Raw genomic sequence first — 183,427 nt, forward strand, 5'->3', positions numbered from 1 at the left:
GTGGTCTGGTCGACGACGATCACGTCCATGCCCGTGCCGAGATACCTCCCGACCACGTCCGTGAGGTCGTCGAGCAGATCGGCGTTCGCCGGCTTCCGGTAGTGGTCGGGGAACGCCTCCTCGAAGGACTGGCGGACCGCCGACCCGTAGAGGAAGCCGAAGCGGCCGAACACCTGCGGAGCCCCGTTGAGCAGGGCGTGGTCCTCCATGACGGCCACGGCGTACGGATCCTCCACCATCCGCTCGATGCGCTCCGCGCGGTCGCGGTAGTACTCCGGCGGCCTGCTGAGGAGGGGGGCCAGCTCCATGAGGGCGCTCCTGACCGCCTTCTCGGGGTTCAGGTGGGCGCCCGCCGCGCACAGGGCCTTCGGCAGGCCGGGCCGGTCGCGGCGGTCGACCGCCATCGCCCAGAAGGACGGGATCCCGTGTTCGAGGGTCGTGTTGAAGATCTCGATCTCGTATCCGGTGGCGCTCTCGATGCTCTCCACCACCAGCGGCACGGACCGGTCCCTGGCGGTGCGCGGGTCGACCCTCGGCACCGGCAGCCGGGCATACCAGGTCATCAGGAAGGCGTCCCGCTCGGCGACCTCGAATATGCCGTGCAGGATGGCCTCTTCCAGGCAGCCGCCGAGAGCGCACCCGTTGGAGATCTCGTAGACGAACGGGTGATCACGGGTGTTGCGGTAGACCGTCCCGTAGTAGGCGTAGTTCTCCGGTACGAGGATCGGCTCCCGCCGGCGGAAGGAGTATCCCCACACCCAGTTGAAGACCAGTTCGTCGTGGTAGCGGACGTAGTGGTTGCCCGGCAGGTCGTACTGCTCGTCGGTGTGCAGGCCGAGCGACTTCGGGTCGAGCGCCCGCGCGCCCAGCTCGGCGAAGCTCGCGCGCACCGTCGTCCGCTTGCCTCCCGGCTCGATGCCGCCGTACCGCTCCAGCGCCTCGGCGACCGCCGTGATCTGGCTCGTCCGGTAGTCGAGCTGGTGTCCGAAGCCCATCTCCGTACGGAAGGTCGCCCGCAGGCCCATCGGGGCGACGGCACCGGGGAAGATGTTGCGGCCCTCCTTGTGCACGGCGCGCAGCAGGCCGGCGTCGTCGTCCACGAAGAGATCGAACAGCCGGTCCTTCTCGCCGTCCAGAGACCTGACCCGGTGGCTGCCGGGGGACACCTTCGGCCGGGACCGCAGGCGCAGCTCGGCCGCCTGCCGGCTGTCGTCAGGGAGCCGCCCGCACCGGTCGCAGAGAGGATCGGGCAGGATCCGGTGGAGACGGCTGCGCAGCCCGTCCAGGGTGAGGCTGACCAACGCCCCCCGGGTGCGCATGCCCTCGCGCCCGCCGATGATGCGGGCGGCCTCCTCCGCGACGATCTCGCCCAGCACCCCGGCCGCGAACGGCGTCAGCCACATCCGCCCGATGGCCGAGACGCGATCGCCGTGCCGTTCGAGCAGCGTCGAGTAGTTCTCCAGGTCACTGCGCGCCCTGAGCCTGCGCGACTGCGCGCAGACGAGACACCCCGGTTCGTCCGGCAGCACGGCGGGGCCGACGACCGCCTTGCCCGGCTCGACGTGGACGGGCAGCAGCGGGACCCCCTCGCGCAGGCACAGGTCGTTGACCCGATGACGCAGCTCCTCGTCCATGCCGTCGGTTACCACAAGGACCAGCCCCAGACCCGCCGTGGCCACGCCCGGATCCCCGCCGGACAGCGGAACGATCTCGTGGTCACCGGCCAGCAGGTCGCGTGACGCCTCGTAGAGGAGCCCCTGCCCCGCCATCCCTATGCGTACGGTCTTTCGCGCGACCTTCGTCCCGCCCTCGGTCACTACTCATCCCCCGCGAGTACGACATTGACGATGTACGGCAGCACGGCCTTCAGCACCGGGTCGTGGTCCAAGGGGACCGCCACCGGGCGTCGCCCGGTCCGCTCCAGCCTCCGCGCCAGGAACTCCAGGGCCTGCGGCCAGTCCTCCGGCGCCGCGTACGCGGGGACCACGGACTTGGCGCCCCGGGACCCGGACGGCAGCGCGGGGACCGGGCGGGGAGCGTACGCCGGGTGGTCGTCGGCCCGTGCCTGGCAGTCCTGGACGGCCCGCTCCAGCGCCGACTCCAGCGCCCTCGGCACGCTCACGTCGGACGTGTAGGCGACCGTCCGCTCCCCGACGCAGGTGGCGAAGGTCGGCACCTCGAGCGGACCGGTCACGTCGTAGACGACGGCCCGCTGCCCGAGGATGTCGAGCATGCTCAGGTAGCGGCCCGCCTGCTCCGTGAGCGGGGCGGCCGCCAGGTCCACCGGCGGGAACGGCGTGACGGTCCGGCCCAGGTCCGCGATCGTGATCTCGGCGCACAGCGCCAGCAGCCCCCGGCTCACCGCTTCCTGCCAGCCGAAGCCGGAGGCCAGACCGGGAGCGGTGTCCTCTCCGGCCGCGGAGCCGTCCAGCACGGGGAACGCCAGGGCGGCGGGAACGCTCCGGGCCCGGCCGGTCAGCAGGTCGTAGCCCCATACGCGGCGCTCACCGCCATCGGCGGAGCTCGATGGAATCAGGTGCCGGCCGTCCGGCATGCCGGCCGCGTAGAGCTCACACGCCCTCCTGGTGGCACGCAGGCGGGCGGCGGTGAAATCGGCGGCCACCCCGAGGGCGGCCGGCGCCTCCCCGGCACACGTCGGATCGGACACCCTCACCTGCGACACCTTCAGCGGCAACTGCCCGAAGTCGTGCTCGTCGAGCGAGCCGAACAGCCCCGTGCGCTCGTCGAAGAGGGTGGCCACCTGCGTGGAGAACGTCTCCTCCTGGACATCCGCCCCCTCGGCCAGCCCCCGGACGCGCTCCAGGAACGCCTGCTCACCCGGCGGCTCGCTCTCGGCGTGGGCGCCGCAGAGCGGGTGGCGGAAGACCGGATGGCTTCGGCTGCCCAGGGTTTCGAGGTCGAGGCCGACGATCCGGCCCGCGGTCTCCAGGGGACCGGCACCCGTGACGTGCTTGAACATCTCGAAGCTCAGCTGGTTGGAGATCAGGGACGCGACCGGCCCCGCCAGGAACGGGTCGACGTCCGCGCCCGGATCGTCGGCGAACCCGGGGAGCGCCCCGTCGTTCGCGAGCAGGCGCAGCCAGGCGCACTCCCAGCAGCCCTCGCCCGCGTCCGGATGGACGAGCGGGCCGATCCACGCGTGCCCGCCCACCACCACGGCCTGGATGAAGGGCTTGCCCTCCGCCACGCAGACCCGGTTCAGCATGCGGGCGCGTCCGAGCATCGGCAGGTCGGTCACGTGGATGACGGCGTCGAAGGGCCGCAGGGCCTCCCTGAGGGAATCCTCGTCCGTCAGGTCGTCCGTACGGCTCTCGGCCAGCGACTGCCGGGGGTCGCGGCCGCGCGCGAGGTCGAGATACTGCGCGTGCCGGCCACTGTCGACGGGTAGTTCGGGGGTGATCGCGACCTCGGCCCTGGCCAGGCCGGAATGGAGGTTCGCCTGCACCAGCGCGGTCAGGGTGGCGCCGGAACCGATGGCGAGGACGCGCCTGCCGCGGTACCGCTCGAACCGGTGCGCGGCCGAGTCGGTGTAGTAGTCGATGAACGCTATCTCACTGGCGTAGGCCTTCTCCTCCTCCGCGTCCAGCGTGTGCGGAAGGTCGTCGGCCACGTCCTTGACCAGGCCCTTCTCGTACATGAAGGACACGAGAGCGGAGATCATCTGCTGCCTGTCGGGTGACAGGCCGTCGGTGATCTCCTCCAGGCTGTGCTCCCCGTTGAGGTACGGAGCCAGCTTGTCGACCCACTGGTAGACGTGCCGGCCCTGAAGCGTCACGGTCCCCCGGTTGCTGACGAAATAGACGCCGTCCGCGGAGGGGATGTAAAGGGTGTCGTTCCTGAGCTTCGGCTTCAATTTTTTCCGTTCGAATCGTCCAGGAATTGACGCACGACCGACCGCCGGGCGACAGAAGAACACCCGGTCCTCATTTGCGCACGCGGCGGTCGTATTCCTTCGCCATTCTCCGTTCCTCGAATTCCGGGCACGGCGGCAAAAGGCGTCCGCCATCCGGTGGCGGGCCGGCCCTGGCCCGCGAGGACAACGGTTACCCTGCGATGGAGAATTGCCGGCCGGCGATCGGCGCCGGCTTCCGGAAGTGAGGGACGGTACGGCAGGCGCGAAGCCCGCGAACAAGCCCACGAACCCCGTCACTACAGCTGTGAAGCCCGCAAACAAAGCCCCGTGAACCCCGTGAACGCAACCACAGCCCCGCGCCTGCCCCTAGGCGGTTACCCCGTCGCCTGTCAGCGCGACCTCAGGAGCCGTGCCCCCGACGTACGCGCGTCAGGGCGATCAGCCACACGGGCAGCAGCAGCAGCTGCACAGGCAGCAGCAGCAGCCCTCGGAGGCCCCCACCTCGGTCATGCCGTGGCCCATACCGAGCGACGGAAGTCCGGCGCCGCCTTCGCCACCGAACTTGAGGCTCTCCACCTCAAGGCTTTCGAGTTCGAATCGAAGATTCGACAACTTACCCTCTCCTTTCGCTTGGACCTACGAACATTGCTCTCCAGCTATATCACACGGCCGAAACGCCGCAACAGGGTGAATTGGATGGCGAATTTCCAGCGCCGTGACGCGGAGTTCAGATTCCCCACTCTTCCGCTCTGATTAATCCGAAAGAATCTCCGCAGCTCACGTCGCATTCATTCGAAATGCCTTCACCGATCATTTGTCACGCTCTGTCATCCCGTCCGGTAAAGTGAGATCCGCAAGTCGGATTCGAGCCCGCCCGTAATAGCGGCCCGCCTTTCTGGCCATGTATAGTGCGAGAACTTCCCGGTGACAGGGGCAGGCGCCCGGTCCGTTCGACACGCGGCGAGGACGGCGCCCGGCGAGGGGACCGCCGCCCTGCGCACGGGAAGGACGCGTGACGCCGGCCCGCCAGCGGGTCATCCTTGTCCGCCCCTGTCTCTTCCGGCCCCGGGGGCTGAGCAAGGCGTCATCACTGGTGAACACGAATCCGCTCTGGTCGACAGGCGCGCGACGCCCCTGGGACACAGTGGCCGCGCCGTACACACACCACCCCGAGCCGGACGCGTGACGCGACCGGCCCGGGCCCGATGACGTCAATCGCCCGCCGAGGTCCGGCGAGTCACCGGCCAGGAGCCGCCGGAGACCTCGCGTCGCGGAAGGAGATCATCAAGCATGTCCTCTGCAGTGCCACACGTCCTCGTCATCGGGGGCGGCATCGGCGGCCTCTGCCTGGCGCAGGGATTGAAGCGCGCGGGCATCGGCGTGGAGGTCCACGAGCGGGACCGCAGCCGCACCGACCGTCTCGAGGGATACCGCATCCACATCGACCCTGACGGGGCGAAGGCCCTGCACGCGTGTCTGCCGCCGGAGGTCTGGGAGACCTTTCTCGGCCGTACGGTCGACCTCGGCAGCTTCAGGTTCCTCACGGAGAACCTGGACGAGCTCGTGGTCCTGGACGAGCGGGCGCGGGGCGCGGGCGCTGCCGGTCCGCTCGACAGGTCGCACGCCATCGACCGGGTGACGCTGCGCGATCTCCTGCTCACCGGGCTCGACGACGTCGTGCGCTTCGGCAAGAAGTTCGAACGCTACGAACGCACCGAGGACGGGAGGATCACCGCGTTCTTCTCCGACGGCACCACCGCCACGGGAGACGTCCTGGTCGGCGCGGACGGGGTCAACTCTCCCGTGCGCCGGCAATACCTTCCCCAGGCCCGCCGGGTGGACACCGACGCCGTCGGAGTGGGTTTCAAGCTTCCGCTGACCGCGGAGGTCAGGTCGTGGCTGACGCCGCCGCTGTCCACGGGCCGGAGCATGATCATGGCGCCGGTCCCGTACTTCCTGTCGATCTCGGTCTTCGACCGGGGGGAGAGCGCCGACGTCCCCCCCGGCGCCGAGTACGAGAACTACGTGGGCTCCGCGTTCGTCGCACGTCGTGACGCCTGTCCCCCGGACCTCGACGATCTCGACGGGCCGGGGCTGCAGCGCCTCGTGTCGCGATTGATCGACGGCTGGCACCCCCACCTGCGCAGGCTCGTCGCGGACTCCGATCCCGGCAGCGTGCTCCTGGTGCCCTACCGGACCTCGGTTCCGCTCGAACCATGGGAGAGCACGAACATCACCCTGCTCGGGGACGCCGTCCACAGCATGTCGCCGGTCGGCGGCCTCGGCGGGAACACGGCGCTGCGCGACGCGGACCTGCTGTGCCAGGCTCTCGTCGCCGTGTGCGACGAGGGGACACCCGTTCCGGCGGCCATCCGCGAGTACGAGACCGGCATGCGGGAGTACGGCTTCGCCGCCGTGCGCAAGGCCCTGCGCTACCAGCAGCAGGGCCTGCGCAGCAGTCGCGTCGCCATGGCCGCCACCAAGGTCTTCTTCCGCACGATGAACAGCCTGATGCAGCGCCGCCGCAGGGACGCCGAGCGGCTCGCCGGGGTCGGGTGACCGCTCGCCCCGCGCCCGCGAACACGCATGACAACCCCGCCACACCGACTCTTGGAGTGCTCGTGATGCAACTGCAGGACATCGAAACCCGCGAGGGATACGACCTGTGGGCCGAGACCTACGAGGACAGCCCGAACCCGGTGGTCGCGATCGACGCCCGGCACACCATGGGCATTCTCGCCCCGCGGCCGGGCGAGCGGGTCCTCGACGCCGGCTGCGGCACCGGAAGGAACCTCGCCGCGATGATCGATGCCGGCGCCCATCCCACCGGCATCGACTACTCGAGCGGGATGCTCGGCGTGGCACGCCTACGCCACCCGGAGGTGCCCGTCCACGAGGCCGATCTGGAGGCGCCGTACCCCTTCCCGGACGAGACCTTCGACGCCGTGTTGTGCGCCCTCGTGGCCGAGCACCTCGACCGGCCGCTCGACGCTCTGCGGGAGATGCGGCGCGTCCTGCGGCCCGGCGGCCGGCTGGTCCTGTCGGTGTTCCACCCGGACATGGCCGCGGCCGGGGTCACGGCGCGCTTCGAGAAGGACGGCGTCGTCTACCGGCTCGGGGCGAACCCGTACACGATCGACGACTACGAGAAGCTGTTCGCCGAGGCGGGATTCCACCTGAAGAACCGGCACGAGTTCGCCGGCGACGAGAAGGCCATCGAGCGGCTGCCCGGCGCGACGTGGCTCGTGGGTTTCCCCGTGCTGCTGGTCCTGGAGGGGACGAAGGCCTGAGCGAACGCCGAAGGGGCGGACCATCCGGCACCTGGATGGATCCGCCCCTTCGGGGTGAAGCGTCTTACTTGACCGTGACGGTCGCGCCGGCGCCCTCGAGGGCAGCCTTCGCCTTCTCGGCCTGCTCCTTGTTGACCTTGCCGTCGAAGACCGGCTTCGGAGCGCCGTCCACGAGGTCCTTGGCCTCCTTGAGGCCCAGGCTCGTCAGGGCGCGGATCTCCTTGATGACCTGGATCTTCTTGTCGCCGGCGGCCTCGAGGATGACGTCGAACTCGTCCTGCTCCTCGGCCTCCTCGGCGGCGGCACCGGCGCCACCGGCGGCCGGGGCGGCGGCGACGGCGACCGGAGCGGCGGCCTTGACGTCGAAGGTCTCCTCGAAGACCTTCACGAACTCGGACAGCTCAAGGAGGGTCATCTCCTTGAAGGTCTCGAGCAGCTCGTCGGTGCTGAGCTTCGCCATGATGTGTTCCTCCAGTGGATCTAGCAAAAAACGTGTAAAGGGACCGCGGTGCGCGCTTCCCCCGTCCGCTGCGCGGACCTACTCGCCGGCCTCTTCGCGCTTGGCGCGCAGAGCCTCGGCCAGTCGAGCCATGGTCGTGGGCAGCGCGGCGAAGGTGGCGGCAGCCTGGGACTGCTTGGCCTTCAGCGCGCCGGCCAGCTTCGCGAGGAGCACCTCACGGGACTCAAGGTCGGCAAGCTTCGTGATCTCGTCGGGGGTCATCGACTTGCCGTCGACGACGCCGCCCTTGATCACCAGGAGGGGGTTGGCCTTGGCGAAGTCACGCAGACCCTTGGCCGCCTCCACGACGTCGCCCTTGACGAACGCGATGGCGGTCGGGCCCTGGAACAGGTCGTCCAGGGCGGTGATCCCGGCGTTGTTGGCCGCGATCTTGGTGAGCGTGTTCTTCGCCACGGCGAACTTCGCATTCCCACCGAGAGAAACGCGCAGCTGCTTGAGCTGAGCGACGGTGAGACCGCGGTATTCGGTCAGAACGGCGGCGCTGGATCCCTCGAACTCACTCTTGAGCTCGGCGATCGCGACGCTCTTCTCCGCCTTCGCCATGGGCCTCCTTCCAGATGTGCCGCCGGCGAAGGCCCTCAGAAAACAGACAAGCCCCGGCGCAGGCGCACGGGGCTTGGACGGACGTCAAACGTCCTCAAGCGTCTCCACACCTACGCGGGCCGTCCACTCACGTGGATCCTTCGGTCACCGGGCTGTACGCCCGGCGACGACCGGCGGTCTTCGGCAGGAGACAGACTACGTTGTCAACCGGCAGGACGCCAAATCAGCTTCCGATGGCGGACGGCTGCTGCAGCGTCTGCGGCAGCTCACCGACCTGGTCGGCGGCCGGTGCCTCGATCGAGACGGGCTCGTTGAACGACTTGAACATCGCCGTGGCCTTGAACGCGCCCGCGTCCGGCTTGCCGCCGTTCAGCTCGACCTTGCGCGGCAGGCCCTGAGCGTCGATCCAGGCGTCGAACTTGACGTCCTTGGCGCTCGTGAGCTCGCCCTGCAGGCGGCCGCGCTGCTCCTCGGGAAGCTGCTTGACCGCCTCGTCCACCGGGAACGAGCCCGAGTAGTGCGTCGTGTCCACCCCGCCGACCTGCTCGGTGCCCACCGACTTGACGTCCTTGGACGCCGTGAGCATGGCGACGCTCGTCTTCAGGTCGAACTGCTGGGCCTGGGCGAGGAACTGGTCGACGTTCACGCCCGACTGCGAGCCGAGCTGCTTCAGGTCGAGCCTGATCCACGGCTTGGTGGCGCCCACCAGGGTCTTGAGCATGTCGAGCTTCACGTACGCCACGTCACCCTGCAGGATCACCCGCACGCCGCCGGGCACGTTCTGCCCGTTGAACGCCACCTGGCTGAGGTTGATGTCGGAGGCGATCTGCGGGGTCTTCTGGTAGAGCATGGTGCCCTGAATGACCCCTCCCTGACCGCCCTTGGCGTCGGTGACGTTCACCACGAGGTCCGCGGCATAGGTGTTGACGTCGTCGGCCTTCTGCGCGGTCTGCTGGATGACCTCGGCCGCCGAGAGCTGTGCGTTCTGGAGAGACGGAGTCGCGGTCGTCCCGCATCCCGCGACCGTGATCGCGGCCACCGCCCCGGCAGCCACCAGTAGTCGTCGCATTGTTTCCATCCCTTCGATTTCCCCCTTTACCTGCCCTTGACCCTATGCGCCTAACGCCACGAGCGCGTCGCTACCGGGCAAACCGCCATCAGCCCTGCACAATCCCTGCACATCCAAGTTCGTTTGCCGCGAGATAGTAAGCTTTCGTACTATCCACGCCGCGTCCGGCGCCGGAGCGTACGGCAGAGCCGGGGCCGAGTACGGCCTATGTGAGGGCCGTCAGGAGGTCGCGCAGCAGCCGGTCGAGCGTGGCGGCGTCCTCCGGAGCCAACCCCGACGCGAGCCGGGCCAGGTTCGCCGCGTGGTCGGTGAGCGTCGCGTCGATGACCTCGCGCCCCTTCTCCGACAACGTGATCTTGAAGCTGCGCCGGTCGGCCGGGTCGAGACTGCGCTCGACCAGCCCGGCGGCCTCCAGCCGGTCGAGCCGGCTGGTCATGCCGGCCCGCGACATCATCACCATGTCCGACAGCTCGGAGGGAATCAGCGTGTACGGCGGGCCGGAACGGCGCAGCGCGGCCAGCACGTCGAAGTCCCCCGAGCGCAGGCCATGTCGGTTGAGGACCTCCTCGACCCGGCTCTCGACCACCCGGACCACCTGGGCGACGCGACCGAAGACGCCCATGGCCGACAGGTCCAGGTCGGGGCGCTCACGCCGCCACTGGTCGAGGATGTGATCGACGGAATCCCCGCGCTCTTCGGTCACGCGCCGAGTTTATTCGCCGTCTGATTGTCAGAAGACGCGCGGAAGCCCCCGCCCGGTGGGGGCGGGGGCTTCCGTCGTCGTATCGGCCGAGGTGACGGCTCAGGCGTCGATCTCGGCGGTCATCGCCCGCGTCACGTTCGGGTCGACCGGGATGCCCGGGCCCATGGACGTGGTGAAGGTGACCTTCTTGAGGTAACGGCCCTTGGCCGCCGACGGCTTGAGACGCAGCACCTCGTCCAGCGCCGCGGCGTAGTTCTCCACGAGCTGGCGGTCGTCGAAGGACGCCTTGCCGATGATGAAGTGCAGGTTCGCGTGCCGGTCGACCCGGAACTCGATCTTTCCGCCCTTGATGTCGCTAACGGCCTTGGTCACGTCGGGCGTGACGGTGCCGGTCTTCGGGTTCGGCATGAGGCCACGGGGGCCGAGCACGCGGCCCAGACGGCCGACCTTGCCCATCATGTCCGGGGTGGCGACGACCGCGTCGAAGTCGAGACGGCCCTTGGACACCTCGTCGATCAGCTCGTCGGAGCCGACGATGTCGGCGCCCGCCGCGCGGGCCTCCTCGGCACGGTCACCGGTCGCGAAGACCAGGACCCGGGCGGTCTTGCCGGTGCCGTGCGGGAGGTTGACGGTGCCGCGGACCATCTGGTCGGCCTTGCGCGGGTCGACGCCCAGCCGCAGGGCGACCTCGACGGTCGCGTCGAACTTCGTGGTCGCGGTCTTCTTGGCCAGCCGTACGCCGTCGAGCGGGGTGTACAGGGCCGCGCGGTCGACCTCGGCCGCCGCGTTCTTCCAGTTCTTGCTGCGCTTCACTTCATGCTCCTCGTGGAGATCGTGGTCCGGGCCTGCGCTTCGGCCCTCCCACAGCGTTTGGTTGCCTCGCCCCTCGCGATACCGCTGAGAGTCAGTCGGCGATGGTGATGCCCATGGAGCGGGCGGTGCCGGCGATGATCTTCTCGGCGGCCTCGACGTCGTTCGCGTTGAGGTCCTGCATCTTGGTCTCGGCGATCTGGCGAAGCTGCTCGCGGGTCAGCTTGCCCACCTTGTCCTTGTGCGGGTTCGCGCTGCCCTTCTGCAGACCGGCGGCCTTCTTGATCAGCTCCGGCGCCGGCGGCGTCTTCGTGATGAAGGTGAAGGTGCGGTCTTCGAAGATGGTGATCTCGACGGGGATGATGTTGCCCCGCTGGGCCTCCGTCGCCGCGTTGTACTGCTTGACGAAGTCCATGATGTTGACGCCGTGCGGACCGAGCGCGGTACCGACCGGCGGCGCGGGGGTGGCCTGTCCAGCGGGAAGCTGGACCTTCACCAGTGCCGCGACTTTCTTCTTTGGAGGCATTTGTCCTTCTCCGGGTCCTTGGTCCTACAGAAGCCTCACAGGCACGCCGAAGCAGGGCGTGCGTGAGGACGGCTATCGAGTCTACGCGAGGCGGTCAGATCTTCGAGACCTGGTTGAACGACAGCTCGACCGGGGTCTCTCGGCCGAAGATCGAGACGAGGACCTTGAGCTTCTGCGACTCGGCGCTGATCTCGCTGACCGTGGCCGGCAGCGTGGCGAACGGCCCGTCCATGACCGTCACGGACTCGCCGACCTCGAAGTCGACGGTCGCGGCGGCTGTCTTGGTCGTGGCCTTCTTGACTTCCTCGGAAGGCTCCGGGGCGAGCAGCTTGGCGACCTCGTCGAGGTTCAGCGGGCTCGGCTTGTTGGACAGGCCGACGAAGCCGGTCACACCGGGCGTGTTGCGCACCGCGGCCCAGGACTCGTCGGTGAGGTCCATCCGGACCAGGACGTAACCGGGAAGCACGCGCTCCTTGATCGGAGTCTTCTTGCCGCCCTTGAACTCCGTGATCGTGTGGGTCGGCACCTCGACCTGGAAGATGAAGTCCTCCATGTTGAGGGACCCGATACGGCTCTCGATGTTCTGCTTCACGCGGTTCTCGTAACCGGCGTACGAGTGGATGACGTACCACTCGCCGAACTGGCCGCGAAGCTGACGCTTGAACTCCTCGACAGGGTCGACGTCCGGGAGGACGTCACCGTCCTCGTCGACCTGAGCGGCGGCCTCGGCCGAGTCTTCGCCGCCGTCACCGCCCTCTGAGTCGGCGACCGTGGTCTCCTCGACCTCTGCTACGGCCTCGTCCTGCTCGTCATGGGAGCGGTCGGCCGGCATCGGGGACTCGGACACGGGACTCTTCCTTCTTCGCTTGGTGTCTTGACGTGCTGCGACGTCTCGGGCGGGATCAGGATCCGCCGAAGAGCCAGAGCACAGCCTTACCCAGCAGCGTATCGATCCCGAACACGAGCCCAACCATGATCACGACGAAGACCAGGACAACTACGGTGTACGAGATCAGGTCATTGCGCCGGGGCCAGATGACCTTGCGCAACTCGGCGACGACCTGCCGGTAGAACAGAGCGGGCGAGGTGCGCTTTGCCTTCTTCTCACTGGTCGGCTTGCCTGGCTTGCCAGCGGTCTCACCGCGGGTGTCGATCGCCACAGTCCTCACCTGATCCGTCGTGTCCGTCGCAGTTGCGGCGCGCTTTCACGCCATTGTTGCGCGGACCGCACTCCGCAGGGCACGAGGGACTCGAACCCCCAACCGCCGGTTTTGGAGACCGGTGCGCTACCAATTGCGCTAGTGCCCTAAGCCGTGCACCACGATACCCGAGAAACGCGTTGAAGCGTCCGTCCCGTCGTTCACGTGGCCCACTAGTCGGTGAAGTGTACGCGGGATTCACCACTCCGTCGAACCACGTGGTCGCGGCACCGCCCGGAGGCGGCCCGGGTGCCGTTCGTGTGCGGTTCAAAGCTACCGTGCGAACCCGTCCGCATCCTGGATATGGAGACGAAACCGCGCGGCGCGTCTGGAACGATGGAGGCATGACCCGACCTCGCATCTCCGCACGTATATCCGCGATCTCCGAGTCCGCGACTCTGGCCGTGGACGCCAAGGCCAAGGCGATGAAGGCGGCCGGTCGCCCGGTCATCGGCTTCGGCGCCGGCGAGCCCGACTTCCCCACGCCCGGCTACATCGTCGAGGCGGCCATCGAGGCGTGCCGGAACCCCAGGTTCCACAAGTACACGCCGGCCGGGGGCCTGCCCGAGCTCAAGCAGGCGATCGCCGACAAGACGCTGCGCGACAGCGGGTTCCAGGTCGAGGCCGCCCAGGTCCTGGTGACGAACGGGGGCAAGCAGGCGGTCTACGAGGCGTTCGCCACGCTGCTCGACCCCGGTGACGAGGTCCTGGTCGTGGCGCCCTACTGGACGACCTACCCGGAGGCGATCAAGCTCGCGGGCGGCGTCCAGGTCGACGTGGTCACCGACGAGACGACCGGCTACCTGGCCTCGGTCGAGCAGCTGGAGGAGAAGCTGACCGACCGCACCAAGGTGCTGCTTTTCGTCTCGCCGTCCAACCCCACGGGGGCCGTCTACTCCCCCGCCCAGGTCGAGGAGATCGGCCGCTGGGCGCTGGACAAGGGCCTGTGGGTCGTGACCGACGAGATCTACGAGCACCTGGTCTACGGCGAGGCGGAGTTCTCCAGCATCGCCACCGCCGTGCCCGAACTGCGCGACCGGGTCGTCGTGCTGAACGGCGTGGCCAAGACGTACGCGATGACCGGCTGGCGGGTGGGCTGGCTGATCGGCCCGTCCGACGTGGTCAAGGCGGCGACGAACCTGCAGTCCCACGCCACCTCGAACGTCTCCAACGTCGCCCAGGCCGCCGCGCTCGCCGCGGTGTCCGGCGACCTGTCGGCCGTCGCCGAGATGCGCGCGGCGTTCGACCGGCGCCGCCAGACCATGGTCCGGATGCTCAACGAGATCCCCGGCGTGGTCTGCCCCGAGCCGTTCGGCGCGTTCTACGCCTACCCGTCGGTCAAGGCGCTGCTGGGCAAGGAGATCCGCGGCAGGCGCCCGCAGACCTCGGCCGAGCTGGCCGAGCTCATCCTGGAGGAGGCCGAGGTCGCGCTGGTGCCCGGCGAGGCCTTCGGCACTCCGGGCTACTTCCGCCTGTCGTACGCGCTGGGCGACGACGACCTGGTCGAGGGCGTCAGCCGGGTGGCCAAGCTCCTGGCCGAGGCGCACTGAGACCGGAAACGCGCTGAGAGCCGTCGAGGGGCCCGGGTGCGGGAGCGCACCCGGGCCCCTCCTCTCATCCGTGCCCGGTCTGCCTCGATCGCCCCTCCAAGAGCTGTTTCAGGGCACCCGCAGGCTCCGGACCAGGTGGGCCAGGTCGTCCATGGACCGCGCAGAATCGGCCGGGGCGGCCACGACGGTCACCGCGAGGGCGAGGCCGACCTCGGGGTGCCACAGGAAGGTCCGGCCGGACAGCGGCCCCGCTCCGCCGCGCGGCTGGTCCTCCCAGGTCAGCAAGGTGCCGTCGACATCGCCCACGGACGCGCGCCGGGACTTCGCCGAGGAGATCTGGCGGAGCCATCTGCCGTCGAGCTCCACCTCCAGCCCGCGGTAGACGGACACGGCGACGTACGGGCCCTTGCCCGGCCTGCCGCCCCAGAACCTGGTGGTCCCCGACCATTCGCGGCCCATCGCGCTGTCACCGCCCGACGGCCTCCCGAGGCTCGTGGGGACGCCGATCCCGTCCACCGAGGCGGCGGTGCCCGCGGCCACCTCCTCGACGCCTTCCGCGATCCTCAGCAGCTCGCCGGCCAGCGAGGTCGTCGCCCAGATGCGCACGCCCACGCCGGGCCGTACGACCCACAGCACCATGCGGCCCTTGTCCATCCGGCGGTCGAACGACATGACGGCGCCCTCCAAAGCGGCGACCGGCCCGACGGAGACGCGCCGCACGTCGAACAGCGTCTCGTTCGTCGGCCATGCAACCCGGCGCAGGCTGTCCAGGTCGAGCGCCTCGCGGCCGTGCACGACCTCCACCATCACGTTCCGCCTGCCGTCGGACCAGGAGCGGCCGACGCCGCCCAAGCCCGCGGATCCGGCGGCGCGCAGCCCGGATGGCAGGTACGTCACCCGCATACCGCCTACGTCGCCCTCCGGGACGACGCGCAGCCCCTCGGCGATCCTGCCGAGCTCGCTCTCCAGAGGGGCGGACGTCGTGACCCGGAGCGCCAGGCCCGGCTCCGGCACCCACATCTCGTCGGTGTCCGAGAACGCGACGGGGTCGGTCCCCTTCGCCGGCTCGCTCGCCACCGGCCCGATGTTCAGTGCGAGGAGGTCGAGGGCGTCATCCAGGCGCCGCCCGGTCCGGTAGACGCCGACCTGGACGAACCCGCCGTCGCCCTTCCACCGCAACGCCTCGCCCTCCAGCGGGCCTGCCTTCACCTCGATGCGCTCGGGACGGTCGCCGAACCCCTGCGGGAGGTAGCCGACCTCGACGCCGTCGATCTCGGCGAGCACCTTGCCGGTGGAGATCTGATGCCGCGGGACGAGCGCGACGTAGGCGGGCACCGCTCCGGCCGCGACCAGGACCGCGGCGACGATGGCGACCAGTCGCAGGCGCGTGCCGCGCACGCGCTCCGAGCGCCGCACGACCCGATCGACCAGGTCCGGCGCGATCGCCAGGCCGGCCGTCTCGTCCGCCATGGCCCGGCGCAGCGCACTCTCAAGCTCTGACATCGTCGATCACCTCCGCGCCCAGCAGCCGGCGCAGCCGTACGAGGGCTTTGGCGGTCTGGCTCTTGACGGTGCCCACCGAACATCCGAGCACCTTGGCGGTCTGCGCCTCCGTCATGTCCTCCCAGAACCGGAGGACGACCACGGCCCGCTGGCGCGGGGGCAGAGCCCGCAGGCCGTCCATGAGCACCTGACGCAACTCGACGTCGGCGGCCGGAGCGGGCGTCTCCGGCGGCGAGTGGGTCGGAATGATCCGCAGCAGGGCGCGGCGCCTCGCCCGGCTGATCGCGAGGTTGACGATGATCCGCCGCACGTACGGCTCCGGGTCGGCGTCCTTGTGCACCCTGTGCCAGCTACGGCAGGCCCGCTCCAACGCCGCCTGCAGCACGTCCTCGGCGTCGTCGGAAGCGCCACAGGTGAGATAGGCGGTGCGGAGCAGGCTCGTGCCACGGGCCGCGACGAACTCGGCGAACCCGTCCGGGGGTCTCACGCGCTTTCATCCAGTCTCATGCCCACACGTACGCCCGGCCGCCGCGGAAGGTTGCCCTCCGGCCATCGCTCTCACCGGCAGTGAGGACCCGGCAGTCCCGGCCGGGTGCGTTCAGGACCAGAGGACGCAGATGGGGGCGGCGAGGATCTTCTCCTCCATTTCGTGGATGTGCGGACCGGTGTGCAGGACGACGCCGGCCACGAAGCGGTCGCCCAGCTCGTCCCGCAGCCACCGCAGGTGTTTCGCATCGTCGTGGCGTGCGGTGGCGGCGGCCTTGACCTCAATGCCGATCACTCGTCCCATGCCGAGCTCCAGAACGATGTCGACCTCGTGCCGTCCTTGGTCCTGGCGGAGGTGGTAGATGCGGGGCCGGCTGTCGCACACCGGCACCTCCGCGCGTAGCTGCTGGACCACGAAGGTGTCGAGCAAGCGGCCAAGGAGATCGCCGTCACGCATGAGCGCCTGTCCATCCACCCGCAGCAGGGCCGCGACCAGGGCCGGGTCGACGAGATACCGCTTGGGCCCGCGGATCAGCCGCTTCAGTCGATTGCTGAACCAGGCGGGAACCTTGTCGACGATAAGCAGCTCACGAAGGAGGCGCTCGTACGCCTCTCCCGTGCGCGCGTTCACGGCCGCCGCGTCGTAGAGCGTCTTGTCCGTGACCACACCCGCGGTGTTGAGAGCCAGCGCCTCCAGATAGGACCGGAGGCGGATGGGGTCGCGCCGTCCGTCGAGGGTCTCGATGTCCCGCGTGAGGGTCTGCTCGATGTAGCTGTCCAGCCACCGTACTCGCACGGAAGCGGGCATCCGCTGAGCCTCGGGAAAGCCGCTGCGCAACGCGAAGTCGATGTAGTCGGCCAGATCTGGCGGCCGCACCGGTACGGCGAGTTCCTCCATCCGCCCCTGGGCGAGCAGGTCGGCGAAAGGAGGTCTCCCGGTGTTGCGCTCGACCTCCTTGACCGCCAGTCCCATCATGTCGATGCGGACCACTCGGCCCGTGCCGGGCCATGTCCGCCCACCGAAGTCCGACCATGCGGAGCCGGTGAGGATGAAGCGGCCTGGGCGGTGGTCGCCGTCCACCGCCCGCTTGACCGAGCCGAGTACTTCGGGGACGACCTGCCACTCGTCCAACAGGACCGGCTCCTTGAGCCGGCGCAGGGCCACGTCCGGGTCGGCGAGGAATGCGGCGTTCTCACTGTCCCGATCGAGCCGCACCACCGTTTCGACGTGCCGGATCGCCGTGGTGGTCTTCCCCGTGGCCCGTGGACCGACCAGCATGATCGCCGGCAGCGTCGTGAAGACGCCATCGATGATCGGATCCACCATGCGCGGGATGTAGGAATCGCGGCTCACCCAGGCACGCTACCAATCTGACCCAGCCGCCAGTACAAAGTTGACCCAGCTCTCAGTACAAAGATGACCCATCACAAAGATGACCCACTGCGGTGGCCCGGGACGGCCGGCGCCTCCGGGCCCACGGGCGGGCGCGGAGGCGCGGGGACGGACCGATGTCACTTGGCGAGGGCGACCCCGGCCGCGATCTTCTTGAGCTCCCTGTCGGCCGCGGCCTCGCCGATCTTGGCCGCGTAGTCAGGGCTGATCATGACCTCGACCCCGACGCCGGAGGCGAGGGTCCACACGATCGTCCGGGTTCCCCCGTCGTTGATCTGGTCGCCGCCCTCCGACAGGCTGACCAGGTACGCCTTCCTGCCGCCGGCCTCGATCGGCTCGGCGCCCTGCGCGGCGTAGCCCTGCATGCGCTTGGCCAGCACGCTCGCGGCGTCCTTCCGATAGACGATCATCTGGACGCTGTACATGCCGGGTTCCAGCCCGGGCTCCACCCAGCTCGTGGTGTAGCTGCGCTTGCCGAACCCGTCCTTGCCGGACCACTTGCCCCATTCGAGCCCCTCGGGCAGATAGCCGACGTGCACGCCGCCGAGCGTCCGCCCGTCCCCCAGGTCGCCGAGGTCCTGGGGCATCCGCGGGTCCTGTGTGCCCTCCGTGGCGGAGGGGGCCGGGCCGGCCGTCGTGGCGATCGTGATCGTGACCGCCGCCCCGGCGGGAGCGGCCGTCCCGGGCTGCGGCATCTGGGCGAAGACCGTCCCCGCCGGGGCCTCCTCGGTGACGACCTTCGTGACTCTCACCGTGTAGCCGGCCTCCTTCAGGAGGGCGTTGACCTCCGCGGCGCTCTTGCCGACCACATCGGGGACGACCCCTCCCGGCACGGCGACCGTGTCGTCGGAACCGGGCGCGGACGCGGACGCGGCCGGGTCGGCCGCGCCGGTGGCGCCGGTGCCGGTGAGGCCCCCGGCGGCCGGGACGGCGTCGGGCCGGGCGGTCAGCGCCACGGGCACCCCGACGGCGACCGCCGCGGTGAGCACGGCCGCGCCTGCCGTACGAAACCTGACCACGTGGCGGCGGCTGCGCCGCCGGACGGCCTGGCCCAGCGACGGCGGCGCGTGCACGCCGGCGACCTGAGCGGCCATGGCATCCCTCAGCGCCTCTTCGACGTTCATGCGGACGCTCCTTCCAGGCTTTCCATGCGTGCGCGCACGCGTGCCAGGCCGCGGGCGGCCTGACTCTTGACGGTGCCGACCGAGCAGCCGAGCAGCGCGGCGGTCTCGGCCTCCGACAGGTCCTCCCAGTAGCGCAGGACCAGTACGGCCCGCATCCGGGCCGGCAGCTTCCTGAGTTCGGTGACGAGCACGTCCCGCAGGCCGAGGTCGGGCGACTCCACGGGCGTCTCCGGCGGCTGGGCGAAGGTGATCTCCTGGAGCACCCTGCGCCGCCTGGCCTTGCTGATCGCACCGTTCACCACGACCCGGCGCGCGTACGCCTCGGGGTTGTCGTGCCGGATGCGCGGCCAGTGCCGGTAGACCTTCTCCAGCGCGCTCTGGACCATGTCCTCGGCGTCGGACGCCGAGGCGCCGCAGACCAGGATCGCGGTGCGCAGGAGGGCGGTGCTGCGCGCGGCCAGGAACTCGTCGAAGGCCGCCTCGTCTTCTTCGGTCATGCGCTCCCCTTTCGTCCCTCCCCAACGCGCCAACCCGGCGACGGGTTGAGAACGGCATGCGGCAACATATGGAGATGGCACGTCCACTCGACACGCTCCCCAAGGCACATCTGCACCTGCACTTCACCGGCTCGATGCGGCATACGACGCTGATCGAGCTCGCCCGGGAGCAGGGCGTCCACCTCCCCGACGCGCTGGTGGAGGACTGGCCGCCGAAACTGCGGGCGACCGACGAGCGCGGCTGGTTCCGGTTCCAGCGGCTGTACGACATCGCGCGGTCGGTGCTGCGCCGGCCCGATGACGTCTACCGGCTGCTGCGCGAGGCCGCGGAGGACGAGGCCCGGGAGGGGTCGCGCTGGCTGGAGATCCAGGTAGACCCGTCCGGGTACGCCCAGCGTTTCGGCGGGCTGACCGAGACCCTCGAACTCGTCCTCGACGCGGCGGAGAAGGCGGCCAGGGGGGCCGGGATCGGCATGGCCGTGATCGTGGCCGCCAACCGCACCCGGCACACGCTCGACGCCAGGACGCTGGCCCGCCTGGCGGCCCGGTACGAGGGCAAGGGCGTGGTGGGCTTCGGCCTGTCCAACGACGAGCGGCGCGGCCGGGCCAGGGACTTCGAGCACGCCTTCCGGATCGCCAGGGGCGCGGGGCTGCTCGCCGTGCCGCACGGCGGCGAGTTGCTGGGCGCGGCGAGCGTCGCCGAGTGCCTGGACGACCTGGGCGCCGACCGGATCGGTCACGGGGTGCGGGCGGCCGAGTCGCCCCGCCTGATGGAGCGACTGGCCGACCGGCAGATCACCTGCGAGGTGTGCCCGCTGTCCAACGTGGGCCTCGGGGTGGCGGAGCGGCCGGAGGACGTGCCGCTGCGCCGGCTGTTCGAGGCCGGGGTGCCGATCGCCCTCGGCGCCGACGACCCGCTGCTGTTCGGCGCGCGGCTGCTGCCGCAGTATGAGCTCGCGAGGGACGTCTACGGCTTCGGCGACGCGGAGATCGCCGAACTCGCCCGGCAGTCGATCCGGTCGTCGACGGCCCCCGACGCGGTCAAGAAGGAGTTGCTGAGCGAGATCGACGCCTGGCTCGTCTCCCCCGAATGACGGCACGCCGCGAGCCGGGGTCCGGCGGCCAGAGGTCCCGTAACGGCTCGCCCGAGGCGAGGTGTTCAGCGGACCCGTACTCAGCGCGACCATGCTCAGGGCCCATGCTCAGCGCGACCCATGCTCGGCGCGACCCATGCTCAGGGTCCATGCTCAGCGCGACCCGTGCTCGGCGCGACCCATGCTCAGGGTCCATGCTCAGCGCGACCCGTGCTCAGCGGACCGACAAGGCGATCCGCACGGCCTCGGCGCGGTCCGGTCCCTCCAGCCGCAGCCCGACCAGCCTGTGCTGCCAGATGAGGGTCGGCCCGGCCACCCGCTCCTCGTGCGGCTCACCGCCGCCCGCGGGCACGTACGACACGCCGTGAGACCGCGGGATCCACCATCCGGCGACGGCGCTCACCTGCTCCGGCCAGGGTTCTCCGAGTTCCTTGCGCCAGACCACGCCCAGCGTCCCGTCGTACTCGTCGAGCCGCACGCCCGGCCACAGGAGTGTCACCACCCGGCCACCGTCGGCGAGGCGGACGTCGGCCGGCTCGCCGAGCGCGGACGGCACGGCGACGTGGAAGCGCGCGGTCCGCCGCGCCTCCTCCAGCGTCACCCGGCGCTCGCCCGGCAACGGGCTCGGCACCCCCGTGGGCAGCGGCCCGGTGCCACCGACGTGGATCTCGACGCCCGCGAAGTGCAGCACCGACACAACAGCGGCCCGGCCCTGCGGGGTGGCCCCGAGCAGCACGGCCATCAGCGCCGCCACCGCCGCTGCCGCCACGCGCGGCGACGGCCGCAAGACGGCCCGCCGCCGATCCGGACGCCGTGTCCTGTCGTCCTGAGCCCTGTCGTCCTGAGCCCTGTCGTCCTGAGCCCTGCCGTCCTGAGCCCTGCCGTCCTGAGCCCTGCCGTCTTCCAGGCGGGCGCGTACGGCACGCGCCACGTCGGCGGGAGGCGGCACGGGCACGGCCAGGTCGGCGCCGAGGGCCCTGAGCCGCGCCTCAAGGGCGTCCGGTTCGATCGGATCGTCGTCATGCGAGGTGCTCACGGCCCACCTCCTCCCGCAGGCGCCGCAGGGCCCGGAACGTCCGCGACTTCACCGTGCCGAGCCGCAGACCGAGGACCTCGGCCGTCTCCGCCTCGGACAACTGCAGGAAATACCGGCAGACCACGGCTTCGCGTTCCCCGTCGGGCAGCGCGCGTACGGCCTCCAGCAGGCGGGTCCTGCCGTCGGCGCCCACGGCCGCGTCCTCCGGGTCCTCCGGCCCGAACGGCTCCCGCTCGCGCCCCAGCCGTACGGCGAGGTCGGAGCGGCGGCCGCGCGACCGGGTCAGGTCGTGGGTCTCGTTGGCCACGATGCGCAGCAGCCAGGGGCGGAAGGACGAGCCCCGGCGGAAGCCCTTGAGGTGGCGGAAGGCCTTGACGAACGCCTCCTGGACGACGTCCTCCGCCTCGTCGGCCGCCCCGAGCAGGCTCGCCGTACGGTGGGCGACCGCGCTGTACCGGGTGACCAGCACCTCGTAGGCGTCAAGGTCACCGGCCAGGGCGCGGGTCACTGCCTCGTCGTCGTCCATCTGGGGGTGTCGGACCATCGGGGGATATCGGGCCGGAAGGCGGACGAAGGTGCAGCCTACGATCAGGCGGGCATCCCGTCTACAGCGCCGCCCGAAGGGCACAGTGACCCCGATGCGGCCCCTCCGGCGAAGCGGACACCCGCCGATGGGGCGGGCACTACACTTTCCACGACCGTCAGCGTGCAGATCGAGGATCCTATGTCTGGGTATGACCGAGTAGTCCAGCCGGCGGCCGGAGACGAGGCTCTGGAGAACCACCTCGGCGGCGACGAGGCCAAGAACTACCGGCAATACGAGTTCGACATGGTCGCGCCGCACGTCGGCCGGTCGCTCCTGGAGATCGGTTCGGGTCTCGGGCACTTCGCCGAGCAGTTCCTGCCACGCTTGGACAGGCTCGTGGTGAGCGACTTCGATCCCTACTGCGTCGAGCAACTGCGCAAGAGGTTCGCCGACCGCGACGACGTGTCGGTGCTCCAGTTCGGCCTGCCGACCGAGATCCCCCTCGCCGACCCGGTCGACACCGTCGTGATGATGAACGTCCTGGAGCACATCGAGGAGGACGCCGAGGCGCTGCGGTCGCTGGCCAGGGTGACCGCCCCCGGCGGGCGGATCGTCATCTGGGTGCCCGGCTACATGCAGCTCTACGGGGACTTCGACCGCAAGGTGGGGCACGTCACCCGCTACACCCCCGCCACGCTGCGCAAGACGGTCACCGACGCCGGCCTCGACGTCCAGGTGCTCAAGCCGATCAACTTCCTCGGCGCCATCGCCTGGTGGGCCGCGGTGCGGCGGGGCGGTGTGGGCTACCCCGACCCCCGGCTCGTCAAGATCTACGACCGGACCGTCGTGCCGATGACCCGGCTCATCGAGCGGTTCGTGCGTCCGCCGTTCGGCCAGACCGTGTTCTGCGTCGCCAGGGTGCCCCGATAGCGGTCCCCATACGGCGTTCCGGGGCGCGGACGGCCGCCCGGCTCACCCCGTATGTCCGCACGACGCGGTGACGGGGGCGTGGACACCCGAATTGTGCGACAAATGCCTCATGCCTGCACAATGGGTCCCCCATGAGTGAAACCAGGATCCTCGTCGTCGAGGACGAGCCAAACATCCGGGACATCGTGGAAGTCGCCCTCAGGTTCCACGGCTTCCGGGTGACGGCCGTGGGCACGGGGGCGGCGGCGCTGGGCGAGGTGCTGAGGAACCAGCCCGACCTGGTCGTCCTCGACGTCATGCTGCCCGACATCGACGGCTTCGAGGTGTGCCGGCGGATCCGGGCCGAGGGCGTGCACCCTCCCGTGATCTTCCTCACCGCCCGCGACGCGGTCGCCGACACCGTACGCGGGCTGACCCTCGGCGGGGACGACTACGTCACCAAACCCTTCTCGGTCGAGGCGCTGGTCGCGCGGATCCGCGCCGTGCTGCGCCGTACGACCGTGCCGGAGGCCGCCGAGCGGGCGCACGGGCCGATCCTCCGGGTCGCCGACCTGGAGCTCGACGAGGCGCGCTGGGAGGTGCGGCGCGGCGGGGTCCCCGTGGACCTGTCGCCGACCGAGTTCCGCCTGCTGGCCTTCCTGATGGCCAACGCCGGCCTGGTGCTCACCAAGCGGCGCCTGCTCGAGGAGGTCTGGGGCTACGGCGGGAGTTCGCAGGTGCTGGAGACCTACATCTCCTACCTGCGCCGCAAGCTCGACCCGCTCGGCCCGCCGCTGATCCACACCCAGCGCGGCATCGGATACTCCCTGCGGCCGCCCCAGGACATGTGACGGACCCATGATGTCGCTCAGGACGCGCCTGCTCGCCGGGCTGCTCGGGGTGAGCGCGGTCCTGCTCGTCGTGTTCTCCCTCGTCAGCGTCGTCGTCCTGCGCGGGCACCTGCGTACGCGGCTGGAGGGGCAGGTGGTGGCGGCGACCGTCACGGCGGCACGCCGGGTGGTCGAGGGGGACCCGCTCGCGCAGGCGCTGACCGGCTCCACCTACGCCCTCGCGGTCTACAACCTCACCGAGCGGCACGCGCACCTGGTCAGCGGCGACGCGGACGAGGCCGCGGCCGTGCCCGGCCTGACCGAGGCGCTGGGCAAGGACAGGCTGCTGGCGTACGCGGCGCAGGGCCGCACCTTCGACCTCGACCCGAGCGCCGAGCACGAACTGATCGCGGCCGCGGCCCTGTCGCCGAGCGGTCTGCGGATCATGGTCATCGCGGTCCCCCTGGACGCGGTCGACGACCCGGTGCGTCACCTCCTGATCAGCGAACTGGCGACCGGCGGGGTGCTGATCCTGCTGCTGGCCGCGGGCGGCCGGCTGCTGATCGCCGGCGGCCTGGCGCCCCTCGGCAAGATGGCGCGGACCGCCCACCTCGTGGCCGAGAGAGTCGACCTGTCGGCCCGGATGCCCGAGGGGTCGTCGGAGGTCGGCAGGCTCGGCGCCGCGATCAACCTCATGCTCGACCGGATCGCCGACGCCTTCCGCGACCGCCAGGCGTCGGAGGACCGGGTGCGCCGGTTCGCCACCGACGCCTCCCACGAGCTGCGCACCCCGCTGTCGACCATCTCCGGGTACGCGGAGCTGTACCGGGCCGGGGCGATCCCGCCCGAGGACCTGCCCAAGATCATGGGCCGGATCGAGGCCGAGGCCGACCGCATGGGCCGCCTGGTGGGCGAGATGCTGGAACTCGCGCGGCTCGACCGGGGCGCCGCCCTTGCGCTCGACGAGACCGACCTGGCCGAGATGGCCCGCGAGGTGGCCGCCGACTCGGCCGCTCTCGACCCCGCCCATCCCGTGACGGTGGAGGCCCCGCCCTCGCTGGTCGCGACGGTGGACGAGGCCAGGGTCCGCCAGGTGCTCGTCAACCTGCTCGGCAACGTGCGGGCGCACACTCCCGAGGGCACCAAGGCGACCGTACGGCTGCTGCGCGCCCCGGAGTCGGTGACGATCGAGGTACGCGACACCGGTCCGGGGATGAGCCCGGAGCAGGCCGAACGCGCCTTCGACCGCTTCCAGCGCGGAGAGGACCACCTGTCCGGCGGGGCGGGGCTCGGCCTGTCGATCGTGAAGGCCATCGTGGAGGCGCACGGCGGCCGGTGCCGGATCGTCTCCTCCCCCGGCGAAGGGACCGCTGTACATATCGTGCTCCCCGTGGTGCAAGAGGCTACTGGCGGGTAGTTAACGAGCACAGCTCGTATCACCGCCGAGGAGGTCGACGATGACGACCGATTACGCCAAGGCCAGGGAGGTGGCCGAGCAGGCGCGCGAGAGGGAGTGGACCCGCCCGAGCTTCGGCAAGCAGCTCTTCCTCGGGGACTTCCGGCTGGACCTCGTGCATCCCGCCCCCCGCCTCACCGAGGAGGAGATCAAGAAGGGCGACGACTTCCTGCGCGCCCTGCGGGCGTTCCTGCAGGAGAAGGTCGATCCCGCGCTCATCGAACGCACCGCCGTCATCCCGGACGAGGTGATCAAGGGCCTGGCGGCGATCGGCGCGTTCGGCATGACCACCGAGGAGGAGTACGGCGGGCTGGGACTGAGCCATCTGTACTACTGCCGTGCGCTGGAACTCGTGACGTCGTGCTCCCCCGCGCTCAGCGCGCTGTTGTCGGCCCACCAGTCCATCGGGGTTCCGCAGCCGCTGCGGCTGTTCGGCACCCCCGAGCAGAAGCGCCGCTTCCTGCCCCGCTGCGCCCGGGGTGAGATCTCGGCGTTCCTGCTGACCGAGCCGGACGTCGGCTCCGACCCCGCCCGGCTGTCCACGACCGCCGTCCGCGACGGCGACGCGTACGTGATCAACGGCGTCAAGCTGTGGACGACCAACGGCGTCGTGGCCGACCTGCTGGTCGTCATGGCCCGGACCGGCGCCAAGATCTCGGCCTTCGTGGTCGAGGCCGACTCCCCCGGCATCACCGTCGAGCACCGCAACCAGTTCATGGGCCTGCGCGGCATCGAGAACGGCGTCACCCGCTTCCACCAGGTGCGCGTGCCGGTGGAGAACCTGATCGGCCGCGAGGGCCAGGGCCTGAAGATCGCCTTGACCACGCTCAACACCGGGCGCCTCTCCCTGCCGGCCACCTGCGTCGGCGCCGCGAAGTGGGCGACGAAGATCGCCCGCGAGTGGGGGCGCGAGCGGGTCCAGTGGGGCAGGCCGGTCGGCCAGCACGAGGCCATCGCCCGCAAGGTCGCCTTCATCGCCGCCACCGCGTACGCGCTGGAGTCCGTTGTGGACCTCGCCAGCCGGATGGCCGACGACGAGCGCAACGACATCCGCATCGAGGCCGCGCTCGCCAAGCTGTACAGCACGGAGATGGCCTGGCGGCTGATGGACGAGCTGGTGCAGATGAGGGGCGGGCGCGGCTACGAGACCGCCGAGTCGCTGCACGCCCGCGGCGAGCGCGGCGTGCCCGCCGAGCAGATGCTGCGCGACCTGCGGATCAACCGCATCTTCGAGGGCTCGACCGAGATCATGCACCTGCTCATCGCCCGGGAGGCGGTGGACGCGCACCTGTCGGTCGCGGGCGAGCTCGTCGACCCGAAGGCCGGCCTGCGGGCCAAGGGGCGGGCGGCCACCCGGGCCGGCGCCTTCTATGCCAGGTGGCTGCCGAGCCTGGTGACCGGGCCCGGCCAGGTGCCCACGTCGTACGCCGAGTTCGGCCCGCTGGCCCAGCACCTGCGCTACGTCGAGCGGACCAGCCGCAAGCTCGCCAGGTCCACGTTCTACGGCATGTCCCGCTGGCAGGCGCGGCTGGAGCACAAGCAGGGGTTCCTGTCGCGGATCGTGGACATCGGCGCCGAACTGTTCGCCATCACCGCGGTCTGCGTACGCGCCCAGGAGGAATCGGCCGAGTTCGGGCGCAAGCCGTACGAACTGGCGGACACCTTCTGCCACCAGGCCCGGCTGCGGGCCGAGGCGCTGTTCGACCGGCTGTGGGACAACACCGACGCCCGGGACGTACGGCTGGCCCGGCGGGTGCTCGACGGGCGGTACACGTTCCTGGAGGAGGGCATCGTCGACCCGTCGCTGGAGGGCCCGTGGATCGCCCCGCAGCGCACCGGGCCGTCCATGTTCGACGACGTCCACCGGCGCATCGGCTGAACCGCTGAACGCGCACGGCCCCGTCCCGGCTCCGGGCGGGGCCGTGCGTGCGAAAAACCCTTTGTCCCCGGCTGCGGCGCCTTGTTAGGGTCACCGGCATGTGGATTCTGTACGGCGACCGCTGATCAGCCCTCTGAGCCGCTGATCCGCTCAGCTTTCCGGCCCTGTCCATCCTGACGCGGCAGCTGAGTGACGGCACCTCGGTGCCGCGTTCCCGACGTACAAGGAGATCCCGTATGCGTACTCGCGCGTCCAGCAAGGGCGGCAAGCAGCAGAACCCGCGCACGCCGCAGCCCCAGCGTTCCTTCCCGCCGCCGCGTCAGATCCCGGCCCCGCCGATGCGACCGGTACGGCAGCCACGGCGGCTGCCGAGGGCAAAGTAAGCCGCTCCGTGACGAAAGGGGCGCCCCGGTTGATCCGGGGCGCCTTTTCTCGTCCATTCCTGCCATCCGGGCCGAACTGTGGCTGCCGCACCGCGCGTCGTCCGTTCGGTCCGGCGGGCCGCATTTGTTCACGTCAACGACCCGGCGCCTCGCTCAGGAGCTTCTCGAGCCCGTCGAGCAGGCAGCGCAGCCCGAACTCCAGGGGTTCGGCCGCAGGCTGGGAGTAGCCGCCGCCCCGCATGGCCGCGACCAGGGCCGGATAGCGGTCGCCATGCCGGCGCAGCCGTTCCCCGACAGCGGCCGACCACTCGTCGACGCCCAGCCGATCGGCTCCCGTGATGTTCTGCGCGACGCTACGGACGTGCCCGTTGAGCAGCAGGAACGCATCGTGCTGCTCGACCGGCGGGAAACCGGCGTCCGCGAGGACGGCGAGCGCGGCGTCCAGCCAGCCCAGCTCGTTCGGCCCCATGATGCGATGCCCGCCGGTGGCCTCGAGCAGCCAGGGATGGCGCACGAAGAGCCGCAGGCACTGCCGGGCCCATTCCGCCAGCCGCTCACGCCACCCGCCCGGCACCGACTCCAGATCGGGGCGGTCGCCGATCGTCGTATCGATCATGAGGGCGACCAGCTCCGCCTTCCCGGGCACGTATCGGTACAACGACATCGTCGTGAAGCCGAAGGCGGCGGCGATGCGCTGCATGGAGACGGCCGCAAGCCCCTCGGTGTCGGCGATCTCGATCGCGGTCCCGGTGATCCGCTCCACGGACATGCTCGGCTTCGGGCCCCGGCTGGGTCTGTCGGTCGTCCCCCAGAGCAGGTCCATGCCGCGTGCGAGATCGCCGCCGCCCTTGTCACTCTTCGCCGCCACCGGCCCTCCTGATTCGCCTTGACCGTCTTCCAGAAACTGTATATAACATAGACGAAACAGTATGCGGCATAAACAGTTTTCGCATGAGCTGAGGAGACGGACGAAATGAGCAAGCTCGCGGGTAAGACGGCGCTGGTCACCGGTGGTTCGAGGGGAATCGGCCGGGCGATCGCCCAGCGCCTGGCGGCGGACGGCGCGTACGTCGCCGTGCACTACGGTCGCGACGAGTCCGCGGCCAAGGAGACGGTCGCGACGATCGAGCAGGCGGGCGGCCACGCCTTCGCCGTCCGGGCCGAGCTCGGCGTGCCCGGCGACGTCGACACGCTGTTCGCCGGGCTGGAGGAGGGCCTGGCCGGGCGGCCGCTGGACATCCTGGTCAACAACGCGGGCGGCGCGATGGGAACCGGCTCGATCGACCGGACGACCCCCGAGGAGTTCGACCGGTTGATCGCGCTCAACGTGCGCGCGCCGTTCTTCATCATCCAGCGGGCTCTGCCCCTGCTGCGCGACGGCGGCCGGATCATCAACATCTCCTCCGCCGACACGCGCATCGCCATCGCCCGCGAACTCGCCTACTCGATGGCCAAGGGCGCGATCAACGTGCTCGGCAGGACTTTGGCCCACGCGGTGGGCGAACGAGGCATCACCGTCAACACGGTCGCGCCCGGCGTCACCGACACCGAGCCGAACGCCTGGATCCACTCCAGCCCGGAGATCGAGGCGCTCACCGCGACGGCCTCCGCCCTCAACCGCATCGGCCAGCCGTCCGACATCGCCGACATCGTGGCCTTCCTCGCCTCCGACGACGCCCGCTGGATCACCGGCGACCTCATCGACGCCACCGGCGGCACCTTCCTCGGCCCCCGCATCTGAGGCCGGACGCGAGAGCCGTAGTAGCCGACCACGCAGAAAGGGCACCCCGGAATGTTCCGGGGTGCCCTTCTCGCGGGAACGGTCAGAGGCGCTCGATGATCGTGACGTTGGCCTGGCCGCCGCCCTCGCACATCGTCTGCAGGCCGTACCGTCCACCGGTGCGCTCCAGCTCGTGCAGGAGCTTGGTCATGAGGATCGCGCCGGTGCCGCCCAGCGGATGCCCCAGCGCGATCGCGCCGCCGTTGGGGTTGGTCCGGGCCGGGTCGGCCCCGATCTCCTTGAGCCAGGCCAGCGGCACCGGGGCGAAGGCCTCGTTGATCTCGATGGCGTCGATGTCCCCGATCGAGAGCCCCGCCTTGGCCAGCGCCTTGCGGGTGGCGGGGATCGGCGCCGTCAGCATGTAGACCGGGTCGTCACCGGTCAGCGCGAGCGTGACGATGCGGGCGCGCGGGACCAGCCCGTGGTCACGCACCGCCTGCTCGGAGGCGATGAGCAGCGCCCCGGAGCCGTCGGAGATCTGCGAGGAGGTGGCCGCGGTGATCCGGCCGCCCTCGCGCAGGGTCTTCAGCTCGGCCATCTTCTCCAGCGTGGTGTCCGGCCGGGGACCCTCGTCGTCGGTCACGCCGTTGATCGGGGCGATCTGGTCCTTGAAGTGGCCGTTGGCGATCGCCTTCGCGGCCCGCTGGTGGCTCTCGTAGGCGTAGCGCTCCAGCTCGTCACGCTCCAGGCCCCACTTCTCGCACATCAGCTCCGCGCCGCGGAACTGGGAGATCTCCTGCTTGCCGTACCGCTCGACCCACTTGTCGCCGAACGGGAACGGCATGCCCTTCTCCAGCGCCGCCGTGATGCTCGACCCCATCGGAACGATGGACATCGACTCGACGCCGGCCGCCACGACCAGGTCCTGCGTGCCCGACAGCACTCCCTGCGCCGCGAAGTGGAGGGCCTGCTGCGACGAGCCGCACTGCCGGTCGATCGTGACTCCGGCCACGGTCTCCGGAAGGCCCGCGCTGAGCCACGCGTTGCGCGCGATGTCCATGGACTGCGGGCCGAACTGCATCACGCAGCCCATGATCACGTCGTCCACCGCGGCGGGGTCGACGCCGGTGCGCTCCACGAGCGCGGAGAGAGTGTGGGCGGCCAGGTCGACCGGGTGGACCGTGGAGAGCCCGCCCTTCTTCTTGCCGACCGGCGTGCGGACCGCCCCGACGATGTACGCCTCTGCCACAGTGCCTCCATAGAAAACCGAGCAATGTTCGGTTAGTGAGAGGTTACATCAGAACTTTCGTCGGGGGAGGCGACGATATGGGCAGGGTTTATCCATGGGCAGGGCTCAGGCATAACCTCCGGGTAGCACGTCGGCGGGCTCGACGAGCTGGAAACCCCGGCTGTCGGCCGCGATCCCCCGGAGCGCGTTGGCGAGCGTCACCGCGACGAGCGCCCGCCCGAGCAGTTCCGCTCGGGCGTCGTCCTCGCGCACCATGTCCCGGTCCACGATGCCGGCGGTTATCAGGGGGTCCTCCGGAGCGTCGGCGCCGTGGCGACTCGCGACATCCTCGGCAGGTGCGTGAGCGTCCGTCTCACCCGCCCCCTCTGCCGCGCCCTCGGCGCTCCCAGCGTCCTCGGCGTTCATCTCCTCCGTACGATCGATTGACGAGACCCGCGCGATGGCGATCTCCGTGAGGTACGGCCAGCGAGCACGAGCGACGGGCGGGATGCGATGCCCCTCCTCGATGGTGAGGATCAGTCCTTCACCCGCGTAGACGTCGGCCACCCGGCCCCCGCGGATGGAAACGTGGACGACACCGTCGACGAGCTCCCCTTCGGGCCACTGTTCGGTGTCCACGGCCTCGACGGGGCCCAGTAGCCCGCCCAGGGCAGGCAGGATCTCCTCGGGCTCCGGCACGGCCGGCAGGTAGACCAGCGGGTCTCCGCCGCCCTCCGCCGGGTCGAGCGGCTCGCCCTGACAGAGTGACCAGCCGCCCAGCCGGTACGCGATGCCCTCCGCCAGGCTCTTGTCGAAGAAGTCCACCGGCAGCGGGCCCTCGGCGGCGATCCGGCACGCCCAGAGCCGGTCCTCGTCGGGCACGCCGAGCTTGGCGAGGACGTCTCCGGTCAGTTCGACGGGTGACTGGATGCGCGACCCGCCCGCGAGGATGTCGTCGCCGTCGGTCCTCGCCTCGGGATCGGCGAGTTGCGCGACCGCCAGCAGTGTCTTCGGATCCGGCCGGGCAGGCAGCAGCGCGGTGGGTCCCGTGCGCAGTCGGCCGGGCAGCAGGAGATTCGAGAACCAGCCCACAAGGCCCTCCTCATGATCGGTCGAAGAGACCATAGCCGCGACGGGCGCCGGCCACGAGCCCTTCCGGCGAGGTGCCCGGTCTCAGGAGGTCGACTTCGCGAGCCGCGAACCCGTCATAAGGGCATAGACGATGACGTTGTCGACGTAGTGGCCGGTCGTGTGGTTGTATTTGCCGCCACATGTGATCAACCTGAGCTCGGCGTTGTCGGCGTGGCCGTACACCCGGTTGGTGGGGAACGTCTGCTTGTCCGCCTGTTCGACGCCGCCCACCGTGAAGACGGCCACGGTCCCGTCGAGGCGGACGACCTCGATCTTGTCGCCGTACTCCAGCTCGTGCAGGCGGCTGAAGACGGCGCTGCGTGTGGTGGTGTCCTTGTGCCCGAGCATGACGGCCGGACCCGCCTCTCCCGCCGTCGGGCCGCCGCGATACCAGCCGACCAGGTTCGCGTTGCTGATCGGGGGCGTCTGGATCGCCCCGGAGCGGTCAAGGCCGACCGACTTGATCGGCGCGTTGACGCCGAGCTTGGGGATGATCAGGCGCTTGGGCGTGGACGGCTGCATCGCGGGGGCGGCCGGGATCTTCGGGAGCGGCGGGGGCGCGTCGGCGACCGCCTGGGTCAGCGGCTGCCCGGCGCCGCCCGGCCCCACGGAGGGGGCCAGTCCGTTCTGCGGCGCCGCGAGCTGCTTCAGCGTCGAACGGGTCGGCGCGGCGTACTCGTCGGGGTTGTTCACCATGATCACTACGCCCACGACCACGATGACCAGGCCCAGGATGGCCGCCGTGATCAGCACCCGCCGGATGGCCTCCACGCCGCCGGGAGGCTTCTCCTCCGGCGGCTGCGGCGGGGGCACCGGCTGCACGGGCTGCATCTGGGGCAGCATGACCGGCTGGAAGACCGGCTGCCCGTAAACCGGCTGCGGGTAGCCCTGCCCGCCCGGCCCGGGAGGCATGCCGTACGGCTGGCCCGGCGGGTACTGTCCAGGTGGCGGGGTGGTCATGGCTTCGTCCTACTGCCTCACCGGGCGGCGCCGGGTCCGGAGCACGAGCCCGCCGGCCGCCGCCGCCAGCATCAGCGCGGTGCCGCTGAGGACGAACAGGCGGGCGTCGGGGCCGGCGTCGCCTCCGCCGCCGGTGGCCGCGCCGCCTCCGGGAGTGTTCTCGACCTGGGCGGACTTCGTCTTCTTCTTCTTCGGCGTGGGCGACGCGTAGACCGTCTCGTACACCGTCCGGGTGTTATGGGGCGTGGGCGAGGTGCTCGCGGAGGCACTGGGGCTGGCGCTCGCACTCGCACTGGCGCTCGGGGACGCCGAGGGGCTCGCCACCGGAATCGTCGCCACGGCCGGCATCATGCTGCCCGTCGTGGCGACCGCGCAGTTGTAGAGCGTGGTAGGCGTGGTGGTCGTGCCCGTGCCGGCGGGCGCGATCATGCTGATCTTGAAGTCCTTCGCGGTCAGCACGACGGAGGTGGCTCCCTGCGACGGCGTGACGGTCAGCGTCGCCGTGGGGAGCTGCGGCATCGTCCCCTGGGCCGCGACGGCCGAGGTCAAGGCCGCACCCGTCGGCGAGGGCGTGGACACGCCCACGTTAGTGCCGGCCGGCAGCGCCGCCGCCGAAACGGTGGGCTGCAGTTCGATCGCCGCGCCGCTCGCGATCGCCACCGGCGCGGGGAACGGCGACGCGGCGACCGGCGTGATGCTCAGGGTCGCGGTGTACTGGGTGCCGGTCCCCGTCGAGGTCAGCGACACGGTGAAATCGTGCGTGACGGGGTTGCCGCCCGTGCCCGCGTTGCAGGTGTACGTCACGGTCTTCGTGTCGGCATGTGCGCCGAGCGCGCTCAGGCCCAGGAGAAGGCCCGCGCTGACCACTCCGGCCGCGGCGGCCCTTCCGGCGACTCGGCCCCGCGCCTTTGACTTCAGCACTGACTTCTCTCCACTTCGATGCTCGCAGTCAACAGGCGTACCAGCATGCCAGCATACGGTCACGGTCAGGTAGAGATCTTACGGACAAAAACCCCAAGACCGCCTCCCCTTGCTCAAACATTGTCGCGTTTCACCATGTCCGCGTCGGCCGGACGCTAGTGCCTGTGGTACGGGCCCGAGTTCGGGCCGAAGCGCCGCAGCAGCAGCCCTCCGGTCGCCGCCGCGGCCATCAGCACAACACCGGTGAGCACGACGAGCCGGGCGTCCGGGCCGGCGTCGCCCCCGGCTCCGGTCTGGGCACCGCCGAGCGGCGTCGCCTTGACCTGCTTGGTGGCCGTGCGGGAGACCGCCGCGGTGGCGGTCGCCGTGACCGTCCTGGTCCTGGTCGGGGTAGGGCTCGGGGTCGTCGACGCTGCGGCGCTGGGAGTGGGTGAGCTGCTCGCGCCGTCCGCGTCGTCGCTGGCGGCCGGGCTCGGCGAGGGAGAGAGCGAGGGAGAAGGAGAAGCGGACGGCGAGGGGGACGGCGAGGTTGAGGCGACCACGGTGAGCGCGAGCGACGCCCGGGTCGCGGATTCCGGCAGCGTGCACGTGTAGAGCGCCTCGCCCGCGCCGGTGGTGTCCGCGGCCGCCCGCAGCCTCAGGGTGAAGTTCCCGGCCGCGACTCCGACCGTGCCCGCCGCCGTCGGGGTCAGCGTGACGAGCAGTTCGGGGATCGGCGTCAGCGTGGCCGACGGAGCGAGGGACGCCGGGACCGCCGTGGACGCGGACGGGCTCAGCGTGACGGCCGAAGGGGTCTCGGTCTCCTCCTGCGTGCCGGTCGCCGTGTCGTCCGTGGTCGAGCCCGTCTCGCCGGTCGAGCCCGCGTCCCCGGGGGAGGGCGTCGCGCTCGGGGACGGCGTCGCACTCGCGGAGGGCGTGGCACTCGGGGAGGGTGTGGCGGAGGTGTCCGTCGCCGCCTGAGACTCCGTGTCGCCGGCGGACTCCGCGTGCGGAGAAGGCGAGGCCGAGGGGGAGGGCGTGGCCGACGCGGAGGGCGACGCCGACGGAGAGGGCGTGGGGGTCGGCGATTCACTGGCAGTGGCGGACTCGCTCACGACGGGAGCGCCGGTCACCTCCACCAGGCCCTCGGCCACCACGACATCGTTCGACGCGATGCCCGTCGCCGGTGCCACCAGGGCGCTCTGGCCGTCCGACGGCGAGGCGGGAGCGATCCGCCAGGTCACGGTCGCCGCGCTGCTGACCACCGGGTTGTCGGGCACGACCAGGGTCACGTTCACGGGGTAGGTCGCGGCGGCGCCGCCCGCAGCAGTGCAGGAGTACAGCACTTTCGTCGTTTTGCTCGCCGCGAGCACCGGCCACGTCATCAGGGCCAGTGCGGCCGTCGCTCCCGCCGCCGACCGGGCCGCGATGCGACGCCGGGCACTTCTGCGCCGGGCACTGGGGTCGGGCACGACGTCTCTCCTGCCACCACAGTCACGTACACGTAGCGAACAGTCTCCCAGGAGTTGACCATCGACATAACCGGTCGGCGCCTTATGTCAGGAAATTCTCAGGGAACCTTCACCGCCCTCCCACGGTAGGGACAGCGGGAGGTGTTGTGATGAGACGACTGATCGTGGCGCTCGCGGCGATGGCGGCCATCCTCGTGCCGGCCCTGCCCGCTCACGCACGAGCCGGGTTCTGGGCCGTGACCGAGCTCGACCCGTTTCCCGCCAAGGTGCGGCCCGGTGTCTCCTACGTGGTGGGCTTCTGGGTGCTGCAGCACGGCACCCATCCGTACGAGGGCCCGGGCGGCCTCGAACCGGTCGGCCTGCGCCTGACCGGGGAGGACGGCACGACCCTGACGTTCGACGGGACGCCGCTGCCGGAGCCCGCCCACTACGCCACGTCGATCAAGGTGCCGGCCGGGCGGTGGCGGGCGCAGGGCGTGCAGGGGATGTTCGCGCCGTACGAGATCGGCACGCTCACGGTGCCGGGCGGGCTGAAGGCGGCTCCGCCGCAGTTCCCGGTGCCCGCCGGCGCCGAGGTCACGGACTATTGGGGGCCGGTGAAGCCGCCCGGGTTCCCCTGGAAGGCGACGAGCGTCGTCCCCAACCGCCTTCCGGCCACGACGCCCGCCGCGTCCGCGGAACCGGCCCGGACCATCCGGCCGGCCCCGGCGGTCGCGGCGGCCGGCGGTGGTTCCTCACCGTGGCGTGAGCCGTACGCGCTGGTGGCCGTCGCGGTGATGGCGGTTGCGGGCACGCTGCTGGTCCAGCGCGCGGCCCGGACGGTCGTACGGCGCAGGCCGCACGATCCGTCCGAGCGCGAGCCACGAGAGGGCGAAGAGGTGATCAGCATGGGCTGACCACCCCGCGATCACTTGCCCTTGGTCTGCGTCAGCGTCGCGTAGACGATGATGTTGTCGGTGTAGTGGTGCTGCTTGGCGTTGTAGACCCCGCCGCAGGTGATCAGCCGCAGCGAGGACGTGATCGTGTTGCCGTAGACCCGCTTGGTCGGGAACGTCGACTTGCTGACCTGCTCGATCCCGTCCACCGTGAAGATCGCCATCTTGCCGTCCGCACGGAGAACGGCGATCTTGTTGCCGCGCCTGAGCTCGCGCAGGCGGCTGAAGACGGCGGCGCCCTTGCGGGTGTTCACGTGCCCGAGGATGATCGACGGGCCCTGGTCGCCGGGGGCCGGCCCGAGGCGATACCAGCCGGTGAGGTTCGGCTTGCTCAGCGGGGGCGTCTGGATGGCGCCGGACTTGTCCACACCCACCGAGCCCACCGTGGCCTTCACGCCGATCGCCGGGATGCTGATCTTGAGCGGCCTGCCGGTGACCTTCTTGGTCGTCGTCTGCTTCGCGGTGGACGACGAGGACGACGAGGACGACAGCGGCTTCGAGGACGACGAGGCCACGCTCGTGAGGGTCAGCGGAGAGACCGGCCGGCTCGCGGGAAGCGGCGGCGGCGCGGTCGGGTCCGCCGCCGTGAGCGGCACGCCCGGCCCGCCCGGCCCCACGGTCGGCGGCAGGAAGGCCACGCTGCCCGCGTCCTGGACGTTCACCTGCGCGCCCGGGACCGGCCCGGTCTCCTGCGGATCCGAGGGGTTCAGCACGGCGAGCATCCCGGCCATCACGGCCGCGATGCCGCCGAACGACCCGGCCACGAGCAGGGTCGCGAGGACCGGCTGGGGCAGCGACTTGCGCGTCTGCTTGGCGTCGGTGCCCGCGCCGCCCTGCTCGGGAGCGCCGCCGTCAGGGGTACCGTTCATCGTCATCCTCCTCAGCCCCGCTCGCCCGAGTGCGCCGCCCTGCGCCGGAGCAGTGCCACACCGCTGAGCATGCCGATCATCAACAGCGCACCGCCCGAGCCGATCAGCAGCATGCCGGAGGACGACACGCGCTCCGGAGCCTCACCGGTCTGCGCACCGCCCTGTGGCGTGACCGCCACCTGGGCCACGGTCGGCGTCGCGGTCAGTGTCACCGTCCTCGTCGCCGTCGGCGACGGACTGCCCTGTGGCACCACTGCCACCACGTAGTTCTGCGTCGCCGCCGCAGCCGGTGACGGGCTGGCCGAAGGAGAGGGCGACGGCGAGGGCGACTGATCGCCACTCGGCGACTTGGAAGGCGTGGCCGAGGGGGTGACCGAAGGACTCACCGAGGCGCTCCCCGAAGGGCTGGCCGAGCTGTCCGGCGACTGGCTCGGCTCCACCGAAGCCGACGGGCTGCTGCCCGTCCCGCCGCCCGTGGTGACCTTGATCGGGATCAACGGGAACGGCTTCTGAGCAGTACAAACTGTCCGGTATCGTGACGCGGCGAAATTGTTCGCGGTGCCGGCGTGGACTCTGAAGGCGTCCACGCGAGCGAACTTGTTCTGGGTCCTGTTCTCGACCGTCAGGGTGTACTTGCCGTAAGGCAGGTCCTTCGCGGCCTCGAAGACCTCGCCGACACGACGCTCACCCTGTGTGGACCAGTAGGCGTTGTGCTCAACGCGAGCCTCGTTGGGCGGGTAACCGTTATCGGTCGTCAGCCGCACGAAGCCCATGTCCAGGTTCTTGTCGGAGATGAGATCGACTCCGGTTCCGACGAACGTGAAGGACGCCTTGTCGCCCTCCTGCGACGCCTCGCGGTAGTCCTGCCCGAAGTGCGTCTTGCCGTCGTACGCCGCCGGGTCGGGCACCTTGGCCCAACCCGGTTCGTAATCCACGGAGAAGTCGCCTACGGGGCTGAAGTCGTTGTTCCACGTGGCCTCGACGGGCGCGAGATCAAGAATGATCGAGTCGACCGCGATCGACCCGGTGCCAGCGCGCTCTGCCGTCGCCAGACCTGGCAGCACTTCTCCGAACTCCAGCGGAGGGTCATCCCGCATACGGTCCGCGGTCAGCAAGGTGGTGCCAACCGAGTCGATGTCCCCTTGGCCCGTCCAGATTCCGGTGGCCTTCACTCTGGCCGTGACGGCCAGGTGAGCACCCTTGTCCAGATTCCCATCGAGCGGGTTGGGTACATGGAGCGGCGACTGCGGCTCGCCAAGCTGCCAGTTGACACTGAGCTGCTGCCCGACGCGCAGTTCCTTCGAGGAGACGGAGACGAACGCCGCGACTGTTTTACCGTCAGCGAGGGGGCCGACACAGTTGAAGTAGTACGGCCCCTCGGCCTGACTGGGGCCGCCGGAAACAACTACAAGGGCCGAAGCGGCGAGGCCGACCGCTCCCGCGGCGAGCGTGCGCCGCCTCGCTTTCCACCGAATCACCGCATACTCCGATCACAGGTCCGCCCTGGCGGGCCTATAGCAAACCGAAGGTAGATCTTAGGGGCAACCGAAGCGGTCAAAGGGGTCGTTATCGCGATGGTTTCGGAGTTGTGACCGTCCGTACAACTTGATGCCGATCGACCGGCGCAGGACCAGAATCGTATTCTGGTGCCGCCAACAGACCCTGAGCCGGAAGGCGTACCCGATGCGGCGAGACCTCTTCGACGAGGAGCACGACCTCTTCCGCGAGACCGTCCGTGAGTTCATGGCCCGCGAGGTCGTCCCCCACCACGCGCAGTGGGAGAAGGACGGCATCGTCCCCCGCGAGGTCTGGAAGAAGGCGGGCGAGCTGGGCATGTTCGGCTTCTCCATACCCGAGGAGTACGGCGGCTCGGGGATCACCGACTTCCGCTACAACGTGGTGATCGTCGAGGAGATCATCCGCGTCGGCGCCACCGGCCTGGGATTCGGCCTGCACAACGACATCATGGCGCCGTACATGGTCGATCTGACCAACGACGAGCAGAAGCAGCGCTGGCTGCCCGGCTTCGCGTCCGGCGAGCTGATCACGGCCATCGGGATGACCGAGCCGGGGGCCGGCAGCGACCTGCAGGGCATCCGCACCACCGCCGTCCGCGAGGGCGACCACTACGTGGTGAACGGGCAGAAGACCTTCATCACCAACGGCATCAACTCCGACCTCGTCGTGGTCGTGACCAAGACCGACCCCTCGGCGGGCGCACGCGGCACCTCGCTGCTGGTGGTGGAGCGCGGCATGGAGGGCTTCACCCGCGGCCGGAACCTGGAGAAGGTCGGCATGCACGCGCAGGACACCGCCGAGCTGTTCTTTGAGAACGTCCGGGTGCCGGTGGCCAACCTCCTGGGCGGCGAGGAGGGCCAGGGCTTCTTCCAGCTCATGAACAACCTGCCGCAGGAGCGGCTGTCGATCGCGGTGGCGGCCGTGGCCGCGGCGGAGACGGTGCTGGAGGAGACGATCGAGTACTGCCGCAACCGTACGGCCTTCGGCCGCAACATCGGCAAGTTCCAGAACACCCGGTTCCTGCTGGCCGAACTGGCCACGGAGGTGGAGATCGCCCGACACTACGTGGACAAGTGCGTACGGGCGCTCAACGCCAAGGAGCTCACGGCGGTGGACGCGGCCAAGGCCAAGTGGTGGACGACCGAGCTGCAGAACAAGGTCGTCGACCGATGCGTCCAGCTCCACGGCGGCTACGGCTACATGCTGGAGTACCCGGTGGCCAAGGCCTGGCTGGACAGCCGCGTACAGACGATCTACGGCGGCACCACCGAGATCATGAAAGAGATCATCGGCCGGTCCTTCGGCTTCTGAAGACAGCTGATCAGCTGTGCTGCTGCCCCCAGATCAGCAGCATGGCCACCACGAACACGACCATCACGCCTCCGTAGGCCACCGGGCTCAGCCGGAAGAACCGGCGCACCTTGTTCAGCAGCCACGCGAACAGGAACGCCAGGAAGACCAGAAGGATGAGTCCGGTGTCCACACTGATCAGTATGCGTGGGTTTCCCTGCCCCCGCGTGTCTGTCGGCACAAGCAGCACAGGGAGATTCAGCGAGGGTCTTCGCCGCCTTCGAGGATGCCGCGTTCGAGAATCACCCGCGCGACCAGCTCAGGGTCGTCGCTCATCGGCAGGTGGCCGCAGCCCCGCAGCAGCAGCGCCCGCTGCCCCGCCCACCGCGCCGCCCGTACGGCCTGGCGTCGCGGCAGCAGCCGGTCGCGCTCGCCCCAGGCGATCGTGACCGGCACCTGGGGCGGCGCGGGCGGCGCGACCCACGCCAGCGAGTCCAGCGTCTCCTCGAACCCCACGCACTCGCGCAGCGCCCCGGCCGCCGCGAGCACCGCCTCACGGGACAGCCGCTCGGGGCGGGCCACGAGCAGGCCCATCGCCAGCGCCCTCCCCTCGTCCGTGCCTGCCGCGAGCGTGGGCAGCCCGTCGGCCCGCACCGCCAGCCGCAGCAGGCGCAGCGCGGCCCGTGCGTACGCGTACTCGGGCCGGGACCAGAACCCGGCGGGAGAGAGCGCGACGGCCGTGCGGACGTCGGCGGAGGACGCCAGGTCGAGCGCGATGTAACCGCCCAGCGAGTTGCCCGCGACGTGCGGCCGGCTCAGGCCGAGGCCGGTCCAGAAGTCCCGCACGGCCCGCCCCAGCGTCTCCACGTTGTACGGCGTGCCGTACGGCAGCGGCGGGGACTCGCCGCAGCCGGGCAGGTCCACCGCGATGACGTCGTGCCGCTCGGCGAGCAGATCGAGGACCGGCAGCCAGCCGTGCCGGTGATGGCCGATGCCGTGGAGGAGGACCAGCGGCGGCCCGCTGCCGCGGCGGTCGTGGGCGAGCTCCATGCATCGAGTCAAACACCCGGGACGGCCGGAAAGAAGCGCGCAGCGCGGTCGCGTCCGCCGCCGTCCGTCGAGGCGGACGCGGTGCGTGCTCGTCCCCTCGGGCTGCAATCATGTTCCGTCGCAACGACCAAACACGAAATGAACCGACAAATGACCATCACCAAGCCGGAGGAGCACACCGGCCTCGCCGACCTGCCGGAGCCGGACGTGAAGGCCGGCGTCGTCGACTTGCTGGAACGCAGCGGATCAGTCGTGGTGCCCGTCGGCATCGCCCTCTACGCGCTGCTCTATCTCGGCATCCAGCAGGTGTACGGCATCTTCAACATCAGCCCGGAGCAGGCGGGCATCGACCAGGCCACCATGTTCGGCCGCCTGGTGGGGACGCTGATCCTACTCATCATCGGCGGCGCACTGATCGCGGGCATGATCGTGGCGGCCGTCTGGCTGCTCGACAAGGCCACCCTCGGCCATCTGTTCCGCCTGGCCCAGGCCGTACGCGTGCGCCCGTGGGCCGCCGCGACCGCCGGCGCGCTGTGGTGCGGGGCGAGCTACTGGGGCTTCCTCGGCTACCTCGGGCTGGGCGAGGGCGCGTCGCTGGCCGGCATCGTGATCACCGCGGTGGTGATCGGCGCCCTGTCGTTCCTCGTGCCGTTCCGGCTGCTGCGGCGGCGTCCGGCAGGACGCGCGGGCATGAAGATCGTGGTGGCCGCGTTCACCGGCATCGGGCTCGGCTTCGCGCTGATGGGGCAGATGGAGAGCGACGCGCTCGCCGTCGCCGAGAAGGGCAGGCCCGCCAGCATGCTCCTGTCGATGGTGGGCTTCCAGGACCAGTGGGTGGTGCTCAACGACCGCGAAAGCGGCAAGGTGCTGCGCGGCGGCGTGCAGGTGCTGCTGCTCGGCGAACGCGAGGGCGCGTACGCGTTGTACGACTGCGCGCACCAGGAGACCTTCCGCATCTCCATGGAAGCCACCGTGCTGCGGCAGGTGACGCTCGAACCCGACCGTCCGGCCGGGTACAGCTGCCTGAAGCAGAAGAACTGACCGGACCGCGCCCCCTTGCGGACAGGGGGCGCGGGGTCACGACAGAGACGCCGCGCGGGGCCGGCGGACGGCTGTCAGCGGCCGCCGATGGGGATCTCGAACCAGACCGCCTTGCCCTCGCGGGTCGGGCGGGAGCCCCAGCGTCGCGCGAGCTGGTCCACAAGGTAGAGGCCACGGCCGCCCTCGTCGTTCTCCCCCGCGCTGCGGATGCGGGGCAGGCGGAGATCCTGGTCGAAGACCTCGACCCAGACGGACTCCGCGCCCCTGCGCAGCCGCAGGGTGAACTCCTTGTCGCCCGCGATCTCCTCCTCGAAGCCCGGCACGTCCCACGACTCGTCGAACGGCAGCGGCGGCCCGTCGAGCACCAGCTCGCGGCGCGGCACGCTGGCGCTGGCGGCGTGCAGGACCACGTTGGTCACGACCTCGGAGACGAGCAGGCAGGCCAGCTCCGCGCGTTCCTCGGGCACCTGCCATCCGGCGAACGCCTCGGACGCCATCCGCCGCGCCTCGCTCACCATGATCGGCTGGGCCGGGAACGTACGCTCCTGGGACTGCAGCTCCGTGCCCGCCGAGCGGACGACGAGAATGGCCATGTCGTCGTCGATCTCGCCGGGGACGGCCACCGTGGCCAGGTCGGCGATGCGCTCGACGGACTCCCCCGACGCCTTGACCAGCTTCTCGCGCAGGATGTCCAGCGCCTCGTCGTCGTCCGGCACACCGGCGGCGGAGTCGCGCGGCGGCCTGCGGTCGACCAGGCCGTCGGTGTAGAGGAGCAGGGTCGCGCCGGGCGGCAGCACCCTCGTCTCCTCCTTGTAGACCAGGTCGGCGTGCATGCCCTTGGCCCGCACCCCCAGCGGCTGGCCGACCTCGGTGATGTCCAGGTCTCTGACCTCGCCGTCCACGATCAGCAGCGGCGGCGCGTGCCCGGCGTTGGCGAACGACAGCTGCCTCGACCACGCGTCGTACACCATGTACTGGCAGGTGACGATCGGCGGGTTGGTGATGTCGGCGCCGAAGTCGTCGTGTTCCGGCGCGGCGACGATCCTGGTCCACTCGTCCAGGCGGGCGAGGATGTCGGCGGGCGGTTTGTCGTCCTGGGCGAAGGCCCGCAACGCGGCCCTGAGCTGGCCCATGACCGCCGCCGCCTTGGCTCCCCGGCCCTCGACGTCGCCGATCACGATGCCGACGCGGCCGGCCGACAGCGGGATCACGTCGTACCAGTCGCCGCCCACCTGGGTCTGGATGCCCTGGCCGTGCGAGGCGAGCGGGGCGGCCGGGTAGTAGCGGACCGCGATCTCCAGGCCGTCGAGCGAGGGCAGCGGCTGACGCGGGAGCAGGTGCTTCTGGAACGATTCGGCGGTGTGCCGCTCCTCCTCGAACAGCAGCGCGTTGTCGACGGCGAGCGCGACGCGGGTGGCGATGGCCCCGACGAAGTCGCGGTCGAAGGTGTCGTAGTGGGGCGAGCGCCGGTTCGTGAGGTTCGACAGGCCGAGGTACATCAGGCCGAGCGTCTCGCCGCGCACGCACAGCGGGGCGGCGATGGCCGAGGTCATCCCGATCTCGCCGCACAGCCGGGCCGCGCCCTCGCTCGGCGCCGGGTAGCTGACCTGTGAGAAGTCTTCGACGAGGATCGTCTCCTGGCGGCGCAGGGCGGTCTCGGCGTAGTGCCCGAGCGGGTATCTGATCTCCGCGCCCACCGGCTGCCAGGTGTCCGGCGGCGGCGTCCAGCCGTTCACGTGCGTGGAGACCTTGCGCACCAGGCGGTCGCCCTCGTTCAGCTCGATGAAGCAGTGGTCGGCGAACTGGGGGACGAGCATCTCCGCGACCCGGTTGAGCGTCTCCTCGACGTACAGGGAGCCGGCGAGCCGCTCGCCGATCCGCTCGAGCAGGCCGAAGCGGTCCTTCTCACGCTCGTTGCTGCGCATCGCCTCGCGCGCGGTGATCACGATGCCGCTCACGGAGCCGGAGGGGTGGCGCAGCGGCACGGCCTGCGCGCGCACGTAGATCATCGTGCCGTCGCCGCGGGCCACGTCGAACGTGCCCTCCCACACGCCGCCGCGCAGCACGTGCTTGGCCAGTTCGGCCGCGAGCGGATGGTCCTTGTCCGAGATCCCCAGAGTGTGCAGCGACTCCCTGCCCGGAGACGCGCCCACGCGGCCGAACAGCTGCTCGGCGAAGGGGTTCCAGTACAGGACGTTGCTGAAGCGGTCGGTCACGACCACGGCCATCTCCGCGTGGTCGAGGACGGAGCCGGCGGAAAGGTGGTCGTCGGCGTCCTGTGACAGATCTCCCCATCGCCTCATGCCACGACCGTCCCTTGACGAGGTGGGTTCGCTATGCCGGGCACGGGCGCTCCTGCGAAGGCTGGGTCGCGAGAAATGAAAGGACTCCCTAGGGGATTCAACCAGGCACAACTCATTCCGTCATCGTCTGGTGACAAAAACGTGTGAGGCGACGTCCCTCGGAAGGTCCGCGGTCGTGGTTCCCACCTCACCATCACCTGTCACCGTTACACCGTTGTCACTCGCCGCGAGCGTCACCTCGCGTCCGGGTTGTATCCCAACTTGCTTGAGTTTAAGCATCACGGCGGGGTCGCTTTGCACTTGTTCGCTGATTCGGCGCACTACAACGGGCACGGGGGCCTGTCCCGCGAGGGTCACCATAGGAGACACCATCTCATCTCCGGCCGAACCGGACTGCGGCACCCCCAGCTCGTCGAGACCGGGGATCGGATTGCCGTGCGGGCACACCCGGGGATTCTGGAGAAGGTTCACGAGCCGGGTCTCCACAGACTCCGACATCACGTGTTCCCAGCGACACGCCTCGATGTGGACCTCTTCCCAGGGCATGCCGATCACCTGGGTCAGCAGGCACTCCGCGAGGCGGTGCTTGCGCATGACGCGGATGGCCAGCGTGCGGCCCAGCTCGGTCATGCTGAGGTGCCTGTCCCCCTCCACTTTCACCAGGCCGTCGCGCTCCATGCGCGCCACCGTCTGGCTCACGGTGGGACCGCTCTGCTGCAGCCGCTCGGCGATGCGGGCACGCAGCGGCACGATGCCCTCTTCTTCGAGCTCGAAGATCGTCCGGAGATACATCTCCGTCGTGTCGATCAGGCCGTGTGCGGTCAAGGCTCCTCCAGTCCTTGTAAATCGATGCTACGACCTCCCCCGTGTTCGCAGCCGACCTTATTGGGGAAGCGACCCAGGATGGGAAACATCGGAGCCCAGCGATTCCTTCCGGCGGAGATCAGCCTGCCCGCGCTCAGGGAGGCCGCGCGACACTGCGAGGGCTGCGACCTCTACCGCGCCGCCACGCAGACGGTCTTCGGCGAGGGCGTTCCCGACGCGCGGTTCATGCTGGTCGGCGAGCAGCCGGGCGACCAGGAGGACCGCGAGGGGGCGCCGTTCGTCGGGCCCGCGGGGCGCCTGCTCGACAAGGCCCTCGAAGAGGCGGGCATCGAGCGCGAGGCGGTGTACGTGACCAACGCGGTCAAACATTTCAAGTACGAGCCCCGCGGCAAACGCAGGATCCACCAGAAGCCCACCGTGGGGGAGATCAACGCCTGCCGGCCCTGGCTGGAGGCCGAGATGCGCCTGGTGGACCCGGACGTGACCGTGGTGCTGGGGGCCACGGCCGCCCGGGCCCTGCTGGGCCCGGACTTCCGCGTCACCAGGCACCGGGGAGAGCCGGTCCCCCGGCGCGAGGGGGCCTACTACGTGGCGACGATCCACCCCTCGGCGATCCTGCGCTCGCCCGACCGGGACGAGGCCTACTCCGGTTTCCTCACCGATCTCAAGGTCGCGGCCGGGCTGCCCTGACCGGCGTCAGGGAGCCAGGCGCTCCAGCGTCCAGGCCGCGCCGGTCCGGCGATAGCGGAGCCGGTCGTGCATGCGGTCGGTCTGGCCCTGCCAGAACTCGACCTCCGCGGGCACCACCCGGAAGCCGCCCCAGAAGTCCGGCAGCGGCGGGTCCTGCGGCCAGCGCTCGGCCAGCTCCCGGAACCTGGCGTCGAGCTGCTCCCGCGACTCCACGACCGCCGACTGACGGGAGGCCCACGCGCCGATGCGGGAGCCGTACGGGCGAGAGTGGAAGTAGGCGGCGCTGTCCTCGCGCGGGAGCCGTACGACGGAGCCCTCCACGCGGACCTGCCGCCTGATGGGATGCCACGGGAACAGCAGGCAGGCCCGCGGGTTCTCACCGAGGTCGCGGCCCTTGCGAGACTCGTAGTTGGTGAAGAAGACGAACCCGCGCTCGTCGAAGCCCTTGAGGAGGACGGTGCGGGCGGAGGGACGGCCACCGGCGGAGCTGGTGGCGACGACCATGGCGTTCGGTTCGGGCAGGCCCGCGGCGACCGCGTCCGCGAACCACAGCGCGAACTGTGTCACCGGGTCGGCGGCCATGCCGGATTCGAGCAGGGGCTCACCTTCGTAGCTGTGCCGGAGCCCGGGGAGGTGCGAAGCGCTGTCCACGGATAGGTATTCTCGCCTGCTTGGCGTACGTCTTGCTCGGTGGCCCCTACCAGGGAGAACCCCGTTGGGTAGGGCCGGGGGCGCGACAGTCGGGCGCTGCGGGTTAAATTGACCCGCCGGTATCTCGACATCAAGGCTCTGGACTTCACAAGAGAGGGAGGCGGCCGAGAATGTCCGACTTCAAACCCGGGCTCGAAGGCGTGGTGGCGTTCGAGACCGAGATCGCGGAACCGGACAAAGAAGGGGGCGCCCTGCGATACCGGGGCGTCGACATCGAAGAGCTCGTGGGCAACGTCTCCTATGGACACGTCTGGGGCCTGCTCGTCGACAACACGTTCCAGCCGGGCCTGCCCCCGGCGGAGCCGTACCCACTTCCCGTCCATTCCGGCGACATCCGAGTAGACGTACAGAGCGCGCTGGCCATGCTGGCGCCTTCGTACGGCTTCCGCCCGCTGCTCGACATCGACGACGACCAGGCCCGCGACGATCTCGCACGCGCCTCGGTGACCGCTCTGTCCTTCGTCGCGCAGTCGGCCCGCGGCCTGGGCCTGCCCATGGTCCCGCAGAAGCGCGTCGACGAGGCCGAGAGCATCGTCGAGCGTTTCATGGTCCGCTGGCGCGGTGAGCCCGATCCCAAGCACGTGAAGGCCATCGACGCGTACTGGACGTCGGCTGCCGAGCACGGCATGAACGCCTCGACGTTCACCGCCCGCGTGATCGCCTCCACCGGCGCCGACGTGGCGGCCGCCCTGTCGGGCGCGGTCGGCGCGATGTCCGGCCCGCTGCACGGCGGCGCGCCCGCGCGGGTGCTGCACATGATCGAGGGCGTCGAGAAGATGGGCGACGCCCGCAAGTACGTCCAGAGCGAGCTGGACAAGGGCCAGCGGCTCATGGGCTTCGGCCACCGGGTCTACCGGGCCGAGGACCCGCGCGCCCGCGTGCTGCGCCGTACGGCCAAGGAGCTGGGCGCGCCGCGCTACGAGGTCGCGGCCGCGCTGGAGACCGCCGCGCTCGAGGAGCTGCACGCCCGAAAGCCGGACCGGGTCCTCGCGACCAACGTGGAGTACTGGGCCGCGGTGGTCCTCGACTTCGCCGAGGTGCCGTCGAACATGTTCACCTCGATGTTCACCTGCGCCCGGACCGCCGGCTGGGCCGCCCACATCCTGGAGCAGAAGCGCACGGGCAGGCTGGTCCGCCCCAGCGCCGACTACGTGGGCCCGAAGCAGCGCTCCATCAACGAGGTGCCCGGCGCCGCCGAGGTCATCGGCAAGGTCTGAGCCGCCGCGCGGGTCGCGGCCCTGCGGCGTGCCACAAGCTCCGAGAGGCCGCCGGGCCCGCCCGCGCACCGTCAGCACCCTTGACGGCCCGCTCCTTCCGGGGCGGGCCGTTTCCGCGTCACCGGGCGCCCCTGTGTCACCCGGCGCCCCTGTGTCACCGGGCGCCCCTGTCACCGGCCGGGGCCGGCGGCGTCCTCGCGCGGGCTCTCGGACGGGCTCTCGGACGGGCTCGCGGAGGAGCCCGTGGTCGGGACCGCCGCCGGAGCGTTCCGGGCCGCGCGCTCCCTGACGTCTCCGTCGAGGTTCCGGCAGATCTCCTTGGTGTCCTCGGGCTCGGTGGTCGCCAGGCGCCCACAGCGGACCGAGACCTCGGACCTGCCCGAGCCGCTCACCTTCAGGATCGCGATGGCCTTGTCCTCGGGCTCGTGGGTCGCGGCGTCGAAGGAGATCACCCCGCTCGAACCGTTCCACCTGTCGCGCGGGGAGACGAGGGAGATCTGGTAGAGCACGTCTCCCCTGCTGGGCAGCCCGTCCCGGTAGGCCGCGTTGACGCGCTCGTAGAAGAGCTTGGCGGCGTCGTAGCTGAGGATGAGGTTGTCGTCGGACTCCTTCGCGTGCCGGCCGCCCAGCAGGCTCTGCACGAAGCCCGTCGGCGCCGCGGCGCCGTCCCGCCACAGCTCGCGGCTCGCCAGCGCCGCGTAGTAGACCTGGACGCGCCGGTAGTCGCCGATCTCCGCGCCGCTGTTGGCCACCGCCTTGATGACGTCGTCGCCCGCGAGGACCGTGATCGGCTCCTTGCCGCAGTCCTTGCCCTCGACATAGCGGAGGAAGGCGAGGAAGTCGGCCGCGCGCCCCGCGTAGAGCAGCAGGTCGGGCCCGTGACCGCAGGCCTGGCTCACCGCCAGGTCCATGCCCGTGCCCTGGTTCTGGTACGTGACAAGGTCGCTGACCGTGATCCCCACCGTCCGAGCCTCGTTCGCGTAGTCCTTGGCGAGGTTGTTCGTGTACTTGTCGACATCCGTCTGGTCCTGGACGACCACCGCGGACGGCTTGGGCACACGGTCGAGGAGCCGGTCGCGGGCGAACCTGGCGGCCAGCCGCGCCTGCCGCTGGTTCGACGGCCCCAGGCGGAACACGTACGGCGAGGGGTAGCCGGACCCGGGCCGGGCGGGGTCGTCCGGCAGGTAGCCGAGCCGGTCGGCGGTCGCGGTGGTCACCAGCATCGGGATCTTCGCCGTGTGCAGCGTCCGGATGGCCTCCTCGACGCCGAGGACGCTGCGCTGGAAGCCGATCACCCCCAGCACGCGGGGATCCTCTGCCGCCATCTCGCTGACCAGCTCCGCCGTGCGCCGCCCCTGGTGGAAGTTCGTGCCGGCATTGGCCACCAGCACCTGGAGGCGGGGCGCGCCGGAGACGCCGCGCTGGTACTCCTCCACGGCCGTCAACTCCGCCCGGGCCCCCACGAAGGCGCTGTCCTTCTGGTTCTCCGCGACGGAATACTCGCCGAACAGCACCACGCTCACGTAGGTCCCGGCCTCCCTGGCCAGCGCGTTGTTGTGGTCGATCCGGGCGACGAGCCGCGTTATCTCGCTCGACGGGAAGAGCCCGTCCGGGGTGGGCCCGTCGGCGTTCACGACGCCGACGCACTCCTTGCCGATGCGCTCGACCCAGGACAGGCCGCCGCAGTGCGCGTTGCGGTCCTGCTGGATGCGCCCGAGCAGGACGACAGGCCCGATGAGCAGCAGCGCCATCACGCACCAGTAGCCGATCGCCCGCATCCGGCTGCCCAGCAGGCGCGGCCGGTGGTCGTCGTCCAGCGGGATCGCGGGCGCGCTCACCATCAGCCGCAGCGGCGGCACCCGCCGCCGCGCCGCCGTCCGCCACGCCGCCACCAGCGCGGACAGGTCCGACAGCCGGCCCGCGGTGACCGGCCGGCGGCCCGGAGCGAACGACTCGGGCACCGCGGCCAGCACCAGGAGCGGCGGCAGCAGCCCGGTCTCCTCGACCGTCTCCTCCAGGGTGCGCAGGAACCGCTCGTTGACGTCGCCGGACCACCGCGCGTCGAGGACCAGCATCGCGTACAGGCCGCGCCCCCAGCTCGGCCACGGGATCAGCCACTTCTGGTACGCCTGGCGCAGGTCCTGGCACAAGGCGTGGACGAGCAGCCGCTCGACCTCCGCCTCGCTCGCGTTGGCGATGCGCAGCGCGTACTTCGGCAGGCGTTCGAAGGGCTTCCTGGCCAGGTACGGCTGCTTCCTGAACCAGCCGTTGAAGAAGGACCCGCGGATCGACAGCATGGCCTGGATCAACGTGCCGACGACGGCGACGAGCACGCCGAGCGCCCACGGGATCAAACCGACCAGGTCGGAGGCGCCGCCGAGCCACCAGGCGGCGAGCGTGCCCACCGGCACCCAGGTGGTGGCCGCGCGGCCGAGGAAGTCCGCCGCGGTCCTGCGCCCCCGGTCCCCGCCGTACCTGCCCCTGCGCCAGTCCTTGAGCCGGTCCTTGAACTCCTCCTGGCCCGTACGCGACTGGGGGTCGGGCGGCCAGGCCCGGCCGGGCACGTCGACCGGTTCCCCGGGAGGCGGCTCCTCGCGCTGGCGGCGCGCCCACAGCACGAACTGGACGAGCGGGAACCGCGGCGGGGGCAGGAACGAGCCGCCGACGGGCTTGCCGAGCTGGCCGTGCTCTCCCGCGAGCGCCTCGACCAGCTCGCGGAGGGTGTCGTACTCCCCCGCCCTGACCGTGGCCTGCGGGAGGGAGTCCTCGAAGGGCGCGGCGAGCCGCCGGGCCGCGTCGAAGGCGCCGCCGTCGCGGCCGACGACGAGGACGAGCGGCAGGGGGCGGTCGGGGCGCCAGAAGAACGGCCTGCGAACCAGGGCCTCGATGACGGCGTGCGGGTCGGCCACGCGGATGTCTCCCGGGGGGCGGAGTCCATTCTTGAGGTGGTGCGTGATCTTAAAACGGGACCATGATGTCTCACGATCCGGACCATGGTCTAGAGCATCCGCAGGTCTCACTACGCTTGAACCGTGGCTGACATCGTGATTCCCGCTGACATCAAGCCCGCCGACGGCCGCTTCGGCTGCGGGCCCTCGAAGGTACGCCCCGAGCAGCTCGCCGCTCTCGCCGACGCGGGGGCGAAGGTGATGGGCACCTCCCACCGGCAGAAGCCGGTGAAGAACCTCGTCGCCCGCGTCCGCGCCGGGCTCACCGACCTGTTCTCCCTCCCCGAGGGGTACGAGGTCGTGCTGGGCAACGGCGGCACCACGGCGTTCTGGGACATCGCCTCGTTCGGGCTGATCCGGGAGAAGTCGCAGCACCTTCACTTCGGGGAGTTCTCCTCGAAGTTCGCGACGGTCGCGAAGAAGGCCCCCTGGCTCGCCGACCCCTCCGTGATCAAGTCGGAGCCGGGCAGCCACCCGCTGCCGGTCGCCGAGGAGGGCGTGGACGTCTACGCGCTCACCCACAACGAGACCTCCACCGGCGTCGCGATGCCCATCAAGCGGCCGACCAGCGGTGGCGCGGACGACGAGTCGCTCGTCCTCGTGGACGCCACCAGCGGCGCCGGCGGCCTGCCGGTCTCCGCCGAGGAGTTCGACGTCTACTACTTCGCCCCGCAGAAGAGCTTCGCCTCCGACGGCGGCCTGTGGATCGCGTTGTTCTCGCCGAAGGCGCTGGCCCGGGTGACGGAGATCGCCGAGAGCGGCCGGTTCGTCCCCGAGTTCTTCAGCCTGCCGACCGCCATCGACAACTCGGTCAAGGACCAGACGTACAACACCCCGGCGGTCGCCACGCTGTTCCTGCTGGCCGACCAGATCGACTGGATGAACGCCCAGGGCGGCCTCGCGTGGACCACCGCCCGGTCGGCCGACTCCGCCTCGCGGCTGTACACCTGGGCCGAGAAGACGTCGTACACCACGCCGTTCGTGACCGACCCGGCGCAGCGCTCCAACGTCGTCGGGACCATCGACTTCGACGACGCCGTGGACGCCGCGGCGGTCGCGAAGGTGCTGCGGGCCAACGGCATCGTGGACACCGAGCCCTACCGCAAGCTCGGCCGCAACCAGCTGCGCATCGCGATGTTCCCGGCGATCGACCCCGCCGACATCGAGGCGCTGACCTCCTGCGTCGACTACGTGGTCGAGCGGCTCTGAGCCCGACCACCACGAAACCCGCGTGACGATGTGAGGGGCGGGGCCGGAACGCGGCCCCGCCCCTCGTCGTCATGCGCGGCCCCGCCCTCGTCGTGGTAGGCGGACGGGCCCCGCGATCCCGGGCTCGCCCGTGAATCCGCGGGTGACTCGGCGGGTGTCACACCGTTCAGACGGTGGCCCCACTCGTGGTGGACCCCCGCGCCACGACCCGGCAGGCGTGCCTGACCTGCTCGCGTGCCTGACCGGCCCGCTCGCGCCGGCCCTCGCCCTCGGCGCCGCCCGCGCCGTCCCCGGCCTCCCCGCCCGCTCCGAGGCAGAGCCGGATGGCGGTTTCCGCGAGCGCGGACAGCGGCTGCTCGACGCTGGTGAGACCGCTCGCCTCGGCCAGGAACGTCTCGTCGAAACCGGTTACGGCGATGTCGGACCGGCCTGCCCGGCGGCAGATCTCCAGCGCCCCGAAGGCGATGACGTCGTTCCCGCAGACCAGCGCGTCGATGTCCGGCCGGGTGGCGAGGATCTCCGCGGTCAGCGCGCGGGCCGCCGCCACGTCGGACGGGCAGGTGAAGGTGGGCCGGTCCCAGCCTTCGAGCTCGCCCACCGGCACCTCGGCGAAGGCGCGGAGCCGCTCCAGCGCGGGCGACTCCGTGGTCAGCGGGCCGATGAACGCGGGGCGGCGCACTCCCGCCGCGACCAGGTGCCGGAGCACGTCATGGATGGCGCCCCATTGGTCGGCCCCCACCCACGGCAGCTCGGCCGTGGCACGGCGGTCGATCTGCACGACCGGGATCTCGGCGGCCGCCGCCAGCATGGCGGAAGCGCTGCGCTCCCGATCACACGGGGACACCAACAGCGCGTCGACGCTGCGTTGCAGGAGGTCCGCGATCACCTCGCGTTCGACCGCCACGTCGTTCTGCGCGTCGGCCAGGAGCAGGACGTAGCCGGACCCGCGCAGCCGCTGCTCGACGGCCTTGACGAGCCTCGGGAAGAACGGGTTGGCGATATCCGGGATGACCAGCCCGAAGGTGTGCGACACGCTGCTGCGCAGCGCCCTGGCGATCGCGTTGGGCCGATACCCGAGACGATCGGCGGCCTTGCGGACCCGGGCCGAGAGTTCGGGATCCACCGTCGCGGCCCCGTTGAGCACGCGAGACACCGTCGGCACGGAAACACCGGCCGCGGCCGCCACGTCGCGCATCGTGACACGTGTCCCGTCTCGCACCGGACCTCCGTTTCTGTTCGGTTACCACCAGGTTTCTAGCAGGGTCTTGACACGCCCACGGGCCGTACTGCTAAACATCGGTCTTGCGATCCGAGAAAACGTTATCTCAGGCAAATCGCCTACCGCAACGTAAGGAGATCCATGTCTTCCGACCGCACCCTCGACGGGCGCGTGGTACTGATCACCGGAGCCAGCGCGGGCATCGGAGCAGCGCTCGCCCGCCGCCTGCACGCCGAAGGCGCACGGCTCGCTCTCGCGTCGAGGCGCGGCGCCGACCTCGGCCTCGACGGCGTGTACGCCGGCAGTTGCGACGTGCGGGACAAGCAGCAGGTGGACGCCTTCGTGGCCGCCGCCGCCGAGCGCTTCGGGCGGCTCGACGTCGTCGTCGCGAACGCGGGCGTCGGCAGCTACGGGAAGTTCCTCGACGTGCCCGACCGCCACATCGAGGAGATGATCGACACCAACGTGCGCGGCACGGTCTACCTGCTGCGGGCCGCCCTGCCGTACCTGCTCGAACACGGGGAGGGCGACGTCATCACGGTGGCGAGCGAGGCGGGCCGGCGCGGCCTGCCCGGCGAGGCCGTCTACAGCGCCTCGAAGTTCGCCCAGGTCGGCCTCACCAGGGCGCTCGACAACGAACTGCGCGAGCTCGGCATCCGGTGCACCAACATCTGTCCCGGCGGCGTGTACACCGACTTCGCCATGGACGACGGCCGGGGCCGGACCCCGGACAGTCCTCAGGTGAAGGCGATGATGACGGCGGACGACATCGCCGACCTCATCGTCTACTGCCTGTCCCGGCCGAGGCACTTCCGCATCCTGGAGACCGCGCTGCGGCCCATGAGCGAGGCGTCGTGGGGCTGAGCCGCGGCGTTCGCCACGGCGGCTCGGCACACCACTTCCGGCCAAACACCATCACCGACTGGAGAACCATGGGCAAGCCCGCGCTTCGCGTTCACGGGGTCATCCCCCCGATCGTCACGCCGCTCGACGCCGACCAGGAGGTCGACGTCCCGTCCCTGCGCCGCCTCGTCGACTTCGTGATCGACGCGGGGGTGCACGTCGTCTTCGCGCTCGGCACGGGCGGCGAGGGGCCATACCTCACGCCGGCCCGGCGTGACCAGGTCCTCGACGTCGTCACCGAGGCCGTGGGCGGGCGCGTTCCGGTGCTCGCCGGCGCCAGCGACATCGGCACCGCCCGCGCCGTCGACAACGCCAAGGCCGTCGAACGCGCGGGAGCCGACGGGATAGTGATCACTCCCCCGTTCTACGGGGAGGTCACCCAGGCGGAGATCGACCGGCATTTCCGGCAGGTCGCCGACGCGGTCTCCGTCCCCCTCGTGGCGTACGACATCCCGAGCAAGGTCCACAGCAAGCTGGCCTGGCAGACCACGCTCAAGCTGGCCGAGGACGGCGTGATCGTCGCCGTCAAGGACACCAGCGGCGAGGAGACCTCCTTCCGCCGTCTCATCGACGAGACCTCGGGCATCGACGGCTTCTCGGTCATCACCGGTTCCGACGTCACCTGCGACAGCGCCCTCCTCCAGGGCGCCGCCGGGATGATCGTGGGAATGGGCAACGTCGACCCCCACGGGTTCGTACGGCTCTACACCGCCGCGGTCGAGGGACGCTGGACGGACGCCCGCGCGGAGCAGGACCGGCTGGCCCGGCTGCGCTACATCACCCAGGTCGCGGGCGACCGGATCAGCGGCTTCAGCGCCACCATCAGCTCGTTCAAGGCGGCGCTCGTGGCTCGCGGCGTCATCGGCGGCGACACGACCTGCGACCCGCTGCTCCCGCTGAACGACGCCGAACGCGCCGAGGTGGAGCGGATCCTGACGGCGGCGGACCTGCACAAGATCGGCTGAGCAGGACCGCGTCGAACGCCCCCCAAGCGGTCGTCCGGGGTACGCGGCTCGCTCCCGCGTCCCCGAACGACCGCACGCCGACCCACTGCCGTCCGTGGAACGAGGAACCACATGGCTCACAGCCCCATCCCTCGAGCAGCCGCCGAGACTCCCTCGGGCGCACCGGCCAGACGCGGCCGGGTGCGCTGGATCATCGCGGTTGTCATCACACTACTCGCCATCATCAACTACATCGACCGCGGCGCCCTGTCCGTCGCGATGCCCGACATCCGCGAGGATCTCGGATTCAATGCGACCACGTCGGGGGTGATCCTCTCGGCGTTCGTCTGGCCCTACGCGGTGATGAACCTGCCGTCCGGGTGGCTCGTCGACCGCTTCGGCCCCCGCGTCATCATGACCTTCGCCATCGGCGCCTGGTCGATCTGCTGCGCCGTCACCGGCGCGATGCACACCGTCGCCACCTTCGTCGCGGCCCGGGTCGGGCTGGGGGTGAGTGAGGCTCCGATGTTCCCTGCCGCCGTGAAGGGCATCGGCACGTGGTTCCACAGATCGGAGAAGGGCACCGCCACCTCCATGATGATCGCCGGCACGCAGGTCGGCCTCGCCGCCTCTCCCCCGGTGGCGACAGCGCTCATGCTCGCCTTCGGCTGGCGCGCGATGTTCGTCCTGCTCGGGCTCCTCGGCGTGATCGGCGTCGTCGGCTGGCTGGCCGTCTACCGATCGCCGGAGAAGCACCCCTGGCTCAGCGCGTCCGAGCTGGCGCACATCCGGGGCGGACAGGGGGACGACGCCGCGCCCGCCGCCGACGCGCCGGTCACCAGCCGGGAATGGGTGTCGCTCTTCCGCCACCGGTCCCTCTGGACGATGATCATCGGTGACTTCGCGCTGCAGTACCTCTTCTGGTTCTACATCACCTGGCTGCCCACCTATCTCCAGACCGACCGCGGGTTCACCATCGAGAACGCCGGCCTGGTGGCCGCGCTGCCGTACATCGCGGGTGCGGTGGGCGCGCTCGTCGGCGGCCGGTTCTCCGACTCGCTGGCCGCCCGCATCCCGCGCATCGACGCCCGCCGGTACACCATCGCGGGCGGTGCGCTGCTGACCGCGCTGGCGCTGCTCGCGACGGCCACCACCAGCGGGGCCGTGCTCGCCGTGACGCTGCTCACGATCGGCATGTTCACCTACAGCCTGACCGGACCGTCCATCTGGGCGCTGGCGACCGACGTGGTGCGCACCCAGCGGTTCGTCGGGTCTGTCGGAAGCATCCAGAACTTCGGCGGTTTCCTCGGCGGCGCGGTGGCGCCCATCACGACCGGCATGATCGTCGACGCCTCGGGCAGCTTCGGCCTCGCCCTGCTCGCGGCCGGGGTGCTCGCCCTCGTCGCCGCGGCGATGTACGGCCTCGTGCTGCGTCGGCCGATCCCCGTCTGATCGGGCGGAGGCCGCGATCCTGACGTGCCGGGCCCTGCCCACGGGTCCGGCACGTCAGGCGTACGCATGTCGCGGCGGCCGCCGTTCTCGCCGACGGTCTCCGGACCGTCGGCTTTTTCTTTTCCTTCGGTTTGTAACGCCTCAAGGTGCTTCGTCCAAGCAGGGTTGTGTTCTGTCACACGACCGAGGGGAGCGCCGGTGCGCCGTAAACAGACGGATCCGGCGGACTTCGCCCGTGATCCCGACGCGTTCGAAGCCTTCTACCGGCGGCACGTCGACGCCGTGACGCGGTTCCTGGCCAGGCGGGCGGACGATCCGCACACCGTCGCCGACCTCACGGCCGAGGTGTTCCTCGCCGTGCTGGATTCCGCGCACACCTACCGCCCGGACAGGGGCAGCGAGATCGCCTGGCTGTACGGCGTGGCGCGCAACACCGTGCTGGCGCAGCGCCGCCGTACGGCGAGGGAGTTGCGCGCCACCAGCAGGATCGCCGGCCGCCGCCTGCTCGACGCCGACGACATCGCCCGCCTGGAGGAACGGGTCGACGCCGAGTCGCCGGCCCGTCTCGCGCTGGAGGCGATGGCCGACCTGCCGGCCGGCGACCGCGCGCTGCTGGAACTCGTGGCCGTGGACGGGCTCAGCCCCGCCGAGGCCGCCGCCGCGCTCGGCATCAGGCAGGGCACCGCCCGGGTCAGGCTGCACCGCGCCCGCAGGCAGGTCCAGCGCTTTCCGGGAGTCATCGAACTGATCGGAGGAACGAAGTGAACGACACGTTCGAGGACAGGCTGCTCGCGCAGCTCAAGGCGGAGATCGCGGCACGGGAGGTGCGGGCGCGCGCACCGAGGCGACGGAGCGTCCGGACCCGCCTCCTGGCCGGCGCCGGGATCGTCGCCGCCGCCACGGCCGCGGCCGTCGCCGCGCCGCTCGTGGCCGGGCAGCAGGCCCCGGCGTACGCGCTGACGAAGCACCCGGACGGCTCGATCAGCCTGCGCATCAACGAGTTCCGGGATCCCGGCCAGGTGGAGAGGGACCTGGCGAAACTGGGCATCCAGGCCGACATCACGTATCTGCCGCTGGGCAAGAGGTGCGCCGACGGGCGCGCCCCCTTCGTGGCCGGCGACCGCACCTCCTTCACGAAGGAGGAACTGGAGAGCCCCGACCCGGCCGTGCAGGCACGCATCCGGAGGCAGGCGGAGAACCTGGCGTCGAGCAAGGCGATCCAGACGAAGAACGGCATCACCATCTACCCCGAGTTCATCGAGCCGGGGCAGATCGTCATGATCGAGGTCAACGAGAACCCGGTGGCGCCGGACGTCGAGCATCCCGGAGTCGCCGGACAGTTCGCGGGCCGGCTGACGGAAGGGCCCGTCAAGCCCTGCCGGGTCGTCGACGACCCCACGGCGTTCGACATCGGGACCGCCACCCCGCCCCCCGGCTCCTGAGCCGTTCGCGGGTCAGGTCCTGCGGCGGCGTAGCAGCCAGGCGGCGATCACGCCGCCGATGAGGCCGAACAGGTGGCCCTGCCAGGAGACGCCCGGCTGGGTGGGCAGGGCTCCCCACAGGATCGAGTAGTACGCCACGGCGACCACGACGCCGAGCACGATGTCGAGGGCCCGGCGGTCGAACAACCCCCGGGCCACGACATAACCGAAATATCCGAAGACGAGGCCGCTCGCGCCGATCGTCAGTGTGTCCGGCGGGCTGGTGAACCACACGCCCAGACCGCTGACCAGAATGATGATCAGGCTCGCCGCGAGGAACCTGCCGATCCCCCGGATTGCGGCCACGAACCCCAGGATGAGCAGCGGCAGCGAGTTCGCCATCAGATGGGCGAACCCGGCGTGCAGGAACGGTGCGAACAGGATCCCGGGCAGGCCGTCCGGCTCGTGGGCGACGATGCCATATCTGTCGAGCCGACCGCTTTCCATGTAGTCGACGATCTCGATCGCCCACATCACCGAGACGAGCACGATCATCAGGATCGCGCTGCCGAGGGCGCCGGTGAGGAGCGCGGACGTCCGCTCCCGCATCGACCGGCCCGTCCGGGGCAGCCCGGGCCCGGAATCACTCATGGCTTCACCGTACGCAGTCCCTCTCACGAACGAGCGAACTGCCCCGATCCGCCGGGATCATGCCGCCGCGTTTGCCAGGAGAGGCCGGACGACGGTATTAATAAATGAACAGGCATTTATAAAAGGGAGGGTCCGGTGGCGGGACGTCCCCGCGGAGTGGACGATTCGGTGATCCTGCGCGCGGCGGCCGAGGTGATCGGCCGGGTGGGTCCCGGCGGGCTGACCCTCGCCGCGGTCGCCGACGAGGTGGGGCTCGTGCCCGGCACGCTCGTGCAGCGCTTCGGGTCGAAACGCGGTCTGCTGGTGGCGCTGGCGAGGCAGTCCGCGCACGACGCTGAGGCACACCACGAGCGGCTGCGGCAGGGGCGTCCCTCCCCGGTGGCGGCGCTCCTGGCGCTGGCCGAGGAGTCGATGGCCCTCATGGACACCCCGGAGCGGTTCGCCAATCACCTGGCGTTCCTGTGCATGGACCTCACCGATCCGCAGCTGCACGAGTACGCCCTGGCCGTCCACGAGGCGCAGCGAAGGGCCATCCTGGCCCTGCTGGACGAGGCGGTGGCCGAGGGAGATCTGCGGACCGGCACCGACACCGCCGCGCTGGCCGAGTCCGTCCAGGCGTTGATCGCCGGCACCGGCCTGACGTGGGCCCTCGACCGGCGGGGCACGCTGCCGGAGCGGCTCCGGGGGGCGGTCACCGCCCTCCTGGCGCCCCATATCCGTTCGAAGGAGAAGCATTGAACGACAGACAGCCGCTCGCCGGGAAGGTCGCCCTGGTCGCGGGAGGCACGCGGGGCGGCGGGCGCGGCATCGCCGTCGAGCTCGGGGCCGCGGGCGCCACGGTCTACGTCACCGGGCGCAGCAGCACGGCCGGCCGCTCCGACCTGGACCGCCCCGAGACCGTCGAGGAGACCGCCGCGCGGGTCACCGCGGCCGGCGGCACCGGCATCGCCGTCCGGACCGACCACAGCGACCCCGAGGAGGTCCGCGCCCTGGTCGACCGGATCGCCGCCGAGCAGGACGGGCGGCTCGACGTCCTGGTCAACTCGGTGTGGGGTGGCGACGCGCTGACCGACTGGGAGCATCCCCTGTGGGAGCAGGACCTCGACACCGGCCTGCGGCTGCTGCGCCGGGCCGTGGAGACCCACATCGTCACGAGCCGGTTCGCGCTCCCGCTGATGGTCGCCCGCCGGAGCGGCCTGGTCGTGGAGGTCACCGACGGCAACACCGCCCGCTATCGCGGCTCGTTCTTCTACGACATCGCCAAGTCCACCGTGATCCGCCTCGCCGTCGCCCAGGCCGCGGAGCTGAAGCCGTACGGCGTCGCGGCCGTCGCCGTCACGCCCGGTTTCCTGCGCTCGGAGGCGCTGCTCGACCACTTCGGCGTGACCGAGGCCAACTGGCGGGACGCGGTGGCGAAGGATCCGAACTTCGCCCACTCCGAGACCCCCGCGTACCTGGGACGGGCCGTCGCCGCCCTGGCCGCCGACCCCGGCATCATGGCCAAGACCGGACGCGCCCTGGCCACCTGGGGGCTGTACAAGGAGTACGGCTTCACCGACGCGGACGGCACCCAGCCGGACTTCGCCGCCCACTGGGCGAACGCCCTGGAGGAGGAGTACGGCCCGCTCGGCGACCCGCTCTGACCGTCTCGCCCTCGCCCGCGGGAGGCGGGAGCGAGGCCGCCGTGCGCCTCTTGACGGGCGCGCAGCCGTCCTCCGGCCTGGTCAGCGCGTCGCGGTCGCGTCCGGTTACGCCATGGCGGACGGCGTGGCAGGGGGCGCGGCGGACGGCGTGACGGCCGACGTCGGAGTCGGCCCGGCGGACGGCGTGACGGCCGGCGTCGGTTCGGTGGACGGCGTCGCGGTCGGCGTGGTGGACGGCCAGGCGACGACCTCGGGCACGCTGGTCGCCATCAGCCTGCCGTCGGCGATCACGCGGCGGACTTCGCTGAGGGGGTCACACGTGACAACCACCGGACCGGGCGCGTTCAGCTTCGCGGTGACGAAATAGTTGATCGTGAGGGGCGATGGCAGCCCCCCCGTGCCGGACTGCTGCCGCGGTGCGTAGGAAGTGACGCCCGTGGGCGTACTGACTTCGCACTCGAGGGCGAATGCCTGAGAATCCCGGGCACTGACGGCGACCTGAACGGCATAGTTTCCCGCAGGCACCTGAGGGATCCGTACGAGTTCCTGCGGCGTCTCTTCGTGGTAGTAGAAGTGCCTGCCGTAGGCGATGTAGGTCTGCCCGTACGCGGCCCCGGGATCGCCCTTCTCACCCTTCTCGCCCTGCGGACCCTGTGGCCCCGGCGAGCCGGTCAGCCCCCGCGGGCCCTGGGGGCCGGTGACGTTCCAGGTGACCGTCTCCTCGCCCTCGAAGCAGGCCCCCGCAGGCAGTGTGGGGGTGGCCGTCGGCGCGGCGATCTGCGCGGCCGAAGCCGGAGCCTTCGCCGACTCCAGTTCCCGGGGCATCCGCATCACGCCGTCGGCTCCCACGCAGGCCACGATCGGCGAGGTCGTCGCCGCCGTCGTGGCCACGGCGACTCCCCCGCCGCCCACGAGCAGCCCCGCCACCGCCCCGGCCGCCAGCCAGGCACTACGACCAGTTCGCACACTCATCACCGTTCCCTCGGAGCGTTGTGATCTTCCCGGGGGGAACATAGGTGAGCGGTACGGGAGGGCACGTCATCATCGCGGCGGATGCGCCGTCCGCCATCCGGGTTAGCAGGCGTCCCAACCGGACAGGGACATTGTCCCAAGGACCGTCCCAGGCGCTGCGCCACACCCGAACCGCAGCGATTCGGGGCGCCCCTGCACGGAGCGCCCCGAATAGGCGCTGCGCGGAGCGCCCCGAGTGGGCACAGCGCGGCCTTACGAGGTGAGGGTCACTCGCCCTTCCAGACGGGGGCGCGTTTCTCGGCGAAGGCCGCGGCGCCCTCCATGGCGTCCTTCGAGGAGAAGACGGGCGCCATGATCTCGCCCTGCTTGCGGAACATCTCCTCGCGCGACCAGTCGGCCGACTCGACGATGATCCGCTTGGTCGCGGCGAGCGCCAGCGGCGCGTTCGCCGCGATCGTGCGGGCCAGTTCGAGCGCGCCGTTGAGCGCCTCACCCGGGTACGTGAGCCGGTTGACCAGTCCCAGCTCGTACAGCCGGGCGGCCGGGTAGTGGTCGCCGGTCAGGGCGATCTCCATGGCGACGTGGTACGGGATCCGGCGCGGCAGCCGCATGATCCCGCCGGCACCGGCGACCAGGCCGCGCTTGGGCTCCGGCAGGCCGAACTTGGCCTCCTCGGACGCGACGACGATGTCGCAGGACAGGGCCAGCTCGAACCCGCCGGCCAGCGCGTACCCCTCGACCGCGGCGAGGATCGGCTTCTTCGGCGGCGCCTCGGTGATGCCGCCGAAGCCCCGGCCATCGACCACCGGCATGTCCCCGGTGAGGAAGCCCTTCAGGTCCATGCCCGCCGAGAACGTGCCGCCGGCCCCGGTGAGGACGATCGCGGACACGTCGGGGCTTTCGTCCAGCTCGTCCAGGGCGGCCGCGATCCCGCGCGCCACCGCGCCGTTCACGGCGTTCCTGGCCTTGGGCCGGTTGATGGTGACGACGGCCACGCCGCCGTCGACGATCTCTACGAGTACCTCGTCCGGCTCAGCGACCGGCCCGGAGTTCACCTCGGACACCTGACCTCACTCGGCTTACTTGGGCTGGAAGCGGATGCCGCCGTCGAAACGGATGACCTCGCCGTTCATGTAGTCGTTCTCGATCATCGTGCGCACCAGGTGGGCGAACTCCGAGGCCTTGCCGAGCCGCTTCGGGAACGCCACCGGCCCGATGAGCTTGGCCTTGAACTCCTCGGCGTTCTTGTCGCCGATCTTCCCGTAGATGGGGGTGTCGATGATGCCCGGCGCGATGGTGAGCACGCGTACGCCGATGGCGGCGAGGTCGCGGGCCGCGGGCAGGGTCATGCCGATGATGCCGCCCTTGGACGCGGAGTACGCCACCTGGCCCGTCTGGCCCTCGATGCCGGCGACCGACGCGGTGTTGACGACGACGCCGCGGGCGCCGTCCTCGTCCGCGGGCTCGGTCTTGGCCATGGCCGCCGCGCCGATGCGCATGAGGTTGAAGGTGCCGATCAGGTTGACGTCGATCACCTTGCGGTAGGCCGCCAGGTCGTGCGGGGAGCCGTCCCGTCCGACGGTGCGCTGGGCCCAGCCGATGCCGGCGCTGCTGATCACGGCGCGCAACGGCTTGCCGGTGGCGACCGCCGCCTCCACCGCGGCCTGCACCGACGCCTCGTCGGACACGTCGGTGTGGGCGAACACGCCGCCGATCTCGTCGGCCAGCGCCTTGCCGCGCTCCGCGTTGAGGTCGGCCACGACCACGGTCGCGCCGACGCGGGCCAGCTCGCGGGCCGTCGCCTCACCGAGGCCGCTGGCGCCGCCCGAGATGATTGCTGCTGCTCCGTTCAGATCCATAGCCGGACCTTAACGCGCGAACCGAATGAAGTTCTACTCGGGGTGCCGCAAAATCGCGGTATCGACGTCGGGGTAGACCTTGATCCGCCGGTCCAGCCCGGTCGTGCGCAGGATGCGGGCCACCGGAGGCTGGGGTGAGGCGAGACACACCCCGCCGCCCTCGCTCGTCGCCAGCCGCCAGGCCTCGATGAGCACGCTGAGCCCGCTGGAGTCCATGAACGACAGTTCGCCGAGGTCCAGCACGAGCGTCGGGCCGTCGTCGCGTATGGCGTCCCGTATCTCGTCGCGCAGGAACGGAGCCGTGAACAGGTCGAGCTCCCCCTCCACGGCCACCACCACAGCGTTGGACAGCGATTGGCGCGCGAGCCGCAGCTTCATCGTCGGGACCTCCTCAGCTCCGGCCCACTTTACTTATCCATCACCCGGGTTGAGCAGGGACGGCGAAGCCGTAGGGAAGTTCGAGCCGGTGCGTGGCGAGCAACCGCTCGTCGGCGAGCAACGCGTGCGTCGGCCCGTCGGCGGCGATCACCCCCTCGGACATGATGAGCGAACGCTCGCACAGCTCCAGCGCGTACGGCAGATCGTGGGTGACCATCAGCACGGTCACGTCCAGGCTCTTGAGGATCTCGGCCAGTTCGCGGCGGGACGCCGGGTCGAGGTTGGACGACGGCTCGTCGAGGACGAGGATCTCCGGCTCCATCGCCAGCACCGTGGCCACGGCCACCCGGCGGCGCTGGCCGAAGGACAGGTGGTGCGGCGGCCGGTCGATCGCGTCCATCATGCCGACCCGCTCCAGCGCGTCGTGCACGCGGCGGTCGAGTTCCGCGCCGCGCAGCCCGAGGTTGGCCGGGCCGAACGCGACGTCCTCCCGTACGGTCGGCATGAAGAGCTGGTCGTCCGGATCCTGGAACACCAGCCCGACCCTGCGGCGGATCTCCCGCAGGGTGTCCGCGCGCACCGCGAGCCCGGCCACCTCCACCGTCCCGTGCCCGGCCGTGAGGATGCCGTTGAGATGCATCACGAGCGTGGTCTTGCCCGCGCCGTTCGGGCCGAGCAGGGCGACCCGCTCCCCCCGCTCGATCGTCAGGTCCACGCCGTACAACGCCTGCGTCCCGTCGGGATAGGCGTACGCGAGCCTGCTCACCGTGAGCGAGGGGCTGCCGGAGGTCATGTCGTGCTCCACGCCAGTAGGGCCGTCACCGCCGCGAGGCAGGGCAGCATGCCCGCCATCGCCCAGTCTCGCCCAGTCGCTGATATATCCCTAGTCGTCGGCATCTCACCCGTGTAGCCCCGGCTCAGCATGGCGAGATGGACCCGCTCCCCCCGCTCGTACGAGCGGATGAACAGGGCGCCCGCCGACTTCGCCAGCACGGGGGCCTGCCGGAGGTCCCTGGCGACGAATCCCCGCGACTCCCTGGCGATCCGCATGCGCCGCATCTGGTCGAGGATCACGTCCAGGTAGCGCAGCATGAACGTCGCGATCTGCACGAGCAGCCGCGGCAGCCGCAGCCGTTCGGCGCCGAGCAGCATCATCCGCGGCTCGGTCGTGGCCGCCAGCAGGATCGAGGCGACCACGCCCAGCGTGGCCTTGGCCAGGATGTTCCAGGCCGCCCACAGTCCCGGGACGCTCAGCGACAGGCCGAGCACCTGGACCCGCTCGCCCGTGCCGATCAGCGGAATCGCCACCGCGAACAGCACGAACGGCACCTCGATCGCCATGCGGCGCACGATCGCGCCGGCCGGCACCCGGGCGGCGACCGCGACAACGGCCAGCAGCAGCGCGTCGAGCGCGAACGCCCAGAAGCGCTCGCGCGGCGTGGCGACCACGAACACCGCGAACGCGACGACCGCCGCCAGCTTGCACTGGGGCGGCAGCCGGTGAACGGGCGTGTCGGCGGGCCGGTAGATCGGGTGGTGGTGACCTGCGCTCACTTCGCACTCACAGGGTCATCATCGCCGACTCGCGGCGCCCGCACGCGGGCAGGGCGCTCACGGCCCGGAAGCCGATGATCGCGGGTCCGCACGCGACGGACTCACTGCGCGCTCGCGGGCGTCATCCCGTCGCTCACGCGCCGGCGCCGGCGGATGACGTAGAACACGCCGCCTCCGGCCGCGATCGTCAGCGCGACACCCGCCACCCCGGCCAGGCCGCCGGACAGCCGCTGGTTTTCCACGCCCTTGACGCTGTAGTCGGCCAGCGGGCCGTTCTCCGCCGCGTGCGGCTTCTCCTGCGCGCTCAGGCCCTTGTCGGCCGCCACCTTCTCCAGCCCGTCGGGGGCGCTGGAGGCGTAGAACGAGACGACGCCGGCCAGCAGCACGGCCACGAGTGCGCCGCCCACCAGGACCGGGCGCAGGCCGATCCCGGCCGAGGGCGTCTCCGGAGCCGCCGGCCCGGCCTGCTGACCCACCTGGACCTCCCCCTCGGCGGTGCGCAGCGTCAGCGCCCTGGTCATCCCGCGCGCGCCGTACACGAGGTCGGGACGCACGGCCAGCACGCTGCTCACGGTGAGCGCCGTGATGAAGCCCTCGCCGAGCCCGATGAGCAGGTGCACACCACCCATCGCGGCGGCCACCGAGCCCAGCTCGATCGGCGCCGTGCCGCCGAGCCAGAACAGGGCCGTGAACACGAGCGCCGCCGCCGGGACGGAGATCAGCGCCGCCACGAACGACGCCGCCACCAGCGTCGCCCGCCCGCGCGGCGCGCCCCGGGTGATCAGCCGGAACACCGCCCAGCCGACGACCGCGGTCACGATCGCCATCAGCGTGATGTTGACGCCCAGCGCGGTCAGCCCGCCGTCGGCGAAGAAGAAGCCCTGGACGAGCAGCACGACCGCGACGCACAACACGGCCGTGTACGGCCCGACGAGTATCGCCGCCAGGGCCCCGCCGAGCAGGTGACCGCTGGTGCCGGCCGCCACGGGGAAGTTGAGCATCTGCGCCGCGAAGATGAACGCGGCCACCAGGCCCGCCATGGGGGCGGTCCGGTCGTCGAGCTCCCGCTTGGCGCCCCGCAGGCACACGGCCACCCCGGCGGCCGCGAAGATCCCGGCGCCGACGGACACGGGGACATTGAAGAACCCATCGGGCACGTGCACGGCTATAACCCCTTCGAAACGGGCGAATCTCCTCCCACTTTAGAGCACCGGGTTGTAGGTGCAAATGATTCGCAATTAGTGCCGGCGCAAGGCCCGGAGCACCCGTCTGACCACGGTCAGCGGGGTGGACACCCGCACCGACATGCTGAGCCGCCGGTTGACCGCGGTGGCGTACGGCCGGACGGTCCACTGCACCACTCCCCATCGCAGCGCGCCGCGCCACCAGCGCAGGGGCCGGTCCAGCGCGTCCGCGTCGGCGACCTTGACCGGAAAGCGGATCGGAGGGCCGCCGAGGTCGAGTTCGAGGTAGGCGTCCCAGGTGCCGGGCCGCAGGCCGGCCGTCTCGGCGGCGAACTCCCGTGGCCCGGCCGCCACGGCCCGCTCGCGGTGTTCCCGCCCCGACGCCCGCTCGCGCCAGATCAGGTGCCGTACGGCCGCGGCGGCGGCCTCCTCGCCCACCAGTGCCCGGCCCTCGACCCGCAGTCGTCTGCCCCGCCACCACACCCGCGTCAGCCGTACGGCGGCGGGGACCCGGGCGACGCGCCCCCCGACGTCGAGGCCGAGGTGGCCGTGGGACCGGGTGAGGAAGGGCACCGCGACGACACCGCCCACCAGGTGGGCGGCCGGAGCACCGGCTCCGGGTTCGCGGCGGGAGCCGAGCCGGGCGAGCCTGCGCGCGCCCTCGCACTCGACGGCCACGTGGACGTCCCACACGCCGGACGGCAGCGCCGCCACGTCGAGCATGGCGGTGAAGGATCCGGCACCGGTCCCGCCGCGGGTCAGGGAGGGCACGCGCTCCTCACGCGACAGACGCTCGCGCAGCACCAGGCCCACGGTGCTGTCCAATGCGGGGCCTTCCATGTCCGTGTCGGCGAGAGCGGCCCACCCTTCGATCACCAGGCGGTCGCCCCGCCACTCGACCCCGGTCAGCCGGTGCCGCAGCGGCGCGGCCTCGACGCGCGCGAGCCGTACGAGCCGGTCGGGGTCGTCGAGCACGGCGACGCGGGCGGCGTCCACACCGTCGAGACCGGCGCGCACGCCCGGCGTCAGCCACTGGCCGCAGATGTCGGCCACCTCGACGGCGATCTTCTCGCGCTCGGCCTCGCAGGCGGCCAGGAACGGCACCCCGAGCTGGGCCAGCACGTCGCGGCGCAGGTGCCGCAGGAGCAGGCGGTCGCGCAGCACGCCGGGCGGCACGTGCCGCGCCATGACCTCGATGGGCGTGCGGACCACCCGCAGCCAGCCGAGCGGATCCCGCGCGGGCGCCTCACCGCCGCCCTCCGCGTGGTAGCAGTCCCGGTCCGCGACCACCGAGATCACCCGTGCGTGGCAGTACGCGTGGACGGTGAAGGTCATGTCCTCGCCGCGCCGCTGCGTCTCGTCGAAGCGGATGGCGTGCCGTTCCAGGAAGTCCCGGCGGAAGAGCTTGAAGCAGGACAGATCGTCATAGACGGCGGTTAAGGAGGCCTTGTCGGCGCTCTCCCGCACCCCATGGCGGGCACCGGCGATCTTCCCCACGACGACGTCGGCGCCGTTCCGGTCGGCCGCGGCGACCAGGCGGGCCAGCGCGTCGGGGGCGAGGTGGTCCCCCGCGTCGCAGAAGAAGACGTATCTCCCGGCCGCCCGTTCCAGTCCGCGGTTGCGGGCGCCGCCGGGCGTGCCGGGCTGGGCGTCCTGGATCACTGTGATCAGCCGGCGGTGGTGCGCGGCGTAGAGGCCGAGCAGCGCCCGGGTTCCGTCCCGCGAGCCGCCGTCGACCACGATGATCTCCTTGGCGACCCGCTGCACGAGCAGCGAGGTGAGGCAACGGTCGAGTGACGCCCGGCGGTTGTACGCCGGGACGACGACGCTGACGTCGATCCCCCGATCGGCGCGCTGGTCACTCTCCGTATCCATCGCCCTTCATTATGTGCAGACGACCCGTGCGAACCGCGTGTGCGCCGCGCCGGGCGCGCCGGGGATGTCCGCCCTGCAAGTGGCGGCGCCGACGTGCGACGCGGCAGACTGAGCGCTCACCGAGTCACCGGGGGTTTCGCGTAGATGCGCACCGCGTTGTTCCCAGAGGGTTTCGTCTGGGGAGTGTCCACGTCCGCGTTCCAGATCGAGGGCGCCACCGACCGCGACGGCCGCGGCCCCTCCATCTGGGACGCCTTCGCGGGCGGGGGATACGGCGACCCGGCCTGCGACCACTACCGGCGCCATCCGGAGGACGTCCGGCTGATGCAGGACCTGGGCATCGCCGCCTACCGGTTCTCGGTCAGCTGGCCGCGGGTGCTGCCGGAGGGGCACGGCCGCGTCAACGGCCCGGGGCTCGACTTCTACGACAGGCTCGTGGACGAGTTGCTGGAGGCGGGCATCGCGCCGTACGCCACCTTGTACCACTGGGACCTGCCGCAGGCGCTGCAGGAGGGCGGGGGGTGGACCTCGCGTGACACCGCCCGCCACTTCGCCGACTACGCCCGCGTCGTGTACGACAGGATCGGCGACCGCGTGGACACCTGGTTCACGTTCAACGAGCCGTGGGTCGCCGCCTTCCTCGGCCACGCCTCGGGGGTGCACGCCCCGGGCCTGCGGTCGGCGGCCGACGCCTTCGTGAGCGCCCACCACATGCTGCTCGCGCACGGGCTGAGCCTGGAGGCGCTGCGCGCGCGGGGCGCCGCCAGGGCCGGCCTCGTGCTGAACCTCTCCCCCGTCCTCACCCCCGCGCAGCTCGCGGACATGTCGGTCGGCATCCCCGACGAGGACGCCGCGGCGGTGGCGAGGATCGACGCCCTGCACAACCGGCAGTTCCTGGAGCCGGTGCTGCGCGGCCGCTACCCCGCCGACCTGCTGCCCCTGATCGAGAAGACCGCCGGGCTCGGCCACATCCGCGACGGGGACCTCGACCTCATCGGCCGGCCCATCGACCTGCTGGGGATCAACTACTACACGCCGATCGCCGTGCAGGCCCAGCCCAGCGCCCCGGCCGACCCGGCCTTCCCGGGCAGCGAGGGCGTCCTGTTCTGCAGCGTGCCCACCGCCGTCACCGCCATGGGCTGGCCCATCATGCCGAGCGGCCTGTCCCTGCTCCTGCGGCGCCTGTCGGAGGAGTATCCCGAGACCGAGCTGATGATCACCGAGAACGGCGCCGACTTCGAGGACGTCGTGACCGGCGACGGCATCCACGACGTCGACCGGATCAGCTTCGTCGAGGAGCACCTGCGGGCCCTGCGGGCCTCGCTCGACGAGGGCGCCCGGGTCCGCGGATACCTGCTGTGGTCGCTGCTCGACTGCGTCGAATGGGCGGACGGCTACCGGCGCAAGTTCGGCATCGTCCACGTCGACTTCACCACGCAGCGGCGGCTGCTCAAGGACAGCGCGCTGTGGTATCGCGACGTCATCAAGCGCAACGGGCTCGGCGCGGAGCGGCCCAAGCGGCCCACCCTCGAGACCGTCGCCGCCCGCGCGGGCGTCTCCCGGGCCACCGTCTCGCGGGTCGTGAACGGGGAGGCGTCGGTCAGCCCCGACGTGCGCGCCGCCGTGCTGCGCGCCGTCCAGGAGCTGGGCTACGTGCCCAACGCCGCCGCCAGGAGCCTGGTCACCCGGCGGACCGACTCGGTCGCGCTCGTCCTGTCGATCCCCCGGCACGGCGGCGAGGCGCTGACCGCCGCCGTCGTCCAGTACGTCACCAGCGTCCTGGAAGGAGCCGGCAAGCAGATCACCCTCATGCTCGCCGACACCGCCGAAAGCCATCGGCGCATCATCCGGCACGTGGAGGCGCGGCAGGTCGACGGGGTCGTGCTCGTCCCCCCGGACGGCCCGGACACGCTCACCGAGCGGCTCGCCCGCACGGGAGTGCCGGTCGTGCTGCTCGGCAAGCCCGCGATCGCCTCCCTCGTGCCGCACGTTGACGTGGACAACGCGGGCGGCGCGAGAGCGGCAACCCGGCACCTCCTCGACCGGGGACGCCGCCGCATCGGCGTGATCTGCGGCCCCATGGACCTCGTCGCCGTACAGGACCGCCTCGCCGGGCACCTGGCCACGCTCCACGAGGACGGACTGCGGCCGATGATCGCGCTCGCCGGCCTGGACAGCGCGTCGGGCGCCGCCGCGGCCCGCGAGCTGCTGTCCGGCGGCCAGGACCCGGACGCCCTGTTCGCCACCTCGGACGAGCTGGCGATCGGCGCCCTGGAGGCGGCGCGCGAGAAGGGGCTGCGGGTGCCGGAAGACCTGGCGATCGCCGGCTTCGGCGACATCCACGCCGCCTCCTGCACGACCCCGCCCCTCACCACGGTCCGGGTGCCCGCCGCGGACCAGGCCCTGGCCCTGGCGCGGCTGCTCCTGTCCCGCCTCGACGGCCGCCACACCAGCCCCGTCGTCCTCCCCACGCGCCTGGTGGTGCGCGGCACGACGTGACCCTCGCGCCCCTCACGCACGGAGGGTCTACCAGGGGATCGGGCCCTCCTCCGAGCTGAACGTGCCGGTCGGGCCGCCGGGCGGAAGGGTCGCCATCCGCACGGCCACCGCCGCGCCCTCGGCCGCCGTACGGGTGCCGGTGTGGCCGGTCAGGTCGGTGGCGCAGTGGCCCGGGTCCACCGCGTTGACGAGAACGCCGGAGCCGGCCAGCTCGTTGGCGTAGAGCACGGTGAGCGCGTTGAGCGCGCTCTTCGCCGAGTTGTAGGCCAGCATCGCCCACCCCACGTTGAAGTCGTCCTTCGCCTGGGTGAGGGCGAGGGAGGCCAGCCGGGTGGTCATGTTGACGACCCTGGCCGCGCCGGCCGCCCGCAGCAGCGGGATCATCGCGTGGGTGACGGCGACGACCCCGAACACGCCCACCTCGTAGGTGGCGCGCATGTGGTCCGCCGTCGCGTCCGCCGGGCTCACGCCGTAGTCGCCGCAGATCGCGGCGTTGTTGACCAGCACGTCGAGCCGCCCGAACTCCTCCCCGACGAGCTTGGCCGCGTTCGCGACCATCCCGTCGTCGGTGACGTCGAGCAGCACGGGACGGGTGCCTTCGGGGGCGTGGCTCTCGTCGCGCACCCCGGCGAACACCGTCATGCCGCGCCCGGCGAGCTGCCGCGCGATCTCCCTGCCGATCCCGCGTCCCGCTCCCGTGACCAGTGCGATTTCCATCGGCTGTCCTCCTTCTGTGTCCAGGGCGCACAGTCTCGGAGCGATCGCTTGGAGCCTTCTGAGAGCTCACTTGGACCAGCCGCGGGAACGCTGCGGTGGGGACCGGGAACACGAGGAGGGGTGTCATGGGCGAGACCATCGCCGGAGTCGCCGTGCCCGATTCGGCGCTCGCGAAGGAGGCGACCGAGCTGGTGCGGGAGGCGGCGCCCCCGCTGCTCTACCACCACTCGCGCCGGGTGTTCCTGTTCGGCTCGTTGCGGGGCCGCGAGCTCGGGCTGCGGGCCGATCCCGAACTGCTCTACGTCGGGGCGATGTTCCACGATCTCGGGCTCACCGAGCGATACCGGCGTACGGACCAGCGGTTCGAGATCGACGGCGCCGACGAGGCCCGCCGGTTCCTCGCCTCCCACGGCGTGCCCGAGGACGGCATCCGCAAGGTGTGGGAGGGCATCGCCCTGCACACCACGCCGGAGATCCCCTACCGGCTGGAGCCCGAGGTGGCCCTGGTGACCGCCGGTGTGGAGGCCGACGTGCTCGGCATCGGATACGCCGACCTGACCCCGGAGGACGTCGCCGCGGTCGTCACCGCCCATCCGCGTCCCGACTTCAAGCGGCAGATCCTGGCGGCGTTCACCGAGGGGTTCAGGGACCGTCCCGACACCACGTTCGGCACCGTCAACGCCGACGTGCTGGAGCACTTCGTGCCCGGGTTCCGGCGCATCGACTTCGTCGAGGTGATCCAGGGCTCCGCCTGGCCCGAGTGATCGGGCCCTATCGATCTTTCGCGCCGTACGGCATAGGTTGTCTGGTGTCGTCCCTCCGGTGCGAAGGCAGGTCCTTGGTGACTCACGAACTCAGCTACGAGCGGTTCGAGACCCTCAAGCGTGAATTCGAGGCGATCGACGGCGACGGCGACGGCTTCATCACCGAGGCGGAGCTGCGGGCGCACTTTCCCGGCCTGCCGCCGGAGGCGATCGGCGCGCTCGACCGGGACGCCGACGTGGACGCCGACGGCCGGTTCTCTCTTGAGGAGTTCATCCGCCTGAACGGCGCCGGCGACTGAGCCACCGGGCGGCGCCACAAAAGTGCGCCTTCCGCAAACTTACGCCTCACGCATCTTTGCGCCGCACGCAAGTAGTTGTATGGTGGTCCACGTGAGCAGGGAAGGCGAGCGCCCGGGGCTGCGCGAGCGCAAGAAGCAGGAGACGCGCATCGCGCTGAGCTGGGCGGCGATCCGGCTCGCCGTGGAGCGCGGGTTCGAGAACGTGCGCGTCGAGGACATCGCCGCGGAGGCGCGCGTGGCTCCGCGGACCTTCAACAACTACTTCTCCAGCAAGGGCGAGGCGATCGCCGCCAGGCACCTCGACCGCGCCCGCCTGATCGCACAGGAGCTGCGCCGCCGCCCGGCGTCGGAGCCCCTGTGGGAGGCCATCAAGATTGCCGTAGTCACACAGCTCGCGATGGGCGAGAGCTACGACGCCAGGCAGCCGGACCAGCAGTGGCAGACCGGCATCCAGCTTATGATCAGCGAGCCCTCGTTGCAGGGCGAGATGCTCAAGGCCAACGCCATCGCCGAGGACGAGCTGGCCGCCGTGATCGCCGAGCGGACCGGCACCGACGTCACCCGCGACCTCTACCCGCGCCTGGTGGCGGGCGCGGCAGGGGCAGCGATCAGGGTGGCGATGGACCAGTGGTTGCGGGCCGACCCGCCGGTGCCCATCAAACCACTCATCGAGGACGCGCTCGGCCGGCTCGCCGCCGGACTGCCCGAACCCCGACAGCCCGAGCCCCGACAGCCCGAACCCTGACCGACGGACGCCCCCGCCGGGGCGTTCCACAACTCGCCGCGTGACGTGACCTGACGTGCCGCGCCGGCACGCCGCTCGGCCTTCCACGCCCTGACGCGGGCTTCGTCCCGGCGCCCGTCATTCGCCGTGCCGCGAACGCGCCACACCTTCGACGCACCACACCTTCGACGCGCCACACCTTCCATTCGCCATGCCCGGATTCCCCGTGTCCCGATTTCCCGTGTCCCGATTGCCAAGGAGGACCGCAATGACCGCCGACGTCGTGATCGCCGGAGCCGGACCGAACGGGCTGATGCTCGCCTGCGAGCTGAGCCTGAACGGCATACGCCCGATCGTGCTGGAGCGCCTGCCCGGGCGTACGGAGGAGAACCGGGCCAACGGGCTCGTCGGCCAGGTCGTCCGCGCCCTCGACCGGCGTGGCCTGTACGAACGGCTGAGCGGCAGCGCCGAGCCGCCCCGGCCGAGCCCGGCCTTCGTGTTCGGCGCGATGCGCCTCGACCTGGGCAGGCTCGACGACAACCCGATGTACGGCCTGCCGGTGCCGCAGCGGCGGATCGAGCAGGTGCTGGAGGAACGCGCGCTCGAACTCGGCGTGGAGATCCGCCGGGGCCACGAGCTGACCGGGCTCTCGCAGGACGAGGACGGCGTCACCGCGGAGATCGCCGGGCCCGAGGGCGGCTACCGGCTGCGCACCCGCTATCTCGTCGGCGCGGACGGCGGGCACAGCGTCACCCGCAAGCTGTGCGGCATCGGCTTTCCGGGGGTGACCAGGGACGACTCGGTCTCCCGCGGCGCGCACGTCAGCATGCCCGCCGAGCTGATCGACCCCGCCATCGGGGGACTGAACGTGCCCGGCTACGGGCCGATCCCGCCGTTCATGCACCACCGCACCGACCGCGGTCTGTTCGTGTACGGGCCGTTCCCCACCGGGACGCTCGTCAACACCACCGAGTGGCACCAGGACGTTGGCGACCAGCCGATGAGCCTGGACGAGCTGAGGGAGAGCGTGCGCCGCGTGCTCGGCGTCGACCTGCCGTTCGGCCCGCCCGAGGGCCCGGGCCCGCACCAGTTGCGCCGCCTGACCGGCGGCAACACCCGCCTGGCCGAGCGGTTCCGGGACGGCCGGGTGCTGCTGCTGGGCGACGCCGCGCACGTGCACAGCGCGATCGGCGGCCCCGGCCTCAACCTGGGCCTCCAGGACGCGGTCAACCTCGGCTGGAAGCTGGCCGCCGAGCTCCACGGCTGGGCCCCGCCCGGCCTGCTCGACACGTACGAGACCGAGCGGCGCCCGGCCGCCGAGCGCGTGGTCATGCACACCCAGGCGCAGTCGGCGCTCATCGCCCCCGGGCCCGAGGTCACCGCGCTACGCGTGCTGTTCACCGAGTTGCTGCGCGATGAGCGGACCACCAAGCACATCGCGGACCTGATGTCCGGTGCGGACATCAGGTATGACCTCGAAGGGGTTCACCCCCTCATCGGGCGGCCGGCCCCCGACCTCGTCCTGGAGACGGCGACCGGCTCCGTGCGGCTGGCCGAGCTGACCAGGACCGCCCGGCCGCTGCTCCTCGACCTGACGCCGGACGCCGCGCTGGCCGGGGCCCTGGATGGATGGCACGACCGCGTGGACCTCGTCGCCGCGAGGACGAGCCGGGACGGCCTCCCCACCGCGCTCCTGCTGCGTCCGGACTGCTACGTGGCCTGGGCGTCGGACTCCCTCCGGCCCGACGTGAAGGAGCACGACACCCTGCGTACCGCCCTGACCTCGGCGTTCGGCCCGGCCCGCTGAGCCGGGTGACCTGAAGTCGTCAGCCGGTGGCGCCGGACAGCTCCGGATTCTGCTGGCGGATGGGCGTGAAGAACGCGGCGACCGCGATCACCAGGCAGGCCGCCCCCGCCAGCAGGCAGACCACCGCGACCCCGTGGCGCTGCGCGCCCCAGGTGAGCACGGCCGCCCCCGCCGGGCCCAGCGAGAAGTGGATCGTCCAGAAGGCCGAGGTGACCCTGCCCAGCAGGTGATCGGGGGTCACCTGCTGGCGCAGCGACATCGAGCAGATCCCGGCCACGCTGACGCACGCGAGATAGGCGGCGGCCGTCGCCGCGGCCACCGGAACGCCGCCGGACAGGCCGAGTCCCACGATGGCGAGCCCGGCGACCGCGATCGCCCCGATCCAGGACGCGCCGAACCCCAACCGCCGGCGTACGGGACCGACGAGAAGCGAGCCGGCGACGGTGCCGAGCGCGGCGACCGCGAGCACCACGCCCACGGCGCCGTCGGTCTGGCCGAGGTCGTGCTTGAGGTGGTAGATCAGCACGTCGGTCAGCCCGAGGGTCAGGAAGATGAAGAACGACAGCAGGACGGTCAGGGCACGCAGCACCGGCTGCCGCCACAGGAAGCGGGCCCCGGCGAGCAACTCGCGCCAGGGCCCCCGCTCCTCCTCGGGCGAGGCCGGCGACGGCTGCCGCCTGAGCCGGATCATCAGAACGCCCAGCGCGGAGACCCCGAAACTGGCCGCGTTGATCGCGATCGCGGCCGTGGGGCCGAACCACCCCGCCACCACCCCGGCCAGCAGCGGCCCGCCGACCCCCGCCGCGGCGGCGGTGGCGCCCAGCCGTCCGTTGGCCTCGGTGATCCGGTCCGCGTCGACCAGGCCCCGCACCGCCGTGACGTACGCGACCTGGAAGACCATGCCGATCGCCTCGCTGACCGGCAGGACCACGTAGAGCAGCCAGACCTTCGGCCCGAAGGCCCAGGCGACCGGGACGATGCCGTACAACGCCATCCTCGCCACATCGCACCAGATCAGCAGGCGTCTGCGGTCGAGCCGGTCGACCAGGACCCCGGCGAAGACCCCCGCCCCCACCGACGCGGCGCTCGCCAGGCCGGTCAGCAGGCCCATCTGCGCGACCGATCCGGTCACGTGCAGCACGAGCAGGGGAACGGCGATGAGGGCGAACGAGTCCCCCGCGACCGACAGCGTCTGGGACGCCCAGAACACGGAGAAATCCCGGTTACGCCACAGCTGTGATCCTTCTGCCACCTCACCATGCTGCCGTACGTCGATCAGGTGCGGGGGCGGCGGACGACGGGCACGGGCTGGCCGCGGCGGGCGGCCTCGGCGCGCAGGCGCTTCCTGAGCATCCTGCCCTGTCCGAGGAACGAGCGGAACCGCTCGCGGCTGCTCCCGGCGAGGCTCCAGTCGTTCAGGGCCCGCTCGACCCGTACGGCCAGCCGGTCGCCCTCCCCCGTCGCGGTCCCGACGAGCACCACGTTCTCCTGCCACTCCATCGCCGGGCCGTGCCGATGGAAGGTGAGGCACACCGGCCCGGCGACGGCCTCGACGCCCGCCGGCAGCAGCAGGTCGAAGCCCGCCTCGGTGCGTGCGGCCGAGCGGGTGCGCACGGCCAGCGGCATGCCGCCGGCGTCGACCATGGTGACGACGGGCTCGCCCAGGCGGGCCGCGCGGCCGGCGAAGGGCCGCCAGTCCGCCGGCGCGACGGACCGGCTCGGCAGCCGGGGGCCCTTCGGAGCGGGGTCGGAGACGGGCGCGGCCGCCTCACCGGGCCGGGTCCACACCTCCGGTGTCCTCGACAGGTCGCCCTCGGGCCACCAGACGATCCGCTCCGGGGTGACCTCCACGTAGACGCGGGCGAAGTACCACCCCAGCCGCTTCGTCAGGAACCACGGCATCCCCGCGGACCCCGAGCCCGTCCTGGCCAGGGACTCCCGCACGTACCTGTCGGTGTTGGCCTGCAGATCGGCGTCGCGTACGGCGGCCCGGCCCTGCACGAGGACCACGGGCGGCAGGTCGAGGCCGCTGCCCTCGGCGGAGGAGTACAGCAGCGCGACGCGCGGGTCGCGGCGGGCCCGCTCCGCCTTGTCGGGATAGGTGAGGCCGGTGCTCACGTCGAGCGTGCCGCCCGCGCCGACGTACGGCGTGACCGGCCAGGTGACGGGCCGCCCGTCGCGGGTCAGCGAGGCGTACTCGCAGACGACGGCGTGGTGGAACAGCTCGGCCGCCTCGCGCGGCCAGGTGGTCAGGGTGGTCATCATGACTCCGGGGGTGCGGGCAGGGAGATGGAGGCGCCGTACAGCCGGGCGAACCGCCGCTGGTAGGCGGGCCACCAGAACAGGCGGAACATCAGCCGGGCCACGACCGGCAGGTCCGCGAAGGTGGCCGTGAGCAGGGCGGGGTCGGCGCTGGAGGCGAGCCAGCCGAAGATGACGGGGATCCTGCGGCGGCCGAAGTCGGCCGTCGCCTGGCGCCTGTCCGCCTCGATGTCGTCGAGAGTGAGGTGCCGGAGCATCAGCGGCACGGCCGCGCGCTCCTCGTGGTCGAGGTGCTCGTTGAGCAGCTCGTGCAGCCGCCGCAGAGCGGGAGCGCGCTCCGGCAGGGGCGCCGCGCGGTCGGCGGCGGCCGTCACGAGCGGGTCGAGCACGGCGTGCTCGGACTCCAGCTCGGCCAGCACGTCCGCCGCCTCGGGGGCGTGGGCGACGAGCTTGGGCCACAGCGTGGTGTCCTCGTGGGTGTGGTGGGCGTGGAGCATCTCCAGCAGCAGCGCGAGCTGCTCCTCCAGGAGTTCCTCGTGCTCGCCGTCCCGGGGGGCGCGGCACGCCTCGGCGAGGCGGCCGAACTCCGCCCGGAAGCCGGCGTGCATCAGCAGGAAGCCGGCGAGGTGTTCTTGTGTGATCATCTGTTTCCCTCACGTGTGTGGGAAACAGCGTGCGTTTCCTGCCCTTATGAGCACTTGTCGAGGGCTTGTCGGGCCCTTGACAGCCAGTAGCCCGCGCCCGCCTCCTCCAGGACGCGCACCGCCTTCCGCAGATGGGCCCGCGCTCCCGCACGATCTCCCAGCGCCAGCAGCGCCTCGCCCAGATGGGCGTCGTACGCCCCCTCGACGGTGGTGCAGGAGCCGTTCACGTGCAGCAGGCCGGCGAAGGGACGGAACGCGTCGTAGACCTCCCGCACGACGTCCAGCTCGCCGAGCCGGATCGCCGCGTGCAGCCGGCACATGGTGGCCGTCGCCCATTGGTAGTCGCGCGGCGGGAGAGGGGTCTCACGCAGCAGCCGCAGAGCACGCTCACGCTCGCCCAGGTCCGCCAGTGCCCAGGCCAGGACGTAGGCGAGCCCCGCCAGGCCCGTACGCCGGAACATCTCCTCGATCCATTCCACCTCCGCGCCGAGGCGGTCCTCCTGGATGAGCGTCTCGGCCCGTACGGCGAGCATGGCCACCTCGAAGTACGCGAGGTCGGAGATGGACAACGCCGCCCTGACCGGCTCGAAGTGGCGGGTCGGATCGGGCACGCCCTGGAACAGGTCGAGCCCCACGTGCGCGATCGCCGCCTGCAGCGCCAGCGTCGGGTTGTGCAGGTCGCGCAGCAGGGCGTCGGTCTCCTTCAGCGACTCGCGCGCCTCCGCCACCCGACCGTGCTCGACGAGATGGGCGACGAGGTGGAGCTGTGCGATCACCGCGAGCTGGGACGACAGGTCCGGCTCCGCCAGCAGGCGCCGCGAGGTCTCGGCCAGTTGGTCGATGAAGTCCTGCCCCTGCATGGCGAGCAGCCGCAGATGGAGCACGCGCCGCAGCAGCGCGGGGTCGCCCAGCCGCTCGGCCGCCGCCACGGCCTGCGACGACACCCGGTCGATGTGGTCCTCGCCGCCGGTATGGGCCAGCACGACGGCCCGCACGGCCTGCGCGGACGCCCAGGCGGGGGCGTCTCGCGGCAGCTCGCGCACGGCACGGTCCATCGACTCCCGCAGGACCCGCACGTCCAGGTCATGCCGGAAGGGGACCCAGACACCATGCCCCATCGCGATGTCGGCGGCCCTGACGGCCCGCTCCAGGTCGTCTCCGGCGAGGGCCAGCGCCTGTTCGACCGCCTCGTAGCCCTCGTCGTACCGCCCGGCGGCGTAGCGGCTCTCGGCCAGGCCGACCGCGAGCTCGAACCGCTCGGCCGCCTCCGCCCCGGCGAGCTCGGCCGCCGCCAGCGCCTCCTGCCAGGAGGTGGCCGCGTCGTCGAGCGCGTGCCTGCGCATGGCCGCACGCGCGGCACGGGCGGCGTAGTCCATCGCCATGCGGGCAGGCTCCGGGCCCAGCTCTGCCGCCGCCAGCCAGTGCCGCGCGATGGTCGCCGCCTGGTCGTCCCGGTCGCCGTACGCGCGGGTGAGCACGCCGGCCAGCCGCGCGTGCACGCCCGCCCGCCACAGGCGGGAGCGGCGCGACAGCAACGCGTCGGTCACCAGGGCGTGCGCGAACGCGTACCCGCCCAGCCTCGTGCCCGACTCGCGGATCAGACCGGCCGCGAGCGCCGCGTCCAGCGACGGCACCAGGTCGCCCAGGTCTCGCCCGGCGACCTCGGCCATGACCCGCGCCTCGAACTCGTCGCCCGCGACCGCGGCCAGCTCCAGCAGGGCGGCCGCCTCCTCCCCCAGCCCGGCCACCCGGTGCAGCACGACGTCGAGCACGCCCTGCGGCAGTTCCTCGCCCGCCCGGGCCAGCTCGGCGAGGAAGAACGGGTTCCCCCCGGTGCGGCCGCGCAGTTCCCCGGCCTTCCGGCTGCCCGGGTCGCGGCCGGACAGCTCCCGCACGAGCGCGCGCACCTCCTCGGCCGCGAGCCCGTCGAGCCCCAGCCTGCGCGCGCCGAGCCGGGACAGCGCCGACAGGGTGGCGGACAGCGCCGACGCCTCGTGCCGCCGGAAGCTGGCCACGACAAGCAGGCCCGGCCGCGCGGTGGACGCGACGTGGACCAGCAGGCGCAGCGTCGCGTCGTCGGCCGCGTGGACGTCCTCCAGGACGACGGCCACCGGGCCGAGATCGGCCAGGAACGTCCCGACCGCCTCGAAGAACCGCAGCCGCGCCCCCTGCGCGTCGTACGCCGGGATCGCCTCCACCCCGCCCGACAGGAACGTGCGGACCTCCTCGGGCAGGACGGCGCCGGGTGCCGCGTCCGCGAGGTCGCGCAGCACCTGCTCCCACGGCCACAGGGCGGGCGCCGTCTCGTGGTCGGGGCTCGACCCCCACCCCACCGGGACGCCGGCGGTCGCGCGGAACCTCCTGAGCAGGCTCGTCTTGCCGACGCCCGGCTCGCCGTCCACGAGCACGACCTGCCGGGCCGTGGACGCCGCCTTCACGGCGCCGGCCAGGAACTCCAGCGCGCTCTCACGTCCCACGAACGGCCCGTCGTCCGCGCGTCGCCGGGGGTCGGATCGTCTGGGGTCGGATCGTCTGGGGTCGCGTCGTCCGGGTGCGGACCGTCTCGGGGGCGGCGCGGCGGGCCTTGCCGCCGGAGTCAGCGCGGCGTCCTGGCGCAGCACGGCGGTCTCCAGCTCGCGCAGCCGGGGCCCGGGATCGATGCCCAGCTCGCCCGCGAGCACCTCGCGCACCCTGCGCAGGCACTCCAGCGCCGCCGCCTGGCGGCCCGACCGATAGTGAGCCAGCGCGAGCAGCTCCCAGGCCCGCTCCCGCAGCGGGTGGTCGTGCACGAACGGTTCGAGCCGCGCGACCACGTCCGTGTGGCGGCCCAGCTCCAGCTGTGCCCCCGCCAGCCCCTCGACCGCGTCGAGCCGGAGCTGCTCCAGGCGGGCGATCTCCGGCCGCGCCCACTCCTCGGACCGCACGTCGGCGTACGCGTCGCCCCGCCACAGGGCGAGCGCCTCGGTGAGGACGGCCGCCGCCTGCTCGTGCCGTCCCTCGCCCAGGTGCCCCGACCCCGTGGACACGAGCGCGTCGAAGTCCCGCGTGTCGAGGTCGAGCCCGCCGGTCATCAGGCCGTACCCGTCCGCCGCGCTGACCAGGACCGTGGCCGGCGCCCCGGCCTTCCGGCCGGGCTCCAGACGGCGGCGGAGGTTGGAGACGTACACCTGAAGGCTGCCCTGGGCGCTCGCGGGCGGGCTGCCGCCCCAGAGCCGATCGGCCAGCACGTCCGCCGGGAGCACGCGATCGGCGTTCATCGCGAGGAGGGCCAGGAGCGCTCGTTGCTTGGGCGGCCCGGCCGGCATGGCCTGCCCGGCCACGACGAGTTCCATGGGACCGAGGACGTTCAGCCGCACGGGCCAATGCTAGGGAGACGGCGTGAACCGGTCCAGCCGTTGCATTCCCGGCCCACCGGACGACACCGGCGGGACCCTCTCCAGCACGACGACCGGGATGGTGCGGCCGTACGCGCCTGGTAGTCGCCGTATCCCGGCGCCACGCGCACGACGTGCTCGAACAGCCGCTCGCGCCGTTCGCCCTCGGCCGGCACGGCGACGGCGTCGAAGACCTCCTCGCCGAGCTCGACCCGTACGGCCGGATGCGCCAGCAGGTTGTGATACCAGGCGGGGTGGCGGGGCGCACCCCCCGCGGACGCGACGACCAGCAGCAGGTCGCCGTCGCGGACGTACCCGAGGGGGACGGTGTGCTCCCGTCCCGACTTCGCGCCGACGGTGGTCAGCAGCAGCAGGTCGCCGCCCTCGAACGGGCCGCCGACCTTCCCCCCGTTGGCGCGGAACTCGTCGATGACGGACTGGTTGAAAGACAAGCGGGACTCCAAAAGGTACTGACATTTGCGGGCATGGGAACGGCCCACGACGGGCCACGACGACAGGGCGACCGGCGTACGCCGCCTGGGAACCGGCCCAGCCGGACGAGTTCTACACGGAGGCCGGGCAGCGCCGGCGCATCGAGACGCTGCTCGACGAGCACGACCGGGGCGAGCGCTGGCCGGCGGTCATCCTCGCGGGCGGAGAGGTCGCCGGTCAGGTGACCGTGAGCACGATCCTGCGCGGCCCCTTCCGCAAGGGCTTCCCGGGCTACTGGGTCGCGGACGGCGCATGGCATGACGAGGTGTTCTGGGAGCGAGTGCTGGACGGCACCTCGTCTTGACCATTGCCTGGGACACCAGTTGCCCGTTCCCGGCGCGTCGCGTGCCGTCGCATGACCATGACCCCGAAACTCACCCTCCGTAACCGTCTCGCGGAGGAGGAGTTCGTGGTCACAATCGACCGTCGGGGATTCGCCAGGCTGGCCGGACTGGGCGCGGTGGGATCGGTCATGAGTCCCGCCCTGGGCACGGCCCCCGCCTCGGCGGCCCGCGCGCCGTACGCGGGAGAGCGCTGGCAGACCTGCCTTCGGGTGGCACGCGACCACCTGCTCGTCGACGGGAACGGCAACGACCTCAAGCACCGATACCTGCAGGTGCTCATCGACAGGGGCCTGCCCAGGACTCGTACGCCCAAGAAGGTCCTGGTCGTGGGGGCCGGCATCTCCGGCCTGGTGGCCGCGACGCTGCTGAAGCGGGCCGGGCACCACGTCACCGTCATCGAGGCCAACGGCAACCGGATCGGCGGCCGGATCAAGACGTTCCGGACGGGATTCCAGGACCGGCGGCAGTACGCCGAGGCGGGGGCCATGCGCATCCCGGACTTCCACCCGCTGACGCTGGCGCTCATCGACAAGCTGGGGATCACCCGCCGGCCCTTCTACAACGTCGACGTGTCGCCCGGCGCCGTGCCCCGCGGACCGGTGCCGCCGGTCGTCTACACCTCGTACTCGGGACAGGTGTGGCGTTCCGGCCCGCCCAAGGGGACCTTCACCGCGCCCCCGCGCATGAACCACACGTTCATCCACGTCAACGGCATCACGCAGCGGCGCGACGAGTACGCCAAGGATCCCCGGAAGATCAACGCGTCGTTCGGCCTCAGGGACGACCGGACCGCGGCCGAGATCCTCGACAGTGCCCTGGACCCGGCGAGGGACTACTTCTCCGTACGGAAGGGTGACAAGCGGGTCGACAAGCCGCTGTCCGGGCAGATCGAGGGCTGGGCCCGGCTGCTGTACGACTTCGACGGCTACTCGATGTACGCCTACCTGAAGGAGCACGCGAAGCTCGGCGACGAGGCGATCGACGCCATCGGCACGCTGGAGAACCTGACCTCCCGGCTGCCGCTGTCGTTCATGCACACGTTCCTCACCCGCAGCCTCGTCAACCCGGCCGTGACCTACTGGGAGATGACCGGCGGCAGCAGGGAGCTGCCGTACGCGCTGGAGCCGGGCCTGCGCGACGAGATCCGCATGGACCGCAGGGCCGTACGGATCGAGACGTCCGGCCGGGGCGTGCGCATCTCGACGGTCAGCGAGGCGGGCAGCACGGAGTCGGAGTTCACCCGGCAGACGCCGCGGGAGACGTTCGAGGGCGACGTGGCGATCATCACGGTCCCGTTCTCCGCGCTGCGCCACGTCGAGATCGCGCCGGCCCTGTCCTACTCCAAGCGCCGCTCCATCATGGAGCTGCACTACGACTCCGCCACCAAGGTGCTGCTGGAGTTCCGCAGGCGCTGGTGGGAGTTCACCGAGGAGGACTGGAAGCGCGAGCTCGGCGGCCGCTACCGCCCCGGGCCGGTGACGCACGTGACGGGCGGCGGGTCGGTCTGCGACAACGCCAACCGGTTCATCTACTTCCCCTCCCACCCCGTGCCGGGCAGCGAGGGCGGCGTCGTGCTGGCCAGCTACTCGTGGGCCGACGACGCGACCCGCTGGGACTCGATGGACGACGAGGAGCGGTACGGCTACGCGCTGCGCGGGCTCCAGGAGGTGCACGGAGACCGCATCACGGAGTTCTACACCGGCCGCGGCCAGACCCAGAGCTGGATGCGCAACCGCTACGCCTTCGGCGAGGCCGCGGTCTTCACGCCCGGCCAGATGACCGAGATCCACCCCGCCATCGCCGTTCCCGAGGGCCCGCTGCACTTCGCGGGCGAGCACACCTCGCTCAAGCACTCCTGGATCGAGGGCGCCCTGGAGTCGGCCGTACGCGTGGCCCTGGAGGTCAACGGCTGACCCGCACTCCTGCGGGGCCCCTCATACCCGGGATGCTCGTGCCCGGGATGCTCGTGCCCGGGGCCCCGCGGGTTCACGCGGGCAGGCGACCTGGCGGTTACGGCTCGATCTCGGCTCTCATCGGCTGCCAGGGCGAGGCGTCGAACACCAGCAGGATCGAGACGATCTTGCCGCCGTCCAGGCGGAAGTGCTCGGCCGTGCGCTGCGTGCCGGCCGGCGTCGCGGTGTGCACGTCGTAGACCAGCGTCGCCTCCGCGTCGCCGTACAGCTCGCTGATGAGGTCCACCCCGGTCACGATCGACACGAACCCCGGCAACGTCGCCAGATGCCCCGCCCGATCGGTGGAGCTGAAGAACGGGCTCTGGAACCGGAAGGGCTCTCCCAGATGCGCCGCGGCGGCGGGCGCGTCCCCGCGGAAACGGGCCTCGTGATAGCCGCGTACGGCGCGGCGCGTCTGTTCCTGAGTGGTCACGTTCACGGCTGGGACCCGATCTGACGGAGGTGGGCGGCGAGGCGCTGCTGGTTGGCGGCCAGGCGCAGGCAGAGGTCACGGAGGACGACCAGTTCCTCGGGCGTGAACCCCTGGAACAGCGCCTTCATGGCGAGCCGCGACGGCTTGCGGAACGCCTCGATCCATTCGCTGCCGGCAGGGGTGATCTCGGCGAGGACCGAACGCCGGTCCCCGGGGTCGGGGACCCGGCGGACCAGCCCGTCGCGTTCCAGTGTGTCCACCAGGCCGGTGACGTTGCGGGAGCTGACCCCGGCGGCCCGGGCGAGCTCGCCGATGCTGATCCCCCGCTCGCTCGCGTCGAGCCGGATCAGCAGGTCGAGGGCGCCCGCGCTGACCCCTCTGCCCTCGGAGCCGTGGGCACGCATGCGCTCGACGGCGTGCCAGGCGGTCCGGACGGCCGCGCTCGCCTCGAACGCGCGCAGATCGCCGTCGTGGCCGGCGAGCCGCCCCATCGCCGTCCTGGCTCGCGGGTCGTACAGGGAGCCGTCAGGATCATGCTCATAGATATCTACGTCCTTCATAGTAAGAACATAGATTAGTACGTACTTCCAGATCTTGTGATCCTTTGCTGGAAGCAGGCCGACCGCCCCGCGCTCAGCAGGGTGGGACTTCGTCGCAGGAGGCCGCCTCCACACAGGCCTCCGCGCCGCCGGCGGCCACCCGCTGGAGCAGGCCGTAGAGGGTCTCGCGCTGGTCATGATCGAGCGCGCCGAGCACCTCGTCCTCGACCGCCGCCAGCGCGAACTCGGCCTTCGCGAGCCGCTTCGCGCCCGCTTCGGTGAGCTCGACGACGTGCCTGCGGCGATCCTCCGGCGACCGCCGCCGCTCGATCAGCTTCTCGGCTTCCAGGTCGTTGAGCAGCCCGACGACATTCGTCCCGTCCATCTCCAGCGTGCTCGCGAGCGCCTGCTGGGTGCTGCCGCCGCGGTCCCGCAGCACCGTGAGGGCGACGAGGTGGCGGGGACGCAGGCCGAGCGGCGCGAGCACCGACTCGGAACGAAGACGCAGCCGGCGCGCGAGGTGTTCGAGCAGCGCACCACACCGGTGCACCGGCTGGTTGACGACGGGCAGGGACGTCATGGTCCAACTCTAACCGACTTGACCTACGACAGGCATAGGACTAATCATTTGTGCAGCATCAATCATTTTGGAAGGGTTAAGAGATGCCTCATCTGCTGCACATCGACGCGAGCATCCAGGGCGAGGGTTCCGTCAGCCGCAAGCTCACCGCCCGGGCCGTCGCCGCCTGGCGCGCCGCGCATCCCGAGGGCACCGTCGCCTATCGCGACCTGGGCAGGGCCCCGCTCCCGCATCTCGACCAGGAGAACGGCCTGGCCCGGATGGTCCCGCGGGAGCAGCACACCCCGGCCCAGGCGGCCTCGTGGGCGTTGACGGAACAGTTGGTCGGCGAGGTGAGGGAGGCCGACACGATCGTGCTCGGGCTCCCGCTCTACAACTTCGGGGCGCCCAGCGCCGTCAAGTCCTGGGTCGACCACCTCATCGCCCCAGGGCTGTCGTACGACCCCGCGACGGGCGAGGGCCTGCTGGGCGGGCGTGACTTCCTGGTCCTCGCGAGTCGCGGCGGCGGGTACGGGGCGGGGACGCCCCGCGAGGGATGGGACCACGCGGAGCCGTGGCTTCCCCACGGCCTGTTCATGACGGGCCTGCAGCCGCGCTTCATCACGGCAGAGCTCACCCTCGCCTACGTCACACCGTCGATGGCCGAGCTGATTCCGCTGGCCGACAAGAGCCTCGCCGCGGCGGAGCAGGCGATCGACGGTCTCTGGACTGCCACCGCCGTGGCGTAAGGACCCCGGCGGAAGCAGGCCTCCGGCCGGCGAAAGGCCCCTTCCCACGCGCGGGAAGGGGCCTTCGTCGTCGCGGGAGGGAGCCTTCGCCTCGGTGGCCGCGTCAGCCGCCGATACCGGAGTTCTCCGCGGCGGCGACGATCGTGGTCGCGTCCTCCGGGAGGAGATGTCCGGCGTTCACCGACGCCTGCGCGGCCGCCCGCACCTTGCTCACGTAGTCGGCGTGCGTCGGGTAGAGCCGGCTGAGCGCCGGCTCGGCGGTATGCGGCAGGGCCGGGTCGGACGGGTCGCCCGCGTTGTGCCGGTCCCACGGGTCCGCGTCGCCGTTCCACGGGTCGCGCGCGCCGTAGAGGCCGCAGAAGATGCCGCTGCCACTGGTGTCCCGCTCCCCCGTGAGCGTGCGGGTCGGCACCGCCACGTCGGGGAGCCGGATGCCGCCCACGGCCAGGCCCGTGCCCGGGTCGCGTAGCTCGGGGTGCAGCAACGCCCCGCTCGGCGGCCGGGGCCCGCCCCTCGCCCAGGCGGCCAGGTGACGCAGCGCGGCGTTCATGGAGTAGTGGCCGGGTCCGTCGTTGAACGGCGCCGACCCTGCGGCGCAGTCCGCCTGCGGCGCGGCGGAGCCCGCCGACTTCTTCACCGTCGCGTCACCGAGGTCGTACGCCCACTGGTCGCCGTGCGCCGTACCGGCCAGCTCCCAGTGCACCACCCGGTCGGTGTCCGGCTGACGGGCCGCGAACGCCGTCGGGACGTCGGTCTCGGTGAGCACGACGAACGTCGGCACCGACAGGTCCGTACGGATCCTGCTCGGGTTCGGCATCGTCAGCACGTCGAGCAGCTTGCCGCTGATCGGTGAGCCGACCGCGCCGTTGCTGTGGATCATGAAGCCGTCGTACACCTTCGACACGGGCTGGACGGCGTTGGCGTACGTCGTCATGAAGCCGGCCGACTGCGACTCGCCGTCGGCGAGCAGCGTCGTGACGTGCAGACCGCCGAGCGGGTCCGGCCCGTCCGGGATCCGCAACGCCTGTCCTGCCTGCGAGAAGATGTCGTACGCGTAGGCGTCGCCGGGGTGGACGAGGCTGCCGTACCGCGCCGGGTCCCAGCCCTTGAGACCACGGATCTCACCGAGGCCGCCGTTGACGCCGACGTCCTGCGCCGAGACGCCGACCCATGCGTAGCCCTTGCGCAGCAGTTCGTCCCGTTCGAACCAGTAGTCCGGGGACAGTTCGATCTGGCCGCTCACGTTGAGCCACTCGACCACGACCGTGCCGTTGAACCTCGCCGGATCGGCGGGCCGGCGGACCAGGAGCCGGGTCCTGTACGCGGCGCGGCCCGACGCCCGGACGTCCCACCGGCCGTCGGAGGTCCAGATGCCGGACTTGGCGTAGGAGGTGGCGGTGCCCTCGATGAAGTACTCGCTCTCGGTGTAGCCGAACGAGCCGAGATCCTCCGCCGCGGCGAGGAACGGGAAGCCGTGGTCGCCGGCGGGCGGGACGCTGACGGTGGGGCTCGCTGCCGCGGCCTGAGCGGCCGGCGGGGCGCCGAGGAGGGCGGCGGCGAGCGCCGCCCCCAGCGCCACGGCGGTGATCCGCCGCCGGGGGGACCGGACGGGTACGCGCACGGGTTACCTCCGTGAGACGAATGTCGGGGGACGAATGTCGGGGGACGAATGTCGGGGGACGGATGCCGGGGAGGCACAGTGTCACCCGCCCCGCCCGGCCGGGTAATCGGCGGAATCACCGGTGTTCCTACTGGCCCTGAGAGGCACCGGCCTGGGCCTGTCGGCGGCGGAACTCGTCGAACGGCGTGCGGTCGAAGACGAACCGGTTGTAGACGATCTTCCCGTCGCGGACCGTGACGCACTCGGCCGCGGGCGCGCTCCTCGCCGGGATCGTCTCCGCGTCGTACATCATCAGGGCCCTGTCGTCGTCCCCGAACGCCGCGATCATCTCCGCCCTGACGAGGAACCGTTCGGCGAAGGGCGCCAGGAAGTCCCGGTACGCCTGGATCCCGACGAGCCGTCCCGCCGGGGCGTCGAGCACGACGTCGTCGGCGACGTAGCCGGTCGCGAGGTCGAGGTCCCCGCCGGTCCACGCGCGGTGGTAGGCGAGCGCGATCTGCAATGCTGAGCTGGTCATCATGTCTCCTTCCGGTGCTGCCTTGTACGACACCGGGGACCCGCGGAACGGAACGGTCGTGGCGGAAATCGCGTTCGAAGAGCTCACGGCGTACCGGCAGGAGCTGCTGCTGCACTGCTACCGCCTGCTGGGCTCGCTGACCGACGCGGAAGACGTGCTGCAGGAGACGTTGCTGGCGGCCTGGCGTGGCCTGGACGGCTTCGAGGGCCGTGCGTCGTCGCGGTCGTGGCTCTACCGCATCGCCACCAACCGGTGCCTCAACGCCCTGCGCGACCGCGGCAGGCGGATGCCGCCCGCGCCCAGCCCGCCGTTCCAGCCGCCCGAACCGAGCCGCCACGGCGACGTACGGTGGCTGCAGCCGTACCCGGACACCCTCCTTGAGTTCGTGCCGGACACCGGCCCGGGCCCCGAGGCGCGCTACACGGCCCGGGAGGCGGTCGAGCTGGCCTTCGTCGCCGCGCTCCAGCGGATCCCGCCGCGGCAGGCCGCCGTCCTGGTGCTCCGCGACGTGCTCGGCTATCCGCTGAGCGAGGTCGCACCGATGCTCGGCACCACACCGGCAGCCGTCAAAGGTCTGCTGCAGCGGGCACGGGCCTCGCTCGGCCACCGCCGCGGTGAGCCGCCGGCGCAGGGGTCGGCACAGGAGCGGGATCTGGTCCGCCGCTTCGCCGAGGCCTTCACCTGCGACGACATCGAGACTCTGGTCGCCCTGCTCACCGACGACGCGTGGCTGTCCATGCCGCCCGCACCGCACGAATACCACGGTGTGGCGGCGATCGCCTCGTTCCTGCGGGCGAGCGCCGCGTGGCGGGCGGGCCGGCGCCTGGAGCTGGAGCCCACCCGCGCCAACGGGCAACCGGCGTTCACCTGCTCCCTCGACGGCGAACCCACCGGGGTCGTCGTGCTCACGCTGACCGGCGAGCACGTCCGCGGCATCACCCGGTTCCTCGACGGCCGGCTACAAGAACATTTCGAAGCGGAGCGAACTCCCTGCCGGGTCGAATGAGAACTATCGTGACCAGCATGGAAAATCCCCCTCAGCGCCGGGACTCCCCGACGTCTCACCTGCGCGCCTCGGACAGCAACAGGGACCAGGTCGCCGCCCTGCTCGGGGAAGCTCTGAGCACGGGTCAGCTGAGCCACGAGGAGTACTCCGAGCGCCTGGACAGCCTCTACCAGGCCAAGACCGTGGGAGAGCTGGAGGTCCTCACCCAGGACCTCCAGGTCGAGCGGCACCGTCCGGCCGCGAGCCCGGCGTCCTACACGCCGGCCGCGAGCCCGGTGTCCTACGCACCGAGCGCGAGCACCGAGCCCGACAACATCATCGCCGTCTTCGGCGGCACCGACCGTAGGGGCCGCTGGCGGGTGCGGCGGCAGACCAAGGCGCTGGCCGTCTTCGGCGGCGTGCGGTTCGACCTGACCGAAGCCGAGTTCGAGGCGAAAGAGGTCGAGATCACGGTCAATGCGATCTTCGGCGGGGCCGAGATCATCCTGCCCGAGGGCGTCGGGGTGCGCTGCCAGGGCGTCGGCGTCTTCGGCGGCTTCGACGTACACAACAGCCCGGACGTCGACCCGTCGGCGCCGGTGATCGTGATCAAGGGCCTCGCGCTGTTCGGCGGCGTGAGCGGCAGGGTCCGGCGCCGCCGCGACCGCTGAGCCCGGGTACGGCGCGCGAGGAGCTCCAGAAAATCGGTAGACAGCGCCGATATCATCCCCAAATGTGACAATCCTCGACGTCGACCAGTTCGTCGCGGGCGGGTTCGCCAAGGTGGAGGCGGGGGTCCCGCACGAGGTCCGCGACGCGGCCAGAGGACTGCTGTGGCAGCGGATCGGGGGGTCGCCGGGCGATCGGTCGGGGACGCAGCCGGTGGTGTGGGCGCCGGATCTGACCCCGACGCGGCCCAAGCCACCGGCGCCCGGCGAGGACACGCCGCTGGGACGGGCGACCGGCTGGTGAGGGGTCACGAGAACGGCCGCGCGTCGTGACCTACCGGCACGCGACCGTGCGGGACGACTATGCCCATCTGGCCAGCGGCGCGGTGCTGCATTCGGCTCCGGGGTTCCCCGCCTTCCCGGTCAGGCTGGCCAGCGAGATGTTCCAGCGCGCGATGGAGCTGCGGGGCGGCGGCCGGGCCACAGTATGGGATCCGTGCTGCGGCAGCGGCTATCTGCTCACCGTGATCGGGCTGCTGCACCGGCGCCGGATCTCGGCCGTGCTGGCCTCGGACATCGATCCGGCCGCCGTCCGGCTCGCGGAACGGAATCTGGGCCTGCTGGCGCAGGCCGGGCTGCTGGCCCGTGCCGCCCATCTCGCCGAGCAGGCCGAGCGCCTGGGGCGCGCTTCCTACACGGCGGCGGCCGAGGCGGCACACCGGATCGCACGCACGCTGTGCGCCGACGGCGGTGACCTGCCGCACGCCGCGTGTCAGGCCGACGTGTTCGACGCCGACCGGCTCCGCCAGATCCTCGGCGGGCACCGGCCGGACATTGTGATCACGGACGTGCCCTACGGCGAGCAGACGTCCTGGCACGGGCCCAACGGCGCCGACGGGGCCGCCGGCATGCTCGCCACCCTGGGCTCGGTGGTCGGCGAGAATACGGTGATCGCGGTGGCGGTCCGCGGACGCAAGGCACCCCGCGTCGGCGGCCTGCGTACGTGCGCGTCTTTCAAGATCGGCACCAGAACGGTCGCCCTGCTGCGGCCTGAACCGTGAGGTGGCGCCGGTCGGCGCCGTGAACCCTGCGGCCTTCGCGCCCGTCTCAGGTGCATGAGACGCATCTGGCTCGTAGCCATGCTCGTGGCGCTCACCGCGTGTGGGACGGCACCTGCGGCGACCGTTCCCACGGTGCGATACCAGGCCGACGGGACGGTGCTGTCCGACTCATGGCACGGCCCGCAACTCTGCGCTACCGTCGCCGAGTCCCTGCCGCCCCAGTGCGGCGGGCCTGACATCGTCGGATGGGACTGGAACGCGGTCGAGCACTCCGCTCAAGGCGGCGTGCGCTGGGGCGAATACCACGTGGTCGGCACCTGGGACGGGAAGAGCCTGACGCTGACCGAGCCTCCGAGTCTCGCCCAGCGTCGTAACGCCCCGCATGACCGATCCGACTTCACCACGCCGTGCCCGGAGCCCGCCGGCGGCTGGCGCCCGGTGGACCCGGCGAGGGCCACGCAGAAGGCGTTGGAAGCCGCGATCGCCAGGGCCCGGAAGCTTCCCGGGTACGCGGCCGCCTGGCTCGACCAGAGCTACCTCGACGAGATAGAGGGCTTCGACTCCCACGATCCTCGATGGGTGGAGCGATACGCCAACGACGCCGAACGGCTCGTGTTGAACCTGCGGTTCACGGGAGACCCGACCGTTCACCAGGCCGCGATCCGCGAGGTCTGGGGCGGCGCACTCTGCCTGAGTCGCGCCCGGCACACCGAGGCGGAGCTACGCGCACTCCAGAAGAGGGCACAGAAGGACATCAAGGACTTTTACTCCGCCTCGATCGACGAGCGGGCCGGTCACGTCGAGATCGGGGTCTGGGTGGCCACACCGGAGTTTCAGCGTGAGGTCGACAAGAAGTACGGGAAGGGCCTCGTGGTCCTCGAAGGCTTCCTTGAGCCGGTGAACTCGTAGGCCGCTTCCGTTCCACCGGCTCCTCGCCGGCCGGAGCGTTTCAGTTCCACCGGCTCGCTTCAGGAAACCCTCGCCGCTCCCACGCGAACGGCGCTGCCGCGATTTGCCAAGTTCCTGAGCGGCATATTCGCCCCGGTATCCTGCAGCGCATGGTCATAATGGCGAAGTGACCGATTTCGAAGGCGTCTCATGATCCGAGTCATCGCCCGTGTCCGTGGCCTGCCGGTGGCGTTGACCGTATGCGCATACGCGGCGGCCGTACTCACGCTTACATGGCTGACCCAAGCCGGTTATCTCGGCGATGCCATGTATGGAGTGATGACCATGATCCTGATGGCCTTTCCGCTCTCCCTTGTCGGGACTTCTCTGTACGGGACGCTGAAAGACGCCGTCATCGGTCAGAAGCACGACGACCCCACCTACGGCTGGAACTACGACTATGGCTGGGATTACGTCCTGATGGCCTGGCCGGGGATCGTCACGGCCGTCGTCCTGATGCTCCTGCTGAGGGGGCGGCGCACCCGTCCGATGGGCCGGGTTGCCGGTTGGGCGCTGACGGCGGTCGTCGCCCTGACGGGCGTGCTGATCACCTTTGACGGGTGGACGCCCCGTCGGCCATACGGCTGGCCGTTCCTCGTGTACGGGCTGGTCATGGCCATCGGGTTGATCGCCGCGCGCAAGCCCGCGCCGAAGGCGGCTGCCCGTCCCAGCACAGGCTCACCGGTTTGAAGAACGCACCTCCTGACCCGCGTCGCCGCAGGCCGGGAGGGGGCGCGCCCAGGGCCTCGTTCAGTTCCAAGCCGTTGTGGCTACCGACTTGTTGAGTCAGCAGCCGCCCTCCAGGCCGGAGAACGCGAGCCACTTCCACGGCGTTCAGGCCGCCGTGCCGATTGAGCACGAGGTCGAAGGTGGCACTGCCTGCGGGTATGTCGTCCGCACTGCCGCCGGCCACTCGCACGTTCGACGGCGTGAGCCGGGCCGCGGCGACAAGCCTGGGACGCGCGGGCGGTGCACCAGCCGCCCGCCTGTTCCGCGTGGTGTCGTCGCGGTTCGGCCGGTGCTCACGTCTCTACCCCGGATCGAGTACGCGCGTCATCCAGATCGTGTCGCCGCGTTCGGCGTCCCTGGTGATGCGGCCGCTTCGGTGGAAATCGAGCTTCTCGAGGACGCGGAACGAGGGTGCGTTCCACTCCCGCACGGTCGCCCAGAGTCGTCGACGTCCTGTTCGCGTCGCGGCTTCGATAACCGCACGGGCGGCTTCTGTCGCGTAACCATGGCCATGAGCTCGTTGTGCCAGCTCGTACGCGATCTCAGGTTCGTCGAAAGATCCCTGGCCGACGGTCAGTCCGCAGTATCCAATGAACTCACCGGTGTCTCGCAGCTCGATCGGCAGCAACCCGAGCCCCGGATCCGCCATCAGCGGATTGTCGAGGAGCCGGCCGCGCATGTCTTCGATCGTCGGGCGTCCCTCGGCGTCGATCCGCCGTACCGCTCGTGGATCCCGCTCAAGCCATAACCCGCGATACTCCTCGGCATCCGACGGCACCCACCGCCGCAACCGCAGCCGCTCGGTCACCAGCTCCGCCGGTAGATCCTCATAAGTCCCCACCCGACCAACCTAACCCAGTGCCGCCAAGACCGGAGATGACCGCAAGAGGCGGACGTTGAGCTGCTCATCGGTTGGTGGGGAGTTGCCGTCAAGGGTGCCATCACGGAGCTGCGGCACTCGGGAGCTCAGCGGGCGATATGTCAGTTTCCACTGGACTGTCGGGCTTCGAGGCTGACTTCCCACAGCTGGTTCATACGTCCCACCAAAGGGGAGTAGTGAACTTTGGCGAAAACGGGGCGCAGTGACGCACAGCCTACTCACCCGGTACGACATAAATCGCGCCGCAGCATGGGAGCCTTTCGCACCCCGCGAAAGGCCGCCTTGCGTTCACTCCGAGCCGGCTGCGCTGCGCATCGATACGCACACCTCCGCCCTCAAGAAAGGCTTCACCCAGGACTTCCTGAAGATGTGCAAGAACCGTACGCTCCCCTCCCGCTCGGCCGGACAGCGCCCACCCGCGATGGCGTTGTGCCGGGAATGTACGACTCCTATACGCGGCGCCCCTAATCTGCGAGAAGACCGGCAGGCCAGGATGCCCACGTCACAGGCGTGGTCCTCCCGGTCCCGAGACCCCGGGTCCCCGATCGAAAAGGGCTGGCCGCATGCCGTTCCCCGTCACCGCGCCACCGGCGTCCGCGTTCGCCGCCGCGACCCGCGAGGCGGAAGGCCGCGCGGAATGAGGGACGCGCTCGGTCTCGCCTGGCACGCCGGCCGGTCCCGCCTGGTCCTCTTCGCCGTGCTCACCGTTCTCGCCGCCGCGGTCCCACTCGCCGTCGCCTGGCTGACCAAGGTGACGCTGGACCTGATCGCGCACGGCGACGCCACGATCGCCCTGGTGGTCACGCTGGGGACCGCCCTGGCGGTGTGCGGAGCGGGCGCCGCGGCGGTTCCCGCGATCACGCACTACCTGCGCGAGGAGATCGGGCGGCGGGTGAGCCGGATCGCCCAGGACCTCCTGTTCCTGGCCACGGAACGCTTCGTCGGGCTGGCCCGGTTCGAGGATCCCGCCTTCCTCGACCGGCTGCAGCTGGCCCAGCGGCACGGCGGGGCCACTCCCGCCCTGCTCGTCGCCGCTCTCCTCGGGATCACCAGGAGCGCCCTGGTCGGGGTGGGTTTCGTGGCCTCGCTCGCGGCGATCAGCCCGTGGATGGCCGTCCTCGTGCTCGGCTCCGCCGCCCCCATGCTCCTGGCCGAGCTGTGGCTGTCCCGGCGGCGGGCGACCATGCTGTGGGACATAGGCCCGCATGAGCGGCGGGAGATCTTCTTCCGTGACCTCCTCGTCAACGTGCGGGCCGCCAAGGAGATCCGGCTGTTCGGCATCGCCGGCCACCTGCGCCGACTCATGATGGACGAGCGCCGGGTCGCGGACGCGGAACGCCGCCGTACGGACCGGCGCGAGCTGGCCGTGCAGACCTGCACCGGCCTCGCGGGCGCGCTGGCGGCCGGGGCCGGGCTGCTGTGGGCGCTGGTCGGCACCCTGGACGGCGGTCGCACGATCGGCGACGTCTCGATGTTCGTCGCCGCCGTCGCGGGGGTGCAGGGCTCGGTCACGGGCCTGGTGACCGAGGTGGCCCAGGCGCATCAGCACCTTCGGCTGTTCTCCCACCACCTCGCGGTGACGTCCGACCGTCCCGACCTCCCGGTCGCGGCGAGGCCGCGGCCCGTCCCCGTGCTGAGGCGGGGCATCGAGTTCCGGGACGTGTGGTTCCGTTACTCCCCCGGACAGGACTGGGCGCTGCGCGGGATCAGCTTCGACGTCCCGTACGGCGGGGCCCTCGGCCTCGTGGGCAAAAACGGGGCGGGCAAGAGCACAGTGGTGAAACTGCTGTGCCGGATGTACGACCCGGCGCGCGGCGCGATCCTTTGGGACGGGGTCGACCTGCGCGACATGGCGCCGGACGAGCTGAGGCGCCGCGTCGGCGTGGTCTTCCAGGACTACATGGAATACGACCTGACCGTGGCGGACAACATCGGATTGAGCGATCTCGCCGCGCTGGGCGATCGAGACCGGATCGTCGCGGCGGCACGTGCGGCGGGCGCCGACTCCTTCGCCGAAAAGCTCCCCCGCGCCTACGACACCCTGCTGTCGCGCATTTTCCTCGACCGGGACGGCGGCGAGCACGGTGTCCACCTGTCCGGCGGACAGTGGCAGCGCCTGGCCCTCGCCCGGGCGTACCTGCGCGGCGAACGCGACCTGCTCATCCTGGACGAACCCAGCTCCGGACTGGACGCCGAGGCGGAACACGAGATCCACACCGGCCTGCGCGAGCACCGGGCCGGACGCACCAGCGTGCTGATCTCCCACCGCCTCAGCGCGGTGCGGGACGCGGACCTGCTCGTCGTCCTGGACCGGGGACAGGTGGTGGAGCAGGGGACGCACAAGGCACTCATGGACGCCGGCGGCGTCTACGCGCGGCTGTTCACCCTCCAGGCGCGGGGCTACCAGTTCTCCGAGCCGGGGCATCGGGACTGACCTCAGCTATGCCCGATATGTCCTTTACTTGAAATACGTTCTGTCGGAGTTTATATTTTCTGCCATCGCCCGAAAGTTTCCGGGGGCTTACGGGGTCTTCATGGGGTTTGAGTTCCGATTATTGGGTCCGCTCGAAATACTCAATGGGGCACAACCGATTTCGCTGACCGCCCATAAGCCCCGGGCGCTGCTCGTGATGCTGCTGCTGAACTCCGCAAAGCTGGTGCTGTGGCACCGGCTGCTGGAAGAACTGTGGGACGGCGCCCAGCCCGCTTCGGCGATGTCCAACCTGCGGACGTACGCGACCGAACTGCGCCGGGTCGTCTTCGACGGCGGGCCGCAGCTCGTCTCGGACCCCGACGGCCTCCGGCTGCAGGTCGACAGGGAAGAGATCGACGTCGACGTCTTCGCCGACCTGTGCGCCCGGGCCAGGAACGACCAGATGAACGGCGATCTGCCGGCCGCCTCCTCGGCGTACGAGCGCGCGCTCCACATGTGGCGCGGGCCCGCGCTGACCGGGCTGCGCCGCGGGCCGATCCTCACCGCCACCGCGACCGCGCTGGACGAACGCCGCATCGGAGTGCTGGAGGACTGGTTCGACGTCCGGCTCGACCTGACCGCGACCGACCGGTGCAGCGGGTCCGCCCTCGCCGCCGACCTGCGCGGGCACCTCGCCGAGCACCAGGTGCGTGAGCGCCCGCACCGGCAGCTCATGGTCACGCTGTACCGGCTCGGCGACGTCGCCGGGGCGCTCCAGGCGTGCGCCAGCGCCCGTGAGGTGCTCCGGCGCTCGCTGGGCCTCGATCCGGACGACCGCGTCGAGTGGCTCCAGGCCGCCATCCTCCGGCGCGACCCCGACCTGCTCCGCCCGGGCGTCCAGAACAGGACAGGCGACGCGCTTCGGCTTTGAGGCCCCCGAGCGGTCAGCGCGCGGTGTCGTCGACGATCCGGCCGTCCCGGATGCGGATGATCCGATCGCAGTACGCGGCCACCCCGTCGTCGTGGGTGGCGACCAGCAGGGTCAGCCCCTGCTCGGCGACCAGGCGATCGACCAGCTCCATCACCTCCCGGCCGGTGGCCGAGTCGAGGTTGCCCGTGGGCTCGTCGGCCAGGATCAGCCGAGGGTCGCCGATCAGCGCACGCGCGACCGCGACCCGCTGCTGCTGCCCGCCGGACAGCTGCGACGGCACGGCGTGCGCCCGCTCCAGCAGGCCCACGGCGGCGAGCAGCTGCCGGGCCCGTTCCGTACGGTCGAAGTCCACCCGGCGGGGCAGCACCGGGGCGAGGACGTTGTCCAGGACGGTGAGCGCGGGCAGCAGGTGGAACCGCTGGAAGACGAAGCCGACGCTGCGGCGGTAGACCGACAGCTCACGGCGGCCGAGCGCGGTCACCTCCCGGTCCCCGACCGTGATCGTGCCGCCGTCCACCCGCTCCATGCCGCCGATCAGGTGGAGCAGGGTGGACTTGCCGGAGCCCGAAGCACCCACCACGGCGACCCGCTGCCCCGCCGGCACGTGCAGCGACACGTCGTCGGCGGCGACGATCCGGCCGTCTCCCTGACCGAACCGCTTGGTCAGCCCCCTGATCGTCACCTCGACACCACGCCGGGTGCCGGTCGTACGCGCCTCCATCGTCACCTCTCCGCCCTCGCCGCGGGCTCCGGGAGCCGCTCCACTCCCGTGGCCACGGCCGTGACGCGCCCATCCGCGTCCAGCACGCACATCGCCGGGAAGCCCCGTACGCCGAAGGCCCGCTGGACCGGGCCCTGATCCGGCTCGACCAGCACCCGCGCGACAGGATCGAACAGCGCGACCAGCTCGCCCACATCGTCCCGCGACCCGACCACGACCACCAGCGCCCGGTCGCGGCCCAGGGACCGCGCGCGTTCCGCGAAGGGGGACGCCTGCGCGCGGCACGGAGCACAGGTCGGCGTGAAGAACCCGAGCATCATGCCGCCGGTCAGGGAGTCCCTGCCCAGGTGCTCACCACCGGTCGTCGTGACCTCACCGAAGTCCTCCGGCGCCGACCCGGGTCCGTTCATGACCTCCTCCGGATTCGACGGCAGGACGGCCCGCAGGGTCGCGAGTTCACGGTCCTGCCGGGCCAGGCGCCGGACGACGCCGTACGTGAACACCAGGTTGAGCACCGCCACGAGTCCCACGAGCACGAGGGCCGCGATCACGTATCCCAAAACGCACCTCCGCACATTCACTGGCCGAACAGGTCGGCGACGTCGTCGAAGCGGATGACCAGGGCCGCCGCGAGCAGCGCGACCCCGGCGGCCAGCAGGGCGCCGGGGCCGTCGATCCCGGCGCCGCCCGGCAGCACCGCCGCAGCCAGGCCCAGCGCGGCCACGCCGAGCAGGGCGAGATTGCGCACCATGTGCCGCGTGCCGAGGTCCGCCTCGCCGCCGCCGAAGCACCGGCACCGTACGGCGAGGCCCCGGCGGAGCACCACGGCCACACCCGCCGTGAGCACGGCGACCAATCCGGCCGCCAGCCCGAACCCCACCGGCGGGGCCACGACGACCAGCGGAGGGACCAGCGCCTCGGCGGCGCACAGGGCCGCGGCCGGCCAGGTGCCGCCTCCGGTCAGCGGCTCGATCGACCGGCGGAACCGCCGGAACGCCTCACGGGAGGCCAGCTTGCTCACCGCCGACCAGCCGAAGACCACGGCGAGCAGGATCTGGCAGCCGAGTTCCACGTGTCTCACCGACGGCCTCAGTCCTCCGCCAGCACGGCGGCCAGCGGCAGGCGGCGCATGAGCTGCGCGGGGACGGCGGCGGCCAGCACCGCGAACGCGGTTCCGGCCGCGGCGACCGGGAGCGTGGCGCTCACGGTCGCCCAGGTGAGGCCGCCCAGGAACGCGGCCAGCACGCCGAGGCCGAGACCGGCCCCGAGCACTGCGCCGGTCAGACCGAGCAGCGCACCCTCGGTGACGATCAGGCGGCCGAGCTCCCCGTCGGACCACCCGCACGCGCGCAGCGCGGCCAGCTCGCCGCTGCGTTCCCGGACGCTCAGGTAGAGAGCGTCCGCGATGGCGAACACGCCGAGCGCCACCGTGGTGACGGCGGCGGCCAGATCGACCCCGCGTACCTGGAGCGAGACGGCGTCGCCCAGCAGCGTGCCCTGGGCCTCGCCGTGGAACCGCCACGTGATCACCAGCAGTGTGGACACCGCCGCCACTCCGGCCGCGAGCGCCAGCACGCCGACCAGGCTGCGGGTCGGGACCCGCACCAGGTTGCCCACCGCCATGCCGTACACCGTCCGGGCCCGGCGTGCCCGGGTGCGGGTGACCACGGGGGGACGGATCGCCGCCATCGGGTGCGCCCGCCCGGCCCGCAGCGCGGGCACCAGCCCGCCGAGCAGGGCGATCCCGCAGGCGACCGGTACGGCCAGCAGCGCGTGTCCGGGGCTCACCTCGATGCCGGTGGCGGCGGCCAGCGGCAGGGACACGGCGGCGCCCAGGATCCCGGCGGCCAGGCCGACCAGCACCACCTCCCCCAGCACCAGCGCGGCCAGCCGCCCGGCCGGCCAGCCCAGACAGCCGAGGACGGCCAGCTCGCGCCGCCGCACCCGGACCGACGCGGCCACCGCGTTGCCCAGGAACAGCACGCACACCACGAGGATGAGGCCGAACAGCAACGCGCTCTTCTGGTCGACGGCCCTGGTCAGCGCGACCGCCACGCCCTTGGTCGTCCAGTTCTCCAGCAGCCGCAGCTCGGGGCGGCCGAACACGCCGGCGGGCAGCTCGACCGGGCGCGGGGCCGGGGAGGAGCCGATGGTGATGTCCACATCGAGCCCGGTCGTGGTGGCGATCTTCTCGGCGACCACGCGGATCCGCTCCTGGGACAGATCGTCCAGCCCGGTGACCCCGGCGACCCGCACCCGGATCGCGGAGACCGGCGCCTCCTGCGCCGGGTCGTCGCCGCGGATGAGCATGGGCAGCGCGGTCAGCGTCGTCAGGAGCTGGGGCGGGGTGGCCAGGTAGCCGCCGGGGTTGCCGTTGGGCAGCAGCGGGCGGTTCCCCAGCGCCGCCCGCGCGGCCTGGTCCGCGCCGGTCGCGCTCGCCGGCTGGTACGTCTCCAGCGGCACCGCGGACAACGCGGAGAACTCGGTCAGCCCGGCCGCGTCGAACCTGCCCACCACCCGCGGGAACGCGTATACGGACACGCCACCGGGGCCGGCCAGTTCGCGTTTGGTCGACGGCCGGAGCGCCCGATCGTGCGCGAACAACGGGGCCGAGGTGTCCACGAGGGAGTTCTCCTGCCGCCACACCTCGTCGAGGTCGACGGTGACGGGATCCGGCTTCAGCACCCCCTCTCCGCCCCCATAGCGCGGGCGGCCGGACTGGATCACACGGTCCACGTTGAGCCACGTGTCGCCGGGGTCGGTGATCGGGCGCTCGCTGACCTTCCGGTAGACGCTCTCCGCGTCGACGCGCACGGTCGCCGTGCGCCGGGCCGGCTCCGCCCGTAGCCGCTTCCACAGCTCATCGCCGCGCAGGCTCGCGATCTCCGGCGGCCGGTCCAGCCGGGAGACTCCGGCGGTCAGCTGCTCGTCGATGTGCGCGGTCGACGAGAGCAGCATGGGAACATCGGCGAACAGCGCCCACTTGGTCGGCGTCGGGCCGTCGGTCGCGCGCAGGTAACGCCCGGTGACCACGGCGCGATCCAGCCCGACCAGTTCCGCCTCCTGCACGGGATCGACGGCCGCCAGCAACAGCGGCACGGGCCAGCTGACGGGGAGCGTCAGGCGCGGCAGCCGTACCTGCCGGGGAATGATCCCACCGCCCGCGTCGCCGAGCTGGGTGCGGAAACCGCCGTCCGGCAGCATCTGGTAGACGTCCACCCGGGACCGGTCCGCCGCCGTGAGGTAGGTGCGTCCGGGCTCTCGCTTGCGCGCGGTGGGACAGATCGGCTGGATCCGTCCGTCCGGGAGGACTTCGGCCGCCGGGTAGCCGGACGACATCCCCGGGCGGTCACATACCGCGTCGTCCACCCGCACCTTCCGGCCCTCGTAGCGGTAGCCGGCGAACTCCACGAAGTTCGCCTTGTTCGTCGTGAACCGCGGCCACAGCACGGGGTTGCGGGTCACGTACACGTACCTGTCACCCGGGTCGTCGATCGTCGACAGTCCCCGGTCGCTGGTCCAGGTCCTGTCCACCTTGAGCAACTGCTGTCGTGCCCCTCGATCGAGCTGCTCCGTGAGGTCGATCTCGGCGGTCGCCGTCACGTCGACGTACCCCACCATCGCCACCGGAGCGGCCACCTCGACGCCGGGCAGCGCGAGTATCCGCCGCCACTGATCGAGCGTGATGCCGCCGAACTGGCCGGACAGGAAGTTCGGGCGCACCTGCCCGTGCGTGAGCTCCTGCGCGTCCCGGCTCCCCTTGGGCCGCACCAGCACGTCGTACGTGCTCCGGTAGTTGTCGTCCACAGTCCCGGTCACGCGCAGGCGTGAGGTCTCCACCGAGCCGGTGAGCAGGGTGAACCCGCTCGTGGCCAGCAACACGCCGAGCAGCATCGTCATCGAGCGCACCGACTGGCGGCGTAACTGGCCGATCATCAGCCTCAGCATGAATCCCCATCAGACGGTCGCATTCGCCGGATCACAACACCCAGCAGACGCTCTCCGGCGACGTACCCGTAAAGGCGCGAGTCCCGGCTCACCGCCGGGTTGTCCCCGAGCACCACCAGCCGGTCGGCGGGGACGGACGTGGTCCCCCCGGCCAGCACGGGCACGCGCGTCTCGGGGACGGGGTCTCCGGGTACGGCTATCGCCCGTTTCACCGCCCACACCGTGCGGGGGCCGTCGTTCTCCGCCGCCCCGGCGGGCACCGGCACGGGAGGCGCGTCGATCACGTCGGCGAAGACGACCAGGTCGTCGGTGCGGACCGCCGTCACACCGCGTCGCCGCACCAGCACCCGGTCACCGTCTCGGAGCGTGGGCTGCATGCTCCTGCCCCGTACGGTCACCACGACGAAGGCCCGGCGCATCCCCAAAGTCACCGCCGCCAGCGCGAGGGCCGCCAGCGCCGGAACGGTGAGCAGAAGCGACAACCGCCATCCCCCTCATACGCCGCCGGACCCGGTGGTCGCACCGGGTCCGGCTCGGTCACCCGGTCACGCGCCGCCCGTCAGCAGCCGGCGTGCGCGTAGTAGGTGCAGCGGCCGCAGTAGTAGAGGTAGATGTCGCCTCCGACGCACTTGCAGTAGCCCTCCCACCCGCAGGCGCGGGCTTCGGCATGCGGGACCACCTTGTCGACCATCCTGTCGGCGACCCGCCTGATCAGCGCTCTCATGACCACTTCCTTTCGCCGGACGTGATTGACCCCGATCGTAAAAAGCGGGGATTCAGCGGGGATACAGGCTCCGTACAGCGCGCGGCCCGGCGGCGGTCGCCAAGGATGAGCCGTTTGCTTCGGGTTATGCGCCGCGCCAGGTGGGGCGGGTTCGCCGGTGAGGCGGCGGGCCATGAGGTCGATCATCGCCGGGTAGATCTTGGCTTCGGAGCGATGTCCTGGGTCGTGGCAGTCTGCGTCGACCTCACCTGCGTCATGGCCGCCCGCGAACGCCAGCGCGACAAGAAAACCAGCTGCCGGCGCAACGGGTGGATGTCCTGGCCCACGCTCGTCCTGGTCGGCGGGATCGTCCTGTCCGCGTCAGGAAGACGATTCAGGACGAGCGTGAGCCGGTGATCGCCGAGACGCACCGGTGGCCGCTGCGGGAAGCACGGCTCACCTGGGCGGCGATGCTGGCCGGTCAGGTGCGCGTGAACGGGCGCGGCGGCATGGTCGAGTCCTCAGGGCAGTGAGGAAACTCCCGCGCCGTCGCGCCTTCTGCTTTCCACGGGGCAGACAGAATCCTCGGGCACGCCAGCGTCGCGATCATCAAAGACGTCTACGGCGACGGAGGCCGTTTCCGGCGCTCTGCTGGGGCAGCGGAAGCGGGTGGCTCCCAGGGTGGCTCCCGACGACGCCGAAGAGACCGGATGAGCCGCGAAAGCACAAGGCCCCTGACCGCGAAACCGCTGATCAGGGGCCTGTCGTACGAGAGCCGCCTTGGGGAATCGAACCCCAGACCTTCTGTTTACAAGACAGATGCTCTGCCGATTGAGCTAAGGCGGCCTGTTACCCAGACGAGTTTAGTGGGCCGAGGGCCGAACCGTCACGGTGGAATCACCGGCGACGGTGGCGGGCGACCTCGTAGAGGGCGATTCCGGCGGCCACGCCCGCGTTCAGAGACTCTGCGGCGGCGTTCATGGGGATGCGCGCGATCTGGTCGCACGCCTCCCTGACCAGGCGGGACAGGCCCTTGCCCTCCGAGCCGACGACCACGACGAGCGGTTCTGTCGCGAGTTCGACGTCGGCGATGTCCACCGTGGCCGTGCCGTCGAGGCCGACCACGAACAGGCCCTCCTCCCGGTACGCCTGAAGGGTCTGGGTGAGGTTCGACGCCCGGGCGACGGGGAGGGTCGCGAGGGTGCCGGCCGAGGTCTTCCAGGCGCCGGCGGTGACGCCCGCCGAACGGCGGGACGGGACGAGCAGCCCGTGCGCGCCGAAGGCGGTCGCCGAGCGGGCGATGGCGCCGAGGTTGCGCGGGTCGGTCACGCCGTCCAGGGCGACGATCAACGGCACTTCGGCGGCGTCCCTGGCCCGCTCCACGAGCTGCTCCGGGTGCGCGTAATCGTACGGCGGGACCTGCAGGCCGATGCCCTGGTGGACCGTGCTCTCGGTCAGCCGGTCGAGCTTGTCCCTGCTGACCTCCAGCAGGGCGATGCCGCGGTCAGCCGCGATCTTGATGGCCTCGCGGACCCGGTCGTCGTTGTCGACCCGCTGCGCCACGTACAGCGCGTTCGCGGGGACCCCCGCGCGCAGCGCCTCGATCACGGGGTTCCGGCCGCCGATGACCTCGGGGGCGTCCTCCCGGCGCGTACGGCTCGGCGCACGCGAGGACGACCCGCCGCCCCGGGCCTCGCGCTCGATCCGCTCGGCGCGGGCCTTGTCCTTGTACCAGTGCCGCATGTGCGCGGGCGGCGTCGCTCCCTTGCCCTCCAGGGAGCGCCTGACCTTGCCGCCCGAGCCCTTGGCCGGCCCCTGCTTCTTCGCCGGCTTCCCTGAAGCCTTTCCCGCCATGGTCTCTAGCGTAGGGCCACGCCTACTGTGCCAGCTCCCACCGCGGGCCCTGCGGGGTGTCCTCCACCACGATCCCGGCCGCCGCGAGCTGGTCGCGGATCGCGTCGGCCGCCGCGTAGTCCTTACGGGCACGCGCGGCCTGCCGCTGCTCCAGAGCCACGGTCACGAGCGCGTCCACGACCTCCCGGAGCCCCGAGTCGCCGGTCGTACGCCACTGCTCCGACCTGGGGTCGAGGCCGAGCACGTCGAGCATGTTCTGCGTCTCGGCGAGCAGCCGGGCGACCTGTTCCTTGTTGCCCTGGGCCAGCGCGACGTTGCCCTCGCGGACGACCTCGTGGATCACGGCGAGCGCCTGCGAGACGTTCAGGTCGTCGTCCATGGCGTCCACGAAGGCCTGGGGCAGCGGCGCGGCGGCGTCCACGTCGTGGATCACCTCGGCGGCCCGGGTGACGAAGCCCTCGATCCGGCGGTATCCGGCCGCAGCCTCCTGCAGCGCCTCGTCGGAGTAGTCGATCGCCGAGCGGTAGTGCGCCGCGACCAGGTAGTAGCGCAGCTCGACCGCCCGCACCTTGCGGAGCATGTCCGGGATGAGCAGCGAGTTGCCCAGCGACTTGCTCATCTTCTCGCCGCCGAGCTTCAGCATGCCGTTGTGCAGCCAGTAGCGTGCGAAGCCGTCGCCCGCCGCCTGCGACTGGGCGGTCTCGTTCTCGTGGTGCGGGAAGATCAGGTCGACGCCGCCGCCGTGGATGTCGAAGGTGCCGCCGAGATACTTGGTCGCCATGGCCGAGCACTCCAGGTGCCAGCCGGGACGGCCCCGGCCCCACGGCGTCGGCCACGTGGGCTCGCCGGGCTTGGCGCCCTTCCACAGCGCGAAGTCGCGCGGGTCGCGCTTCAGCGAGTCGGTGTCGGTGTCCGCGGCCGCCCGCATGTTCTCCAGCCTCTGGTTGGAGAGCTTGCCGTATCGGTCGGCGTAGGAGACCACGTCGAAGTAGACGTCGCCGCCCGCGGCGTACGCATGACCCTTGTCGATCAGGCGCCGCATCAGCTCGATCATCTCCGGCACGTGGCCCATCGCACGGGGCTCGACGGTCGGCGGCAGGCAGCCGAGCTGGTCGTACGCCCAGGTGAAGGCGCGCTGGTTGCGCTCGGACACGACGAACCAGGGAACGCCCTCCTGGGCGGCCACCTTGATGATCTTGTCGTCGAGATCGGTGACGTTGCGGCAGAAGGTCACGTCGTAGCCCTGCCGCATCAGCCACCGGCGGAGAACGTCGAAGTTCACTCCGGACCTGATGTGCCCGATGTGCGGCGGAGCCTGAACGGTCGCACCACACAGATACATCGAGACCCGGCCGGGCTCGACCGGTACGAATTCACGGACCGTACGCGTGCTGGTGTCGTAGAGGTGCAGGCTCACGAAGGCAAGGCTAACGCCTGACGGCGCAGCACAGGGCTACTTGGGCGCCCGTGAACGGCTCGGCGTGGCCGATCACGGAAACTTACGACACATAAGTCCCGATATAACCCGAAAACAAAAGCCGTAACGACCCGTACAGCCGTCCGCGCGATCTTCGACTGCCTCGCGCAGGACCCGGCCGGACACGCAGCGTCGCCGGGCCACCGGGAGCGACCGGAGACGATCAATGAAAACGCACGGGACCACCCCAGGGACGGAGACCGCGCCTTTTGCACCCCATCCTTCGCATCTCATCGCTCTCGAAGCACACGCCCGCGTGCTCGCGCGGCTCCGGCCACAAGGCTGGACCGCGCCGGGCCGGAACGCGCCGGAGATTCCCGCGCGGAGTCCCCGGTTCCGACACGAAACGGGTGATCACGGGGGTGCGATCAATCGTCACTCCGATTCTGTAGGCTCGAAACGCCATGGACGTGACTCCCCCCGGCGCGGCAGGCACGGCCTCCCGCCCGTCCCGAAACACCCCCTCCGGAATCCCGTTGGTGCTGCGCCGCCTGGCCATCGGCCTCGCGGGCGCCGCCCTCGCGGTGCTCGCCGGGGTCGCCTGCGCGCTGTCCTTCGACGACCTGCGGGCTCTGGCCGTCTCCGGGCGCGCCGAGCCACGGCTCGCCTACCTGTATCCCGCGGCGTTCGACGTTCTGCTGGTCGTCGCCCTGGTCAGCGTGCCGTTGGTCCGGGGCGCGCGTTTCCTGGTCCGGTTACAGGCGGGCTTCGTCCTGGTCCTGCTCCTGGCCTCGGCCGCCGCCTCGAACGCCGCGACCGCCGTCGGCGTCTCCTTCGACCCCGACGCCTCCGCTCTCGTCGTCGCGCTGTCGCCCTGGGTGATGCTCGCCATCGGGCTGTGGCTGCTGCTGCTCCTGCTGAAGCACGTGCGCACCAACCGGGCCGACCTGGACGGCGACGACGACTCCGACGACGACCTGGTGCCCTTCGACGGCGGGCGCGAACCCCGGGCCGCCGTCACCGCCCCCTACCCTGTGGCCGTGCGGGAGCGCCCCGCGCCCGCGCACGCCGTCACCGAGGAGCACGGCGCACCGCCCCTGCAGCCGGTTCCCGAGGCCGTGGCGCCCCCCGGCTACGTCCCCCCGCTGCCGGTCAGCCCGGTCTCCGAGACCGTCGCGCCACCCGAGTACGCCCCGCCGCTGCCCGTCACCCCTCCGCAGGCCGAGAACGAGGCCGGACCGCACACTGTCACCCCCGGCGCCGACGAGGACGGCGTACGGCTGCCGCCCGAGGCGATCCCGGCAACCGTCTCCGAACCCACGCCCGAGACCGGGTCCGAGACGGTGCCGAACCAGGTGCCGGATCAGGTGCCGGACCAGGTGCCGGACGACCCCGAGGTCCTGCCGGTCGTGCCTCCGACGGCGGCGCCCCGCACCCCGCCCGTGACGGAGCCGGCCGAACCGGCCGTCAGGGAGCCGGCCATCGAGACGACCGCCGACGAGCAGGCCCACGACGCGGAGTCCGTTGCCGTCGAGACGCCCGCCCAGCCCGCCGCGGAGACGCCTTCTCCCGCCGAGACGGGTGACCGCCCGGCGCAGCAGCCCCGCCGGAACCGTCCCGTGCGCTGGGGCGACTTCGTGCGGCCCCACACCGGCGACGTCCTCGTGCACCCCCGCCCCAAGCCGGAAGAGCCGGCCGACGCCGAGCCGGAGCGGCCCGAGGACGAGGCGGGCGTGGACACCCAGCCGCTCCGCCAGATCAGGGACGTGCCGGATCCCGCCCATGCGGCGGACAGCGCCGATCCGGGCGAGCAGGACGGCAGACGCAGGCCGCAGGTGGCGGAAAGCCCCGATCAGGGCGCGCCGGAAGCCACGGGCGGCGAGGAGGACACCACAGGCACCGGGGAGGGAACCCTGCCGATGGCGCCTCCGTCAGGCCGGATGCGCAGCACGCCCCGCCCGCCCGCCTGACAGCCCCGCCCGCCTGACTGCGCCGCGGAAGAGGGGCGACCCGGTACACCGGGCCGCACAGCGCGCAGGCCCGCCCGGCTGGGGAGCCGGGCGGGCCTGCGCGTGCTTTGGGGTGAGGGCGGGGGCCGCCCTACCGAGCGAGTGCCTTACACACGCGAGCCCCGCTTGAGGCCGGCGACGATGCCGACACCCACGACGGCCAGTACGACCTGCATGACGAGTTCGATCCAGTCGATGCCCGGCGTCGTGTCGACACCCATGACCTGGGCGATCGCGGTACCGATGAGCGCCGCGACGATGCCGACGACGATCGTCAGCAGCCAGCCGATCGGCTGCCGGCCCGGCAGGAACAGGCGGCCCAGAGCGCCGATGACCGCACCGATGACGATGGCGCCGAGAATGGACTCGATTGTCATATCGACCTCCCGATGAGGGTGACCCTTTCATCCTCGGACTGTGGGCTACCCCACGGAAGGGAAATATGCGTCCCATGAAAGAAAAAAGAGGGCGGCGGCTCGATTCCGCGCCTTGGTTCGAGCCGCCGCCCACGCGTTAGTGAGACGCTCCGGGTCTCATTCAGGTTGGCACGTCCGATTGGAACGGAACAGTCACGCCGGGAGGATCAGAGCGGTCGCGATGGCAGCCACACCCTCGCCGCGGCCGGTGAGCCCGAGGCCGTCGGTCGTGGTCGCGCTGACGCTCACCGGAGCCCCGGCGGCGGCCCCGAGGGCCTTCTCCGCCTCCGCGCGGCGAGGTGCCACCTTCGGCCGGTTCCCGACGATCTGGACAGCCAGGTTTCCGATCTCGAATCCGGACGCCCGCACCTGGCGAGCCGCCTCCTCCAGGAGGGTCACGCCCGCGGCGCCCGCCCAGCGGGGGTCGGAGGTGCCGAAGAGCGCGCCCACGTCTCCGAGCCCGGCGGCCGACAGCAGCGCGTCACAGCAGGCGTGCGCCGCCGCGTCGCCGTCGGAGTGGCCGGCCAGCCCTGTCTCGCCCGGCCAGAACAGTCCAGCGAGATGGAGCTCCCGACCGGACGCGAAAGGGTGGACATCGACCCCGACGCCCACCCTTGGCGATGTGATGTTCAGGAGTTCAGCACCTCGTCGAGCAGGGCCTCCGCCTTGTCCTCGTTGGTCTTCTCCGCCAGCGCGAGCTCGCTGACGAGGATCTGGCGGGCCTTGGCGAGCATGCGCTTCTCACCGGCGGACAGGCCGCGCTCCTTGTCGCGCCGCCACAGGTCGCGCACCACCTCGGCCACCTTGTTGACGTCCCCCGACGCCAGCTTCTCAAGGTTGGCCTTGTAGCGGCGGGACCAGTTGGTGGGCTCCTCCGTGTGCGGCATGCGCAGCACGTCGAACACCCGCTCGAGTCCCTCCTGGCCGACGACGTCGCGCACACCGACGAGTTCGGCATTTTCCGCTGGTACCTGTACGGTCAGGTCGCCCTTGTCGACCTTGAGCACCAGGTAGGTCTTTTCCTCACCCTTGATGGTTCGGGTCGTGATGGCCTCGATCCGCGCAGCCCCATGGTGGGGGTAGACGACAGTGTCGCCGACCTGGAAAGTCATGTGACGAGTACCCCTTCCGCTGTACTCCAGAGTACCACGCGGTTCCCGCCTCCCGGAACAGTGAAAGGAACATAACTGCAGGTCAAAGCCTCGTTTTGGGGCTTGACAAGCCATCCACTCTGTGAATCGACATATGGGACATACCAGGTGACCTGCACTACTACAGCGTAGGGAGCGGGAGCCGACGCCGGACCGGCGACCGGCGCGGATAAGGTGATTGCTGCCCATACACGTGCGTACCAAGGAGACCTCGAACCGTGACCAGCAGCAGCCGTCGCAGGGCGATCGCCGTTGCCGCGCTCCTCGCCGCCGCCATCCCTGCACTGGCCGCGTGTGGCGCCGGTTTCGACGCCAACACCAACGTGCCGTACGCCCCGAACGAGGCAGGCGTCCTCTATGACGGCGACGGCCCCGGCAAGGCCTACGGCAAGAACGGCGTCATGATCCCGCAGGCGTTCATCCTCGGGCCCGACTCCGGCCAGCAGCTCGCCGCCGGCGGGTCGGCGCCGCTCTACCTGACTCTCCTGAACAGCACGGGGACGGCCGACCAGCTCACCAGCATCATCCCCGAGGAGCAGAAGGCGACCTCCGTCAATGTGCAGAGCGCCATCGACCTTCAGCCCGGCACGCTCGCCAAGACCCCCGGGGTCACGGTCGAGGGCCTGAAGACGGCGCTGCGCGGCGGAGAGAGCATCAAGCTCACGCTCCAGTTCAAGAACGCCGGCGACATCGCGCTCACCGTGCCGGTCGTCGCGCGCAGCCGCGAGTTCGCGACGCTGCCGCCCGCGGCGACGGCCACGCCCGCGGCCTCTCCGCTCGCCACCGGAAGCCCGGCGCCGTCGGACGCCGCGACCCCGGAGACCGGCGAAGCCGCTCCCTCCGCATCGCCCGCCGCGAACGCCCACTAGCGGCCGCGTGGACGCGCAGGAGCCCCTGTCCGGCCGGACAGGGGCTCCTTTCCACGCGAACGGACCGCGCGAGCCGTACGGGCCCGTACGGGCTCAGTCGTCGGCGGGGTCGAACTTGTAGCCCAGGCCGCGCACGGTGAGGATGCAGCGGGGGTTGGAGGGGTCGGCCTCGACCTTGGCCCGCAGCCGCTTCACGTGCACGTCGAGCGTCTTGGTGTCGCCCACGTAGTCGGCGCCCCAGACCCGGTCGATGAGCTGGCCGCGGGTCAGCACCCGCCCGGCGTTGCGCAGCAGCACCTCGAGCAGCTCGAACTCCTTCAACGGGAGCTGCACCTGCTGGCCGCGTACGGCCACGATGTGCCGGTCGACGTCCATGCGGACCGGTCCCCCGGTCAGGACCGCCGACTCCACCTCTTCGATGTCGCCCTGCCTGCGCAGCACCGCGCGGATGCGGGCCACCAGCTCGCGGGACGAGAAGGGCTTGGTCACGTAGTCGTCGGCGCCCAGCTCCAGGCCGACGACCTTGTCGATCTCACTGTCCTTCGCGGTCAGCATGATCACCGGCACCTTGGAACGCTGCCGGAGAGAGCGGCACACCTCGGTTCCGGGCAGGCCCGGGAGCATCAGGTCGAGCAGGACGAGGTCGGCCCCGTTGCGGTCGAACGTGTCCAGCGCCTCGGGGCCTGTGGCCGCCACCGCGACCTCGAACCCCTCTTTTCTGAGCATGTATGACAAGGCGTCCGAGAACGACTCCTCGTCCTCGACGACGAGTACCCGAGTCACTTAGCGGCCTCCTGGGGGATGGTCGTGCTTGGTAGGGGGACCGCCTGACCGCCGAACGCGGGAAGGCGAAGAGTGAAGGTGGAGCCGGAGCCTTCCTTGCTCCACACCGCGACCTCGCCGCCGTGGGCGACGGCCACGTGCTTGACTATCGCGAGGCCGAGCCCGGTGCCGCCGGTGGCTCTGGACCTGGCCGCGTCGACCCGGAAGAACCGCTCGAAGATGCGCTCCTGCGCGCTCTCCGGGATGCCGATGCCCTGGTCGCTCACGCTCACCTCGACGGCGTTCCCCGCCGGCCTGGCGCTGATCACGACGCGGGTGTGCTCGGGGCTGTAGGCGACGGCGTTGTCGATGAGGTTGCGCAGCGCGGTGACGAGAAGCTCCTCGTCGCCCCAGACCTTCAGGCCTTCCGTGCCGCCCGCGACGAGCGTGATGTCCTTCGCCGAGGCCTTCGTGTTGCACCGGTCGATGGCCTCGTGGACGGTCTCGTCCACGGGCACCTGCGCGGGCGCCGGGATGGGCTCGCCGCCCTGGATCCGCGACAGCGTGATCAGGTCCTGCACGAGGTAGGTCAGGCGGGCGGCCTCGTGCTGCATCCGGCCGGCGAACCGCTTCACGGCCTCGGGGTCGTCGGCCGCGTCCTGGATGGTCTCGGCGAGCAGGCTCAGCGCGCCGACCGGCGTCTTGAGCTCGTGGCTGACGTTCGCGACGAAGTCCCTGCGCACCGCCTCGACCCGCTGCCGCTCGGTCTGGTCCTCGGCGAGCACGAGCACCTGCCCGTGGGAGCCGAGCGGAGCCACCCGCACCGCGAACGACGTGGACTCCTGCCCGAACTTGCGGCCGGCGGTCTCTATCTCGCTCTCGCGGATCTCGCCGTCCCTGCGGACCTTCCTGGCCAGCGCGAGCAGCTCGGCGGCCATGAGGGACTCCCCGCGTACGAGGCCGAAGGCGCGCGCGGCCGAGCTGGCGCGCAGCACCCGGTCCTCCCGGTCGAGGACGACCGCCGAGGAGGGCAGCACGGCGAGGACCGACGCCACGCCCGGGGACAGGCTGTCGTCCACCGGCTCCGGCTCCTGGGGCTTGTCCATCTGCCGTCGGATCGCGAGCATGACGAAGGAGCCGAGGACGAATCCGCCCATCGCCGCCAGGCTCGCCAGCAACTCGTTCACATTCAGCAGCCTAGGCGGCATTTCTGGTTCTTCCACCTGTCCGACCTGGCAGGACCCTCCTGTTTCCGGAAAAGTTCATTCGGCGGTCGGGATTCGTTCATCGACCCGCGCGTAGCGTGGCGGCCATGCGCGACGCCTATCACGAAGAGCTTGCGGCCCTGACCGACCGCCTGGTGGAGATGACCCGCCTGGTGCGGTCGGCCATGTCGAGGGGGACGACCGCCCTGCTCGACGCCGACCTGCAGCTGGCGGAGAGCGTCATCTCCCAGGACGCCGAGGTCGACCGGCTGCACCAGGAGCTGGAGGCCTCGATCTTCGAGCTGATGGCCACGCAGCAGCCGGTGGCGGTCGACCTGCGTACCGTCATCACCGCCCTGCGAATGGCCGCCGACCTGGAGCGTATGGGCGACCTGGCCGAGCACATCGCCAAGCTCGCCCGGATGCGCCACCCCGAGTCCGCCATCCCGGCCGAGCTGCGTGACACGTTCGTCGAGATGGGCGCCATCGCCGAGAACCTGATCACCAAGGCGGGCAGCTGCATCGCCTCCCGCGACGTCGATCTCGCCAAGGAGCTGGAGGAGGACGACGACGCGATGGACCGCCGTCACCGCCGGCTGTTCCGCGTCCTGCTCTCCAAGGACTGGGAGCACGGGATCGAGGCCGCCATCGACATCACTCTGGCCGGCCGCTACTACGAGCGGTACGCCGACCACGCCGTACGCGTCGCCCGCGACGTCGTGTACCTCGTCACGGGTACGCGCGACGCGGACGCCCTCGCCGACTGACGCGGCGGCGGACGGGGAGCGCGAAAGCCCCGGTCCTCGGGGGGCCGGGGCTTTCGCGTCGAATGGTCGCGCCTCCGGCGCGGCGGCGCCGTGCTCGTTTCCGCGCCTACGGCTTCGGGCGCTTACAGCCCCTTGGCCGTGCCAGAGGCGCGCCATGAGCACAGCCCCCGGTGAGTGCTCGCTCGTTCCCCAGTCCGGACACGGCAGCGCCCTTCGCAACGTCTGCGTGTCGTTTGTCGTACGTGCCGGATAGTCTCCGCTGTCGTGCCGAGACGATCATGGGCGCTCTGGGCGGCGGCTGCGCTGACCGCGGTGGCTCCCACCCTCTACTTCTGGGTCGTGTCGATCCTGGCCGGCGACGGCGGCAGCCGCAGCTACATATCGACGTACTGGGGCTCCTGCCTCGGCTGGGACATCCATGACCTGGTCTCTCCCTGGATATACCTGATCACCGGCTTTCCCCTCTTCTCGTACGGCGGAGCCCCGCTGATCGTCCTGGGTTGCGCGGGCTGGTATCTGAGCCTCCGGAGCGGGCGAGCCGGACTGAGCAGGATCACCGGCCGGTGCGTCGCCGTCGTTCTGCTCGTCCTCAACCTCCCCGGCTTCCTGCTCCCCACCCTCGACGCGGCGCTCGGCCCCGCCTGCCTGGACGCGTGGGGGCCGCCCGAGCTGTTTTCCTGGCAGGTCGGGTGGGGGCTCTACGACTGCCTTCCGCCGCTCCTCGTCCTGCTCGCCGTACGCGCTCCCCGGCGCGCGTACGTACGGCGGGGGCCGGCCGCCCGTACGGCGGCGGCCGTCCTGGCGGTGACCGCGGTCGTCCTGCTCCCAGCGGCGTCGGCCGCTCCCGGGAGCGTGAGCGCACCGTGGGAGCTCGGCTGCTTCGGATCCGGCGACGGCACCGTCAAAGGGCTGAGCGAGGCGGACAAGCGCTTCCTCTGCGAGGTCCGCGGCTACGACCACCCGTACGACTCGGGCCTGCAGGGGTGGAACGAGGTTTCCGACCAGGCCGTCCTGGATCAGGGGCGCCACCTGTGCGCGCTGGCGACCCGGCACGGAGGCGACATCGGTGCGCGGGCCGTCCAAGAGGCCCCGCAGGCGTCCCTGGCGATCGCGCTGCCGAGCCTGTGCCCGGTGGTGGCCCGCGCGCAGCAGGCGGAGGCCGACCGGCGGCAGGCGGAGTCGGACGCGTACGTCGCCCGGAAGGAGCGGGCCTGCGCGGCGCATCCGCGGCACCGGCCGAAGACCAGGCCCGTACGGCAGCGCCGGGCCACGCTGTGGACGGAGTTCTCGACCATCGAAGGCTGGGAGGACGGCTACGAGGGCAATCCCCCCGAGCTGGTGAAGAACCTGGTGGGAAGCGGCCGGGGCGTGCTGGCGATCTGGGCCGCCGACGAGGGCGGGCACGCGTGTGTGACCGTCGAGTCCTACAGCCGGCGCCCGCCGCTGGAGACCAGAGGCTGGGAGGAGGTGGTCGAGGTGGGGTACGAGAGCCCGGCCGGGTCCCTGCATCTGTTCGACGGCCACGGCGGCAGAGTGGATGGGCTCACCACACGCGGCCCGGGTTCCTACCGGGTCAGGGTCCACCGGCGAGGGCGCGCGCTCGTGACCCAGGTGCCCGATCCCCCGGACGGCGCCGTCGAACTCCTGGTCATGGTGTTCCCCGGCACGGCGAAGAAGCCGGTCGTCCACAAATGACCGAAGGCCGCGCTCCTTGCAAGGAGCGCGGCCTGTGGGACAGGTGCGAGGGTTACTTCTTGCCCTGGTTGGCGACGGCCTCGATGGCGGCCTTGGCGGCCTCGGGGTCGAGGTACTCGCCCTTGCCGACCGGCCGGAAGTCGGCGTCCAGCTCGTAGCGCAGCGGGATGCCGGTGGGGATGTTCAGGCCCGCGATGTCCGCGTCGCTGATGCCCTCCAGGTGCTTGACCAGCGCGCGCAGGGAGTTGCCGTGCGCCACCACCAGCACGTCGCGACCGGCCGCCAGGTCGGGGACGATCTCGTCGTACCAGTACGGGAGCATGCGCCCGACGACGTCCTTGAGGCACTCCGTACGCGGCACCAGCTCCGAGGGGAGCAGGGAGTAGCGGCCGTCGCCGAGCTGGGAGTACTCGTCGTCGTCCGCGATCGGCGGCGGCGGCACGTCGTAGGACCGGCGCCACAGCATGAACTGCTCGTCGCCGAACTCGGCGCGGGTCTGGGCCTTGTCCTTGCCCTGGAGGGCGCCGTAGTGGCGCTCGTTCAGCCGCCAGGAGCGCTTGACCGGGAGCCAGAGCAGGTCGGCCGCCTCAAGCGCGATGTTGGCGGTCTTGATGGCCCGGGTGAGCACCGAGGTGTGCACCACGTCGGGCCTGATGCCGGCCTCCAGGAGCAGCTGCCCGCCGCGCCGCGCCTCCTCCTCGCCGGTCGGCGAGAGTGTGACGTCCACCCAGCCGGTGAACAGGCCTTTGACATTCCATTCGCTCTCGCCGTGCCGCAGCAGCACCAAAGTCGCCATGCGGCCAATCCTATCGGCGTGCGGCGGACGTCCCGTTGGTCAGGACTCGACCACCCGGGCGAAGGCCCGGAGGTTGGCCAGCGACTCGCCGCGCTTGACCCGCCACTCCCACTCGCGCCTGATGGACGTCGCGAAGCCCAGCTCAAGGGCCCGGTCGAACGACTCGTCCGAGTAGGTGAGGACGCAGCCGAGGATCCGGTCGATCTCCTCCTCGGTCACCGCGTCCAGCGGCAGCCGGCCGACCAGGTGCACGTCGCCCGTGGCGTCGACGGCGAAGTGGACGCCGTACATCGAGCCGTTCTTGTGAAGCAGCCAGCGGTAGAACTCGGCGTGGTTCTCGTCGGGCTGCCGGCAGAAGAACGCCTCGATGTTGAGCGCCTGGTCGCCGACGACGAGCCAGGTCAGCGTGGCGAGCTTGTGCTGGCCCGGCAGCCTGACCAGGAACGCGCCCGGCTTCGGCCGCTCGTAGGACAGCTCGGCGGACTCCAGCGCCGACGCGATGACGGCTTCCAGATCCGGTCTCATGCCCCCACCCTACGAGTTGACCGCGATGGGAGTCCGGTGGAGCTGGGCCATGGCGCCGGCGTACACGTCGGCCAGCCGGGCGGCGGTCGCCGACCAGCCGAAACCCGTGGCGTGCTGCACGGCGCCCGCGGCCAGATCGGCGAGCCGGTCCGGGTGCCCGGCCAGCAGGGCGAGCTCGCGCGCCCAGTCGTGCGGGTCGTGGCCCGCGACCAGGACGCCGGACACGCCGTCCTTGACGGCCGTGCGCAGGCCGCCGACCGCCGCCGCGACGACCGGGGTGCCGCACGCCTGCGACTCCAGCGCGACCAGGCCGAACGACTCGTTGTACGAGGGCACCACGGTCAGGTCCGCGGCACGGTACCAGTCGGCCAGTTCCTGCTGCGGCGCGGGCGGCGCGAGCCGTACGACGTCGCAGATGCCCAGCTCGGCGGCGAGGTCGCTGAGCAGGGAGGGATGAGCGAGGCCGTTGCCGCTGGGCCCGCCGACGCAGGCCACGACGAGCCGAGACCGCAGCGAGGGGTCCTCCACGAGCATCCGGGCGGCGGCCTTGAGCAGCACGTCCGGAGCCTTGAGCGGCTGGATGCGGCCCACGAACAGCAGCACATGGGCGTCCTGCGGCAGGCCGAGGCGGTGGCGCGCGGCGCCCTTGGACGCGGGCTGGAAGACGGCGAGATTGACGCCGGGGTTGACCACCGCCACCCGTTCGCGCGGCGCGCCGTACAGGCTGATCAGCTCCTCGGCCTCGGCGGCGGTGTTGGCGACCAGGCGGTCGGCGACCTCCACGACCTGCTCCTCGCCGAGCACGCGCATCGCCGGCTCGGGCTTGTCGCCCTCGGCGAGCAGCGCGTTCTTGACCTTGGCCATGGTGTGCATGGTGTGCACGAGCGGCACGCCCCAGCGCTCCTTGGCCAGCCAGCCCACCTGGCCCGACAGCCAGTAGTGCGAGTGGATCACGTCGTAGCGCCCGGGGTCGTACATCGCCTCGGTGCGCAGCACGCCGGACAGGAAGCCGCACAGCTGCCCTGGGAGGTCGGCGCGGTCGAGCTCCTCGTACGGCCCGGCGGTGACGTGCCGCACGAGCACGCCCGGGCTCAGCTCGGCGACCGGAGGCAGGTCACGGGCGGTACGCCGGGTGAAGATCTCCACCTCGATGCCCAGCGCCGCGAGGCGTTTGGCGACCTCGAGGATGTAGACGTTCATGCCACCCGCGTCGCCGGTGCCCGGCTGGTCCAGCGGGGACGTGTGCACGCTGATGGTCGCGACGCGGTTGACCCGACGCCGTAACACCGACACCCGAACCACCTCCGAGAGCGTTATAACCACCAAAATCATCACTGGATTCCCCGACATCGGTGAGCACCGGGGGTCCTGAGAGGATGTCGCCTGCCGACCGGGGCAGCGTGGAAGGACGATGGCGGTGACGATGACCAATCGCGCGGCGACCGAGACCGCGGTCAGGACCGCGGTTGTTACCGGCGCGAGCAGCGGCATCGGCGAGGCGACGGCCCGCCGCCTCGCCGCGGAGGGATACAGGGTCGTGGCGGCGGCGCGACGACGGGACCGGCTCGACGCGCTGGCGGCCGAGGTGCCCGGCGTGCGCCCGGTGACGCTGGACGTGACCGACCAGGCGTCGGTGGACGCGCTGGCCGCCTCGCTGGAGCGCTGCGACGTCCTGGTGAACAACGCGGGCGGCGCGTTCGGGCTGGAGCCGGTGGCCGAGGGCCGGGTGGACGACTGGCAGCGGATGTACGACGTGAACGTGCTCGGGTCGCTGCGCATGACCAGGGCCCTGCTGCCGAAGCTCATCGCGTCGGGGGACGGCGTCCTGGTGATGCTCACCTCGACGGCCGGGCTTGCGTCGTACGAGGGGGGCGGCGGCTACTGCGCGGCCAAGCACGCCCAGACCTCGATGACCGAGACCCTCCGCCTGGAGCTGTGCGGCGATCCGGTGCGGGTCGTCGAGATCGCGCCGGGCATGGTGATGACCGAGGAGTTCGCCGTGACGCGCTTCCGCGGCGACGCCGAGCGCGCCGCCAAGGTGTACGAGGGCGTCCCCGACCCGCTGAGCGCGGACGACGTCGCCGACGTGATCGCCTTCGCCGTGACCCGCCCGTCGCACGTGAACATCGACAGGCTGGTCGTCCGGCCGCGCGCGCAGGCCGCCCAGCACAAGGTGCACCGGGTCTCCGCAGGGGCATGAGGCCGACCAGGCCGGTCGGGACGGTCACGCGCGGCACCACCGGGCACAACCGGCTGCGCCGCTGCGACCGCTGGATCGCCGCCGTGTACGGCCCGCTGCTGCGCTCGGCTCGGGCGGGGGCGGCGCCGCTGGTGGTGGACCTCGGCTACGGCGCGTCCCACACCACGACGACCGAGCTGTTCACGCGGCTGCGCCGGGTCTGCCCCACGGTCGAGGTGGTGGGCGTGGAGATCGCCCCCGAGCGGGTCGCGGCGGCCAAGCCGTACGAGCGGGAGGGGCTGTCGTTCGTCAGGGGCGGCTTCGAACTGCCGGTCCCCCGGCCGCCGATGATCGTGCGCGCGTTCAACGTGCTGCGGCAGTACGGCGAGGCCGAGGCGTGGGAGCACTGGGACCGGCTGCGGGCCGGTCTGCATGCCTCGGGCGTGCTCGTGGAGGGCACCTGCTCGGAGGTCGGCCACCGGGCGACCTGGGTGGCGCTCGGCGCCGAGGGACCGCGCACGCTCACCTTCGCGGCCCGGTTCACCGGCTTCGAACGCCCTTCCGACCTGGCCGAGCGCCTGCCCAAGACGCTGATCCACCGCAACGTCCCGGGCGAACGCGTCCACGCGTTCCTGACGGACTGGGACCGCGCCTGGGCGACCTGCGCCTCCTTCGGCGCGTACGGCACCCGGCAGCGGTGGATCAGGGCGGCCGAGCTGCTGGCGCGGGACTGGCCGGTGGAGGCGGCCCCGCCGACCGGCGGCCCCGGCCGCTGGCGGCTCGGCGAACTGACCCTGCCCTGGAGCAGCGTCTCCCCCCGCGATCGATGAATCCGGCGGTTGATAACGTCCCGCCCATGCGTTTCGTCCTCGACCCGGAGATGACCCCCGAGCTCTTCGAGGAGCTCCTGAGCTGCTGGGCGGAGGTGACCAACGCGGGCGGCGCGGTGGGTTTCGTACCTCCCGTGACGCCGGACGACGTCAGGCCGACGGCGGACAAGGCGTTCGCCCGCACGCGCGCGGCCGCCGGGCCGGGGGCCTCCGACAACCTCCTCGTCGGGTTCGGTGACGACGGCGCCGCGGGCGCCTGGCTCATCCTGGGCGACAACGGCTCGGGCCTGCGGGCGCACTGGCGCTGGCTGCTGCGGGTCATGGTCCACCCCAAGCACCAGGGCAAGGGGTACGGCAGGGCGCTGCTGCTCGCCGCCGACGACGCCGCCAGGTCGCTCGGCCTTGAGGCGTTGCAGCTCACCTGCCGCGGCGGCACCGGGGTCGACCGTTTCTACGCGAGCGTGGGCTACCGGGAGGTCGGCCGGGTGCCCCGCTCGATCCGGGTGGCCCCCGGCGACGACCGCGACGAGATCTACATGCTCAAGTGGCTCTGAAAGTTTTGGCCTAATGCTTATCCGATGTCCCGTAGGGCCGATTCGAACACCGCATAGGCTGCGGTACTGAACAGTACGAAGCGCACCTCTTCCACGACGGCCGGGGCGGCCTGCCGTACCGCGGTGATCGCGATGCGGGCGGCGTCCTCGACCGGCCACCGGTAGATCCCCGTGGAGATCGCGGGGAACGCCACCGTGCCGGCGCCGAGCGCGTCGGCGACGACGAGCGACTCCCGATAGCAGGAGGCGAGCAGATGGGATCGGTCCTCGCTCCGCGAGTACACGGGCCCGACCGTGTGGATCACCCATCGCGCGGGCAGACGCCCGGCGGTGGTCGCGACCGCCTGCCCGGTCGGCAGTCCCCTGCCGTACCGGGAGGCGCGCAGCGCCCGGCACTCCTCCAGGATCTCGGGGCCGCCGCGCCGGTGGATGGCGCCGTCCACCCCTCCGCCGCCCATCAGGGACGAGTTGGCCGCGTTGACGATCGCGTCCACCCGCTGCTCGGTGATGTCTCCTTCGACCAGAACGATTTTCATGCGTCCCACCTCTCTACGGGACGTAGTACTACCCCGGGTAGGCTGAATGACGTGAAGGGACTGGGAGAGCTCGAACGCAGCATCATGGACATCCTCTGGGCGGAGAACACCCCGCTGACCGCCCGCGAGGTGGGACGCCTCATCGAGGACCGCGATCTCGCGCCGACGACCGTGATGACCGTGCTCGACCGGCTGGCCCGCAAGGGCTTCCTCACCCGCACCCGCGACGGCCGCGCCTGGCGCTACCAGCCCGCCGCGAGCCGTGACGCGTACGTCGCCGAGCTGATGCTCGAAGCCCTGGACATGACCGGCGACCGCGACGCGGCGCTGACCCGCTTCGCCCGCGCCGTCTCCGGCTCGGAGGCCGAGATCCTGCTGAAAGCCCTCACGGAGCTGGAGGAAGAGTGATCGCGGCGGCGGTCTTAGCGGCGCTCGCGACGATCTGCGCGGTGGCCGCGTGGCGGCTGACGTTCGCGCGCTGGACCTGGCGCGCCCCGCGGACGGCGATCCTGCTGTGGCAGTCGCTCGGGCTGACCTGGGGGCTCGCCTCCACCGGCGCCCTGCTCGCCTTCGCGCTCGACCCCTACCGCAAGGGCGTCGTCCACGGGCTCGCGGAGTTCCTGCTGAGCGTGGAGTTCGGCGTGCGCCAGCCGTACGACTACCTCCGGCTGGCCGCGCTGGTCGCCGGCCTGTCGCTGCTCGCGGTGCTGGTGGCCCTGCCCCTCGCGGCCGGGGCGCAGACGCTGCGTGCCCGCCGCCGGCACCGGCTCCTGCTCGCGCTGGTCGCCAGGGACGAGCCGGCCGTGCCCGGCGTGCGGGTGGTCGACTTCCCCGGGGCCGCCGCCTACTGCCTGCCCGGGCTCAAGTCGCAGGTCGTCATCAGCGACGGGACGCTGCACCTGCTGTCGTCCGCGGAGCTCGAGGCCGTGCTCGCGCACGAGGCCGCCCACGTGCGCGAGCGCCACGACCTGGTGCTTTTGCCGTTCGCCGCGCTCCGCCGCGCCCTGCCGTGGTCGAAGCTGGTCCGCGACGCGCAGGCGTCGGTCGAGCTGCTGGTCGAGATGGCCGCCGACGACCGCGCCCGGCAGCGGTGCTGCCCGCGCAGGCTGGCCACCGCTCTGCTGCGCTTCGGCACGTCGGCCGCGCTGCCCACGCCTCAGGGCGCGCTCGGCGTGTCCGCGCCGTCCAGCGTGATGGCCCGGGTCGACCGGCTCGTACGGCCCGAGGTCGCGCTTCCGGCCGCCCACCGCTTCCTGATCCTGGCCGGATCGGTGGTGCTCGCCACCAGCGCCCCGCTGCTATGGCTGCTTCCTGGCTGAACCGTTTCCTTGCCGAACCATGGGTGCTAGCTGGAATTATCCGTCGAGTTTGCAATTGCAAGCAGGGCGAGGCAGACTGGGGGTATGGAACTGCCCAAGGTCGCCTCGCTCGGTGAGTACATCCGCCAGCAGCGGCAGCAGGCGAAGATCTCGCTTCGTCAGCTCGCCGCGCAGGCCGGTGTGTCCAACCCTTACCTGAGCCAGGTGGAACGGGGCCTGCGCAAGCCGAGCGCGGAGATCCTGAACCAGATCGCGAAGGGTCTGCACATCTCCGCCCAGGCGCTCTACGTCCAGGCCGGTCTCATCGAGGACCGCGAGCCGCACAGTGACGTGCTGGCCGCTATCCGGGCCGACGTCACACTCACCGGTCGGCAACGCCAGGTGCTGATCGACATCTACGAGTCGTTCCGCAAGGAGAACCGGGCCGACACCGCCCAGCCGCCGCAATCGGCTGAGCATCTCGGGGACGGCCCGGTTCTCCCGCGCGACGGCATTACACCGGATTCGAAGGAAGGATAGCTCATGACCATCGCGACCCAGGCCAAGAAGATCACGGAGTCCAAGCCGTTCTACGCGCTCACCGGCGCCGGCGACTACGCCGTGGAGAAGGCCCGCGCCTACGCCTCGACCATGCAGGACAAGGCGGAGGTCGTCGCGCGCGAGCTGCCGGAGAAGGCGAAGGGATACGCCGACGCCGCCGCCGCCCGCTTCAACCGGCTGTACGACGACCTGGCCACCCGTGGCCGCAAGGTCGTCAGCCGGGTGAGCGGCGAGGCCGCGCTGGAGCTGACGGAGGTCTCGGAGACCGCCGAGCCGGCGATCGCCGCCGAGACCACCGCCAAGCGGACCGGCCGCGCCCGCGCCACCACCGCGTCCCGGGGCTGATCTCCAGCCCGCGCGAGGACACCGCGGCGGCCCGCCTTCCCTTCAGGGGAGGCGGGCCGCCGCGTTTCCAGCCGGCCCAGGGTGGGGAGCGAGCATCCTCACGCGCCTGGCACGAGGGGGATGCCGCCGCCGAGTCTGACCCGGAGGGGGATCGGGCGGCCGAACTTCATCTTCTTGATGGGGAAATCCCGCACGGTCCAGGTGATGCTTGCCGTGAGGTCGCCCGCCTGCAGGTATTTCAGGCGGCCATCGACGACACGGGCTTCGAGGGACGCGACCACGAACTCCAGCTTGATGCCGAAGTCGACCCGGAAGACCTGCTTCCCCTCCACGAGGACCGCCACCCACGGCGAGTGCTCGGAGGTGATCGTGTGCTCGTACAGACTGACCGGTTCCCACCCGGCCCCGGGCTTCATCGTCCTGTGGCCCGCGTCGACCAGCGCGCGGTACTTGGTCCAGCCGCTGAGCAGGACCACTCCGAGATCCAGCTCGCTCAGCAGGCTGCCCCCGGCGTCGGCGACTCCCCTGATGACATGTCTCATGAATCCGGCGTCGCCCGGGCGGAAACGGTCACCGACTTCCTCAAGCATGCGCCGGTCCTTGAGCACCCTGCCCAGTTCCTCCACGGCGTGGTCTGGGTCGGCGAATATCAACAGGTCGGCCGTGCTCGGCTCGGTTTCAATGGACATCGTCACCGCGGAGCCTCCCTGAGTTCCTGGTGGCCGGGGTCGGGATGGGACTCGACCCAGAAGTCCGGCCAGGCCGCCTGGGCTGCCCGTGCCGTCGGGCGGATCAGCACCCGCGGCGCGGGGTCGGAATGGGGGACGCAGAGGACCGACAGAGATCCCGGGTGATGCTCGGGAGACGGGTCGGCCGCGGGGCGCCGCCCGGGAGACGGGTCGGGCGCGGGGCGCCGCCCGGGAGACGGGTCGGGCGCGGGGCGCCGCCCCCTCGCCCACCACACGATGAGCGCGATCAGCAGGGCGACGACGACCGCTCCCGCCGCCGTCAGGTCCGGCTCTTCGTCGCCGGACGCCGCGGCGTCGCCCTTCGCCTCTCGCGCGAGCCGTACGGTCACCGTCGTCTTCGTGGCGACCCTGCTTCCCCCGGCGGGGGTTTGACCGACGACCGTTCCCGAATGTGGGGAGTCCGGATCCAGCCGCAGGCGCAGGCCGGCGGCCGCGAGCCTCTTACGCGCGTGCGCGAGGTCCAGACCCTCAACCGTCGGCACAGTCACCGTGGCCGGTGGTTTCGACGGGACGACCGAAGGTGACGAGACGACCCGAGCCGACGGGCTCGCCGGTGCCACCACCTCGACGTCCGCGCGGGTGTCGTAGGCGATGAGCTCACCCACGCCCGGGTTCTGTGTCACGACCTTCCACTCGGATCCCGCCCCCTCCGGCCGGAAGCGGATCCCCACCCTGCGCGAGGCGAGCGTGTCGGTGGCCTCGCGCAGGGTGGAGCCACGCAGGTCGGGCATCAGGGTGCCCAGCTCCAGCGTGACCACGCCCCAGCCGCAACTGTTCACCCGGGCGTCGATGACGTAGGACTCCCACGACTGGGGGATGTCGCTGGGCATCAGATAGATCTGCGTGTCCTGGCGCTGCAGGTTGATCCGTTTCAGCGCCTCCGGGAGCGGTAGCCCGGCCACCGCCGGCGCCGCGCAGTCGCCATCGGTGCCTCCGCCGCTACCGTCACCGGTGCCTCCGCCGCTACCGTCACGGGTGACTCCGCCGGTAGTGGTATCGGGCGACGGGTTGATGGGGTTGATGGGCTCCATGGGAGTGGTGGAACCGAGGAACGCGGCCATCGACACAATGAGAATCGCGAAGGTACGAATCATCGCCCACCCCTAGATCCGAATTAATGTTAACCGGGCATCCTCGGAATCTGAATGGGAATTCCGCGAATGCACATCGCGTCCCGATAAAGATCGGTTCACTCGTCCCGGCCGGAGTGATGGATCTCCGACCTTGGCGTTCGCCGTCGCCCGGAACGCTGGGCCTGGCGCCACCTCCGGCCGCCTGCGCGTTCGCCTTCTCTCTGGATTCGTTCTCCGCCCCTTCGCGAAATCGCAGCCCCAGTTGGGCCTGCCGGGGAAATGTTCGGAAGATGACCGCGAGCCGGTGCCGCGTGCCACCGCGAGGCGGGGCTGAGCGGGCCGCCGCCGTTCACGGGCCGGCCTCGTGGATCGACGGCGCCCCCGGCATGGCGCGGCGCCTGGGGAAGTTCGCGGAGATCGAGCTTCGGCGCCCGCGCCACGTGTCGGCGCCGCCCACTAGTCTGGGGGCGTCAGCGACTGTGACCGTGTGGGAGAGTCCATGTTCGGGCTGTACAACATCCTCGACATCGTCTTCTGGCTGCTTTCCGTCGGGGCCTTCGTGTTGTCCGGCTGGGCGCTGGTGCATGCCCTGCGCATCCCCGCACGCGCCTTCCCCGCGGCCGGCAAGCAGACCAAGCGGCTCTGGCTGATCATCCTCGGCCTCGCGACGCTGTTCACCTTCGCCGCCGCGATCAACTACCTGGGCATGGGCATGGGGCTGCCGAACATCTTCACGATCGCCGCCGTCATCGCGGCGGGCATCTACCTCGCCGACGTGAAGCCCGCGGTCAACGACTACCGGGGCGGCGGCAACCAGGGGCCGTACGGGCCGTGGTGAAAGGCCGCTTGAGGGAGCCGGGTCAGAGCCAGTCGCGGGCCCGGAACACTCGGTAGAGCGCCGCCGAGGCGACGACGATCAGCACCGTGGACATCCAGAAGCCCGCCGCGTGCCCGAAGCCGGGGAACGGGATGTTCTGGCCGTAGAAGCCGGTGATCAGGGTGGGCACCGCGATGATCGCGGCCCAGCTCGTCACCCGCTTCATGATGAGGTTCATCCGGTTGCCCTGAATGGTCAGGTGCGTCTCGCGGATGTTGCTGACCAGGTCACGCAGCGACTCCGTCCACTCCGTGGCCCGCAGCACCTGGTCGTACACGTCCTGGAAGTACGGCGTCATCTCGCCGTCGCCGCTCAGGCCGTTGCGGCGCAGGAGCGTGTTCACGGCCTCCCGCATGGGCATCACGATCCGCCGCAGCGTGACCAGGCTCTTGCGCAACTCGAACGTGCGCCGCTGGTCCTCCGGGCCGACCGGCCGGTCGCCGAACACCGTCCCCTCCAGGTCCTCGACCTGCTCGTCCATGGCCTCCACGGTCTCGAAGTGGCTGTCCACCACGTAGTCGAGCAGGCCATGCAGCAGGAAAGCGACACCGTGCCGGGCCAGGGCCGCCTCCTCGTCCCAGCGCCGGACCACCTCCTCGATCGAGAAGTCGTCCGACTGGCGTACGGTGACCAGCGCGTTCTTGGTGATGAAGGCGGCGGCGGGGGCGATCCGCACCCGGCCGGACTCGGTGTCGAAAGCCGCCGCGTAGACGCTGAGGAACATGTGGCTGTCGTAGACGTCGAGCTTGGGCCGCTGCCGGTGCTGCAGCGCGTCCTCCACGGCCAGGGCGTGCAGTCCCAGCTCCTCGCTGATGGCGTGCAGGTCCTCCTCGGTGGGGGCGCACATGTCGAACCACACCACCGCCGACGCGTCCTTGACGTGCTCGGAGACGTCGTCGACCGGAAAGCCCTCCGCCTCCAGGGTTCCGTTCCGGTACAACCGGGTGTGTCCCATGGACGGTCACCCTACCCATCCGGCGAACCCCGCCGAAGGGGGCGCCCTCCCGGGTAGGAGGACGCCCCCGTCCCGCGGAGCACCCGCGACCGGCAGTGCCGCCGCGTCAGCCCTTGTTGAGCTGCTGGAAGCGGATCATGTTGCCCGCCGGGTCGCGGAAGGCGCAGTCGCGGACGCCGTACGGCTGGTCGACCGGCTCCTGCAGGACCTCGGCGCCGGACTCGCGGATCTTCTGGAAGGTGGCGTCGCAGTCCGGGGTGGCGAAGACGACGGCACGCAGCCTGCCCTTCGCGAGCAGGTCGCTCAGCGCCGCGCGGTCCTCCGGCGAGGCGGTCGGGTCGGCGTTGACGGTCTCGAGGACGATGTTGACGTCCGGCTGCGACGCCGGGCCCATGGTCAGCCAGCGGGCGCCCTCGTATCCGACGTCGTTGCGCAGTTCGAGGCCGAGCACGTCCCGGTAGAAGGCGAGCGCCGCGTCGCCGTCGTCGACCGTGATGTAGCAGTAGTGAAGAGTGAGTTCCATGCCGACGACGCTACGGCCTGCGGTGTTACCCACGCTTCTTCATTCCTGACCGGTCCGGCGGCCCCCCTCCGATCACCGCTTGAAACAACGGGACCGATAGGGTTGCGGCTCATGGTGGATCTCGCGCGCCGGCTCGGACTGGCGGCACTGCTCGCCGTCCTCGCCGCCTCCCCCGCGCACGCCGTCACTTCCTCCGGGCCCTTGGCCAAGGACGAGGTGACGATGGAGCTCCGCGAGAACGGCGTGCTCCACGTGAAGGAGACGGTCGCCCCCGCCGGCGAGACGGTGCGGCGCACGCCGCTCACCCGGACCCGCTACGACGACGGCCACGACCGCGTCTACCGCATCTCCAACGTCAAGGGCGGCTCGTACGACGGGAAGACCCTGACGTTCAAGGGCACGGTGGAGTACGACGTGACCGGCGCCGTGACACCCATGGCATCGGGCGAGGAACTGCGCTGGTTCGCGGTGTCCGGCCCGGTGCAGGACGCGGTCGTCACCGTGACCGGCCCGGGCCGGGTGCAGAACCTGTCCTGCTTCGCGGGCGAGCTGAGCGCGGCCATCGCCTGCACCAGCGCCTCCGTAGAGGAGACCGGCGCCACCTCCACCTTCGAACAGCAGGGCCTCGGGGAGGGCCAGACGCTCACGGTCGTCGTCGGCTACCCGAAGGGCGCGACGGGGGCCCGGCCGATCCTGGAGCGCAGGTTCGAGCTGTCCACCGCGTTCACGCTGAACGCGGTGACCGGCGGCTCGCTCGCGGCGCTGCTGGTGCTGCTGCTGGGCGGCGTGGGGCTGCTGTACTGGACGCGGGGCCGTGACGCCCGCGTGGTCGGCAGCGAGTCCGCCCCCGTCAGCGGTCACCGCGACGGGCGCTTCAGCCCGCCGGACGGCGTGCGCCCCGGGCAGATCGGCACGCTGTTCGACGAGCAGGCCGACGTGGTCGACGTGACCGCGACGATCGTGGACCTCGCCGTGCGCAACTACCTGCGGATCGACGAGCAGCCGCGGCAGACCTACGACACCCCTGACTGGTGCCTGGTGAAGCTGCCCGGCGCCCCGGTCGGCGACCTGCTGCCGTACGAGCGTGCCCTCTACGACGCGATCTTCGAGGGCCGCGACAGGGTGCTGCTGTCGGAGCTGCACGGGTCGTTCGCCGCCCGCCTGGCCACGGTGCGCGACGCGTTGTATCAGGACGTCGTGGCGCAGGGCTGGTTCGCCCGGCGGCCCGACTCCACCCGGTCGCGCTGGACGACCCTCGGCCTGGCCGTCGTCGCGCTCGGCGTGGTCGCCACCGTCCTGCTCGCCTGGTTCACGACGTACGGCCTGCTGGGCCTCGCCCTGATCATCGCGGGGGCCGCGCTGGCCTTCGGCGGCCAGTACATGCCGGCCAAGACCGCCAAGGGCGCCGCGGCCCTGGCGCACACGCTCGGGTTCCGGGACTACCTCGCCGGGGCGAGCGTCGACGACGTCCCCACCGGACAGCGCGTGGAGCTGTTCTCCCGCTACCTCCCGTACGCGGTGATCTTCGACAGCGTGGACCGGTGGGCGCGGGTGGTCACCGCGTTCAACGGCAACGGGCGGCAGACCGACCACCTGTACTGGTACCAGGGCCCGGCCGAATGGGACCTGTCCAGGTTCGCCGACTCGATGCGGACGTTCGTCATGACCACCTCCGGGGCGATCTCGACCTCCCGCCAGTTCCGCTCCCTATGAATCCGGGTCGGGGGCGCGGTGACGCCGGTAGTGCCGGGCGACGCGGGCCCGGTTGCCGCACCGCGCCGCCGAGCACCAGCGCCGGCGCGGATGCGCGGGCAGGAACAGCATCACGCAGTCGTCGGCCGCGCACTCCCGCACGGTCGTGACCGCCGGGTCGGTCAGCAGGTCGGCGACCGCCTCGGCGAGCACCGCCGCCAGCCGGTCGCCCGGCGGGCCGTCCCTGTGCGGCGCCGCGGTCACGGCCACGCCGTCCCAGACCAGCGCGCGGATGGCGGGCGCGGCGCGCTGCGCCCTGTTGAGGCCGCGCAGCGCGTCATCGGGCGGCCGCAGGCCCCGGCGCGCCTGATCGATCGCGGCCGCCGCGTGCTGACGCACCTCGTGCACCGCGCTCACCGCCGCGGCGAGGTCGTGGTCCGTCAGCGACGCCTCCCCGCCCTCCGGTAGCGCACCGGCGAGCCGGCCTGCCTGCAGGCCCAGCCACGCCCGCAGCCCCTCGACGCCGGCGATCAGGTCGACCGGGCCGTCCGGTGTGTGCGGCCGGGTGTTGACCAGGTCGAGAGCGAGCGCCTCCCCCGTCAGCGGCGCGAGATCCATCATGGACCTAATGCTATCTCCATCCATTGACGCATTAGGCGGCACCACGTTAGAACTAATGCGTCGACAGCACGAGGAGGCATTAGATATGACGCCGTTCACCGTTCCGCGCACACTCCACCGGCACATCGACGTCGGAGACGTGCGGGTCTTCTACCGCGAGTCGGTGCCGGAGGAGGGCGGCGACGACGCCCCCGTGATGCTGCTGCTCCACGGGTTCCCGTCCGCGTCGCACCAGTTCCGCCGGCTGATCGACGTGCTGGGAGCCCGATATCGGCTGATCGCGCCCGACTACCCCGGCTTCGGGCACACCGAGGCGCCCGCGGGCTTCACCTACGGCTTCGACAACCTCGCCGACGTGATGGAGGGCTTCGTCGAACGGCTCGGGCTGACCCGGTTCGTCATGTACGTCTTCGACTTCGGCGCCCCGGTGGGCTTCCGGCTGGCGGCCCGGCACCCCGAGTGGATCGCCGGTCTCGTCGTGCAGAACGGCAACGCGTACGAGGAGGGCCTGTCGGACGGCGCCCGCGCCTTCATCGCGCTGCGGCCGGACGTCGAGGGCGACGAGGACAAGGTCCGGGCGCTGCTGACGCTGGAGATGACCCGCGGCCAGTACGAGGGCGGCACGGCCGATCCCCGGCTGGTGGCCCCGGACGGATGGACCCTCGACCAGCACTTCCTCGACCTGCCGGGGCGCAAGGAGGCCCAGGTGGCGCTGGCCTTCGACTACCACACCAATGTGGAGCGCTACCCGCTCTGGCAGGCCTGGCTGCGCGAGCACCGGCCGCCGACGCTGATCACGTGGGGCCGCGACGACATGTTCTTCCCCGAGCCCGGGGCCCACGCCTACCTGCGCGACCTGCCCGACGCCGAGCTGCACGTCCTCGACACCGGGCACTTCGCGCTGGAGGACCGGCTCCCCGAAATCGCACCGCTGATCGCCGCGTTCCTCGACCGCGTCTGGAAGTGACCGGCGGCCCGATCAGGCAGCCCGGTCAGGCGGGACGGACGCGGACCTCGCCGACCGGGACCCCGCCGCCGAACAGCGGGGCGGTGGCGAGCCCGGCCAGCTCCGGGGCGTCGATCCCGGCGGCGCGCAGGGCCGCGACGGTGACCGGCACGCGGGCCCTGCCGCCGCCGTCCACGATCTTCACGGCGCCGGCCCGGCCCTCGGCGTCGGCGAAGGCGTCGAACGCCTCCGCGCCCGACTTCACCAGCAGCCCGGGAACGGCCCGCATCAGCAGGTTCTCGGCCCGGGTGGTGCCGCTCGTCCACTCGGGGTGCGCGCGCATCGCGTCGGCGACGCGCCGCTCCGGCGAGCCGGCCGGGGCGAGCGTGAGGGTGCGGAAGGCGCGCGCCACCCCCGCCATCGAGACGAACAACAGCGGCGCGCCGCAGCCGTCCACGCCGGTCGCCGCGACCCGCTCACCGGTGATCTCCTCCACCGTCGCCCGGATGGCCCGCTGCAGCGGGTGGCCGGGATTGCGGTAGTCGTCGACCGGCCAGCCGTTGACCACGCAGGTCGCGAGCATCGCCGCGTGCTTGCCCGAGCAGTTCATCAAGATCCGGCGGGCGTCGCCGTGCTCCCGCAGCACCCGGCGGCGCGCCTCCTCGTCGAGGGGCAGGTCCTCCGGGCAGCGCAGGAAGGTCTCGTCCAGCCCCGCGCCCGCCAGGATCTTCCGTACGCCGTCGATGTGGAAGGGCTCGCCGCTGTGGCTCGCGGCGGCGAGCGCGAGCAGCTCGTTCTCGAGCGGCAGCCCCGCCCGCACCATCGCGAGCGCCTGCAGGGGCTTCATGGCCGAACGCGGCGACGTCAGGCTCGCCGTGTCGCCGCATACCATGACCGGGGCGCCGTCCGCCCCGATCACGTGCACGCGTGCCCGGTGCACCGACTCGACGAACCCCGACCGGACCACCTCGACGAGCATCTCCGACATGACGGGCAGTCTACGAAGCCCCCGGACGTGGCAGAATTCGGGGCCATGCGTGCGGTCGTACAGCGGGTCAGCTCCGCGTCCGTTGTGGTGGAGGGTCAGGTCGTCGGCGCCGTCGACGAACCCGGTCTGCTCGTGCTCGTGGGCGTCACCCACACCGACGGGCGCGCCGAGGCGGCCAGGCTCGCCGCCAAGCTGTGGGGGCTGCGCATCCTGCACGGCGAGAAGTCGTGCTCCGACATCGGCGCGCCGCTACTGGTGATCAGCCAGTTCACGCTGTACGGCGACGCGCGCAGGGGCCGCAGGCCCACCTGGCAGGCCGCCGCGCCCGGCCCGGTGGCCGAGCCCCTGGTGGAGGCCGTGGTGGCCGAGCTCCGGGCGCTCGGCGCGCGGGTGGAGACGGGCGTCTTCGGCGCCGACATGAAGGTCACCCTCACCAACGACGGCCCGATCACCCTCGTCCTGGACGTCTGACCGTCACGGTCTCCCCCGGCCTGCCATCATGATCGCATGCGGGAGGCGTGGAGCGCGTGGGGACATGTCGTCATCGCGACCGTCTGCGCCGTTCCCGTGGCCGCTCTCGCCGTCCTGCTCCTCACCCGCCGCCGCGCCCGCCGGGGACATCCCGCTCCCCTCCGTACGGCCGTCGCCGACGTGGTCATGGTGGCCGGGACCGCACCCTGGATCTGGATGATCCTCACGCCGGGGACGGAGGAGGGCGTGCACGTCGTCCCCCTGGTCGACCTGGCGGGCCAGATCACGCGGTCGTCTCCGGGAGCGGCGGTCGTGCAGATCGGCGGCAACCTCCTGGTCTTCGCCGCGCTCGGCGCGATGCTCCCGGTCCGCTCCGCGCGCTTCGCCTCGCCTGCGGCGGTGGCCGTCGTCGCGGCCACCGCCTCGCTCGGCGTCGAACTCCTCCAGTACGGCCTGCGGCTCGGGCGGGTGAGCTCCGTGGACGACGTGATCCTCAACGCGGCGGGCGCCGTGCTCGCGGCGCTCTGCACCCGGCGGTGGTGGGCCCGCCGTTAGACGGGTGCCGTGCTCGCGGCGCTCCGCACCCGGCGGTGGTGGGCCCGCCGTTAGACGGGCGCCTTGGACACCGGCCGGAAACCCTCTAGTGGGTGTCCACGAACCTTGGCCGGGTCGGTCACTGCGCCGGAAGGGATCCGGCCCTCTCGAAGCCCGCTTCGCGGGGCTTTCGCTGCGGTCCTCGCTCCCTTCCGCTCCGCTCCCTCCACGCCGGTGAACGTTGGTGGACAGCGCACTAGCGGATGCGGCGGCGGAGGGCGGGGTCGATCTTCACGTTGCGTCCGGCGTCCGGCGGCACCACGACCTCCTGGCTCGCCGCCACACCGCCGGCCAGCAGGCCGATGTCCACCGGCACCGTGCGCTTCACGACCGCGAGGGCGATCGGGCCCAGCTCGTGGTGGCGGGCCGACGAGCCCACGAAACCGATCTGCCCAGGCTCGGCGGAGCCTTCCACTGCGGCCTCCGGCTCGGCCTCGACCGGCGTGCCGACGCCGAGGGTCACCGGGGCGCCGTGCGGAGGCAGCTCGTCCACGCTTCCGTCGAGGTGCAGGAAGACCAGGCGGCGGGGCGGGTGACCGAGGTTGTGGACACGGGCGACCGTCTCCTGCCCCCGGTAGCATCCCTTGGTCAGGTGGACGGCCACGCCGATCCAGCCGACCTCGTGGGGGATCGTCTTGTGGTCGGTCTCGAACCCGAGCCGGGGCACGTGCGCGGCGATGCGCAGCGCCTCGTAGGCCCACAGACCGGCGGGACGCAGGCCCAGCTCGGCCGGGAGGCCGCCCAGCCGCTCGCGCGGCACGAGCAGGTCGCCGCCCATTGGAACGGCCCCTTCCACAGCCGCACCCGCCGCACCGGCCGGGTCGGCCCCTTCCGGGGCTGCGTCGGCGCTCGGGGCAGGAGGGGGCGGGGCGAGCGAGACCAGCGCGTAGTCCGAGGTGACGTCGGCGACCTCGACACGCAGCATGAACCGCATCTTCTCCAGGAAGGAGACCAGCTCGGCCGAGGTGCCCGGCTCCACGTGGGCCCACACGGCCTCGCCGTCGTCCACGAGCGTGAGGTGGTGCTCGACGCGGCCCTGCAGGTCGAGCAGCAGCGCCTGGGTGGGCGTGCCCGGCTGGAGCGTGTCGAGCTTCTGTGAGCTGAGGCTGTTGAGCCAGCTCAGCCGGTCGGGCCCGGTGATCCGCACGACCTCGTGATTGCTCCGGTCGACCAGCGCCCGCCCGCCGGCCAGCGCGCGCTGCTCGGCGTAGGGATCGCCGTAGTGGGCCGCGACCGTCTCGTCCGGCGCCTGCGCGGCCACCGCGCCGGGTGTGTCAAGCAAAGGGCTCCGCATGCGTTCAACATAATCCAGCGAGCGATCCCGGCTGTTCACGTTCACGCCTGGAAGAAACCGCTTCACGTTTCGCGGTTGTAGCGTTACTTTCCGTTATGCGATGACGGGATGCGACGCACCCGGCGCGCCCGGGAACAGCTCATGATCTTTCATGTCGGCATTTGCGGCAATTGCCGAAGACGGTGAGATGGCGGACGTCGGTCGCGAAGCCCAGCTCCGCGTCGAGCGTGGAGACGAGGCCGTCCACCATCTCCGGGGCCACCTCCGTCACCTCGCCGCAGCCCCGGCAGACCAGGTGGACATGGTCGGCCTCGGAGGCGAGGTGATAGGTGGGAGCGCCGTGACCGAGATGGGTGTGCGTCACCAGCCCGAGCTCCTCCAAGAGCTCAAGGGTCCGGTAGACCGTCGAGATGTTGACCCCCCTGGCCGTCTGCTGCACGCGGGAGCAGATGTCCTCCGGCGTGGCGTGTCCCAGCTCGGTGACCGCTTCCAGCACGAGCTGGCGCTGGGGGGTGATCCGGTAGCCGCGGGCCCGCAGCTCCTCGTGCCAAGTCTCGGCCATGCCCAGAGTTTAGGCCGTGCCCGGCGGAACATGCCCTCCTACGCGCGGCCCGGGCTCGCGACGGGCAGCCTTCGCCGGGACACTCCCCCGGCCGCCTCCGGCGGCATCTCCCCGGCTGTCACAGGAGGGGCGCGAACTTCGCCGGATTAATCGTTTGCCCGCGCCTGGGCGGCTCGCATAGCGTGAAGGCACGCAGAAGGGAGGTGGTCCAAACAATGGTTGATCATTCTTGGGCTAGCGAGGTGGCTGTCCGCTAGGACTCGTCCATCTGGACCTTCCGTCTGGATGTCGGACGACGTCCTGGCGAATCCTCAACAGACACCGGAACCCCGGGCAGCCGGCGGCCGTGGACGACTTCCGTCCCGGTCATGGTCCAGCCGGCCCGCCTCGTCAGGAGGCGGAGCGCGCCCGGGGTTCTTTCTTTTCCCTTCCGTTCGTCGAAGTTCTATTCGTCGAAGTCGCCGACCCGCTTGAGCTCCGCCGAGGCGTGCGACTGCAGCGGGTGCCCCATCGCCGCCATGTCGTAGGCGTACATGAGGTTGCCGTCGACCAGGCCGTAGAGCCGGTGGCCCGCGTTGTACTCCTTGGCCGTCGTGGTCCGGGCGACCACGTCCGTGCGCAGCTCGATCTTGTGGAAGACGACCTCCCCCACGTAGATCTCGACGATGCCGGTCGGGTGCGCGAGGCAGACCTCGATATGGCGCTCGGGCTGGATCCGCCAGAAACCCGTCTCCGTGGACAGAGGCCGGACCTTGTTGCCCTCGGCGTCGAGCAGCCACGTGCGGCTCTCATAGGTCAGGAACGGCTTCCCGTTGTGCCCGAAGACGATCTCCTGGCCGAAGTTGGCGCTCTCCATGGTGGGATAGCCGATCACCCCGGCCCCCTCCCAGCGGCCCAGGAGGAAGGCGATCGGCTCGAGGTCGGGATGTACGTCCATGGAAACGAGCTTAGAGGCGCGCGAGCGGCCTCTCGCACCACGCGCGGCATGCACGGATTGCCCAACTTGTACGGTACGCGGCGCCGCGCCTGCGACCCCGGCGGACTAGGCTGCCAGCATGGCACGATCACTGGTCATCAAGGTGACGGCGGGGGCGGACGCCCCGGAGCGTTGCAACCAGGCGTTCACGGTCGCGGCGGCCGCGCTGGCGAGCGGTGTCCCGGTCTCGCTGTGGCTGACCGGCGAATCCTCCTGGTTCGCGCTGCCGGGACGGGCCAAGGAGTTCACCCTGTCCGAGGCCGCGCCGCTGGAGGACATGCTCGACGCCGTGCTCGCCGCGGGCAGGGTCACGCTGTGCACCCAGTGCGCCGCCCGCAGGGACATCACCGTGGACGACGTGATCGACGGCGTGCGCATCGCCGGGGCCTCCACGTTCGTCGAGGAGGCCCTGGGCGAGGGCGTGCAGGCGCTGATCTACTGACCGGCCGGCATCTGCTGAGTGGCCAAGACCTGCTGACTGATCAGCTCGGCAGCACCGCGCGCAGGCGTTCGTCGCGCAGCGCCTGATACCAGCTGTCGTCGATCGGGGGCAGCGGCCCGGTCACCCAGCTCAGCAGCAGGTCGGCCAGCGCGGGGTTGCGGGCGAGCGCCGGCCCGTGCAGGTAGGTGCCGATGACCCGTCCGGCGTAGCAGCCCTCGGTGCCGTCGCCGTTGCCGGTGCCGACGAGGGTCCGCGACAGCGGGCGCACGCCGGGGCCGAGCCTGGTCACGCCCATGTGGTTCTCGAACCCGGTCAGCGTGGGCAGCCCCAGGGCGGGGTCCACCTCGGCGGCCAGCTCGCCGACGGCGCGCCGCTCACCCCGCCCCGAGCTGATGTCCAGCAGGCCGACGCCGGGCACCGGCTGTCCTTCCTCGCCGCCGAACACCGTGCCCATGATCTGGTAGCCGGCGCAGACCGCCAGCAGGGCCGCGCCGCGCTGGATCGCTGCGTGCAGGCCGCCGTCGCGGCGCAGCCGCTCGGCTCCGAGGATCTGCGGCCGGTCCTCGCCGCCGCCGATCAGGTAGACGTCGCCCTGCTGCGGCACGGGATCGGATGAGCGCACGTGGAGGGTCCTGGTCGGGATGCCCCGGGCCCGGGCCCGCTGCTCCAGCACCAGGACGTTGCCCTGGTCTCCGTACGTGCTGAGAAGGTCGGGATAGATCCAGACGATGGACAATTCAGACTGCACGGCCGAACTCCGCTCGGATCTGCTGGAACGCGGTGTAGTTGGCGATCACGTCGATCTTGCCGGGCGCGAGGAGGCCCACCGCCTGCTCGAACGAGTCGCAGAGCTGGAAGGGAACCCCGGCCACGGCCAGCCGCAGCGCGAGGTCGAGGCGGCGCTCGCCGGTGACGAGGACGGGCCTGCCGCGCAGGATGCGGTAGTCGACGTCCCACAGCCAGGAGGTGTCGCGGCCGTCCGGACCCTGCGCGTTGACCGACAGGATGATCGGCAGCGCCGGGTCGGCGACGTCGAACGCCTCCAGCCAGCCGGCCGGGTTCTTGGCCAGCAGCAGCCGCAGCGACCGGCCGTCCCGCTCGACGGTCGTGTAACGCCCGGCGACAGAGGTCACCGCACGCAGCCGGGGCAGCGCCCGGCCGGGGTCGAGGCCGAGCGTCGCGGCGACCGCCAGCGCGACGGCGGCGTTCGCCCGGTTGGCCTGGCCGGGAAGCTGGAGGTCCAGGCGCCAGTGCTGACCCCGGGGGTCGGTCACGTACTCCCCGTCGAGCACCCAGCCGGGCTGGGGCCGGCGGAAGGCGCACTCACGGCACGCCCAGTTCGTGTCGGCCATCTGGGCCGGGGTGAGACTCTGACCGCCGTTGCCGAACCCGGCGCGGTCGAGCGGGCCGCCGCACTCCGGGCAGCACCAGGAGTCCTCGCGCCAGCGCTGCCCCGCCGCCACCCAGGTGACCCCGGCCGCGGCGGACGCGGCCCAGGTGACCAGCGGGTCGTCGCAGTTGGCGATCACGTGGACGGGTCGGCCGGCGAGCGCGCGGCGCCACTTCTGGGCCAGCAGCCAGATCTCGGCCGCCCGGTCCATCTGGTCGCGGCTCAGGTTCATGAGGCAGACGATGCCGGCGTTGGTCGTGTCGAGGACCTCGGGAAGGTACTTCTCGTCGACCTCCAGCACGCCGTACGGCGCGTCCTTGTTGGAGGCGAGCGCCGACACGTGCCCGGCGGGCATGTTGGCGCCGAACGCGTTCGTCGCCACGTCGCCGAGCTCCTGCAGCGCCGAGGTGATGAGACGCGTCGTCGTGGTCTTGCCGTTCGTGGCGCTGACCAGGACGAGCTTGCGGTCGGCCGCGAGCTTGCGCAGCAGGTCGGGCTCCAGCATGAGGCCGACCCTGCCGCCGATCACCGAGCCGTCGCCACGCCCGGTGGCCCTGGACAGCGTCGCGGCCGTGCGGCCCAGGGCGCTGGCGAGCTGCGCCCGCAACGGAAGCTGACTCATGCCGCGATCCTAGTCGGCTACGCGGATGTCACGATCCGAAGGACAGCTCCGCTGGGGTGTCGCCGTCGAACGGCAGCACGAACCGGCGCGGCCAGGACAGCACGGTCTCCAGCCAGCCCGCGCTCATCGTCTGAGCCACGTACTTGACCCGCTCGCGCGGCTCGACCCCGATCGCGACCGTCGTCACGTCGCGCTGGATGCCCTCGTGCTCGTCGTCGCCCAGGATGACCCGCCAGGCCAGCGCGCGGTTGCGGTCCACCTCCATCGACAGCGGGTGGTGGCGCAGCGCCTTCGCGCGGTGGCCGAGCAACTCGGTGCGCACGCCGACCGCGACCCCGCCCTCGGCCGGCTCGGATCCGTTGACCCCCTGGTGCGGGTACGGCCGGCCGGCGGGGTCGGTGCCGAACAGCGGATACTCCATCGCCGGGGCCGGGCTGCGCAGGTTGGGCGCGGGATGCCCGAACGGGAACAGCCGGTCCACCTCGTGCAGCCAGCGGACCTGCGGGATCACCCAGGCCGCGCCCGGCCGCTCGCCCGCCCGCATCGGCGGCTCGCTCTCCGCGCCGTCCGCCTGACCCGCCGCGAGCAACCCTGCGGCGACCTCGGCGGCCTTCTCCGTGAGCAGCGCCGGGTCGAACCACGTCCGCAGCGACCAGGCGCGGCGCGCGACCGACCGCTCGACCAGCGTTGCCAGCAGGCACTCGCGCCGTTTCGGCGGCAGCTCCGCCCAGATGTCGGCCAGCACGCGCGGCACGCCCGGCAGCGACCGGTTCGTCACGAACGCCAGGACGACCGTGTCGGTCCAGATCCGCAGCCACGCCCACTCCGGTGCCACCGCGAGCAGGTCGGCCTCGCGCAGCTCGACCAGCGTGCACGCCTTCCCCGTACGGCACTCACGCCCGCAGGCGGCCGAGCGGCGCCCGCAGATCGGCGGCACCGGGCCGAGCGTCTCGCGCTCGCGGTCCTCGCCCAGCGGCACCTGGACACGCAGCGGCCGGTCCATGCCGTCGGCGAACACCGCGGCGAAGCCCGGCTGGAGCGACACCACCTGGCGCGACTGGTCCTCGCTCAGGTTCATCGCCGCGCCGACGAGCGCGCGGTCGTCCTCGGCCGGGAGCCGGTGCACGACCTTGAGCGCGGTGTTCTTCACCACGTCGGAGACGAGCTTGGTGGGGATCTGCTCGGCCACGATGATGCCCTCGCCGTACGCCCGGATCTCGGCGAGCATCCCGGCCAGCAGCTCGACGGCGTGGGTGGAGGCCCGCTGGGAGCCCCGGTCGCGCAGCAGCCGGTGGGCCTCCTCGATGACGATGACGTGCCGCAGGCCGCCGACGCCGTCCTCGGCCCGTGGTTCGGAGCGCGGTTCCGAGCGGGCGCGCATCCGCAGGTGCTCGACGATGCGGATGATGAGCGTGCCCATGAGGAACGCCTTGTCCTCGTCGTTGGCCACGTCCTCGATGGCGAGCACCACGTTGCGCTGGAGCAGACCGCCGATGTCGGCCGGGTGGCCGCCCTCGAAGAACCGGCCCGCGCTGCCGACGCGCAGGCTGCGCAGGCGCAGGCTGATGAAGCCCTCGACGTCGGCCTGGACCTCGTTGCCGTACCCGATCTCCTGGATGACCTCGAGGGCGTGCTGCTGGAGCTGCTCCAGGGTCGGTACGGCCGGCTGCACGGCGGCCCCCGGGATGCCGCCGCCGGTGACGACGTCCCAGCCGTTGGCCTCGTAGACGCGCTGCAGCGCCAGCGACATGATCTGCGGGAACGGCTCCTCGGCGTCGAAGGCCGCCATGAACAGCGCCCTGACCATGTCGATGTGGGCCTGCACGGGATAGCCGGGCTCGGGCGCGAGCGGGTTGACGCTGATCGGCACGTTGTCGGGCGCCGAGGGGTTGATGACGGTCAGCGGGGCCAGGTGCTCGACCCGGCCGGCCATCGCGGCGTACTCCGACTTGGCCGGCTCGATCGCCAGCCACGGGATGCCCGCCTTGGTGAGCTGCTCCAGCAGGTGACGTACGGTCTGCGACTTGCCCGAGCCGGTGGCGCCGGTGACGAAGGCGTGACGGTTCAGCGTGGCCAGCGGCACCCGGAACGTTCCGACGGCGCGGTCCTGCCCGTCGACGATCGCGCCGAGGTCCACGGTCTCCGCCGAGCCCTCGACCTCGGCCTCGCTCGTCACGTCGAAGAAGCCCGCGTCGAGCACCCGCACCCCCGGCACCTCACGGCGCGGCAGCCCGGCGAGCGCGGCGAGCGCCCCGGCCGTCGCCGCGAACGGCGCCGCCGCGCCGTCGGCCGAGTCCTGCAGGTTGACGGTCAGCGCCTCGCCGAAGCCGTACACGGACTCGCAGGTGCCGTCGCCGGTAAGGGCGGGCAGCGACATCGCGCTGCGCAAGCGGTAGGGGTGGTGGCTCATCTCCACCGAGCCGACCAGCACCGGAGCGATCTGGCGCAGTTCGTCGGGGCCGGCCGCGCCGGCGAGCACCCGGACGTTCCACAGCCCGGCCTCGCGGAAGGCGTCCAGCTCCTGCATCCTGCGCTCGGCCCGCTCCGCGTCGAACCGCGACCGCTCCGAGGCGTCGCCGTACTGGCGCAGCACGTTGAGCTGGGTGCGCAGATGGGCCACCTCGGCGTCGAGCAGGTCGGTCGGCTCGGCGACCACCACCCACGCGAACGGCCGGGACATGAGGGTGACCAGCGTCGACTCGAACAGCGTGGGCCGCTTGGGCTCGTCGGGCTCCGGCTCGCGCCGTCCGTAGAGCGGCGGGGCCTGGCGTCCGGGGCACGGCGTCCAGACGAGGTCGGCGAGGTCGGCCAGCCACTCGTCGCCGATCTCCACGCCGCGCGCGCCGCCGGGGAACAGCAGCGGCTGCGGACCGGTGACCGGCGGCTCGGGAGCCGCCGCCGCGCGCCGCGGCGGCTTGGGCGGCGTGAGCGGCCCCGCGTTGGTGATGAGCTCCAGCGGCGCACCCGAACCCCGCGACAGCCAGCCGATGACGAACGGCCGGTTGCGCTGCGCGGCGGACAGGACCGCGGGGAGCACCGTGACGAAGTCCCACTCCGCGGACGAACTACGCGATGGGGCGGTGATCGCCTGAATCCGGTACCACGGCCCGCTCAGGGGAAACGGCTGCATCAGACCCCTCAGGTGACGACGAACAGGGGAGAGACTCCTTCAACGATCACGCCCGCACACCCCGGTTGACGATGCCCTTACCGACAGCGGACGGTGTCATGGGCGCGTACGACGTTTCGGGAGCGGTCATGGCCGCTTGCGCCAGTCGAGGCGGGGCGGCGGCGGGCCGAGGTTCGGGGGCACGTCGGGCAGTGCGGACTCCTCCAGCTCGGGCTCGGGCTCCGGGGGCGCCAGGGCGGCCCGCCGGATCTCCTCGAACTCCCCCAGCGTCGTCTTGGGGAAGGTGAGTATCGCCGGGTTCGCGTCCGCGAGGCGCACCTGGCGTCCCTCCGCCGTCGAGTAGGTGACGATCACGGAGGTCGTGGGGAGCTGCTGGAGCTGGTGCGGCTCGACCAGGAACTCCCGCGACCGCTGCAGGACCCCGTCGGCGACCGTGGGCGCGCGCCGTCCCCACTCGGTCGACTCGGTGATGTCCTCCCGCAGGTCGCCCTCGCTCTTCTCCTCCCCCTCCGTACGGCTCTCGCCGACCGTGGAGGTGTAGAAGCCGCTCGGGCCGTTGACCGCCGAGCTGAACGTCTCGGTGAGCTGGGCGAGCTCCAGGCGGTGCTCGGTGCCGACGTGCTCGCTGGCCACCCGGGCGTCCTCGGCGTTGCCCAGGCGCATGAACGCGACCGCCGCGTGTCCCCGGCCGAGCCGCTCCCGTACGGTCGGGGTGAGGCTGCGGTAGGTCAGCACGAGCCCGGTGCGCGAGGTCTCGCAGGCGTCCATGAGCCGGTCGAGCACGTCGCCGCGCAGCTTGTCCGCGCCCGCCACGATGATCGTGTGGTACCAGGGCCGCTCGCTGGCCGGCGACTGGCGCAGGATGTGCGTGAGCGCGGTCGCGACGTAGGTCCCGAGCACCCGGTTGCCGAAGACCCCCGCCTGCCGGTCCATGCTGACGACCCGCAGCCGCGCGGGCGGCAGCCGTACGGCCTCAGAGCCCAGCGTCTCCAGTTTGCGCAGCTGGGATTCCAGCGCCCAGGCCCGCTCGATGACCACCCGGTCGGCCACGCCCCGGCCGAACAGCGTGCCGATGCGTTCGAGCTGCGACGCCGTGAGCAGGCCGCACCTCATGTCGTCGCGCGGGTCGCCCACCTGTGCGAGCGCCCGCAGGGCGGCGGTGACCTGGCTGATCGTCGCGTTCTCGCCGAGGACCTCCAGCACGCGCTCCAGGATCGCGTTGTCGAACCCGATGTCCCTGCTGGTCTCCTCGCTGACGCTCACCACGTGGGCGAGCACGTCGGCGAACGCCTCCGGCTTGAGCGTCGCGCCCAGGTCGAGCCGGGGCAGGTCCACCGGGAGCACCCAGACGAGCGGGTCGTCCCCGCCCCGGCGCGCCAGCTCGATCAGGTCCTTGGCGATCGCGCCCTCCGACAGGTCGAGCACGGTCAGGTGGCCGCCGCTGTAGAGCCGGGTCGCGCCGATCAACGTGACCAGCGCCGACCAGCCGGTCAGCGTGCCCCCGGCCACGTCGACCCGGTCGATGTCGTCGGGCACCGCCACGGCATACCAGTTGATCTGCCTGTCGAAGCGGTTCTTCTTCTCGGCCCAGTCGCGGTATTTCGCGGCGTGCTCCTCCTGGGCCGTGACGATCTCCCGCTGGCGCCGCTCCTGCTCGCGCAGCGCCTTGCGGCGGCGCTCGTCGAGCCGCTCGTTGACCGTACGGTCCCCCTGCCGGATGGCGTAGGTGCAGATGGCGGCCACACCGCCCGCGGCGACCAGGCCGAGCGCCACGAACGACCAGGTGAGCAGGCCGGTCACGCCGAGGACGAGGATCCCCGCGGCCACCACTGCCATGAACGTACGGAAGATCCGGACCGGGCGGTTGAGCAGGTCCTTCTGGAGCCGCTCCCGGTGGATCCACTCGGTGTCCACCGGAGGCTCGGTGACGTCCTCCCTGGCCGGTCGCTTCGGCGGCGGCCCTGGATCCGGGTACAGCAGCGCGTACTGCCAGCCCAGGTAGATCCGGTCCGCCTGCAACTGGGCATGCTCGGGGTGCGGGTCGCCCACGGGCCCTCCATGTCCGCCTCGGTCACAGCGTAGGAGCTGGAAGCCCTGTCAGGGCGGGCTTCTCGCCATTCGGACGTATTTCCGCGCGGGGGGCCGAACCATTGCGACCAATGGGGCAAGTGTGGTCGTACTACCATCGCTTGCCATGACGTCATCCCCGAATGGCGCCCGCCGACGACGCCCGGTCCTCGTCCCGGTCGCCCTCGCGCTGGCCGTGGTGGGCGTCGGCGTCACCGCCGCCTTCGGCGGCTTCACCGAGGCTCAGGAGAAGCCGCCGCCCACGGTCTCGCCCGGGGACACGATCGACCAGGGGCAGTTCCGCACCCAGTTCATCAAGGCGATCGACACCACCGAGAAGGGCGACTTCGGCGATACCAAGCGCTACCTGGAGCTCGTCCTCAAGGTCACCAACATGGGCGAGAACACCGCCTCGGTCGGCCTCATGCCCGAGCCGGGTAAGGGCTTCTCCCGGAGCACGACCTTCGCCAGCTCCCTGCTGCGGACCCGTCCGGAGATCAAGACCAAGTACGGTCCCAAGATCTCCGTGCTCAGTCTGGGCATCGAAAGCCAGCAACTGCATCCCGGAATCACCACCACGGTCGTGGTGAAGTACGACCTCGAGCCCACCGCGACCGCACCCCCGGAGATCAGCCTCGACGTGGGCTCGTTCGTGTACGAGGAGCTCGGCCTGCGCGACCAGACCCATGACTGGTGGCTCTCGGGCGAGCTCAAGGACGACAAGGGCTCCTTCGAGCCTGAGGTGGCCGCGCGGATCACCCTTCCCGTACGGAAGGAGAGCAGCTGATGACGCTCACCCAGGCGGACAGCCGTACGGCCCGTCGTGCCGCGAGCCGCAGGCCGCCCCGGCGCGGGCTGATGCGGCGTGTCGCCGCAGGGGTGGCCGGGATCGCGCTCGCGGCGGCGGCGGTCTACGTGCAGCAGAACTTCACGATGTCCTACGAACAGCGCACCTCGTTCCTGACCTACAAGGGCCGGATCGGCGAGATAGTGGAGACCAACCGCTTCGCGGTGAAAGTCACGTCGGTAAGCGCGGCCCGCGCCGTGGACACCGTGGACTTCTCCAACAAGGTGACCAAAGTCGAGACGAGCAACCTCTTCCTCCTGATCGAGGTCTCCGCCACCACCGCCCGTGCGCCAGTGCGACTGCGCCCCTCCGCGCCTCCGACGCTGCTGACCGAGGACGGCCGCCGGTACCGGCCGACGGACAAGGTGAGCGACTCCCTGACGCTGTTCAACAAGTGGCTGCAGCCAGGGTTCTGGTCGAGCGGAGTGCTCGTCTACGAGGTGCCGGAGGATGCCGTGCCGGGAGCTCGCCTGGTCTTCAATCCGGACACGGGCGGGGGTCTCGTGGACGGCCGCTCTCCCGAGGCGGAGATCGACCTTGGGCTGTCCGGCAGCGCCGCCACACACTTGATCTCGCAGGCGGAGGAGTACCACTCACTGGTGAGCAAGAGCGGATGACCGAGACGCCCATGGACGGAACCCCTCCGAGGAACGGCCCGGACTCCCGGGACTGGTTCGCTCCCCCGGCCGAGCAGCCCTCCGACATCACCTACAGCGGAGCCCTTCCCCGGCCCATGCCGACGGCGCCGCCCTCCGTGCCCATCCCCGGCAGGCTGAAGCCGCCGACGGACCTGCGAGTGTGGCCCCCCTTGGAGCCCGAGGGGGAGGACAGGTCCACCCAGCCCTTCCCAGCCCTCCGGGCGAACCGGACACTTCCGCCGCCGCCCACGGCGCCCGCGCCGGTGGCGCCCCCTTCCCCTGAGCCTTCCGGAGAGCCGGCCGCCACGCCGCCCACACGGACCAGGCGAACCGGCCTCCTTGTCGGGAGCACCGTGCTCTCCGCCGTACTCGCCGTCGCCGTCCCCTCCTGGTTCGGCTATCGCGCCTACGACATCTTGCAGCCGCACTACGTCGTCCACGTCGTCCCGGCGGGGCAGGCAGGCGTGTGGCAGCACGTGTCGTGGCGCGTGAGCGTCGAGAAGGTCAACGACCCCACCGGCAAGCCGGAGCGATCCGACCGACAGTGGTTGAAGATCGTGGCGACCAGGACCGCGCTCGACGCCGAAGGCGCCATCCGTCACGGAGCGCCGGTGGAGGTCAAGCTCACCGACCGCGCCGGGCGCACATGGCAGTTGGAGAAGCTGAACGACGAGACGCCCTTCGACGTGAAGGAGAACAAGGTCGGCACGCCGTACCGGCTGGAGATGATGGGCGTGGTTCCGCGCTCCGCGGCCGACGAAGTCGAGGTCATCCTGCGGCCGAGCACTTATCGGGACGTGCCCGGCCAGTCCACCGAGGACTTCTTGAAGGACGCCTTCAACTCGACGGAGAAGGACGATCAGGTTCTGAGGTTTCGCCGGTGAGGGGCGCCCGGCCCTCCAGCCGGGAACGGGTCGCCGCCAGGTCGAAGGTGGCGGCGACCAGGCACATTGTCACCGCTGTGACGACGAGGTCCTTCACATAACCGACCGGCTCGACTGTCACCAACCAGAAGTACGGGGTGTCGCTCGCCAGCAGGTAGTCTCCCGCCCTGCCCAGGTAGTCGCCACCGATGCCAAGGCCCACGTAGCACAGCGCGAACAGCCCGAACAGGGGGGCTCCTCCGCGCACGGTGAGCCGCAGGGAGTTGAGCAGCGGGATCCACCGAGAGGTCCAGCCGGCGCTCAACTTCGCGAGGGCGAGACGCGTCCAGTTGTGGGTGCGCTCCAGGTGTTCCGCCGCCTGTTCCAGGCGGGTTCCCCTGATCGTGGTCCGGGTGTCCTCCGCGTACGCGCCGTAAACGAGGATGCCGACGGTCAGCCACGCGAGCGGAACGGCGAGCGCGTCGATCACGTACGGCCAGATCTCGCCGACCAGACCCCAGAACTCCTTCCAGCCCGGCACGCTCGCTTCCGCCGTGGCGGCGAAGTCGTGCCAGGCGGCGACCGCGGTCCGTCCGCCGATCCAGTCGGAGCGTGCCCCCACGGCGGCCGCCAGGGCGTTGAGCCCGTAGAACGCGAACGCGAGCTCGGCGAACGTCGCCATGATCCCGGAGAAGCGTCCGTTGCCGGCCTCGTGACGCCGGCCGAAGTACAGCTTGGCCAGGTACGCGACGGCCATCGTCACCAGGGACACCTTCGGATCCAGGCTGATGAGCCCCGCCATGACGCCGCTGTGCTCGCCCTTCACCGCATCGTCGAAGAGCTGAGTCGGCGCCCTGAGCAGGTCCATGTTCATGAACGCGCGGACGTCGTCCTTGACGAACCCCCAGGTCGTGTAGATGCCGGCGAAGACGAGCGCGGTCCGGTTGAGCGCGTTCAGCAGGCTCTCCTTGGCCTCGCCGCCCGCACGCCGGGCCTGGGTCTCCAGCAGCGCCTCGCGGACGACGTACAGCATGCCGACGGTGGTGGCGAGCGACGTCATCACGACCAGTGTGAAGAGGAACATCACCACGACGAGGCGGGCCTGGTACCACGAACCGTGCGAGATGGTCGCGGCCAGCAGGAGCAGCGCCCAGCGCACCAACCGTCCGGCGGAGAACCAGAGAATCAGCGGCAGGGCGCACTTCGCGAGGATCCGCAGGGCGTTCAGCGGCAGCGCGTACGGCGACAGCGTCCAGGAGGCCCGGCGCGGCGCGGCATCCTGGCGAGGGGCGGCAAGTGCGGACGTTCCGGACACCTGCCGCATGCTATCGGCTCCCGCTGGCCTGCACGGCGGATACATTGCCGTCCGCAACTCCCCGCACCACCGAGGACCCATCGGTAGCCGACTACCTCATGCACTGGCTGGACCACGTCGCCGTCCATCCGCGAAGACGACCTGGCCCGCAACGTCCAGGTCAGCGCCGGACACCGCCAGCGCATCGAACCCCTCACCGTCGCCGAAGCCCGCCGCCTACCGGAAACGGCGCGAGACTCCCAGTCGCACGCCCTGGCAATTCGAAATAGAGGCTACTCGTAATAGCCGGGCCGAGCAACAAGAACGGATTCAAAGAATCGCGCAACCCCCAATTCCCCTTCTATATCGTCCCCACCTTCCCGATTAAATCCCAGGGTAAGCCGTGGGCAGTTCGGATAGAAGGGATCGGATTCATCAACCTCGATCCCCCGGTCACGAAAAGAGCGAATAACATCGTTCGCAGGCAAAGCAAAGATGTCCATATCGCCATAAAGTACACGAACAGCTTCCCCCTGACACTTGGATGGAATCGGCTTCCACACCTCGATAGCAGAAACTGTTCCGTCGTCACCAATGTGAGCGAAGATATCTCGAGTAAGACCCTCATCCCGAACTCTCAGCCGGGGCGCCTCACCAGGGGCAGCGAACACATCCTCTGGGCTACCCCAGAGAGTCATGACGTTGCGGGCCTCGTCGATCGACATGCCGATGAGCAGGGGCGGAACGCCCTCTGGCGGCTGGAGCCTAATGATCACCATGCACCTCCAGAGGGCAATCTACCGTAACGCGCCCCGTCAGCAACCTGACGTGTAGTCTCGCCACGCCTTATTTGAGTCCAGACTGTCGTACATCTCCTGGATGGCGTCGTCATACTTGCTCCCGTAGCGGGAGCGGATATCATCCACATCCATCTGCATCGCACCCAGAATGTCTCCGGAGTCGATCAGATCTTTTTGTGCCTGGCGCCAACGTTTAGCCGCATTGCTACTCCCGGTGGAATTGACCGCCCGATGGTCGGCCTTGTCCATTCGAATTGCAGAGCCCATGTGATGCGAGAAGGGGCTTACCGAATGCGGCGGGATATGATTGATTTCTTTGCCATCACCAGCAGGCTGCAAACTTCCGTACCATCCACCATTTCTCGGATCGTCGTTATGGACGAGGATCGCCTGGTCGCCTGCGACCACATGGTAGGTATGGAGATCGTCGACCGTGAGGTTGAAGACGCGCTGGTGAGCAGTCCATCTTTCGATGGCTGTGATCTGGATGTAGGTTCCGGCACTGGTCCGGAGCCACGTCCCCGGCTTCAGTTCGCCGGCCCTGACCCACGTGCGCAGGTCTGGGATCCAGAACGGGTGCCCATCAGTCGCGGTGATCGACTCCGTGGCCTGGCCTCGATCGCCGTCGATGTCCACCGTAACCTTGACCAGGTTCTTGGTCCCATCGCCCGCGATCAGCGTGGTGACAGGCTTGGCCTCGGTCGCCCCACTGGTCGGGTCCGCCGCGAGTACCAGGTCGCCGACCTTGATGTCCTCAATCGGCTTATGGGAGCCGTCGGCCATGAGGACCTTGGTTCCGGCCGGAAAACTGTTGGGGAAACAGCCGCCGCCACCCATACCGGGCGAGTCCTGGGGCAGGTCCGGGGCGACGTCATCAATAAGGTCGTCGACGATGTCGTCGACATTATCCTCGATTCTGTCCTCGACGAGGTCGCGGCTGCAGTTCCGGAGGCTGCGGCAGGACTGCCCGGAGGAGATATCCGTATTCGCGCCACCGTTGCCCCGACTGCCGGTGTCCCGACTGCCGGTGTCGATGTCCACCACGACGGGGCCGCTCGACTTCGTGTTGCTGTTGCTGCTCGTGGACTTCTTTGTGGACTTGGACGTCTTGCTGGAGCTCGAAGAGCTCCCTTTGCCCTTGCTCGGCTTCGAGCCCTTGCCCGACTTCGAGCCGTTACTCGACTTCGAGCCCTTGCTCGGCTTCGAGCCGTTACTCGACTTCGAGCCCCCGCTCGACTTGGAACCCTGACTCGACCTCGAGCCGCCGCCCGATGCCTTACCTCTACTCGAGGGCTTATTGGTGGTCGGAGTCCTTGGCTTGTTCTTGCTCTTCGAGGCCTTTTTACTATTTGAGGTGTTACTACTGCTCGGCTGTTTCTTGCCCTTCGTCTTATCACTCGTCGGCGAATTCTTACGCTGCGAAGGGTGCCCCCCTTTAGCCGTGGACAAGCCGTAATTCGAGGACTTGCCACCAGCCGTGGGGTGTCCCCCCCTCGCCCTCGTTCCAGACGCTCCGTTCTTGCCGGAGGTGCTCCCTCCGGAGCTGCCCTTCCCAGCAGAGGAGTTCTTGCCCTTCTTCCCCTTGTTGGTGCTTCCGCCCCCGCCGCCGCCTCCACCTCCCGCGGATCCCGACCCACATCCACCACCCCAAACGGCACAGGCGCGCTTATCGGCTGCCACGATGTTGTCCAGGGCGCGACATGCCACCTGGTTACCAGACGCGCAAAGCTGCGACATGGCGGGGTAGTTGTATGTGATGTCCTGGCTGTGCCCCGTCGGGTCGGTGTTGCCCAGCGGGTCGCCTTCGCCGTAGCCATATCGATTGAGCCTGGTGGACGGGTTCGGCTGCAGGTTCCACGTGTCGCGGGAGGCGAAGCTACCGGTGCCGGGGACGTACCAGCGGGCGTGCATGTTGACTTTTCCGGTGTCGGGGTCGGTCCACTCGCTCTGGTAGCCGACCGAGCGCCTCGTTCCGGACTGCGCGACGACTTCACCGAAAGGGCTGTACGAGGTGGAGTCGATGAGGGCGCTGCCGTCGTAGGTGGCGACCACGTCAGTGTGTATGTCGGTCATGACCCCCAGGGCGGGGCCGGCGCCCTCCTTCAGGCTGAGGAGATCACCAGACGGGTCGCGACCGTACCTCGCCTGTACGACCCCGGATCCGTCGGTGACAGTCGCGATGTCATTGGTGAGTCCGGAGAAGACGAACCTCTGCTCCGCGCCGGACTTGGTCCGCGACACCATGCGCCCAAGGGCGTCGTAAGAGTACGTGGCGTCTCCGTCGCTCACCATCTGGTCGAAGGCATCGAAGACGAGGTTCCGGGTGGCGCCGGACTTGGTCTCAGTAGCCAGGGTGCCGCGGGGCGTGTAGGTGTAGGTGGTTCCGTCACCGGACAGCAGCCGATTGCGCTCGTCATAGGTGTACGTCTTGCCACTGGCCTGGATGCGATTGCCCGAGGCGTCCCAGACATATGTGGTGGTGTTGCCGTCCGGCGCCTTCCACGAGGTCAGCCGGCCGAGGTGGTCGTAGCCGTAGGTGTTGGTTCCGGCTCCGGCCGTGCCCGTGGTCGTCTTGGAGATGAGGTTGTCGTCTTTGTCCCAGCCGTAGTTGATCTTTGCGATCTGGGTGCCCCCGCCGCTCTTCAGCGTGTGGGCGATCAGCCGGTCGAGCATGTCGTAGTCGAACGCCTGACTGCCCCCGGGGTTGGCCGAGGTGAGCGAGGTCAGGTTGTCGTTCTTGTCGTATCCGTACGTGAAGCTCCTACCCGAGACCGGATCGGCGGCGGTCGCCAACCGGTCTCCGTTGTCCCAGGTGAAGTTCGCTGTGCCGGAGGTATCCACCCGCTGGAGAGGGTTTCCGAGAGCGTCGTAGCTGAAGGCCGCGATCTGGGTGGAGGAGCGGGTAACCGTGGTGAGGAGGCTGCGGTCGTTGTAGGCCAGCGTGTAGTCGCCGATGGAGGTCATCCGCCCGGCAAGGTCGTAGCCATATGTGCGCTCCGGAGTGGGGACTTGGGCGCCTGAGCCGGTTTCCTTGGCCAGCCGGCCGAGGTGGTCATAGGTCCTGTCGATCCGGACCCCGCCCGGCTGCAGTTCGGCGATCCCATTGCCTGCGGCATCGTAGACACTGGTCCAGGTCCGGTCTGAGGCGTTCGGATAGGCCGTTGTCGAGGGTTCGATCAGCGACTCGGCCAAACCGAGGCTGTTGTACGCGGTCAGAACCGAATTGCCGCGGCCGTCGGTGCTACGGGTGCGCAGTCCGGTCGCATCGTAGCCGAATGTCGTGGTGATCGACTCACTGCCCGACACCGGCTCGATCAGCTTGGTCAGCATGCCGGTGGCGTCGAACTCCATGCGGGTGACATGGCCCTCCGCGGAGGTGACGCTGGTCCGGTTCCCTGCGGGGTCGTAGCCGAATGCCGCCGTACGCAGGGTCGACCCGGTGTCATCGAGATCCTTTGCCTCGATCTGCCGACCGGCAAGGTCGAAAACGGTGGCCGTTGCATTGCCACGCGGATTGGTCACCTTGATCGTGCGGCCGGCGAGGTCGTAGTCGTAGCGGGTGGTGTTGTTGTTGGGATCGGTGACCGAGGTAATTTCGCCGGCGGCATTAGGCACATAGTTAGTCGTCCTGACGCCCGGTGCGACGTTCTTGGTGAGGTTGCCCGCGTCGTCGTACTCAAAGGTGGTGGTGTAGGACGCCGTGGACGGCTTGCGTTCGATGACGGTCGAGGTGATCTGGCGCCCGAGGTCGTCGTAGGTCGCCTGACGGCGGGCCCCCGTCGGGTCCGTGGTGGCCAGTTTCTCTCCAATCAGGTCGTACTCACTGACCCACTGGCCCGCTGTCTGGCCGGTCGGCGCGGGATCGGTGACGCGTACGAGGTTGCCGAGCTGGTCGTACTCCGCCTTGGTGGTGTAGCCGCGTGGGTCGGTGTACTGAGTCAGCCGCCCGGCCAGGTCATAGCCGTAGGACCGCTTGGGCGTCAGCGTGCTGCCGCCGGGCTGGGCGTAGGCGGGGTAGGTCACCGACGTGAGACGACCCGCCTTGTCGAAGGCTGCTGTGACGGTGCGGCCTTCGGCGTCTGTCTGGTGGCTCAGCCGCCCCCTGTTGTCGTAGCCGTACCGGCTGGTGGGGCGCGCCGCATTGGCGGCGCCGTTCTTTTCCACCTGGACTTGCGGCGCCTTGACCTCCACCAACCGCCCGGCCATGTCGTAGCGGTAGGTGGTGGTGTAGTCGGCCGGGTCGGCTCCGGAGACGTTGCCCCGGGGGTCGGTGGCCGCGGTCACCAGGCCCCGATCGTCCACCTCCCACGTCCTGATCAGGTCCTCGGTGCCGTTCTTCACCGTCTGACGCGTAAGGATGTCATCGGCGTTGTAGCCGAACTCCCGTACCTCAGTGCGGCTGTCTCCGCTCTTGGACAGGGTCGTCCTGGTGACGTTGTCGTTGGCGTCGTAGACGTAGGTGGTCTTGCGTGCCAGCGTGGACGGGTCAAAGGTCTTCGACGTCAACCGGTCGGCGGCGTCGTAGACCGAGTCGGTGCGTTCCTTTCCTCCGCCGGTGATCTCGGAGGTGACGTTGCCTGCCGCGTCGTAGGTGTAGGACACCAGAATGACGTCCCGGGCGGTGGCCGAGCCGTTCAGCTTTACGTCGTCGCCGATCACCTGGGACAGAAGGTCGTCGCCGTAGTAGGTGTAGCTGGTCTTGCGGCCCATCGCGTCGGTCTGCGAGGCCAGCCGCCCTTCTGGGTCGTAGGCGTAGGAGATCAGCACCTTGTCGGCCGCCGGGGACGGAGAGACGGGGCTGCCCGTCCAGGCCTTGATCGTGGTGGACGCCAGCTCACCCCGGGAGGTGTAGGCATATTCGAACCGAGTGCTCAGTTCGTTGATCAAGCTGGTCTGCGCACCGGTGCGGTCCCACCCGTAGGTGACCTTGCCGCCCTCGGGCCCGGTGACCGTCTCCACGTTTCCGTAGGTGTCGTAGGTGTAGCTGGTCACCCGCTCGGGGTCGCCGCCGGTCAGGTCCGTCGCCGTCTCGGTCAGGGTGTTGCCGTCCGGGTCGTAGCCATAGGTCACCCGGGCCGTATGGCTCACGTCGCTGATCTCGTTCTTCAGGGCCGCACCGGTACGCGTGACCACCCTGCCGACCTGGTCATAGGTGATCGTGGTCGTCACTCCGGCCGGGTTGGCCTGCGAGATCTCGGCGCTCGAGATCTTCCTGCCAAGAGCGTCATAACCATATTTGGTGCGCAGCCCGGAGGGATCGGTGATCTCAGCGACGTCACCGGCCGCCGTGTAGGCGTAGTGGGTGGTGTTGCCCTTGGGGTCGGTCTCGGACTTCACCAGGCCGGCCGGCGTGGTGCCTCCGCCAACGGCGACCTCCGTCCCATCGGTGTAGGCCGTGACCGTCGAACGTCCGGAGGGGAAGTCTGACGTGGCGGGAGTGGTTTCCTTGGATTCCTCGCCGTACCCGGTGTACTCCCAGGTGGTGGCGTAGGTGTTGTCGGTCGGCGACGATGACCTGGCATCCCGGAAGGCGGTCACCTCGTCGTTGCGGGGGTCGAACTTGTCGCCGTTGTTGAGGTAGTAGGAGGAGTACTCGGTCTGGCAGTTGCCCGGTGCCCTGCAGGTCTTCTGCGACAGGACGTTGCCGCGTGCATCATGGGTGAGTTCGAGAATGTTGCCGTTGCGGTCGGTCACCTTCGCCAGGAATCCGCCCGTGTCGTAGTCGTACGACGTCGTCTTGGACAACTGGTCGGTTTCTTTCACCAGTCGGTAGCCGCGCCAGGCGTCGTGGGCGTAGGTCAGCGTGCCGGACTTGGGGTCGGTGACCGTGACCGTCGACATGCCGGTCGTCTTGTCGTAGACGGGCACTCCCAGCGTCCAGGTGCCGCCGTTGTCGTCGGTGTGGGTCTTGATCCGGTCGGTTGCCGCGTCATAGACGTTCTCCGCCCAGACCCGCCCTGACGGCAGCGTGATCTTCGTCAGCTTGCCCGGCTGCGTCGCCCCTCCGGCGAAGTGGGACTGCACCTCAGCGGCGGTGAGCGGCCGGTCGTAGACGGCGATCTCGTCCAGCGAGCCCTTGAAGGGGAACGTGCTCGTCGCTGACGTCGGCGCGGACGGCCACGAACCCGCCCACGAGCCCATCGCCCCGTTGCCGGCTGCCGCGTTCGCCGGCCATGCATCGAACTGATAGCCCGGCTGGGTGCCCACCGCCTGGCGTCCAGATAGAGGGTCTCGCTGGTGCCGTTGACGGTCAGCACAGCGTGATGCCATGCACCGTTGTTGACCGCCGTGCTGGAGGTGATCGGAAGAATCGGAGTCCACGTCTGTTGCCCCGTCTCGGGCCGCTCAAGGAACTGGGCGCGCAGCTTGCCGTCGGTACCGACGTAGATCACCGGCTGGTTCGGCAGGCCGCTGCTGACCGTGCTGGCGGCGGACAGCACCATGCCGTTGGTGGTGGTCTTGAACCACGTCTCGAAGGACAGCTGCGTCGACAGCCGGGCCAACACGTTGCCGGGTAGCTTCACCGACCCCGCCGTCGTGCTCACAGCGGTATCGGTGGTGCCCGCGAGCGCTCCGGCCTGCCCGAGCGTGACACTGCTGTAGGTCGCCACTGCCCCGCCCCAGCCGAGGTCCTTCGCGCTGGTGCCCGAAGTTTCGTTCAGGCGCCAGTACCCGACCGGGTCACTGTCGAGCACTCTCGTCCGGTATTGCGATCCGCTCCCGTAGGCATAGCTGGTGCACTCGGTGGTCGGGGCGCACACCTTCGTCAGATTCTCGCCGGTGTAGGTGTAGTTCCAGGTGAGGGGCGCGCCGTCCACGGGGTCGGTGGACACCGACGCCACCCGCGAGCCGTTCCAGGTGAAGGTGAGCTTGCGACCGCCGACTCCGGTGACGGTGGCCAGTTTGCCGTCCGCGCCGTACGTCAGGTCCTGAGAGCGTCCTCGGTTGTCGGTGACCTTCGTGAGCCGGCCGGAGGCGTTGAAGTGGTACGACGTGGCGGACTTGTCCATCAGCCGCCAGCCGCCCCCGCTGACCGACGCGAGCGTCGCGTACATTCCGGGAGGCGGCTCGTAGACGCCGCCGCTCTTGGAGGCGAACCTCAGCTGCCGCCCGTCGGGATACGTCACCAGCAGCGATGTCCCCGAGTTCTCCGGGACGATCTTCATGTCCCATCGGGAGGTCCATCCCGCACCGAAAATCCCATCCGCGCGGGGGTCCAGGCTGTTGTACCAGCGGACCACAGAGAGCGCAGGACCCACCGTGGCGACCGTCGCGTCCGTCCACTGCGTCGTGTAATTGCCTGCGAGCTGGTGGAACTCCTGCCCGTTCACCCCTGGGATGGCCAGCTGCGAGGTGATCGTGGGTTCACGCACACCGGTGGTGAACGTTCTTACCGGGGACGTCGAGATCTCCGTGCTCACCCGGTTGATCAGATACACCTGCCAGTAGTACTGCTTGTCCCACTGGAGCAGGCCCGACGGCACCTTCCAGGAGTTCTCCATCTGCTGCCCGGACTCCCAGCAGTTGGTGGCCGTCTCCGGGGGTGCGTCGCAGAGCAAGAAGTAGTAGTCCACACCACCGTCGGGAGCCGTCCCGTATCCAATCAGCAGCGGAGTCAGCGTTCCCACCAACGCCTTGTCTGCAGGCGAGCCATCCACGAACACCGGCTCCGTCAACAGCGACGAAGCATCCGCGAGCGAGATGCCGACTTCGCGGCCTCCGGACCGCATGGAAGTGACCACCGAAGAACTACGGGCAAGTGGGGCGCTGGCTGACGGGTTCGTCGCAGGGACGGAAGGGGCGGAACCCTTGGTCTCCGACCATTTACGCGACAGAGGCACAGTGCGCTTTTTGACCTTTTTCGCGATACGGCTGATTGGAGCAGGAGCGACGACCGTCTCACTATCGTCGAACCGCTCCTCTACTGGCAGCGCTCCCTTAGGACGGTCGCCCTTGCCGGCAGGCTTGACGGGCCCCACCTCGTCCGCCTGAGTGACCTCGGGCTGTACCAGATGGGGTAGTCCCGCGGCCGACCCCACCACCTGTACAGGGAGATTGAGCTTGCCTGGGTGAGGGTCGGCGGTAGCGGGGAGCAAGGCCGCCTGCACCAATCCCGGGAAGGCCACGACCAAGATGACCACAATCATTCGCTTGAGCCACCCGGAAGAACCCAGACCGAACCCGCAACGACGCATAACGCCGCCACCTCCCCGCACCGAAGTCACCCGCAGCAGCCGCACGTTCACAGCGAACTTTCAGCATGTTCACAGTGATCTCTAAGCAAACGACCCGAAGCTATACGGTCTTCGCATTCCGTACAACAGTGATCAAGATCACATATCTCCCGCCCCAATCCGCCCTTGACAGAACAAATGGGGCCGATTTCTGCTGGGAGCCATCAACAGCAATGCAGAACAAATACGGCTTGTCGCGAGGAGTGACGGAGGCGCTTGGTTGTCGTGCATGCACGACGGAAGGGTGAGGGAAGCAGCACCCAAAACAGCCCGCTCTGACGCGGCTCGGGCTGAACGCCAAGGAATGGGAAGATCTCCGGGAGACGGTGTGCCTGCTGGAGCTGGGTCCGCCTCGGACGCGTCGCGCGAAGCCCCTGCGGCTCCTGCATCGTGAAGCCAAGGCCGAGGCCGTGGCGCGGCCTCTCCATGTTCTATCGGCAGCGCCCCGGCCCCGCCTCTCGATGCCGATCTCCCTCCGACAGCGGAGGAGTTCGCGGCAGCGAACGCCGCCGAGTGGTGACGTCACCGCCGCGCTTGCGCGGCCAGCTGTAGATCTGCGCCTTCCCTGCCCGATCGGACGGCATCCGGTAGTGGTTCTGACCGTCAATCGGATCGCACGACCGCTCGCCGGGCTCACCGTGGCGCTGATAGGGGGACGGCTGGTCCTCTGAAGACGCCTGTGCCGGTCGGGCCGGACTCCGCGGCTGAAGAAACGTGAACTGCACGGAGCTGCACACCGTGCGGAAGGATCGCATGAGACGGCCCTTAGGGCTGCTCGCTCCCGGCGAAACGGCCGCTATCGCCGAGCGGGTCCAGCTGATCCTCGGTCTGGAACAGCGCGATTCCGCCCGAAGACAGTCTCTTCGCGACCATCTGCTCGTCACGTGACAAGGCCATGATCTCGTCGGTCGCCACGAAGGTCGTCGCAGTCCCCAACAGCCGGAGAACGACCCGTCGCCCACGGGTCGCCGCCTCGCGGAGGTCGGCCGGTTCGCCTGTCACCGTTCGATCGCCTCCCTGACGAGCCTTGCACCGATCAGGCCACGTGAAGCCATGCGCGCAGTGCGCGGCGAATGACTTCGCTGGCACTGGTGTGATCACGCTCGGCCCGTGTGATCAACGCAGAGCGCAACTCGGGATCAAGCCTCACCGGAACCACATCGGCAGGGGCGGAACCCATGGGACGCCGGCCTCCCCGGCGGCGAAGGGTATCCACGTCGTATCCGGCTTCGGCTTCTTCCGCCAGTGCGGCTATGAGCTCGTCCGTGACTGGCACGCCGCTCGAGGTCGGAAGATCCCCGTCCATCCTAGACATGCTCCCTCCTCACTTCCCCTCGCAAGAGGTCCCGGTACTAGCGCCTCATCGGCATCGCATGTATCGCCAACTCCCGGCCGTCATCAAGGCAAAGCACGATCGTTTCCAGTAGGTTTCCCGCACGGTCCGGACCAAGTCGCAGCTCTCGCCGCGGTCCCTCTTCATCCTCGTCAGCAAGGGGGTAGGCAATGAGGAACCCCCTTGTCGCGTGAACGACATCTTCGTAGGCGATGCCGTGCTTGAGCGCGGCCTTGTGCACCTCCATGGTGCCGAACGTAATACGAAACGTTTAGTCACGAAGCGTAAACGGAATATCACCCGCAAGCGAAAGGCCGGTGCGTTCGCGGGAACGCACCGGCCTTCTGCGAAGCGGTGGATCAGACGGTGACCGAGAGCTGGGCGACCTCGCCGAGCTTGGCCTCGACGGGGACGTCCTTGGTGACGCCACCGCCGGCGATGATGCGGACGGTCCACTGGCCGGGCGCGGCGAAGAAGCGGAAGATGCCCTCGTCGGAGACGACGACCTCGCCGGTGAACTCGCCGCTGTGGTCCAGCAGACGGGCGTACGCCGTGCCGGCGCCGGAGACGACGCCCTGGATCACGGCCTGGTTGGACAGGTCGATGCCGGCCGGCAGCGCGACGGTCTGCTCAGGAGCAGCGCAACCCTGGGTAGTCATCAGCGGGCCTCCCCCAGCTCGATCGGCACGCCCACGAGCGAGCCGTACTCGGTCCACGAACCGTCGTAGTTCTTGACGTTGGGCTGGTCGAGCAGCTCGTGCAGCACGAACCAGGTGTGCGCGGAGCGCTCGCCGATGCGGCAGTAGGCGATGGTGTCCTTGGCGAGGTCCACGCCGGCGCCCGAGTAGAGCTCGCGGAGCTCGTCGTCGGAGCGGAAGGTGCCGTCGTCGTTGGCCGCCTTCGACCACGGGATGTTGCGGGCGGTGGGCACGTGGCCGCCGCGCTGCGCCTGCTCCTGCGGCAGGTGGGCCGGGGCGAGCAGCTTGCCGGTGAACTCGTCGGGCGAGCGCACGTCGACCAGGTTCTGCTTGCCGATCGCGGCGACGACGTCGTCGCGGAAGGCGCGGATGTCGTTGTTCGGCTCCTGGGCCACGTACTGGGTGGCCGGCCGCTCGACGACGTCCTCGACCAGCTCGCGGGACTCCAGCTCCCACTTCTTGCGCCCGCCGTCGAGCAGCTTGACGTTGGCGTGGCCGTAGACCTTGAAGTACCAGTACGCGTAGGCGGCGAACCAGTTGTTGTTGCCGCCGTAGAGAACGACGGTGTCGTCGTTGGCGATGCCGCGAGACGACAGCAGCGCCTCGAAGCCGGCCTTGTCGACGAAGTCGCGGCGGACCGGGTCCTGCAGGTCGGTCCTCCAGTCGATCTTCACGGCACCGCGGATGTGACCCTTGTCGTAGGCGCTGGTGTCCTCGTCGACCTCGACGAGCACGACACCCGGCGTGTCGAGGTTGGCCTCGACCCAGTCGGCGTCCACCAGAACGGCGGAGCGGCTCATTGGATTCTCCCAGGTTGTAGACGGCGAATGAGCAGGTACGTTTCGCAGCCCAGGCAGAAGCCGAACGCTGCGTTGAGGAAGGCGGCCAGCAGTGCCGCTGCTGTCGCACCCAAGGCCAGTGCGGTGATCCCCGCCGCGAATCCGATCAGTCCCACCACCGCGAACCCCAGCCCGACGGCCTGCGCGAACCGCGGCGGCGCCGCGTCCTCCGTCTCGTCCGGCGGCCCCAGCCGCGGCCGTACGAACCGGCGGAAGATCAGTCCGTACGGCGACGCGTCAGTGGCGCCGAGCGCGAAGACGATCGCCTGCGCGGCGAGCAACCAGGGATTCTGCGTGACCAGTACGACCGCGAGGACCGCAGTGGTCACGGCCGCGCCGAAACGGGGGCCACGAGGGTCGATCTGCATCGTGGGATGCTCCTGAAGGATTCTTGGAACGCGGCCGGAGCCGCAGGAATCACCCTCAGGCCATGCGACAGAGCGAGGTCGCGACGCGGCAGAAGTCCACCGCGCGCCGCTTCGTGAGCAGCTCTGTCGTGGGAGTCATGACCACGACAGTACATTCCGTCTCGGCATCTGTCACACCTTGTCCGATGGATGAGACGGACCGTGAGACGCGCCGTCCACGGCCGCGCCGAGCGCGGCGATGACGTCGGCCTTGCGCGGCTGGCCGGACGCCCTCTTCACCACGTTGCCCGCCCCGTCGAGAACCAGCACGGTCGGGGTGCGCAGCACGTCGAAGCGCCTGACCAGGTCGAGGCGCGACTCCGCGTCGATCTCCACGTGCCGGACACCGGGGACCATGCCGGCCACCTCGCCCAGGATCCGGCGGGTCGCCCGGCAGGGCTGGCAGAACGCGGTCGAGAACTGCACCAGCGTCGCGCGCTCGCCAAGGTCTGCGCCGAGATCGCCGCTCGTCACCGGGGCGTGTTCCACGGCCCGCATCCTTCCGTCGCGCCGTCGCAGGACCAGCCCGAGGACCACGCCCAGGACGAGCGTGGCCACGAGGGTCGCGATCCCTGCCATCACCGTCTGCAACCGTACGACCGGCGCGGCCGATTCCCCCCGCCGGATCACGGTGAGGTCACGGCCTGGCGGACACCAGGACGCGGCCGCCCGAGTCGGCGAGCTCGATCCGGTCGATCTGGCCGGGCCGCAGCGCCGTCGAGCCTTCGAGGACCATCTTCTGCCCTCGGTACTCTCCCCTCCCCACGGTCCGGCTGCCGAGGGGCGAGACCGTGCCGTCCTTCGCGACCGCGCGCAGCGTGCAGACCGTGCCCGCCGGGACCCCGGCGACCCTGGCGACGACCTGCGTCCCGCCATCGTGTGGCATGAGCCGTACGGCGATGCGCACGTCGCCGCTGCGCCCGCGCGCCTCGGGCGTCGCCGTGACGGTCGCGTCGGCGGCCGGCGGCTGGACCTTCCTCGCCGCGGCCCCGCCGGACGACGTGGCCGAGGGCGCGGCCGAGGACACGGGCGCGGGCGACGCCGGGGCGGCGAAAGGCTCCTGAAGTGCTTCGGTGTTCGCCTGGCCGGTCGGGCCCGCCTGGGCGGCAATCTGTCCCTGGTCCGCCCGCTCCTGTGCTGCCTGATGATCCTGGGCCGCCTGGCCCCCGGCTGCGGGGTTCGCCCGGTCGGGAGCCGCGGCGGCCGACCCCGCCGCCGTGCTCACCGACGCGTTCTGCGCCGACACCCACGCCGTGCCGCCCACGGCCGCGACGACGACGGACGCGGCGAGCGCCAGCAGCACACGGGACCGGCGCCCCCGCCGGGCGGGTGGCGCCTCCGCCGCGACCGCGCCCCCGGCCGAGCCAGCCGAGCCTCCGGCCGCACCCCCGGCCTCACCCGCGAGAACATCCGCGAAGACACCCGCGAAAACACCCGCGAAGACACCGTCGAGCACGGCGCGCGGCGGAGCGGCGGCGCGCTCGATGTCCTCGGCCGACACGCGGGCCAGCAGCGGAGGCAGCCCGGACAGATCCGCCAGCTCCGCCCGGCACGCCGCGCAGGTCTCCAGGTGGGCCTCGACCTCGGCGGTCTCCTCGGCGTCCAGCGCCCCCAGCACGTACGAGCCGAGCGAGATCCGCACCTCCTCGCAGGTCATGGCGCCAGCCCCCGTTCCTCCAGGGCGAGCTTCAGCGCCCGGAGGGCGTAGTAGGTCCGCGACTTCACCGTTCCCGGCGGAATCCCGAGGATCTCCGACGCCTCCTTCACCGATCTCCCCCGGTAGTACGTCTCCAGGAGCACCTCACGGTGCTCCGCCCTGAGCGAGGCCAGCGCCTCCGCCACCCCCCACGACTCGACGGCCCGTTCCAGCTCGTCGTCGGCGGGCAGCACGGCGAGCGCCTCGTCCCCCGTCTCCTGCGGCCTGGACTTGCGGGCCCGGTGCTGGTCGACGACGAGATTGCGGGCGACGGTGAACAGCCACGCGCGAACCGGGCGTCCCTGGAGCCCGGAGGGATGCCGCCAGGCCCGAAGCAGCGTCTCCTGCACCACGTCCTCCGCCCTGCCCGGATCACCGGTCAACCGCAGCACGTAGCCGTACAGCGGCCCTCCGTGATCCTCCCAAAGTGCGCGTATGAGCTCCTCGTCGGCGGTTCCGGCTGGACTCACACCCTCATCACGTACGCCGGAGCGTGGCGGTTCGACGGTGTGACGATCGTCACGCGGGCCCTCATCGAAGGGGGACATCGGACGCGGTGCCCTGGACCGCGAGCCCTTCGCTCGTCGACTTCACGCGGGTGATCCTGAGGTTGAGCGGCAGGTTCTTCACCGGCACGTTGAACGAGATGAGCCGCTCGGGGTTCGGCACGGGGATGGCGCCGGCGATCTTCACGTTCGCGGGCGTGAGCCGTATCCCGCCCTGCACCACCTGGATCTTCATGTCGGCGGTGACCGGCACCTGGTTTCCGAGCACGGGCACGTTGCCCGAGACGCGGAGTTTGTCGTCGCCGGCGCCCTCGACCTTGATGCCGCGCGGCGCGTGGGCCGACAAGGTCTGCCGGGAGATGACCACGGTCCCGGTCACGCGGTCGGCCCTGATCTCGGTGGCCGCGGCGTTCTGGATCAGGTCGGAGAGCGGGGCGGTGACGCCGTACAACGTGGCGTCGATGCGTTCGAGCTGGACACCCTCCCGCTCTAACTTGCCAATGCCGATGCTGATCTCCTCGTATCGGCCCGAGATGGCCTGGGTGAGGAACGGTATGCCCTTCACCTGCACCGACGGCGCCTGCGCCAGGTCGTACTTGGCCTCGATCTGCCGGGAGATCTCACGCTGCACGCCGACCACGGCGACCCGGTCGAGCACGACGAGCACGATGGCCAGGAGGGCCACGACCACGACCAACTTGCGCATCCGACTCCTCCGAAGGCGCCTTTGCGATCAGAGTAGTCGCTCATCCCCCGGCGAAGGGGGGTAAAACCTCGACCACGGCGCCTTCGGGGAGATCGACCGTCGCCGGATCACGCGTACCCGCCGGGGCGCCGTCGACGAGGAAGGAGCAGCGGCGCAGCACGCGCTCGACGGCCGGGTTCCGCGAGACCTGAGCGAGCAGGTCCCCCAGCGTCTCGGCGTCGAACTGCTCCTCCGGCACGCCGGCGGCCTCCTTGGCCGCCGCCCAGTAGCGGATCGTTCCCCTGGCCATGATGCGCCGCTCCCCTCACTCTCACGTCACCCTTCGGAAGCTCTCCGTCACCGTCACGTTACGGTGGAAAACCACGTGACGTGTTGTTCACACGGGTGACGCACATTGGACGCAAACTTCGTGTGGGCTACCCTACGAATTAATGGACTCGGGCGATGTGGCCCCCGGGTCCTTACGTGTTTGTACGGCTGTCGCGGTTTCCAGTGCTGCAAACGGCGCCGAGCCGACATGGTGCGAGGAGGCTCATGTGAGCAATCTGCTCCTGCTGACCAACGCTCTGGAGCCGTCGGCCGAGGTGCTCCCGGCACTCGGACTGTTGCTGCACTCGGTGCGGGTCGCGCCCGCCGAGGCCTCCGCGCTGATCGACACGCCCCCCGCGGACGCCATCCTGGTCGACGCGCGCCGCGAGCTCGTGCAGGCCAAGAGCCTGTGCCGGCTGCTGCGCACGACCGGCGTCACGTGCCCGCTGATGGCGATCGTGACCGAGGGCGGTCTGGCGGCGATGACAGCGGAGTGGGGTGTGGACGACGTGATCCTCGACACCGCGGGACCGGCGGAGGTCGAGGCCCGGCTGCGGATGGCGGTCGGGCGGCTGTCCCTGGCCGCCGCGGACGAGGTTCCCGACGAGATCCGCAGCGGCGACCTGTCCATCGACGAGGCGACCTACACGGCCCGGCTGCGCGGGCGCGCGCTGGACCTCACGTTCAAGGAGTTCGAGCTGCTGAAGTACCTCGCCCAGCACCCTGGCCGGGTCTTCACCCGCGCTCAGCTGCTGCAGGAGGTCTGGGGCTACGACTACTTCGGCGGCACCCGGACGGTGGACGTGCACGTACGGCGCCTGCGGGCCAAGCTGGGCGCCGAATACGAGGCGCTCATCGGAACGGTCCGCAACGTCGGCTACCGCTTCGTCCCCGACCGCGGCGAGCAGAACGAGGCCGAACCCGCCAGACGCTGATGGCCCGCCCCGACGGGGCGGGCCATAGCTTTTCACGTGGTTACCGGATTTCGCGGGGCTACCGGATTTCGCGGGGTTACCGGATGAGGTTGATCCGGCCGGTGGCCGGCGGGGCGATCGGCGAGTGCGCGCCCATGTAGGCGACGAACGCGTCGATGTCCAGCGGGCCGCTCCACAGGTTCGTGCCCTTGGTGAAGACGGTGAAGCCGTCGCCGCCGCCGACGAGGAAGTTGTTGGCGGCCACCCGGATCTGCTGGGCGTCGGTCACCGCGGTGCCGTTGATCTTGATGTCGGAGACCCGCGAGCCCGCCGGCTTCGTCGTGTCGAAGGTGTAGGTCAGCGACGAGGACGGCTGGAGGATCCGCTGGGTGATGCCGCCGGTCGCCGGGTCGACCTTCCAGATCTGCTGCTCGAGCAGCTCCTTCAGCTGGGCCCCGGTGAGCGTGACGACCTGCATGAGGTTGTTGAACGGCTGCACCTGGAACGCCTCGCCGTACGTCACGACGCCGTCGCCCTCGGAGCCGCTCTGCGCGTAGGTCAGGTCGGTGCGGACGCCGCCCGGGTTCATCAGCGCGATCTCCGCGTTGCCGCCGTCCTTGGTCGCCTCGAGCTGCGCGTCGGCGATCAGGTCGCCGAGCGGGGTCTCGCCGACGTTGCTGCCACGCCCGATGTTGGCCGTGATCTTGCCGATCGGCTTGTTGGCCACGGTCGAGACCCGCTCCTGCCAGGTCTTGATGTACGCCTCGGTGTCGGCGTCCGGGGTGACGGTGCGGGTCACCACGTTGTTCTTCGCGACGACGCTGGAGCGGACGACGTCCTTCGTCCTGCGGTCGACCCGGAAGTCGATCTGGGTGATCGCGCGGCCGAACGACGAGCCCTGGGTGTAGACGCGGTCCTGACCGGCCGGGTCCTTCACCTTGCAGACGTACGCCTGGTGGCTGTGGCCGCTGATGACCAGGTCGATCTGCGGGTCGAGGCCCTTGGCGATCCGCGAGCCGTTGCCGGGGACGACCGGGCACGAGCTCGGGTCCTGGTTCGGGGTGATGTTGTCGCCCTCGTGGACCAGCACGACCTGCGCCTTGACGCCGTGCTTGGCGAGGTAGTTCGACACCTTGTTGGCCGCCGCGACCTCCTCGGTGAACTGCAGGCCCTTGATGCCGGCGGCGGTGACGATGTTCGGGGTCGTCTGGGTCACCAGGCCGATGAAGCCGATCTTCACCCCGTTGATCTTCTTCACGTAGAAGGGCGGCAGGGCGTAGTCGCCGTTGCCCTCCTTCAGCACGTTCGCCCCGAGGTAGTCGAAGTTCGAGCCCTTCCACTCGCCCGCCGGGGAGCAGCCGTCGACCGGGTGGCAGCCGCCGTTCATGATGCGGTTGAGCTCGTCGATGCCCTCGTCGAACTCGTGGTTGCCGGCCGAGGAGGTGGTCAGGCCGAGCTTGTCGAGCAGGGCGACGGTCGGCTCGTCGTGGTAGGCGGCGGACAGCAGCGGCGAGGCGCCGATGAGGTCGCCCGCGCCCACCAGGAGGGTGTTGGCGTCGCGCAGCTGCTTGAGGTGGGCCGCCAGGTAGGACGCGCCGCCCGCGATCGAGTACTTCGCGCCGGCGATGCCGGTCAGCGAGCCGTCGGTGTCGGTGAGGGCTCCGTTCGGGTCAAGGATCCGGGAGCTGGACCCGGTGGGGGGCTCCAGGTTGCCGTGGAGGTCGTTGATCGTCAGCAACCGGACAGGGACGGAGGGACCGGGCTTCTGATCATGCTTGCCGGATTGGGGAGCGGGAGATGCGGCGGCCGTGCCCATCGTGAGGGCCGCGACGCCCACCACGGCGGCGCCGGCGACGGCCAGTCGCGTCAGGGATGCTCGGGTCATGACCCTCGACAGTAGAGCGGGGATCTGAGCGGGAAATTGCGCAGAGATAACGATTCAGGGAGGGAACGCATGGCGTCTATTGCCGAAGCCCGGTAGGGGGACCGCCTGCCCTTCACCTATCGTGCCAGACATGGACGTACGCGTGGAGATCACGGAACGGCTCGATGACGAGCAGGTGGCGGCGGTGCTCGCCCTGGTGGAGGCGGCCGCAGAGGCCGACGGTGTCGGTCCGCTCAACGAGCACGTGATGCTCCAGGTGCGCCACGGCGGCGATCACGGAGGCCATCACGGCGCGAGAGCCGTACTGCTGTACGCGGACGGAACCGTCGCGGGCTTCGCCCACCTGGATCCGCCGGACCCGCAGGAGGGGCCGAGCGGCGAGCTCGTGGTGCATCCCGCCTTCCGCCGGCGCGGCCTCGGCCGGCGGCTGCTGGGCGACGCGCTGGAGGCGAGCGGGGGAAGGCTGCGCCTGTGGGCGCATGGCGACCTGCCCGGCGCGGCTCATCTCGCCGCGAGCGCCGGCCTGGCCCGGGTGCGCTCGTTGTGGCAGATGCGCCGCCCGCTGTCCGAGCCCGTGCCCGCCGCCGTCCTCCCCGAGGGCGTACGACTGCGCACGTTCGAGCCGGGACGCGACGAGAAGGCGTGGCTCGCGCTCAACGCGCTGGCCTTCGCCACCCACCCCGAGCAGGGCTCCTGGACGCTCGACGACCTCGAACTGCGGGAGCGGGAGCCGTGGTTCGACCCTGCCGGCTTCTTCCTCGCCGTACGGGGAGACGCGCTGGCGGGCTTCCACTGGACCAAGGTGCACGGCGGCGACGAGCCGATCGGGGAGGTCTACGTGGTGGGGGTCGCGCCCGGCGAGCGCGGAACGGGCCTCGGCCGGGCGCTGACGCTCGCCGGGGTCGCACACCTGCGCGCGCTCGGCCTCGCCCAGGTCATGCTCTACGTGGACGAGGAGAACACGGCGGCGGTCCGGCTGTACGAGTCGCTCGGGTTCACCAGGTGGAACACCGACGTGATGTACCGGCGCTGAACGCCGACGGGCCGGTCCCCTTCAGGGGCCGGCCCGTTCGGTGTGGGAGTGTCCTCTATCCGAGGACGAGGTTGAGGATGAAGTAGCCGATCGCGGCGACGACGGCCGCGGCGGGGATCGTCAGGACCCACGCGGTCACGATGTTGCCGGCGATGCCCCACCGCACGGCCGACAGCCGCCGCGTGGCGCCCACGCCCATGATCGCGGAGGTCATGGTGTGCGTGGTCGAGATCGGCGCGCCGAAGCCGATGGCGGCGGTGTAGAGGACCGACGACGCCGCCGTCTCGGCCGCGAATCCGCGTGGCGGGTCCAGGTGGATGATCCGCCTGCCCATCGTCCGCATGATGCGCCAGCCGCCGGAGTACGTGCCGAGGGAGATCGCCGTGGCCGAGGCCGTGATGACCCACTCGGGGATGTCGCCGTGCGGGGAGGCGTATCCGCCGACGACGAGCGCCAGGAAGATCACGCCCATCGTCTTCTGCGCGTCCTGCAGTCCGTGGCCGAGCGCGATGGCGGCCGCCGACACGGGCTGCACGTACCGGAACCCCCGGCTGGTGCGGTGCGGGTTGGACTTGCGGAAGATCCACAGCAGGATGATCATGATGATGCCGCCCAGGACGAACCCGATGACAGGCGACAGGACCATGGGGATGACGACCTTCTCCACCACCCCCGACCAGTGCACGGTGGCGCTGGCGGCGAGGGCGGAGCCGACCAGCCCGCCGATCAGGGCGTGACTGCTCGACGACGGCAGGCCGAAGTACCAGGTGATGAGGTTCCAGACGATCGCTCCGATGAGGGCGCCGCCCACGATGAGCAGCCCGTGGGTGCCGTCCGGAGCGTCGATGATCCCCTTGCCCACGGTCTGGGCCACCGCGGTGCCGAGATGGGCGCCGATGAAGTTCATCACCGCGGCGAGGAGGAGTGCGATCCGCGGCGTCAGCGCGCGGGTGGAGACGGAGGTGGCGATGGCGTTCGCCGCGTCGTGGAAACCGTTCGTGTAGTCGAACACCAGCGCGATGACGATCACGCCGATGACAAGCGCGAGCTCCACTTAGCTTTCCTTGACCGCGATCGTCTCGATCGTGTTCGCGACGTGCTCGAAGGCGTCGGCGGCGAGCTCGAGCTGCTCGATGATCTCCCGCATCTTCATGACGGTGAGGGCGTCGTACTCGCCGCTGAACAGCTTCGCCAGCAGCCTGCGGTAGACCTGGTCGGCCTGGTTCTCGAGCCGGTTGATCTCGATCCAGTACTCGTTGAGGTGCTGCATCGAGCGCAGGCGCGGCATCGCGTCCGCCGTGAGCTCGGCGGCCCGTTCGAGGACCTCCACCTGGCGTACGACCTCCTTGGGCAGGTGGTCGATCTGGTAGAGGACGATCAGGTCGGCCGCGGCCTCCATGTAGTCCATCACGTCGTCGAGGTTGGACGCGAGGCGGTAGATGTCCTCGCGGTCGAAGGGCGTGATGAAGCTCTCATTGAGCCGGTTCATGATCGCGTGAGTGCGCTCGTCGCCCGCGTGTTCGCAGGCGCGCATCTTCTCGGCCAGACCCTCCCGGTCCGAACCGTCGCTGATGATCTCGACCAGCAGCCGCGATGCGGTGACGAGGTTGTTCGCCGAGTCGGCGAACAAGTCGTAGTAGCTGTCCTCACGGGGCGTGAGACGCAGGCGCACGTCGTTTCTCCAGATGTGCGGGGACGGTCCGCAGAGAAGGGTACGGGTTACCAGTGGAAATGCGAAGTTCAGGCCACGCAAGCCCGCTTGTAACCTACTCTTCCCCTTCTGGCTGCCCAGAACGTCTCCCGTGACACACTTGTTGCCTGAGCCGCTTCAGATCTTGGTGCGGTGGAAGTTCAGGAACGACCTGCTCGGTGTCGGCCCCCGCTGCCCCTGGTAGCGCGAGCCGTACCGGTCCGAGCCGTACGGGAACTCGGCGGGCGAGCTGAGCCGGAACATGCAGAGCTGGCCGATCTTCATGCCCGGCCACAGCTTGATCGGCAGCGTGGCGACGTTGGACAGTTCGAGCGTGACGTGCCCCTCGAAGCCGGGGTCGATGAAGCCGGCCGTCGAGTGCGTCAGCAGGCCCAGCCGGCCCAGGCTCGACTTGCCCTCCAAACGCGAGGCGATGTCGTCGGGCAGGCTGATCACCTCGTACGTGCTGGCCAGCACGAACTCCCCCGGGTGCAGGATGAACGGCTCGTCGCCGTCCGGCTCCACCTGCCGGGTGAGGTCCGGCTGCTCCATCGCGGGGTCGATGTGCGGGTAGCGGTGGTTCTCGAACACCCGGAAGTAGCGGTCCAGCCGCACGTCGATGCTGGACGGCTGGATCATCGCCGGGTCGTACGGGTCGAGCTTCACCCTGCCCGACTCGATCTCGGCACGGAGGTCACGATCGGAAAGCAGCACGGGTGCAAGGCTAGTGGGCCACCTGACCGGCAGGTATCGGGCATCTTCGCGTCGGGACTGCAGGAGCACGCCCCGGATCCGCTACAGTAGGGGCAGCGACGGGCTCCACAGCCGGTCACGCGGGTGTAGTTCAATGGCAGAACATCAGCTTCCCAAGCTGACAGCGCGGGTTCGATTCCCGTCACCCGCTCCACGTACGAAGGCCCAGGTCAGGGAACAAATTCCCGACCCGGGCCTTGATCGTTTTCGAGGCTTTTTGATCTTCGCGTGCCATTAGCGTGCCATTAGCTCTCGTCGAGGCAGCACCCGGAGCCTTCTCTCGTGTCGCCCGGCCACCTCAGAGTTTGATCGAGTAGCTTGCCGATCTCCGTTCGCGAGACCCTTACTCGCATGAGCGAGCACTGCTGTGAGTCGATGACCCGCCGAGTGACGTGGCACTGCGAAGATCATGAGGATCCGTTCGAGTGCCCGGACGCCCTCGTGATGTTTGACGCCAGGTTCCAGGAGTACGGCCTGATCATCCATGACGGCGGGGCCTCGGTCATCGGCATCGCCTTCTGTCCGTGGTGTGGGAGCCGCCTGCCCGATTCCCAGCGTGATCGGTGGTTCGAGGAGTTGGAGCAGCGCGGTATCGACCCATGGGGGGACGAGATCCCCTCCGAGTACGAGGACGGGCGTTGGCTTCACACGTGACCCGGTCAGGGAAGCCGTCAACTCTCGGCACCTCGATCACCCCGCAGGTACCAACGTTGTAGCGGTCCCACCCTCTTCATCGTCGTCATCGCGTCCGACGATCTGGCGGTCGATCGCATCCGTGATCGTCTTGTCGGCACCGCGTACGGCGTGCTGGTAGATCATCGCGGCTCGGACGTTGTCGTGACCCATCCGGGCCATGAGGTCCTTGAGCCCCGCACCGGACCTTGCCGCGAGCATGTTGCCGGTGTGACGCAGATCATGAAAGTGGAGACCGGGGAGACCCATCTCCTTGACCACGTCCACCCAGCGCGTACGGGTGTTGAAGCCGCTACGCCGCAGGGGACCGCCTTTGGCACCGGGGAAGAGCAGCGCGCCCGGATCGTCCTGGACGTAGGTCGCCAGGTGCTCACGCAGGGCTGGCACGATGCCTTGAGGGATGCCGACCACACGCCGACCCGCCTTGGACTTGGGCGCCCCGAGAACCAGCTCCCCGGTGGAGCGCTCGACGAAGGCCGCCCGAACCCGCACGGTCCCGGCGTCCAGGTCAAGGTCACTGCGACGAAGGGCGCTTACCTCACCCCATCGCAGGCTCGCGAAGGCGGCGAGCAGGACCAGGGCGCGAAAGCGTCTGTCCTGTGTGCAGTCGGCCCGCCCGTCCATGCCCATCGCCCAGAGCGCTCGTTCGGCGTCAGCGCGAGTCCGGAAGACCTCGGGATGCGTGCGCATCTCGCCGTGCCGCTGGAAGCGCAGCCGGTACGCCCCGTTCTTGAGCTTGCGGACGTTGCCGACAGGACGACGGCCAACCCGGTCCGCCAGGTCGAAGACCTGAGCGACAGTGAGCACCGGGCGTTCTTGCGCATGCTCGTCGCCGGCCCCGCGGATACGGCACGGGTTGCGCGGGATGATGTGGTCCTCTTCGGCCGCCGTCATCAGCACCGCCCGCAGCAGCCGGTACGCCTTGGCCGCGACCGACACGGAGACACCGTTGCCGAGCAGGTCGGCCCGCCACTGCCGAATCATCGCGGTCGAGAGCTTGCCGAGCTGGGCACCGCCGAGGTAGGGCGTGATGTGCTTCTTGAGTAGCCACGTATAGAGATCGACAGTGCGCGGACGTAGGCCGGGACGCTGGGATATCCAGTTCTCGGCGTAGTCGCGGAGCTTGACCTTGCCGCGATCGGGGTCGGTCCACTCACCCTTGATGATCTGGGCTTCGACGAGGGACAGAGCGCGCTCGGCGTCACCCTTGCGTTCGTAGGTCTCGGACCCTGAGCGCATCTGTCCGTCCGGGCCGGGATAGCGGATCTGGTAGCGCCCGGACGGGAGCTTCCGGATGTTGCCGAAACGGCGGTGACCGTCCTTGTTGGCCATCAGGCCGCCCTCCCGGTGATGTCATGGGCCGTCAGCGGTGCGACCGTGCCCGCGACGACGAAGGCGGTCAGTGCTGTCTCGGAGATGCGGACGTGGCGACCGACCTTCACGAACTCGATGCGTCGTTCGGCCACCAGGCGGCGGACGAAGCGGACCGAGGTGTTCAGGCGGGCCGCCGCTTGCGGGACAGTGAGCAGTTGATCCAAGGTGTTCCTCCTTTCACGCGGCGGACTGAATTGCCGAAAGATCTCGGCCCTCGGCTTGGGCCTGGAGTTGGTTCATGTGGTTGCGCCAGCGCTGGCGTTCGTGGACCGACCGCAGGAGCCGGACGCCGATGGGGGCGAGGTCGGGGTCACCGGGTTTGACCGGTCGCCAGATGTAGCGGTGGGGGTCGACGGGCTCGTCTTCGACGCCGAGGGCTTCCAGGACCCAGGTCCGGCGGTCCTGCTTGTGCTCCGTGAGGGTCTTGTTGGACCACTTGCGCGAGACGAGGACGCGGCGGCCCGCGTAGCCGAGGTGATCGGGCTTGTGCGCCTTACCTCTGCACCGGCCCGGAGCCATGCCGGGTTTGGCGCCCTTGGGCTGCACCCCGTAGCGGAGCCAGTTCGGGCAGGTCGGCGAGCACGGCTCGAACCGCAGGGCGTCGAGGAGCCGTTCGGCGTGTGCTTTGCGGCGTGGGTCGTCGGTGCCGAGGGCGTCGCCGAGGGACTTGGTCAGATACTTCGACAGGTACTGAATCAGTTGGTCGGCGTCCGGGGTTCCGGCGAGGACGCTTTGTATGTCGAGCTGGTCGCCGAAGCGGAGCATGTGCAGGGGTGCGGCCTCGTCGTCCTGATCGAGCCGGTCAAGGGCCTGTTCCCAGGTGGGCAGGACCTCGCCCGTCTCGGGGTCGAGGTAGCCGGCCCCGTCCTCCCACCCCGGCAGGTGGTCACCCTCGAACCGCACTTGGTCAGTCGAGGGCCACCACACTTGGTGGTACGTGGCCGCGATGATCTGCCGCAGCTCTGCCCTCGGGAGGGTGCCGCGGATCGCCATGTGCAGGTGCGGCGCGAGCCGCTTTTGCGGTTCGACGGTGGCGAAGTACTGCACGTCGTATCCGGCGACTCGGCGGAGGTTCTGCACGAAGCGGTCGACGAGCTTGGAGAAGTGCAGAGCGTCGCGAACCGCCCGCGCGTAGTCGTACCGGTCTGGGTCGAGGGGCGCACCCTCCAGCACGCGCCCGTAGGAGGGCAGGGTGAGGGTGACGAACATGGAGGGCCGGTAGGTCTTGCCGTCCGAGCCGGTGAAGGTCCGCCCGAGCGTGGTCTTGGTCATCTGCCGCTTGGGCAGATCCGGGGCGTCCTGCCGCCGCTTGGTCGAGCGCGTGCGCTTGCCGGAGGCGCGGCCGAGGACGTTGCCGCGCATGCCCGCGGCGTTGATCTCCTCGTCCAGGTCCTCGATGGCGGCGTCCAGGTCGGTGGTGTCGCCGCCGGCCTTTTTGACCTCGTCTCGCCAGGCCTGGGCGTCGGCCCGCAGCTCCACGAGGTGACGCTGATACTCATCGGCGTTGTCCGGAAGATTGACCGGCTCGGCCTCCAGATGCCAGCCCTCCCGGCACTGCGCCCTACGAAGCTGCCGGTTGCGCTTGGCGCACGGCGGGCACTTGCTCTCCAAGGTGGCCCCGCACGGCATGTCGATGACCTCAACCTGACCGGTGAGGATGTCCTGCCGTCGCAGGGGCACCGGGCGGATACAGACGCCGTACTGCTTTGCGATCTCTTCCACGACCTCACGGGCCAGCGGTTGAGCCATCCGTACGGCGCGAGGGGTGGAGCGGTCGTGCGGGTTGGTCACCGGTCACCGTCCCAGGAGCAGACGGGGTCGAGGAGGCCGGCCGGGCCGAGGCCATCGACCATCACGACGGCCTTCTCGCCGCACTCGTGGCACTCGACGATGCCGCGCACCGGGTCGAGCCACAGCGTGTCCAGCGCGGTGCAGCCCGAGCAGCGCAGGCCGTCGAGGATGTGAGCCAGGCGCATCATCGGCCCTCCCCCGCGAACTCGGCGACCATCGCGGAGATGTCGGCGTCGGAGACATACGCGGCCCGCACTCGCACCGGATCCGGACTGGTTTCGAGCCGGACGTAGCCGACTCCCGCGCCCAGCTCCGGGACCGGTGAGATGTGATCGGCCAGTGCGCCCCGGTCCCGTGCGCCGTCGCCGAGGACCATGTCCACCTGTTCCGACTCGTCCAGCCGGAGGGCGATCTTGTCGGGGAACAGGTTGCGGATGTTCATGACCTCCTTGCGGGGGTCTTGGAGCGCGGCCATGACCCCGACACCGACCGCCCGGCCCTGGGTGGTGAGCGTGGCCAGGGCCGCCGTGATCCGCTGGCGGAGTTGCTTGTCGGGCTGGTAGGCGGTCAGGAAGGCGACTTCGTCGACGAGCACCAGGACGAACGGGTTAGCAGGCGTCGGGGTGTGGGAGCGCTGGAGGCCGGCGAACCGGTCGGCCCGCTCCTGCATCACCGAGACCGCCTCATCGAGCAGGTCGGCGCACTCCTTCGGGTCAGCCGCATACCGGGAGCCGAACAGCGCCCGGCCGAAGGACAGCTCCATACGCTTGGGGTCGAGCGCCCACACCTGCACCAGGCCCGCCCGCATCGCGGGAAGGAGGCCGCGGATTGTCGACCACAGGTAGGAGCCCTTACCGGCCCCGGTCGCGCCCGCGATCAGGACGTGCGTGCCGTGGACCTTGAGCCGCAGCGGCGTACCGTCCTCGCACCGTCCGATCTCGACCGGCCCCACCGATGAAACATCAGGGATGGGAACGACGGGCAGCGGTTCGGCGAGCGGGTCACACCGGGGGAAGGTGAGCACGAGCCGCCCGGCCCGCGCGACGGCCACCCGGCAGGATGCAGCGCCGAAGCCGTGGGCCAGGTGCTCGATACGGTCGGCCCAGTCGATGACGGCCTGGCCGTTGAGCATCTTCACGCTCACGCGGTCGGCCCACCCGTCGCACTCCACCCGCACGAGGCGAGGGAGGTAGTCGCGGCCCCGGATGTGCCGCCCGAGGCCGGAGACGACCATGACCGGTTGCCAGTGCCGCCGGTAGACGGCGACGAGCCGCCACCAGGCCAGCAGCGGCCAGCCGACCAGGCGCAGGAACGAGGCCCGATCCAGCAGCAGCCACGACAGGCCCGCTGAGGGCAGGAACCCGGCCATGACCAGGGCCAGGCGCCAGCCGTACAGGGTCCAGATCACCCCGAGGCCGACCGGCACGGCCACCGCGACCGGATGCCGCACCACGAGGCGGACCAGGCCCGCGAGCAGGCGCGACAGCCAGATCACCAGGGTGACGATGGCGGGGGTCTGCATGACGGCCGGGCGGAAGACCACGGCGGTGTCTGGGGTGGTGGAGACGAGGTTGCGCGCCTCGTCGCCGGGAAGTTTCTTGAACATTAGGCTTGGTGTCCTCTCAGGCATTGGCGTGTGTGAGAGATCTGAGGGGCCGCTGGGATGGCAGTTCCAGCGGCCCCGTCCTTGTGTCAGGCCGCCGGGCCGGTGGCCTGAGCGTGTTCGGTGTGGTCGGCGTGCAGGCGCTCGCAGTCGGCCAGGTACCGCGCGGCGGCGTTGAAGATCTGCTGGGCGATGTCCAGGTCTTCGGCGGTGACCGGACTGGCCGCCCCAGTGGCCGAGACCGTCACGTCCGCCTCGCCGGACTCCAGGACCAGGTACGGCCGCCCCGACTCCAGCACTCGCGCGCTGACCGCAGTGATCGAGCCGTAGAACGAGATCCCGATCCGGGGACGCTCACCGGGATCGACCGACATCGACAGGTGCGTGTACGGCCGCCAGTTCACGCCGCCGCCTCCTTGCCGCCCGCGTGTCCGGACTTGGCCGGGCCCGTGCGAGGCGGACGCATCTCCCGGACGCGGATGGAGTAGGCAAGGCGGCCGTTTCCGTTGACGTACGGGGTGACGGTGACGCCGCCGAACTCGACCGGCGTGAAGGGCAGGCCCGCGACCGGAGCCGGGGGCACCGGCTGGACCGGGGCGATGATCTTTACGGCGACGGTCTTCTGAGCGGGCTTGACCTGGGGGTCGGCGTCCATGACGGCGATCTGCCAGACCAGTTCGCCGCTCTGCTTGTCGCGCGCCTGCACGAAGCGGCCATTGGTCGAGGCGTCGAAGTCCTTGACCGCCTCCACCTCACCGACGAGGTAGCAACCGTGCGGGAAGACCATGTCGAAGCTGACGGGGATCGGACCTTGTAGAGCCATCGGGCATCTTCCTCTCTCGACTGATAGGCACTTAACCTATCGAGTGGCTTGAGCATAAGAGAGCCCACTTGCTAGGTCAAGTGCCTAAGCTAAGTGGGCTCCGAAGGTGAGGCGTTCCTACCCGATGGGATAGGCATCCTCCAGCTCGTGACGGTCGGCGGGCAGCACGACAGCCAGCACGGCAAGGGGCCGGCCACCGGGGTCGCGCACCGCGGCGTAGACGTCGAGGACCGGCGTGTTCTTGGGCATGCCGAGCTGCTTGACCTCGTCAGGGGTAGGCATCCGGGCTGTGATCTGTTCGATGACGTGATCGAACCGGACGCCCTTACGGGTCTGGATGTGCTCGCGGATGCCCTGGGCCAGCGGCTCGGCACTCGTGAGGTTCGTCCCCTCCGACAGGTCCAGGGGCAGCCACAGCGAGACGATCTCGGAAGGTTCGTCGCCGCGTGAGACAAGTCGGCGACGGAGGAACGCCTTACTCTTGGGCGGCAGGTCGAGCAGAGCGGCGATCCTGTTCGGTACGGCTACCGCGCCGACTTCCAATAGTTCGGCCGAGGGCGTCTCGGCGCTGGTGAGGTAGGCGTGGCCGGGCCGAGGTTGTTCGAGCGAGGCGAGGGCAGGGCGGCCCCGTACGAAACGGCCCTTGCCCTGCTGGGACTCGATCCAGCCCTGTTCCCGGAGCACGCGCAGGGCCGCCACGACGGTCGGACGGGAGACGCCGAACTCATTGATGAGCTGATTCTCGCTCGGCAGGAGGGTTCCGGGAGGGTAGTCCCCTGCTTCGATACGCCGCTGAAGCGTCTGCACAAGCTGTGCATACTTCGGAGGCACGGACTCTAGAGACATCACGACCGTCCAGCAGCCGACAGGTTGTTTTACCAAGTTTGAGCCTAGACCGGCTCGATGCTTCTGTCACCTCGTTCGGCTGCACTCGCAGTCCGGGAGGAGAGAGGTCCGGCAGGACCACACGGGGGGACACGGGGGCGAGTCACTGTGGCCCTGCCGGAGATCAAGAGCGCGACGAGGCAGGGATTGATGGCTGCCGACCCGTCGTCGGCTCACTGCCTCGCCGCGCCCGCTTCAGCGGCAGATGTAGGCGGCTATCGCCTTCGCGGCGCCCTCCAGATCGGACACCGGGTGCCGCCTGCCTGCCGAGTTCCATGAGTAGAACTGGCCGCCGTAGCCAACGAAGACCCACACCGGCATGCCGCGCCCACTTGGCGGGTTGACCATCAGCGCCGTGTTGTTGTCGCGCAGCTCGGCGTTGATGCTGAGCCGGGTCAGCGCGTCACGCAGTCGGATGAGCTTGTCCGCCTCGTCGCTTCGGTTCATGTAGGCCACCGCCGCAACCTCGATCGGGTTCATGTTCCGCTCCCTTCGGCCCGGCCGTTTCCGAGGCAGTCGAGGCACTCCCGCTCCCCACCCGAGTCGCGATCGTCATTGGTTTCGCCGCCGACGACGAGCTGACGGCGTGAATGGCACTGCTTAGTGCCACGTCCCCGACACGAAGGACAGGGTCTTGCCTCGCTGTTCTCGTCTGGCCGGGTCACCGTCGCCATCTCCTCGTTCATCCGGCGTTCCCCGTGGCGGGAAGCCGCTTGACGTACCGTGGTTGGTTGATGGCAAGTCCACCGGCAAAGCGAGCGCGATAGGACCCCCGAAAAGCCCCCCTCTTAACCCCCTGATGACCCCCCGACGGGAGGAAGACCCCGAGATGCCAGACAGCATCCCGAATGTCCAACTCCGCGCATGGCGCAACGCGCAACAGCTCACCCGCGCCGAATTCGCCGAACGGATTAACCGGACCCCTGTGGGCATCAAGGAACACCTCGCCGTCGATGAAGAACGCATCAGGCGATGGGAAGCCGGCGAAGTCTCCTGGCCACGCGCCCCATTTCGACTCGCGCTGACTCAAGCCACCGGACTACAGCCCGAAGATCTCGGCTTCTCCCCCACAAAGAGAGGCAGCGGCAATAGCCGCCTCATTGAGGCACACATCATGCCGGTCGACGCCCTGCGGGCCGAGGCCGACCTGTACGGCACGATGGAACTCGCGCAGCAACTCCAGGCGTCCGATGTCGGCACCGGCACCCTCGAAGCCCTCGCCGAGGCCGTCGACCTCCTGTGCCGCGCCTACCCGGTTGTTCCCGCCGCTACGCTGCGCGACCGAACACAAAAGCGCCTCGCCCAGGTGACCCGGCTCCTGTCCGGCAGGATCACGCTCGACCAGCACCGCGAATTACTGGTCATCACCGGATGGCTTACCGCCCTGCTCGGCTGCGTCCATTACGACCTGGGCGAGCGGGAGGAAGCCGAGACGGCCCGCCAGGCCGCCTACGAGACGGGCCGCCAGGTCGGACACGGGGAACTCATGGGCTGGGCACACGAGATGTCCGCATGGTTCGCCCTTGTTGAAGGCCGGTACGAGGACGTCGTTACCGCAGCCCGTCAGGGCCAGGCCCTCGCCGGCCAATCCAGCGCACAGGTACAGCTCACCTTGCAGGAAGCCCGCGGCTTGGCCCGCATCGGCGACCGCCGCGAAGCCGACAAGGCACTCTCGCGCGGGGCCGACATCCTCGCCAAACTGCCGCTCCCCGAGAACCCTGACCACCACTTCGTGTTCGACCATGCCAAGTGGGTCTTCTACGCTGCCACGGCTTACACCTGGCTGGAGGACAACGACCGAGCCGAGGAACACGCACTGGAAACGATCCAGATGCACACCCGCCCGGACGGTACGTCCAACGCTCCCATGCGAGTCGCCGACGCCCACATAGATCTCGGCATCGTCCACGCCCGACGCGGAGACCTCGATGCCGCCGTCGAGCAAGGCATGGCCGCATTCGACATCGAACGCAAATCCCTCACCGACCTCGTAAACCGAGCCGGAGACCTGGACCGAGTCCTACGCCAGCGCTACCGCCGCGAAGCCCTCGCCGAGGAGTTTCACGAGCGCCTTATTACGGCTCGCCGCGCCTTAGCTACACATCGGCCTGATCTTGTTTAGCAGCTCGACCGCACCAGACCCATGACGTGCAGCCCCTCAACTAGTTGTAAGTTGCTGCAGCATCCCTAGCCCTCCGGACGAAATTCAACACGCTCGGCAAAGAGCCGGAACATCGACTCAAGGGAATTCTCTCTACGAGAAATACTGCCCTTAACGTCAGCATATAGGGTTGCAACCCCACCAACAGTCGGCCCGGACTGCCATGGCGTTAGATCGGCCTCGAATCGGTGACCAAAAACTCCATTAGCCCATTTGATTGCATCTGCACCACTATCCAAAGCAGTGCCCGAGATCGTCGAAAGGCTCGCAGTCAGAACCCATGCGTCAGCATGCCGCGCCAAAGCCCACTCTTGCATATTCATATCCAAAGCATGCCAATGGTCAGCGTTCTCAACCTCCTCCCATGGAGTAATAGGCCTATTTACGTGATCCAACTGACTCATGACCATACTTTGGACCTTGAGTGGACTCAGCGCAGGGTCAAACCTTGCGATGATTAGCGCGACGGTTGCATACGAGGCGCCTCGACGAAGAACTAATGACATCGAGTCACCATTCCATGTGCTGGCCCTGCGAGGTCCGAACTGCGCCTTTAAATCCGCAATCACATAGTAACCTTCAGGCATAAATGCTAGGTGCCCCGGATACTTCATCAAAGCTCCCATAAGTGCCTGATCTGATGTGATGTTCGAAATGTCTTGAATGACGAGCAATAGGCCGACACCAACGAAAGCGCCAGACGATAAAATCTCCCTAACTGCTTTCGATCCCTGTGCCGTCATAAGCACATCGTCAGCATCGTCGATCGCAATCAAGAGTCCAGGCTTTTTCGGAGTGGGAGTACCGTAGCCCCCGTCCTTTTTACGCTCCGAGATCACGTTCAGTGTTGCTTCGAGCACGTGCGTTGCAGCCTCAACGCTTGTAGCAACGGGAAGACCCTTAGAGATGATGCTCCCGATCGTCACCAAATCATTTCTGTTTGTTGGATCAGCCAGCACTACATCGAACACCGCCGAGCCGTAGGCCTCGGCCATCAGCGTAAGAAGAGCACTTGACTTGCCCATTCCTGAATCTCCAATGATAAGAAGAGAATTAACACCCCCAGTCTTAGGATCATTCAGCTGGAGACGAGCAGGAGTGCCATCCTGATATTCGCCATATTGTATTGTTCCTGTGGCGACATCATAGGTCGGAAGATCCGGGTGACGAGGAGGTTCCTCGGCCCTCCGCGCAAATTCTCTAGCTTGCAGGATCCCATTCCTGAGATCGTTATGATCTGATACGTCATCGCTAGCATCAGGTACTACTTCAGGCCTATACAGCTTGATACCGGGCGGTTTACGAATCGCAGGCGCCGCATCACCGAAGATGCGCATTGCAGCACCCGAGTTTTCGGTCAGATTCGCTACAATTTCCCGACCCTCTCGCAACAAAAACGCTCCATAACGCCAGTCACTTATTTCCTTAGCCGAAATACCTCGCAGGACATGCGGAGCAGAGGCCTCGGCAGAGGGAAGATCTTGTGAGATCAAATGACTTTTTGCTGTCGTTGAGACAGATGGTGAGCAGAGGCGCGCCAGGCCATGCCAGCCGCTCAGATGCACATGAAGAAGCCGAAACCTTGCTGATCGCATTTTTCGCATCGCATCAGTAGGTCTCGTTGTTCGCCATTCAAGCAGTTTCTCATTGTAATGCGGAGTGAAGTAAGAAATAAGGCTATGCTCGATTAAGTCGACCGAAGCTTGGAGAAGCCGACCATCCAAGGTCACAAAATTTTCATAGTATCCATACAAATCAGGGCCATTTTCCGCATCGTCGATATGATCGTCATTGATCATCGATATCCGGTCCCACACTAGAGGGACGACGAAAATCTCATAATCACTATCGACGTGATCTTCGTAAATCCTCTGAAGCTTCTTGTGGGCTAGAGTGCGTTCATACGAATTAGTCGAAGCATTGCCACCAAAAGCCTGGCCCGCATAAATGACTTCGTGTTTTGATAGGTCTCCGCGCGCCTCAGCCATGAGAGAGGCGAGTGTCCATGAATCGCCATGGACCAACTCACCTCCTGCGCGGAAGGAAAAATAAGAGCCGTCCGCATAGTCTTGAAAATCGCTAATCTCACCCAGACCTCGCACATCTGCGCCGAGGTTATGGACATGGGCCATACCGGTGACACTGTCGCGAGTGGCGAAGCTGGCGGTGATTATTTGGTCTGCGTACCTAAAAGACCGAGGAATCAGTTTAACGGCTGGGCGCCTAGTGATGAGATACCAATGGCTGGCTTTCAGCGCTTCCGCGAGGCTGGCTGAGTCGAATCTTCGCTGATAGATATGCGCGACATGCAGATGATAGAGCAAAGTACCAGCCATATCCGCCTCCACTGGCAAATGACTCAGCCTCTGGCGCATAGCCAGGCGAGACCCGATAGGTCCAGACCGCGAGTGTACGTTGTGGGAGCGACAATCTGGTGCTACCTATACGGAGAGAGCTCTAGCACCAGCAGCGACGCCCGTGGAAGCGCTAGCAATGGCCCAACGCATCGCACCGGATCGAGAGAACTTGCCGAGTTGCGCCTATAAGAATCAAGGGCGGCGCTCCGCGCCGCCTCGCGGCCCGTCGCCCGCTCGGCGGCCGGGCATGCGGCCTGGAGGCCGGTCCCGCCCGCCGGCGGCTCGGGCCGTCCTCGACGACCTGAAACCTCGCGTTCTCCAGTATCGAAATCACTAACCTGGCAGAATATACACGCATGAACACGACCAGCAACCTCGCAACCTGGATCACACCTGTATTAGGCCTACTAGGAGCATTGCTAGGCGGATTCCTTGTGCCATGGGTTAATACGCGACTCAGCCGATCTGCAGCACGACGCACCGCCTTTGACAACTCCATCTCAGCCATCAGAACGGCTCAGGTCGTGAGGTATCGTCCGGTCAACGTCGGGCCTGAGGCCCTTGGCGGAGATCCTGACCTCGCAAGAGAGTTCTCGAAACACCTTGTAGAACGTAGCGTCGAACGCTTCATCGAGACCCAACAGGCCGCAATTGAATCCATCGCTCAACTTGAGCCTCATTACGTTCTTCGCAGCGCGCCCCGCACCACATGGGAGATCACAGAGCCGGAAGCTGAGATTCTCATCAAGGAACTAACGGCAGCGCGTGACTCCGCGCGATTTCGCCGGAAGAGCCGATCTATGGCCAAACGGGCAACAGTGCCTTCAGTCGTGCCGGACGAGAAAGGCAAAGAGCATCTTGCCTCCGGCGGGGGCGCTCCGGCTCCGGGGTGATCTCCAGGGCCTGCTCAGCGTGACCGGCCGTAGCTGACTGAGGTAGGGGCCTGCTCGCCCCGCCCGCCATCGACCCGGGACAAGCCGAGCAGACCAAGGCCACCGGGTCCAGGTCGTTCGTCCAGTAGGGCGCTCCACCTGGACCCGGTGGCCTTGGCCCGCTTCCCCTTCGGGCGGGTCGACGGCAGACGGGGTGATCAGGAGGCGCGGCATGCGCGGAGCGCGCCAGGCTCGTGCCCGTGGCGTGCCCGTTCGGTTGGCGATCAGTGGGGAGCTGGGGGGACTCACGGTGACTCGACCGCCATAGGCCCAGGTCAGTGTTTGCCCAGCTCAGATGGCGTGATCTTGAAAGACTTCCCAAGCTGACAGCGCGGGTTCGATTCCCGTCACCCGCTCCACTCTCGTCCCGGGCTCTCCCGAGGCGTTGATTTCTCTTCGTCATCATCAATCGGGTCGAGCAGGTCACATGCTCCTTCGATGCCTCCCGAGGAGACCAGGTCTCGGATCGCGGCCGCCATGCCTTCGAACCCGACGCCCCTGATGACGATCAAGTCTGAGCACCAGAAGTACCGGCCATCGAGGCACTCACCAGTACGCGCATCCTTGTCCATGATCTGTTGGATTGCGTCCAGGGTCATGAAGGTCGCATACCGGCGCGAGCCGTCGCGGAAGGTGATTGTCGCGTCTGCCTGGTCAGCAGCGTCCGGCTCGTACCCCTCCCAGGCTGGAATGACCATCTCGAACTCGGGATCCGTGACGCGGTAGAAGGTCCCGTCGAAAGAGATCGTCATGTTGTTTCTCCCGTGGCCGACTGCGCCGTCTCAGCGAGGACGGAGGCCGTTACGTAGAAGCCGTCCGGGGCGATCTGTGTCACTGCATCAAGGTGAACTCCCCGCTCACCCGCAGTGATCACGTGAGCCTCGAAGGACGAGTATCTGAGATCCCGCAACCAGACCCGTTCGAGCTCCGCCGCGAGCTCCACCATCGAACATCCCAGCACCGCCTGGCACGTGGCGGTGATCAGGTTGTTCGTATCGCCGGTACGGCGAACCGACACCTCCTTGATCAGCGGCGAGTGCCACAGGTAAGCATCGAAGTCAATCGCCATGCCGTCCAGGTCATCCCCGGCGCTCGGGAACGACTCGCCCATCACCCGCTGCTTCACCGCGGCGAACTCCGAGAAATCCATCGAAGAAGCGTCCCATCTCCACGTCACGCCGTGATCACCCGTGCAATTAGCATGCAATTAGACAGGGTGACGAGGGGTCAAGCACGGTCACTCTTGACAGGCGTGACGACCAGCTCAGCGGGCCTACGAGGCGTGATCCATGCAATTCCCAAGCTGACAGCGCGGGTTCGATTCCCGTCACCCGCTCCAAACACGAAAACTCAGGTCAGGTGACTCTCCCTTGCCTTGGTCGTGCTGTATCGCCACCGTTTGGCACGACCATCGCAGTGCTATCAGTCGAACCAGACGATCAAGCGCACGCCTTTGGGCCCGAACCGCAGCGCCAACGCCTGCATCACCCCGAAGACGTGGTCCCACCCGGTGCCAGGCCCCAATGCGTCCAGTCGCGTCACGGGGCGATACTCGAGCGTCGCTCCAGAAACCCCCCAGCGTCCCATCGGAGCCTCGACAGGCGAGGCACCCAACGGCGGCGTGCCGTACTCCTCCACGACATCCTCGGGCCACTGGTCATCGACCCGATACCGACTGATCGACGAGCTATGTCGTGGCTGAACATCAAGCACCCCCCGAGCGGCGGGACGCACAGTCATATCCAGATCACGCAGCTCCGCCCATGTAACCCAGGTACAGCCATGTATGGCGGCGTCGATCCGGACGGACTCCTCATAGTCAGTACGGACAGGTTTCGACGCGTCGGCAGGTAGACCACGGCCGGCCGCGACTGGGGTCCAGCCGAGCCGGTTACGAACACCGAAGAGGCAGCCGAACGACTCATAGTCGCGGCCGTCATAGAGCGGGTAGAGGGGCATGGACACCGCCCATGCATCCCAGTCGTACCAGTCCTCGTCAGCGGACGGGTGGCGAGCCTCGATGTAGCCGTAGATGTCGGTGCCCACGCCGACAGGTTAGACATTTTCCAGATCGTCGGCCTTCCTTTATCGCGTGCCGGCAGGTCTTTCTAGTACGACCGTTGGGCCTTGATCGCATGCCAGCTGCGTGCCATTACGGACGGCGATCAGCGGTGAATCGCGGGGACTCACGGTCACTCGCCCAGCCCTGACTTGCACCCCCGTTTTCCCAGCTCAGCACGGCAAGATCAGTAGCCTATTCCCAAGCTGACAGCGCGGGTTCGATTCCCGTCACCCACTCCACGCACGTATCTTGCCCTTCCCTCACGAGGTGGGCGCTTACGGCTATGGTCAGCACGTGATGCTCTCTGACGCCGAGATGGCGGCTCTGCTCGCTCCCGCTGGGCTTCGCTTCATCAGGTGGATGGATCACGGGGAAGTTCGGTTACCTCCACTGCCGCCGGGATACTCCCCTGCAAGCGCGCGCCCCGAGCACGGCCGGTTCGACTCCCATCCCCATGAAGTGGTCGATGTCGATGCCCCTGACATGCCTGACAAGGTCAATGCGAGCTGGTTCCGGATGGCGACGGAGTACGGGCTTTTCAACGATAATCGTGAATTCCTGGTCTGGGTCGACGACGCGGAAACCCATGGAGCAGCCGAGATCGAAACTCGTGGGGCCTGGGCTCTGGTGCAGCTCCTCGGTGAGTGGAATTGGGTCGCATGCGAGATAGAGCAGTTCCGCAGCTGGATAGCAAGCACGTTCACGACACGCTTTGTTCCGGAGTTCACGGTGGCATCCCTAAGCGGACGGACGATGATGAACACCACCGTCTGGGGCAAGGGCACTGTCAGCACCATCGCCATATGCCCTTCCGCGAGGTCTGCACAGGCCGGGCCCTGATCATCCGGCCCGCCATCACCCAAGTAGCCCGGGTTTCATGCAACGGCTCTGACGTAGGTCGGCGGCCACCTGTCGGATCTACGACGCATGCTCTCCGGCGAGAGCTACGGAAGCGGACGTGCCCGTTGCGTGCCCGTTCGGTCGGCGACCAGCGGGAGACAGCGCGAACTCACGGTGACTCCACCGGCGTAGGTCCAGGTCAGAGTTTGTCCAGCTAAGACGGTGTGATCTTGAAAGACTTCCCAAGCTGACAGCGCGGGTTCGATTCCCGTCACCCGCTCCACTTACGAAGGCCCAGGTCAGGACAGATATCCAGACCCGGGCCTTGATCATTGTTACGGGCTTTCCTCACTCGCGTGCCAGTTTCGTGCCAGATCAGTTGATCTTGGCTTCCGTCGCCGCCTGGTCCTCGTCGTCGGTGGCGGAGGCGAGTCCCTGCTTGACGATCTCCCCCATGGCATCGGCTATCGCACGGTCCCTGTCCTTGGCCGCGTGCAGGTAGACCATGGCCGCCTTCGTGCTGGAGTGACCCATGCGGGTCATCAGCTCCTTGAGGGTCACCCCGGTGGCCGCCGCCAGGGTGTTGCCCGTGTGCCGGAGGTCGTGAATATGGATCTTCGGGACTCCGGACTTGGTGAGCGCCTTGGCCCACACCTTCGTGAAGTTGCTGCGCCGGAGCTGTGCGCCCTTCTCCCCCACGAAGACCAGACCATCAGGGGCCTGCTCACTGAACCGCTGAAGGTGCCAGGCGAGGTCACCGATGATGACCTCTGGCAGCGTGACGACACGAGCGCCGGCATCCGACTTGGGCCGCCCGATGATCAGCTCCCCCGTCTTCATCTCGGAGACAGACGCCTCGATCCTCACCGTGCGTGCTTCCAGGTCGAGGTGATGACGCCGCAGGGCCGCAAGTTCTCCCCATCGCAGACTGCCGAAAGTCGCGAGGAGGACCAGGGCACGGAACCTGGGAGGCACGGAGGCCGCCAGGGTGAACACCTCAGCCACGGTCAGGACGGGCCGTTCCTCCGGACGCTCCACCCCAGCGTTCTTGATCCGGCAGGGGTTCTTCTTGATCAGGTCATCCTCAAGGGCGGCGCTCCGCGCCGCCTCGCGGCCCCACGCCCGCTCGGCGGCCGGGCATGCGGCCTGGGGGCCGGTCCCGGCC

General features: G+C 70.1%; 180 protein-coding genes, 3 tRNA genes and 1 pseudogene (1 of these 184 running past the window's edge). 65 read left to right on the forward strand and 119 right to left on the reverse strand.

Annotated elements, in window-relative coordinates:
- The 3 genes from ABZ857_RS19065 to ABZ857_RS19075 form a co-directional block, all read right to left on the reverse strand.
- Positions 1-1,817 carry the 5' portion of a TOMM precursor leader peptide-binding protein gene (locus tag ABZ857_RS19065; protein WP_357044567.1) on the reverse strand. It extends 193 nt beyond the left edge of the window, so the window shows 1,817 of its 2,010 coding nt (coding positions 1-1,817); the start codon lies at positions 1,815-1,817; the stop codon falls past the left edge of the window.
- Positions 1,817-3,874, reverse strand: a complete 2,058-nt coding sequence (locus ABZ857_RS19070) for a TOMM precursor leader peptide-binding protein (protein WP_357044569.1) — start codon at positions 3,872-3,874, stop codon at positions 1,817-1,819. Before ABZ857_RS19070 ends, ABZ857_RS19065 begins: the two co-directional genes overlap by 1 nt.
- Before the next feature lie 438 nt (positions 3,875-4,312).
- Positions 4,313-4,486: a thiomuracin/GE37468 family thiazolyl RiPP peptide gene (locus tag ABZ857_RS19075; protein WP_357044571.1), complete on the reverse strand. Its 174-nt coding sequence runs from the start codon at positions 4,484-4,486 to the stop codon at positions 4,313-4,315.
- Positions 4,487-5,164: 678 nt separating this feature from the next.
- Here ABZ857_RS19075 and ABZ857_RS19080 point away from each other — a divergent pair.
- Both ABZ857_RS19080 and ABZ857_RS19085 read left to right on the forward strand, forming a co-directional pair.
- Positions 5,165-6,433, forward strand: a complete 1,269-nt coding sequence (locus ABZ857_RS19080) for an NAD(P)/FAD-dependent oxidoreductase (protein ID WP_357044573.1) — start codon at positions 5,165-5,167, stop codon at positions 6,431-6,433.
- A gap of 65 nt (positions 6,434-6,498) precedes the next feature.
- Complete coding sequence (locus ABZ857_RS19085) at positions 6,499-7,164, forward strand: methyltransferase domain-containing protein (RefSeq protein WP_357044881.1); 666 nt, start codon at positions 6,499-6,501, stop codon at positions 7,162-7,164.
- A gap of 64 nt (positions 7,165-7,228) precedes the next feature.
- Here the strand turns inward: ABZ857_RS19085 and rplL are convergent, their stop codons facing one another.
- The 9 genes from rplL to ABZ857_RS19130 form a co-directional block, all read right to left on the reverse strand.
- Positions 7,229-7,624 carry a 50S ribosomal protein L7/L12 gene (rplL, locus tag ABZ857_RS19090; protein ID WP_079319156.1) on the reverse strand — a complete coding sequence of 132 codons (396 nt, stop codon included), beginning with the start codon at positions 7,622-7,624 and terminating at the stop codon, positions 7,229-7,231.
- A gap of 78 nt (positions 7,625-7,702) precedes the next feature.
- Entirely contained in the window at positions 7,703-8,227 is a 525-nt protein-coding gene (gene rplJ, locus ABZ857_RS19095; protein WP_079319155.1) for a 50S ribosomal protein L10, read from the reverse strand.
- A 223-nt stretch (positions 8,228-8,450) separates the two neighbouring features.
- Positions 8,451-9,296, reverse strand: coding sequence for a DUF1396 domain-containing protein (locus ABZ857_RS19100; protein WP_357044576.1), 846 nt, complete (start codon positions 9,294-9,296; stop codon positions 8,451-8,453).
- A 205-nt stretch (positions 9,297-9,501) separates the two neighbouring features.
- A complete protein-coding gene (locus tag ABZ857_RS19105) occupies positions 9,502-9,999 on the reverse strand; it encodes a MarR family transcriptional regulator (RefSeq protein WP_357044577.1) in 498 nt (165 codons plus the stop codon).
- Positions 10,000-10,098: 99 nt separating this feature from the next.
- A complete protein-coding gene (rplA, locus tag ABZ857_RS19110) occupies positions 10,099-10,812 on the reverse strand; it encodes a 50S ribosomal protein L1 (RefSeq protein WP_357044579.1) in 714 nt (237 codons plus the stop codon).
- Between the two features lie 91 nt (positions 10,813-10,903).
- Positions 10,904-11,335: a 50S ribosomal protein L11 gene (rplK, locus tag ABZ857_RS19115; protein ID WP_030510282.1), complete on the reverse strand. Its 432-nt coding sequence runs from the start codon at positions 11,333-11,335 to the stop codon at positions 10,904-10,906.
- Positions 11,336-11,429: 94 nt separating this feature from the next.
- Positions 11,430-12,182: a transcription termination/antitermination protein NusG gene (gene nusG, locus ABZ857_RS19120; RefSeq protein WP_357044581.1), complete on the reverse strand. Its 753-nt coding sequence runs from the start codon at positions 12,180-12,182 to the stop codon at positions 11,430-11,432.
- Between the two features lie 55 nt (positions 12,183-12,237).
- Positions 12,238-12,495 (reverse strand): preprotein translocase subunit SecE, encoded by a 258-nt coding sequence (secE, locus tag ABZ857_RS19125; RefSeq protein ID WP_030510284.1) that lies wholly within the window; start codon positions 12,493-12,495, stop codon positions 12,238-12,240.
- Between the two features lie 75 nt (positions 12,496-12,570).
- A tRNA-Trp gene (locus ABZ857_RS19130) sits at positions 12,571-12,643 on the reverse strand.
- A gap of 235 nt (positions 12,644-12,878) precedes the next feature.
- Between ABZ857_RS19130 and ABZ857_RS19135 the strand changes: the two genes are divergently transcribed.
- A complete protein-coding gene (locus ABZ857_RS19135) occupies positions 12,879-14,084 on the forward strand; it encodes a pyridoxal phosphate-dependent aminotransferase (protein ID WP_357044583.1) in 1,206 nt (401 codons plus the stop codon).
- 108 nt (positions 14,085-14,192) lie between these two features.
- Here ABZ857_RS19135 and ABZ857_RS19140 read toward each other — a convergent pair whose 3' ends face one another.
- From ABZ857_RS19140 to ABZ857_RS19160, 5 genes are all read right to left on the reverse strand, one after another.
- On the reverse strand, positions 14,193-15,587 hold the full coding sequence (locus ABZ857_RS19140) for a hypothetical protein (protein ID WP_357044585.1): 1,395 nt from the start codon (positions 15,585-15,587) through the stop codon (positions 14,193-14,195).
- Positions 15,574-16,074 (reverse strand): SigE family RNA polymerase sigma factor, encoded by a 501-nt coding sequence (locus ABZ857_RS19145; RefSeq protein WP_357044587.1) that lies wholly within the window; start codon positions 16,072-16,074, stop codon positions 15,574-15,576. The genes ABZ857_RS19140 and ABZ857_RS19145 overlap by 14 nt, the downstream gene beginning before the upstream one ends.
- A gap of 111 nt (positions 16,075-16,185) precedes the next feature.
- Positions 16,186-17,427, reverse strand: coding sequence for a DUF4143 domain-containing protein (locus ABZ857_RS19150; RefSeq protein WP_357044589.1), 1,242 nt, complete (start codon positions 17,425-17,427; stop codon positions 16,186-16,188).
- 158 nt (positions 17,428-17,585) lie between these two features.
- The gene (locus ABZ857_RS19155; protein ID WP_357044591.1) at positions 17,586-18,590 is read right to left on the reverse strand and encodes a PASTA domain-containing protein; all 1,005 of its coding nucleotides are present in this window, start codon (positions 18,588-18,590) and stop codon (positions 17,586-17,588) included.
- The gene (locus tag ABZ857_RS19160) at positions 18,587-19,087 is read right to left on the reverse strand and encodes a SigE family RNA polymerase sigma factor (protein ID WP_357044593.1); all 501 of its coding nucleotides are present in this window, start codon (positions 19,085-19,087) and stop codon (positions 18,587-18,589) included. The genes ABZ857_RS19155 and ABZ857_RS19160 overlap by 4 nt, the downstream gene beginning before the upstream one ends.
- A gap of 74 nt (positions 19,088-19,161) precedes the next feature.
- On the opposite strand from ABZ857_RS19160, the gene ABZ857_RS19165 reads away from it, so the two are divergent.
- Positions 19,162-20,181: an adenosine deaminase gene (locus ABZ857_RS19165; protein ID WP_357044595.1), complete on the forward strand. Its 1,020-nt coding sequence runs from the start codon at positions 19,162-19,164 to the stop codon at positions 20,179-20,181.
- A gap of 214 nt (positions 20,182-20,395) precedes the next feature.
- Here ABZ857_RS19165 and ABZ857_RS19170 read toward each other — a convergent pair whose 3' ends face one another.
- Entirely contained in the window at positions 20,396-21,217 is an 822-nt protein-coding gene (locus ABZ857_RS19170; RefSeq protein ID WP_357044597.1) for a hypothetical protein, read from the reverse strand.
- Positions 21,201-21,743, reverse strand: a complete 543-nt coding sequence (locus ABZ857_RS19175; protein WP_357044599.1) for a sigma-70 family RNA polymerase sigma factor — start codon at positions 21,741-21,743, stop codon at positions 21,201-21,203. Before ABZ857_RS19175 ends, ABZ857_RS19170 begins: the two co-directional genes overlap by 17 nt.
- A 198-nt stretch (positions 21,744-21,941) precedes the next feature.
- Here ABZ857_RS19175 and ABZ857_RS19180 point away from each other — a divergent pair, with 198 nt between their 5' ends.
- The 4 genes from ABZ857_RS19180 to ABZ857_RS19195 all read left to right on the forward strand — a co-directional run bounded on the left by ABZ857_RS19180 (position 21,942) and on the right by ABZ857_RS19195 (position 26,817).
- A complete protein-coding gene (locus ABZ857_RS19180) occupies positions 21,942-22,673 on the forward strand; it encodes a methyltransferase (protein WP_357044601.1) in 732 nt (243 codons plus the stop codon).
- Between the two features lie 131 nt (positions 22,674-22,804).
- A complete protein-coding gene (locus ABZ857_RS19185) occupies positions 22,805-23,503 on the forward strand; it encodes a response regulator transcription factor (RefSeq protein ID WP_357044603.1) in 699 nt (232 codons plus the stop codon).
- A 10-nt stretch (positions 23,504-23,513) separates the two neighbouring features.
- Positions 23,514-24,899 (forward strand): HAMP domain-containing sensor histidine kinase, encoded by a 1,386-nt coding sequence (locus ABZ857_RS19190; RefSeq protein WP_357044605.1) that lies wholly within the window; start codon positions 23,514-23,516, stop codon positions 24,897-24,899.
- Between the two features lie 40 nt (positions 24,900-24,939).
- On the forward strand, positions 24,940-26,817 hold the full coding sequence (locus ABZ857_RS19195; RefSeq protein WP_357044607.1) for an acyl-CoA dehydrogenase family protein: 1,878 nt from the start codon (positions 24,940-24,942) through the stop codon (positions 26,815-26,817).
- Between the two features lie 516 nt (positions 26,818-27,333).
- On the opposite strand, the gene ABZ857_RS19200 is transcribed toward ABZ857_RS19195, so the two are convergent.
- Entirely contained in the window at positions 27,334-28,068 is a 735-nt protein-coding gene (locus ABZ857_RS19200; protein ID WP_357044609.1) for a TetR/AcrR family transcriptional regulator, read from the reverse strand.
- A 105-nt stretch (positions 28,069-28,173) separates the two neighbouring features.
- On the opposite strand from ABZ857_RS19200, the gene ABZ857_RS19205 reads away from it, so the two are divergent.
- On the forward strand, positions 28,174-28,941 hold the full coding sequence (locus tag ABZ857_RS19205) for an SDR family oxidoreductase (protein WP_357044611.1): 768 nt from the start codon (positions 28,174-28,176) through the stop codon (positions 28,939-28,941).
- Positions 28,942-29,023: 82 nt separating this feature from the next.
- On the opposite strand, the gene ABZ857_RS19210 is transcribed toward ABZ857_RS19205, so the two are convergent.
- From ABZ857_RS19210 to ABZ857_RS19230, 5 genes are all read right to left on the reverse strand, one after another.
- Positions 29,024-30,169: an acetyl-CoA C-acetyltransferase gene (locus ABZ857_RS19210; protein WP_357044613.1), complete on the reverse strand. Its 1,146-nt coding sequence runs from the start codon at positions 30,167-30,169 to the stop codon at positions 29,024-29,026.
- Positions 30,170-30,274: 105 nt separating this feature from the next.
- The gene (locus ABZ857_RS19215) at positions 30,275-31,240 is read right to left on the reverse strand and encodes a hypothetical protein (RefSeq protein WP_357044615.1); all 966 of its coding nucleotides are present in this window, start codon (positions 31,238-31,240) and stop codon (positions 30,275-30,277) included.
- 81 nt (positions 31,241-31,321) lie between these two features.
- A complete protein-coding gene (locus ABZ857_RS19220) occupies positions 31,322-32,239 on the reverse strand; it encodes a class F sortase (protein WP_357044617.1) in 918 nt (305 codons plus the stop codon).
- A 9-nt stretch (positions 32,240-32,248) separates the two neighbouring features.
- Positions 32,249-33,160, reverse strand: a complete 912-nt coding sequence (locus tag ABZ857_RS19225; protein ID WP_357044619.1) for a hypothetical protein — start codon at positions 33,158-33,160, stop codon at positions 32,249-32,251.
- Between the two features lie 155 nt (positions 33,161-33,315).
- Entirely contained in the window at positions 33,316-34,611 is a 1,296-nt protein-coding gene (locus ABZ857_RS19230) for a hypothetical protein (protein ID WP_357044621.1), read from the reverse strand.
- A 149-nt stretch (positions 34,612-34,760) separates the two neighbouring features.
- On the opposite strand from ABZ857_RS19230, the gene ABZ857_RS19235 reads away from it, so the two are divergent.
- Complete coding sequence (locus ABZ857_RS19235; protein WP_357044623.1) at positions 34,761-35,507, forward strand: hypothetical protein; 747 nt, start codon at positions 34,761-34,763, stop codon at positions 35,505-35,507.
- Between the two features lie 11 nt (positions 35,508-35,518).
- Here ABZ857_RS19235 and ABZ857_RS19240 read toward each other — a convergent pair whose 3' ends face one another.
- Positions 35,519-36,415: a class F sortase gene (locus ABZ857_RS19240; RefSeq protein WP_357044625.1), complete on the reverse strand. Its 897-nt coding sequence runs from the start codon at positions 36,413-36,415 to the stop codon at positions 35,519-35,521.
- Between the two features lie 11 nt (positions 36,416-36,426).
- A complete protein-coding gene (locus ABZ857_RS19245) occupies positions 36,427-37,893 on the reverse strand; it encodes a hypothetical protein (RefSeq protein WP_357044627.1) in 1,467 nt (488 codons plus the stop codon).
- 205 nt (positions 37,894-38,098) lie between these two features.
- Between ABZ857_RS19245 and ABZ857_RS19250 the strand changes: the two genes are divergently transcribed.
- On the forward strand, positions 38,099-39,244 hold the full coding sequence (locus ABZ857_RS19250) for an acyl-CoA dehydrogenase family protein (protein ID WP_357044629.1): 1,146 nt from the start codon (positions 38,099-38,101) through the stop codon (positions 39,242-39,244).
- A 10-nt stretch (positions 39,245-39,254) separates the two neighbouring features.
- On the opposite strand, the gene ABZ857_RS19255 is transcribed toward ABZ857_RS19250, so the two are convergent.
- A complete protein-coding gene (locus ABZ857_RS19255; RefSeq protein WP_179155420.1) occupies positions 39,255-39,416 on the reverse strand; it encodes a hypothetical protein in 162 nt (53 codons plus the stop codon).
- Positions 39,417-39,481: 65 nt separating this feature from the next.
- Positions 39,482-40,273: an alpha/beta fold hydrolase gene (locus ABZ857_RS19260; RefSeq protein ID WP_357044632.1), complete on the reverse strand. Its 792-nt coding sequence runs from the start codon at positions 40,271-40,273 to the stop codon at positions 39,482-39,484.
- Between the two features lie 150 nt (positions 40,274-40,423).
- On the opposite strand from ABZ857_RS19260, the gene ABZ857_RS19265 reads away from it, so the two are divergent.
- Positions 40,424-41,314 carry a hypothetical protein gene (locus ABZ857_RS19265; RefSeq protein WP_357044634.1) on the forward strand — a complete coding sequence of 297 codons (891 nt, stop codon included), beginning with the start codon at positions 40,424-40,426 and terminating at the stop codon, positions 41,312-41,314.
- Between the two features lie 74 nt (positions 41,315-41,388).
- Here ABZ857_RS19265 and ABZ857_RS19270 read toward each other — a convergent pair whose 3' ends face one another.
- On the reverse strand, positions 41,389-43,617 hold the full coding sequence (locus ABZ857_RS19270) for a SpoIIE family protein phosphatase (protein WP_357044635.1): 2,229 nt from the start codon (positions 43,615-43,617) through the stop codon (positions 41,389-41,391).
- A 120-nt stretch (positions 43,618-43,737) separates the two neighbouring features.
- Positions 43,738-44,442 carry a metal-dependent transcriptional regulator gene (locus ABZ857_RS19275; RefSeq protein ID WP_357044637.1) on the reverse strand — a complete coding sequence of 235 codons (705 nt, stop codon included), beginning with the start codon at positions 44,440-44,442 and terminating at the stop codon, positions 43,738-43,740.
- Between the two features lie 78 nt (positions 44,443-44,520).
- Between ABZ857_RS19275 and ABZ857_RS19280 the strand changes: the two genes are divergently transcribed.
- Positions 44,521-45,132 carry a UdgX family uracil-DNA binding protein gene (locus tag ABZ857_RS19280; RefSeq protein WP_357044639.1) on the forward strand — a complete coding sequence of 204 codons (612 nt, stop codon included), beginning with the start codon at positions 44,521-44,523 and terminating at the stop codon, positions 45,130-45,132.
- 6 nt (positions 45,133-45,138) lie between these two features.
- Here the strand turns inward: ABZ857_RS19280 and pdxH are convergent, their stop codons facing one another.
- Positions 45,139-45,783, reverse strand: a complete 645-nt coding sequence (gene pdxH / locus ABZ857_RS19285; RefSeq protein WP_142651141.1) for a pyridoxamine 5'-phosphate oxidase — start codon at positions 45,781-45,783, stop codon at positions 45,139-45,141.
- A gap of 170 nt (positions 45,784-45,953) precedes the next feature.
- Here pdxH and ABZ857_RS19290 point away from each other — a divergent pair, with 170 nt between their 5' ends.
- On the forward strand, positions 45,954-47,060 hold the full coding sequence (locus tag ABZ857_RS19290) for a citrate synthase 2 (protein ID WP_357044641.1): 1,107 nt from the start codon (positions 45,954-45,956) through the stop codon (positions 47,058-47,060).
- Positions 47,061-47,230: 170 nt separating this feature from the next.
- Here ABZ857_RS19290 and ABZ857_RS19295 read toward each other — a convergent pair whose 3' ends face one another.
- Positions 47,231-49,969, reverse strand: coding sequence for a hypothetical protein (locus ABZ857_RS19295; protein WP_357044643.1), 2,739 nt, complete (start codon positions 49,967-49,969; stop codon positions 47,231-47,233).
- Between the two features lie 123 nt (positions 49,970-50,092).
- Between ABZ857_RS19295 and serC the strand changes: the two genes are divergently transcribed.
- Positions 50,093-51,217, forward strand: a complete 1,125-nt coding sequence (gene serC / locus ABZ857_RS19300) for a phosphoserine transaminase (protein ID WP_357044645.1) — start codon at positions 50,093-50,095, stop codon at positions 51,215-51,217.
- Between the two features lie 166 nt (positions 51,218-51,383).
- On the opposite strand, the gene ABZ857_RS19305 is transcribed toward serC, so the two are convergent.
- On the reverse strand, positions 51,384-52,436 hold the full coding sequence (locus ABZ857_RS19305) for a LacI family DNA-binding transcriptional regulator (RefSeq protein WP_357044647.1): 1,053 nt from the start codon (positions 52,434-52,436) through the stop codon (positions 51,384-51,386).
- Between the two features lie 141 nt (positions 52,437-52,577).
- Between ABZ857_RS19305 and ABZ857_RS19310 the strand changes: the two genes are divergently transcribed.
- The 5 genes from ABZ857_RS19310 (at position 52,578) to ABZ857_RS19330 (ending at position 57,177) form a co-directional block, all read left to right on the forward strand.
- Positions 52,578-53,300 carry an SDR family oxidoreductase gene (locus ABZ857_RS19310; RefSeq protein WP_357044649.1) on the forward strand — a complete coding sequence of 241 codons (723 nt, stop codon included), beginning with the start codon at positions 52,578-52,580 and terminating at the stop codon, positions 53,298-53,300.
- A 68-nt stretch (positions 53,301-53,368) separates the two neighbouring features.
- Positions 53,369-54,304, forward strand: a complete 936-nt coding sequence (locus ABZ857_RS19315) for a dihydrodipicolinate synthase family protein (RefSeq protein WP_357044651.1) — start codon at positions 53,369-53,371, stop codon at positions 54,302-54,304.
- Positions 54,305-54,415: 111 nt separating this feature from the next.
- On the forward strand, positions 54,416-55,735 hold the full coding sequence (locus tag ABZ857_RS19320; RefSeq protein WP_357044653.1) for an MFS transporter: 1,320 nt from the start codon (positions 54,416-54,418) through the stop codon (positions 55,733-55,735).
- A 198-nt stretch (positions 55,736-55,933) separates the two neighbouring features.
- Positions 55,934-56,500: an RNA polymerase sigma factor gene (locus ABZ857_RS19325; protein ID WP_357044655.1), complete on the forward strand. Its 567-nt coding sequence runs from the start codon at positions 55,934-55,936 to the stop codon at positions 56,498-56,500.
- Entirely contained in the window at positions 56,497-57,177 is a 681-nt protein-coding gene (locus ABZ857_RS19330) for a hypothetical protein (RefSeq protein ID WP_357044657.1), read from the forward strand. The genes ABZ857_RS19325 and ABZ857_RS19330 overlap by 4 nt, the downstream gene beginning before the upstream one ends.
- Positions 57,178-57,189: 12 nt before the next feature.
- Here ABZ857_RS19330 and ABZ857_RS19335 read toward each other — a convergent pair whose 3' ends face one another.
- Positions 57,190-57,807 (reverse strand): rhomboid family intramembrane serine protease, encoded by a 618-nt coding sequence (locus ABZ857_RS19335; protein ID WP_357044659.1) that lies wholly within the window; start codon positions 57,805-57,807, stop codon positions 57,190-57,192.
- A 135-nt stretch (positions 57,808-57,942) separates the two neighbouring features.
- On the opposite strand from ABZ857_RS19335, the gene ABZ857_RS19340 reads away from it, so the two are divergent.
- Together ABZ857_RS19340 and ABZ857_RS19345 are read left to right on the forward strand one after the other, a co-directional pair.
- Positions 57,943-58,545 (forward strand): TetR/AcrR family transcriptional regulator, encoded by a 603-nt coding sequence (locus ABZ857_RS19340; protein ID WP_357044661.1) that lies wholly within the window; start codon positions 57,943-57,945, stop codon positions 58,543-58,545.
- Positions 58,542-59,450, forward strand: coding sequence for an SDR family oxidoreductase (locus ABZ857_RS19345; RefSeq protein ID WP_357044663.1), 909 nt, complete (start codon positions 58,542-58,544; stop codon positions 59,448-59,450). Before ABZ857_RS19340 ends, ABZ857_RS19345 begins: the two co-directional genes overlap by 4 nt.
- A gap of 105 nt (positions 59,451-59,555) precedes the next feature.
- On the opposite strand, the gene ABZ857_RS19350 is transcribed toward ABZ857_RS19345, so the two are convergent.
- From ABZ857_RS19350 to ABZ857_RS19385, 8 genes are all read right to left on the reverse strand, one after another.
- Positions 59,556-60,422, reverse strand: coding sequence for a hypothetical protein (locus ABZ857_RS19350; RefSeq protein ID WP_357044665.1), 867 nt, complete (start codon positions 60,420-60,422; stop codon positions 59,556-59,558).
- A gap of 266 nt (positions 60,423-60,688) precedes the next feature.
- Positions 60,689-61,486 carry a crotonase/enoyl-CoA hydratase family protein gene (locus tag ABZ857_RS19355; protein ID WP_357044667.1) on the reverse strand — a complete coding sequence of 266 codons (798 nt, stop codon included), beginning with the start codon at positions 61,484-61,486 and terminating at the stop codon, positions 60,689-60,691.
- Positions 61,487-61,501: 15 nt separating this feature from the next.
- Positions 61,502-62,281: an SDR family NAD(P)-dependent oxidoreductase gene (locus tag ABZ857_RS19360; protein WP_357044669.1), complete on the reverse strand. Its 780-nt coding sequence runs from the start codon at positions 62,279-62,281 to the stop codon at positions 61,502-61,504.
- Between the two features lie 33 nt (positions 62,282-62,314).
- On the reverse strand, positions 62,315-62,659 hold the full coding sequence (locus tag ABZ857_RS19365; RefSeq protein WP_193207600.1) for an STAS domain-containing protein: 345 nt from the start codon (positions 62,657-62,659) through the stop codon (positions 62,315-62,317).
- A gap of 40 nt (positions 62,660-62,699) precedes the next feature.
- Positions 62,700-63,452 carry an ABC transporter ATP-binding protein gene (locus ABZ857_RS19370; protein WP_357044671.1) on the reverse strand — a complete coding sequence of 251 codons (753 nt, stop codon included), beginning with the start codon at positions 63,450-63,452 and terminating at the stop codon, positions 62,700-62,702.
- Positions 63,449-64,213 carry a cobalt ECF transporter T component CbiQ gene (gene cbiQ / locus ABZ857_RS19375; protein ID WP_357044673.1) on the reverse strand — a complete coding sequence of 255 codons (765 nt, stop codon included), beginning with the start codon at positions 64,211-64,213 and terminating at the stop codon, positions 63,449-63,451. Before cbiQ ends, ABZ857_RS19370 begins: the two co-directional genes overlap by 4 nt.
- A gap of 101 nt (positions 64,214-64,314) precedes the next feature.
- Positions 64,315-65,376: an energy-coupling factor ABC transporter permease gene (locus ABZ857_RS19380; protein WP_357044675.1), complete on the reverse strand. Its 1,062-nt coding sequence runs from the start codon at positions 65,374-65,376 to the stop codon at positions 64,315-64,317.
- A 75-nt stretch (positions 65,377-65,451) separates the two neighbouring features.
- Positions 65,452-67,272 (reverse strand): glycosyltransferase family A protein, encoded by a 1,821-nt coding sequence (locus ABZ857_RS19385; RefSeq protein WP_357044677.1) that lies wholly within the window; start codon positions 67,270-67,272, stop codon positions 65,452-65,454.
- A gap of 144 nt (positions 67,273-67,416) precedes the next feature.
- On the opposite strand from ABZ857_RS19385, the gene ABZ857_RS19390 reads away from it, so the two are divergent.
- Positions 67,417-69,771, forward strand: a complete 2,355-nt coding sequence (locus ABZ857_RS19390) for a GH1 family beta-glucosidase (protein WP_357044679.1) — start codon at positions 67,417-67,419, stop codon at positions 69,769-69,771.
- A 27-nt stretch (positions 69,772-69,798) separates the two neighbouring features.
- Here ABZ857_RS19390 and ABZ857_RS19395 read toward each other — a convergent pair whose 3' ends face one another.
- Positions 69,799-70,488, reverse strand: coding sequence for an SDR family NAD(P)-dependent oxidoreductase (locus ABZ857_RS19395; protein ID WP_357044681.1), 690 nt, complete (start codon positions 70,486-70,488; stop codon positions 69,799-69,801).
- Between the two features lie 125 nt (positions 70,489-70,613).
- On the opposite strand from ABZ857_RS19395, the gene ABZ857_RS19400 reads away from it, so the two are divergent.
- The 4 genes from ABZ857_RS19400 (at position 70,614) to ABZ857_RS19415 (ending at position 74,082) form a co-directional block, all read left to right on the forward strand.
- Positions 70,614-71,252: an HD domain-containing protein gene (locus ABZ857_RS19400; RefSeq protein ID WP_357044683.1), complete on the forward strand. Its 639-nt coding sequence runs from the start codon at positions 70,614-70,616 to the stop codon at positions 71,250-71,252.
- A 77-nt stretch (positions 71,253-71,329) separates the two neighbouring features.
- Positions 71,330-71,551: an EF-hand domain-containing protein gene (locus tag ABZ857_RS19405; protein WP_357044685.1), complete on the forward strand. Its 222-nt coding sequence runs from the start codon at positions 71,330-71,332 to the stop codon at positions 71,549-71,551.
- Between the two features lie 91 nt (positions 71,552-71,642).
- Entirely contained in the window at positions 71,643-72,296 is a 654-nt protein-coding gene (locus tag ABZ857_RS19410) for a TetR family transcriptional regulator (protein WP_357044687.1), read from the forward strand.
- Between the two features lie 247 nt (positions 72,297-72,543).
- Entirely contained in the window at positions 72,544-74,082 is a 1,539-nt protein-coding gene (locus ABZ857_RS19415) for an FAD-dependent monooxygenase (protein ID WP_357044689.1), read from the forward strand.
- Positions 74,083-74,101: 19 nt separating this feature from the next.
- Here ABZ857_RS19415 and ABZ857_RS19420 read toward each other — a convergent pair whose 3' ends face one another.
- The 5 genes and pseudogenes from ABZ857_RS19420 to ABZ857_RS19440 all read right to left on the reverse strand — a co-directional run.
- Positions 74,102-75,334, reverse strand: coding sequence for an MFS transporter (locus tag ABZ857_RS19420; RefSeq protein ID WP_357044691.1), 1,233 nt, complete (start codon positions 75,332-75,334; stop codon positions 74,102-74,104).
- Positions 75,335-75,357: 23 nt separating this feature from the next.
- Positions 75,358-76,347: a pyridoxamine 5'-phosphate oxidase family protein gene (locus ABZ857_RS19425; protein WP_357044693.1), complete on the reverse strand. Its 990-nt coding sequence runs from the start codon at positions 76,345-76,347 to the stop codon at positions 75,358-75,360.
- Entirely contained in the window at positions 76,344-76,988 is a 645-nt protein-coding gene (locus ABZ857_RS19430) for a hemerythrin domain-containing protein (RefSeq protein ID WP_357044695.1), read from the reverse strand. Before ABZ857_RS19430 ends, ABZ857_RS19425 begins: the two co-directional genes overlap by 4 nt.
- Before the next feature lie 44 nt (positions 76,989-77,032).
- Positions 77,033-80,344 carry a BTAD domain-containing putative transcriptional regulator gene (locus tag ABZ857_RS19435; protein WP_357044697.1) on the reverse strand — a complete coding sequence of 1,104 codons (3,312 nt, stop codon included), beginning with the start codon at positions 80,342-80,344 and terminating at the stop codon, positions 77,033-77,035.
- A 75-nt stretch (positions 80,345-80,419) separates the two neighbouring features.
- Positions 80,420-80,826: pseudogene (locus ABZ857_RS19440) on the reverse strand (nitroreductase family deazaflavin-dependent oxidoreductase); the annotation flags it as partial.
- 437 nt (positions 80,827-81,263) lie between these two features.
- Between ABZ857_RS19440 and ABZ857_RS19445 the strand changes: the two are divergent.
- Positions 81,264-83,111: an FAD-dependent oxidoreductase gene (locus ABZ857_RS19445; protein ID WP_357044699.1), complete on the forward strand. Its 1,848-nt coding sequence runs from the start codon at positions 81,264-81,266 to the stop codon at positions 83,109-83,111.
- A gap of 97 nt (positions 83,112-83,208) precedes the next feature.
- Here ABZ857_RS19445 and ABZ857_RS19450 read toward each other — a convergent pair whose 3' ends face one another.
- The 3 genes from ABZ857_RS19450 to ABZ857_RS19460 all read right to left on the reverse strand — a co-directional run bounded on the left by ABZ857_RS19450 (position 83,209) and on the right by ABZ857_RS19460 (position 84,702).
- On the reverse strand, positions 83,209-83,589 hold the full coding sequence (locus ABZ857_RS19450; protein WP_357044701.1) for a hypothetical protein: 381 nt from the start codon (positions 83,587-83,589) through the stop codon (positions 83,209-83,211).
- Complete coding sequence (locus tag ABZ857_RS19455) at positions 83,586-84,143, reverse strand: MarR family transcriptional regulator (protein WP_357044703.1); 558 nt, start codon at positions 84,141-84,143, stop codon at positions 83,586-83,588. The genes ABZ857_RS19450 and ABZ857_RS19455 overlap by 4 nt, the downstream gene beginning before the upstream one ends.
- A gap of 73 nt (positions 84,144-84,216) precedes the next feature.
- Positions 84,217-84,702 carry a MarR family winged helix-turn-helix transcriptional regulator gene (locus tag ABZ857_RS19460; protein WP_357044705.1) on the reverse strand — a complete coding sequence of 162 codons (486 nt, stop codon included), beginning with the start codon at positions 84,700-84,702 and terminating at the stop codon, positions 84,217-84,219.
- A gap of 83 nt (positions 84,703-84,785) precedes the next feature.
- Here ABZ857_RS19460 and ABZ857_RS19465 point away from each other — a divergent pair, with 83 nt between their 5' ends.
- Positions 84,786-85,430, forward strand: coding sequence for an NAD(P)H-dependent oxidoreductase (locus tag ABZ857_RS19465; protein ID WP_357044707.1), 645 nt, complete (start codon positions 84,786-84,788; stop codon positions 85,428-85,430).
- Between the two features lie 103 nt (positions 85,431-85,533).
- Here ABZ857_RS19465 and ABZ857_RS19470 read toward each other — a convergent pair whose 3' ends face one another.
- Together ABZ857_RS19470 and ABZ857_RS19475 are read right to left on the reverse strand one after the other, a co-directional pair.
- A complete protein-coding gene (locus tag ABZ857_RS19470) occupies positions 85,534-87,051 on the reverse strand; it encodes an alpha/beta hydrolase domain-containing protein (protein WP_357044709.1) in 1,518 nt (505 codons plus the stop codon).
- A gap of 127 nt (positions 87,052-87,178) precedes the next feature.
- Complete coding sequence (locus ABZ857_RS19475) at positions 87,179-87,568, reverse strand: nuclear transport factor 2 family protein (RefSeq protein ID WP_357044711.1); 390 nt, start codon at positions 87,566-87,568, stop codon at positions 87,179-87,181.
- Between the two features lie 58 nt (positions 87,569-87,626).
- On the opposite strand from ABZ857_RS19475, the gene ABZ857_RS19480 reads away from it, so the two are divergent.
- From ABZ857_RS19480 to ABZ857_RS19505, 6 genes are all read left to right on the forward strand, one after another.
- Positions 87,627-88,574, forward strand: coding sequence for an RNA polymerase subunit sigma-70 (locus tag ABZ857_RS19480; RefSeq protein ID WP_357044713.1), 948 nt, complete (start codon positions 87,627-87,629; stop codon positions 88,572-88,574).
- 17 nt (positions 88,575-88,591) lie between these two features.
- On the forward strand, positions 88,592-89,224 hold the full coding sequence (locus ABZ857_RS19485; protein ID WP_357044715.1) for a DUF1707 domain-containing protein: 633 nt from the start codon (positions 88,592-88,594) through the stop codon (positions 89,222-89,224).
- 64 nt (positions 89,225-89,288) lie between these two features.
- Positions 89,289-89,525 (forward strand): hypothetical protein, encoded by a 237-nt coding sequence (locus tag ABZ857_RS19490; RefSeq protein ID WP_357044717.1) that lies wholly within the window; start codon positions 89,289-89,291, stop codon positions 89,523-89,525.
- Positions 89,526-89,550: 25 nt separating this feature from the next.
- Positions 89,551-90,282 (forward strand): rRNA methyltransferase, encoded by a 732-nt coding sequence (locus tag ABZ857_RS19495; protein ID WP_357044719.1) that lies wholly within the window; start codon positions 89,551-89,553, stop codon positions 90,280-90,282.
- A 54-nt stretch (positions 90,283-90,336) separates the two neighbouring features.
- Positions 90,337-91,191 (forward strand): hypothetical protein, encoded by an 855-nt coding sequence (locus ABZ857_RS19500; RefSeq protein WP_357044721.1) that lies wholly within the window; start codon positions 90,337-90,339, stop codon positions 91,189-91,191.
- A gap of 189 nt (positions 91,192-91,380) precedes the next feature.
- Positions 91,381-91,920 carry a hypothetical protein gene (locus tag ABZ857_RS19505; protein WP_357044723.1) on the forward strand — a complete coding sequence of 180 codons (540 nt, stop codon included), beginning with the start codon at positions 91,381-91,383 and terminating at the stop codon, positions 91,918-91,920.
- Between the two features lie 340 nt (positions 91,921-92,260).
- Here the strand turns inward: ABZ857_RS19505 and ABZ857_RS19510 are convergent, their stop codons facing one another.
- Entirely contained in the window at positions 92,261-92,800 is a 540-nt protein-coding gene (locus ABZ857_RS19510) for a GNAT family N-acetyltransferase (RefSeq protein ID WP_357044725.1), read from the reverse strand.
- 676 nt (positions 92,801-93,476) lie between these two features.
- Between ABZ857_RS19510 and ABZ857_RS19515 the strand changes: the two genes are divergently transcribed.
- Both ABZ857_RS19515 and ABZ857_RS19520 read left to right on the forward strand, forming a co-directional pair.
- Entirely contained in the window at positions 93,477-95,273 is a 1,797-nt protein-coding gene (locus tag ABZ857_RS19515; RefSeq protein ID WP_357044727.1) for an ABC transporter ATP-binding protein, read from the forward strand.
- A gap of 196 nt (positions 95,274-95,469) precedes the next feature.
- The gene (locus tag ABZ857_RS19520; protein WP_357044883.1) at positions 95,470-96,183 is read left to right on the forward strand and encodes an AfsR/SARP family transcriptional regulator; all 714 of its coding nucleotides are present in this window, start codon (positions 95,470-95,472) and stop codon (positions 96,181-96,183) included.
- A gap of 13 nt (positions 96,184-96,196) precedes the next feature.
- Here ABZ857_RS19520 and ABZ857_RS19525 read toward each other — a convergent pair whose 3' ends face one another.
- From ABZ857_RS19525 to ABZ857_RS19550, 6 genes are all read right to left on the reverse strand, one after another.
- Positions 96,197-96,904, reverse strand: coding sequence for an ABC transporter ATP-binding protein (locus ABZ857_RS19525; protein WP_357044885.1), 708 nt, complete (start codon positions 96,902-96,904; stop codon positions 96,197-96,199).
- A 2-nt stretch (positions 96,905-96,906) separates the two neighbouring features.
- Positions 96,907-97,464, reverse strand: a complete 558-nt coding sequence (locus tag ABZ857_RS19530) for a hypothetical protein (protein WP_357044729.1) — start codon at positions 97,462-97,464, stop codon at positions 96,907-96,909.
- Between the two features lie 17 nt (positions 97,465-97,481).
- Positions 97,482-97,985: a MauE/DoxX family redox-associated membrane protein gene (locus tag ABZ857_RS19535; protein WP_357044731.1), complete on the reverse strand. Its 504-nt coding sequence runs from the start codon at positions 97,983-97,985 to the stop codon at positions 97,482-97,484.
- Positions 97,986-97,993: 8 nt separating this feature from the next.
- Positions 97,994-100,852, reverse strand: coding sequence for an ABC transporter permease (locus ABZ857_RS19540; protein WP_357044733.1), 2,859 nt, complete (start codon positions 100,850-100,852; stop codon positions 97,994-97,996).
- A complete protein-coding gene (locus ABZ857_RS19545) occupies positions 100,846-101,334 on the reverse strand; it encodes a S26 family signal peptidase (protein WP_357044735.1) in 489 nt (162 codons plus the stop codon). Before ABZ857_RS19545 ends, ABZ857_RS19540 begins: the two co-directional genes overlap by 7 nt.
- 77 nt (positions 101,335-101,411) lie before the next feature.
- Positions 101,412-101,576, reverse strand: a complete 165-nt coding sequence (locus ABZ857_RS19550) for a hypothetical protein (RefSeq protein ID WP_167748098.1) — start codon at positions 101,574-101,576, stop codon at positions 101,412-101,414.
- Positions 101,577-101,789: 213 nt separating this feature from the next.
- Here ABZ857_RS19550 and ABZ857_RS19555 point away from each other — a divergent pair, with 213 nt between their 5' ends.
- Complete coding sequence (locus tag ABZ857_RS19555) at positions 101,790-101,972, forward strand: hypothetical protein (protein WP_357044737.1); 183 nt, start codon at positions 101,790-101,792, stop codon at positions 101,970-101,972.
- A 356-nt stretch (positions 101,973-102,328) separates the two neighbouring features.
- On the opposite strand, the gene ABZ857_RS19560 is transcribed toward ABZ857_RS19555, so the two are convergent.
- The 3 genes from ABZ857_RS19560 to cysS form a co-directional block, all read right to left on the reverse strand.
- Positions 102,329-102,401 (reverse strand) — tRNA-Thr (locus ABZ857_RS19560).
- Between the two features lie 51 nt (positions 102,402-102,452).
- Positions 102,453-103,409, reverse strand: coding sequence for a 23S rRNA (guanosine(2251)-2'-O)-methyltransferase RlmB (gene rlmB, locus ABZ857_RS19565; protein ID WP_357044739.1), 957 nt, complete (start codon positions 103,407-103,409; stop codon positions 102,453-102,455).
- 22 nt (positions 103,410-103,431) lie between these two features.
- Positions 103,432-104,826 carry a cysteine--tRNA ligase gene (gene cysS / locus ABZ857_RS19570; RefSeq protein ID WP_357044740.1) on the reverse strand — a complete coding sequence of 465 codons (1,395 nt, stop codon included), beginning with the start codon at positions 104,824-104,826 and terminating at the stop codon, positions 103,432-103,434.
- Positions 104,827-105,290: 464 nt separating this feature from the next.
- Here cysS and ABZ857_RS19575 point away from each other — a divergent pair, with 464 nt between their 5' ends.
- The gene (locus ABZ857_RS19575) at positions 105,291-106,796 is read left to right on the forward strand and encodes a DUF2637 domain-containing protein (RefSeq protein WP_357044742.1); all 1,506 of its coding nucleotides are present in this window, start codon (positions 105,291-105,293) and stop codon (positions 106,794-106,796) included.
- A gap of 146 nt (positions 106,797-106,942) precedes the next feature.
- Here the strand turns inward: ABZ857_RS19575 and ABZ857_RS19580 are convergent, their stop codons facing one another.
- The 3 genes from ABZ857_RS19580 to ABZ857_RS19590 all read right to left on the reverse strand — a co-directional run bounded on the left by ABZ857_RS19580 (position 106,943) and on the right by ABZ857_RS19590 (position 108,363).
- The gene (locus tag ABZ857_RS19580; RefSeq protein WP_357044744.1) at positions 106,943-107,212 is read right to left on the reverse strand and encodes a GlsB/YeaQ/YmgE family stress response membrane protein; all 270 of its coding nucleotides are present in this window, start codon (positions 107,210-107,212) and stop codon (positions 106,943-106,945) included.
- A 192-nt stretch (positions 107,213-107,404) separates the two neighbouring features.
- Positions 107,405-107,863: a 2-C-methyl-D-erythritol 2,4-cyclodiphosphate synthase gene (gene ispF, locus ABZ857_RS19585; RefSeq protein ID WP_357044746.1), complete on the reverse strand. Its 459-nt coding sequence runs from the start codon at positions 107,861-107,863 to the stop codon at positions 107,405-107,407.
- A gap of 17 nt (positions 107,864-107,880) precedes the next feature.
- Positions 107,881-108,363 carry a CarD family transcriptional regulator gene (locus ABZ857_RS19590; RefSeq protein WP_030510364.1) on the reverse strand — a complete coding sequence of 161 codons (483 nt, stop codon included), beginning with the start codon at positions 108,361-108,363 and terminating at the stop codon, positions 107,881-107,883.
- Positions 108,364-108,620: 257 nt separating this feature from the next.
- Between ABZ857_RS19590 and ABZ857_RS19595 the strand changes: the two genes are divergently transcribed.
- Positions 108,621-109,271, forward strand: a complete 651-nt coding sequence (locus ABZ857_RS19595) for a copper chaperone PCu(A)C (RefSeq protein WP_357044748.1) — start codon at positions 108,621-108,623, stop codon at positions 109,269-109,271.
- A 93-nt stretch (positions 109,272-109,364) separates the two neighbouring features.
- Here the strand turns inward: ABZ857_RS19595 and ABZ857_RS19600 are convergent, their stop codons facing one another.
- Positions 109,365-110,054 carry a response regulator transcription factor gene (locus ABZ857_RS19600; RefSeq protein ID WP_357044750.1) on the reverse strand — a complete coding sequence of 230 codons (690 nt, stop codon included), beginning with the start codon at positions 110,052-110,054 and terminating at the stop codon, positions 109,365-109,367.
- Complete coding sequence (locus tag ABZ857_RS19605) at positions 110,051-111,160, reverse strand: ATP-binding protein (RefSeq protein ID WP_357044887.1); 1,110 nt, start codon at positions 111,158-111,160, stop codon at positions 110,051-110,053. Before ABZ857_RS19605 ends, ABZ857_RS19600 begins: the two co-directional genes overlap by 4 nt.
- Before the next feature lie 185 nt (positions 111,161-111,345).
- On the opposite strand from ABZ857_RS19605, the gene phoU reads away from it, so the two are divergent.
- The gene (gene phoU, locus ABZ857_RS19610) at positions 111,346-112,005 is read left to right on the forward strand and encodes a phosphate signaling complex protein PhoU (protein ID WP_357044752.1); all 660 of its coding nucleotides are present in this window, start codon (positions 111,346-111,348) and stop codon (positions 112,003-112,005) included.
- A gap of 264 nt (positions 112,006-112,269) precedes the next feature.
- Positions 112,270-113,700, forward strand: coding sequence for a hypothetical protein (locus ABZ857_RS19615; protein ID WP_357044754.1), 1,431 nt, complete (start codon positions 112,270-112,272; stop codon positions 113,698-113,700).
- Positions 113,701-113,752: 52 nt separating this feature from the next.
- Here ABZ857_RS19615 and ABZ857_RS19620 read toward each other — a convergent pair whose 3' ends face one another.
- Genes ABZ857_RS19620 through mshA form a run of 3 tightly spaced genes read right to left on the reverse strand, consistent with a single transcriptional unit; the run spans position 113,753 to position 116,314 of the window.
- Positions 113,753-114,496: a phosphoglyceromutase gene (locus ABZ857_RS19620; RefSeq protein WP_357044756.1), complete on the reverse strand. Its 744-nt coding sequence runs from the start codon at positions 114,494-114,496 to the stop codon at positions 113,753-113,755.
- Between the two features lie 39 nt (positions 114,497-114,535).
- Entirely contained in the window at positions 114,536-115,021 is a 486-nt protein-coding gene (locus ABZ857_RS19625; protein WP_357044758.1) for a YbjN domain-containing protein, read from the reverse strand.
- Positions 115,022-115,030: 9 nt separating this feature from the next.
- A complete protein-coding gene (gene mshA / locus ABZ857_RS19630; RefSeq protein ID WP_357044760.1) occupies positions 115,031-116,314 on the reverse strand; it encodes a D-inositol-3-phosphate glycosyltransferase in 1,284 nt (427 codons plus the stop codon).
- A 130-nt stretch (positions 116,315-116,444) separates the two neighbouring features.
- On the opposite strand from mshA, the gene ABZ857_RS19635 reads away from it, so the two are divergent.
- The 3 genes from ABZ857_RS19635 to ABZ857_RS19645 are packed head-to-tail and all read left to right on the forward strand — an operon-like array spanning position 116,445 to position 118,584.
- Positions 116,445-117,221 carry an SDR family NAD(P)-dependent oxidoreductase gene (locus ABZ857_RS19635; RefSeq protein WP_357044889.1) on the forward strand — a complete coding sequence of 259 codons (777 nt, stop codon included), beginning with the start codon at positions 116,445-116,447 and terminating at the stop codon, positions 117,219-117,221.
- Positions 117,218-118,030 carry a class I SAM-dependent methyltransferase gene (locus ABZ857_RS19640; RefSeq protein ID WP_357044762.1) on the forward strand — a complete coding sequence of 271 codons (813 nt, stop codon included), beginning with the start codon at positions 117,218-117,220 and terminating at the stop codon, positions 118,028-118,030. Before ABZ857_RS19635 ends, ABZ857_RS19640 begins: the two co-directional genes overlap by 4 nt.
- Positions 118,031-118,056: 26 nt before the next feature.
- The gene (locus ABZ857_RS19645) at positions 118,057-118,584 is read left to right on the forward strand and encodes a GNAT family N-acetyltransferase (RefSeq protein ID WP_357044764.1); all 528 of its coding nucleotides are present in this window, start codon (positions 118,057-118,059) and stop codon (positions 118,582-118,584) included.
- A 17-nt stretch (positions 118,585-118,601) separates the two neighbouring features.
- Here the strand turns inward: ABZ857_RS19645 and ABZ857_RS19650 are convergent, their stop codons facing one another.
- Positions 118,602-119,120: an O-acetyl-ADP-ribose deacetylase gene (locus ABZ857_RS19650; protein WP_357044766.1), complete on the reverse strand. Its 519-nt coding sequence runs from the start codon at positions 119,118-119,120 to the stop codon at positions 118,602-118,604.
- A 51-nt stretch (positions 119,121-119,171) separates the two neighbouring features.
- Between ABZ857_RS19650 and ABZ857_RS19655 the strand changes: the two genes are divergently transcribed.
- The 4 genes from ABZ857_RS19655 (at position 119,172) to ABZ857_RS19670 (ending at position 121,324) form a co-directional block, all read left to right on the forward strand.
- On the forward strand, positions 119,172-119,528 hold the full coding sequence (locus ABZ857_RS19655) for a BlaI/MecI/CopY family transcriptional regulator (RefSeq protein WP_076438399.1): 357 nt from the start codon (positions 119,172-119,174) through the stop codon (positions 119,526-119,528).
- The gene (locus ABZ857_RS19660) at positions 119,525-120,439 is read left to right on the forward strand and encodes a M56 family metallopeptidase (RefSeq protein WP_193207540.1); all 915 of its coding nucleotides are present in this window, start codon (positions 119,525-119,527) and stop codon (positions 120,437-120,439) included. The genes ABZ857_RS19655 and ABZ857_RS19660 overlap by 4 nt, the downstream gene beginning before the upstream one ends.
- Positions 120,440-120,523: 84 nt before the next feature.
- Positions 120,524-120,958 carry a helix-turn-helix transcriptional regulator gene (locus ABZ857_RS19665; protein ID WP_079316191.1) on the forward strand — a complete coding sequence of 145 codons (435 nt, stop codon included), beginning with the start codon at positions 120,524-120,526 and terminating at the stop codon, positions 120,956-120,958.
- Positions 120,959-120,961: 3 nt separating this feature from the next.
- Entirely contained in the window at positions 120,962-121,324 is a 363-nt protein-coding gene (locus ABZ857_RS19670; RefSeq protein ID WP_357044769.1) for a hypothetical protein, read from the forward strand.
- A 98-nt stretch (positions 121,325-121,422) separates the two neighbouring features.
- On the opposite strand, the gene ABZ857_RS19675 is transcribed toward ABZ857_RS19670, so the two are convergent.
- On the reverse strand, positions 121,423-122,013 hold the full coding sequence (locus ABZ857_RS19675; protein WP_357044771.1) for a hypothetical protein: 591 nt from the start codon (positions 122,011-122,013) through the stop codon (positions 121,423-121,425).
- Between the two features lie 2 nt (positions 122,014-122,015).
- Entirely contained in the window at positions 122,016-123,134 is a 1,119-nt protein-coding gene (locus tag ABZ857_RS19680) for a PASTA domain-containing protein (protein ID WP_357044773.1), read from the reverse strand.
- Positions 123,135-123,645: 511 nt separating this feature from the next.
- On the opposite strand from ABZ857_RS19680, the gene ABZ857_RS19685 reads away from it, so the two are divergent.
- Positions 123,646-123,984, forward strand: a complete 339-nt coding sequence (locus ABZ857_RS19685) for a DUF2516 family protein (RefSeq protein WP_357044775.1) — start codon at positions 123,646-123,648, stop codon at positions 123,982-123,984.
- Between the two features lie 22 nt (positions 123,985-124,006).
- On the opposite strand, the gene ABZ857_RS19690 is transcribed toward ABZ857_RS19685, so the two are convergent.
- Entirely contained in the window at positions 124,007-124,978 is a 972-nt protein-coding gene (locus tag ABZ857_RS19690; protein WP_357044776.1) for a magnesium transporter CorA family protein, read from the reverse strand.
- A gap of 106 nt (positions 124,979-125,084) precedes the next feature.
- Complete coding sequence (locus ABZ857_RS19695; RefSeq protein ID WP_357044778.1) at positions 125,085-125,501, reverse strand: VOC family protein; 417 nt, start codon at positions 125,499-125,501, stop codon at positions 125,085-125,087.
- Between the two features lie 111 nt (positions 125,502-125,612).
- Here ABZ857_RS19695 and ABZ857_RS19700 point away from each other — a divergent pair, with 111 nt between their 5' ends.
- A complete protein-coding gene (locus ABZ857_RS19700) occupies positions 125,613-127,214 on the forward strand; it encodes a DUF2207 domain-containing protein (protein WP_357044780.1) in 1,602 nt (533 codons plus the stop codon).
- Here the strand turns inward: ABZ857_RS19700 and ABZ857_RS19705 are convergent.
- Positions 127,209-127,814 carry a CGNR zinc finger domain-containing protein gene (locus tag ABZ857_RS19705; protein WP_357044782.1) on the reverse strand — a complete coding sequence of 202 codons (606 nt, stop codon included), beginning with the start codon at positions 127,812-127,814 and terminating at the stop codon, positions 127,209-127,211. The two genes, ABZ857_RS19700 and ABZ857_RS19705, sit on opposite strands and share 6 nt — an antisense overlap.
- Before the next feature lie 85 nt (positions 127,815-127,899).
- On the opposite strand from ABZ857_RS19705, the gene ABZ857_RS19710 reads away from it, so the two are divergent.
- Entirely contained in the window at positions 127,900-128,781 is an 882-nt protein-coding gene (locus tag ABZ857_RS19710; RefSeq protein ID WP_357044784.1) for an alpha/beta hydrolase, read from the forward strand.
- A 25-nt stretch (positions 128,782-128,806) separates the two neighbouring features.
- Here ABZ857_RS19710 and ABZ857_RS19715 read toward each other — a convergent pair whose 3' ends face one another.
- Positions 128,807-129,748 (reverse strand): asparaginase, encoded by a 942-nt coding sequence (locus ABZ857_RS19715; protein ID WP_357044786.1) that lies wholly within the window; start codon positions 129,746-129,748, stop codon positions 128,807-128,809.
- Positions 129,749-129,793: 45 nt separating this feature from the next.
- On the opposite strand from ABZ857_RS19715, the gene dtd reads away from it, so the two are divergent.
- A complete protein-coding gene (dtd, locus tag ABZ857_RS19720) occupies positions 129,794-130,219 on the forward strand; it encodes a D-aminoacyl-tRNA deacylase (protein WP_357044788.1) in 426 nt (141 codons plus the stop codon).
- A gap of 36 nt (positions 130,220-130,255) precedes the next feature.
- Positions 130,256-130,774, forward strand: coding sequence for a VanZ family protein (locus ABZ857_RS19725; protein ID WP_357044790.1), 519 nt, complete (start codon positions 130,256-130,258; stop codon positions 130,772-130,774).
- Between the two features lie 235 nt (positions 130,775-131,009).
- Here the strand turns inward: ABZ857_RS19725 and ABZ857_RS19730 are convergent, their stop codons facing one another.
- The 3 genes from ABZ857_RS19730 to ABZ857_RS19740 form a co-directional block, all read right to left on the reverse strand.
- Entirely contained in the window at positions 131,010-132,107 is a 1,098-nt protein-coding gene (locus tag ABZ857_RS19730) for a folate-binding protein (protein WP_357044792.1), read from the reverse strand.
- A gap of 139 nt (positions 132,108-132,246) precedes the next feature.
- Positions 132,247-132,669, reverse strand: coding sequence for a Fur family transcriptional regulator (locus tag ABZ857_RS19735; RefSeq protein ID WP_357044794.1), 423 nt, complete (start codon positions 132,667-132,669; stop codon positions 132,247-132,249).
- 445 nt (positions 132,670-133,114) lie between these two features.
- Positions 133,115-133,606 carry an FABP family protein gene (locus ABZ857_RS19740; RefSeq protein ID WP_357044796.1) on the reverse strand — a complete coding sequence of 164 codons (492 nt, stop codon included), beginning with the start codon at positions 133,604-133,606 and terminating at the stop codon, positions 133,115-133,117.
- Positions 133,607-133,724: 118 nt separating this feature from the next.
- On the opposite strand from ABZ857_RS19740, the gene ABZ857_RS19745 reads away from it, so the two are divergent.
- Positions 133,725-134,087: a DsrE family protein gene (locus ABZ857_RS19745; RefSeq protein ID WP_357044798.1), complete on the forward strand. Its 363-nt coding sequence runs from the start codon at positions 133,725-133,727 to the stop codon at positions 134,085-134,087.
- A 40-nt stretch (positions 134,088-134,127) separates the two neighbouring features.
- Here ABZ857_RS19745 and ABZ857_RS19750 read toward each other — a convergent pair whose 3' ends face one another.
- The 4 genes from ABZ857_RS19750 to ABZ857_RS19765 form a co-directional block, all read right to left on the reverse strand.
- On the reverse strand, positions 134,128-134,835 hold the full coding sequence (locus ABZ857_RS19750; RefSeq protein WP_357044800.1) for a glutamine amidotransferase: 708 nt from the start codon (positions 134,833-134,835) through the stop codon (positions 134,128-134,130).
- Positions 134,825-136,099 (reverse strand): MurT ligase domain-containing protein, encoded by a 1,275-nt coding sequence (locus ABZ857_RS19755; RefSeq protein ID WP_357044802.1) that lies wholly within the window; start codon positions 136,097-136,099, stop codon positions 134,825-134,827. The genes ABZ857_RS19750 and ABZ857_RS19755 overlap by 11 nt, the downstream gene beginning before the upstream one ends.
- Positions 136,100-136,127: 28 nt before the next feature.
- Positions 136,128-139,229 (reverse strand): ATP-binding protein, encoded by a 3,102-nt coding sequence (locus ABZ857_RS19760; protein ID WP_357044804.1) that lies wholly within the window; start codon positions 139,227-139,229, stop codon positions 136,128-136,130.
- A gap of 126 nt (positions 139,230-139,355) precedes the next feature.
- Positions 139,356-141,278, reverse strand: a complete 1,923-nt coding sequence (locus ABZ857_RS19765) for a hypothetical protein (RefSeq protein WP_357044806.1) — start codon at positions 141,276-141,278, stop codon at positions 139,356-139,358.
- Between the two features lie 145 nt (positions 141,279-141,423).
- On the opposite strand from ABZ857_RS19765, the gene ABZ857_RS19770 reads away from it, so the two are divergent.
- The 3 genes from ABZ857_RS19770 to ABZ857_RS19780 all read left to right on the forward strand — a co-directional run bounded on the left by ABZ857_RS19770 (position 141,424) and on the right by ABZ857_RS19780 (position 143,665).
- On the forward strand, positions 141,424-142,083 hold the full coding sequence (locus tag ABZ857_RS19770; RefSeq protein WP_357044808.1) for a hypothetical protein: 660 nt from the start codon (positions 141,424-141,426) through the stop codon (positions 142,081-142,083).
- Positions 142,083-142,760: a DUF4352 domain-containing protein gene (locus ABZ857_RS19775; RefSeq protein WP_357044810.1), complete on the forward strand. Its 678-nt coding sequence runs from the start codon at positions 142,083-142,085 to the stop codon at positions 142,758-142,760. Before ABZ857_RS19770 ends, ABZ857_RS19775 begins: the two co-directional genes overlap by 1 nt.
- A 374-nt stretch (positions 142,761-143,134) precedes the next feature.
- Positions 143,135-143,665 (forward strand): hypothetical protein, encoded by a 531-nt coding sequence (locus ABZ857_RS19780; RefSeq protein WP_357044812.1) that lies wholly within the window; start codon positions 143,135-143,137, stop codon positions 143,663-143,665.
- Here the strand turns inward: ABZ857_RS19780 and ABZ857_RS19785 are convergent.
- The 15 genes from ABZ857_RS19785 to ABZ857_RS19855 all read right to left on the reverse strand — a co-directional run bounded on the left by ABZ857_RS19785 (position 143,619) and on the right by ABZ857_RS19855 (position 160,446).
- On the reverse strand, positions 143,619-144,959 hold the full coding sequence (locus ABZ857_RS19785; protein ID WP_357044814.1) for a hypothetical protein: 1,341 nt from the start codon (positions 144,957-144,959) through the stop codon (positions 143,619-143,621). The two genes, ABZ857_RS19780 and ABZ857_RS19785, sit on opposite strands and share 47 nt — an antisense overlap.
- 272 nt (positions 144,960-145,231) lie before the next feature.
- Positions 145,232-145,663: a hypothetical protein gene (locus ABZ857_RS19790; protein WP_357044816.1), complete on the reverse strand. Its 432-nt coding sequence runs from the start codon at positions 145,661-145,663 to the stop codon at positions 145,232-145,234.
- Between the two features lie 90 nt (positions 145,664-145,753).
- Positions 145,754-151,579 carry a polymorphic toxin-type HINT domain-containing protein gene (locus tag ABZ857_RS19795; protein WP_357044891.1) on the reverse strand — a complete coding sequence of 1,942 codons (5,826 nt, stop codon included), beginning with the start codon at positions 151,577-151,579 and terminating at the stop codon, positions 145,754-145,756.
- A 137-nt stretch (positions 151,580-151,716) separates the two neighbouring features.
- Positions 151,717-153,978: a DUF6531 domain-containing protein gene (locus ABZ857_RS19800; protein ID WP_357044818.1), complete on the reverse strand. Its 2,262-nt coding sequence runs from the start codon at positions 153,976-153,978 to the stop codon at positions 151,717-151,719.
- Positions 153,979-154,737: 759 nt separating this feature from the next.
- Positions 154,738-154,974 carry a hypothetical protein gene (locus ABZ857_RS19805; protein WP_357044820.1) on the reverse strand — a complete coding sequence of 79 codons (237 nt, stop codon included), beginning with the start codon at positions 154,972-154,974 and terminating at the stop codon, positions 154,738-154,740.
- Positions 154,975-155,008: 34 nt separating this feature from the next.
- Positions 155,009-155,287 (reverse strand): CopG family transcriptional regulator, encoded by a 279-nt coding sequence (locus tag ABZ857_RS19810; protein WP_357044821.1) that lies wholly within the window; start codon positions 155,285-155,287, stop codon positions 155,009-155,011.
- A gap of 37 nt (positions 155,288-155,324) precedes the next feature.
- Positions 155,325-155,552, reverse strand: a complete 228-nt coding sequence (locus tag ABZ857_RS19815) for a hypothetical protein (RefSeq protein WP_357044823.1) — start codon at positions 155,550-155,552, stop codon at positions 155,325-155,327.
- Positions 155,553-155,664: 112 nt separating this feature from the next.
- Complete coding sequence (locus ABZ857_RS19820; RefSeq protein ID WP_357044824.1) at positions 155,665-155,964, reverse strand: DUF1416 domain-containing protein; 300 nt, start codon at positions 155,962-155,964, stop codon at positions 155,665-155,667.
- On the reverse strand, positions 155,964-156,803 hold the full coding sequence (locus tag ABZ857_RS19825; protein WP_357044826.1) for a sulfurtransferase: 840 nt from the start codon (positions 156,801-156,803) through the stop codon (positions 155,964-155,966). The genes ABZ857_RS19820 and ABZ857_RS19825 overlap by 1 nt, the downstream gene beginning before the upstream one ends.
- Positions 156,800-157,210, reverse strand: coding sequence for a DUF4395 domain-containing protein (locus ABZ857_RS19830; RefSeq protein ID WP_357044828.1), 411 nt, complete (start codon positions 157,208-157,210; stop codon positions 156,800-156,802). The genes ABZ857_RS19825 and ABZ857_RS19830 overlap by 4 nt, the downstream gene beginning before the upstream one ends.
- 171 nt (positions 157,211-157,381) lie before the next feature.
- Entirely contained in the window at positions 157,382-157,747 is a 366-nt protein-coding gene (locus ABZ857_RS19835; RefSeq protein WP_357044893.1) for a thioredoxin family protein, read from the reverse strand.
- A 139-nt stretch (positions 157,748-157,886) separates the two neighbouring features.
- Positions 157,887-158,906: a zf-HC2 domain-containing protein gene (locus ABZ857_RS19840; RefSeq protein WP_357044830.1), complete on the reverse strand. Its 1,020-nt coding sequence runs from the start codon at positions 158,904-158,906 to the stop codon at positions 157,887-157,889.
- The gene (locus ABZ857_RS19845; RefSeq protein WP_256862628.1) at positions 158,903-159,415 is read right to left on the reverse strand and encodes a sigma-70 family RNA polymerase sigma factor; all 513 of its coding nucleotides are present in this window, start codon (positions 159,413-159,415) and stop codon (positions 158,903-158,905) included. Before ABZ857_RS19845 ends, ABZ857_RS19840 begins: the two co-directional genes overlap by 4 nt.
- Positions 159,416-159,476: 61 nt before the next feature.
- Entirely contained in the window at positions 159,477-160,157 is a 681-nt protein-coding gene (locus tag ABZ857_RS19850; RefSeq protein WP_357044833.1) for a DUF2993 domain-containing protein, read from the reverse strand.
- Positions 160,158-160,197: 40 nt separating this feature from the next.
- Entirely contained in the window at positions 160,198-160,446 is a 249-nt protein-coding gene (locus tag ABZ857_RS19855) for a MoaD/ThiS family protein (RefSeq protein WP_357044835.1), read from the reverse strand.
- A 247-nt stretch (positions 160,447-160,693) separates the two neighbouring features.
- On the opposite strand from ABZ857_RS19855, the gene ABZ857_RS19860 reads away from it, so the two are divergent.
- Positions 160,694-161,401 (forward strand): response regulator transcription factor, encoded by a 708-nt coding sequence (locus ABZ857_RS19860; protein ID WP_357044837.1) that lies wholly within the window; start codon positions 160,694-160,696, stop codon positions 161,399-161,401.
- Positions 161,402-161,477: 76 nt separating this feature from the next.
- Here the strand turns inward: ABZ857_RS19860 and ABZ857_RS19865 are convergent, their stop codons facing one another.
- A complete protein-coding gene (locus ABZ857_RS19865; protein ID WP_357044839.1) occupies positions 161,478-163,265 on the reverse strand; it encodes a bifunctional metallophosphatase/5'-nucleotidase in 1,788 nt (595 codons plus the stop codon).
- A 130-nt stretch (positions 163,266-163,395) separates the two neighbouring features.
- Here ABZ857_RS19865 and mshD point away from each other — a divergent pair, with 130 nt between their 5' ends.
- Positions 163,396-164,298 carry a mycothiol synthase gene (gene mshD / locus ABZ857_RS19870; RefSeq protein ID WP_357044841.1) on the forward strand — a complete coding sequence of 301 codons (903 nt, stop codon included), beginning with the start codon at positions 163,396-163,398 and terminating at the stop codon, positions 164,296-164,298.
- A gap of 55 nt (positions 164,299-164,353) precedes the next feature.
- Here mshD and ABZ857_RS19875 read toward each other — a convergent pair whose 3' ends face one another.
- The 3 genes from ABZ857_RS19875 to dcd all read right to left on the reverse strand — a co-directional run bounded on the left by ABZ857_RS19875 (position 164,354) and on the right by dcd (position 166,702).
- On the reverse strand, positions 164,354-165,352 hold the full coding sequence (locus ABZ857_RS19875; RefSeq protein ID WP_357044843.1) for an inorganic phosphate transporter: 999 nt from the start codon (positions 165,350-165,352) through the stop codon (positions 164,354-164,356).
- Positions 165,353-165,970 (reverse strand): DUF47 family protein, encoded by a 618-nt coding sequence (locus tag ABZ857_RS19880; RefSeq protein WP_357044845.1) that lies wholly within the window; start codon positions 165,968-165,970, stop codon positions 165,353-165,355.
- 156 nt (positions 165,971-166,126) lie between these two features.
- Positions 166,127-166,702, reverse strand: coding sequence for a dCTP deaminase (gene dcd / locus ABZ857_RS19885; RefSeq protein WP_079315405.1), 576 nt, complete (start codon positions 166,700-166,702; stop codon positions 166,127-166,129).
- Positions 166,703-166,821: 119 nt separating this feature from the next.
- Between dcd and ABZ857_RS19890 the strand changes: the two genes are divergently transcribed.
- Together ABZ857_RS19890 and ABZ857_RS19895 are read left to right on the forward strand one after the other, a co-directional pair.
- Positions 166,822-166,895: transfer RNA gene (locus ABZ857_RS19890), tRNA-Gly, on the forward strand.
- Between the two features lie 197 nt (positions 166,896-167,092).
- A complete protein-coding gene (locus ABZ857_RS19895; RefSeq protein ID WP_357044848.1) occupies positions 167,093-167,395 on the forward strand; it encodes a hypothetical protein in 303 nt (100 codons plus the stop codon).
- 36 nt (positions 167,396-167,431) lie between these two features.
- Here the strand turns inward: ABZ857_RS19895 and ABZ857_RS19900 are convergent, their stop codons facing one another.
- The 9 genes from ABZ857_RS19900 to ABZ857_RS19940 all read right to left on the reverse strand — a co-directional run bounded on the left by ABZ857_RS19900 (position 167,432) and on the right by ABZ857_RS19940 (position 174,390).
- Positions 167,432-168,766 carry a site-specific integrase gene (locus tag ABZ857_RS19900; RefSeq protein WP_357044850.1) on the reverse strand — a complete coding sequence of 445 codons (1,335 nt, stop codon included), beginning with the start codon at positions 168,764-168,766 and terminating at the stop codon, positions 167,432-167,434.
- A complete protein-coding gene (locus ABZ857_RS19905) occupies positions 168,766-168,972 on the reverse strand; it encodes an excisionase family DNA-binding protein (RefSeq protein ID WP_357044852.1) in 207 nt (68 codons plus the stop codon). Before ABZ857_RS19905 ends, ABZ857_RS19900 begins: the two co-directional genes overlap by 1 nt.
- Positions 168,973-168,985: 13 nt before the next feature.
- Entirely contained in the window at positions 168,986-170,557 is a 1,572-nt protein-coding gene (locus ABZ857_RS19910) for a replication initiator (RefSeq protein ID WP_357044895.1), read from the reverse strand.
- A 38-nt stretch (positions 170,558-170,595) separates the two neighbouring features.
- A complete protein-coding gene (locus ABZ857_RS19915; RefSeq protein ID WP_357044854.1) occupies positions 170,596-170,787 on the reverse strand; it encodes a hypothetical protein in 192 nt (63 codons plus the stop codon).
- Complete coding sequence (locus ABZ857_RS19920) at positions 170,784-172,205, reverse strand: FtsK/SpoIIIE domain-containing protein (RefSeq protein WP_357044856.1); 1,422 nt, start codon at positions 172,203-172,205, stop codon at positions 170,784-170,786. Before ABZ857_RS19920 ends, ABZ857_RS19915 begins: the two co-directional genes overlap by 4 nt.
- An 86-nt stretch (positions 172,206-172,291) precedes the next feature.
- Positions 172,292-172,606, reverse strand: coding sequence for a hypothetical protein (locus ABZ857_RS19925; protein WP_357044858.1), 315 nt, complete (start codon positions 172,604-172,606; stop codon positions 172,292-172,294).
- Positions 172,603-173,025 carry a plasmid replication, integration and excision activator gene (locus ABZ857_RS19930; RefSeq protein ID WP_357044860.1) on the reverse strand — a complete coding sequence of 141 codons (423 nt, stop codon included), beginning with the start codon at positions 173,023-173,025 and terminating at the stop codon, positions 172,603-172,605. Before ABZ857_RS19930 ends, ABZ857_RS19925 begins: the two co-directional genes overlap by 4 nt.
- A 117-nt stretch (positions 173,026-173,142) precedes the next feature.
- Positions 173,143-173,832, reverse strand: a complete 690-nt coding sequence (locus ABZ857_RS19935) for a GntR family transcriptional regulator (RefSeq protein ID WP_357044862.1) — start codon at positions 173,830-173,832, stop codon at positions 173,143-173,145.
- Between the two features lie 273 nt (positions 173,833-174,105).
- Positions 174,106-174,390 (reverse strand): hypothetical protein, encoded by a 285-nt coding sequence (locus ABZ857_RS19940; RefSeq protein ID WP_357044864.1) that lies wholly within the window; start codon positions 174,388-174,390, stop codon positions 174,106-174,108.
- Between the two features lie 349 nt (positions 174,391-174,739).
- Between ABZ857_RS19940 and ABZ857_RS19945 the strand changes: the two genes are divergently transcribed.
- On the forward strand, positions 174,740-176,032 hold the full coding sequence (locus ABZ857_RS19945; RefSeq protein ID WP_357044865.1) for a hypothetical protein: 1,293 nt from the start codon (positions 174,740-174,742) through the stop codon (positions 176,030-176,032).
- Between the two features lie 65 nt (positions 176,033-176,097).
- On the opposite strand, the gene ABZ857_RS19950 is transcribed toward ABZ857_RS19945, so the two are convergent.
- Entirely contained in the window at positions 176,098-178,407 is a 2,310-nt protein-coding gene (locus tag ABZ857_RS19950) for a hypothetical protein (RefSeq protein ID WP_357044867.1), read from the reverse strand.
- 377 nt (positions 178,408-178,784) lie between these two features.
- Between ABZ857_RS19950 and ABZ857_RS19955 the strand changes: the two genes are divergently transcribed.
- Positions 178,785-179,321: a hypothetical protein gene (locus tag ABZ857_RS19955; RefSeq protein WP_357044869.1), complete on the forward strand. Its 537-nt coding sequence runs from the start codon at positions 178,785-178,787 to the stop codon at positions 179,319-179,321.
- A 386-nt stretch (positions 179,322-179,707) separates the two neighbouring features.
- Here ABZ857_RS19955 and ABZ857_RS19960 read toward each other — a convergent pair whose 3' ends face one another.
- The 3 genes from ABZ857_RS19960 to ABZ857_RS19970 form a co-directional block, all read right to left on the reverse strand.
- Complete coding sequence (locus tag ABZ857_RS19960) at positions 179,708-180,112, reverse strand: hypothetical protein (RefSeq protein ID WP_357044871.1); 405 nt, start codon at positions 180,110-180,112, stop codon at positions 179,708-179,710.
- Positions 180,109-180,510 (reverse strand): hypothetical protein, encoded by a 402-nt coding sequence (locus ABZ857_RS19965; protein ID WP_357044873.1) that lies wholly within the window; start codon positions 180,508-180,510, stop codon positions 180,109-180,111. Before ABZ857_RS19965 ends, ABZ857_RS19960 begins: the two co-directional genes overlap by 4 nt.
- A 272-nt stretch (positions 180,511-180,782) precedes the next feature.
- The gene (locus ABZ857_RS19970) at positions 180,783-181,406 is read right to left on the reverse strand and encodes a hypothetical protein (protein WP_357044874.1); all 624 of its coding nucleotides are present in this window, start codon (positions 181,404-181,406) and stop codon (positions 180,783-180,785) included.
- A 310-nt stretch (positions 181,407-181,716) separates the two neighbouring features.
- On the opposite strand from ABZ857_RS19970, the gene ABZ857_RS19975 reads away from it, so the two are divergent.
- Complete coding sequence (locus ABZ857_RS19975; protein ID WP_357044876.1) at positions 181,717-182,262, forward strand: hypothetical protein; 546 nt, start codon at positions 181,717-181,719, stop codon at positions 182,260-182,262.
- A gap of 375 nt (positions 182,263-182,637) precedes the next feature.
- Here the strand turns inward: ABZ857_RS19975 and ABZ857_RS19980 are convergent.
- A partial coding sequence (locus tag ABZ857_RS19980; RefSeq protein WP_357044879.1) for a site-specific integrase occupies positions 182,638-183,427 on the reverse strand: 790 nt, incomplete at its 5' end.

It is taken from the genome of Microbispora sp. NPDC046933 (genome assembly GCF_040644635.1).
GTDB lineage: Bacteria > Actinomycetota > Actinomycetes > Streptosporangiales > Streptosporangiaceae > Microbispora.

Excerpts from the sequence above, each read along its gene's own strand:
- ABZ857_RS19080 (WP_357044573.1), top strand. The coding sequence starts at position 5,165 with ATGTCCTCTGCAGTGCCACACGTCCTCGTCATCGGGGGCGGCATCGGC.
- ABZ857_RS19085 (WP_357044881.1), top strand. The coding sequence starts at position 6,499 with ATGCAACTGCAGGACATCGAAACCCGCGAGGGATACGACCTGTGGGCC.
- rplL (WP_079319156.1), bottom strand. The coding sequence starts at position 7,624 with ATGGCGAAGCTCAGCACCGACGAGCTGCTCGAGACCTTCAAGGAGATG.
- rplJ (WP_079319155.1), bottom strand. The coding sequence starts at position 8,227 with ATGGCGAAGGCGGAGAAGAGCGTCGCGATCGCCGAGCTCAAGAGTGAG.
- ABZ857_RS19100 (WP_357044576.1), bottom strand. The coding sequence starts at position 9,296 with ATGCGACGACTACTGGTGGCTGCCGGGGCGGTGGCCGCGATCACGGTC.
- rplK (WP_030510282.1), bottom strand. The coding sequence starts at position 11,335 with ATGCCTCCAAAGAAGAAAGTCGCGGCACTGGTGAAGGTCCAGCTTCCC.
- ABZ857_RS19135 (WP_357044583.1), top strand. The coding sequence starts at position 12,879 with ATGACCCGACCTCGCATCTCCGCACGTATATCCGCGATCTCCGAGTCC.
- ABZ857_RS19140 (WP_357044585.1), bottom strand. The coding sequence starts at position 15,587 with ATGTCAGAGCTTGAGAGTGCGCTGCGCCGGGCCATGGCGGACGAGACG.
- ABZ857_RS19155 (WP_357044591.1), bottom strand. The coding sequence starts at position 18,590 with ATGAACGTCGAAGAGGCGCTGAGGGATGCCATGGCCGCTCAGGTCGCC.
- ABZ857_RS19160 (WP_357044593.1), bottom strand. The coding sequence starts at position 19,087 with ATGACCGAAGAAGACGAGGCGGCCTTCGACGAGTTCCTGGCCGCGCGC.
- ABZ857_RS19165 (WP_357044595.1), top strand. The coding sequence starts at position 19,162 with ATGGCACGTCCACTCGACACGCTCCCCAAGGCACATCTGCACCTGCAC.
- ABZ857_RS19175 (WP_357044599.1), bottom strand. The coding sequence starts at position 21,743 with ATGGACGACGACGAGGCAGTGACCCGCGCCCTGGCCGGTGACCTTGAC.
- ABZ857_RS19180 (WP_357044601.1), top strand. The coding sequence starts at position 21,942 with ATGTCTGGGTATGACCGAGTAGTCCAGCCGGCGGCCGGAGACGAGGCT.
- ABZ857_RS19185 (WP_357044603.1), top strand. The coding sequence starts at position 22,805 with ATGAGTGAAACCAGGATCCTCGTCGTCGAGGACGAGCCAAACATCCGG.
- ABZ857_RS19190 (WP_357044605.1), top strand. The coding sequence starts at position 23,514 with ATGTCGCTCAGGACGCGCCTGCTCGCCGGGCTGCTCGGGGTGAGCGCG.
- ABZ857_RS19195 (WP_357044607.1), top strand. The coding sequence starts at position 24,940 with ATGACGACCGATTACGCCAAGGCCAGGGAGGTGGCCGAGCAGGCGCGC.
- ABZ857_RS19205 (WP_357044611.1), top strand. The coding sequence starts at position 28,174 with ATGAGCAAGCTCGCGGGTAAGACGGCGCTGGTCACCGGTGGTTCGAGG.
- ABZ857_RS19220 (WP_357044617.1), bottom strand. The coding sequence starts at position 32,239 with ATGACCACCCCGCCACCTGGACAGTACCCGCCGGGCCAGCCGTACGGC.
- ABZ857_RS19235 (WP_357044623.1), top strand. The coding sequence starts at position 34,761 with ATGAGACGACTGATCGTGGCGCTCGCGGCGATGGCGGCCATCCTCGTG.
- ABZ857_RS19240 (WP_357044625.1), bottom strand. The coding sequence starts at position 36,415 with ATGAACGGTACCCCTGACGGCGGCGCTCCCGAGCAGGGCGGCGCGGGC.
- ABZ857_RS19250 (WP_357044629.1), top strand. The coding sequence starts at position 38,099 with ATGCGGCGAGACCTCTTCGACGAGGAGCACGACCTCTTCCGCGAGACC.
- ABZ857_RS19260 (WP_357044632.1), bottom strand. The coding sequence starts at position 40,273 with ATGGAGCTCGCCCACGACCGCCGCGGCAGCGGGCCGCCGCTGGTCCTC.
- ABZ857_RS19265 (WP_357044634.1), top strand. The coding sequence starts at position 40,424 with ATGACCATCACCAAGCCGGAGGAGCACACCGGCCTCGCCGACCTGCCG.
- ABZ857_RS19270 (WP_357044635.1), bottom strand. The coding sequence starts at position 43,617 with ATGAGGCGATGGGGAGATCTGTCACAGGACGCCGACGACCACCTTTCC.
- ABZ857_RS19280 (WP_357044639.1), top strand. The coding sequence starts at position 44,521 with ATGGGAAACATCGGAGCCCAGCGATTCCTTCCGGCGGAGATCAGCCTG.
- ABZ857_RS19290 (WP_357044641.1), top strand. The coding sequence starts at position 45,954 with ATGTCCGACTTCAAACCCGGGCTCGAAGGCGTGGTGGCGTTCGAGACC.
- ABZ857_RS19310 (WP_357044649.1), top strand. The coding sequence starts at position 52,578 with ATGTCTTCCGACCGCACCCTCGACGGGCGCGTGGTACTGATCACCGGA.
- ABZ857_RS19315 (WP_357044651.1), top strand. The coding sequence starts at position 53,369 with ATGGGCAAGCCCGCGCTTCGCGTTCACGGGGTCATCCCCCCGATCGTC.
- ABZ857_RS19320 (WP_357044653.1), top strand. The coding sequence starts at position 54,416 with ATGGCTCACAGCCCCATCCCTCGAGCAGCCGCCGAGACTCCCTCGGGC.
- ABZ857_RS19335 (WP_357044659.1), bottom strand. The coding sequence starts at position 57,807 with ATGAGTGATTCCGGGCCCGGGCTGCCCCGGACGGGCCGGTCGATGCGG.
- ABZ857_RS19350 (WP_357044665.1), bottom strand. The coding sequence starts at position 60,422 with ATGAGTGTGCGAACTGGTCGTAGTGCCTGGCTGGCGGCCGGGGCGGTG.
- ABZ857_RS19360 (WP_357044669.1), bottom strand. The coding sequence starts at position 62,281 with ATGGATCTGAACGGAGCAGCAGCAATCATCTCGGGCGGCGCCAGCGGC.
- ABZ857_RS19365 (WP_193207600.1), bottom strand. The coding sequence starts at position 62,659 with ATGAAGCTGCGGCTCGCGCGCCAATCGCTGTCCAACGCTGTGGTGGTG.
- ABZ857_RS19370 (WP_357044671.1), bottom strand. The coding sequence starts at position 63,452 with ATGACCTCCGGCAGCCCCTCGCTCACGGTGAGCAGGCTCGCGTACGCC.
- ABZ857_RS19385 (WP_357044677.1), bottom strand. The coding sequence starts at position 67,272 with ATGGATACGGAGAGTGACCAGCGCGCCGATCGGGGGATCGACGTCAGC.
- ABZ857_RS19390 (WP_357044679.1), top strand. The coding sequence starts at position 67,417 with ATGCGCACCGCGTTGTTCCCAGAGGGTTTCGTCTGGGGAGTGTCCACG.
- ABZ857_RS19395 (WP_357044681.1), bottom strand. The coding sequence starts at position 70,488 with ATGGAAATCGCACTGGTCACGGGAGCGGGACGCGGGATCGGCAGGGAG.
- ABZ857_RS19400 (WP_357044683.1), top strand. The coding sequence starts at position 70,614 with ATGGGCGAGACCATCGCCGGAGTCGCCGTGCCCGATTCGGCGCTCGCG.
- ABZ857_RS19415 (WP_357044689.1), top strand. The coding sequence starts at position 72,544 with ATGACCGCCGACGTCGTGATCGCCGGAGCCGGACCGAACGGGCTGATG.
- ABZ857_RS19425 (WP_357044693.1), bottom strand. The coding sequence starts at position 76,347 with ATGATGACCACCCTGACCACCTGGCCGCGCGAGGCGGCCGAGCTGTTC.
- ABZ857_RS19430 (WP_357044695.1), bottom strand. The coding sequence starts at position 76,988 with ATGATCACACAAGAACACCTCGCCGGCTTCCTGCTGATGCACGCCGGC.
- ABZ857_RS19455 (WP_357044703.1), bottom strand. The coding sequence starts at position 84,143 with ATGAAGGACGTAGATATCTATGAGCATGATCCTGACGGCTCCCTGTAC.
- ABZ857_RS19460 (WP_357044705.1), bottom strand. The coding sequence starts at position 84,702 with ATGACGTCCCTGCCCGTCGTCAACCAGCCGGTGCACCGGTGTGGTGCG.
- ABZ857_RS19465 (WP_357044707.1), top strand. The coding sequence starts at position 84,786 with ATGCCTCATCTGCTGCACATCGACGCGAGCATCCAGGGCGAGGGTTCC.
- ABZ857_RS19475 (WP_357044711.1), bottom strand. The coding sequence starts at position 87,568 with ATGACCAGCTCAGCATTGCAGATCGCGCTCGCCTACCACCGCGCGTGG.
- ABZ857_RS19485 (WP_357044715.1), top strand. The coding sequence starts at position 88,592 with ATGGAAAATCCCCCTCAGCGCCGGGACTCCCCGACGTCTCACCTGCGC.
- ABZ857_RS19500 (WP_357044721.1), top strand. The coding sequence starts at position 90,337 with ATGAGACGCATCTGGCTCGTAGCCATGCTCGTGGCGCTCACCGCGTGT.
- ABZ857_RS19505 (WP_357044723.1), top strand. The coding sequence starts at position 91,381 with ATGATCCGAGTCATCGCCCGTGTCCGTGGCCTGCCGGTGGCGTTGACC.
- ABZ857_RS19515 (WP_357044727.1), top strand. The coding sequence starts at position 93,477 with ATGAGGGACGCGCTCGGTCTCGCCTGGCACGCCGGCCGGTCCCGCCTG.
- ABZ857_RS19520 (WP_357044883.1), top strand. The coding sequence starts at position 95,470 with ATGCTGCTGCTGAACTCCGCAAAGCTGGTGCTGTGGCACCGGCTGCTG.
- ABZ857_RS19525 (WP_357044885.1), bottom strand. The coding sequence starts at position 96,904 with ATGGAGGCGCGTACGACCGGCACCCGGCGTGGTGTCGAGGTGACGATC.
- ABZ857_RS19540 (WP_357044733.1), bottom strand. The coding sequence starts at position 100,852 with ATGCTGAGGCTGATGATCGGCCAGTTACGCCGCCAGTCGGTGCGCTCG.
- ABZ857_RS19550 (WP_167748098.1), bottom strand. The coding sequence starts at position 101,576 with ATGAGAGCGCTGATCAGGCGGGTCGCCGACAGGATGGTCGACAAGGTG.
- ABZ857_RS19555 (WP_357044737.1), top strand. The coding sequence starts at position 101,790 with ATGTCCTGGGTCGTGGCAGTCTGCGTCGACCTCACCTGCGTCATGGCC.
- rlmB (WP_357044739.1), bottom strand. The coding sequence starts at position 103,409 with ATGGCGGGAAAGGCTTCAGGGAAGCCGGCGAAGAAGCAGGGGCCGGCC.
- ABZ857_RS19575 (WP_357044742.1), top strand. The coding sequence starts at position 105,291 with ATGGACGTGACTCCCCCCGGCGCGGCAGGCACGGCCTCCCGCCCGTCC.
- ABZ857_RS19580 (WP_357044744.1), bottom strand. The coding sequence starts at position 107,212 with ATGACAATCGAGTCCATTCTCGGCGCCATCGTCATCGGTGCGGTCATC.
- ABZ857_RS19590 (WP_030510364.1), bottom strand. The coding sequence starts at position 108,363 with ATGACTTTCCAGGTCGGCGACACTGTCGTCTACCCCCACCATGGGGCT.
- ABZ857_RS19605 (WP_357044887.1), bottom strand. The coding sequence starts at position 111,160 with ATGCTCGCGATCCGACGGCAGATGGACAAGCCCCAGGAGCCGGAGCCG.
- phoU (WP_357044752.1), top strand. The coding sequence starts at position 111,346 with ATGCGCGACGCCTATCACGAAGAGCTTGCGGCCCTGACCGACCGCCTG.
- ABZ857_RS19620 (WP_357044756.1), bottom strand. The coding sequence starts at position 114,496 with ATGGCGACTTTGGTGCTGCTGCGGCACGGCGAGAGCGAATGGAATGTC.
- ABZ857_RS19625 (WP_357044758.1), bottom strand. The coding sequence starts at position 115,021 with ATGAGACCGGATCTGGAAGCCGTCATCGCGTCGGCGCTGGAGTCCGCC.
- ABZ857_RS19635 (WP_357044889.1), top strand. The coding sequence starts at position 116,445 with ATGACCAATCGCGCGGCGACCGAGACCGCGGTCAGGACCGCGGTTGTT.
- ABZ857_RS19640 (WP_357044762.1), top strand. The coding sequence starts at position 117,218 with ATGAGGCCGACCAGGCCGGTCGGGACGGTCACGCGCGGCACCACCGGG.
- ABZ857_RS19645 (WP_357044764.1), top strand. The coding sequence starts at position 118,057 with ATGCGTTTCGTCCTCGACCCGGAGATGACCCCCGAGCTCTTCGAGGAG.
- ABZ857_RS19650 (WP_357044766.1), bottom strand. The coding sequence starts at position 119,120 with ATGAAAATCGTTCTGGTCGAAGGAGACATCACCGAGCAGCGGGTGGAC.
- ABZ857_RS19665 (WP_079316191.1), top strand. The coding sequence starts at position 120,524 with ATGGAACTGCCCAAGGTCGCCTCGCTCGGTGAGTACATCCGCCAGCAG.
- ABZ857_RS19670 (WP_357044769.1), top strand. The coding sequence starts at position 120,962 with ATGACCATCGCGACCCAGGCCAAGAAGATCACGGAGTCCAAGCCGTTC.
- ABZ857_RS19675 (WP_357044771.1), bottom strand. The coding sequence starts at position 122,013 with ATGTCCATTGAAACCGAGCCGAGCACGGCCGACCTGTTGATATTCGCC.
- ABZ857_RS19680 (WP_357044773.1), bottom strand. The coding sequence starts at position 123,134 with ATGGCCGCGTTCCTCGGTTCCACCACTCCCATGGAGCCCATCAACCCC.
- ABZ857_RS19685 (WP_357044775.1), top strand. The coding sequence starts at position 123,646 with ATGTTCGGGCTGTACAACATCCTCGACATCGTCTTCTGGCTGCTTTCC.
- ABZ857_RS19690 (WP_357044776.1), bottom strand. The coding sequence starts at position 124,978 with ATGGGACACACCCGGTTGTACCGGAACGGAACCCTGGAGGCGGAGGGC.
- ABZ857_RS19695 (WP_357044778.1), bottom strand. The coding sequence starts at position 125,501 with ATGGAACTCACTCTTCACTACTGCTACATCACGGTCGACGACGGCGAC.
- ABZ857_RS19700 (WP_357044780.1), top strand. The coding sequence starts at position 125,613 with ATGGTGGATCTCGCGCGCCGGCTCGGACTGGCGGCACTGCTCGCCGTC.
- ABZ857_RS19705 (WP_357044782.1), bottom strand. The coding sequence starts at position 127,814 with ATGATGGATCTCGCGCCGCTGACGGGGGAGGCGCTCGCTCTCGACCTG.
- ABZ857_RS19710 (WP_357044784.1), top strand. The coding sequence starts at position 127,900 with ATGACGCCGTTCACCGTTCCGCGCACACTCCACCGGCACATCGACGTC.
- ABZ857_RS19715 (WP_357044786.1), bottom strand. The coding sequence starts at position 129,748 with ATGTCGGAGATGCTCGTCGAGGTGGTCCGGTCGGGGTTCGTCGAGTCG.
- dtd (WP_357044788.1), top strand. The coding sequence starts at position 129,794 with ATGCGTGCGGTCGTACAGCGGGTCAGCTCCGCGTCCGTTGTGGTGGAG.
- ABZ857_RS19725 (WP_357044790.1), top strand. The coding sequence starts at position 130,256 with ATGCGGGAGGCGTGGAGCGCGTGGGGACATGTCGTCATCGCGACCGTC.
- ABZ857_RS19730 (WP_357044792.1), bottom strand. The coding sequence starts at position 132,107 with ATGCGGAGCCCTTTGCTTGACACACCCGGCGCGGTGGCCGCGCAGGCG.
- ABZ857_RS19735 (WP_357044794.1), bottom strand. The coding sequence starts at position 132,669 with ATGGCCGAGACTTGGCACGAGGAGCTGCGGGCCCGCGGCTACCGGATC.
- ABZ857_RS19740 (WP_357044796.1), bottom strand. The coding sequence starts at position 133,606 with ATGGACGTACATCCCGACCTCGAGCCGATCGCCTTCCTCCTGGGCCGC.
- ABZ857_RS19745 (WP_357044798.1), top strand. The coding sequence starts at position 133,725 with ATGGCACGATCACTGGTCATCAAGGTGACGGCGGGGGCGGACGCCCCG.
- ABZ857_RS19755 (WP_357044802.1), bottom strand. The coding sequence starts at position 136,099 with ATGAGTCAGCTTCCGTTGCGGGCGCAGCTCGCCAGCGCCCTGGGCCGC.
- ABZ857_RS19760 (WP_357044804.1), bottom strand. The coding sequence starts at position 139,229 with ATGCAGCCGTTTCCCCTGAGCGGGCCGTGGTACCGGATTCAGGCGATC.
- ABZ857_RS19770 (WP_357044808.1), top strand. The coding sequence starts at position 141,424 with ATGACGTCATCCCCGAATGGCGCCCGCCGACGACGCCCGGTCCTCGTC.
- ABZ857_RS19775 (WP_357044810.1), top strand. The coding sequence starts at position 142,083 with ATGACGCTCACCCAGGCGGACAGCCGTACGGCCCGTCGTGCCGCGAGC.
- ABZ857_RS19790 (WP_357044816.1), bottom strand. The coding sequence starts at position 145,663 with ATGTCGATCGACGAGGCCCGCAACGTCATGACTCTCTGGGGTAGCCCA.
- ABZ857_RS19795 (WP_357044891.1), bottom strand. The coding sequence starts at position 151,579 with ATGTCGACGGTCACGGTCACCGACCCCAAGTCCGGCACGCTGACCTAC.
- ABZ857_RS19810 (WP_357044821.1), bottom strand. The coding sequence starts at position 155,287 with ATGTCTAGGATGGACGGGGATCTTCCGACCTCGAGCGGCGTGCCAGTC.
- ABZ857_RS19815 (WP_357044823.1), bottom strand. The coding sequence starts at position 155,552 with ATGGAGGTGCACAAGGCCGCGCTCAAGCACGGCATCGCCTACGAAGAT.
- ABZ857_RS19820 (WP_357044824.1), bottom strand. The coding sequence starts at position 155,964 with ATGACTACCCAGGGTTGCGCTGCTCCTGAGCAGACCGTCGCGCTGCCG.
- ABZ857_RS19825 (WP_357044826.1), bottom strand. The coding sequence starts at position 156,803 with ATGAGCCGCTCCGCCGTTCTGGTGGACGCCGACTGGGTCGAGGCCAAC.
- ABZ857_RS19830 (WP_357044828.1), bottom strand. The coding sequence starts at position 157,210 with ATGCAGATCGACCCTCGTGGCCCCCGTTTCGGCGCGGCCGTGACCACT.
- ABZ857_RS19835 (WP_357044893.1), bottom strand. The coding sequence starts at position 157,747 with ATGCGGGCCGTGGAACACGCCCCGGTGACGAGCGGCGATCTCGGCGCA.
- ABZ857_RS19840 (WP_357044830.1), bottom strand. The coding sequence starts at position 158,906 with ATGACCTGCGAGGAGGTGCGGATCTCGCTCGGCTCGTACGTGCTGGGG.
- ABZ857_RS19850 (WP_357044833.1), bottom strand. The coding sequence starts at position 160,157 with ATGCGCAAGTTGGTCGTGGTCGTGGCCCTCCTGGCCATCGTGCTCGTC.
- ABZ857_RS19855 (WP_357044835.1), bottom strand. The coding sequence starts at position 160,446 with ATGGCCAGGGGAACGATCCGCTACTGGGCGGCGGCCAAGGAGGCCGCC.
- ABZ857_RS19865 (WP_357044839.1), bottom strand. The coding sequence starts at position 163,265 with ATGACCCGAGCATCCCTGACGCGACTGGCCGTCGCCGGCGCCGCCGTG.
- mshD (WP_357044841.1), top strand. The coding sequence starts at position 163,396 with ATGGACGTACGCGTGGAGATCACGGAACGGCTCGATGACGAGCAGGTG.
- ABZ857_RS19895 (WP_357044848.1), top strand. The coding sequence starts at position 167,093 with ATGAGCGAGCACTGCTGTGAGTCGATGACCCGCCGAGTGACGTGGCAC.
- ABZ857_RS19900 (WP_357044850.1), bottom strand. The coding sequence starts at position 168,766 with ATGGCCAACAAGGACGGTCACCGCCGTTTCGGCAACATCCGGAAGCTC.
- ABZ857_RS19910 (WP_357044895.1), bottom strand. The coding sequence starts at position 170,557 with ATGGCTCAACCGCTGGCCCGTGAGGTCGTGGAAGAGATCGCAAAGCAG.
- ABZ857_RS19915 (WP_357044854.1), bottom strand. The coding sequence starts at position 170,787 with ATGATGCGCCTGGCTCACATCCTCGACGGCCTGCGCTGCTCGGGCTGC.
- ABZ857_RS19920 (WP_357044856.1), bottom strand. The coding sequence starts at position 172,205 with ATGTTCAAGAAACTTCCCGGCGACGAGGCGCGCAACCTCGTCTCCACC.
- ABZ857_RS19930 (WP_357044860.1), bottom strand. The coding sequence starts at position 173,025 with ATGGCTCTACAAGGTCCGATCCCCGTCAGCTTCGACATGGTCTTCCCG.
- ABZ857_RS19940 (WP_357044864.1), bottom strand. The coding sequence starts at position 174,390 with ATGAACCCGATCGAGGTTGCGGCGGTGGCCTACATGAACCGAAGCGAC.
- ABZ857_RS19945 (WP_357044865.1), top strand. The coding sequence starts at position 174,740 with ATGCCAGACAGCATCCCGAATGTCCAACTCCGCGCATGGCGCAACGCG.
- ABZ857_RS19950 (WP_357044867.1), bottom strand. The coding sequence starts at position 178,407 with ATGGCTGGTACTTTGCTCTATCATCTGCATGTCGCGCATATCTATCAG.
- ABZ857_RS19955 (WP_357044869.1), top strand. The coding sequence starts at position 178,785 with ATGAACACGACCAGCAACCTCGCAACCTGGATCACACCTGTATTAGGC.
- ABZ857_RS19960 (WP_357044871.1), bottom strand. The coding sequence starts at position 180,112 with ATGACGATCTCTTTCGACGGGACCTTCTACCGCGTCACGGATCCCGAG.
- ABZ857_RS19965 (WP_357044873.1), bottom strand. The coding sequence starts at position 180,510 with ATGGATTTCTCGGAGTTCGCCGCGGTGAAGCAGCGGGTGATGGGCGAG.